The sequence below is a fragment of the Citrobacter freundii complex sp. CFNIH2 genome (assembly GCF_002880615.1).
Classification (GTDB): Bacteria; Pseudomonadota; Gammaproteobacteria; order Enterobacterales; family Enterobacteriaceae; genus Citrobacter_A; species Citrobacter_A amalonaticus_F.
On sequence record NZ_CP025757.1, the window covers coordinates 2,868,209 to 3,098,894 of the forward strand.

206 protein-coding genes, 2 pseudogenes, 1 riboswitch and 1 other annotated feature (1 of these 210 only partly in view) are annotated in these 230,686 nt (G+C 54.5%); of the genes and pseudogenes, 82 read left to right on the top strand and 126 right to left on the bottom strand.

Translation table 11 applies throughout. The features are described from left to right. The 3 genes from fhuA to hrpB form a co-directional block, all read right to left on the bottom strand. Window positions 1-2,102: the 5' portion of a ferrichrome porin FhuA gene (gene fhuA / locus WM46_RS14065; protein WP_102602585.1), read on the bottom strand. Its footprint begins 151 nt before the window's first position; 2,102 of the gene's 2,253 nt are visible here — the first part of the coding sequence; the start codon lies at window positions 2,100-2,102; its stop codon lies beyond the left edge, outside the window. A 284-nt stretch (window positions 2,103-2,386) separates the two neighbouring features. Continuing rightward, window positions 2,387-4,918, bottom strand: coding sequence for a bifunctional glycosyl transferase/transpeptidase (mrcB, locus tag WM46_RS14070; RefSeq protein WP_102602586.1), 2,532 nt, complete (start codon window positions 4,916-4,918; stop codon window positions 2,387-2,389). Between the two features lie 124 nt (window positions 4,919-5,042). Continuing rightward, entirely contained in the window at window positions 5,043-7,472 is a 2,430-nt protein-coding gene (hrpB, locus tag WM46_RS14075) for an ATP-dependent helicase HrpB (RefSeq protein ID WP_102602587.1), read from the bottom strand. A 73-nt stretch (window positions 7,473-7,545) separates the two neighbouring features. Here hrpB and thpR point away from each other — a divergent pair, with 73 nt between their 5' ends. The 9 genes from thpR (at window position 7,546) to panD (ending at window position 14,595) form a co-directional block, all read left to right on the top strand. Continuing rightward, entirely contained in the window at window positions 7,546-8,076 is a 531-nt protein-coding gene (gene thpR / locus WM46_RS14080) for an RNA 2',3'-cyclic phosphodiesterase (RefSeq protein ID WP_102602588.1), read from the top strand. Window positions 8,077-8,091: 15 nt separating this feature from the next. Beyond that, a complete protein-coding gene (sfsA, locus tag WM46_RS14085) occupies window positions 8,092-8,796 on the top strand; it encodes a DNA/RNA nuclease SfsA (protein ID WP_102602589.1) in 705 nt (234 codons plus the stop codon). Window positions 8,797-8,973: 177 nt separating this feature from the next. Then, window positions 8,974-9,429, top strand: coding sequence for an RNA polymerase-binding protein DksA (gene dksA / locus WM46_RS14090; protein ID WP_003829221.1), 456 nt, complete (start codon window positions 8,974-8,976; stop codon window positions 9,427-9,429). A 64-nt stretch (window positions 9,430-9,493) separates the two neighbouring features. After that, window positions 9,494-10,390 carry a tRNA glutamyl-Q(34) synthetase GluQRS gene (gluQRS, locus tag WM46_RS14095; protein WP_102602590.1) on the top strand — a complete coding sequence of 299 codons (897 nt, stop codon included), beginning with the start codon at window positions 9,494-9,496 and terminating at the stop codon, window positions 10,388-10,390. A gap of 80 nt (window positions 10,391-10,470) precedes the next feature. After that, window positions 10,471-11,868, top strand: coding sequence for a polynucleotide adenylyltransferase PcnB (gene pcnB, locus WM46_RS14100; RefSeq protein WP_205685287.1), 1,398 nt, complete (start codon window positions 10,471-10,473; stop codon window positions 11,866-11,868). Further along, a complete protein-coding gene (folK, locus tag WM46_RS14105; RefSeq protein ID WP_061076464.1) occupies window positions 11,865-12,344 on the top strand; it encodes a 2-amino-4-hydroxy-6-hydroxymethyldihydropteridine diphosphokinase in 480 nt (159 codons plus the stop codon). Before pcnB ends, folK begins: the two co-directional genes overlap by 4 nt. A 119-nt stretch (window positions 12,345-12,463) precedes the next feature. Further along, the gene (gene panB, locus WM46_RS14110) at window positions 12,464-13,255 is read left to right on the top strand and encodes a 3-methyl-2-oxobutanoate hydroxymethyltransferase (RefSeq protein ID WP_061076463.1); all 792 of its coding nucleotides are present in this window, start codon (window positions 12,464-12,466) and stop codon (window positions 13,253-13,255) included. An 11-nt stretch (window positions 13,256-13,266) separates the two neighbouring features. After that, a complete protein-coding gene (gene panC / locus WM46_RS14115; protein ID WP_102602591.1) occupies window positions 13,267-14,121 on the top strand; it encodes a pantoate--beta-alanine ligase in 855 nt (284 codons plus the stop codon). A 93-nt stretch (window positions 14,122-14,214) separates the two neighbouring features. Then, complete coding sequence (gene panD / locus WM46_RS14120) at window positions 14,215-14,595, top strand: aspartate 1-decarboxylase (protein WP_042323756.1); 381 nt, start codon at window positions 14,215-14,217, stop codon at window positions 14,593-14,595. A 5-nt stretch (window positions 14,596-14,600) separates the two neighbouring features. Here panD and WM46_RS14125 read toward each other — a convergent pair whose 3' ends face one another. From WM46_RS14125 to WM46_RS14140, 4 genes are all read right to left on the bottom strand, one after another. Continuing rightward, window positions 14,601-15,827, bottom strand: coding sequence for a polysaccharide deacetylase family protein (locus tag WM46_RS14125; protein WP_102602592.1), 1,227 nt, complete (start codon window positions 15,825-15,827; stop codon window positions 14,601-14,603). A 64-nt stretch (window positions 15,828-15,891) separates the two neighbouring features. Further along, window positions 15,892-16,332, bottom strand: a complete 441-nt coding sequence (locus WM46_RS14130; protein WP_102602593.1) for a PTS sugar transporter subunit IIA — start codon at window positions 16,330-16,332, stop codon at window positions 15,892-15,894. 106 nt (window positions 16,333-16,438) lie between these two features. Continuing rightward, window positions 16,439-17,209, bottom strand: a complete 771-nt coding sequence (locus WM46_RS14135) for an ABC transporter permease (protein WP_046475711.1) — start codon at window positions 17,207-17,209, stop codon at window positions 16,439-16,441. Further along, entirely contained in the window at window positions 17,206-18,132 is a 927-nt protein-coding gene (locus tag WM46_RS14140; protein ID WP_061076459.1) for an ABC transporter ATP-binding protein, read from the bottom strand. Before WM46_RS14140 ends, WM46_RS14135 begins: the two co-directional genes overlap by 4 nt. Window positions 18,133-18,367: 235 nt before the next feature. Here WM46_RS14140 and can point away from each other — a divergent pair, with 235 nt between their 5' ends. Beyond that, window positions 18,368-19,030: a carbonate dehydratase gene (can, locus tag WM46_RS14145; protein ID WP_061076458.1), complete on the top strand. Its 663-nt coding sequence runs from the start codon at window positions 18,368-18,370 to the stop codon at window positions 19,028-19,030. Window positions 19,031-19,095: 65 nt separating this feature from the next. Here can and hpt read toward each other — a convergent pair whose 3' ends face one another. Next, window positions 19,096-19,632: a hypoxanthine phosphoribosyltransferase gene (hpt, locus tag WM46_RS14150; RefSeq protein WP_042997896.1), complete on the bottom strand. Its 537-nt coding sequence runs from the start codon at window positions 19,630-19,632 to the stop codon at window positions 19,096-19,098. 205 nt (window positions 19,633-19,837) lie between these two features. On the opposite strand from hpt, the gene WM46_RS14155 reads away from it, so the two are divergent. Next, window positions 19,838-22,228 carry a glucose/quinate/shikimate family membrane-bound PQQ-dependent dehydrogenase gene (locus tag WM46_RS14155; RefSeq protein ID WP_102602594.1) on the top strand — a complete coding sequence of 797 codons (2,391 nt, stop codon included), beginning with the start codon at window positions 19,838-19,840 and terminating at the stop codon, window positions 22,226-22,228. A gap of 55 nt (window positions 22,229-22,283) precedes the next feature. Here the strand turns inward: WM46_RS14155 and WM46_RS14160 are convergent, their stop codons facing one another. The 3 genes from WM46_RS14160 to cueO all read right to left on the bottom strand — a co-directional run bounded on the left by WM46_RS14160 (window position 22,284) and on the right by cueO (window position 26,108). Then, on the bottom strand, window positions 22,284-23,588 hold the full coding sequence (locus tag WM46_RS14160; RefSeq protein WP_102602595.1) for a glycoside hydrolase family 28 protein: 1,305 nt from the start codon (window positions 23,586-23,588) through the stop codon (window positions 22,284-22,286). 276 nt (window positions 23,589-23,864) lie between these two features. Then, complete coding sequence (locus tag WM46_RS14165; protein ID WP_102602596.1) at window positions 23,865-24,386, bottom strand: hypothetical protein; 522 nt, start codon at window positions 24,384-24,386, stop codon at window positions 23,865-23,867. 162 nt (window positions 24,387-24,548) lie between these two features. Further along, a complete protein-coding gene (gene cueO / locus WM46_RS14170) occupies window positions 24,549-26,108 on the bottom strand; it encodes a multicopper oxidase CueO (RefSeq protein WP_102602597.1) in 1,560 nt (519 codons plus the stop codon). Window positions 26,109-26,273: 165 nt separating this feature from the next. On the opposite strand from cueO, the gene WM46_RS14175 reads away from it, so the two are divergent. The 3 genes from WM46_RS14175 (at window position 26,274) to speD (ending at window position 28,402) form a co-directional block, all read left to right on the top strand. Then, window positions 26,274-26,621: a YacC family pilotin-like protein gene (locus WM46_RS14175; protein ID WP_000846617.1), complete on the top strand. Its 348-nt coding sequence runs from the start codon at window positions 26,274-26,276 to the stop codon at window positions 26,619-26,621. A 104-nt stretch (window positions 26,622-26,725) separates the two neighbouring features. Then, complete coding sequence (speE, locus tag WM46_RS14180) at window positions 26,726-27,592, top strand: polyamine aminopropyltransferase (protein ID WP_102602598.1); 867 nt, start codon at window positions 26,726-26,728, stop codon at window positions 27,590-27,592. 15 nt (window positions 27,593-27,607) lie between these two features. Next, a complete protein-coding gene (gene speD, locus WM46_RS14185; RefSeq protein WP_102602599.1) occupies window positions 27,608-28,402 on the top strand; it encodes an adenosylmethionine decarboxylase in 795 nt (264 codons plus the stop codon). Window positions 28,403-28,465: 63 nt separating this feature from the next. Here speD and WM46_RS14190 read toward each other — a convergent pair whose 3' ends face one another. Further along, window positions 28,466-29,221, bottom strand: a complete 756-nt coding sequence (locus WM46_RS14190) for an alpha/beta fold hydrolase (RefSeq protein ID WP_102602600.1) — start codon at window positions 29,219-29,221, stop codon at window positions 28,466-28,468. A gap of 127 nt (window positions 29,222-29,348) precedes the next feature. Between WM46_RS14190 and WM46_RS14195 the strand changes: the two are divergent. Then, a pseudogene (locus WM46_RS14195) lies at window positions 29,349-29,827 on the top strand (NUDIX hydrolase). 12 nt (window positions 29,828-29,839) lie between these two features. Here WM46_RS14195 and WM46_RS14200 read toward each other — a convergent pair. The 7 genes from WM46_RS14200 to acnB form a co-directional block, all read right to left on the bottom strand. Continuing rightward, on the bottom strand, window positions 29,840-30,085 hold the full coding sequence (locus tag WM46_RS14200) for a YmjA family protein (protein ID WP_061076451.1): 246 nt from the start codon (window positions 30,083-30,085) through the stop codon (window positions 29,840-29,842). A gap of 31 nt (window positions 30,086-30,116) precedes the next feature. Continuing rightward, window positions 30,117-30,884 (bottom strand): DeoR/GlpR family DNA-binding transcription regulator, encoded by a 768-nt coding sequence (locus tag WM46_RS14205; RefSeq protein WP_102602601.1) that lies wholly within the window; start codon window positions 30,882-30,884, stop codon window positions 30,117-30,119. A 9-nt stretch (window positions 30,885-30,893) separates the two neighbouring features. Next, complete coding sequence (locus tag WM46_RS14210; protein WP_102602602.1) at window positions 30,894-31,877, bottom strand: D-threonate 4-phosphate dehydrogenase; 984 nt, start codon at window positions 31,875-31,877, stop codon at window positions 30,894-30,896. Further along, on the bottom strand, window positions 31,867-33,138 hold the full coding sequence (gene dtnK / locus WM46_RS14215; RefSeq protein WP_061076448.1) for a D-threonate kinase: 1,272 nt from the start codon (window positions 33,136-33,138) through the stop codon (window positions 31,867-31,869). The genes WM46_RS14210 and dtnK overlap by 11 nt, the downstream gene beginning before the upstream one ends. Further along, window positions 33,135-34,088 carry a 2-keto-3-deoxygluconate permease 1 gene (locus WM46_RS14220; protein ID WP_061076447.1) on the bottom strand — a complete coding sequence of 318 codons (954 nt, stop codon included), beginning with the start codon at window positions 34,086-34,088 and terminating at the stop codon, window positions 33,135-33,137. The genes dtnK and WM46_RS14220 overlap by 4 nt, the downstream gene beginning before the upstream one ends. 180 nt (window positions 34,089-34,268) lie before the next feature. Next, on the bottom strand, window positions 34,269-34,631 hold the full coding sequence (gene yacL / locus WM46_RS14225) for a protein YacL (protein ID WP_042997907.1): 363 nt from the start codon (window positions 34,629-34,631) through the stop codon (window positions 34,269-34,271). A gap of 174 nt (window positions 34,632-34,805) precedes the next feature. After that, entirely contained in the window at window positions 34,806-37,403 is a 2,598-nt protein-coding gene (acnB, locus tag WM46_RS14230; RefSeq protein ID WP_061076446.1) for a bifunctional aconitate hydratase 2/2-methylisocitrate dehydratase, read from the bottom strand. A 398-nt stretch (window positions 37,404-37,801) separates the two neighbouring features. Here acnB and WM46_RS14240 point away from each other — a divergent pair, with 398 nt between their 5' ends. Both WM46_RS14240 and WM46_RS14245 read left to right on the top strand, forming a co-directional pair. Continuing rightward, complete coding sequence (locus WM46_RS14240) at window positions 37,802-39,451, top strand: DUF3300 domain-containing protein (RefSeq protein ID WP_102602603.1); 1,650 nt, start codon at window positions 37,802-37,804, stop codon at window positions 39,449-39,451. 12 nt (window positions 39,452-39,463) lie between these two features. Continuing rightward, window positions 39,464-40,255: a DUF2950 family protein gene (locus tag WM46_RS14245; RefSeq protein WP_102602604.1), complete on the top strand. Its 792-nt coding sequence runs from the start codon at window positions 39,464-39,466 to the stop codon at window positions 40,253-40,255. Window positions 40,256-40,311: 56 nt separating this feature from the next. Here WM46_RS14245 and lpdA read toward each other — a convergent pair whose 3' ends face one another. The 4 genes from lpdA to pdhR form a co-directional block, all read right to left on the bottom strand. Further along, a complete protein-coding gene (gene lpdA / locus WM46_RS14250; RefSeq protein WP_061077979.1) occupies window positions 40,312-41,739 on the bottom strand; it encodes a dihydrolipoyl dehydrogenase in 1,428 nt (475 codons plus the stop codon). 199 nt (window positions 41,740-41,938) lie between these two features. Further along, on the bottom strand, window positions 41,939-43,828 hold the full coding sequence (aceF, locus tag WM46_RS14255; protein ID WP_061076443.1) for a pyruvate dehydrogenase complex dihydrolipoyllysine-residue acetyltransferase: 1,890 nt from the start codon (window positions 43,826-43,828) through the stop codon (window positions 41,939-41,941). A gap of 14 nt (window positions 43,829-43,842) precedes the next feature. After that, a complete protein-coding gene (gene aceE / locus WM46_RS14260) occupies window positions 43,843-46,506 on the bottom strand; it encodes a pyruvate dehydrogenase (acetyl-transferring), homodimeric type (protein ID WP_061076442.1) in 2,664 nt (887 codons plus the stop codon). A gap of 163 nt (window positions 46,507-46,669) precedes the next feature. Further along, on the bottom strand, window positions 46,670-47,434 hold the full coding sequence (pdhR, locus tag WM46_RS14265; RefSeq protein ID WP_102602605.1) for a pyruvate dehydrogenase complex transcriptional repressor PdhR: 765 nt from the start codon (window positions 47,432-47,434) through the stop codon (window positions 46,670-46,672). A gap of 589 nt (window positions 47,435-48,023) precedes the next feature. Between pdhR and aroP the strand changes: the two genes are divergently transcribed. The 3 genes from aroP (at window position 48,024) to WM46_RS14280 (ending at window position 51,911) form a co-directional block, all read left to right on the top strand. Continuing rightward, window positions 48,024-49,397 (top strand): aromatic amino acid transporter AroP, encoded by a 1,374-nt coding sequence (aroP, locus tag WM46_RS14270; protein WP_102602606.1) that lies wholly within the window; start codon window positions 48,024-48,026, stop codon window positions 49,395-49,397. A gap of 157 nt (window positions 49,398-49,554) precedes the next feature. Next, on the top strand, window positions 49,555-50,961 hold the full coding sequence (locus WM46_RS14275) for a glycoside-pentoside-hexuronide (GPH):cation symporter (RefSeq protein WP_061076441.1): 1,407 nt from the start codon (window positions 49,555-49,557) through the stop codon (window positions 50,959-50,961). Beyond that, a complete protein-coding gene (locus WM46_RS14280; RefSeq protein ID WP_102602607.1) occupies window positions 50,961-51,911 on the top strand; it encodes a family 43 glycosylhydrolase in 951 nt (316 codons plus the stop codon). Before WM46_RS14275 ends, WM46_RS14280 begins: the two co-directional genes overlap by 1 nt. Window positions 51,912-51,958: 47 nt before the next feature. Here the strand turns inward: WM46_RS14280 and ampE are convergent, their stop codons facing one another. Further along, window positions 51,959-52,813 carry a beta-lactamase regulator AmpE gene (ampE, locus tag WM46_RS14285; protein WP_061076439.1) on the bottom strand — a complete coding sequence of 285 codons (855 nt, stop codon included), beginning with the start codon at window positions 52,811-52,813 and terminating at the stop codon, window positions 51,959-51,961. Further along, window positions 52,810-53,373, bottom strand: coding sequence for a 1,6-anhydro-N-acetylmuramyl-L-alanine amidase AmpD (gene ampD, locus WM46_RS14290; RefSeq protein ID WP_061076438.1), 564 nt, complete (start codon window positions 53,371-53,373; stop codon window positions 52,810-52,812). Before ampD ends, ampE begins: the two co-directional genes overlap by 4 nt. 87 nt (window positions 53,374-53,460) lie before the next feature. Between ampD and nadC the strand changes: the two genes are divergently transcribed. From nadC to hofC, 4 genes are all read left to right on the top strand, one after another. Continuing rightward, window positions 53,461-54,360: a carboxylating nicotinate-nucleotide diphosphorylase gene (gene nadC / locus WM46_RS14295; protein WP_061076437.1), complete on the top strand. Its 900-nt coding sequence runs from the start codon at window positions 53,461-53,463 to the stop codon at window positions 54,358-54,360. Between the two features lie 206 nt (window positions 54,361-54,566). Next, the gene (gene ppdD / locus WM46_RS14300) at window positions 54,567-55,004 is read left to right on the top strand and encodes a prepilin peptidase-dependent pilin (protein WP_061076436.1); all 438 of its coding nucleotides are present in this window, start codon (window positions 54,567-54,569) and stop codon (window positions 55,002-55,004) included. Between the two features lie 9 nt (window positions 55,005-55,013). After that, a complete protein-coding gene (gspE, locus tag WM46_RS14305) occupies window positions 55,014-56,399 on the top strand; it encodes a type II secretion system protein GspE (RefSeq protein WP_102602608.1) in 1,386 nt (461 codons plus the stop codon). After that, window positions 56,389-57,591 carry a protein transport protein HofC gene (gene hofC, locus WM46_RS14310; RefSeq protein ID WP_102602609.1) on the top strand — a complete coding sequence of 401 codons (1,203 nt, stop codon included), beginning with the start codon at window positions 56,389-56,391 and terminating at the stop codon, window positions 57,589-57,591. The genes gspE and hofC overlap by 11 nt, the downstream gene beginning before the upstream one ends. 57 nt (window positions 57,592-57,648) lie before the next feature. On the opposite strand, the gene WM46_RS14315 is transcribed toward hofC, so the two are convergent. Next, complete coding sequence (locus WM46_RS14315) at window positions 57,649-58,692, bottom strand: GMP reductase (protein WP_102602610.1); 1,044 nt, start codon at window positions 58,690-58,692, stop codon at window positions 57,649-57,651. Between the two features lie 66 nt (window positions 58,693-58,758). Continuing rightward, window positions 58,759-58,893, bottom strand: coding sequence for a hypothetical protein (locus WM46_RS26640; protein ID WP_262360394.1), 135 nt, complete (start codon window positions 58,891-58,893; stop codon window positions 58,759-58,761). 24 nt (window positions 58,894-58,917) lie between these two features. On the opposite strand from WM46_RS26640, the gene coaE reads away from it, so the two are divergent. The 3 genes from coaE to yacG are packed head-to-tail and all read left to right on the top strand — an operon-like array spanning window position 58,918 to window position 60,485. After that, entirely contained in the window at window positions 58,918-59,538 is a 621-nt protein-coding gene (coaE, locus tag WM46_RS14320) for a dephospho-CoA kinase (RefSeq protein ID WP_061076432.1), read from the top strand. Then, a complete protein-coding gene (gene zapD, locus WM46_RS14325) occupies window positions 59,538-60,281 on the top strand; it encodes a cell division protein ZapD (protein WP_102602611.1) in 744 nt (247 codons plus the stop codon). The genes coaE and zapD overlap by 1 nt, the downstream gene beginning before the upstream one ends. Before the next feature lie 9 nt (window positions 60,282-60,290). Further along, window positions 60,291-60,485, top strand: a complete 195-nt coding sequence (gene yacG, locus WM46_RS14330; RefSeq protein WP_061076430.1) for a DNA gyrase inhibitor YacG — start codon at window positions 60,291-60,293, stop codon at window positions 60,483-60,485. Window positions 60,486-60,555: 70 nt separating this feature from the next. Here yacG and mutT read toward each other — a convergent pair whose 3' ends face one another. The 23 genes from mutT to leuO all read right to left on the bottom strand — a co-directional run bounded on the left by mutT (window position 60,556) and on the right by leuO (window position 87,688). Beyond that, on the bottom strand, window positions 60,556-60,948 hold the full coding sequence (gene mutT, locus WM46_RS14335; protein ID WP_102602612.1) for an 8-oxo-dGTP diphosphatase MutT: 393 nt from the start codon (window positions 60,946-60,948) through the stop codon (window positions 60,556-60,558). Between the two features lie 63 nt (window positions 60,949-61,011). After that, window positions 61,012-63,717: a preprotein translocase subunit SecA gene (gene secA / locus WM46_RS14340; RefSeq protein WP_061076428.1), complete on the bottom strand. Its 2,706-nt coding sequence runs from the start codon at window positions 63,715-63,717 to the stop codon at window positions 61,012-61,014. Between the two features lie 64 nt (window positions 63,718-63,781). After that, on the bottom strand, window positions 63,782-64,288 hold the full coding sequence (gene secM, locus WM46_RS14345; RefSeq protein WP_102602613.1) for a secA translation cis-regulator SecM: 507 nt from the start codon (window positions 64,286-64,288) through the stop codon (window positions 63,782-63,784). A 276-nt stretch (window positions 64,289-64,564) separates the two neighbouring features. Then, window positions 64,565-65,482, bottom strand: a complete 918-nt coding sequence (gene lpxC, locus WM46_RS14350) for a UDP-3-O-acyl-N-acetylglucosamine deacetylase (protein WP_061076426.1) — start codon at window positions 65,480-65,482, stop codon at window positions 64,565-64,567. A 100-nt stretch (window positions 65,483-65,582) separates the two neighbouring features. Then, window positions 65,583-66,734 (bottom strand): cell division protein FtsZ, encoded by a 1,152-nt coding sequence (ftsZ, locus tag WM46_RS14355; RefSeq protein WP_004857884.1) that lies wholly within the window; start codon window positions 66,732-66,734, stop codon window positions 65,583-65,585. Between the two features lie 61 nt (window positions 66,735-66,795). Next, the gene (gene ftsA / locus WM46_RS14360; RefSeq protein WP_003018755.1) at window positions 66,796-68,058 is read right to left on the bottom strand and encodes a cell division protein FtsA; all 1,263 of its coding nucleotides are present in this window, start codon (window positions 68,056-68,058) and stop codon (window positions 66,796-66,798) included. Further along, on the bottom strand, window positions 68,055-68,885 hold the full coding sequence (gene ftsQ / locus WM46_RS14365; protein WP_042997932.1) for a cell division protein FtsQ: 831 nt from the start codon (window positions 68,883-68,885) through the stop codon (window positions 68,055-68,057). The genes ftsA and ftsQ overlap by 4 nt, the downstream gene beginning before the upstream one ends. A gap of 1 nt (window position 68,886) precedes the next feature. Then, window positions 68,887-69,807, bottom strand: a complete 921-nt coding sequence (locus tag WM46_RS14370) for a D-alanine--D-alanine ligase (protein WP_102602614.1) — start codon at window positions 69,805-69,807, stop codon at window positions 68,887-68,889. Then, window positions 69,800-71,275, bottom strand: coding sequence for a UDP-N-acetylmuramate--L-alanine ligase (gene murC / locus WM46_RS14375; RefSeq protein WP_061076424.1), 1,476 nt, complete (start codon window positions 71,273-71,275; stop codon window positions 69,800-69,802). The genes WM46_RS14370 and murC overlap by 8 nt, the downstream gene beginning before the upstream one ends. Window positions 71,276-71,327: 52 nt before the next feature. Beyond that, window positions 71,328-72,395, bottom strand: coding sequence for an undecaprenyldiphospho-muramoylpentapeptide beta-N-acetylglucosaminyltransferase (murG, locus tag WM46_RS14380; protein ID WP_102602615.1), 1,068 nt, complete (start codon window positions 72,393-72,395; stop codon window positions 71,328-71,330). After that, window positions 72,392-73,636 (bottom strand): cell division protein FtsW, encoded by a 1,245-nt coding sequence (gene ftsW, locus WM46_RS14385; RefSeq protein WP_061076422.1) that lies wholly within the window; start codon window positions 73,634-73,636, stop codon window positions 72,392-72,394. Before ftsW ends, murG begins: the two co-directional genes overlap by 4 nt. Further along, the gene (gene murD, locus WM46_RS14390) at window positions 73,636-74,952 is read right to left on the bottom strand and encodes a UDP-N-acetylmuramoyl-L-alanine--D-glutamate ligase (protein WP_102602616.1); all 1,317 of its coding nucleotides are present in this window, start codon (window positions 74,950-74,952) and stop codon (window positions 73,636-73,638) included. Before murD ends, ftsW begins: the two co-directional genes overlap by 1 nt. A 2-nt stretch (window positions 74,953-74,954) precedes the next feature. Then, window positions 74,955-76,037 (bottom strand): phospho-N-acetylmuramoyl-pentapeptide-transferase, encoded by a 1,083-nt coding sequence (gene mraY, locus WM46_RS14395; RefSeq protein ID WP_042997938.1) that lies wholly within the window; start codon window positions 76,035-76,037, stop codon window positions 74,955-74,957. Further along, window positions 76,031-77,389, bottom strand: a complete 1,359-nt coding sequence (murF, locus tag WM46_RS14400) for a UDP-N-acetylmuramoyl-tripeptide--D-alanyl-D-alanine ligase (RefSeq protein WP_102602617.1) — start codon at window positions 77,387-77,389, stop codon at window positions 76,031-76,033. The genes mraY and murF overlap by 7 nt, the downstream gene beginning before the upstream one ends. Continuing rightward, window positions 77,386-78,873, bottom strand: coding sequence for a UDP-N-acetylmuramoyl-L-alanyl-D-glutamate--2,6-diaminopimelate ligase (gene murE / locus WM46_RS14405; protein ID WP_102602618.1), 1,488 nt, complete (start codon window positions 78,871-78,873; stop codon window positions 77,386-77,388). Before murE ends, murF begins: the two co-directional genes overlap by 4 nt. Next, window positions 78,860-80,626: a peptidoglycan glycosyltransferase FtsI gene (gene ftsI / locus WM46_RS14410; protein ID WP_042997941.1), complete on the bottom strand. Its 1,767-nt coding sequence runs from the start codon at window positions 80,624-80,626 to the stop codon at window positions 78,860-78,862. Before ftsI ends, murE begins: the two co-directional genes overlap by 14 nt. A 15-nt stretch (window positions 80,627-80,641) precedes the next feature. Continuing rightward, on the bottom strand, window positions 80,642-81,007 hold the full coding sequence (gene ftsL / locus WM46_RS14415; RefSeq protein WP_012904474.1) for a cell division protein FtsL: 366 nt from the start codon (window positions 81,005-81,007) through the stop codon (window positions 80,642-80,644). After that, the gene (rsmH, locus tag WM46_RS14420) at window positions 81,004-81,945 is read right to left on the bottom strand and encodes a 16S rRNA (cytosine(1402)-N(4))-methyltransferase RsmH (protein WP_044255494.1); all 942 of its coding nucleotides are present in this window, start codon (window positions 81,943-81,945) and stop codon (window positions 81,004-81,006) included. The genes ftsL and rsmH overlap by 4 nt, the downstream gene beginning before the upstream one ends. 1 nt (window position 81,946) lies before the next feature. Beyond that, complete coding sequence (gene mraZ / locus WM46_RS14425) at window positions 81,947-82,405, bottom strand: division/cell wall cluster transcriptional repressor MraZ (RefSeq protein WP_044255498.1); 459 nt, start codon at window positions 82,403-82,405, stop codon at window positions 81,947-81,949. Window positions 82,406-83,016: 611 nt separating this feature from the next. Continuing rightward, window positions 83,017-84,021, bottom strand: coding sequence for a catabolite repressor/activator (gene cra, locus WM46_RS14430; protein ID WP_061076417.1), 1,005 nt, complete (start codon window positions 84,019-84,021; stop codon window positions 83,017-83,019). Between the two features lie 180 nt (window positions 84,022-84,201). Next, window positions 84,202-84,693, bottom strand: a complete 492-nt coding sequence (gene ilvN / locus WM46_RS14435) for an acetolactate synthase small subunit (protein ID WP_042997945.1) — start codon at window positions 84,691-84,693, stop codon at window positions 84,202-84,204. Window positions 84,694-84,695: 2 nt separating this feature from the next. Next, window positions 84,696-86,420 (bottom strand): acetolactate synthase 3 large subunit, encoded by a 1,725-nt coding sequence (ilvI, locus tag WM46_RS14440; protein ID WP_102602619.1) that lies wholly within the window; start codon window positions 86,418-86,420, stop codon window positions 84,696-84,698. Between the two features lie 317 nt (window positions 86,421-86,737). Then, window positions 86,738-87,688: a transcriptional regulator LeuO gene (leuO, locus tag WM46_RS14445; RefSeq protein WP_102602620.1), complete on the bottom strand. Its 951-nt coding sequence runs from the start codon at window positions 87,686-87,688 to the stop codon at window positions 86,738-86,740. A gap of 658 nt (window positions 87,689-88,346) precedes the next feature. Between leuO and leuL the strand changes: the two genes are divergently transcribed. The 5 genes from leuL to leuD all read left to right on the top strand — a co-directional run bounded on the left by leuL (window position 88,347) and on the right by leuD (window position 93,204). Next, a complete protein-coding gene (leuL, locus tag WM46_RS14450; protein WP_042323878.1) occupies window positions 88,347-88,433 on the top strand; it encodes a leu operon leader peptide in 87 nt (28 codons plus the stop codon). An 89-nt stretch (window positions 88,434-88,522) separates the two neighbouring features. Then, complete coding sequence (leuA, locus tag WM46_RS14455) at window positions 88,523-90,094, top strand: 2-isopropylmalate synthase (RefSeq protein WP_102602621.1); 1,572 nt, start codon at window positions 88,523-88,525, stop codon at window positions 90,092-90,094. Next, entirely contained in the window at window positions 90,094-91,185 is a 1,092-nt protein-coding gene (gene leuB, locus WM46_RS14460; protein WP_061076412.1) for a 3-isopropylmalate dehydrogenase, read from the top strand. Before leuA ends, leuB begins: the two co-directional genes overlap by 1 nt. A 2-nt stretch (window positions 91,186-91,187) precedes the next feature. Next, window positions 91,188-92,588 carry a 3-isopropylmalate dehydratase large subunit gene (leuC, locus tag WM46_RS14465; RefSeq protein ID WP_102602622.1) on the top strand — a complete coding sequence of 467 codons (1,401 nt, stop codon included), beginning with the start codon at window positions 91,188-91,190 and terminating at the stop codon, window positions 92,586-92,588. A 10-nt stretch (window positions 92,589-92,598) separates the two neighbouring features. Continuing rightward, a complete protein-coding gene (gene leuD, locus WM46_RS14470) occupies window positions 92,599-93,204 on the top strand; it encodes a 3-isopropylmalate dehydratase small subunit (protein WP_102602623.1) in 606 nt (201 codons plus the stop codon). Window positions 93,205-93,293: 89 nt separating this feature from the next. Here the strand turns inward: leuD and WM46_RS14475 are convergent, their stop codons facing one another. Continuing rightward, the gene (locus WM46_RS14475) at window positions 93,294-94,472 is read right to left on the bottom strand and encodes a sugar efflux transporter (protein WP_061076410.1); all 1,179 of its coding nucleotides are present in this window, start codon (window positions 94,470-94,472) and stop codon (window positions 93,294-93,296) included. 109 nt (window positions 94,473-94,581) lie between these two features. After that, on the bottom strand, window positions 94,582-94,704 hold the full coding sequence (gene sgrT, locus WM46_RS14480) for a glucose uptake inhibitor SgrT (protein WP_042323887.1): 123 nt from the start codon (window positions 94,702-94,704) through the stop codon (window positions 94,582-94,584). Window positions 94,705-94,797: 93 nt separating this feature from the next. On the opposite strand from sgrT, the gene sgrR reads away from it, so the two are divergent. The 4 genes from sgrR (at window position 94,798) to thiQ (ending at window position 99,991) form a co-directional block, all read left to right on the top strand. Further along, window positions 94,798-96,453, top strand: a complete 1,656-nt coding sequence (gene sgrR / locus WM46_RS14485; protein WP_102602624.1) for an HTH-type transcriptional regulator SgrR — start codon at window positions 94,798-94,800, stop codon at window positions 96,451-96,453. 33 nt (window positions 96,454-96,486) lie between these two features. Continuing rightward, a riboswitch (TPP riboswitch) is annotated at window positions 96,487-96,707 on the top strand. A 32-nt stretch (window positions 96,708-96,739) separates the two neighbouring features. After that, complete coding sequence (thiB, locus tag WM46_RS14490; protein ID WP_042997954.1) at window positions 96,740-97,723, top strand: thiamine ABC transporter substrate binding subunit; 984 nt, start codon at window positions 96,740-96,742, stop codon at window positions 97,721-97,723. Then, the gene (gene thiP / locus WM46_RS14495) at window positions 97,699-99,309 is read left to right on the top strand and encodes a thiamine/thiamine pyrophosphate ABC transporter permease ThiP (protein ID WP_102602625.1); all 1,611 of its coding nucleotides are present in this window, start codon (window positions 97,699-97,701) and stop codon (window positions 99,307-99,309) included. Before thiB ends, thiP begins: the two co-directional genes overlap by 25 nt. Further along, window positions 99,293-99,991, top strand: coding sequence for a thiamine ABC transporter ATP-binding protein ThiQ (gene thiQ, locus WM46_RS14500; RefSeq protein ID WP_102602626.1), 699 nt, complete (start codon window positions 99,293-99,295; stop codon window positions 99,989-99,991). The genes thiP and thiQ overlap by 17 nt, the downstream gene beginning before the upstream one ends. Before the next feature lie 63 nt (window positions 99,992-100,054). Here the strand turns inward: thiQ and WM46_RS14505 are convergent, their stop codons facing one another. Then, complete coding sequence (locus WM46_RS14505) at window positions 100,055-100,822, bottom strand: DedA family protein (protein WP_061076406.1); 768 nt, start codon at window positions 100,820-100,822, stop codon at window positions 100,055-100,057. Between the two features lie 85 nt (window positions 100,823-100,907). Next, entirely contained in the window at window positions 100,908-101,786 is an 879-nt protein-coding gene (gene araC / locus WM46_RS14510) for an arabinose operon transcriptional regulator AraC (protein ID WP_042997958.1), read from the bottom strand. Between the two features lie 340 nt (window positions 101,787-102,126). On the opposite strand from araC, the gene araB reads away from it, so the two are divergent. From araB to rluA, 6 genes are all read left to right on the top strand, one after another. Continuing rightward, window positions 102,127-103,836: a ribulokinase gene (gene araB / locus WM46_RS14515; protein ID WP_102602627.1), complete on the top strand. Its 1,710-nt coding sequence runs from the start codon at window positions 102,127-102,129 to the stop codon at window positions 103,834-103,836. Between the two features lie 10 nt (window positions 103,837-103,846). Beyond that, a complete protein-coding gene (araA, locus tag WM46_RS14520; protein ID WP_102602628.1) occupies window positions 103,847-105,349 on the top strand; it encodes an L-arabinose isomerase in 1,503 nt (500 codons plus the stop codon). Window positions 105,350-105,444: 95 nt separating this feature from the next. Continuing rightward, the gene (araD, locus tag WM46_RS14525) at window positions 105,445-106,140 is read left to right on the top strand and encodes an L-ribulose-5-phosphate 4-epimerase (protein ID WP_102602629.1); all 696 of its coding nucleotides are present in this window, start codon (window positions 105,445-105,447) and stop codon (window positions 106,138-106,140) included. Window positions 106,141-106,224: 84 nt separating this feature from the next. Beyond that, on the top strand, window positions 106,225-108,576 hold the full coding sequence (polB, locus tag WM46_RS14530; protein WP_102602630.1) for a DNA polymerase II: 2,352 nt from the start codon (window positions 106,225-106,227) through the stop codon (window positions 108,574-108,576). Window positions 108,577-108,710: 134 nt separating this feature from the next. Continuing rightward, on the top strand, window positions 108,711-111,617 hold the full coding sequence (gene rapA, locus WM46_RS14535) for an RNA polymerase-associated protein RapA (RefSeq protein ID WP_102602631.1): 2,907 nt from the start codon (window positions 108,711-108,713) through the stop codon (window positions 111,615-111,617). A gap of 11 nt (window positions 111,618-111,628) precedes the next feature. After that, a complete protein-coding gene (gene rluA / locus WM46_RS14540; RefSeq protein ID WP_102602632.1) occupies window positions 111,629-112,288 on the top strand; it encodes a bifunctional tRNA pseudouridine(32) synthase/23S rRNA pseudouridine(746) synthase RluA in 660 nt (219 codons plus the stop codon). A gap of 163 nt (window positions 112,289-112,451) precedes the next feature. Here rluA and djlA read toward each other — a convergent pair whose 3' ends face one another. Then, a complete protein-coding gene (djlA, locus tag WM46_RS14545) occupies window positions 112,452-113,267 on the bottom strand; it encodes a co-chaperone DjlA (RefSeq protein ID WP_102602633.1) in 816 nt (271 codons plus the stop codon). Window positions 113,268-113,522: 255 nt separating this feature from the next. Between djlA and lptD the strand changes: the two genes are divergently transcribed. From lptD to apaH, 6 genes are read left to right on the top strand one after another with little or no spacing between them, the layout of a single operon-like run. Beyond that, window positions 113,523-115,877 (top strand): LPS assembly protein LptD, encoded by a 2,355-nt coding sequence (gene lptD / locus WM46_RS14550; RefSeq protein ID WP_102602634.1) that lies wholly within the window; start codon window positions 113,523-113,525, stop codon window positions 115,875-115,877. Window positions 115,878-115,930: 53 nt separating this feature from the next. Beyond that, window positions 115,931-117,217 carry a peptidylprolyl isomerase SurA gene (surA, locus tag WM46_RS14555; protein WP_042997967.1) on the top strand — a complete coding sequence of 429 codons (1,287 nt, stop codon included), beginning with the start codon at window positions 115,931-115,933 and terminating at the stop codon, window positions 117,215-117,217. Next, complete coding sequence (gene pdxA, locus WM46_RS14560; RefSeq protein ID WP_102602635.1) at window positions 117,217-118,206, top strand: 4-hydroxythreonine-4-phosphate dehydrogenase PdxA; 990 nt, start codon at window positions 117,217-117,219, stop codon at window positions 118,204-118,206. The genes surA and pdxA overlap by 1 nt, the downstream gene beginning before the upstream one ends. Further along, window positions 118,203-119,024 carry a 16S rRNA (adenine(1518)-N(6)/adenine(1519)-N(6))-dimethyltransferase RsmA gene (gene rsmA, locus WM46_RS14565; RefSeq protein ID WP_061076396.1) on the top strand — a complete coding sequence of 274 codons (822 nt, stop codon included), beginning with the start codon at window positions 118,203-118,205 and terminating at the stop codon, window positions 119,022-119,024. The genes pdxA and rsmA overlap by 4 nt, the downstream gene beginning before the upstream one ends. Window positions 119,025-119,026: 2 nt before the next feature. Continuing rightward, entirely contained in the window at window positions 119,027-119,404 is a 378-nt protein-coding gene (gene apaG / locus WM46_RS14570) for a Co2+/Mg2+ efflux protein ApaG (protein WP_046475370.1), read from the top strand. Between the two features lie 10 nt (window positions 119,405-119,414). After that, entirely contained in the window at window positions 119,415-120,263 is an 849-nt protein-coding gene (gene apaH, locus WM46_RS14575; RefSeq protein WP_042997971.1) for a bis(5'-nucleosyl)-tetraphosphatase (symmetrical) ApaH, read from the top strand. 96 nt (window positions 120,264-120,359) lie between these two features. On the opposite strand, the gene folA is transcribed toward apaH, so the two are convergent. The 9 genes from folA to WM46_RS14625 form a co-directional block, all read right to left on the bottom strand. Next, the gene (gene folA / locus WM46_RS14580) at window positions 120,360-120,839 is read right to left on the bottom strand and encodes a type 3 dihydrofolate reductase (protein WP_042323929.1); all 480 of its coding nucleotides are present in this window, start codon (window positions 120,837-120,839) and stop codon (window positions 120,360-120,362) included. Between the two features lie 198 nt (window positions 120,840-121,037). Further along, a complete protein-coding gene (gene kefC, locus WM46_RS14590; RefSeq protein ID WP_102602636.1) occupies window positions 121,038-122,900 on the bottom strand; it encodes a glutathione-regulated potassium-efflux system protein KefC in 1,863 nt (620 codons plus the stop codon). Further along, the gene (gene kefF, locus WM46_RS14595) at window positions 122,893-123,423 is read right to left on the bottom strand and encodes a glutathione-regulated potassium-efflux system oxidoreductase KefF (protein WP_061076392.1); all 531 of its coding nucleotides are present in this window, start codon (window positions 123,421-123,423) and stop codon (window positions 122,893-122,895) included. Before kefF ends, kefC begins: the two co-directional genes overlap by 8 nt. A 103-nt stretch (window positions 123,424-123,526) precedes the next feature. Beyond that, entirely contained in the window at window positions 123,527-123,760 is a 234-nt protein-coding gene (locus WM46_RS14600; protein ID WP_061076391.1) for a YgdI/YgdR family lipoprotein, read from the bottom strand. Between the two features lie 102 nt (window positions 123,761-123,862). After that, the gene (locus WM46_RS14605; RefSeq protein WP_061077977.1) at window positions 123,863-125,194 is read right to left on the bottom strand and encodes an MFS transporter; all 1,332 of its coding nucleotides are present in this window, start codon (window positions 125,192-125,194) and stop codon (window positions 123,863-123,865) included. Window positions 125,195-125,334: 140 nt separating this feature from the next. After that, window positions 125,335-125,622 carry a ferredoxin-like protein FixX gene (gene fixX / locus WM46_RS14610; protein WP_042997977.1) on the bottom strand — a complete coding sequence of 96 codons (288 nt, stop codon included), beginning with the start codon at window positions 125,620-125,622 and terminating at the stop codon, window positions 125,335-125,337. Further along, window positions 125,619-126,905 (bottom strand): FAD-dependent oxidoreductase, encoded by a 1,287-nt coding sequence (locus WM46_RS14615; protein WP_102602637.1) that lies wholly within the window; start codon window positions 126,903-126,905, stop codon window positions 125,619-125,621. The genes fixX and WM46_RS14615 overlap by 4 nt, the downstream gene beginning before the upstream one ends. Window positions 126,906-126,927: 22 nt before the next feature. Next, complete coding sequence (locus WM46_RS14620) at window positions 126,928-127,869, bottom strand: electron transfer flavoprotein subunit alpha/FixB family protein (RefSeq protein WP_102602638.1); 942 nt, start codon at window positions 127,867-127,869, stop codon at window positions 126,928-126,930. Window positions 127,870-127,881: 12 nt separating this feature from the next. Continuing rightward, the gene (locus tag WM46_RS14625) at window positions 127,882-128,655 is read right to left on the bottom strand and encodes an electron transfer flavoprotein FixA (protein ID WP_102602639.1); all 774 of its coding nucleotides are present in this window, start codon (window positions 128,653-128,655) and stop codon (window positions 127,882-127,884) included. Window positions 128,656-129,133: 478 nt separating this feature from the next. Here WM46_RS14625 and caiT point away from each other — a divergent pair, with 478 nt between their 5' ends. The 6 genes from caiT to caiE all read left to right on the top strand — a co-directional run bounded on the left by caiT (window position 129,134) and on the right by caiE (window position 136,356). Then, entirely contained in the window at window positions 129,134-130,651 is a 1,518-nt protein-coding gene (gene caiT, locus WM46_RS14630; RefSeq protein WP_102602640.1) for an L-carnitine/gamma-butyrobetaine antiporter, read from the top strand. A 32-nt stretch (window positions 130,652-130,683) separates the two neighbouring features. Then, on the top strand, window positions 130,684-131,826 hold the full coding sequence (gene caiA / locus WM46_RS14635; RefSeq protein WP_061076386.1) for a crotonobetainyl-CoA dehydrogenase: 1,143 nt from the start codon (window positions 130,684-130,686) through the stop codon (window positions 131,824-131,826). A 143-nt stretch (window positions 131,827-131,969) separates the two neighbouring features. Beyond that, window positions 131,970-133,187, top strand: coding sequence for an L-carnitine CoA-transferase (gene caiB / locus WM46_RS14640; protein WP_102602641.1), 1,218 nt, complete (start codon window positions 131,970-131,972; stop codon window positions 133,185-133,187). A gap of 62 nt (window positions 133,188-133,249) precedes the next feature. Continuing rightward, complete coding sequence (gene caiC, locus WM46_RS14645) at window positions 133,250-134,803, top strand: crotonobetaine/carnitine-CoA ligase (RefSeq protein ID WP_102602642.1); 1,554 nt, start codon at window positions 133,250-133,252, stop codon at window positions 134,801-134,803. A gap of 52 nt (window positions 134,804-134,855) precedes the next feature. After that, window positions 134,856-135,641 (top strand): crotonobetainyl-CoA hydratase, encoded by a 786-nt coding sequence (gene caiD / locus WM46_RS14650; RefSeq protein WP_061076383.1) that lies wholly within the window; start codon window positions 134,856-134,858, stop codon window positions 135,639-135,641. A gap of 118 nt (window positions 135,642-135,759) precedes the next feature. Continuing rightward, the gene (gene caiE / locus WM46_RS14655) at window positions 135,760-136,356 is read left to right on the top strand and encodes a carnitine operon protein CaiE (protein ID WP_061076382.1); all 597 of its coding nucleotides are present in this window, start codon (window positions 135,760-135,762) and stop codon (window positions 136,354-136,356) included. Window positions 136,357-136,400: 44 nt separating this feature from the next. On the opposite strand, the gene caiF is transcribed toward caiE, so the two are convergent. From caiF to WM46_RS26645, 11 genes and pseudogenes are all read right to left on the bottom strand, one after another. Continuing rightward, window positions 136,401-136,790, bottom strand: coding sequence for a carnitine metabolism transcriptional regulator CaiF (gene caiF, locus WM46_RS14660; RefSeq protein WP_061076381.1), 390 nt, complete (start codon window positions 136,788-136,790; stop codon window positions 136,401-136,403). 250 nt (window positions 136,791-137,040) lie between these two features. Next, the gene (carB, locus tag WM46_RS14665; RefSeq protein WP_061076380.1) at window positions 137,041-140,265 is read right to left on the bottom strand and encodes a carbamoyl-phosphate synthase large subunit; all 3,225 of its coding nucleotides are present in this window, start codon (window positions 140,263-140,265) and stop codon (window positions 137,041-137,043) included. Window positions 140,266-140,283: 18 nt separating this feature from the next. Continuing rightward, a complete protein-coding gene (gene carA, locus WM46_RS14670; RefSeq protein WP_102602643.1) occupies window positions 140,284-141,432 on the bottom strand; it encodes a glutamine-hydrolyzing carbamoyl-phosphate synthase small subunit in 1,149 nt (382 codons plus the stop codon). 457 nt (window positions 141,433-141,889) lie between these two features. Then, complete coding sequence (dapB, locus tag WM46_RS14675; protein WP_102602644.1) at window positions 141,890-142,711, bottom strand: 4-hydroxy-tetrahydrodipicolinate reductase; 822 nt, start codon at window positions 142,709-142,711, stop codon at window positions 141,890-141,892. 173 nt (window positions 142,712-142,884) lie between these two features. Further along, window positions 142,885-143,799, bottom strand: coding sequence for a ribonucleoside hydrolase RihC (gene rihC / locus WM46_RS14680; RefSeq protein WP_102602645.1), 915 nt, complete (start codon window positions 143,797-143,799; stop codon window positions 142,885-142,887). 66 nt (window positions 143,800-143,865) lie between these two features. After that, window positions 143,866-144,816 carry a 4-hydroxy-3-methylbut-2-enyl diphosphate reductase gene (gene ispH / locus WM46_RS14685; RefSeq protein ID WP_061076376.1) on the bottom strand — a complete coding sequence of 317 codons (951 nt, stop codon included), beginning with the start codon at window positions 144,814-144,816 and terminating at the stop codon, window positions 143,866-143,868. 1 nt (window position 144,817) lies between these two features. Continuing rightward, a complete protein-coding gene (gene fkpB, locus WM46_RS14690; RefSeq protein WP_042998001.1) occupies window positions 144,818-145,267 on the bottom strand; it encodes an FKBP-type peptidyl-prolyl cis-trans isomerase in 450 nt (149 codons plus the stop codon). A 151-nt stretch (window positions 145,268-145,418) separates the two neighbouring features. Beyond that, window positions 145,419-145,907 (bottom strand): signal peptidase II, encoded by a 489-nt coding sequence (gene lspA, locus WM46_RS14695; RefSeq protein ID WP_102602646.1) that lies wholly within the window; start codon window positions 145,905-145,907, stop codon window positions 145,419-145,421. Beyond that, the gene (gene ileS, locus WM46_RS14700) at window positions 145,907-148,723 is read right to left on the bottom strand and encodes an isoleucine--tRNA ligase (RefSeq protein ID WP_102602647.1); all 2,817 of its coding nucleotides are present in this window, start codon (window positions 148,721-148,723) and stop codon (window positions 145,907-145,909) included. Before ileS ends, lspA begins: the two co-directional genes overlap by 1 nt. Window positions 148,724-148,757: 34 nt before the next feature. Further along, entirely contained in the window at window positions 148,758-149,696 is a 939-nt protein-coding gene (gene ribF, locus WM46_RS14705) for a bifunctional riboflavin kinase/FAD synthetase (protein WP_102602648.1), read from the bottom strand. 7 nt (window positions 149,697-149,703) lie between these two features. Beyond that, window positions 149,704-149,916 (bottom strand): annotated as a pseudogene (locus tag WM46_RS26645) (DUF2575 domain-containing protein); the annotation flags it as partial. 108 nt (window positions 149,917-150,024) lie between these two features. On the opposite strand from WM46_RS26645, the gene rpsT reads away from it, so the two are divergent. Next, window positions 150,025-150,288, top strand: a complete 264-nt coding sequence (gene rpsT, locus WM46_RS14715; protein WP_003018940.1) for a 30S ribosomal protein S20 — start codon at window positions 150,025-150,027, stop codon at window positions 150,286-150,288. A 60-nt stretch (window positions 150,289-150,348) separates the two neighbouring features. Here rpsT and nhaR read toward each other — a convergent pair whose 3' ends face one another. The 10 genes from nhaR to dnaK all read right to left on the bottom strand — a co-directional run bounded on the left by nhaR (window position 150,349) and on the right by dnaK (window position 163,845). Continuing rightward, on the bottom strand, window positions 150,349-151,248 hold the full coding sequence (gene nhaR, locus WM46_RS14720; protein WP_042998004.1) for a transcriptional activator NhaR: 900 nt from the start codon (window positions 151,246-151,248) through the stop codon (window positions 150,349-150,351). A gap of 64 nt (window positions 151,249-151,312) precedes the next feature. Continuing rightward, the gene (gene nhaA, locus WM46_RS14725; RefSeq protein ID WP_061076372.1) at window positions 151,313-152,479 is read right to left on the bottom strand and encodes a Na+/H+ antiporter NhaA; all 1,167 of its coding nucleotides are present in this window, start codon (window positions 152,477-152,479) and stop codon (window positions 151,313-151,315) included. A gap of 133 nt (window positions 152,480-152,612) precedes the next feature. After that, the gene (locus WM46_RS14730) at window positions 152,613-153,875 is read right to left on the bottom strand and encodes a cytoplasmic protein (protein WP_102602649.1); all 1,263 of its coding nucleotides are present in this window, start codon (window positions 153,873-153,875) and stop codon (window positions 152,613-152,615) included. A gap of 24 nt (window positions 153,876-153,899) precedes the next feature. Then, a complete protein-coding gene (locus WM46_RS14735) occupies window positions 153,900-155,099 on the bottom strand; it encodes an anaerobic sulfatase maturase (RefSeq protein ID WP_102602650.1) in 1,200 nt (399 codons plus the stop codon). A gap of 101 nt (window positions 155,100-155,200) precedes the next feature. Next, entirely contained in the window at window positions 155,201-156,694 is a 1,494-nt protein-coding gene (locus WM46_RS14740; protein WP_102602651.1) for a sulfatase, read from the bottom strand. Window positions 156,695-156,714: 20 nt separating this feature from the next. Further along, entirely contained in the window at window positions 156,715-157,479 is a 765-nt protein-coding gene (locus WM46_RS14745; protein WP_102602652.1) for an outer membrane protein OmpK, read from the bottom strand. Between the two features lie 409 nt (window positions 157,480-157,888). After that, entirely contained in the window at window positions 157,889-159,460 is a 1,572-nt protein-coding gene (locus tag WM46_RS14750; protein ID WP_102602653.1) for a bifunctional metallophosphatase/5'-nucleotidase, read from the bottom strand. Between the two features lie 81 nt (window positions 159,461-159,541). Beyond that, entirely contained in the window at window positions 159,542-160,303 is a 762-nt protein-coding gene (locus WM46_RS14755; protein WP_102602654.1) for an outer membrane protein OmpK, read from the bottom strand. Window positions 160,304-160,583: 280 nt separating this feature from the next. Continuing rightward, on the bottom strand, window positions 160,584-161,717 hold the full coding sequence (gene dnaJ / locus WM46_RS14760; protein ID WP_061076371.1) for a molecular chaperone DnaJ: 1,134 nt from the start codon (window positions 161,715-161,717) through the stop codon (window positions 160,584-160,586). 211 nt (window positions 161,718-161,928) lie between these two features. Next, entirely contained in the window at window positions 161,929-163,845 is a 1,917-nt protein-coding gene (gene dnaK / locus WM46_RS14765) for a molecular chaperone DnaK (RefSeq protein ID WP_102602655.1), read from the bottom strand. Window positions 163,846-164,200: 355 nt separating this feature from the next. Here dnaK and satP point away from each other — a divergent pair, with 355 nt between their 5' ends. Beyond that, entirely contained in the window at window positions 164,201-164,767 is a 567-nt protein-coding gene (satP, locus tag WM46_RS14770; RefSeq protein ID WP_046475236.1) for an acetate uptake transporter, read from the top strand. Between the two features lie 34 nt (window positions 164,768-164,801). Here the strand turns inward: satP and WM46_RS14775 are convergent, their stop codons facing one another. The 3 genes from WM46_RS14775 to tal all read right to left on the bottom strand — a co-directional run bounded on the left by WM46_RS14775 (window position 164,802) and on the right by tal (window position 167,880). Further along, window positions 164,802-166,109, bottom strand: a complete 1,308-nt coding sequence (locus WM46_RS14775) for an MFS transporter (RefSeq protein WP_061076370.1) — start codon at window positions 166,107-166,109, stop codon at window positions 164,802-164,804. 119 nt (window positions 166,110-166,228) lie between these two features. Beyond that, complete coding sequence (gene mog, locus WM46_RS14780; RefSeq protein WP_042998013.1) at window positions 166,229-166,816, bottom strand: molybdopterin adenylyltransferase; 588 nt, start codon at window positions 166,814-166,816, stop codon at window positions 166,229-166,231. A gap of 110 nt (window positions 166,817-166,926) precedes the next feature. Then, window positions 166,927-167,880, bottom strand: coding sequence for a transaldolase (tal, locus tag WM46_RS14785; RefSeq protein WP_061076368.1), 954 nt, complete (start codon window positions 167,878-167,880; stop codon window positions 166,927-166,929). 283 nt (window positions 167,881-168,163) lie between these two features. On the opposite strand from tal, the gene WM46_RS14790 reads away from it, so the two are divergent. Then, entirely contained in the window at window positions 168,164-169,594 is a 1,431-nt protein-coding gene (locus WM46_RS14790) for an alanine/glycine:cation symporter family protein (RefSeq protein ID WP_102602656.1), read from the top strand. 69 nt (window positions 169,595-169,663) lie between these two features. Then, entirely contained in the window at window positions 169,664-170,437 is a 774-nt protein-coding gene (gene yaaA / locus WM46_RS14795) for a peroxide stress protein YaaA (protein WP_102602657.1), read from the top strand. 96 nt (window positions 170,438-170,533) lie between these two features. On the opposite strand, the gene thrC is transcribed toward yaaA, so the two are convergent. The 6 genes from thrC to yjjY all read right to left on the bottom strand — a co-directional run bounded on the left by thrC (window position 170,534) and on the right by yjjY (window position 176,923). Then, window positions 170,534-171,817, bottom strand: coding sequence for a threonine synthase (gene thrC, locus WM46_RS14800; RefSeq protein ID WP_102602658.1), 1,284 nt, complete (start codon window positions 171,815-171,817; stop codon window positions 170,534-170,536). A gap of 3 nt (window positions 171,818-171,820) precedes the next feature. Then, the gene (thrB, locus tag WM46_RS14805; protein ID WP_061076364.1) at window positions 171,821-172,750 is read right to left on the bottom strand and encodes a homoserine kinase; all 930 of its coding nucleotides are present in this window, start codon (window positions 172,748-172,750) and stop codon (window positions 171,821-171,823) included. A gap of 1 nt (window position 172,751) precedes the next feature. Further along, window positions 172,752-175,214 (bottom strand): bifunctional aspartate kinase/homoserine dehydrogenase I, encoded by a 2,463-nt coding sequence (gene thrA / locus WM46_RS14810; protein ID WP_061076363.1) that lies wholly within the window; start codon window positions 175,212-175,214, stop codon window positions 172,752-172,754. Window positions 175,215-175,239: 25 nt separating this feature from the next. Next, window positions 175,240-175,360, bottom strand: a sequence feature (Thr leader region). Then, window positions 175,296-175,361, bottom strand: a complete 66-nt coding sequence (gene thrL, locus WM46_RS14815; protein WP_001386572.1) for a thr operon leader peptide — start codon at window positions 175,359-175,361, stop codon at window positions 175,296-175,298. (Overlaps the previous feature by 65 nt.) Before the next feature lie 336 nt (window positions 175,362-175,697). Further along, a complete protein-coding gene (locus WM46_RS14820; protein ID WP_102602659.1) occupies window positions 175,698-176,384 on the bottom strand; it encodes a tRNA/rRNA methyltransferase in 687 nt (228 codons plus the stop codon). A 398-nt stretch (window positions 176,385-176,782) separates the two neighbouring features. After that, window positions 176,783-176,923 (bottom strand): protein YjjY, encoded by a 141-nt coding sequence (yjjY, locus tag WM46_RS14825; protein ID WP_042998021.1) that lies wholly within the window; start codon window positions 176,921-176,923, stop codon window positions 176,783-176,785. Between the two features lie 95 nt (window positions 176,924-177,018). Between yjjY and arcA the strand changes: the two genes are divergently transcribed. Next, window positions 177,019-177,735: a two-component system response regulator ArcA gene (gene arcA, locus WM46_RS14830; RefSeq protein WP_001194359.1), complete on the top strand. Its 717-nt coding sequence runs from the start codon at window positions 177,019-177,021 to the stop codon at window positions 177,733-177,735. 66 nt (window positions 177,736-177,801) lie between these two features. On the opposite strand, the gene creD is transcribed toward arcA, so the two are convergent. Genes creD through creA form a run of 4 tightly spaced genes read right to left on the bottom strand, consistent with a single transcriptional unit; the run spans window position 177,802 to window position 181,827 of the window. Beyond that, window positions 177,802-179,169: a cell envelope integrity protein CreD gene (gene creD, locus WM46_RS14835; RefSeq protein ID WP_102602660.1), complete on the bottom strand. Its 1,368-nt coding sequence runs from the start codon at window positions 179,167-179,169 to the stop codon at window positions 177,802-177,804. 58 nt (window positions 179,170-179,227) lie between these two features. Then, complete coding sequence (creC, locus tag WM46_RS14840; protein ID WP_102602661.1) at window positions 179,228-180,652, bottom strand: two-component system sensor histidine kinase CreC; 1,425 nt, start codon at window positions 180,650-180,652, stop codon at window positions 179,228-179,230. Beyond that, window positions 180,652-181,341 (bottom strand): two-component system response regulator CreB, encoded by a 690-nt coding sequence (creB, locus tag WM46_RS14845; RefSeq protein WP_102602662.1) that lies wholly within the window; start codon window positions 181,339-181,341, stop codon window positions 180,652-180,654. Before creB ends, creC begins: the two co-directional genes overlap by 1 nt. A gap of 12 nt (window positions 181,342-181,353) precedes the next feature. Then, a complete protein-coding gene (gene creA, locus WM46_RS14850; protein WP_061076359.1) occupies window positions 181,354-181,827 on the bottom strand; it encodes a protein CreA in 474 nt (157 codons plus the stop codon). 211 nt (window positions 181,828-182,038) lie between these two features. On the opposite strand from creA, the gene robA reads away from it, so the two are divergent. Beyond that, the gene (gene robA / locus WM46_RS14855) at window positions 182,039-182,908 is read left to right on the top strand and encodes an MDR efflux pump AcrAB transcriptional activator RobA (RefSeq protein ID WP_061076358.1); all 870 of its coding nucleotides are present in this window, start codon (window positions 182,039-182,041) and stop codon (window positions 182,906-182,908) included. Here robA and gpmB read toward each other — a convergent pair. Continuing rightward, window positions 182,905-183,552: a 2,3-diphosphoglycerate-dependent phosphoglycerate mutase GpmB gene (gene gpmB / locus WM46_RS14860; protein ID WP_061076357.1), complete on the bottom strand. Its 648-nt coding sequence runs from the start codon at window positions 183,550-183,552 to the stop codon at window positions 182,905-182,907. The genes robA and gpmB overlap by 4 nt on opposite strands. A gap of 49 nt (window positions 183,553-183,601) precedes the next feature. Between gpmB and yjjX the strand changes: the two genes are divergently transcribed. Beyond that, window positions 183,602-184,117, top strand: a complete 516-nt coding sequence (gene yjjX / locus WM46_RS14865) for an inosine/xanthosine triphosphatase (protein ID WP_102602663.1) — start codon at window positions 183,602-183,604, stop codon at window positions 184,115-184,117. 93 nt (window positions 184,118-184,210) lie between these two features. Here yjjX and trpR read toward each other — a convergent pair whose 3' ends face one another. After that, window positions 184,211-184,537, bottom strand: a complete 327-nt coding sequence (trpR, locus tag WM46_RS14870; RefSeq protein WP_046497355.1) for a trp operon repressor — start codon at window positions 184,535-184,537, stop codon at window positions 184,211-184,213. 57 nt (window positions 184,538-184,594) lie between these two features. Continuing rightward, the gene (gene sltY, locus WM46_RS14875) at window positions 184,595-186,532 is read right to left on the bottom strand and encodes a murein transglycosylase (protein ID WP_102602664.1); all 1,938 of its coding nucleotides are present in this window, start codon (window positions 186,530-186,532) and stop codon (window positions 184,595-184,597) included. Between the two features lie 337 nt (window positions 186,533-186,869). Between sltY and ettA the strand changes: the two genes are divergently transcribed. Further along, on the top strand, window positions 186,870-188,537 hold the full coding sequence (gene ettA, locus WM46_RS14880; protein ID WP_102602665.1) for an energy-dependent translational throttle protein EttA: 1,668 nt from the start codon (window positions 186,870-186,872) through the stop codon (window positions 188,535-188,537). Between the two features lie 97 nt (window positions 188,538-188,634). Here the strand turns inward: ettA and WM46_RS14885 are convergent, their stop codons facing one another. The 8 genes from WM46_RS14885 to WM46_RS14920 all read right to left on the bottom strand — a co-directional run bounded on the left by WM46_RS14885 (window position 188,635) and on the right by WM46_RS14920 (window position 197,253). Then, window positions 188,635-189,375, bottom strand: coding sequence for an oxidative stress defense protein (locus tag WM46_RS14885; protein ID WP_061076353.1), 741 nt, complete (start codon window positions 189,373-189,375; stop codon window positions 188,635-188,637). 115 nt (window positions 189,376-189,490) lie between these two features. After that, window positions 189,491-190,126 (bottom strand): arginine exporter ArgO, encoded by a 636-nt coding sequence (gene argO, locus WM46_RS14890; RefSeq protein ID WP_061077976.1) that lies wholly within the window; start codon window positions 190,124-190,126, stop codon window positions 189,491-189,493. A 144-nt stretch (window positions 190,127-190,270) separates the two neighbouring features. Then, the gene (locus WM46_RS14895; RefSeq protein WP_061076352.1) at window positions 190,271-191,131 is read right to left on the bottom strand and encodes a small-conductance mechanosensitive channel MscS; all 861 of its coding nucleotides are present in this window, start codon (window positions 191,129-191,131) and stop codon (window positions 190,271-190,273) included. 135 nt (window positions 191,132-191,266) lie between these two features. Beyond that, window positions 191,267-192,193 carry an HTH-type transcriptional activator AllS gene (allS, locus tag WM46_RS14900; RefSeq protein ID WP_102602666.1) on the bottom strand — a complete coding sequence of 309 codons (927 nt, stop codon included), beginning with the start codon at window positions 192,191-192,193 and terminating at the stop codon, window positions 191,267-191,269. Next, window positions 192,150-192,977 (bottom strand): DUF2877 domain-containing protein, encoded by an 828-nt coding sequence (locus WM46_RS14905; RefSeq protein WP_102602667.1) that lies wholly within the window; start codon window positions 192,975-192,977, stop codon window positions 192,150-192,152. The genes allS and WM46_RS14905 overlap by 44 nt, the downstream gene beginning before the upstream one ends. A 100-nt stretch (window positions 192,978-193,077) precedes the next feature. Further along, on the bottom strand, window positions 193,078-194,340 hold the full coding sequence (locus tag WM46_RS14910) for a DUF1116 domain-containing protein (RefSeq protein WP_102602668.1): 1,263 nt from the start codon (window positions 194,338-194,340) through the stop codon (window positions 193,078-193,080). 15 nt (window positions 194,341-194,355) lie between these two features. Further along, the gene (locus tag WM46_RS14915; RefSeq protein ID WP_102602669.1) at window positions 194,356-196,017 is read right to left on the bottom strand and encodes an acyl-CoA synthetase FdrA; all 1,662 of its coding nucleotides are present in this window, start codon (window positions 196,015-196,017) and stop codon (window positions 194,356-194,358) included. Between the two features lie 12 nt (window positions 196,018-196,029). Further along, a complete protein-coding gene (locus WM46_RS14920; RefSeq protein ID WP_061076348.1) occupies window positions 196,030-197,253 on the bottom strand; it encodes an MFS transporter in 1,224 nt (407 codons plus the stop codon). A 335-nt stretch (window positions 197,254-197,588) separates the two neighbouring features. Here WM46_RS14920 and WM46_RS14925 point away from each other — a divergent pair, with 335 nt between their 5' ends. Then, window positions 197,589-198,494, top strand: coding sequence for a carbamate kinase (locus WM46_RS14925; RefSeq protein WP_102602670.1), 906 nt, complete (start codon window positions 197,589-197,591; stop codon window positions 198,492-198,494). Between the two features lie 99 nt (window positions 198,495-198,593). Here the strand turns inward: WM46_RS14925 and fbaA are convergent, their stop codons facing one another. The 3 genes from fbaA to epd all read right to left on the bottom strand — a co-directional run bounded on the left by fbaA (window position 198,594) and on the right by epd (window position 201,998). Then, window positions 198,594-199,673, bottom strand: coding sequence for a class II fructose-bisphosphate aldolase (fbaA, locus tag WM46_RS14930; protein ID WP_042324053.1), 1,080 nt, complete (start codon window positions 199,671-199,673; stop codon window positions 198,594-198,596). Window positions 199,674-199,763: 90 nt separating this feature from the next. Next, window positions 199,764-200,927: a phosphoglycerate kinase gene (gene pgk / locus WM46_RS14935; RefSeq protein WP_042324055.1), complete on the bottom strand. Its 1,164-nt coding sequence runs from the start codon at window positions 200,925-200,927 to the stop codon at window positions 199,764-199,766. 51 nt (window positions 200,928-200,978) lie between these two features. After that, window positions 200,979-201,998: an erythrose-4-phosphate dehydrogenase gene (gene epd, locus WM46_RS14940; protein WP_061076346.1), complete on the bottom strand. Its 1,020-nt coding sequence runs from the start codon at window positions 201,996-201,998 to the stop codon at window positions 200,979-200,981. 375 nt (window positions 201,999-202,373) lie between these two features. On the opposite strand from epd, the gene WM46_RS14945 reads away from it, so the two are divergent. The 5 genes from WM46_RS14945 to WM46_RS14965 are packed head-to-tail and all read left to right on the top strand — an operon-like array spanning window position 202,374 to window position 205,453. Further along, complete coding sequence (locus WM46_RS14945) at window positions 202,374-202,799, top strand: PPC domain-containing DNA-binding protein (protein WP_061076345.1); 426 nt, start codon at window positions 202,374-202,376, stop codon at window positions 202,797-202,799. A 25-nt stretch (window positions 202,800-202,824) separates the two neighbouring features. After that, a complete protein-coding gene (locus tag WM46_RS14950) occupies window positions 202,825-203,403 on the top strand; it encodes an ECF transporter S component (RefSeq protein ID WP_061076344.1) in 579 nt (192 codons plus the stop codon). After that, window positions 203,404-204,111: an energy-coupling factor transporter transmembrane component T gene (locus WM46_RS14955; protein WP_102602671.1), complete on the top strand. Its 708-nt coding sequence runs from the start codon at window positions 203,404-203,406 to the stop codon at window positions 204,109-204,111. Further along, entirely contained in the window at window positions 204,099-204,776 is a 678-nt protein-coding gene (locus tag WM46_RS14960) for an ABC transporter ATP-binding protein (protein ID WP_102602672.1), read from the top strand. Before WM46_RS14955 ends, WM46_RS14960 begins: the two co-directional genes overlap by 13 nt. Next, complete coding sequence (locus WM46_RS14965) at window positions 204,770-205,453, top strand: ABC transporter ATP-binding protein (RefSeq protein WP_102602673.1); 684 nt, start codon at window positions 204,770-204,772, stop codon at window positions 205,451-205,453. Before WM46_RS14960 ends, WM46_RS14965 begins: the two co-directional genes overlap by 7 nt. Here WM46_RS14965 and WM46_RS14970 read toward each other — a convergent pair. The 7 genes from WM46_RS14970 to tkt form a co-directional block, all read right to left on the bottom strand. Continuing rightward, the gene (locus WM46_RS14970) at window positions 205,410-206,120 is read right to left on the bottom strand and encodes a nucleoside/nucleotide kinase family protein (protein WP_102602674.1); all 711 of its coding nucleotides are present in this window, start codon (window positions 206,118-206,120) and stop codon (window positions 205,410-205,412) included. The genes WM46_RS14965 and WM46_RS14970 overlap by 44 nt on opposite strands. Beyond that, a complete protein-coding gene (locus tag WM46_RS14975; protein WP_042998043.1) occupies window positions 206,117-206,626 on the bottom strand; it encodes an MltR family transcriptional regulator in 510 nt (169 codons plus the stop codon). The genes WM46_RS14970 and WM46_RS14975 overlap by 4 nt, the downstream gene beginning before the upstream one ends. A 15-nt stretch (window positions 206,627-206,641) precedes the next feature. Then, entirely contained in the window at window positions 206,642-207,613 is a 972-nt protein-coding gene (gene glpX, locus WM46_RS14980) for a class II fructose-bisphosphatase (RefSeq protein WP_102602675.1), read from the bottom strand. Continuing rightward, window positions 207,610-208,887 carry a zinc-binding dehydrogenase gene (locus WM46_RS14985; protein ID WP_102602676.1) on the bottom strand — a complete coding sequence of 426 codons (1,278 nt, stop codon included), beginning with the start codon at window positions 208,885-208,887 and terminating at the stop codon, window positions 207,610-207,612. Before WM46_RS14985 ends, glpX begins: the two co-directional genes overlap by 4 nt. A 23-nt stretch (window positions 208,888-208,910) precedes the next feature. Then, window positions 208,911-210,290 carry a PTS mannitol transporter subunit IICB gene (locus WM46_RS14990; RefSeq protein ID WP_102602677.1) on the bottom strand — a complete coding sequence of 460 codons (1,380 nt, stop codon included), beginning with the start codon at window positions 210,288-210,290 and terminating at the stop codon, window positions 208,911-208,913. Between the two features lie 27 nt (window positions 210,291-210,317). Beyond that, window positions 210,318-210,761, bottom strand: coding sequence for a PTS mannitol transporter subunit IIA (gene cmtB, locus WM46_RS14995; RefSeq protein ID WP_102602678.1), 444 nt, complete (start codon window positions 210,759-210,761; stop codon window positions 210,318-210,320). Window positions 210,762-211,080: 319 nt separating this feature from the next. Beyond that, window positions 211,081-213,072, bottom strand: a complete 1,992-nt coding sequence (gene tkt, locus WM46_RS15000) for a transketolase (protein ID WP_102602679.1) — start codon at window positions 213,070-213,072, stop codon at window positions 211,081-211,083. A 278-nt stretch (window positions 213,073-213,350) separates the two neighbouring features. Here tkt and WM46_RS15005 point away from each other — a divergent pair, with 278 nt between their 5' ends. Then, window positions 213,351-214,109: a M48 family metallopeptidase gene (locus WM46_RS15005; RefSeq protein ID WP_061076336.1), complete on the top strand. Its 759-nt coding sequence runs from the start codon at window positions 213,351-213,353 to the stop codon at window positions 214,107-214,109. Window positions 214,110-214,249: 140 nt separating this feature from the next. Here WM46_RS15005 and speB read toward each other — a convergent pair whose 3' ends face one another. From speB to WM46_RS15030, 5 genes are all read right to left on the bottom strand, one after another. Beyond that, the gene (gene speB, locus WM46_RS15010) at window positions 214,250-215,170 is read right to left on the bottom strand and encodes an agmatinase (RefSeq protein WP_042998050.1); all 921 of its coding nucleotides are present in this window, start codon (window positions 215,168-215,170) and stop codon (window positions 214,250-214,252) included. Between the two features lie 143 nt (window positions 215,171-215,313). After that, a complete protein-coding gene (gene speA, locus WM46_RS15015) occupies window positions 215,314-217,290 on the bottom strand; it encodes a biosynthetic arginine decarboxylase (protein ID WP_042998051.1) in 1,977 nt (658 codons plus the stop codon). 8 nt (window positions 217,291-217,298) lie between these two features. Then, window positions 217,299-217,430: an acid stress response protein YqgB gene (gene yqgB, locus WM46_RS15020; protein WP_043001726.1), complete on the bottom strand. Its 132-nt coding sequence runs from the start codon at window positions 217,428-217,430 to the stop codon at window positions 217,299-217,301. Between the two features lie 93 nt (window positions 217,431-217,523). Continuing rightward, on the bottom strand, window positions 217,524-217,667 hold the full coding sequence (locus WM46_RS26770; RefSeq protein WP_316245625.1) for a hypothetical protein: 144 nt from the start codon (window positions 217,665-217,667) through the stop codon (window positions 217,524-217,526). 54 nt (window positions 217,668-217,721) lie between these two features. Next, window positions 217,722-217,946: a hypothetical protein gene (locus WM46_RS15030; protein ID WP_081093728.1), complete on the bottom strand. Its 225-nt coding sequence runs from the start codon at window positions 217,944-217,946 to the stop codon at window positions 217,722-217,724. Window positions 217,947-218,084: 138 nt separating this feature from the next. Between WM46_RS15030 and metK the strand changes: the two genes are divergently transcribed. From metK to ruvX, 8 genes are all read left to right on the top strand, one after another. Then, a complete protein-coding gene (gene metK / locus WM46_RS15035) occupies window positions 218,085-219,239 on the top strand; it encodes a methionine adenosyltransferase (protein WP_102602681.1) in 1,155 nt (384 codons plus the stop codon). Window positions 219,240-219,606: 367 nt separating this feature from the next. Then, on the top strand, window positions 219,607-221,001 hold the full coding sequence (gene galP, locus WM46_RS15040) for a galactose/proton symporter (RefSeq protein WP_042324088.1): 1,395 nt from the start codon (window positions 219,607-219,609) through the stop codon (window positions 220,999-221,001). Between the two features lie 78 nt (window positions 221,002-221,079). Next, a complete protein-coding gene (locus WM46_RS15045) occupies window positions 221,080-221,580 on the top strand; it encodes a SprT family zinc-dependent metalloprotease (protein ID WP_061076333.1) in 501 nt (166 codons plus the stop codon). A gap of 91 nt (window positions 221,581-221,671) precedes the next feature. Continuing rightward, window positions 221,672-222,379 carry a deoxyribonuclease I gene (endA, locus tag WM46_RS15050; protein WP_102602682.1) on the top strand — a complete coding sequence of 236 codons (708 nt, stop codon included), beginning with the start codon at window positions 221,672-221,674 and terminating at the stop codon, window positions 222,377-222,379. 79 nt (window positions 222,380-222,458) lie between these two features. Then, window positions 222,459-223,190, top strand: a complete 732-nt coding sequence (rsmE, locus tag WM46_RS15055; RefSeq protein ID WP_102602683.1) for a 16S rRNA (uracil(1498)-N(3))-methyltransferase — start codon at window positions 222,459-222,461, stop codon at window positions 223,188-223,190. A 12-nt stretch (window positions 223,191-223,202) separates the two neighbouring features. Beyond that, the gene (gene gshB, locus WM46_RS15060; protein ID WP_102602684.1) at window positions 223,203-224,150 is read left to right on the top strand and encodes a glutathione synthase; all 948 of its coding nucleotides are present in this window, start codon (window positions 223,203-223,205) and stop codon (window positions 224,148-224,150) included. A gap of 174 nt (window positions 224,151-224,324) precedes the next feature. After that, window positions 224,325-224,888: a YqgE/AlgH family protein gene (locus tag WM46_RS15065; protein WP_061076329.1), complete on the top strand. Its 564-nt coding sequence runs from the start codon at window positions 224,325-224,327 to the stop codon at window positions 224,886-224,888. After that, window positions 224,888-225,304: a Holliday junction resolvase RuvX gene (gene ruvX / locus WM46_RS15070; RefSeq protein ID WP_102602685.1), complete on the top strand. Its 417-nt coding sequence runs from the start codon at window positions 224,888-224,890 to the stop codon at window positions 225,302-225,304. The genes WM46_RS15065 and ruvX overlap by 1 nt, the downstream gene beginning before the upstream one ends. A 13-nt stretch (window positions 225,305-225,317) precedes the next feature. Here the strand turns inward: ruvX and WM46_RS15075 are convergent, their stop codons facing one another. Next, entirely contained in the window at window positions 225,318-226,298 is a 981-nt protein-coding gene (locus tag WM46_RS15075; protein ID WP_102602686.1) for a type IV pilus twitching motility protein PilT, read from the bottom strand. A gap of 17 nt (window positions 226,299-226,315) precedes the next feature. Between WM46_RS15075 and WM46_RS15080 the strand changes: the two genes are divergently transcribed. From WM46_RS15080 to hemW, 5 genes are read left to right on the top strand one after another with little or no spacing between them, the layout of a single operon-like run. After that, window positions 226,316-227,020 carry a YggS family pyridoxal phosphate-dependent enzyme gene (locus tag WM46_RS15080; RefSeq protein ID WP_102602687.1) on the top strand — a complete coding sequence of 235 codons (705 nt, stop codon included), beginning with the start codon at window positions 226,316-226,318 and terminating at the stop codon, window positions 227,018-227,020. An 18-nt stretch (window positions 227,021-227,038) separates the two neighbouring features. After that, on the top strand, window positions 227,039-227,605 hold the full coding sequence (locus WM46_RS15085; protein WP_042998061.1) for a YggT family protein: 567 nt from the start codon (window positions 227,039-227,041) through the stop codon (window positions 227,603-227,605). After that, window positions 227,602-227,892 (top strand): DUF167 family protein YggU, encoded by a 291-nt coding sequence (gene yggU, locus WM46_RS15090; protein WP_044255664.1) that lies wholly within the window; start codon window positions 227,602-227,604, stop codon window positions 227,890-227,892. The genes WM46_RS15085 and yggU overlap by 4 nt, the downstream gene beginning before the upstream one ends. A gap of 7 nt (window positions 227,893-227,899) precedes the next feature. Further along, window positions 227,900-228,493, top strand: coding sequence for an XTP/dITP diphosphatase (locus WM46_RS15095; protein WP_061076326.1), 594 nt, complete (start codon window positions 227,900-227,902; stop codon window positions 228,491-228,493). Continuing rightward, window positions 228,486-229,622: a radical SAM family heme chaperone HemW gene (hemW, locus tag WM46_RS15100; RefSeq protein WP_102602688.1), complete on the top strand. Its 1,137-nt coding sequence runs from the start codon at window positions 228,486-228,488 to the stop codon at window positions 229,620-229,622. Before WM46_RS15095 ends, hemW begins: the two co-directional genes overlap by 8 nt. Window positions 229,623-229,654: 32 nt before the next feature. Here the strand turns inward: hemW and WM46_RS15105 are convergent, their stop codons facing one another. Further along, window positions 229,655-230,662, bottom strand: coding sequence for a DUF1202 family protein (locus WM46_RS15105; RefSeq protein WP_102602689.1), 1,008 nt, complete (start codon window positions 230,660-230,662; stop codon window positions 229,655-229,657). Between the last annotated feature and the right edge of the window lie 24 nt (window positions 230,663-230,686).

Sequence of the window (230,686 nt, forward strand, 5' to 3'; positions counted from 1 at the left end):
TCGTAACGAACCAGCGCATCCACCAGGGTGTAGCTGCCGACTTTAAAGGAGTTCGCCGGATCGCCATAGCTGGAGCTGGTATAGCGAACGCCGGTGCCCAGGGTCAGACCGGAGAGCGGGCCGTCAAACATCGTGTAATCGCCCCACAGCGACGCCATATGTTTGGGCACCTGCGCCGGAGTGTTGCCTTTGTAGTTGGTGTCGGTGGTGTATTCCGCATCCGTATAGGTGTAGGAACCGACCACGTTAACGCTGGCAGACAGCGCCGCTTTCGCTTCCACTTCGACGCCGCGTGAACGAATCTCACCGCCTTCAACCGAGAAGAACGAACCGTTAGGATCGGCCATCAGGTTGTTGGTTTTGGTCAACTGATAGACTGCGCCGGTGAGCACGATCGGACGATCGCTCGGGACATATTTCACGCCTGCTTCGTACTGCTTGCCTTTAGACGGAGCAAAGATGCTGCCGTTCGCGCCCACGGTAGAAGCCGGCTCGAACGACTCGCTGTAGCTGAAGTACGGGGTCACGCCGTTGTCGAACAGGTAGTTTACACCGCCGCGCCAGGTGAACTCGTTATCATTACGCGAGTGCTGAGTATTCTCTTCACGATCCAGAGTGTCCTGCTGCGCCCAGTCATAACGCCCACCCAGGGTCACCAGCACTTTATCCCACTGCATCTGATCCTGGGCGTACACGCCGGTCTGCTTCTGCTTGTTCAATACGCGGTAAGCGGCGCCAGGCCCAGGGTGTGAGCCAAAATCGAAGTCGCTGCGATCAAGGTTGTAGATGTCAGATGGCGCAACCGAACCCGCCCAGCCAAACCAGGAGTCGATATCGTTACGCATGCGCATAAAGTCAACGCCGGTCAGCAGGGTATGATCCAGAGAACCGGTCGCAAACTTGCTTTGCAGTTGAGTATCCACAGAGAAGTTCTGCAGTTTCTCGTGATCATCCACGTACTGACGGGTCAGCGTATGGCCCCACTGTGACTGCGGCACGCTGGCGCAAGGGCTGGTACTCGGGTTGCTCGAATAGAGCGGATCGGAGCACATGCCGTATCCGTAGACGCTGTTCTGCGAAACTTCGTTTTCCGCGTAACGCAGGTTTTGACGCACGGTAAAGGTATCGTTGAATTCGTGATCGAAGCTGTAACCAACCATCTTCTCATTACGAGAGTAGGTATTGTTGTTCGCGCCTTCGTTGAAGTCGGTCGACAGACGCTTACCGTTCGGCAGCGTGCTGACGGTCCCCTCTTTCGGCAACCAACCGTAGTAACCGGTCTCGGGTTCGTTCTGGAAGTAAGACAGGAACGTGAAATTGGTCTTGTCATCCGGACGCCAGCTAAAGGACGGCGCGATGGCATAACGCTGTTCTTCCGCACCCTGCTGCTGCGCATTCGCCGAGCGAGCCAGACCGGTTAAGCGATAAGAGTAAACGCCGTCATCATCCAGCGCATCGCTGAAGTCAAAACCAGTCTGGAACAGGCTGTCAGTGCCCATTTTAAACTGAACTTCTTTCAGCGGCTCGGTGGTTGGACGCTTGCTGACCATGTTCAACAAACCGCCCGGGTTGCTCTTACCGTACAAAACAGAAACCGGCCCACGCATCACTTCTGCGCGTTCCAGCATATAAGGATCAATCACCGCATCGTTGTAAAAGTTCCCCTGCATCTTCAGGCCATTCAGATAGTTATTCTGACTTTGGCCGTCGGCAGCGAAACCGCGAATGATCAGGTAGTCATAGGTATTAGATGCGCCACGCGTTCCCACGGCAACGCCAGGCGTATAGCTGAGCGCCTCTTTCACGGATTTCGGCTGGTGCAACGCCATCTCTTCAGCAGTCACCACAGAAATAGACTGGGGAACTTTCTGAATCGGGGTATCTGTTTTGGTCGCGGTGGCTGACTGGCGTGCCGCGATGGTTGCCGCCGGGCCCCACGCACTTTCCTGCGGAGCAGGAGCAGCGGTTACGGTGATAGTGTCTTCTTTTTTCGGTTCAACCGCCGCCTGTGCATAGACAGACATGCCGCTAACCGCTGTGGCTACTACAACTGCGATTTTACGCAGCGAGTGTTTTGGCTGAGCAGTTTTTTGACGCGCCATTGGTATATCTCTGATGGAAAGTGAATGATAACGTAAACGAGAATTATTATTATGACGGCAGAATAATATTCGAAACGCGGTCGCGATAGCAAGCGATACGCGTCCCCACCAAAACTAAGGGGTTAAGAAATATCCAGATGAAAAGAAAGGGTTAAGAAAGAAGTCGGAAATGTTTCTGCGAAGTCATTGCCGGATGGCGGCGAAAACGCCTTATCCGGCCTACCAACCCAATACCTGCATGAGCCCTGTAGGCCGGATAAGCGAAGCGCCATCCGGCACGGCGATTAGTTACTGCCGAACATATCCTTAATCCATCCCGCCACGCCATCGCTGTCTTTCTTCTCTTCCTTCGGCGGCTGTTGCTGCTGCGGTTGCTGCGGCTGAGAAGATTGATCGAACGGGTTCCCGGTCGGCTGCTGCATCATTTCGCCCTGCTGGCAGAGCGAGTCGGGATCGGAGGTCCAGACTGGCAACGTGCGCATACCGCCACTGCAGACAAAGTTGCCGTCATAGTCGACGCCCATCTCCGCAATATCCTCCGGCGGCGTCAGCGTTAGCGGCGTCGGCGTCTGGTTAGCCAGATAGCGCTGATAAATCGACATCGCCCCGCTCGCCCCGTACAGCTTCGTCGGCTGGTTGTTATCGCGGCCCACCCAGGTGATGGTCACCTGACTGCCGTCAATACCGGCAAACCAGGTATCGACGTTGTTGTTCGTGGTCCCGGTTTTACCCGCCAGATGCAGATTCGGATACTTCGCGCCAAGCTGACGACCGGTGCCGCGCTGCACAACCTGCTGCATCGTCCACAGCGTCATATAGGCGGCCTGCGCCGGAACGGCACGCTCCGCCTGCGGGAAGCTCTGATACAGCACCGTGCCGTCTTCAGCAATGACCGAACGCAGCGCGGAAAGCGGCGCACGGTTACCGCCGCTGGCGATCGTCTGGAACGCCTGTGCCACTTCAATCGGCGTCAGGTTCAGCGCCCCCAGCAGCATAGCCGGAACCGGATGCAACTGCTCTTTCGGCACGCCCAGCTTCAGCCAGGTGTCGGTAACAGCCGGCAAGCCGAGTGCCATCCCCAGATTGACCGTCGGCACGTTCATAGAACGCGTCAACGCATCCACCAGCATCACTTTTCCGCTTTCGCTGTAGCGACGGTCATCGTTCTGCGGCGACCACACCTGGCCGTTTGGCTGACGCAGCGCAATCGGCGCATCGGCAATCCAGGTATTCAGGCGATAGATTTTCGGCTGGCTCAGCGCGGTCAGATAGGTCGCCGGTTTGGCCAGTGAACCAATCGAACGACGCGCCTGCATCGCGCGGTTATAGCCAGCGAACTGCGGCTCAGCGCCGCCGACCATGGCGCGAACTTCGCCACTGAAGCGGTCAACCACCACAATCGCCGTTTCCAGATCGCTCAGCTTGCGCTGTTTCTTCAGTTCCGGAATGCCGTCAACGGCGGCTTTCTCGGCGGCATCCTGGGCGACAGAGTCAAAGGTGGTGAAGATCTTCACGCCGGAGAGATCTTTTACTTTATCACCCAGCTTCGCCTGCAACTCCTGACGCACCATCTGCATAAACGCAGGCTGTGGCGAGATCACCCCACCGCGCGGCTGCACGCCTAACGGACGCGCGCTCAGCATGTCGTACAGTTCCTGATCGATCACCTGCTGTTGTTGCAGCAGACGCAGCACCAGGTTACGACGTTCAAGCGCCAGTTTCGGGTTGCGCCATGGATTGTAGATTGAGGCCCCTTTCACCATCCCCACCAGCAGCGCCTGCTGATCAAGACTCAGTTCTTCTACCGGACGACCAAAGTAGTACAGACTTGCCAACGGGAAGCCGCGGATTTCGTTATCGCCGCTCTGACCGAGATACACCTCGTTCATATACAGCTCAAGAATGCGATCTTTGCTGTAGCGCGCATCCATCAGCAGCGCCATATAGGCTTCGTTAGCCTTACGCCAGTACGAACGTTCGCTGGAGAGGAACAGGTTTTTCACCAGCTGTTGGGTCAGGGTACTTGCCCCCTGTACCGTGCGTCCGGCGGTCAGGTTCGCCAGCACCGCGCGACCGATAGAGTACAGACTCACCCCGTCATGCTCATAGAAATGACGGTCTTCGGTCGCCAGCAGCGTGTCCACCAGCAGATCCGGGAAGCCACTGCGCGGGACAAACAGACGCTGTTCGCCGTTTGGCGACGACAGCATAGTGATCAAACGCGGATCGAGACGGAAGAAACCGAACTGGCGGTTGTTGTCCATGTTGACGATGGTATCCAGGCGACCGCCATCGAACGTCAGACGCGCGCGCACCTGACCCTCTTTGCTGTCCGGGAAATCAAACGGACGACGGATCATCTCAATACTGTTCGCCTGAACGGTAAACTCGCCAGGACGTGTCATCTTGCTGACCTGACGGTACTGGGTGGCTTCCAGCAGCTTAACCATTTCATTTTTGCTGACCGACATTTCCGGCTCAAGGTTGACCATTCGGCCATACACTGCCGCCGGCAACTGCCAGACTTTGCCATCGATACGGCTACGGATTTTTTGATCCAGATAGACGCCGTAGATGGCAAGCAGTACCGCAAAAACAATCGCAATTTTCAGCAGCAGCCACAACCAGCCGCGCTTACCACGAGGCTTACGCCCTTTGCCTTTACCTTTACGCGGCATCGGTTCTTCATCCTCATAGTCATCATCATATTCGTCGTCGTACTCATCATCTCTGAGTTGGCGACGGCTCACCTTTTGTTTCACCGGACGCGTGGATTTCCCTTTGCGTCCAATTGGCTCGCGGTCATTCCCGGCCATGCTTTTTCTCCGCAACATTCAGGCGCAAAGGCCTGATTCTCTGTTCTTCCGTCAGAAGACAGAAGAAGAAATCTCTCAATTTTACTGCTCTTTTTCCGGATACGGCATAAACGCCTTATCCGGCCTACGAATACTTTTTGGTGCGCCGCGTCGGCGCCGTGTTCGCCGGATCGTCCGGCCAGACATGTTTGGGGTAGCGCCCTTTCATCTCTTTTTGCACGTCGCGATACGACCCTTGCCAGAACGCGGCCAAATCCCGGGTAATCTGCAACGGTCGCTGTGCGGGGGATAAGAGCTCCAGCACCAGCGGCACGCGGCCCTCAGCAATCGTCGGCGTGCTGGCCTCGCCAAACATCTCCTGCATTCGGACCGCCAGCGCCGGCGGGTTATCTTCGTGATAACGAATGGCTATCCGGCTTCCCGTCGGCACAGTGTAATGTGTGGGTAACGAACTCACCAGACGTTGCTGTAGGGAATAATCCAGTAATCCGCTCAATGCCTGGTGAACATCCAGTGATTTCAGGCCGCGCAGCGAATGCACGCCGCTCATATGCGGCAGCAGCCAGTTCTCCAGCGAGGCCAGCAATGTCCGATCGTCCACCGCAGGCCAGTCATACTCCGGCAGCCATTTCGCCGCACAGTGCAAACGTAAACGCAGTTGTTCTGCCGCAGGCGTCCAGTTGAGCACGCTCAGGCCTTTATCACGGATACCGTTAAGCATCGCCAGATGCAACTCGTCTTCAGACGGTTTTGCCAGCGGCTGGACTTTGACCGTCAGTTCGCCTATCCGCATTCTGCGCCAGGCTTTCAGCGTCCCCTGCGCCTCATCCCACTCAATGGTATCAGACTGCTGTAGCAGTTCAGGACAACGTGAGATAAGCGCGTCGATATCGAGCGGCAGCGCCAGCAGGATCCTGGCATCCGGCGACGCGCTGCCCTGCAACAACAGCGGCGCAATCAGCCATTCGTGCCGCCCCAGCGCATCATCGACGTCCAGCGCCGCGCCCATGCCATTCGCCAGTTGATAACGCCCGTCCTGGCTGCGTCGACGCGCGATACGATCGGCAAAGGCCCGGGCCAGCAGCGGGGCGATGCGCGACGTATCCGCTTCGCCGTTACGGACATTCAGACGTTTAAGGAGTTGCTGACTACGCTGCTGCCAGGCGGGCTGATGGCGGGAAAACGCCACACCAAGATCGGTATTGCCCATCCGCGGCGGCTCTTCAAGAATGGCTGCCAGCTTTGCCGCCGTAGCTGCGTCGTCGGGTGTGGAAGCACTGACTAACATCGCGGCCAGGCGCGGGTCGTTACCCAACGCCGCCATTTTTTGTCCCGTTGCACTAAGTTGTTCGCCATCCAGCGCGCCCAGCATGCACAGCAATCGTTTCGCCGCCTGTAAGTTGATGGCAGGCGGCCGATCCAGCCAGGTGAGTTGCGCGGGATCGCGACATCCCCACTGCAACAACTCCATCAGCAAACCGGAGAGATCGCTGTGCAACATCTCAGGATCCCCCTGCGCCGCCGCACGTTCCGCCTGCTCTTTCGCCAGCAGATGCAAACAGATCCCCGGCTCCAGACGCCCGGCACGCCCGGCACGCTGGGTCATTGAGGCCTGACTAATGCGCTGAGTGATAAGCCGGGTCAATCCGGTGCGCGCATCAAATCGCGCCACCCGCTCCTGCGCGCAATCCACCACCAGTCGAATCCCCTCAATGGTCAGACTGGTCTCGGCAATGTTGGTTGCCAACACAACTTTGCGCATTCCTTCCGGGGCCGGCAAAATCGCTTTGCGCTGATCGTTGAGCGACAGCGCGCCATACAACGGACACAGCAGCACATCGCTGCCGACTCGCGAACTTAATTGTTCCTGTACGCGCAGGATCTCCCCGACACCGGGTAAAAACAGCAGTAGCGAGCCGGGCTCTTTGCGCAGTAGTTCGGCGCTGGCGACGGCCACGGCTTCGTCAAAACGCAATTGCGACGCCAGCGGCTGATAACGACGCTCAACGGGGAAGGCGCGCCCTTCGGAAACAATCACCGGCGCATCCGGCAGGCACTGTTGCAGGCGATCGTTATCCAGCGTGGCGGACATGATCAGCAGTTTGAGATCGTCGCGCAACCCTTGCTGCACATCCAGCAGCAGCGCCAGCGCGAGATCCGCCTGTAAACTGCGTTCGTGAAATTCATCGAGGATCACCAGCCCAACGCCGCTGAGCTCCGGGTCACGCTGGATCATACGCGTCAGAACCCCTTCGGTGACCACCTCAAGCCGTGTTGCTGGCCCGACGCAGGATTGCGCCCGCATCCGGTAACCGACCGTCTCGCCGGGCTTTTCATTGAGTAATTCCGCAAGCCTTTGCGCCACGTTTCGTGCCGCCAGGCGACGCGGTTCCAGCAGGATAATCCGCCCTTCGACCCCTTTATGCGCCAGAAACTGCAGCGGCAACCAGGTTGACTTACCGGCGCCCGTCGGCGCGCTCAGCAGAACCTGCGGCGCAGAATCCAGGGCGGTAAGCAATTCAGGGAGTACAGCAGCAACAGGTAACGACGTCACAAATGGCTCCAGAGGGTTAACATTCTTCGCGCCGCATTGTAGCATCGCGTTAATTCATAACCGAGTACCTAAGATGTCTGAGCCGAAACGGCTGTTCTTTGCCATCGAACTGCCTGCTACCGTACGTGAGCAAATTATCTCGTGGCGAGCGGCGCATTTCCCCCCTGAAGCGGGGCGACCGGTCGCGGCCGAAAACCTGCATTTAACGTTGGCGTTTTTAGGCGATGTGAGCGCTGACAAACAACAGGCGCTGATCGCCCTTGCCGGACGCATTCGCCAGCCCGGTTTTACGCTCAATCTCGATGATGCCGGGCAGTGGTTACGCTCTCGCGTCGTCTGGCTGGGGACGCGTCAGTCCCCGCGTGGGCTGTTGCAACTGGCCAATATCCTGCGAGCCCAGGCGGCGCGCAGCGGTTGTTACCAGAGTCCGCAGCCGTTTCATCCTCACGTAACGCTGCTGCGCGATGCCAGTCACGCCGTGGCGATCCCGCCGCCTGGCTTTGGCTGGTCATTTCCGGTGACGGAATTTGCCCTGTATGCCTCTTCTTTTTCCCGGGGACGCACGCGTTACGCCAAACTTCAGCGCTGGACGCTCACCGACTAATTAAGGAAATGCGTGATGCAATTTACTCCTCCTCTCCAGCGCGCGACGCTGGTTCAGCGGTATAAACGCTTTTTAGCCGATGTGATCACACCTGACGGGACTGAACTCACGCTACACTGCCCCAACACCGGGGCGATGACCGGGTGTGCAACGCCCGGCCATACGGTCTGGTATTCGACGTCGGAGAATAGTAAACGCAAATATCCGCACACCTGGGAATTAACGCAAACCCAGACGGGCGCGTTAATTTGTGTGAATACGTTGTGGGCTAACAGGCTGACGAAAGAGGCCATTGAACAGGGGCGAGTTTCAGAACTTTCAGGTTATTCCACGCTGAAAAGCGAAGTAAAATACGGCGCCGAACGGAGCCGCATCGATTTTATGTTACAGGCAGATTCGCGGCCTGACTGCTATATTGAAGTGAAATCGGTAACGTTAGCGGAAAAGGATTTTGGTTATTTTCCCGATGCCATCACTGAACGAGGTCAGAAACATCTTCGGGAACTGATGAGCGTAGCGGCTGAGGGCAAACGCGCAGTGATTTTCTTTGCCGTCCTGCACTCCGCCATTACACGGTTTTCACCCGCGCGCCATATTGACGCGAAATATGCGCAACTATTGTTCGAAGCACAGCGTAAGGGGGTAGAAATTCTGGTTTATAAAGCGGAACTTTCTGCCGATAGTATGACTCTGATAGAGCCATTAACTGTCACTTTATAGTGTTGTAAACAATTGGTTATTTAGTATTCTGGTCGCGTGCGCAAATACGCTTTTCCTCACAGGGTTGTCAAGTGTTACGTTTAGTTAATTGCTATCCGGAAAAGCATCTGCTATTTATAGCGACCTGATTTTTCCCCCGAACATGGGGATCGATAGTGCGTGTTAAGGAGAAGCAACATGCAAGAAGGGCAAAACCGTAAAACATCGTCCCTGAGTATTCTCGCCATCGCTGGGGTGGAGCCGTACCAGGAGAAACCGGGCGAAGAGTATATGAACGAAGCCCAGCTGTCGCACTTCAGGCGTATTCTTGAAGCATGGCGTAATCAACTTAGGGATGAAGTCGATCGCACCGTTACTCATATGCAGGATGAAGCTGCCAACTTCCCGGACCCGGTAGACCGTGCCGCACAGGAAGAAGAGTTCAGCCTCGAACTGCGTAACCGTGACCGTGAGCGCAAACTGATCAAAAAGATCGAGAAAACGCTGAAGAAGGTTGAAGACGAAGATTTCGGCTACTGCGAATCCTGCGGTGTGGAAATTGGTATTCGTCGCCTGGAAGCGCGTCCAACAGCCGATCTGTGCATCGACTGCAAAACGCTGGCTGAAATTCGCGAAAAACAAATGGCTGGCTAAGGCCTGGCGTTTGAAACGTTTACAACAGGCGGGGCTTTCCCCGCCTGTTCATTTTTACGCAAAGATGACTGACTCACACTATATTGGCCGATTCGCCCCATCACCTTCCGGTGAACTGCATTTTGGCTCCCTCATTGCTGCACTGGGCAGCTACTTACAGGCTCGCGCCCGTCAGGGAATATGGCGAGTACGTATAGAAGATATTGATCCCCCTCGTGAAGTTCCCGGTGCCGCCGACACTATTCTGCGTCAACTGGAACATTACGGCCTGCACTGGGATGGCGATATTTTATGGCAGTCGCAGCGCCATGACGCCTACCGCGACGCGCTCGCCTGGTTATATGACCGGGGGCTGAGCTACTACTGCACCTGTACCCGTGCGCGGATCCAGAGCATTGGCGGAATTTACGATGGTCATTGCCGCGAGTTACATCACGGGCCAGAGCAGGCGGCGGTGCGGATTAAACAGCGGCAACCTGTCACCCGTTTTCACGATCGGCTGCGCGGAGACATTCAGGCTGACGAACGACTGGCGAGAGAGGATTTTATTATCCATCGCCGTGATGGGCTATTCGCCTATAACCTGGCGGTGGTGGTGGATGACCATTTTCAGGGGGTCAGCGAAATCGTGCGCGGCGCCGATTTGATCGAACCGACGGTGCGCCAGATCTCGCTGTACCAGCAGTTCGGCTGGACGCCCCCTGACTATATTCATCTGCCGCTGGCGCTCAATGAACAAGGCGCTAAACTTTCCAAACAGAATCATGCCCCTGCCTTGCCGCACGGCGATCCGCGCCCTGTTCTCATCGACGCGCTGCGCTTTCTCGGGCAACAGAGCGATTTGCCGTGGCAGGAGATGCGCGTCGACGAGATCCTGGCCTCCGCCGTGGCAAACTGGACGCTTTCGACGATACCTGAATCGGCGATTGTAAATCCGGCATTCTCAAATACGTCGTGCTGAGCTATGATTAGCCGCTATTTTTACACAGCAAACGATTTGAACTGAATTCTGAATATTGTTTGACACTACCGAGGTGCACTATTTTTACCCGAGTCGCTAATTTTTGCCGCAAGGTGCTAAGCCGCGAGGAGAGCGAGGCCGAAATTGCCGTCGCCCGTCCGCGTATGACGGTCATCCCGCGCGAGCAGCACGCTATTTCACGCAAAGATATCAGTGAAAATGCCCTGAAGGTAATGTACAGGCTGAATAAAGCGGGATATGAAGCCTGGCTGGTCGGCGGTGGCGTCCGTGACCTTCTGCTCGGCAAAAAACCGAAAGATTTTGACGTCACGACCAATGCGACGCCGGACCAGGTGCGCAAGCTGTTCCGCAATTGCCGTCTTGTTGGCCGCCGTTTCCGTCTGGCGCACGTCATGTTTGGCCCGGAAATTATTGAAGTCGCCACCTTTCGTGGTCACCACGAAGGCAGCGAAAGCGATCGCACCACGTCCCAACGCGGACAAAACGGCATGCTGCTGCGCGACAATATTTTCGGCTCCATCGAAGAAGACGCCCAGCGCCGTGACTTCACCATTAACAGCCTTTATTACAGCGTCGCCGATTTCACCGTCCGCGACTATGTCGGCGGCATGCAGGATCTGGAAGATGGCGTGATTCGCCTGATCGGCAATCCGGAAACCCGTTATCGCGAAGATCCGGTGCGGATGCTGCGCGCCGTGCGTTTCGCAGCCAAGCTCGATATGAAGATCAGCCCGGAAACGGCAGAGCCGATCCCGCGCCTGGCCACGCTGCTCAACGATATCCCGCCCGCGCGCCTGTTTGAAGAGGCGCTGAAGCTATTACAGGCGGGTTACGGCTATGAAACCTATAAAAAGCTGCGCGAATACAGCCTGTTCCAGCCACTGTTCCCGACCATCACGCGCTATTTCACTGAGAATGGCGACAGCGCAATGGAACGTATCATCGCGCAGGTACTGAAAAACACCGATAACCGCATTCATAACGATATGCGCGTTAACCCGGCCTTCCTGTTTGCCGCGATGTTCTGGTATCCGCTGCTGGAAATGGCGCAGAAAATCGCCCAGGAAAGCGGTCTGGCCTACTATGATGCGTTTGCGCTGGCGATGAATGAAGTGCTTGATGAAGCCTGTCGTTCGTTGGCGATACCGAAACGCCTCACGTCGCTGACCCGTGATATCTGGCAGCTACAGCTGCGCATGTCCCGTCGTCAGGGTAAACGTGCGTGGAAGCTGATGGAGCATCCGAAATTCCGCGCCGCATATGATTTACTCGCTCTGCGCGCTGAAGTGGAAAACAATGCCGAACTGCAGCGTCTGGCGCAGTGGTGGGGCGAATTCCAGGTTTCCGCGCCACCAGAGCAGAAAGGCATGCTGAACGAGCTGGATGAAGATCCATCGCCGCGCCGTCGTCACCGTCGTCCGCGCAAGCGTGCGCCGCGTCGTGAAGGAACGGCATGACCCTCGTTTATATCGCACTGGGCAGTAATCTGGCCTCTCCTCTGGAGCAGGTCAATGCTGCCGTCAACGCGATAGGCGAGATCCCCGAAAGCCGGATTGTCGCCCTCTCTTCTTTTTATCGAACCCCTCCGCTGGGCCCGCAGGATCAGCCCGATTACCTGAACGCCGCTGTGGCGCTGGCAACGACGCTCGAAGCGGAAACCCTGCTGGACCACACCCAGCGCATCGAACTTCAGCAGGGCCGGGTACGTAAGGCCGAACGCTGGGGACCGCGCACGTTAGATCTGGATATCATGCTGTTTGGCGATCGCGTCATTAACAGCGAACGCCTGACCGTGCCACACTACGATATGAAAAATCGCGGTTTTATGCTCTGGCCGCTGTTTGAAATCGCCCCTGACCTGCACTTCCCTGACGGTACCTCGCTGCAACAGAGACTCGCTCATCTTGGTGCAGAAAAACCCGCACTCTGGTAATGGCCCTCGCCTCATTTCCTGTTTATTGCTTTCGCGCAAACAGTTGCTTAAAACAATTGCCCCACTGAATGTGACTGTTAGAATGCCGGTAAATATGACGTTCACCATCAGGAAATGTTATGAAACCGACCACCATCTCACTGTTGCAGAAGTGCAAACAAGAGAAAAAACGCTTCGCCACCATTACTGCTTATGACTACAGTTTCGCCAGACTGTTTGCCGACGAAGGGATCAATGTGATGCTGGTCGGGGATTCCCTGGGGATGACGGTACAAGGGCATGACTCCACCCTGCCGGTGACGGTTGAGGATATCGCTTACCACACGCGGGCGGTGCGTCGCGGCGCGCCAAATTGCCTGCTGCTCGCCGATCTGCCGTTTATGGCTTACGCGACGCCGGAACAGGCTTTTGAAAATTCAGCCACCGTCATGCGCGCGGGTGCGAACATGGTCAAAATTGAAGGCGGCGCATGGCTGGTGGAGACCGTGAAAATGCTCACCGAACGTGCGGTGCCGGTCTGCGGACATTTGGGGCTGACCCCACAGTCGGTCAATATCTTCGGTGGCTATAAGATTCAGGGTCGTGGCGATGCCGGACAGGTTTTGCTGGACGATGCCCTGGCGCTGGAAGCCGCAGGCGCGCAGCTCATCGTGCTGGAATGCGTCCCGGTTGAACTTGCCAGACGCGTAACTGACGCGCTCTCCATTCCGGTTATCGGCATCGGTGCCGGCAACGTGACCGACGGACAAATTTTAGTCATGCACGACGCCTTTGGCATCACCGGCGGCCATATTCCGAAATTTGCCAAAAATTTCCTTACGCAAGCAGGCGACATGCGCGCCGCGGTACGGCAGTATATTGCCGAGGTTGAGTCCGGCGTCTATCCGGGCGAAGAACACAGTTTCCATTAAGGAGTCTTGTCGTGCTGATTATTGAAACCCTGCCGCTGCTGCGTCAGCATATCCGCAGAGCCCGTCAGGAAGGGAAGCGCATTGCGCTGGTCCCGACGATGGGCAACTTGCATGATGGCCACATGAAGCTGGTTGATGAAGCCAAAGCCCGTGCGGACATCGTGGTGGTGAGTATTTTCGTCAACCCGATGCAGTTTGACCGTCCGGACGATCTGGTGCGTTATCCGCGCACGCTGCAGGAAGACTGCGAAAAACTGAACAAGCGTAAAGTGGATTTCGTCTTTGCTCCCGCGCCGGACCAAATCTATCCTCAGGGCACCGACGGGCAGACATACGTGGATGTTCCTGGCCTCTCGACGATGCTGGAAGGCGCCAGCCGCCCTGGCCATTTCCGTGGGGTTTCAACCATCGTCAGCAAGTTATTCAATCTGGTACAACCGGACGTCGCCTGCTTTGGCGAGAAAGACTTCCAGCAACTGGCGCTAATCCGCAAAATGGTTGCCGATATGGGCTACGACATTGATATCGTCGGCGTGCCGATTATTCGCGCCAAAGACGGTTTAGCCCTGAGTTCGCGTAACGGTTATCTGACGGCCGAACAACGAAAAATTGCCCCAGGTTTGTATAAAGTGATGAGCCGCATTGGCGAAAAACTGCAGGCCGGCGAGCGTGAACTGGAAGAGATTATTGCCATCGCCGAGCAGGAGCTGACGGAAAAAGGCTTCCGCCCCGATGACATTCAGATCCGCGATGCTGACACGCTGCTTGAACTGACCGAAAGCAGCCAGCGTGCGGTGATTCTGGTTGCCGCATGGCTTGGCCAGGCACGGTTAATTGACAATCAGACGGTTGCATTAACCCAGTAGACAGGGGTTAAAAATCGGGCAATACTGCCTGAGAAATTTCTCAAAGCAGGTTTCGACCTGCTTCGTTATCGATACGAGTTTAAGGTAGACGTTATGATTCGCACTATGCTGCAGGGCAAACTCCACCGCGTGAAAGTGACTCAGGCGGACCTGCACTATGAAGGTTCCTGCGCCATCGATCAGGATTTTCTGGATGCCGCCGGGATCCTCGAAAATGAAGCCATCGATATCTGGAACGTGAGCAACGGTAAACGCTTTTCCACCTATGCGATTGCCGCCGAGCGCGGTTCCAGAATCATCTCCGTCAACGGCGCGGCGGCACACTGTGCCAGCGTGGGCGACATTGTGATCATCGCCAGCTTCGTGACCATGTCTGACGAAGAAGCGCGCCGCTGGCAGCCAAAGGTCGCTTACTTCGAAGGCGACAACGAAATGAAACGCACCGCGAAAGCCATTCCGGTTCAGGTTGCGTAAGTAAACTACCCCTGCGGCTGATTGCTGATCAGCCGCGACAGGGTCTCCAGTGAATCCGTTCTTAAGATGTATAAGCGTTTGAGCAAGAACGGATTATCCCCCGGCTTCACCTTCCCTTTTACTGTTGTCACCGCCAGGTGAAATCCGGCCTCTTCCGCGGCTTTCACGGCCGTCGCGTTATAGCCGCCAAACGGATAGGAAAGATAGCGTACATTCGGGTTAAACGGGGCCAGCGCACGCCGGGAGCGTGCAAAATCAAACAAAATATTGTGATAGCTGCGACTAAGCAGGATTGGCCGGTGATAGCCGTCGACCCGATGTAAAAAGTGCGTATGAGACTGAAAGTCAAACACGTCGCGGATGCTATTGAGTTCTGAAATGCTCATAAACTGCAGCGATTTGGGATCCCATTTTTGTGGGCGAACTTTAATTCGCGACGAGATAATAAACGCCGTGGCCTTCATCCCGTACTGCTTCAGCACCGGATAAGCGTAACGACTTACCGACTTCAGGCCGTCATCAAAGGTAATCACCACCGCTCGCGCGGGCAGATTCATGTTGTTACGCACATAACCTTCCAGTTGCGCCATCGTCAGCGTACTGTATCCGCGATCGCGCAGCCAGGTCATCTGATTGCTGAAGGCGCGAACTGACGTGGTGGTGGAGGTATGACGAAAACGGGTGTTCTCTTCATCGCGCAGAATATGGTGATAGGTCAGCACCGGCAAGCCACGATCTTCCTGGGCATCGAGGGCACTTATCCAGGCCAGTCGGTCGCCAATGCGAATCTGATACCAGGTTTGATTCAGCCGGTCTTTCAGCTTACTGATGATGGGATAACGCAGGTTATCCGCCAGTACGCCAAACGGCGCACTGCCAATATTCGGTGCGTTGTAAACGGGGGTAGCTTGCCAGGTGATCAGATTCTGATTGCTGAGCGGTTTATTGAGATCGCCGAGGCTGTCCTCAACGCGTTGTTTACCCTGCACCGGCTCCAGATGGCCCTTGTCAATGAACCCGGTGCCGAAGCCGAATTTGAATTCGTAATAATCCGCCGCGACCGGAATGACAGAAATAATCTGTCCGGCGCGAATATTCCCCACGGTCACCATGTCATCGCCAATTTGCGCCCAAATAGCCGCATCTTCAGTGGTTTGCATATAGCGAGCAGGCAACGCCGCACTGACGACTGTAGAGAGGGACAGCAACAGCAGAAACAAATATTTCATCATTAACAATAACCGGGGCAAGAAACAACGCAGCGATTGTATCAATTCACCTCATTAATAAGAATGATCAATACTCATACAAATCGTGCAGCAGAACAAAGGGGGGATTTTTCTGTTGCTGATGCCAAAGGCTGGTCACTTCTGGCCCACCGAGGGCAACTATCTGGTCGCGAAACGCCTGACTACTCATAGATTCCCGTGATGAAATCATGTGTCCCAACAGCGTCGCATTCACACCGGAGATCACTTCACATTGCGGATGTTTATGGCTCATCAGTGAGGCCACGCGATACGGCGCCGCACCGGGCAGGTCGGTCAGAAAGATGACGCCCTCACCGGAATCCGTAGCATGTAATGCGTCGCACATCATCCGACTCAGCATGTTCGCGCTCAATCCACGCCAAAAATTCACCGCCCGGCATTGCGCCAGCGGGCCGTGTTTTTTTTCCAGAAGGCTCAGCAGTTCCTCAGCCTTATCGTCATGACAGGTAATGACCCAGCCTAGCATTTCTCACCTCATTAGCAGGCAAGTAGTTTATCAGAGTGACAAATGGAGAATGATGACAATGGTCAAAAATCGCCCTCTCCTTACCGCAAGGAGAGGGCGAAAACAATCAGCTACGCAACCCGCGTCCGCGCTGGATTAAGGACCAACACAGCAGATAAAACGCCACAATAAAGACTACCAGCACGCCAAACGTGGTCACTAACGGCACGTCGTGAATACCCAGGAAGCCGTAGCGGAAGCCGCTGATCATGTAGACGATCGGGTTCAGTTGCGATAACCCCTGCCAGAACGGCGGCAGCAGCGTCAGGGAGTAGAACACGCCGCCGAGATAGGTCAGCGGCGTCAGGACAAAAGTCGGGATTAGGCTGATGTCATCAAAGGTTTTCGCGAATACGGCGTTCAACAGACCCGCCAGCGAAAACAGAATCGCGGTCAGAACCAGCGTCAGCGCCACAAACAGCCACGAATGCACCTGGAACGGAACAAAGAACAGTGAAATCGCCGTCACCAGAACCCCGACGCACAGTCCACGCGCCACACCGCCACCGACAAAACCGGCGATAATCACGTGTGTCGGCACCGGCGCAACCAGCAGTTCTTCAATGTTGCGCTGGAACTTGGCGCTAAAAAATGACGACGCCACGTTTGCATACGCGTTGGTGATGACGGCCATCATGATCAGACCCGGCACGATAAACTGCATATAGCTGAAACCGTGCATCTCGCCAATGCGAGAACCAATCAGGTTACCGAAGATAATAAAATAGAGCGTCATGGTGATGACGGGCGGCACCAGCGTCTGGATCCAGATCCGCATGAAGCGGTTAATCTCTTTCGCCCAGATGCTTTTCAGCGCGACCCAGTAAAGCTGCATCATGCGCGATCTCCTTGTTTTTCATGAACCAGTGACACAAACAGCTCTTCAAGGCGGTTCGCTTTGTTACGCATACTCAGCACCTGAATGCCCTGCGCGCTGAGCTGGCTGAATACGCTGTTAATGCCCTGCTCACGCAACACTTCCACTTCCAGCGTTGAGGTATCCACCAGCCGGTAGTGATAGCCCTCCAGCTGCGGCAGCGGACTTTTCGCCGCCAGATCGAGAATGAAGGTTTCGGATTTGAGCTTAGAGAGCAGGTTCTTCATCGAGGTGTTTTCGACCAGCTCGCCGTGCTGAATAATCCCGATATTGCGGCAGAGCATTTCCGCCTCTTCCAGGTAGTGAGTGGTCAGAATGATCGTGGTGCCTTTGTCGTTTAAATCCTTCAAAAAACCCCACATTGAGCGGCGAAGTTCGATATCGACGCCCGCTGTCGGTTCATCAAGGATCAGCAGCTTCGGCTCATGCATCAGCGCACGGGCAATCATCAGACGGCGCTTCATCCCACCGGATAACATCCGCGCACGTTCGTTGCGTTTTTCCCACAAATCGAGCTGTTTTAAATACTTTTCGCTGCGATCAATCGCCTCTTTTCGCTCCACGCCGTAGTAACCCGCCTGATTGACCACAATCTGCTGTACGGTCTCAAACGGATTGAAGTTAAATTCCTGCGGCACCAGCCCCAGCTGGCGTTTGGCATTGACGACATCTTTTTCGAGATCGTAGCCAAAGACGCTGACGCGCCCGGAAGATTTGTTCACCAGCGAACTGATGATACCGATAGTGGTCGACTTGCCTGCCCCGTTCGGCCCCAGCAGTGCGTAAAAATCCCCCGCCTCGACCTGTAAATCTATCCCGCGTAGCGCCTGAACACCGCCAGGATAGGTTTTTTTAAGTTGTTGAAGTTCCAGTGCAATGGTCATAAATAATTACTTACCTTACGTTCTTACACTTTAATATACTGCATCCTTCAAGATGCCTCTTTGTTGGCTGCCTTCACTTACCCCAGTCACTTACAAATGTAAGCTCCTGGGGATTCATTCAGTTGCCGCCTCGATGCACCTCGAATGATCTTGTATATATTATGTGGTTTAAATAATCCCGGAGTTGCCCTATATTAGCCCAACGCACTTATTTGGTTACAGGTCGTTAACCTCCATGAAAGACATAGATACACTCATCAGCAACAATGCACTATGGTCAAAAATGCTGGTGGAAGAGGATTCCGGATTTTTTGAGAAACTGGCGCAAGCGCAGAAACCACGCTTTCTATGGATTGGATGTTCCGACAGTCGCGTTCCCGCAGAACGTTTAACCGGTCTTGAACCGGGCGAATTATTTGTCCACCGTAATGTGGCCAACCTGGTCATCCACACCGACCTCAACTGCCTCTCTGTTGTTCAGTATGCCGTTGATGTCCTCGAAGTTGAACACATTATTATCTGTGGTCACTACGGGTGTGGCGGCGTACAGGCTGCGGTCGATAACCCGGAACTGGGCCTCATCGACAACTGGTTGCTGCATATCCGTGATATCTGGTTCAAACATAGCTCATTGCTTGGCGATATGCCGCAAGAGCGTCGTATGGACACGCTGTGCGAGCTGAACGTGATGGAACAGGTGTATAACCTGGGCCACTCCACCATCATGCAGTCAGCCTGGAAACGGGGTCAGAAAGTGACTATCCACGGCTGGGCATACGGTATTCACGACGGCCTGCTGCGCGATCTGGAAGTGACCGCGACCAGTCGCGCCACCCTGGAGCAGCGTTATCGCCAGGGCGTTTCTAACCTCAGTCAGAAACACGTCAACCACAAATAAAAATCCCCGGTCATACACCGGGGATGTATCCAGTCAACGCCGGGATTTTCCCGGCTTTTTTACGCTTACTCGTCCAGCAGCACCACTTTGCCGACATACGGCAGATGACGATAGCGCTGAGCGTAATCAATACCGTAGCCCACCACGAACTCATCCGGAATGGAGAAACCGATAAACTCGACCGGAACGTTCACTTCACGGCGAGAGGGTTTATCCAGCAGAGTGCAAATCGCCAGAGATTTCGGTTCACGCAGACTCAGGATTTCACGCACTTTCGACAGCGTGTTGCCGGAGTCAATAATATCTTCCACAATCAGCACGTCTTTGCCGCGAATGTCTTCATCGAGATCTTTGAGGATCTTGACGTCACGGGTGGTGGACATGCCGCTACCGTAGCTGGAGGCGGTCATAAAATCGACTTCATGAGATACCTGCACTTCACGGCACAGATCCGCCATAAACATAAATGAGCCACGCAGCAGACCAACCAGCACCATGTCACTGCCGCTGTCTTTGTAACGTTCAGTAATCTGACGACCCAGTTCGGCAATCCGCGCTTTGATCTCCGCTTCGGGGATCATTACTTCTACAGTATGTTTCATAACTCTAACCATATGATTTAAAAACAAATCACTCAATGCCCGCTTCTACCGGAACAGCATCGAAGTGCAAGGCATGCAGTATACCAGTAAAAGTATTTATCCGCGGCATCTCTTAATAAAGCTCATTTTGTGATGACGATCACACTTGTTAAATCCTATAATTAATTGCTACTAAAAAATTAACAAATTGAGATGGTGTATTTTTATGGCAAATAACAACGCACGTTCACCACGGCTCCTCGTGGTGTTAACGGCCCTCTTTGCAGCGCTTAGCGGGCTGTATCTCCTGATCGGTGGAGGCTGGTTGGTCGCCATTGGCGGCTCCTGGTACTATCCGATCGCCGGTCTTGTCATGCTGGGCGTCGCCGTCATGCTCTGGCGCAGCCAGCGTTCCGCGCTGTGGCTGTACGCTGCCCTGCTCCTCGCCACCCTGATCTGGGGCGTGTGGGAGGTTGGGTTCGATTTTTGGGCGCTCACGCCGCGCAGCGACATTCTGGTCTTCTTCGGCATCTGGCTGATTTTACCCTTTGTCTGGCATCGCCTGATTATCCCTTCCAGGGGGGCCGTCGCCGCTCTGGTGGTGGCCCTGCTGATCAGCGGTGGGATCCTGACCTGGGCGGGCTTCCATGACCCACAGGAAATCAACGGCACGCTGAGCGCCGATGCGACGCCGGCTGAAGCCATCTCCACGATCTCCGACAACGACTGGCCGGCGTATGGCCGTAATCAGGAAGGCCAACGCTTCTCGCCGCTCAAACAGATCAACGCCGACAACGTCCATAACCTGAAAGAAGCGTGGGTGTTTCGCACCGGTGATCTGAAGCAGCCTAACGATCCGGGTGAGATCACCAATGAAGTGACGCCAATTAAAGTCGGCGATACGCTGTATCTTTGTACCGCACACCAGCGTCTGTTCGCGCTTGATGCCGCTACCGGTAAAGAGAAGTGGCATTTCGATCCGCAACTCAATACCAACACCAGCTTCCAGCACGTGACCTGTCGCGGCGTGTCGTACCATGAAGCGAAAGCTGATAACGCCTCACCGGAAGTGGTTGCCGATTGTCCACGCCGCATCATCCTGCCAGTAAACGATGGTCGTCTGTTTGCGGTGAATGCGGAAACCGGCAAGCTGTGCGAAACCTTTGCCAACAAAGGTATTCTGAATCTGCAGACCAATATGCCGGACACCACGCCGGGGCTGTATGAGCCAACATCGCCGCCGATCATCACCGATAAAACGATTGTGATTGCTGGCTCGGTAACAGATAACTTTTCCACCCGCGAAACCTCGGGCGTGATCCGTGGTTTTGACGTCAATAACGGCAAACTGCTGTGGGCCTTCGATCCGGGTGCGAAAGACCCGAATGCGATCCCGTCTGACGAACATGCGTTTACCTTTAACTCACCTAACTCATGGGCACCGGCGGCCTACGACGCGAAGCTGGATCTGGTCTATCTGCCGATGGGGGTGACCACGCCGGACATCTGGGGTGGCAACCGTACGCCAGAGCAGGAACGCTATGCCAGCTCGATTGTGGCGCTGAACGCCACCACCGGTAAACTTGCCTGGAGCTATCAGACCGTTCACCACGATCTGTGGGATATGGACATGCCGTCCCAGCCGACGCTGGCGGATATTACCGTCAACGGTGAGAAAGTGCCGGTTATCTACGCGCCAGCGAAAACCGGTAACATCTTTGTTCTCGACCGCCGTAACGGCGAGCTGGTCGTTCCGGCACCGGAAAAACCGGTTCCGCAGGGTGCCGCGAAAGGCGATTACGTCAGCAAAACGCAGCCGTTCTCTGAACTGAGTTTCCGCCCGAAAAAAGATCTGACCGGGGCGGATATGTGGGGCGCCACCATGTTCGACCAACTGGTGTGCCGCGTGATGTTCCACCAGATGCGCTATGAGGGCATCTTTACTCCGCCGTCTGAGCAGGGCACGCTGGTGTTCCCGGGTAACCTCGGGATGTTCGAATGGGGCGGTATTTCGGTCGATCCGAACCGTCAGGTGGCGATTGCCAACCCGATGGCGCTGCCGTTTGTCTCTAAGCTGATCCCGCGTGGTCCGGGTAATCCGATGGAACAGCCGAAAGACGCGCAAGGCACAGGTACCGAATCCGGTATTCAGCCACAGTATGGCGTGCCGTACGGCGTCACGCTGAACCCGTTCCTGTCGCCGTTTGGTCTGCCGTGTAAACAGCCAGCCTGGGGTTATATCTCCGCGCTGGATCTGAAGACCAACGACGTGGTCTGGAAAAAACGCATTGGCACACCGCAGGACAGCATGCCGTTCCCGATGCCCATTCCGGTATCGTTCAATATGGGGATGCCGATGCTGGGTGGTCCTATCTCTACGGCAGGCAACGTGCTGTTTATTGCCGCCACGGCGGACAACTACCTGCGCGCCTATAACATGAGCAACGGTGAGAAACTGTGGCAGGGACGTCTGCCGGCCGGTGGACAAGCCACACCGATGACCTATGAGGTGAACGGCAAGCAGTATGTCGTGATTTCAGCCGGGGGCCACGGCTCGTTTGGTACGAAGATGGGCGATTATATTGTCGCTTACGCATTGCCTGACGACGCGAAATAAGACAGTCGGTTCTGCAGCAGAGACAGCGTGGAAATCCCACGCTGTCTTTTTTATGTCAGCGATTATCAAACGTATCATTCACGCCGTTATTTTCCCCCGCAACAGAGACCACCACATCATCAAAGCGCAGATCGTTTACCGCCACGATACGCCCAAATTCTTTCGCCTCGATCCGGCAGTGGCTGAAGCGAATAGCTTCCATCGGTTTTTGTGCAAATGCCACCAGATCGAACGCACGCGCCGGTAAGCGATAATCCGCCTCCAGCGTGGCATCAACATGGCTGATGCGAATATTACGCACTTTGGTCATCTGTAACGGTTCCGGGATCTGCCTCGCCACCGCCTGCCAGGCGTCGGGCAGCTCCGAAATATTGTCGAACCGTTTGCGGTTATAGGCGTTATGCCAGTCCATAATCCAGGAGAACGGAAATTGCACATTACGCATCCGCAGGTTTTCCACGACCACGTCTTCAACAAACCCACCTCGTTCCTTCGACGACTTCATGCGTAGCCCGCAGTCAGAGTTTTCGAAAGTAATATCGTGCACATAGACGTTGCGTATTCCGCCGCTAACTTCACTGCCCAGCGTCACACCGTAGCCCGAGCGAATAATGCAGTGGTCGATTTCAATATGTTCGGCAATTCGCCCAACCCGGTATCCATCCCCATCACGACCCGACTTGATCACGATGCAATCGTCGCCGCACGACACATCGCATTGCGTGACGCGGACATGGCGGGAGGAGTCAATGTCAATGCCGTCCGTGCTCGGCCCGTGGTTATCCCGAATAGTTACCCCGCTGACAACCACGTTATTGGCATAGGTTATCTGTAAATTCCAGAACCCGGCGCGCTCAAAGGTTAAATCGGTAATCGCGACGTTTTCGGCTTTGTAAATCAGGCAGGCGCGCGGCCGCTTAATGAGATAGTCCGCAATCCAGCGTAATCCTTGGTTGTCGTAATCGACGCGCAGTCCGCTCGCTTTGTCCGGGCCGTAGTAGAGATCCCACCAGTGCGCGCCCTGACCATCGATCCTACCATGGCCGGAGATGACAATGTTGTTCACCACAATGGCATTCACTATCGCCGCCGGCCATATCATTTCAACGCCCGCCACACGCGTCGGGATCTCCGGATAGTCGGCGATATCCGTCGATCCCAGCAAAGTCGCTCCCTGCGCGAAATGGAGTTGGCTGCCTTCCTTCAGGAATAACGAACCGACCAGGTAAGTCCCCGGAGAAATAACGACCGGAACACCCTGTGCCGCCCCGCTATCGATAGCCCTTTGCACTGCGTGGGTGTCTTTGACAAGGCCATCACCCGTCGCCCCAAAATCTTTGACATCAAGTTGTACGGACATGAATGCAATCCCTCTCTCACTTATGGCGCGATGGGCTGGTGCCACTGAAGTTATTCAGCGTCGCTTCCCTTCCCCGCGCAGGTCCACGATTTAACGGATAGAGAAATAAAATAACGGGGGGAATCCCCATTCACAAGCGTCACGTTTTTTATGCAGATCAATGATAAATATAATGAATGTACAGACGAAAGAAGATTATTAGCAGAAATTAATATGCAGAAAAAAGCAAAACGCCCGCGATACTTGCGGGCGCTTATCGATATTCAGCGATAATGATTAGTCAAACTTCAGCGACATTAATGATGCTTTTGCGACATCCTGATACTGGTCAACTAAATCCTTCGTCATATTAAAGGCAACCTGGACGGCTTTATTGTCTTCGCTGGTAATCAGCATCAGATTCAGAATTTCGCTATCCGCAGCCTGAGAGCGGAAAGTCAGTAACCATGCTTTATGCCCGTCAACCGTAACGGCCTCCGCCTCCGGTTTGTAGTTAGCTAACATTTTCAACAACGCATCTTTCATCATATCCAGCTGCGCGGCAGGCAATGCGTTGCGACCCGCCGTCACACCCAGTGAGGCTTTACCTCTCTCATCGCCATAAATGATCTGCGGACGATTCTCGGACGGGTACTTAATTTTCGCCATTTCCGCCGACATGGGCGTCAGCGTTTGCGGAATTTCGATGCTTAACTTCAGCTCAGGAAAGTTTTTTCGCTCCATGTCCATTCCGGCATGAGCAGAAATCGCCACTAACATAGCAAAAGACGCCGCCACAATCTTACGGAAAATATCCATTTTTCACCTCAGGTTTAATGATTCGATTTCGCGAGTATATCCGGTGACATGAATAAAGATACCACCCAAAATCTGTTTTCAGAGATTACGGATGATAATGATATTATTCTTATCTCTGATGGAGAGCGATTTCCGGGAAAGCCGGAGTCGCCCTCCGGCTGCTTATACCGTAAAGCCTAACATCATTCCGGTATCTTCATGTTCCAGCAGATGACAGTGCGCCATATAGGCATGCTCTTCGGGCGCGGCATGATCAAATTTCACTAACACTTCGCTGACGCCGCCTTCCACCCGAACGGTATCTTTCCAGCCCGCACGATGTGCCGCTGGCGTCTGGCCGTTCTCAGACAGGATGCGGAACTGCGTGCCGTGAATATGGAACGGATGCAGCATCATGTCGCCCACTCCGGAAATCACCCAGCGTTCAACCTTCCCTTTGCTCGCCGCGAACATCGGTTTGTTCATATCAAAAGCCACGCCGTTGATCTTATTGGCATTGTGGAAATCGAATGACCCACCGTGGTTCATATGGCTCATGTCACCGTGCTGCATGTTGCCCCCATGCCCCTGCATCTGCCCGTGCGCCATTCCGCTCATCGCCTGGTCGCCGTACTTTTTCATCAGCATCTGCATCCCCATCATGTCGAGCATTGGATCCATCGACAGTTGCAGATTACGCACCGTCAGCCCGTCAACAGAAGGCAACGCGGGCATTGAACTCAGGGTGTCCGGCAGCGTACCGGAAGCATTCACAGCAACCGGCTGAATACGCATGACCGGATGCGGCTTATCAAACGGCGCAATCGCCATCCCCATCTGGCTGACCGGCAGGGTAACCAGATCAAACGGTTTACCGTCACTGACGTCCACCAGCACTTCAAAACGCTCGCCCATCAGCATGGGCAGTTCGTTGACGCTAACCGGCTCCGCCAGCAGCCCGCCGTCGCTGGCGATGACGTACAACGGACGCTTATCGCTGGCGGCAAAATTGAGTGAACGCGCATTACAGCCGTTAAGCAATCGCAGACGCAACCAGCCTCGCGGCGCAGCATGTTGAGGATAAATGGCGCCATTGGTCAGCAGCGTATCGCCAAACCAGCCTACGGCAGCCGTCATCACATCAAGCTGATAATCAATCTGTCCGGTGGCATCAAACCGTTTGTCCTGCACGATGACTGGCACATCATCGATCCCCCACTGCTTCGGGAGCAGCAGCTTATGAATCTCTTCATCTTCAATCAGAACCAGACCCGCTAAGCCCATTGCCACCTGACGCCCGGTCTTCCCGTGCTGATGAGGATGAAACCAGCAGGTCGCCGCCCGCTGATCCGGCGTAAACGTGACGGTACGTTTTCCGCCCGCCGGGATAATCCCCTGCGGTCCGCCATCCACCTCACCCGGCACCTCGAGTCCATGCCAGTGCAGCGTGCTCTCTTCCTGAAGCTGATTATGGATATCCACCGTCACCGCTTTACCTTTTTGCAGCTTCAGCGCAGGCCCGAGCAGATTGCCGTTATAGCCCCAGGTGGTTGCCGTTTTTCCGCCAAAGGTCGACTGACCGGCTTTCGCCATCAGCGAGATATGGTTACGCGCGTCGGCAGTGAGAAGCTCGGGAATGGGTAACGTGGGGCGTTGGGCGGCAAAGACGGTGCGGCTCCAGAGCGGTAAGGCTGACGACAGCCCCAACGCCACAGAATATTTTAAGAAATCACGACGTTGCATAATTATTTCCTTATTTTGCTGCAGGCGAAATAACGCTAATCTCTGAGCATAGACCCTCCCCTTACGGCAAGGTCAAGCCAGGGATATCACTTAAAAGAGAATAAAAGTCGTCGCTTCGCCTCCAGTATGCTAACGTTGACTTTCCGTGATGCAGTGGTAGAAGCAATGAAGACGTTTTTCAGAACCGTGTTGTTCGGCAGCCTGATGGCCGTATGCGCAAACAGCTATGCGCTCAGTGAATCTGAAGCCGAAGATATGGCCGATTTGACGGCCGTTTTTGTCTTTCTGAAAAATGACTGCGGCTACCAGAATTTACCCAACGGGCAGATTCGTCGCGCACTGGTCTTCTTTGCTCAGCAAAACCAGTGGGACCTCAGCAATTACGACACCTTCGATATGAAATCCCTCGGCGAAGACAGCTACCGCGATCTCAGCGGTATCGGTATCCCTGTCGCCAAAAAATGCAAAGCGCTGGCGCGCGACTCCCTGAGCCTGCTGGCTTACGTCAAATAACCTCCCGTCCATACTGCTGAAATAATGACCGTGCATCAACGGTCATTGTTAGCTATGATGTTGCGCCCTTTTTTTACGGGTGTTAACAAAGGAGGCATCACCCCATGGCCGAAAAACCACAGTGGCATGAAACGCTACACGACCAGTTTGGGCAGTACTTTGCCGTCGATAACGTTCTTTATCACGAGAAGACCGAGCATCAGGATCTCATCATCTTTGAAAACGCCGCCTTTGGTCGCGTAATGGCGCTGGACGGCGTGGTGCAGACCACCGAGCGCGATGAGTTTATCTATCATGAGATGATGACCCACGTTCCGTTGATGGCGCACGGTCACGCGAAGCACGTGCTGATTATCGGCGGTGGCGACGGTGCGATGCTGCGCGAAGTCACCCGGCACAAAAACGTTGAAACCATCACGATGGTGGAAATCGATGCAGGCGTTGTCTCGTTCTGCCGCCAGTATCTGCCCAACCACAACGCCGGTAGCTATGACGATCCGCGCTTTACACTGGTAATCGACGACGGCGTGAACTACGTCAACCAGACGCAGAACACGTTTGATGTGATCATCTCCGACTGTACCGATCCGATCGGTCCCGGCGAGAGTCTGTTCACCTCAGCATTCTACGAAGGCTGTAAACGCTGCCTGAATCCGGGTGGGATCTTTGTCGCCCAGAACGGCGTCTGCTTCCTGCAACAGGATGAAGCCCTCGACAGCCACCGTAAGCTCAGCCATTACTTCGCCGACGTCGGCTTCTACCAGGCGGCGATCCCCACCTACTACGGCGGCATAATGACCTTCGCATGGGCGACCGATAATGAAGCGTTGCGCCACCTGTCGACTGAAATCATCCAGGCGCGTTTTCACACCTCCGGCCTTAAGTGTCGCTATTACAACCCGGCAATCCACACGGCAGCGTTTGCCTTACCTCAGTATCTGCAAGACGCGCTGGCGACAGCATCGTCCTAAGGAGAAGATAAGAAATTGAAAAAACTGAAACTGCATGGCTTTAACAACCTGACTAAAAGTCTGAGTTTTTGTATTTACGATATCTGCTATGCCAAAACCGCCGAAGAGCGCGACGGATACATCGCCTATATCGACGAACTCTACAACGCCAACCGCCTGACCGAAATTCTGTCAGAAACCTGTTCCATCATCGGCGCCAATATCCTGAATATCGCCCGTCAGGATTACGAACCTCAGGGTGCCAGCGTCACCATTCTGGTGAGCGAAGAACCTGTCGATCCGCAGCTAATTGATAAAACCGAGCATCCCGGCCCGCTGCCGGAAACGGTAGTCGCCCATCTTGATAAGAGCCATATTTGCGTGCATACCTATCCGGAAAGCCACCCGGAAGGCGGATTATGCACCTTCCGCGCCGATATTGAGGTTTCAACCTGCGGTGTGATTTCCCCATTGAAGGCGCTGAATTACCTGATCCACCAGCTTGAATCCGACATCGTGACCATCGATTATCGCGTGCGTGGCTTTACCCGTGATATCAACGGGATGAAGCACTTTATCGATCATGAGATTAACTCCATCCAGAACTTTATGTCTGAGGATATGAAGTCGTTATATGACATGGTGGATGTGAACGTGTATCAGGAAAATATCTTCCATACCAAAATGCTGCTTAAAGAGTTTGACCTTAAGCACTACATGTTCCACACCAGACCGGAAGACTTAACGACAGCAGAGCGTAAAGAGATTACCGCGGCACTGTGGAAAGAGATGCGTGAGATCTATTACGCACGCAATATACCGGGCGTGTAAGCAAAACCCTCAGGAGCGTGTCAACGCTCCTGAGCAGAGAGCCCAGCTTATGAACAGAGACGCTCATTGATTCAATAAATGGTGTAATACCGCCGCCAGCGCCGACGGATTTTCCCAGGACATTGAATGCCCGGCGTCGGGCACGATGGCAACAGGGATGTCGTTATCGCTGACATACTGAAAGTCACTGTCCGGTAAAGAATGTTCGCCAAAAACCAGCGCGCGTGAACAGGACAATCTCAGGAAAGTGTCCATCCACGATGGCGAAGCGCCATCAATTAAACTTTTCGCTCCCCGCCACAGTGCCCACGGGGCGGCATTTTGCGCTGACCCCTTCCACGGCGATGTGTGGTTCGCCAGAATTTCATCGTAGATTCGCGAGATAAATTCAGCTTCTGGCTTTTCGACAAGCAGACGGCTGTATATGCCACCGCCAGAATGAAAGTTGGGTTCCGATACCAGCAGTTTCCCCACGCGATCATCCAGTCGCTCTGCAACTTCTATTGCAATGCTGCCCCCCATGCTATGACCGTAGAGATGGCAAAGGGAAAGCTGTAAGTCATTAATCACTTCTATAACGACTTCCGCCTGATGAGCAATGCTGTAATCATATTCACGAGGTTTATCACTAAAACCATATCCGGGAAGATCAATCAGGATGGTACGTTGCCTGCCGAATGCAGGATCCATCACGACTCGCGGATACTCATAAGAAGAAGCGCATCCGAGTCCATGAATAAAGACAATCGGAATACCCTGGCCAGGTAAATCATGCCAATGGACGCAGGCGCCTGCCGTTAATGAGAATAAACTCTGCATTCGGTATTCCTTTTTGATTATATCGAATAGATTTTACCCGAACGGACAGAATAGACTGGTGATGTTGATTTGCCTCTACTCTGGTAGGGTTGAATGCATAAATTAAGAAAATAAAAAGGGAAACACAATGCGTACGCGCCCGTCGTCACGACTCCTTATTCTCTCTTCAGAGAATAAGGTTCTGCTTTTTCATTTTCACCATGAAGATGATGCTCTGAACGGGCGTTCCTACTGGGCTACACCGGGGGAGGACTTGAGGAAAAAGAAACATTTGAGCAAGCTGCACTACGAGAGCTGCATGAAGAAACAGGGTTAATCAGAGCGACCGCCGGCCCGCAAATTGCTTCCCAAACCTTCACCATGATGCTGCCCAGCGGGGAAACCGTACTGGCAGATGAGCGTTTCTTCATTATCGGTGTTGAAAGCCAGGAGACTGACCGTTCGGGATGGAGCGGCAATGAACAAAAAGTGATTCGCGGACAATACTGGTGGTCGATAGAAGAACTCAGGGAAACGAAAGAAACCATATTCCCTCGTGAGTTAATCATCGGGGTGCTCGAGAGACGCGGACACGACGAAACGCATTCCGTGTCCTCATCAAAATAATCTCAACAGGGACTATTCATTTCCCCATTGATTGAGGAATTCCGCGATCTCATCGATGCGTTGCGCGTCAATGCCCGCTTCGCTGGCCATCTCTTGCTGCGCCTCTTCGCTGATCTCTTCGTTATTCATCAAACGCGTAATCAGTAACTGAAAATAGCGCGCCAGAGGCTCGCGTTCTGAATCGTCTACGGGTTTCGCACATTCCGTCGAATACTCATCCACAATGTCATAATATTTCAGTGGTATTTCATTACCCATCACTCATCTCCTGGGGTTATCCCAACGTTAGTTACTCAGGCTGTACCAGCGTCAGGGCGACGGATTGCGCTTTCAGTTCGGCCTGCACGGCTTGCGGTAAATTAACATCGGTAATGACGTCGGTAAAGCGACTGAGATAAGCCACGTTAAACAGCGAATGCGCGCCGTATTTGCTGCTGTCGGCCAGTAGCACTTTCCGTTGCGCATTGGCGATAATTTCCTGCTTCAGTCCCGCTTTGTCCTCTGTCGGCGTGGTCACGCCCTTTTCCATACTCCAGGTATTACAGCTCATAAACGCGATATCGGGATAGACGCTGCGCAGCATTTTGCGGCCAAACTCGCCGATACATGACTGGCTGCTGTCATCAATTCGCCCACCGACAATGGTCACTTCTATCTGGCGGAACTCGGATAAAAACAAGGCGATGTGCAGATCAACGGTAATGACTCTGAGGGGAAGATGGGTTAAACATTTTGCCAGCTCCAGCATCGTGGTACCGGCATCGAGCACCACGGCATCGCCCGCATGCACCATCGAGGCCGCATAACGCGCAATCGCCCGTTTTTCGGCGGGCGATCGCAGTTGCTTCTCGTTGGTCGTCGGTTGCACCGCTTCAAAGCGCCGTAACGCCACACCGCCATGGCTGCGACTGATCACCCCCTGTTCATCCAGTTTGATCAGATCGCGACGGATCGTTGCCGGAGAGGCGTCAACGGCATCCACCAGTTGTTCCACGGTAACCAGCGTATGATTTTTCAAATACGCCACAATCTGATCCAGACGGTGTTGTCCTTTCATAACAGGAAATTATGCCAGTTGCATTGCCAGTTTAATCGATACGGCCATGCTCTCAGATTTTGCTTTTCCCGTCCAGGCGATATCAAATGCCGTCCCGTGATCGGCAGAGGTGCGAATAAACGGCAAACCGGCGGTGATATTGACGCCGTCATAAAAACCAAGCAGCTTCAGCGGGATATGGCCCTGATCGTGGTACATCGCCACCACCATGTCATAGTGACCTTCATACGCCTGCAAAAACACAGTGTCCGGCGGGCATGGACCGTAAACATCCATCCCCTTTGCTTTCATGTTCTCAATCGCCGGACCGACGATGCGAATCTCTTCATCGCCAAACAGCCCGTTCTCACCGGCATGCGGGTTCACCCCAGCCACGGCTATACGCGGCTGCACATAACCAACGCGCTTCAGGAAGGTATCGGCGATACCAATGACGGTCTCCACGCGCTGACCGTTCAGGGTATCGAGGAACTTACGCAGGGCGATATGGGTGGAAACGTGAATGACTTTCAGCTTATCGGTGTAAAGCACCATCGCGTAGTCGCGACTTTCCGTCAGCGTCGCCAGCAGCTCGGTGTGTCCGGGGAAATGGTGTCCGCCAAGATGCAGGGCTTCTTTGTTCAACGGCGCGGTGGCGATGGCATGGACGTCGCCTTTCATCGCCAGTTCCGTTGCCCGTTTTACGCAGCGATAAGCCAGATCGCCCGCCTGTGCCTGCACTTTACCCGGCTCCAGCGCCTCCGGGTGCGCCAGCGGTTCATCAATCACATGAATCACGCCTGGCGCGAAGCGGGCATCCGCCACCTGCGTAATGGCGCGAAACGTCACACCCTCCGCCAGACCGTTGGCCTGCAACCGCTTCAGGGTTTGCAGGCATCCCACCACCACCAGCGGCGCGCCGCTGAGTTCATCTTCACTGAGCGCTTTAACAATAATTTCCGGGCCGATCCCCGCAGGGTCGCCCATCGTAATCGCGACGGTTTTAGTTACCACTGTACATCTCCTCAATAAAATAAAGCGCATCACAAAGGGTACTGTCGGAGCCGAATCCTCCCGCTTTGGTGATCACCGGCAGATCGTCAATCTCGCTGTTCACGAACGTTCCACACGGAATGCACGGCGCCACCTCGCTCTGAATGCGATAGCCTTCCGCCCCCAGCGCGCTGGCAACGGCGGTCGCGATATCCCCTCCGGTCAGGAACAGGCCGCCAATACGCGCCTGCTCAATAATGCGTAAAGTGATTATTCCAAGACGCTGGCTTAACCGTTCGCCAAGCGCCTGACGACTCATCCCGACGCTGGCACACAGCGTGTCGATCATCTGTCGGTCGTCCGCACACCGACTGGTACGTAAAATCGTATGGTGCTGACGGCTCAGTAACGCGCAGGCCTGCTCCACCACCGACGCTATCTCCTGCTCGAAATCAGCAGAGGCCAGCCGGGAGACATCGATATCGACAACCTTTGCCCGGTCCTGACACAGCGCCTTGTTTACCTGACGTCGCGTGGCTTCGCTCATCGAACCCGCGACGACCAGCACCGGCAACGCTTGCTTTTCCTGCATAAACAGGCGGACCGGCAGGGCATTGGCAAGCCCGGCGGCGCCGACCAGTAACGGCAGAGCCTCCTGCTCGCAGATAGCATGCGCAATCAGCGACAAATCACGGTCCTCAACCGCATCCACCACCACCATGCACTCGCCTTCTGCTGCGAAAGCGACTAACAGCGCGCTCAGTCGTCCACGGCGGACATCGTCGAGCGACACTTCATGCACCGGAATGTCACTTTGCAACGTGACCAGTTCCGCAATACGCGAAGAGATAATCGGCGTTTTGGGATCGCTGGCAAATTCGGTCTCCAGTAATGGCGTTCCGTTGACCAGGCACCGTCCATCACGTGTTGTGCGCCCTGCGGCGGGGATCGCCGCAGCAATCACAGCCAGCGTCCGGTTAGCAGCGCGCATCGCCGCCGTCACCTCTGCGCCGACGTTGCCACGAAACGTAGAATCAATTTTTTTATACACCAGCGGCGCGGTTACCCCTTCACACCAAGGGGCTAACGCTTGCTGTACCGCCTGCGCGGCTTGCGCCGCCGGGATTGCCCGGCTCTCTGTGTTGATCACCAGCACATCAGCACGACGGGAAGGCTTTTGCGTCGGGGTGAGCATCACCTCCGTGCGTGCGCCTTTTTTCGCCAGTTGCACGCCGGTATCGTTAGAGCCCGTAAAGTCATCGGCGATAACGATCATTTTCATGCTTTATTCTCCTGAGCAACCTGACGGGCCTGTTTTTTGGCAACCCACGAAGTGAGGATTGGCGTCAGGATAGCGGTAGTGATCACGGAGGCGGCAATCAATGGCGCGGCGGCAGCAGCGACTTCCGCCAGAGAAGGGTCAGCCTGGGCTATCGCCAGCGGCGTTGCGACGGCATTACCGGCGGTACTGGAGGCCGCCGCTCCGGCAATCCCGGTACCGCCCACCAGACGGTCTGCGCGGATGTTAAAGAAGCCGCCGACGAACGTGGTCAATACACCGAGCAAGATGCCCGCCAGACCGCCCTGCAACAGCATTTCGAGGTTGATGCCAGCCCCCAGCGCAAAGGCAAAGAACGGAATCAATAGCGGTCCGCCTTTGGTCAGGAAGTCACGCATGTTGTGATCGAGGTTACCGAGGATCATGCCAACCACCAGCGGAACCAGTACCGCCACCAGCGCCATGATCGGAATGTTGGCCATTCCCGCAGCACCCAGCGCGATCATCGTAAAGAATGGGCCGTCATTAAGAGACAGAATAGAGATTGCGCCGACGTCACGCTCGTTACCGAACTCGCCGACTAACGCCGCGTACAGCCCTCCATTCGAGTTGCTCATGGCAGCAATAATCGCCAGTCCACTTAAGCCAAAGATCCCTTCCGCCCCGAACAGATGTTCAACACCGAGACCGATCGCAATGGCGATCAGCAGTTTGGTCAGGGTGATCGTACCGCCCTGCAATAAAGCCTGAGGTGCCGCCTTCACGCTGATCCCTGCGCCCATGCACAACAGGAATGCACCGATTAGCGGCGCGGCGCCGTTTTTAAACAGCGCGGTAGTAAATCCGCCGATCTCCAGCGCCTGCGGGGCAAAGGTATTGATAATGGCACCGATAACCAATGGCACGACCATCATGCCGCCGGGTACGCGTTCTATTGCCTTCTTGATGTTCATGGTCTTCCCGCCTGTTGTTGTGTTGTGATTAAATAAAATCACAACGATTATATTTAATCAATTTTAGATCACAAATGGGCCAGATCACAGTTTTAAAATGATTAATAATAATCAAACAATCATTTTTCGGCAAAAAAAAGCCGGACGCAGACGCCCGGCTTCAATGATGATTGAAAGAATTCAGGATTGACGTAGAAATTCCCGGTAGGCGTTTACCACCTGCAGGAAATCCTCAACGCCGCACAGCGACAGGCTCTCTTCATCGTAGTAATTCATCCCTTCTTCCATTTCGTCGCCGGTAAACTCCAGCTGATTGGCGCGGATCATCACCTCTTCGCCATCCATCCAGAGCGTATATTCGTGCCCCGCCCGTTGCCAGGAACGTTCGCTGCCTTTCACCGCGTGAGCCGCCTGTTCCACTTCGTCCAGCAGGGCCAGGTTTTCTTTCACTTCTTCATTAAACCAGTGCCCGACCACTTCGTGACCCATGGACATGCGTACCAAAACCCGCCCGGTAACATCGCGCAGAAATTCGTAATCCATAATGTAGTCCTCTGCTCCCGGCAATGCGCCATTACCGCATTGCGCCTTGTCTTAATTATCGCAGCCTGGACGCAGAAAAAAAGCGGATCGCGCATAAGGAATGGAAATAAAAATGCCCGGAGAAGCACGCTTCACCGGGCATTGATGCGTTTTTACGCGAAATGCGTTAGCGCATTACACCGCTGTCTGGAAAATCACACCGTCTGCTTTCTCGGTGTACTGAGAGAGCTGGTCGAAGTTCAGATAACGGTAGGTGTCGACTGCCGTTTTATCCACCTGCGCCACATAGGTCTGGTACTCTTCCGGCGTCGGCAATTTACCAATCAGTGCCGCAACCGCCGCCAGTTCCGCAGACGCCAGGTAGACGTTCGCACCGGTACCTAAACGGTTCGGGAAGTTACGCGTGGAGGTCGATACCACCGTCGCGCCGTCTGCAACACGCGCCTGGTTACCCATGCACAGTGAACAGCCCGGGATTTCAATACGCGCACCGCTCTTACCAAAGACGCTGTAGTAGCCCTCTTCAGTCAGCTGTGCCGCATCCATACGGGTTGGCGGCGCCACCCACAGACGAGTCGGCAACTGGCCTTTGTGCGCATCCAGCAGCTTGCCGGCCGCACGGAAGTGACCGATGTTGGTCATGCAGGAACCAATGAACACTTCGTCGATTTTATCGCCCTGAACATCAGAGAGCAGACGCGCATCGTCCGGATCGTTCGGCGCACAAAGGATAGGCTCTTTGATATCGGCCAGATCGATGTCGATCACCGCGGCATATTCTGCATCCGCATCGCCTTCCAGCAGTTCAGGTTCTGCCAGCCATTTTTCCATACCCTGAATACGACGTTCCAGCGTACGACGGTCGCCGTAGCCTTCCGCGATCATCCACTTCAGCAGAACGATGTTGGAGGTCAGGTATTCCACGATCGGCTCTTTGTTCAGCTTAATGGTGCACCCTGCCGCAGAACGCTCGGCGGACGCATCGGTCAGCTCAAACGCCTGCTCAACTTTCAGATCCGGCAGACCTTCGATTTCGAGAATACGGCCAGAGAAGATGTTCTTCTTACCTTTCTTCTCAACGGTCAGCAGACCTTGTTTGATCGCATACAGCGGAATGGCGTGTACCAGATCGCGCAGGGTAATACCCGGCTGCATTTTGCCTTTGAAGCGCACCAGCACCGATTCCGGCATATCCAGCGGCATGACGCCGGTCGCCGCAGCAAACGCCACCAGACCCGAGCCCGCCGGGAAGGAGATACCAATTGGGAAACGGGTGTGGGAGTCACCACCGGTGCCGACGGTATCCGGCAGCAGCATACGGTTCAGCCAGGAGTGGATCACGCCATCGCCCGGACGCAGCGAAACACCGCCACGGTTCATAATAAAGTCAGGCAGCGTGTGATGCGTGGTGACGTCAACCGGCTTCGGATAAGCGGCGGTGTGACAGAAAGACTGCATCACCAGATCGGAAGAGAAGCCCAGGCACGCCAGGTCCTTCAGTTCGTCACGGGTCATTGGGCCGGTGGTGTCCTGAGAACCCACAGAGGTCATCTTCGGTTCGCAGTACGCGCCCGGACGGATACCGGCGACGCCGCACGCACGGCCAACCATTTTCTGTGCCAGTGAATAACCACGGCTGCTTTCCGCCACGTCTTTCGCCTGACGGAACACATCGCTGTGTGGCAGACCCAGCGCTTCGCGCGCTTTGGTGGTCAGACCGCGGCCGATGATCAGCGGAATACGACCGCCCGCACGGACTTCATCAACCAGCACGTCAGTTTTCAGTTCAAAGCTGGCCAGCAGTTCACCGGTTTCATGGTTACGGACTTCACCTTTGAACGGGTAAACGTCAATCACATCACCCATGTTCAGGTTTGACACATCCACTTCGATTGGCAGTGCGCCTGCATCTTCCATGGTGTTGAAGAAGATAGGGGCGATTTTACCGCCGAGGCACAGGCCGCCGCCGCGCTTGTTCGGCACATGAGGAATGTCATCGCCCATGAACCACAGCACGGAGTTGGTGGCGGATTTACGTGAAGAACCCGTCCCGACGACGTCACCGACGTAAGCCAGCGGGTAGCCTTTGCTCGCCAGGGCTTCGATCTGTTTGATCGGGCCAACGACACCCGGCTGATCCGGCTCAATGCCTTCACGGGCGTTTTTCAGCATCGCTAACGCGTGCAGCGGGATATCCGGACGAGACCAGGCATCAGGTGCCGGAGACAGGTCATCGGTGTTGGTTTCACCGGTGACTTTGAAAACAGTGACGGTCATTTTTTCAGCCAGCGGCGGACGGCTCAGGAACCATTCGGCCTCCGCCCAGGACTGCATCACCTGCTTCGCATATTCGTTCCCTGCTTTGGCTTTTTCTTCTACGTCATAGAAGTTATCGAACATCAGCAGCGTATGGGAGAGCGCTTTGGCGGCAATCGGCGCCAGTTTAGCATCGTCCAGGGCGTCAATCAGCGGATGAATGTTGTAACCACCCTGCATAGTGCCGAGCAGTTCAATCGCTTTTTCAGGCGTAATCAGTGGGGAAGTCGTTTCGCCTTTCGCGACGGCAGCGAGGAAACCAGCTTTGACATAGGCGGCTTCATCGACGCCCGGGGGAACACGGTTGATCAACAGGTCTAACAGGAATTCTTCTTCGCCCGCAGGCGGTGCTTTCAGCAGCTCGACGAGCGCGGCCATTTGGGTTGCATCTAAGGGTTTGGGCACAATCCCCTCGGCGGCACGTTCTGCTACGTGCTTACGGTATTCTTCTAGCACGACGGTTCTCCTCGCTCTCATTGTCATAGTGCGGCGCTTTATCGATGGGCGATTCTCTTCACGCTCCTGTGAGACAGCAGTTTGTAGGGTAAATGCCCGGTACCGCAATGGGCAGAATAACAGGATTTTAGTGAGGTGTTAATCTGTTTACAAAAAAGCAACATAAAAAAGTGGCTGAATCGTTAAGGATGGTCTAATGCCCTTTTCGATTTCAGAAGCGGGGAATTAATCGCTGTTACGAATCGTCACACTATTTCGCATTCTTATAATCACTCTGCTTTACCGATCCCAAGATTAGTCAAAAATTAAACTATCGTCTCTTTATACTCACGCAACACTGCACCTGCGGGTGGCAGCACTTCGACCATTGCGATTTCCAGGAAATCGGGAGTAAGAATATGACGTTGCCCTTTAAACCCCACGTGCTTGCGTTGATCTGTAGCGCCGGGCTACTTGCTGCTTCAGGCGTGCTGTATGTCAAAAGCCGCACACCGGAAGCCCCGACTCAGCCCTCGACGCCCGCCGCCGCGCAACCGCCCGTGCCTGTCGAACCCTCTCCGGTCGCGAAAACGAGCTTTACCACGGCGCAAATCGATCAATGGGTCGCGCCGATCGCCCTCTATCCGGACCCGCTGCTTTCTCAGGTGCTGATGGCCTCGACCTATCCGGCTAATGTCGTCCAGGCAGTACAATGGTCGCGCGATAATCCGACACAACAAGGCGATGCCGCCATTCAGGCTGTCGCAAACCAGCCGTGGGATCCCAGCGTGAAGTCGCTGGTCGCATTTCCGCAACTCATGACGCTGATGGGGGAAAACACGGAGTGGGTGCAAAACCTCGGTGATGCGTTTCTGGCGCAACCGCAGGATGTGATGGATTCAGTGCAGCGCCTGCGCTTACTGGCCCAGCAAACCGGCTCGCTGAAATCCACTCCGCAGCAGACGGTAACCAGCACGCCGAAAAAGAGCGTCGCAGCAACGCCCTCAACCACCGCCTCCGCATCAAAGTCCGGCGCCGTTTCCGCCGCCCCGGCCTCCACGGTGATAAAAATTGAACCTGCGGATCCGCAGGTGGTGTACGTCCCCAGCTATAACCCCTCCACGGTTTATGGTGCCTGGCCCAACACCGCGTATCCGCCAGTGTATATGCCGCCTACGCCAGGCGAACAGTTTGCCGGCAGTTTTGTTAAGGGATTCGGCTACAGCCTTGGCGTCGCCACCACCTATGCGCTGTTCAGCAATATCGACTGGGATGACGATGACCATCACCACGATGACGATCACCATCATGACGACGATCACCATGGCGGTAATGGCTATCAGCACAATGGCGATAACATCAATATCAACGTCGATAACTTCAACCGTATTTCCGGGCAGAATCTGAAAACACAGAACATGACCTGGCAGCACAACCCGGCCTGGCGGGGTGGGGTTCCGTATCAGAATGAGGCGACTGCGCAGCGTTTCCACCCGACCAACGTCAGCGGCGGTCTCAGCGCCACGCAGCAGCCTGCTGCGACTACCTCCCGGGACAGCCAGCGTCAGGCGGCGATGGCGCAACTGCAACAGCGTCATCCGGATGCCACCAAAGCGCTCCCTCAGCAACCGACGGCCGCAACGCGTGATGCCCAGCGTAAAGCGGCGTCTCAACAGCTGAATCAGGTTGCCCAGCGTAATAACTATCGCGGCTATGACGACAACAACGCTCGCCGTCAGAGCGCGCAGCAGACGTTGAAACCATCGACCTCGCCGGCACAACAACAGCATCGTGACGATCTCAGGACTAAAGCGCAGCAACACCCGGTCTCACAATCGCAGCGGGATACGGCACGCCAGCGTATCGAGTCCTCCTCGCCGCAGCAGCGTCAACAGACGTTCCAGCAAAACCGGGCGAATGCCTTTAGCGGCAATGACAGTCGCTCACCGAACTGGCAATCGCAGCAACAGCGTGGTCAGGAAAGCCGTCGTCTGAGTAATGTCAGCACTGAACAACGTGCTCACGCGCGCGAACGCGCTTCTGAACACCATGAATTTCGCCGTCGCTAACGGGAGCCGATAATGAAAAAAGTACTGTTAAGCACCCTGCTGCTCTCGCTGCCGTTAATGAGCTACGCCCAGCAGATGTTCGCCACGCCAGGCGAGGCGGCCAACGCCTTTGCCCGTGCGATTGCCGGGAATAACGACACGCAGCTGACCGCTCTGTTGGGGGATGACTGGCGACAGTTTTTACCTCCGGAAGGCGCGGATCCGGAAGCTATCGCCCGCTTTAACCGCGACTGGAAGGTCAGCCATCAGATTGTGCAACAAGGTAACGTGGCCCACCTGAACGTCGGTCAGGAAAACTGGCAGTTGCCCATCCCCATTGTGAAGGCAAGTAAGGGCTGGCATTTTGATATGTCTGCCGCGCAGGATGAGATCCTCACCCGAACGGTGGGTCGCAATGAACTCTCGGCGATACAGGCCATGCGTGCCTATGTCGACGCCCAGTATGACTACTGGCAGCGCAAACAGGCTTTTGCCACCCGAATTATCAGCCATGCCGGTCAACAGGACGGTCTGTACTGGCCTGTCAAACCCGGCGAAACGCCCAGTCCGTTAGGACCGGCCTTCAGCCCTGATTCGCCTGGTGAAGGGTATCACGGCTACTATTTCCGCATCATTGCCAGCGACAACGCGAAAGGATTTGCGCTGCTCGCCTGGCCGGTTACATGGGGCGAAACGGGTGTGATGAGCTTTATGGTAAGTCAGGATGACCGGGTGTATCAGACGGATTTAGGGGAAGATAGCGGGCTAAAAGCCATCGCGATAGAGAAATTTACGCCTCACGATCCATGGAAGCCAGTGGAGTAACAGACATAAAAAAAGCGGCATTTACGCCGCTTTTTTCGTTGCCGGAAGGCTGAAGATTACTTCTTCTTCTTCGCTTTCGCGTTCGGCAGGTCAGTGATGCTACCTTCGAACACTTCTGCCGCCAGGCCCACGGACTCGTGCAGAGTCGGGTGCGCGTGGATGGTCAGCGCGATGTCTTCTGCGTCACAGCCCATTTCGATCGCCAGACCGATTTCACCCAGCAGCTCGCCGCCGTTGGTACCGACAATCGCACCACCGATGACACGGTGAGTTTCTTTGTCGAAAATCAGTTTGGTCATACCGTCTGCGCAGTCGGAAGCGATAGCACGGCCAGAAGCAGCCCACGGGAAGGTGGCGGTTTCGTAGCTGATGCCTTTTTCTTTCGCTTCTTTCTCGGTCAGACCTACCCATGCCACTTCTGGTTCAGTGTAGGCAATGGATGGGATCACTTTCGGATCGAAGTAGTGTTTCATGCCGGCGATAACTTCAGCGGCAACGTGACCTTCGTGAACACCTTTGTGCGCCAGCATCGGCTGACCGACGATATCGCCGATAGCAAAAATGTGCGGCACGTTGGTGCGCAGTTGTTTGTCAACGCGGATGAAACCACGGTCGTCCACTTCCACGCCTGCTTTGCCAGCGTCGAGGTTTTTACCGTTCGGCACACGACCGATTGCCACCAGCACGGCGTCATAACGCTGCGCTTCAGCAGGGGCTTTTTTGCCTTCCATGGAAACGTAAATACCGTCTTCTTTCGCTTCAACGGCAGTCACTTTGGTTTCCAGCATCAGGTTGAATTTCTTACCGATGCGTTTGGTGAAGACTTTAACGATGTCTTTGTCAGCCGCCGGGATAACCTGGTCGAACATTTCAACCACGTCAATCTCTGAACCCAGCGCATGGTACACGGTACCCATTTCCAGACCGATGATACCGCCACCCATGACCAGCAGACGCTTCGGTACGGATTTCAGTTCCAGGGCGTCGGTGGAATCCCACACGCGCGGATCTTCATGCGGAATGAACGGCAACTGGATCGGACGGGAACCCGCCGCAATGATCGCGTTGTCGAAGTTGATCACAGTTTTACCGTTCTCACCTTCTACTTCCAGGGTATTCGCCCCGGTGAATTTACCCAGACCGGTAACCACTTTCACTTTACGGCCTTTCGCCATACCCGCCAGACCGCCGGTCAGCTGAGTGATTACTTTTTCTTTCCAGGTACGAATCTTGTCGATATCGGTTTTCGGCTCGCCGAAGACGATACCGTGTTCCGCCAGCGCTTTGGCTTCTTCGATAACTTTGGCTACGTGCAGCAGTGCTTTAGAAGGGATACAGCCGACGTTCAGACAAACACCGCCGAGGGTGCTGTAACGTTCTACGATTACGGTTTCCAGACCTAAATCAGCGCAACGGAAGGCTGCAGAGTAACCTGCGGGGCCTGCCCCAAGTACCACGACCTGAGTTTTGATTTCAGTACTCATCATGACCTCTTAATTTATTTCCGGGGATCCCTGGTCTTGTCGCCCATCGTCCACCGGGTCGTTCTATCCGTCCGTATTTTACAAAATTGTTAACAATTTTGAAACAACAAAACGGCAACGATTTATCTTTAGCACTAATAACCCCAAAACCATCATGAGATTACCAGAAAAAAGCCGGCCGTCGGGCCGGCTTTTTTGCTTACATCACCAGGCGGCGAATGTCAGACAGCATATTGTTAATGATGGTAATGAAACGCGCACCATCTGCACCGTCAATCACGCGGTGGTCGAAGGACAGAGAGATCGGCATCATCAGACGCGGTACAAACTCTTTACCGTTCCACACCGGCTCCATCGCCGACTTGGATACACCGAGGATCGCGACTTCAGGCGCGTTCACAATTGGTGCAAAGTGGGTAGTACCCAGGCCGCCGATGCTGGAGATGGTGAAGCAACCGCCCTGCATTTCGCCAGCCGTCAGCTTACCGTCACGCGCTTTTTTGGAGATCACGGTCAGTTCACGGGACAGCTCGGTAACGCTCTTCTTGTTCACGTCTTTGAATACCGGAACCACCAGACCATTTGGCGTATCAACCGCCACACCGATGTTGATGTATTTTTTCAACGTCAGGCGCTGGCCGTCTTCAGACAGCGAACTGTTAAAGCGAGGCATCTGCTCAAGCGCCGCAGCAACCGCCTTCATGATGAAGACCACTGGGGTGAATTTCACGTCCAGTTTGCGCTTCTCAGCTTCAGCGTTCTGCTGTTTACGGAACGCTTCCAGGTCGGTGATATCGGTTTTGTCGAAGTGGGTAACGTGTGGGATCATCACCCAGTTACGGCTCAGGTTAGCACCAGAAATTTTCTGGATGCGGCCCAGTTCCACTTCTTCGATTTCACCAAACTTGCTGAAGTCGACTTTCGGCCACGGCAGCATGCCCGGGATACCGCCACCTGCAGCGGCTGCCGGAGCGGCTTCCGCACGCTTGACAGCGTCTTTCACGTAAGTCTGAACGTCTTCGCGCAGGATACGACCTTTACGGCCGGTGCCCTTCACTTTCGCCAGATTCACGCCGAACTCGCGCGCCAGACGGCGAATCAGCGGGGTCGCATGAACGTAAGCGTCGTTCTCAGCAAACTCAGATTTGCCTTCGGCTTTCGCTGCTGGAGCAGCGGCAGCTGGTGCTGGTGCAGCGGCCGGAGCCGGTGCGGCAGCCTGCTGTGGCGCGGCAGCAGCAGGTGCTGCGCCTTCCACTTCGAAGACCATAATCAGAGAGCCGGTTTTCACTTTGTCGCCGGTACTGATTTTGATTTCTTTAACGGTACCCGCGAACGGAGCCGGGACTTCCATAGAAGCTTTATCGCCTTCTACGGTGATCAGTGATTGCTCAGCGGCCACTTTGTCGCCCACTTTCACCATCACTTCGGTCACTTCAACTTCGTCACCGCCGATGTCCGGTACGTTAACGTCTTTCGCACCAGTGGCTGCAGGAGCCGCAGCGGCTGCTGGAGCAGCGGCCTGAGCGGGAGCGGCAGCAGGCGCAGCGCCCGCCACTTCGAAGACCATAATCAGAGAGCCGGTAGACACTTTATCGCCGGTGTTGATTTTGATCTCTTTCACGACGCCCGCGAACGGAGCCGGCACTTCCATAGACGCTTTGTCGCCTTCTACGGTGATCAGGGATTGTTCAGCGGCGATGGTGTCGCCCACTTTGACCATGATCTCAGTCACTTCAACTTCGTCACCGCCGATGTCTGGGACATGGACTTCTTTCGCTGCTGCGGCTGCAGGTGCTGCTGCCGGAGCGGCTTCTTTCTTCTCTTCTGCCGGAGCAGGTGCAGCGGCTGCTGCACCGTCAGCGGAATCGAAAATCATGATCAGTTTGCCCGTCTCGGTTTTGTCACCAACGGAGACTTTGATCTCTTTAACAACGCCAGCCTGCGGAGACGGGACTTCCATAGAGGCTTTATCGCCTTCTACGGTGATCAGCGACTGTTCGGCTTCAACCTTGTCGCCCACTTTGACCAGGATCTCGGTGATTTCAACTTCATCTGCCCCGATGTCCGGTACTTTGATTTCGATAGCCATTATTCTTTTACCTCTTACGCCAGACGCGGGTTAACTTTTTCTGCATCGATGTTGAATTTGGTAATTGCATCCGCAACCACTTTCTTATCGATTTCGCCACGTTTAGCCAGTTCGCCCAGTGCCGCTACCACCACGTAGGAAGCATCCACTTCGAAGTGGTGACGCAGGTTTTCACGGCTGTCAGAGCGACCGAAACCGTCGGTACCCAGTACGCGATAATCATCAGCCGGTACATAAGTACGAACCTGTTCGGCAAACAGTTTCATATAGTCAGTAGATGCTACAGCCGGAGCGTCGTTCATCACCTGAGCGATGTACGGTACGCGCGGAGTTTCCATTGGGTGCAGCATGTTCCAGCGTTCACAGTCCTGACCATCACGTGCCAGTTCAGTGAAGGAGGTGACGCTGTACACGTCAGAGCCCACGCCGTAGTCTTTCGCCAGGATCTGCGCTGCTTCACGAACGTGACGCAGGATAGAACCGGAGCCCAACAACTGAACTTTACCTTTGCTACCTTCCAGGGTTTCGAGTTTGTAGATGCCTTTACGGATACCTTCCTCAGCACCTTCCGGCATGGCTGGCATGTGGTAGTTTTCGTTCAGCGTGGTGATGTAGTAGTAAACGTTCTCTTGTTTCTCACCGTACATACGCTCCAGACCATCGTGCATGATGACCGCAACTTCGTATGCGTAAGACGGATCGTAAGAGATACAGTTCGGGATAGTCAGAGACTGAATATGGCTGTGACCATCTTCGTGCTGCAGACCTTCACCGTTCAGCGTTGTACGACCAGACGTCCCGCCAATCAGGAAGCCACGCGCCTGCTGGTCACCTGCTGCCCAGCACAGGTCGCCAATACGCTGGAACCCGAACATGGAGTAGTAGATGTAGAACGGAATCATCGGCAGGTCATTGGTGCTGTAAGAGGTTGCCGCCGCCAGCCAGGAAGACCCTGCGCCCAGCTCGTTGATCCCTTCCTGCAGAATCTGACCTTTCTCATCTTCTTTGTAGTACGCAACCTGCTCACGGTCCTGCGGGGTGTACTGCTGGCCGTTCGGGCTGTAAATACCGATCTGACGGAACAGACCTTCCATACCGAAAGTACGCGCTTCGTCGGCGATGATCGGAACCAGACGATCTTTGATCGATTTGTTCTTCAGCATCACGTTCAGGGCACGAACGAAAGCGATAGTGGTGGAGATTTCTTTGTTCTGCTCTTCCAGCAGCGCGCCGAAGTCTTCCAGGGTCGGCAGTTCCAGCTTCTCAGTGAAGTTCGGCTGACGGCTCGGCAAGTAGCCGTGCAACGCCTGGCGGCGTTCGTGCAGGTATTTGTGCTCTTCAGAACCTTCCGGGAAGGTAATGTAAGACAGTTTTTCAACCTGCTCATCAGTGACAGGAACATTGAAACGGTCGCGGATATAACGCACGCCGTCCATGTTCATTTTCTTCACCTGGTGCGCGATGTTTTTACCTTCAGCGGTGTCACCCATGCCATAACCTTTGATGGTATGGGCCAGGATTACGGTGGCTTTGCCTTTGGTTTCCTGCGCTTTTTTCAGTGCGGCGTAAACTTTCTTCGGATCGTGACCACCACGGTTCAGCGCCCAGATCTGCTCATCAGTCCAGTCTGCAACCAGTGCTGCGGTTTCCGGGTATTTACCGAAGAAATGCTCACGAACGTACGCGCCATCTTTGGATTTGAAGGTCTGGTAGTCGCCGTCAACGGTTTCGTTCATCAACTGGATCAGTTTACCACTGGTATCTTTACGCAGCAGCTCATCCCAACGACCGCCCCACATCACTTTAATCACGTTCCAGCCAGCGCCGTCGAAGATGCCTTCCAGTTCGTTAACGATTTTGCCGTTACCAGTGACCGGGCCGTCCAGACGCTGCAGGTTACAGTTGATGACGAAGACCAGGTTGTCCAGTTTTTCACGGGTAGCGATAGTGATCGCCCCTTTGGATTCCGGTTCGTCCATTTCACCGTCGCCCAGGAAGGCGTAAACGGTTTGTTTAGAGGTATCTTTCAGGCCACGGTGTTCCAGATATTTCAGGAATTTAGCCTGATAGATCGCACCGATTGGACCCAGACCCATAGAAACGGTCGGGAACTGCCAGAATTCTGGCATCAGTTTCGGGTGCGGGTAGGAAGACAGGCCATTGCCATGAACTTCCTGACGGAAGTTGTCCATCTGCTCTTCAGTCAGACGGCCTTCCAGGAATGCGCGTGCGTAAATGCCCGGGGAGATGTGGCCCTGGAAGTACACCAGGTCGCCGCCATCCTGCTCATTGCGGGCACGGAAGAAATGGTTGAAGCAAACATCGTACACCGTCGCAGAGGACTGGAAGGATGCCATGTGGCCGCCCAGCTCGAGGTCTTTTTTAGACGCACGCAGCACGGTCATGATGGCGTTCCAACGGATAGCAGAACGAATACGACGCTCCAGCTCCAGATTGCCCGGATATTCCGGCTCATCTTCAACGGCAATAGTGTTGATGTAATTGCTGGCCCCTGTACCTGCCGCTACTTTCACGCCGCCTTTGCGGGCTTCAGAAAGAAGCTGGTCAATCAGATACTGAGCGCGCTCAACACCTTCTTCACGGATGACCGATTCGATCGCCTGTAGCCAGTCGCGAGTTTCGATCGGATCCACGTCATTTGGGAAACGTTCTGACATGGGGGTATTCCTTATCTATCTAATACGTTGAGTTATCTGGAACCTGTCCCATTACGTTCTCGTCAGAGAGCGTAATAAGACAGGTTCTGCGTTTAGTTGCCGCGCACTTTATATGGCGCTTGATTTACAACATCTTCTGGTTAACGTTCTGCCAGAAAAATCACTAATTCTTTCGCTGCTCCAGACGACGTAAGGCGCGTTCACGACGGCTCTCCTCACGGCTGCGGTCGAGCAGAATCTCTTCGATAAACGCCAGATGGCGATGTGATGCTTCACGCGCCTCTTCTGGTTTACCGGCAATAATCGCTTCGAAAATACGGGTGCGGTGACCACTCACCAGCGGAAGCATCTCGCGACGCGAATAGAGCAACTCGAAGTTCTGACGTACGTTCTGGGCCAGCATGGGTTCCATACACCTTAGCAGATGAAGTAACACCACATTGTGCGCCGCTTCGGTGACAGCAATTTGATACTGGAGGACCGCATCGGACTCGGCATCGCGGTCACCCGACTCTTGCGTCAGCTCAATGGCATGATGCAGTTCACGAATGCGCGTTTTATCTTCATCCGTACTGCGCAGCGCTGCGTAATATGCAGCAATGCCTTCCAGCGCATGGCGCGTCTCAAGCAGGTCAAACTGGGATTCAGGATGGTCGGAGAGCAATTCTACCAGTGGATCGCTAAAGCTCTGCCACAGGCTACTCTGAACAAAAGTGCCGCCGCCCTGGCGACGAAGCAGCAATCCCTTCGCTTCGAGACGTTGAATCGCCTCACGCAAGGAGGGACGGGAGACGTCGAACTGTTTCGCCAGTTCGCGTTCCGGTGGGAGTTTTTCGCCCGGGCGCAGTGTGCCCTCAAGAATCAAAAACTCCAGCTGTTGCTCAATCACATCGGATAATTTTGGTTGGCGGATTTTGCTGTAGGCCATGATGTCCTGTCTTAAGCCATTTGCCCGAAGTCAATTGGTCTTACCAATTTCATATCTGTGACGCTAAAGTAACAAAGTATTCACCTTATGTCCATACAGGTTTTGATTGAAATCAGTAAACCAGGCACATTTTAACAACATCACAGAAATAACGTTTCAAACATGTAACTATGCACAAATGTTAAATTTACCACCCATGAGGTAGTTTTAACCTTATTGAAACGAAGAAAAATCCTGGTTGAACCGATTCAAATGCGTTTTTATGCATGGTTTCTATATAGGTAAGCATTTTACATCTAACGGAAGTGTTATCAGGAAGTAAGAGGCGGGACAAACAACTGCTCTCTTTTTATTCAACTCGTCATCATCCATTCACAAAGCAGGTGCATTCCCTGCCGCATACCATTATTCTGATCCGGACAAAAGAGTTTCGGCGACATTTCAAAAACCATTGCTGTAAACATAATAATACAACAGACGGAATTGCAAACTTACACGCATCACTGCGTAGGACAAATAATAATTACTCAAATTGCCCGGTCGCCGTCACGCGGCCGAGTGCTGAAGGGTAAACCACACACGAGGTTTCATGATGGACAGTCAGCAGCACGGCGAGCAGCTAAAGCGCGGCCTTAAGAACCGCCATATCCAGCTTATCGCGCTGGGCGGCGCGATAGGAACAGGCCTGTTCCTGGGAAGCGCCTCCGTAATTCAGTCCGCGGGCCCCGGTATTATTCTGGGTTATGCGATAGCCGGTTTTATTGCCTTCCTTATTATGCGTCAGTTAGGTGAAATGGTGGTTGAGGAGCCGGTCGCCGGTTCGTTCAGTCACTTTGCCTACAAGTACTGGGGAAGTTTTGCGGGATTTGCGTCGGGCTGGAACTATTGGGTGCTGTATGTGCTGGTTGCAATGGCGGAACTGACCGCCGTCGGCAAGTACATTCAGTTCTGGTGGCCGGAGATCCCCACCTGGGTTTCGGCAGCCGTTTTCTTTATTGCGATCAACGCCATCAACCTGACCAACGTAAAAGTGTTCGGTGAGATGGAGTTCTGGTTTGCGATCATCAAAGTCATCGCCGTGGTCGCGATGATCATCTTCGGCGGCTGGCTGCTGTTCAGCGGCAACGGCGGCCCGCAGGCGACCGTGCGTAACCTGTGGGAACAGGGCGGCTTCCTGCCTCACGGCATGACCGGACTGGTCATGATGATGGCAATCATCATGTTCTCTTTCGGCGGACTTGAACTGGTCGGTATCACCGCTGCCGAAGCCGATAACCCGGAGCAGAGCATTCCCAAAGCCACCAACCAGGTTATCTATCGTATCCTGGTTTTCTATGTGGGTTCACTGGCCGTTCTGCTTTCCCTGCTGCCGTGGACGCGTGTCACTGCTGACACCAGCCCGTTTGTCCTGATCTTCCATGAGCTGGGCGATACCTTCGTGGCGAACGCGCTGAATATCGTGGTTCTGACGGCGGCACTGTCGGTGTACAACAGCTGCGTTTACTGTAACAGCCGCATGCTGTTTGGTCTGGCGCAACAGGGTAACGCCCCGAAAATCCTGCTCACTATCGACAAACGCGGCGTGCCGGTGAATACCATCATCGTTTCGGCGCTGGTGACGGCGCTGTGCGTATTGATCAACTACATGGCGCCAGAATCCGCCTTCGGTCTGCTGATGGCGCTGGTGGTCTCCGCACTGGTGATCAACTGGGCGATGATCAGTCTTGCGCACATCAAATTCCGTCGCGCTAAGCAGCAACAGGGGGTGAAAACCCGCTTCCCGGCGCTGTTCTACCCGTTGGGTAACTGGGTCTGTCTGGCCTTCATGGCGGCGGTGCTGGTGATTATGCTGATGACGCCGGGTATGGCGATTTCGGTTTACCTGATCCCGGTATGGCTGGTTGTCCTTGGCATCGGTTATCTGTGCAAACAGAAATCCGCGAAGACGGCGAAAGCACATTAATTCCTTGAACCCTCACCCGTCCTGGGTGAGGGTTGTTACCTGCCTCACACTTTCCCCCAACAGCCATTTCGTCCATATCAGCGGCGCTATCCTGCAACGCAATTCATGGCTTACAGACGAATAATTCTTTCCATCACCTTGATGGGGAGACATCTCAATGGATACAGGTAAGCTGTCGGTAAGAGAAAAAATTGGTTATGGCATGGGCGATGCCGGATGCAACATCATCTTTGGCGCTATCATGCTGTTTGTGAACTATTTTTATACGGATATCTTTGGTCTCGCCCCGGCTCTGGTAGGGGTGTTATTACTGTCAGTGCGCGTTATCGACGCCGTTACTGACCCCATTATGGGCGCTATTGCTGATCGAACCCAAAGCAAATATGGCCGTTTTCGTCCATGGTTACTCTGGATTGCCTTCCCTTACGCGCTGTTCAGCATTCTGATGTTCACCACCCCGGAGTGGACTTATAGCAGCAAGGTTATCTATGCGTTCGTCACTTACTTCCTGCTGTCGATTACCTACACGGCGATCAACATTCCTTATTGCTCATTGGGCGGCGTGATCACCAACGACCCGAAAGAACGCGTGGCCTGCCAGTCTTATCGCTTTGTACTGGTCGGTATCGCGACATTGCTGCTGTCGCTCACTCTACTGCCGATGGTCGACTGGTTTGGCGGCGATGACAAAGCGAAGGGCTATCAACTGGCGATGACCGTGCTGGCCATTATCGGCATGTGTATGTTCCTGTTCTGCTTTGCTACCGTTCGTGAACGTGTGCGCCCTGCCGTTCCCACACACGATGACATGAAAAACGACTTCAAAGACGTGTGGAAGAACGACCAGTGGGTACGCATACTGCTGCTGACGCTGTGCAACGTCTGCCCGGGCTTTATCCGTATGGCGGCAACCATGTACTACGTCACCTGGGTCATGGGACAAAGCACCCATTTCGCCACGATCTTTATCAGTCTCGGCGTGGTCGGCATGATGATCGGTAGCGTGTTGGCGAAAGTGCTGACCGACCGCTGGTGCAAGCTGAAGGTCTTCTTCTGGACCAACATCGCGCTGGCCCTTTTCTCCTGCGCGTTTTACTTCTTTGATCCCAAAGCCACGATGATGATTGTCGTGCTCTACTTCCTGCTCAACATTTTGCACCAAATCCCGTCGCCGCTGCACTGGTCCCTGATGGCGGACGTTGACGACTACGGCGAATGGAAAACCGGCAAGCGCATTACCGGCATTAGCTTTTCCGGCAACCTGTTCTTCCTGAAACTCGGTCTGGCGATTGCCGGGGCGATGGTTGGCTTCCTGCTCTCGTGGTACGGCTATGATGCCGGGGCGAAAGCGCAAAGCGATTCCGCGATCAACGGCATCGTGCTGCTCTTTACCGTGATTCCGGGAGTCGGCTACCTGATCACTGCCGGCGTGGTGCGTCTGTTGAAAGTCGACCGCGAACTGATGAAACAGATTCAGGACGATCTGGAAAAACGCCGCGCTAACTACCGCGAACTCAATGATTACCAGGAACTGAAAGCCACTGAAACCGTAAGGAAAGCCTGATGCAAAACTGGCCTAACCCGTTTATTGAACAACGCGCCGATCCGTTTATCCTGCGCGACGGCAGCGACTATTACTTTATTGCCTCAGTGCCAGAATACAACCGACTGGAAATCCGTCGGGCGGATTCGCTGGAAGGATTACGTACAGCGCCACCCGTTGTCGTCTGGCGCAAACCCGAACACGGCCCGATGAGCGAGCTGATCTGGGCACCGGAAATTCATCACCTCGACGGCAGATGGGTCATCTACTTTGCCGCCGCGCATACCCAGGCGCTCGACAAACTGGGCATGTTTCAGCATCGGATGTACGCGCTGGAGTGTACAGATACCGATCCGCTCACCGGCAACTGGGTCGAAAAGGGTCAGGTGAAAACGCCGTTTGATACCTTTGCACTTGATGCCACAACGTTCCGCCATCAGGGAAAACAGTGGTATCTGTGGGCGCAAAAATCCCCAGATATCGCCGGTAACTCCAACATTTATCTGGCGGAGCTGGAAAATCCCTGGACGATTAAAGGCCAGCCGGTAATGCTCAGCAAACCGGAGTACGACTGGGAGTGTCGGGGCTTTTGGGTCAATGAAGGTCCGGCAGTATTAATCCACGGTGACAGGCTGTTTATCAGCTATTCCGCCAGCGCCACGGATGAAAATTACTGCATGGGACTGTTATGGATTGATATCCACGCCGATCCGCTGAATCCGGCAAACTGGCATAAATCCCCGCGTCCGGTGTTTACCACCAGCAATGAAAATCGCCAGTATGGCCCCGGGCACAACAGCTTTACCCAAACGCCGGAAGGTGATGACGTGCTGGTGTATCACGCGCGTAACTACACCGAAATTGAAGGCGATCCGCTCTACGATCCTAATCGCCATACCCGTCTGAAGCTGATTCGGTGGGATGACCACGGAATGCCAGACTTCGGTATTCCGCCCGCAGATACGCTTTGACATCGTTGCCCGGTAACACGCAACTTACCGGGCGTCCTGCCTGTACGTTAAATCAACGTGCCATAAATGGTCAGTACAGCAATGACCACCACTAAGGCAAACGACGTTTTCTTCGCCATGGAAACCGCCGCTTTCGGCGTTTCAACCTTATCGGTATGCGGCTCACGCGCCAGCGAGAACTGCGCCAGACGTGTTAACACCTGATATTGCGAAGTACGCAAATCCGCCAGCGAGGCAAACCATGCCGGCAGCGCTTTTTCTCCATGACCGATCAGGGCATACACCACGCCCGCCAGACGCACCGGGATCCAGTCGAGAACATGAAGAATGGCATCGATGCCGGACTGTAGGCGCTCATGCGGCGTCTGGTAACGCGCCAGCCAGGACTGCCACGAGCGCAGGAAAGCATAGCCCACCAGCAGTACCGGCCCACACGGACCGCCGACGATCAGCCAGAACAGCGGCGCGATATAGAAACGGAAGTTAATCCACAGCAGCGCGTTTTGCAGTTCACGTAAAAACTCACGCTCATTGCAATCCGGCGGAACGCCATGGATCATCGTCAGTTCGCTGGCCATCGCCGTTCGGGCATGCGCATCATCGCGCGCCGCCGCGTTAAGGTAAGCGTGATAGTGCATCCGCACTTTTCCCGCGCCAATACACAGCAGGCCTATCAGGATCCACGCCACGATCGTCGGCACATTAAACAACAGCCCCTCCAATGCGCGCAGCAACAGGAACGTGATCACCATCGCGATGATCATCATCCCGAGTGTCCGCGCCATCGAGAAGCGTTTGACCCGGCGGAAAAAAGCTTCTAACCGGTGATCGAACTGCCAGTGTTCGCCCAGCTTAAACAAGCGCTCGACGAGCAGCACCAGTAATGTCGTAAACAGCGTCATGTCATCTCCTTATCTGACGAGGCGGTGACCAGGGCGCGAAACCTTGCCCAGTCAAAAGCCGGACCGGGATCGGTCTTACGCTCAGGCGCAATATCACAGTGTCCGGTTATGTTTTCGGCAACGGCCGGGTAAATCTTTATTAATGCACGCGTGATGGCAGCCAGTTGTTGGTACTGGACATCGGTGTAGGCCAGCGTATCAGTCCCTTCCAGCTCAATGCCAATCGAAAAATCATTGCAGCGTTCACGCCCCTGATAATTCGACACGCCGGCATGCCATGCACGCTTATCAAAAGGAACATACTGAACGATTTCGCCATCACGGCGAATCAGACAATGGGCGGAAACGCGAAGATGCGCGATTTCGGCAAAAAAGGGATGGGCGTTGGGATCAATTGTTCCAGTGAATAGTGCGTCAATCCACGGACCGCCAAACTCGCCGGGCGGCAGGCTGATATTATGCACCACCAGCAAAGAAGGGGCTTCATCATCCGGGCGGCAATCGTAGTGCGGAGAAGGAACGCGTCGCGCTTCTGCCAGCCAGCCCTTGTCTAACAACATGCTGAATCTCCTTTTGAGTGGTGCTTATAGCCGCTTCAGAGTAGCATGTTTCTACCTTATGATTCGTTAGCAATTTGGAGTTTTCTCATGCCGCCTCGCCGCTATAACCCTGACTACCGACGTGACGCGCTGTTGGAACGTATTAACCTGGATATCCCAAACGTTGTCGCCCAGGCGCTGCGCGAAGATTTAGGCGGTGAAGTGGATGCCAGCAACGATATTACGGCTCAACTTTTACCGGAGAACAGCCGTTCTCATGCCACGGTCATCACCCGTGAAGACGGCGTTTTTTGTGGCAAACGCTGGGTTGAAGAAGTCTTTATTCAACTGGCTGGCGACGATGTCAGCATCACCTGGCATGTGGAAGACGGCGACAGCATCAAGGCGAACCAACCGCTGTTTGAGCTGGACGGTCCCTCTCGCGTGCTACTGACCGGCGAACGTACCGCGCTGAACTTCGTGCAGACCCTGTCAGGTGTCGCCAGCGAAGTGCGTAAATACGTTGATATCCTTGCGGGCACAAACACCCAACTGCTGGACACGCGTAAAACCCTGCCAGGGCTGCGTACCGCGCTGAAATATGCCGTGCTCTGCGGCGGCGGCGCGAATCATCGTCTGGGGCTTTCGGATGCCTTCCTGATCAAAGAGAACCACATTATTGCTTCTGGTTCCGTGCGTCAGGCGGTGGAGAAAGCCTTCTGGCTGCATCCGGATGTGCCTGTAGAAGTCGAAGTTGAAAACCTCGATGAACTGGACGACGCGCTGAAAGCCGGTGCCGACATCATCATGCTGGACAACTTTGAAACGGAGCAGATGCGTGAAGCAGTTAAACGGACCAACGGCCAGGCGCGACTGGAAGTTTCCGGCAACGTAACCAACGAAACGCTGCGGGAATTTGCCGAAACCGGCGTCGATTTTATCTCCGTTGGCGCGCTAACCAAACATCTCCGGGCGCTGGACCTGTCCATGCGCTTCGCTAACGCGTAATCATTATATGGCCTGATAACGCGCTGCTTATCGGGCCTGTTTATTCCTTTCAATCGCTAAAATCCTCGTCGTGCCTCGCAATCTTATTGCTTGCGACTGCAAACCGATAACATTCCTCTGAACCCACCTTCCCGATTCATTTTTTGCTGCTCGCCTGGCGTACCGGCGTTTGCCAAAGTGACGTCCACTCACTCAAGGAGCGAACAATGGATAAACAACGCGGATTTACCCTTATTGAACTGATGGTGGTGATCGGCATTATTGCCATCCTCAGCGCCATCGGCATTCCGGCCTATCAGAACTATCTGCGCAAAGCGGCGCTGACCGATATGCTGCAAACCTTTGTCCCCTATCGCACTGCCGTCGAACTCTGCGCCCTGGAGCATGGCGGTACAGACACCTGCGACGCAGGCGTCAACGGGATTCCCTCTCCGACAACAACACGCTATGTCTCAGGAATGAGCGTCGAAAATGGGGTGGTTTCTCTTACTGGTCAGGAAAGCCTGAACGGGCTTAGCGTCATCATGACCCCTGGATGGGACAAAGCAGAAGGCATTACGGGCTGGACGCGTAACTGCAACATCCAGAATGACAGCGCGTTAAAACAGGCCTGCGAAGACGTCTTTCGCTTCGATAGCCATTAAGGAAGCGCCATGAATACGACGCAACTCAGCGCGCTGTGCCAGCGCTACCAGGGAATATTACTTGATGCCAATAACGATGCGGTACACATTGCCGTCGAAGATGCCCCTTCTCATGAACTGCTGGACGCCCTGCATTTCGCCACGACTCGCCGTATTGAGATTGCCTGCTGGACGCGCCAGCAAATGGAGCAACACCAGCATCAGTCTTCACCCGCGCAGCCGTCAGTGGTTCCTGAAAGCAGCGTCAGCGCCGCGGTTTTACTGGATAAAACATTACAGAGCGCGCTGGCGAAACGGGCCTCGGATATCCACATAGAGCCTGCAGAGCATCACGTCCGTCTCCGCTTACGTGTGGACGGCGTGCTGCATTGCTTACCCGATATCGCCAAAGAGACCGGTATCGCCCTGACAGCACGTTTGAAAGTGTTAAGTCATCTGGATATCGCGGAACACCGCTTACCACAGGACGGGCAATTTACCATTGAGCTGAACGGCGCTGCCGTCTCGTTTCGTATCGCCACCCTTCCCTGTCGTTATGGCGAAAAGGTTGTGCTACGGTTGCTGCATCAGGTAAATCAGGCACTGGATGCCTGCACGCTGGGAATGCACGACACGCAGCTCTCTGCCTTCCTCCACGCCCTGCAACAGCCTCAGGGGTTGATCCTCGTCACCGGCCCCACGGGTAGCGGTAAAACGGTAACCCTTTATAGCGCGCTGCAAACGCGAAACGCGCCGGAGGTGAATCTGTGCAGCGTTGAGGATCCGGTGGAGATTCCCCTCGACGGTATCAATCAGACGCAGATCCATCCGCGTGCCGGGCTGACCTTTCAGGGCGTATTGCGGGCACTGCTACGTCAGGATCCGGATGTCATCATGGTGGGTGAGATCCGCGACGGCGAAACCGCAGAAATTGCCATTAAGGCCGCACAGACCGGGCATCTGGTGCTTTCCACGCTGCATACCAACTCAACCTGCGAAGCGCTGGTACGCTTACAGCAGATGGGGGTGGCGCGCTGGATGCTCTCTTCCGCATTAACCTTAGTGGTTGCGCAGCGGCTGGTCAGAAAACTGTGTCCACACTGCCGACGGCTGAGTGACGATCCCATTCGCTTACCGCCCGCATGGTACCCAACGCCCCTGCCCCGCTGGCAGGCGGTTGGCTGCGAACATTGCTATCACGGATTCTACGGTCGTGCGGCGTTGTTTGAACTACTTGCGATCACCGCTGAACTGCGTCATCAGATTGCTAACGACGCCTCAGCCGCAACGCTGGAAGCCCATGCAAAACAGGCAGGAATGAGCACACTCTTTGAAAGCGGGTGCCGCGCCGTCGATCAAGGGCTAACCACGTTCGAGGAACTGGTGCGCATTCTGGGTATGCCGGATGATCACTAAAAAGCTATGGTACTGGCAGGGAATGAATCACGATGGCCTGCCCGGCGAGGGAACCCGTTGGGCGGAAAACCGACTCCTGTTGATGCAGGAACTGGAACGGCTTCAGATAATACCTTTGCGCGTGAAATCCTTACGCGTAAAGCGCGCGCTCTGGCGCAATGACAAATCCACGGAAGTGATTCACCAGCTTGCGACGCTGCTAAAAGCGGGGCTAACGCTGTCTGAAGGGCTGGAACTGCTTGCCGGACAGCAACCGAGTAAGCAGTGGCAAGCCCTGTTAGGGAGCCTTGCAAACGAACTGGAACACGGTACGCCGCTCTCCAGCGCACTGGCGCAGTGGCCAGACGTTTTTCCGCCGCTGTATCAGGCGATGATACGCACCGGAGAGCTGACCGGGAAACTGGATAAATGCTGCTTTGAACTCGCCCGGCAGCAGAAGGCGCAAAGACAGTTAACCGATAAGGTCAAAAAAGCGCTGCGTTACCCCATCATTATTTTAACGATGGCGGTTATGGTGGTGGTGGCGATGCTCCAATTTGTCCTGCCTGAATTTGCCGCCATTTACCGGACCTTTAACACGCCGCTACCTGCTCTCACTCAGGGGATCATCGCGTTTGCCGACTGGAGTCAACGCTGGGGTGGGCTGATTGTCCTGATGATCGTCATGCTAATTGCAGCCAACAGCCTGCTGAGCCGAAAGCCCGGCTGGCAAATGCTGCGCCAGCGAGGATTACTCCGCATGCCCGTGATGGGCCAGTTGATCAGAGGTCAGAAGCTCACACAAATTTTTACCATCCTCGCGCTGACGCAAACGGCGGGGATCGCTTTTTTACCCGCGCTTGAGAGTGTGAAAGAGACGATTCAGTGCCCCTACTGGGCACGGCGTCTGGCACAGGTACAGCACGATATCAGTACCGGCGTGCCCGTCTGGCAGGCGCTCAAAAATGCGGAAGAATTTAGCCCATTATGTCTGCAACTGGTCAGGACCGGAGAAGCCTCTGGCTCGCTGGATATCATGCTGCGCAACCTTGCCCGTCATCATGATGAACATACCCAGGCGATGGCTGACAACCTGGCGGCACTGCTGGAACCGGCGCTGCTGGTGATTACCGGGCTTATCATCGGCACACTGGTCGTGGCGATGTACTTACCGATTTTCCATCTGGGCGATGCGATGAGTGGCGTGGGATAACGAAGGGAAGTCGACAGCAGAACTGGCGCTCAAGGCAGCGCCAGTTCCTGGGGAGGGTTACAGGCTATTGAAAACGCGGTTTTCTTGTTCCTGAACCCGGATAAACGTCGTACGTTTGGTCAGCTCTTTCAGACGAGAGGCACCGACGTAGGTACAGGCTGAACGCAGACCGCCGAGAATATCACGCGCGGTGTTCTCCACCGGGCCACGCAGCGGCAGCTTGACGGTTTTCCCTTCCGCCGCGCGATACTGCGCAACGCCGCCGACATGACGAGTCATGGCGGATTCAGAGCTCATACCGTAGAACAGCATGAATTTTTCGCCGTTTTCTTCAACGACTTTACCACCGCTCTCTTCGTGACCGGCCAGCATACCGCCAAGCATCACGAAATCAGCGCCGCCACCGAATGCTTTCGCCACATCACCAGGCATGGTACAACCGCCATCGCTGACAATCATCCCGCCCAGACCGTGCGCCGCATCAGCACATTCGATCACCGCAGACAGTTGCGGGTAACCAACACCGGTTTTTACACGGGTGGTGCAGACAGAACCCGGACCAATCCCGACTTTAACGATATCCGCGCCAGACAGAACCAGTTCCTCACACATTTCACCCGTGACCACGTTACCGGCGCAGATGGTTTTGGTCGGCCAGGCTTCACGCGCTTTCGATACGAACTGAACAAAGTGTTCGGAGTAGCCGTTTGCGACATCGATGCAAACAAAGTTCAGTGCCGGATTCAGCGCCAGAATCTGTTGGGTCTTTGCGAAATCCGCATCGGAGGTACCGGTAGAGACCATGACGTGCTTGAGCACATCGGCTGACGCCGTGCCCACAAAGGCCGCCCAGTCTTCAACGGTGTAATGCTTATGAACGGCAGTCAGCACATCGAAAGAGGCAAGAGCCGTTGCCATCGCAAACGTCCCGACGGTATCCATGTTTGCAGCAATAATAGGTACGCCGGACCAGGTCTGACCTGAATGTTTAAAGGTGAATTGACGTTCCAGCTCGACATCGGAACGACTTTTAAGGGTAGAACGCTTAGGGCGGATAAGAACGTCTTTAAAACCTAACTTCAGATCTTCTTCAATACGCATGTGCGGATTCCTGGGGTTAAGGGCTATTAGTATGAGAGCGCAACTCCAGTGACGCTATCATACGCACTAATCAATGCCGCGCAAGACTGCGAAATTCTCTTTTTTTACGCTACAATCCCATAAATTTACCTGGCGAATGGCGGGCACGCCCTGAGTCATCATCGCCAGTGCACGTTCAACTTTCAACCAATTGATTATCATAATGAATTCCCGGGAACCGAGCTTATGAGGTATACAGTAGCCTTAACTGGCGGCATTGGCAGTGGTAAAAGCACCGTTGCAAATGCCTTTGCTGACCTCGGAATTCAGATAATTGACGCAGATATTATTGCCCGCCAGGTGGTCGAACCGGGCAAGCCTGCGCTGGATGCGATTGCGGCACATTTTGGCCCTGAACTGATTGCCGCAGACGGCACGCTGCATCGTCGGCGGCTTCGCGAACGGATTTTTGCTGATCCGCAAGAGAAGGCCTGGCTCAGTGCCTTGCTTCATCCGCTCATCCAGCAGGAGACCCGACGTCAGTTGCAACAGGCGACGTCTGCTTATGTGCTGTGGGTGGTGCCATTACTGGTTGAAAACGGCCTTTATCGCCAGGCAAATCGCGTGCTCGTGGTCGATGTCACCCCCGAGACGCAGCTTTCCCGGACCATGCAGCGCGACGACGTTACGCGCGCACACGTTGAACAGATTCTCGCTGCCCAGGCGACGCGTGAAGCGCGCCTTGCCGTGGCAGACGATGTTATTGATAATAATGGCGCACCAGACTCCATCATGTCGGATGTCGCCCGCCTGCACGCACGTTATCTCCAGCTTGCGTCGCAGTTTGTCTCACAGGAAAAACCGTAATGCACACCCAGGTCCTTTTTGAACACCCTCTCAATGAGAAGATGCGCACGTGGTTGCGCATTGAGTTTTTGATTCAACAACTCTCTGCACGCTTACCGATTGCAGAGAGTTCAGATGCCCTGCACTTCTTTCGCAATGCCGGAGATTTGTTGGACGTATTCGAACGTGGTGAAGTGCGTACAGAATTACTGAAAGAGCTTGAGCGCCAGCAGCGTAAACTTCAGGCATGGACAGAAGTCCCGGGCGTCGACCAGAGCCGTATTGATGCTCTGCGCCAGCAGCTAAAAATGGCCGGCAGTATTTTAATTTCCGCCCCGCGGATGGGACAATTTTTGCGTGAGGATCGGCTGATTGCCCTGGTCCGCCAGCGTCTGAGTATTCCTGGCGGTTGTTGCAGCTTTGATTTACCGACGTTGCATATCTGGCTGCATATGCCGCAGGCACAGCGCGATGCACAGGTCGATAGCTGGCTTGCCAGTCTGAACCCGCTGAATCAGGCGCTGACTCTGATCCTCGATTTAATTCGCAACTCGGCACCGTTTCGTAAGCAAACCAGCCTGAACGGTTTTTATCAGGACAACGGGGACGACGCGGATTTACTGCGCCTGCAGTTGCCGTTGGGTTTACAGCTTTATCCGCAAATTTCCGGCCACAAGAGCCGTTTTGCGATCCGTTTTATGCCGCTCGATAGCGACAATGGCGTGGTACCTGAGCGCCTCGATTTCGAACTGGCCTGCTGTTAAGGAGTTAAGATGTCTGAGACGATCACCGTTAATTGCCCCACCTGCGGCAAAACGGTTGTATGGGGTGAAGTCAGTCCATTCCGCCCGTTTTGTTCCAAACGTTGTCAGTTGATCGATTTAGGTGAATGGGCCGCTGAAGAGAAACGTATTGCCAGTCGCGGCGATCTTTCCGACAGCGACGACTGGAGCGAAACGAAAGAGTAAACAGAGACGGAGTGGGGGATCAATATGCCCCCACCGCGCGTTACCGGATGACGGCGTCGCCTCATCCGGCCTACAGATTGTGTTTTAACTTCGCAATCACGGGCTCATTCGCCGGAGGGAAATCCTCCGCCTGCAGCGTCCCGGCGACCATCCATTTTCCAGGTTGCCCCTCTTTCCCCCACGGCTCGCCTTTCCAGCTTTCAACCAGCCAGAACCACAGCGTGATATGCCTGTCCGGAAACTGATACTCCAGCTTCTCGAAAAGCCTGGCATCTACCGGCGTAATGCCCACCTCTTCCTGTAGCTCGCGGCTCAGTGCCTGCTCCGGCGTCTCTCCGGCCTCAATCTTTCCGCCAGGAAATTCCAGTTTGTTCGCCATGTGCGCATCGGCCGCACGCTGGGTGATAAAGATTTCGTTATACGGATTACGAATAATCCCGACCGCGATGTTCAGTTTTTTCATATTGTCGTATCCATAAAAAAGGCGCAGTTTCCTGCGCCTTCAGACATCGTTATTATGCAGACCTTAACTCAGACGGCCGTGGCACTGTTTGTATTTTTTACCAGAACCACACGGGCATGGATCGTTACGACCCACTTTACGCTCGCCCGTTTGCGCCGCCAGATCGGCCGCCGCGGCGCTGTCGTCATCCTGATGGCTGAGTTGTTGCATCTGTGCTAAGCGCTCAGCTTCTTCACGACGCTGCTGCTCCATGGCTTCAACTTCTTCCGGCATGCGAACCTGAACTTTGCTCAGCGTACTGATCACTTCGTATTTCAGTGATTCCAGCATAGAGGCAAACATCGAGAAGGATTCACGCTTATATTCCTGCTTCGGATCTTTCTGCGCATAGCCACGCAGATGGATACCCTGACGCAGGTAATCCATCGCCGCCAGGTGCTCTTTCCACAGGGAGTCGAGCGTTTGCAGCATGACCCCTTTTTCGAAGTGACGCATCATCTCTGCGCCAACCACTTCTTCTTTGCGCTGATACACTTCGATGGCCTGCGCCAGAATACGCTCACGCAGCGTCTCTTCATGCAGCTCCGGCTCTTTATCCAGCCATTCTGCAATCGGCATCTCCAGATCGAAGTCATTTTTCAGGCGTTCCTGCAGACCCGGGATATCCCACATTTCTTCCAGAGACTGCGGCGGAATGTAGGCATCAATGGTCGTTTTGAACACGTCTTCACGAATGCTGTTGATGGTTTCGCTAACGTCGCTCACATCCAGCAGTTCGTTACGCTGGGTATAGATCGCGCGACGCTGATCGTTGGCGACATCATCGTATTCCAGCAGTTGCTTACGAATATCGAAGTTGCGGCTTTCCACTTTACGCTGCGCGTTAGCAATCGCTTTGGTGACCCACGGGTGCTCAATAGCTTCGCCCGGTTTCATCCCCAGTTTACGCATCATCCCGGACACGCGGTCAGAGGCAAAAATACGCATCAACGCATCTTCCATTGACAGGTAGAAACGCGAAGAACCCGCATCCCCCTGACGACCGGAACGACCGCGCAGCTGGTTATCGATACGACGGGATTCATGACGCTCAGTACCGATGATGTGCAGACCACCGGACGCCAGCACCGCTTCGTGGCGAACCTGCCAGTCGGCTTTAATCTGTGCAATCTGCTCTGGCGTTGGGTTTTCCAGCGCGGCCACTTCGGCCTGCCAGCTACCGCCCAGCACAATATCGGTACCACGACCGGCCATGTTGGTGGCGATGGTCACCGCCGCCGGATAGCCCGCCTGCGCGACGATAGCCGCTTCGTTAGCGTGGAATTTGGCGTTCAGAACGTTGTGTTTGATACCCGCTTTGGTCAGTTCGTTAGAAACCACTTCGGATTTCTCAATGGAGATAGTCCCCACCAGTACCGGCTGACCATTGGCGGTACGCTCTTTAATATCTTCAATAATGGCCTGAATTTTTTCCGCTTCGGTCATGTAGACCAGATCCGGCATATCCTTACGGATCATCGGACGGTTGGTCGGCACCACCACGGTATCCAGTTTGTAGATTGAGCTAAATTCGAACGCTTCGGTATCTGCCGTACCGGTCATACCGGCCAGTTTTTCATACAGACGGAAGTAGTTCTGGAAGGTGATCGAGGCCAGCGTCTGGTTCTCGTTCTGGATATCCACACCCTCTTTCGCTTCAACAGCCTGGTGCAGACCATCAGACCAGCGACGGCCCTGCATGGTACGACCGGTGTGTTCGTCAACGATGATGACTTCGCCGTCTTTTACGATGTAGTCAACGTCGCGGGTGAACAGCGCGTGCGCGCGCAGCGCAGCGGTCACGTGGTGCATCAGCATGATGTTGCCCGGAGAGTACAAAGACTCACCTTCATCCATAATGCCTTCTTTCACCAGCAGTTCTTCAATCAGTACCAGACCACGTTCGGTCAGGTTAACCTGGCGCGCCTTTTCATCCACAGAAAAGTGACCTTCACCCTGGAAACTGTCGGAGTCTTCTTTCTCCTGGCGAACCAGATGCGGGATGATTTTGTTCACTTTCTTGTACATTTCCGAGCTATCTTCAGCCGGTCCGGAAATGATCAGCGGCGTACGCGCTTCATCGATCAGGATGGAGTCGACCTCATCCACCAGCGCATAGTGCAGTTTACGCTGTACGCGCTCTTCAGGGCTGAACGCCATGTTGTCACGCAGATAGTCAAAGCCATATTCGTTGTTGGTACCGTAAGTAATGTCCGCAGCGTAGGCTTCGCGCTTGGCTGGCGCAGGCATACCCGGCAGGTTGATACCGACGGTCATACCGAGGAATTCAAACAGCGGACGGTTGTTTTCGGCGTCACGTTGTGCCAGATAGTCGTTCACGGTAACCACGTGAACGCCTTTGCCACTCAGCGCGTTCAGATAAGCGGGCAGCGTTGCAGTCAGGGTTTTACCTTCACCGGTACGCATTTCCGCGATGCAGCGATCGTTAAGGACCATCCCACCGAGCAACTGAACGTCGAAGTGACGCATGCCGAACACGCGCTTACTGGCTTCACGTACGACAGCAAACGCTTCCGGGATCAGACTCTCCACGCTTTCGCCTTTTTCCAGACGCGCACGGAATTCACCGGTTTTCGCTTTCAGTTCGTCATCGGAGAGTTTTTCCATCTCCGGTTCCATGGCATTGATCACTGCAACCGCTTTACGCATACGACGTAACGTACGATCGTTACGGCTACCGAATACTTTCGTTAATAATTTGATTAGCATATTGAAATCTCAAACGCCCCGCGATGTGGGGTCATAATAATGTATTGAAGTTTATTGGTTTTTTTTAGCTGAGGCGTTGAGGGCCGGCGCGGATCCCCTGCGCCTGACTGATCCAGGCGGGCACGGTGAATACGGCCTGAGGCGTAAAATGGGCATACGTTACGCGCGACGCGCTTGCCGGGGGCGTACCTTCCTGCGTCAGCATCGCGCTGAGCGTGTTCAGTAAGGCTAAATGCTGCGCCTGAAGCGGTAACGGTTCTTCAGCAACGGGCAACGCCTGCGGCGCCATTGCGAAGGAAAGATGACGAATGACCGTACGAATAGCATGCTGATGCCAGTAATCGACGGTGAAATTGGGGCGACGATTGCTCGCTTCCAGCAGCGCCAGTTGGCTGAAATTAACTTTAACGCGTTGTTCGTGGCTACTGGCTGTCGCCTTTGCCGGCGTAGTCGGCTCAACGGCATTTCCGAGCGCGGGCAAGCCGAAACTCGCCGCGACCATCCCTAATAAGAGATGCGGCCAGAAGTAGCGTCTACCTAACTGTCGCCAGCGCGTCAGTATTCCACTCACGTTATTGCCATCCCAATCGTGTTATTCAAAACGTTTTTGCGCACAAATCTTATCATTAATGCGCAGGCACTACAGCAGTATTGATGAGAAGTTGCAGGTAAAAGTGCTTAAGAAAGCAGCGTTCGCACGGCATCGCGATTCAGTACGCGAAAGCACACAACCGAAAGGCGTTTTTGACAACAGGCAGGGCAGAAAAATGCCAAAAAAAACGACTGGCTTACCTGGCCGGAGAGAGTGCCAGATTAACCAGTCGAATTTATGCGACAACCTGTGTCGTTATGCCAGTACGGTCGAAGGCGCTTTGAAAGCCAGCGGCAGTTCTGCGTCGTCCTGGAAGGTCACATATTCCCAGGCTTCCTGTTTTGCCAGGACAGCCTGCAGCAATTTGTTATTCAGTGCATGACCGGATTTGTACGCGGTAAATGCACCGATAATGTTGTGACCACACATGAACAGGTCGCCAATGGCGTCAAGCATTTTGTGACGAACGAATTCATCTTCAAAACGCAGGCCGTCTTCGTTCAGTACGCGATAATCGTCAACAACGATGGCACAATCGAAGCTACCGCCCAGGCACAGGCCACGGGACTGCAGATATTCGATATCACGCATGAAACCGAAAGTACGCGCGCGGCTGATCTGGCGCATGAACGCATCAGCAGAGAAATTCATCGCATAGCGCTGAGTGCTGGAGTCGATCGCCGGATGGTTAAAGTCGATGGTGAAATCCAACGTAAAACCATTGTACGGTTTGAACTCGGCCCACTTGTCGCCATCTTCGACCCGAACGGTCTCTTTGATGCGAACAAATTTCTTGGCACTGTTCAGTTCTTCAATACCGGCATCAAGCAGCAGGTAGACGAACGGAGCAGCACTGCCATCCATGATCGGGATTTCCGGAGCATCGACTTCGATAACAATGTTATCGATACCCAGACCCGCCAGAGCAGCGTTAAGGTGCTCAACGGTTGAAATCCGTACATCATGCTCATTAACCAGACACGTACAGAGCATGGTATCACGCACAGATTTGGCATCGGCCGGGAAATCTACCGGTGGATTCAAGTCGGTGCGACGATAGATGACCCCGGTGTTGGCCGGCGCAGGGCGTAATGTCAGGGTGACTTTCTTGCCGGTATGTAAACCGACGCCAGTCGCCTGAACGATACGTTTAAGTGTCCTTTGTTTGATCATCGTATAATCTCGCCAAATTACCTATCCAACCGAAGTGTACTATACATTCGGTGGGCCAGTTTAGCACAAAGAGCCTCGAATCCCAAATTCCAGCCTATTCTTAATCGGCTTGCTTACGCAGGAACGCAGGGATATCCAGATAATCCGGCTCTTTCGCGGTTTGCGGCGTATTGTCGTTCACCACTTTCGCGACCGGTTTCTGCTCTTGCGTCAACGGCGCCATGCCATGCTGCTGGTAACGATCCATCACCGGTTGCTGCACCTGTTTGTTGGTGACCAGGGTGATTTCAGGACGCTTGTCCATACCGATACCGGTAGCAACAACGGTCACGCGCAGCTCGTCGTTCATATCCGGGTCCAGAGAGGTACCGATCACCACGGTCGCGTTATCCGATGCAAAGGCACGGATGGTGTTACCCACGGTTTCGAACTCATCCAGACGCAGGTCGAAGCCCGCAGTGATGTTGACCAGTACGCCACGCGCGCCGGACAGATCGATATCTTCCAGCAGCGGAGAAGAGATCGCCATTTCAGCGGCTTCTTCTGCACGGTCTTCACCGCTTGCCACGCCAGAACCCATCATCGCGTAGCCCATTTCGGACATCACGGTGCGCACGTCAGCAAAGTCGACGTTCATCAGGCCCGGACGGGTAATCAGTTCCGCGATGCCCTGAACTGCGCCTTTCAGCACGTCGTTCGCCGCGCCAAACGCGTCGAGCAGGGAGATACCACGTCCCAGGACTTTCAGCAGTTTGTCGTTCGGGATGGTGATCAGCGAGTCCACATGTTTGGACAGCTCAGTGATCCCCTGCTCCGCGAAAGCCATACGCTTTTTGCCTTCAAAATTGAAAGGCTTGGTCACGACCGCAACGGTCAGGATCCCTAAATCTTTCGCCACTTCAGCAACCACTGGCGCTGCACCGGTACCGGTACCGCCGCCCATGCCAGCTGCGATAAACACCATGTCTGCACCGTCAAGCGCTGCACGCAGAGCTTCACGATCTTCGTCTGCTGCATTGCGACCGACTTCCGGGTTCGCACCCGCACCCAGACCTTTGGTAATACCGCTACCGATCTGAATAGTCTGGCCAACCGCCGTCTTTCGCAACGCCTGAGCGTCGGTATTTACCGCGAAGAATTCAACACCCTCAATGCGCTCGCGCACCATGTGTTCAACGGCGTTACCGCCGCCGCCACCGACGCCGATGACTTTAATCACCGCGTCGTTGGTCAGTTCCATAGGTTCAAACATAGTTTCTCTCTCCGTTGTGCCTGTCGCCTGAGGCCGTAATTTTCGCCGGCCTCATAAAAAATTAAAACTCTTTTCGCAGCCAGCTATTAAGACGTTTAATCCAAGAGCCAACTGAAGCCGTAACACGCTTCTCTACTTCAGCTTCACCACTTAAATGGGACTCTTTCCCGTAGTGAAGCAGCCCCACCGCCGTTGAGTAATACGGCTCCTGAGCGTAATCCGTCAGACCGGTAATATTCAGCGGCGCACCGATACGCACTTGCGTATGGAACACGCGCTGGGCACAGGCGGCAAGCCCTTCAATTTGCGCCGCGCCACCGGTCAGTACAATCCCCGCCGCCAGATGATGTTTCACACCCTGCTGGCGAAGCTGTTCCTGTAATTGCAATATCTCTTCGTTGACCAGGTTGAGCAGTTCGGTATAACGCGGCTCAATCACCTCTGCCAGCGTCTGTCGTTGCAGACTGCGCGGCGGACGCCCGCCCACGCTTGGCACTTCAACGCTTTCGTCTTTCCCGACGATGGATCCCAGCGCACAGCCGTGACGAACTTTAATCGCTTCGGCGTCGCTCGGCGGCGTACCGAAGGCATACGCAATGTCGCTGGTGACCACATTCCCTGCATAAGGGATCACTTTGGTGTGGCGCAAAGCCCCGCCAGTATAAACGGCGATGTCCATTGTACCACCACCAATATCGACGACGCAGACGCCCAGTTCGCGTTCATCTTCCGTCAATACGGAATAACTGGCCGCCAGTCCGGCGAATATCAGTTGGTCAACTTTCAGGCCACAACGTTCCACGGCTTTAACAATGTTCTTCGCCATATCGTTGTGGCAGGTGATCAAATGCACTTTAGCCTGCATACGCACACCGGAAAGACCGACCGGGTTTTTAATCCCTTCCTGATAGTCAATCGCATATTCCTGCGGGATGACGTGCAACACACGGTGCTCATCGCGAACGCGCACAGACTTCGCGGTATGCACGACGTTTTCCACGTCTTCCTGCGTCACTTCTTCTTCCGAAATCGGCACCATGCCAATTTCATTCTGACAGCTAATGTGTTTGCCCGAAAGCGCCAGATAGACCGAGGAGATTTGGCAATCTGCCATCAGTTCTGCCTGGTCAATGGCGCGCTGTACGCATTTCACCACGGATTCGAGGTCGTTAACCCCGCCTTTATCCATCCCCCGTGACGGGCAACTGCCCACGCCAATGATATTGACCATACCGTCGGGCAGAACTTCCCCTACTAAAGCGGCGACCTTCGCGGTGCCAATCTCCAGTCCAACTACCAGTTTTCTGTCCGTCGCCTTGATCATTGTTGTTCTGCCTGTACCTGATTCTGTTGCTGATTAGATTCCTCAGGAGGCAAGGGAACCCACCCTACTGCCGCTCCTGAGTCATAACGCAAATCAACGTAGCTAATCCGTTTGCCATCGGTTTGCGCCTGCTGCTGTAAAACCGGATACAGTTCTACAAAGCGAGCCAAACGTTTCATCGTGTCGCCCCTGCCAAGATTGAGCTTAATATCGTTATTAAGCGTCAACTGCCAGGAACGACGAGCGGTCATTGCCGCTTCCTTCAGGGTAAACCGGTCCTTCGCCAGCACCTGCGACATGTCACGATACCCCTGCAACACTTCACTCGCGCTGCCTTCCGGGCCAGATAACATGGGTAAAACCTGCTTGCTGGTGCGATCGGCCGGCACGCTGAAGGCATTTCCTTCGGCGTCTACCATATGCTGATCATTCCAACGCGCAATCGGCACATATTCAACCAGATGAATCTTCAATTCATCGGGCCATTGCTTTCTGACGCTGGCCTGCTTGATCCACGGCAAGCGTTCAATCTGACTCTGGATGATATTCACGTCCTGGGTCATGAAGGTGCCAGGCGCGCCCAGTGCCAGAATCGACTGGCGAATATCATCATTCTTCGTGTAATGGCGCTCACCGGTTAACACCAGCTTTGACAGTGGCAAACGCTGCGCATCTTCCATCCACCCTAACACCACCCAGCCGCTGACCAGCACGGTACACAGCACCGTCAGCAGGAAGAAAATACCTGCAAGACGTGTTCCATTATTGCGACGTGAGGAAGAAACCTCTTCATCACTGTTTCGCGTGTTCAGCGCAGCCTGCGACATATCAGTCCGCCAACTCCAGAATTCGTACCACCAACTGCGAGAAACTCATCCCCGCCTGACGCGCCGCCATCGGCACCAGGCTGTGGCTGGTCATACCCGGAGAGGTATTCGCTTCCAGCAGATAAAACTGGCCATCGTTATCCAGCATGACGTCAATGCGCCCCCAGCCTTTACAGCCCAGGGTTGTCCATGCTTTCAGCACGACTGCCTGCAAAATAGCCTCTTGTTCGCTTTCCAGACCCGCAGGGCAGAAATACTGTGTTTCATCAGACAGATACTTCGCCTCATAATCATAGAAGGTTCCGGCGGGTTGGATACGAATTGCGGGTAAAATTTCTTCACCCAGTATCGCTACCGTAAATTCCGGACCGCTGAGCCATTTCTCGATCAGAACTTCTTCATCATGCTGAAATGCCAGCGTTAATGCATCCTGTAAAGCGTCATATTCTGACACTTTTGACATTCCCACGCTGGACCCTTCACGGCTGGGCTTCACAATCAGCGGTAAACCCAGCGCAGAAATTTGCGTAACCTGTTCTTCGTCAAGACCTTTTTCAAACTGAGATCGCGTCAGCGCGACCCATGGCGCGACGGGTAATCTCGCCCCCTGCCACAGCAACTTGCTGCGCAGTTTATCCATTGAGATCGCCGATGCCATTACGCCGCTGCCGGTATAAGGCAAGCCAACCAGCTCCAGCAGTCCCTGTAAGGTTCCGTCTTCCCCGCCGCGACCATGCAGGGCGATAAAGACTTTCTGAAAGCCCATCGACTTCAGCAGCGTAACGTCGACCTCTTTCGGATCGACCGGATGCGCATCCACGCCGCCTTCACGTAATCCGGCCAGCACTGCCGCGCCGGAATTCAGCGACACATCACGTTCAGCAGAGGTACCGCCCAGCAGGACCGCGATTTTATCAGCCATGTTGCTCGTCCTCCTGAATTTGCGGCTTCAGTTTGATTTCAGCTAAGGAACGCGCGATTTTGCCGATATTTCCCGCACCCTGTACCAGAATCAAATCATTGCCGGTTAATACCGGCGCCAGCATTTCTGCGACCTGCGCGGGATCGGAAACCAGAATCGGGTCGATTTTACCGCGACCACGAATAGTGCGGCACAGCGAACGGCTGTCCGCTCCTGGAATCGGCGCTTCACCCGCCGCATAGACATCCAGCATCAGCAACGCATCAACCTGGGTCAGCACGTTGGCAAAGTCGTCATACAGATCACGCGTACGCGTGAAACGGTGCGGCTGAAACAGCATCACCAGATTTTTGTCCGGCCAGCCCGCCCGCGCCGCTTTAATGGTCGCATCCACTTCCGTCGGGTGATGTCCGTAATCATCCACCAGCATTGCCGTACCGGCTTTACCGTTAACCGGCTCGAGCGGGTATTCACCGAGGAAGTCGAAGCGGCGCCCGGTACCCTGGAAGCTTTCCAGCGCGCGCAGGATCGCTTCGTCTGCAATACCTTCTTCCGTCGCAACCGCCACGGCCGCCGCCGCGTTCAGGGCGTTATGGCGACCTGGCGCATTCAGCGTGACGCGCAGGTCTTGCATCCCCTGGCGCAACAGAGTGAAGTGGCCTTGCGGCCCCACCTGCTGATAATCTTGCACACGAACGTCAGCGTCATCGCTAAAGCCGTAAGTGGTCGTCTGACGGCCCACGCGCGGCAGTAGCTCGCGGATCACCGGGTCATCAACACACATCACCGCACGACCATAAAACGGCAGGTTATGCAGGAAGTTAATAAACGTCTGCTTTAAATTCTCGAAATCGCCATGGTAGGTATCCATGTGGTCGGCTTCGATGTTGGTGACAATCGCCACCATCGGCTGCAGATGGAGGAACGACGCGTCGCTCTCATCCGCTTCCGCAATTAAGTAACGGCTATGACCCAGACGCGCATGCACGCCCGCCGCTTTCACCAGACCGCCGTTAACGAAGGTCGGGTCCAGTCCCGCTTCCGCGTAAATACTGGAGACCATCGCGGTGGTAGTCGTTTTACCGTGTGTCCCGGCAATCGCGATGCCGTGACGAAAACGCATCAGCTCCGCCAGCATCTCCGCGCGACGGATCACCGGGATGCGCGCTTCATGCGCCGCCACAATTTCCGGGTTATCGGCCGAGATGGCGCTGGAGACCACAACTACGCTCGCATCACGCACGTTTTCCGGGCGATGGTTGAAATAAATCGTTGCTCCCAGGTTCGTCAACTGCTGCGTCACCGGGTTTGGCGCTAAATCGGAACCACTGATCTGATACCCTTCATTGGCCAGAACTTCGGCAATACCGCCCATACCGGCACCACCGATGCCGACAAAGTGAATGTGCCGAACGCGACGCATTTCGGGCACGATGGAACGCAGTTTTGCCAGTTGTTGTGTATTCATTCTTTACGCCATTCACTTCTCAATTCATGCGATGCAAAAGGCACCGCTACAATTACGCCCGGGCAGCCCGGCTCACTTCATTTGCGACACGCTCGGTGGCATCCGGAATGGATGCAGCGCGGGCACGTTCTGCCATGGTTAACAAACTTTCTCGCGACCACCCGGACAGGGTGCTGGCGACGGCATCCACAGTAAACTGCGGCTGCTCGAGAATTTTGGCTGCGCCCGCTTTTTCCAGCGGCAGCGCATTCCAGTACTGCTGTCGATCTTTATGTTGAAACGGCACAAACAGCGCAGGCAAACCGGCGGCGGCAATTTCACTGACCGTCAATGCACCAGAACGACAGACCACCACATCGGCCCACGCGTAGGCGGCCGCCATGTCATCAATAAATTCCGTCACCTTATGCTGCGGTTGTCCCGCATCGGCATAGGCCTGTTCTACGGTCTGCTGCGCGCCTTTCCCACTCTGATGCCAGATAGTCACCGCATCACCCAGTCTGCCGGCAACCTGGGGCAGGGTTTGATTCAGCACGCGAGCGCCCTGCGATCCCCCGATCACCAGCACACGAATCGGACCTTCGCGCCCGGCCAGACGATCCTGCGGCAGCGGCAGCGCCAGCACGTCGGTACGTACCGGGTTCCCGACCACTTCCGCATTCGGAAACGCACCAGGAAACGCCTGCATGACCTTCGTAGCAATTCTCGCCAGCCATTTATTCGTTAACCCGGCGATACCATTTTGCTCGTGCAGCACGACCGGAATGCCCAGTGACCACGCGGCCAGACCGCCGGGACCGGAAACATACCCGCCCATCCCCAGCACTACATCGGGTTTAAAACTTTTCATGATTGCGCGTGCCTGACGCCATGCGTTGAAAATACGCAACGGAGCGACCAACAGTGCTTTCACGCCTTTTCCGCGCAATCCGGAGATACGGATGAAGTCAATATCGATGCCATGCTTAGGGACTAAATCCGCTTCCATACGGTCTGCGGTACCCAGCCAGCGAACTTCCCAGCCCTGGGACATTAAATGGTGCGCGACCGCCAGTCCCGGGAACACGTGTCCGCCGGTACCGCCCGCCATCACCATTAACCGCTTCGCTTGACCACTCATCGTGAACCTCGTGTAAACGCCTGTGCTTTTTCCAGGCGCGTTTCATAATCAATTCGCAACAAAAACATGATGGCCGTCGACATAATCAGCAAACTCGAGCCACCGTAACTGATGAGCGGCAGCGTCAGACCTTTGGTTGGCAGCATGCCTGCCGCCGCGCCGACGTTCACCAGTGCCTGAAAACTAAACCAAATACCGATGGAACAGGCCAAAAATCCGGAAAAACGGTGGTCGATCTCCAGCGCTTTGCGGCCAATCGACATCGCGCGAAAAGCGACGAAGAATACCATTAAAAGCGCCAATACCACACCGATATAACCCAGTTCTTCCCCAATGATGGCGAAGATAAAGTCGGTATGCGCTTCCGGCAAATACTCCAGTTTCTGTACCGAGTTGCCCAGTCCCTGTCCCCACATCTCACCGCGACCGAACGCCATCAGTGACTGGGTAAGCTGGTATCCGCTACCAAACGGATCTTCCCATGGGTTCCAGAACGAGGTTACGCGGCGAATACGATACGGTTCGGCGAGAATCAGCAGCACGACCGCTGAAATCCCCATGCCGATGATGGCAATGAACTGCCACAACTTCGCCCCGGCCAGAAACAGCATCGCCAGTGTGGTCACGAACAGCACCACCACCGTACCGAGGTCCGGCTGCGCCAGCAGCAGGATCGCCAGTACCAGAATCACGCCCATCGGCTTCAGGAAGCCGCGCAGGTTATTACGAACTTCGTCAACCTTGCGCACCAGGTAGTTCGCCAGATAGCAGAACAGCGACAGCTTGGTAAATTCCGCGGGCTGAATACGCAGCGGACCTAATGCGATCCAACGCGATGCCCCGTTCACCGAACTGCCCACTACCAGCACGATCAACAGCATAATGATCGAGGCGATCAGCATCGTCGTGCTGTACTTCTGCCAGAACTCCATAGGCAGACGCAGCGTGATCATCGCCAGACAAAATGCCAGAAAAATATAGAGCGCATCACGCTTGGCAAACAGGAACGGATCGCCCGCCAGACGTTGACCTACCGGCATGGATGCCGACGTCACCATGATAAAACCGATCGCCGCGAGGCCTAACGTCAGCCACAGCAGCACGCGATCGTACATGATCAGACTGTCGGAATCCTTATCCCGCGAGCCCATCACCCAGCCTTTAAGCGCCGCAAAGATCCATCCCAGGATTCCAAGTCCCGGCAGGCGCGGCAGTCTCAGGCGAGGGAGAGATAAACGCATCAACCCAACTCCTTCGCCAGACGGGTGAAGACATCGCCCCGTTGTTCAAAATTCTTAAACTGATCGAGGCTGGCGCAGGCCGGAGACAACAGCACCATATCGCCCGCCTGCAGACGCGGCGCCAGCAGACGCATCGCCTCTTCCATCGTGTCGGTTTGTTCCGCAATTTCCGGACGCAGCGCCGCCAGTTGCGCGCCATCGCGACCGAAACAGTACAAACGCACGCGATCGCCTTCCAGATAACGACTCAGCGAAGAGAAGTCCGCCGATTTACCATCGCCGCCCAGCAGCAGATGCAGCGTACCGTCAACATGCAGGCCATTCAGCGCCGCTTCGGTGCTGCCGACGTTGGTCGCTTTCGAGTCGTTAATCCAGCGCACGCCGTTATGGTTCAGCGCTAACTGGAAGCGATGCGCCAGTCCGGTGAACGTCGTCAGCGCTTTCAGGCTGCTGGCGCGCGGTAAACCTGCCGCATCCGCCAGCGCCAGCGCCGCCAGGGCGTTGGTGTAGTTATGCTGGCCGGAAAGCTTCATCTCTTTCACGTTCAGCACTTTTTCCCCCTTCACCCGCAGCCAGGTTTCGCCCTGCTGACGGTTAAGGTGGTAATCGCCCATGTTGACGCCAAAGCTCACACAGCGCTCGTCGGCGCCACGAATCGGCATCGTCAACGCATCATCAGCATTGACCACACAGACTTTCGCATTCTCGTAAACGCGCAGTTTTGCCGCGCGATACTGTTGTAAACCAAACGGATACCGATCCATGTGATCTTCGGTCACGTTCAGAATGGTGGCCGCAGCCGCCTGCAGGCTGAACGTGGTTTCCAGCTGGAAGCTGGAGAGTTCAAGTACATACAATTCGCGTTCTGCATCCAGCAGCATCAAGGCGGGCAGGCCAATGTTGCCGCCAACGCCGACGTTCACTCCTGCCGCTTTCGCCATTTCACCCACCAGCGTCGTGACGGTGCTTTTCCCGTTCGAACCGGTGATCGCCACAATCGGTGCCTGCGCTTCACGGCAGAACAACTCGATATCGCCAACAATCTCAACGCCCGCATCAGCCGCTGCGCTCAGTGACGGATGCGCAAGGGCGATACCAGGGCTTGCCACAATCAGATCCGCCGCCAACAACCAGTCATCGTTCAGACTGCCGACATGACGCTCTACTGCCTCCGGTAACTTATCCAGTCCCGGTGGTGTCGCACGGGTATCCATCACGCGAGGGGTCACGCCACGAGCGAGGAAAAAGTCCACGCAAGAGAGTCCGGTTAATCCCAGACCGATAATGACGACGTTTTTACCCTGGTAATCAGCCATGATTAACGTACCTTCAGCGTTGCCAGGCCAATCAGGACCAGCATCAGCGAAATAATCCAGAAGCGCACAATCACGCGCGGTTCCGGCCAGCCTTTCAGTTCATAGTGGTGATGAATCGGCGCCATGCGGAAGATACGCTGACCGCGCAGCTTGAAGGAACCGACCTGCAATATCACCGACAGGGTCTCCACCACAAATACCCCGCCCATGATCACCAGCAGGAACTCCTGACGCAGCAGCACGGCGATAATGCCAAGCGCGCCGCCCAGCGCCAGCGATCCGACGTCGCCCATGAAGACCTGCGCCGGATAGGTGTTAAACCACAGGAAGCCTAAGCCCGCGCCGACAATCGCCGTACAGACGATCACCAGTTCGCCGGCATGACGTAAGTACGGAATATGCAGATAGTTGGCAAAATTCATGTTACCGGTCGCCCACGCCACCAGCGCGAATCCCCCCGCGACGAAGACGGTTGGCATAATCGCCAGGCCATCCAGGCCGTCAGTCAGGTTCACCGCGTTGCCGGTGCCGACAATCACGAAATATGCCAGCAGAACGTAGAACAGCCCCAGTTGCGGCATGACGTCTTTAAAGAACGGCACCACCAGCTCTGTCGCCGGCGTGTCTTTCCCGGCGAGGTACAGTGCGAAAGCAACGCCCAGCGCAATGACCGACATCCAGAAGTATTTCCAGCGCGCAATCAGGCCTTTGGTGTCTTTGCGGACCACTTTGCGGTAGTCATCGACGAAGCCGATAATGCCGTAACCAATCAGCACCACCAACACGCACCAGACGTACGGGTTTGACGGATAGGCCCACAGCAGAACGGAAATAACGATCGCCGTCAGGATCATGATCCCGCCCATCGTCGGCGTGCCGCGCTTGCTGAAGTGGGACTCCGGACCATCGTTACGTACGACCTGGCCGAAAGAGAGTTTTTGCAGACGGGCGATCATGCGCGGGCCCATCCACAATGAGATGAACAGCGCGGTCAGCAGGCTGACAATGGCGCGAAACGTCAGATAGGAAAAGACGTTAAAGCCGGAATAATATTTGACCAAATGTTCGGCCAGCCAAACTAGCATGATCCTTTCTCCTGTAATGCGCGTACGACCTCTTCCATGGCGGCACTACGTGAACCCTTCACCAAAATGGTAATAATCTGTTGCTCTGCAATCAGTGCCTGCAGACGCGCGATCAGCGCGGGTTTATCCGCAAAATGTTCGCCGACGCCACTGGTATCGCTGATAGCCTTGCTCAGTTTCCCTGAACTCAATACGCAGTCGATGCCTGCCGCTTTCGCCGCCTCACCGACCTGCACGTGGCAGGCTTCGCTTTCTGCGCCCAACTCGGCCATATCGCCGACAACCAGCACACGGTAACCCGGCATTTCGGACAGCACCTGTACCGCGGCAGTCATTGACCCGACGTTGGCGTTATACGAATCATCGAGCAGCAGTTGGTTTTCCGCTAACTGGACAGGGAACAGACGCCCCGGTACCGCTTTTAAATTCGCCAGACCGGTTTTGATCGCCTCCAGCGTCGCGCCAACAGCCATCGACAGTGCCGCCGCCGCCAGTGCGTTGGCGATATTGTGACGCCCGGGCAACGGCAGCAGTACATCAATGCTTCCGCCAGGCGTTTGCAGTAAAAATTCGGTGCCATGTGACGTCACATGCACATTGGTGGCGGTGAAATCGCTGTTGGCGGCATTCGGTGAAAAGCGCCAGACTTTTCGATCGCCGATAATGCTTTGCCAGTTCAGCCAGTCATTGTTATCGGCGTTCATAATGGCAATGCCGTTTTCAGGCAGACCGGTAAAGATTTCGCCTTTCGCTTTCGCCACTCCCGCCAGCGAGCCGAAGCCTTCCAGATGCGCCGCCGCCAGGTTGTTGACCAGCGCCGCTTCCGGGCGCGTCAGGCCGACGGTCCAGGCGATTTCCCCCTGGTGGTTAGCGCCTAATTCAATCACCGCGTAGTCAACATCCGCGGTTAAACGCAGCAGCGTCATCGGTACACCGATATCGTTGTTAAGATTGCCTGCGGTATAGAGCGTGTTGCCACACTGGCTTAGCATCGCCGCCGCCATCTCTTTCACAGAGGTTTTACCGGACGAACCGGTTAATGCCACCACGCGCGCCGGAACCTGCGCGCGAACCCACGCAGCCAGTTCGCCGAAGGCCAGACGGGTGTCTTGCACAATCACCTGCGGCAAATCAACTGCCAGCGGACGGCTGACCAACAGCGCGCCTGCCCCGCCTTCTTTTGCCTGTTCGGCAAAATCGTGAGCATCAAAACGTTCGCCTTTGAGCGCCACAAACAGGCAGCCCGGCGTCAGCTTACGCGTATCGGTGGTGACGGCATCGAGGGACAGATCGTTCCCTTTCAGTTCGCCGCCGAGAATACCGGCGAGCTGGCTGAGCGTTACGCGAATCATGCGATCACCCCCAGCAGGCGCGCCGCGGTTACGCGGTCGGAATAGTCGAGACGCTGCGTACCGACAATCTGGTAATCCTCGTGGCCTTTACCCGCCACCAGCACTACATCGTTATCTTTCGCCTGCATAATGGCATTGGTCACCGCTTCGGCGCGGCCTTCCATCACTTTTGCCCGACCGGCATCCAGCATGCCTGCCAGAATGTCGTCGATAATGGCGCGCGGCTCTTCAGTACGCGGGTTGTCGTCCGTTACGACCACAACATCGGCGAACTCTTCGGCAATCGCCCCCATCAGCGGGCGCTTTCCTTTGTCACGATCGCCGCCGCAGCCAAAGACGCACCAGAGTTGCCCGGTGCAGTGCAGACGCGCCGCCTGCAGCGCTTTTTCCAGCGCATCAGGGGTATGGGCATAATCGACGACTACGGTGGTTTTACCCGGCGCGCTAAAGACTTCCATACGCCCGCAAACCGGTTGCAGACGCGCGGCGGTTTTCAGTAAGTCAGCCAGTGGATAGCCCAGCGCCAGCAGCGTGGCCAGCGCCAGCAGCAGATTGCTGACGTTAAACGCGCCCATCAGACGACTTTCAATCTCACCCTCGCCCCAGCTTGAGGCAAAGCGGATGGTCGCGCCGCTGTCGTGATAATTCACCTCAACGGCCTTCAGCCAACGGCCATGACAGTTAGGGTTGATATGATCTTCCATGGAGACGGCCACGGCATCCGGCAGATTCGCCAGCCAACGGCGACCGACTTCATCATCCGCGTTGATAATCGCCTGTCCACAATGGTGCGTAGAGAAAAGCAGCCATTTCGCGGCTTCGTAATGCTCCATGTCACCGTGATAATCCAGATGGTCACGGCTTAAATTGGTAAACACCGAAGCGGCAAATTTCAGCGCGGCGACGCGATGCTGCACCAGACCGTGGGAAGAGACTTCCATCGCGCATAAGGTCGCGCCCTGATCAACCAGTCCCGCCAGCACTTGCTGAACGTCTACCGCCGAGCCGGTGGTATTTTCCGTTGGGATCACTTTACCGAGCAGGCCGTTACCGACCGTGCCCATCACTGCGCTGGTTTCGCCGAGCAGTTGGCTCCACTGCGCCAGCAGTTGGGTCGTGGTGGTTTTACCGTTCGTGCCGGTGACGCCGACCAGACGCATGTTTTCAGATGGCTCGTGATAAAAGCGGCCCGCCAGCGCAGATAAACGCTCGTTAAGCTGGCTGAGATAGATAACCGGTACGCCGTGCATTTCACGCACTTCGCCGTCGGTTGCCTCGTCTTTCGCCTCTGCAATAATGGCAGCCACACCTTGCGCTATCGCCTGCGGGATATATCGACGCCCGTCCGCCTGATGACCCACCACTGCCACAAAGAGATCGCCCGACGCAGCCACACGGCTGTCGAGTGTCATCTCTCGCAGTTCTCGCGCAGGTAAACCTGATACCCACGGAGCAAGAAGGTCGCGCAAATTACGATCTGCCACCTGTTCCCTCGCCTTGATTAATTACGAATTCACTTTTTTCGCCCGTTGCCAGCGCATCCGGTTCGATGTTCATGGTGCGCAGAACGCCGCCCATGATGGCACCGAATACCGGCGCGGAAACGGCGCCGCCGTAGTATTTACCCGCCTGCGGATCGTTGATAACAACAACCAGCGCGAAGCGCGGCTGACTCGCAGGCGCAACGCCTGCGGTATAAGCAATGTATTTGTTGATATAGCGGCCATCCGGACCGACTTTCTTCGCGGTACCGGTTTTAATGGCGATACGATAACCTTTAATCGCCGCCTTCACCCCGCCGCCGCCAGGCAGCGCCACGCTTTCCATCATGTGCACAACGGTACGTACGGTCGATTCCGGGAAAATGCGCTCGCCGGGAACCGGGGGGTCAACTTTGGTAATCGACAGCGGACGATAAACGCCATAGCTGCCAATCGTTGCGTAGACTCGCGCTAACTGTAACGGGGTTACCATTAGCCCGTAGCCGAAAGAGAAGGTGGCCCTCTCTATGTCAGACCACCGTTGTTTTTGAGGATATAAGCCACTGCGTTCTCCGACCAACCCCAAATTGGTCGCCTTTCCTAGCCCAAAACGTGAGTAAGTATCTACTAACGCTGAGGACGGCATCGCTAACGCCAGCTTAGAAACACCGACGTTACTCGACTTCTGTAAAACCCCGGTCAGGGTCAATTCGCTGTAGCGCGCCACGTCTTTGATTTCGTGGCCGTTAATTCGGTAGGGCACGGTATTGAGCACGCTGTTTTCCCGCACCACACCACGCTGGAGCGCGGTCATCACCACCATCGGTTTGACGGTAGAACCCGGCTCGAAAACGTCGGTAATGGTACGGTTACGCATCGCGTCTTTTGGCGTGCCGCTCAGGTTGTTCGGGTTGTAGGACGGGCTGTTCGCCATTGCCAGCACTTCACCGGTGCTCACATCAACCAGCACCGCGCTCCCGGATTCCGCCTTGTTAAACGCCACCGCATTGTTCAGTTCGCGATACACCAACGCCTGCAGGCGTTCGTCAATGCTCAGCGCGAGGTTATGCGCTGCCTGGCTGTCGGTAGAAGAGATATCTTCAATGACGCGACCGTAGCGGTCTTTACGCACAATACGCTCGCCCGGTTGACCGGTGAGCCATTTGTCAAAACTCTTCTCAACGCCTTCAATCCCCTGGCTATCCACGTTGGTGAAACCAATGAGGTGAGCGGTCACTTCGCCGGAAGGATAGTAACGACGGGACTCTTCGCGCAGATAAATGCCCGGCAGCTTCAGTTTTTTGATGTAATCCGCCATATCCGGGTTTAACTGACGCGCCAGATAGATAAAACGCCCTTTTGGGTTAGCATTGATCCGGGCAGACAGTTGATCGAGGGGGATATTCAGAGCGGTGGAGAGCGCTCGCCAGCGGTCGCCAACGGTAATACCCCCGGCTTCATGCACCTCTTTCGGATCGGCCCAGATAGCTTTCACTGGCACGCTGACGGCCAGCGGACGGCCCGAACGGTCGGTGATCATACCGCGCGACGTTGCCACTTCCTGTACGCGCAGCGAACGCATGTCACCCTGACGGACCAGCATATCCGGCGCGATAATCTGCAGCCAGGCGACACGGCCCAGCAGGAAACCCAGCGCCAGTAAAATGCAGCCGCACAGCAACGCAAAACGCCAACTGATAAAGTTGGCCTGTTCTTCCTGACGTTTTGGTTTTAGCGTTTTTGCCGCTGCTTTCATGCGTCGCGTTTTTCCTTATTTTTGCACTACGATATTTTCTTGTGAGGGATCAACATGCTGCATTTGCAGCTTCTCCGTTGCGATCCGTTCCACCCGGCTATGATCGCCGAGCGCATTCTCCTCAAGGATCAGGTTGCGCCACTCGATATCCAGCGCATCGCGCTCCAGAACCAGTTGTTCGCGTTGCGCAGTCAGTAATCGTGTGTGGTGTGCGGTCGTGACCACCGTCACCGCCGTCACAATGATGCAAATGAACAGGCAGAGTGGCAGCTTCCCAAATCGCAAAAGATCGTCACCGATCACGCCAGGCAAAGCATGGCGCTCGTTGCTTCCAATCGATCCCTTAACTTTGCTGAGGGCCTCTGTCACTCTGCTGATCATGCGTTCGTCCTCTCTGCAATACGCAGAACTGAACTACGGGCACGAGGATTCTCTGCAACCTCTTCTTCACCCGGCATCAACTTGCCTAATGCTCTTAGCTCACGACCGCCCAGTTTTTTGAGCTGCTCTTCCGTCATCGGTAATCCGGCCGGAACCTGCGGACCGCGGCTTTGCTCACGCATAAAGCGTTTCACAATGCGGTCTTCCAGCGAGTGGAAACTGATGACAGAAAGCCGCCCACCCGGGGCCAGCACGCTGAGCGAGCTTTTTAGCGCCTGCTCTATCTCCTCCAGTTCACTGTTCACCCAGATGCGCACCGCCTGGAAGGTACGGGTCGCGGGATGTTTGAATTTGTCCTTCACCGGCGTTGCCGCCGCGACCACTTCCGCCAGTTCTTTAGTGCGGGTCATGGGCTGTTCGCGGTTGCGCTCAACGATGGCGCGGGCAATACGTTTGGCAAAACGCTCTTCGCCAAAGGTCTTCAGCACCCAGGCGATATCGGCTTCTTCTGCGGTTTGCAGCCATTCGGCAGCCGACTGGCCGCGAGTGGGATCCATGCGCATATCCAGCGGGCCATCACGCATGAAAGAGAAACCGCGCTCAGCGTCGTCAAGCTGCGGTGAAGAGACGCCAAGATCGAGAAGAATCCCGTCGATCTTGCCGGTCAGTTCGCGCTCGCCAACATAGTCAGCCAGCGCGGAGAAAGGTCCATGAATGATGGAGAAGCGAGGATCATTGATGGTCTGGGCGACGGCGATCGCCTGCGGATCGCGATCGATTGCCAGCAGACGTCCCTCTTCGCCAAGCTGCGAGAGAATGAGACGCGAGTGACCACCGCGACCAAATGTTCCATCAATGTAGATGCCATCAGGGCGAATATTCAGACCGTTTACGGCCTCGTCCAGCAGCACCGTGGTGTGTTTAAAATTTTCCATCATCTTATAGAGACAAGTCCTGCAGGCGCTCCGACAACGTCCCGGTCGCACTCTGCTCAGCGTCGATATCTTCCTTGACCTGTTGATACCAGGTCGTTTCATCCCACAGTTCAAATTTGTTGAACTGTCCAACCAGCATCACTTCTTTTGTCAGCCCGGCATGTTGCCGCAGGACAGGCGCCACCAGTAATCGCCCGGCACTGTCCATCTGACATTCGCTGGCATGCCCCAACAGTAAACGCTGCACGCGGCGCTCTACCGGGTTCATGCTCGACAGACGCGATAATTTTTGCTCGATAATTTCCCATTCAGGCAGGGGGTAAAGCAGCAGGCACGGGTGATGGATGTCAATGGTACAAACCATTTGACCGGTAGCGCTCTCGATCAGTTGATCCCGGTAACGGGTAGGCACAGATAAGCGCCCTTTACTGTCGAGATTGACTAACGTTGCTCCCCGGAACATGCCAGTCTCCCCCCTCATTACCACTTTGCCCCACAAATTCCCACTCAAAGGAGTTTACGGAGCGGAGGAAAAGCTTGTCAAGCGAGTCACAACGCTTACCTGAGTAAAAAACCCAATGTTTACGGCTAATATCAGCGTTGATTAAATTCCGTCCAACGAACGAAGCAAATTAACGTCATGAATATTTGTAAGAAAAAAATCCCAAAACTCATCACCGTTTTAAAACGAACAATTATTCTCAGAAGGGAATATAAAGTGTCAGTTTGCGACGCGAGCGGCATTTTAGGACATATTGCATCATGAATACAGTCCCTGTTTATGGCTGCTAACACCGCGCACCGACAAGCCCGCCGAGACATTCGCGCTCCGGCGACAAAAAGTGTTTGTTAATTCGGCAATTCACGACAAGCATGTAACAAAATAATACAACTCTAACCTGCCGTTACGTCTCAATAACCTGAAATCGGCTCTGTTTCGTTTAAATACGGATTATTTCGGTAAAGTTGAGAAAACTTTAAGGAATAATCTTAATTATGGTGAGGGTATTGTGGAGAGGAGATCGTTAAGTTGCGCCAGAAAAATTGTCTTCTGGCGCAGAATTCAGAAATTGACTAGCTGCGGCTTAATACGCCCCGACGGTAGAGGTTACGTTTAATGCGCGTTAAACCGGGTTTTGGTTTACGCGGCTCATCCAGACTCGCCAGGACAATTTCCAGCACGCGCTCTGCAACATCACGATGGCGCTGCGCCACGGCCAGAACCGGGCACTGCAAGAAATCCAGCAGTTCGTTGTCGCCAAAGGTCGCAATCGCCAGATCGGAAGGCAGCTTACCATCACGGCGCAGCGTCACATCCATCACCCCCTGCAACAGGGCGAATGAGGTGGTAAACAGCGCCTGCGGCATCGGATGCGTCTCCAGCCATTTTTCAAATAGCTGTGCCGCCGCATCACGCTCATAGCTGTTGGCATACAGAAAATTCACTTCACGCGGATCGTCTTTCCAGGCGGCACGGAAACCCTGCTCGCGCAGGAAGCTGACGGACAACTCCGGCAGCGCGCCCAGATAAAGCACAGTGTCAGCCGGGAACTTACGCAACTCTCCGGCCAGCATTTCGGCATCGTCCTGATCGGCGCCCACGACGCTGGTAAAATGTTCACGATCTAATGCACGATCCAGCGCCACAATTGGGAAAGTATCATTGGCCCAGCGTTGATAGAACGGGTGTTCCGGCGGCAACGATGTGGAGACAATGATCGCATCAACCTGGCGCTGTAAGAGATGTTCAATGCAGCGCATTTCGTTATCAGGCTGATCTTCCGAACAGGCAATCAGCAGTTGATAACCACGCTGGCGCGCCTGGCGTTCAAGATAATTCGCAATGCGGGTATAGCTCGTGTTCTCCAGATCCGGGATCACCAGACCGATAGAACGTGTGCGTCCAGCACGTAGCCCGGCAGCCACAGCATTCGGGTGGTAATTATGCTCACGCACCACCGCCATGACTTTTTCGACAGTCTTGTCGCTCACGCGGTATTGCTTTGCTTTTCCGTTAATTACGTAGCTTGCAGTCGTTCGCGATACACCAGCCAGCCGAGCGATTTCATCCAGTTTCACAATTGCCCCTTGCGTAAAATGTACAAACCATAACCATTGTAACGGCATGGGTTAAAATCGGTAACATCTAAGCGCAGAATAGTTACTGCGGCAACCGCTTTTATTCCGGGTTACCACGGATTTCGCAAAAAAATGCCCAACGGAGGAAGTTGGGCATATGAATTAACGAACAGAGAATGATTAGCGCATTATTTTGTCGCCGCGCGATAGCCCCACCACACCGGAACGCGCAACCTCAACGATTTTCGCCACTTCGCGCAACGTTGCCAGAAAAGCGTCCAGCTTATCGCTGGTCCCCGCCAGTTGAACGGTATAGAGGTTTGGCGTGACATCAATAATCTGCCCACGAAAAATCTCCGTGTTGCGTTTCACCTCTTCCCGACCATAGCCGCTGGCCTGAATCTTCACGAGCATGATTTCGCGCTCGACGTGCGCGCCATGCCCGAGTTCGCTGACCCGCAGCACATCTACCAGCTTGTGCAGTTGCTTTTCAATCTGCTCCAGCACTTTCTCGTCGCCCACCGTCTGGATGGTCATGCGAGAAAGCGTCGGATCGTCCGTCGGCGCGACGGTCAGGCTCTCAATGTTGTAACCCCGCTGAGCAAAAAGGCCGATCACGCGCGACAGCGCACCGGATTCGTTCTCCAGCAGTACTGATAATATCCGGCGCATAATCAGGTCCTCTCCGTTTTACTTAACCACATTTCATCCATCCCGCCGCCGCGAATCTGCATCGGGTAGACGTGTTCGCTGCCATCGACGGTAACATCAACAAACACCAGACGACCGTTTTTCACTTGCGCCAGCGCTTCACTCAATTGACTTTCCAGTTCATCAGGACGAGAGATCTGAATGCCGACATGTCCGTAGGCTTCCGCCAGGCGAACAAAATCAGGCAGCGACTGCATATACGATTGAGAGTGACGACCCGAGTAGATCATGTCCTGCCACTGCTTGACCATGCCCAGATAACGGTTGTTCAGGTTTAGCACCAGCACCGGCAGTTTATACTGCAGCGCAGTCGACAACTCCTGAATGTTCATCTGAATACTGCCGTCACCCGTCACGCAGACCACCGTTTCCTCCGGCAACGCCATCTTCACTCCCAGGGCCGCAGGCAAACCGAAGCCCATCGTGCCGAGACCACCAGAGTTGATCCAACGGCGCGGTTTATCGAAGGGGTAATAAAGCGCGGCAAACATTTGATGTTGACCCACATCCGAGGTCACATACGCATCGCCATTAGTCAGGCGCCAAATCGCCTCGATAACCGCCTGTGGCTTGATACTTTCGCTGTGCATGTCATATTTCAGGCACTGACGCGCACGCCAGCGTTCAATCTGTTGCCACCAGTCACGAATATCATCCAGCGGCTGCTGGGCGGATTCCTGCGGCAATAATTCCAGCAACTGCTCCAGCACCTGGCGCGCATCACCCACAATCGGGATATCCGCAGTCACCGTTTTAGAGATTGAAGTCGGGTCGATATCAATGTGCAGCACCGTTGCATTCGGGCAATACTTGGCCAGATTATTCGTCGTGCGATCGTCAAAACGTACCCCAACGGCAAAAATCACATCGGCGTTATGCATCGTCATGTTGGCTTCATAGGTACCGTGCATGCCCAGCATCCCGAGCGACTGACGGTGCGTTGCGGGAAATGCCCCGAGTCCCATCAGCGAAGAGACCACCGGCAGGTTGAGCGCTTCGATGGTCTGATGCAGTTGCTCATAGCACCCCGCCGTTACCGCCCCACCGCCGACATAGACAACCGGTTTTTTTGCCGCCACCAGCGTTTGCAGGGCGCGCTTAATCTGTCCTTTATGGCCCGCAGTGGTGGGGTTATACGACCGCATGCTGACCGACTCAGGCCAGGAGTAAGGCAGTTTTTTGCCAGGATTGAGAATATCCTTCGGCAAATCCACCACCACCGGTCCCGGACGACCGCTCGCCGCCAGCCAGAAGGCTTTTTTCAGCACCTGCGGAATATCTTCCGTTTGCTTCACCAGAAAACTGTGTTTCACGACCGGGCGAGAGATCCCCACCATGTCGCACTCCTGAAAGGCGTCGTAGCCAATCAGCGAGGTCGCGACCTGACCTGAAAGAATCACTAACGGAATAGAATCCATATACGCCGTCGCGATTCCAGTAATCGCATTGGTGGCACCCGGACCGGAAGTCACCAGCACCACGCCCACTTCCCCTGTTGCCCGCGCCAGGCCATCGGCCATATGCACGGCAGCCTGTTCATGGCGGACGAGCACGTGATCGATCCCACCGACCGTATGCAACGCATCATAAATATCGAGGACTGCGCCCCCGGGATAACCGAATACCTGCTTAACGCCCTGATCGATAAGCGATCGGACGACCATTTCGGCTCCAGACAACATCTCCATGGCTTGCCTCACTGAATGACGATTAATGATGTGTAAAACACCTTAACCGCTCCCCTGGATGCAGGCAATTCTGAGAAAGGGGCAAATGCGCCGGGAAATAAGCATAAACGAGAGGAAAGTGACGGAGAAACGGCGAATTAAACTAAATTTTTCTCAGGTATTGATAATTAATCGGCTGAAAATGGGCACATACAGCGAATCATCAATTTTTTCGCGGATAGAAAAAAGAATGACCAATTCAATTCAGGACAAAATGCCAGTAAATAAAACGTAGACAGGATAAACCGGATGTTTCACCCGGTTTATCTCATTCGCGCCTAACGTGTGCAGACGGACGCTAACAACTCTTCCATCCACTGATGCCCTTTATCCCGACCGGCAGCTTCATGCCATGAAAGATAACAGGTTCTGCTATTCAGTTTTAAAGGCAGCGGTAATATCTGGAGATCCAGAGAGGTAGAGAACTCTTCAGCTAACCAGCGTGGCGCAATCGCCACCAGATGCGTTTGCGAAACAACATTAAGAACACTGATTAATGCCATCCCCTGATAGGCCACACAAGATTGTGAGTCAGCCGTGTCATACCAGGGTTGACTGAATGAGTCAAAACGGTCCAGTGCAACAACAGCATGTTGTTCATTATAAACCTCGCTTTCCAGCAGAGGTCCATTAATACGAGGATGTTTACGACTGGCGACCAGCACCATTTCATCATTAAACAATGGAATACTCGTAAATTCAGGACGACGGAATTCTTCATAACTAATAACGAACTCTGTTTCCTGATAACGTAATTGGTGTTCAGTGTCTTTATTTAAGGATGACTTAAATACAACATGAATATTAGGTGCGATTTTTTCTACACGATTATAAATTAAAGAGGTCAGGGTATTATCCAGCGGACTGCAAACGCAAAGATGGAACATGCGCTCGCTGCTACCGGGTTCAAAACCGGAACCAGGCAGTTCATTCTGAACCAATTGCAGCGCCTGACGGACGGAACCGAAGAGCTGGAAAGCCCGCGCAGTGGGCTGGATCCCACGGCCGTAGCGCACAAAAAGCTCATCATTAAACATCACTTTAAGACGCGCCACGGCGTTGCTTACGGCTGGCTGCGACATCCCGAGGGCATGCGCGGCACGGGTAATATTCTGCTCCTGCATTACCGCATCAAATACAGTCAATAGATTAAGATCAACCATACGAAGTTGCGGTTTATCCATCTCTAAATGATGGGAATTGGGTTTATCAACGGTTACTTCTGGCATAGTTAACTCCACTGTCACGCTTAACTCCCTTTTTTCTTGCCGGAATGCAGAGAAATAATCTCAGAAAATATGATTTACCATGCATATAAAATAAGAAAAAGGGTAGAGATTAAATTTAGGAAAACATAAAGGTGCGGGAAGAACATCGCAAAAACCCCGCATCAGCACGATGTGGAATCCTTCACAGCACAGTAAATCATAATTTTTAATGACAGGAGCAATATAAACATAAGCGACGCCAATAAACAATCATACGCTTCATGAATAAAAAACTTGGATTCAATTAAATGTTTATATTACTTACGCGTTAATTCTTAACATTAACTTATCAATAAGCCTATTTCCTGAAATTATAAATTAATTATTAATCATAATAATACCTTCAAAATCATACAGATAACAAATCCATTGTCGTCTGTTCTTGTCAAAACGCCATCGGTTCATTTGAAAATAAACATGCTCAAATATGTCAAACGATGAAAAGTGTAAGCCCTCCACCGTTTTTTCATCGGCAATAATAGAAAAAGTTCAGCACAATTAGCTAAATAAGCCCCTCCCTTTTCTTCTGCCTGGGGCGGTGTTTTCGGCGGTGGGGTTGACATCAGTCATCGTATCCAGTACCACTAAAAGCATATCGCATTCGCCTGGAGTTGATTTAATGATTCGTATCGCTCGCTTTAACGGTCTACTACTACTAAACGCATCTTCGTTGCGCGGTAGACTGGTGAGCGGCATTCAGCATTAAGTCGTATCCAGTAAGATAAAAAACCCGCGCCGTTGCGCGGGTTTTTTTATGCTCGAAGCAAGGCGCCCTAAAGACTAAGGACCTAAAACATGAGCCAGCAAGTCACTATTTTCGATACCACTTTACGCGACGGTGAACAGGCGTTACAGGCAAGCCTGAGTGTGAAAGAGAAGCTGCAGATTGCGCTGGCCCTTGAGCGTATGGGTGTTGACGTGATGGAAGTCGGCTTCCCGGTCTCCTCTCCTGGCGACTTCGAATCCGTACAAACCATCGCTCGTCAGGTCAAGAACAGCCGGGTTTGCGCATTAGCCCGCTGTGTGGAAAAAGATATCGACGTCGCGGCTGAGTCGCTGAAGGTTGCCGAAGCCTTCCGTATTCATACCTTTATCGCCACCTCGCCGATGCATATCGCCACCAAGCTGCGCAGCACGCTGGACGAGGTGATTGAGCGCGCGGTCTATATGGTAAAACGCGCACGTAATTACACCGACGATGTTGAATTCTCTTGTGAAGATGCAGGCCGTACGCCTATCGCCGATCTGTCCCGCGTTGTGGAAGCCGCCATTAATGCTGGCGCCAAGACCATCAACATCCCGGACACCGTCGGCTACACCATGCCCTTCGAGTTCGCCGGCATTATCTCCGGTCTGTATGAGCGCGTACCAAACATCGATAAAGCGATCATTTCCGTCCACACCCATGACGACTTAGGTCTGGGCGTCGGCAACGCGCTGGCGGCGGTTCACGCTGGCGCACGTCAGGTAGAAGGGGCGATGAACGGAATTGGCGAGCGTGCCGGTAACTGCTCGCTGGAAGAGGTGATCATGGCGATTAAAGTTCGCCAGGACATCCTGAACGTCAACACCCGTATTAACCATCAGGAGATCTGGCGTACCAGCCAGTTGGTCAGCCAGATCTGCAACATGCCAATCCCGGCGAACAAAGCGATTGTCGGCAGCGGCGCGTTTGCCCACTCCTCCGGGATCCACCAGGACGGCGTGCTGAAGAACCGCGAAAACTACGAAATCATGACGCCGGAATCCATCGGTCTGAATCAGGTGCAACTGAACCTGACCTCCCGTTCCGGGCGCGCAGCGGTAAAACACCGTATGGATGAGATGGGTTATAAAGAGAGTGAATACAGCCTGGACAATCTGTACGACGCCTTCCTGAAGCTGGCCGACAAGAAAGGTCAGGTGTTTGATTACGATCTGGAAGCGCTGGCGTTTATTGGCAAGCAACAGGAAGAGCCTGAGCACTTCCGCCTGGATTATTTCAGCGTCCAGTCTGGCTCTAACGATATCGCCACTGCCTCCGTCAAGCTGGCCTGCGGCAGCGACGTGAAAGCCGAAGCGGCTAACGGCAACGGCCCGGTCGATGCCATTTACCAGGCGATCAACCGCATTACCGATTACGACATTGAGCTGGTGAAATACAGCCTGTCCGCTAAAGGACACGGCAAAGATGCACTGGGTCAGGTCGATATCGTCGCCAACTATAACGGGCGTCGTTTCCACGGCGTCGGTCTGGCGACAGACATTGTTGAATCTTCCGCGAAAGCGATGGTGCACGTGCTGAACAACATCTGGCGTGCGGCAGAAGTCGAAAAAGAGTTGCAACGTAAAGCTCAGAACAACGAGAACAACAAGGAAACCGTGTGATGTCGAAGAATTACCATATTGCTGTTTTGCCGGGCGACGGTATTGGTCCGGAAGTGATGACGCAAGCCCTGAAAGTCCTGGACGCTATTCGCCATCGTTTTGAGATGCGCATTACCACCAGTCATTATGATGTCGGCGGCGCGGCGATCGACAACCACGGTCAACCGCTGCCGAAGGCGACGGTAGAAGGCTGCGAACAGGCCGACGCCGTTCTGTTTGGCTCCGTCGGCGGCCCGAAATGGGAACATCTGCCACCGGACAGCCAGCCGGAACGCGGCGCGCTGCTGCCGCTGCGTAAGCACTTCAAACTGTTCAGTAATCTGCGTCCGGCAAAATTGTATCAGGGACTGGAAGCCTTCTGCCCTCTGCGCGCCGACATCGCCGCGAATGGATTCGACATTTTGTGCGTCCGTGAACTGACCGGTGGGATCTACTTCGGTCAGCCAAAAGGTCGCGAAGGCAGCGGCCAGTATGAAAAAGCGTTCGATACCGAGGTCTATCACCGCTTTGAAATTGAACGTATCGCGCGCATTGCGTTTGAATCTGCGCGTAAACGCCGCCGTAAAGTGACCTCTATCGACAAAGCTAACGTTCTGCAAACCTCTATTTTGTGGCGCGAAATCGTCAATGAAATTGCCAAAGAATATCCGGACGTTGAGCTGGCGCACATGTACATCGACAACGCCACCATGCAGTTGATTAAAGACCCGTCCCAGTTTGACGTGCTGCTGTGCTCCAACCTGTTTGGCGACATTCTGTCTGACGAATGCGCGATGATCACCGGCTCAATGGGCATGCTGCCCTCCGCCAGTCTGAACGAGCAGGGCTTTGGTCTGTATGAACCGGCGGGCGGCTCCGCGCCGGATATTGCCGGCAAGAATATCGCTAACCCGATTGCGCAAATTTTGTCGCTGGCGCTGCTGCTGCGCTACAGCCTGGATGCCGATGACGCGGCATCCGCCATTGAACGTGCGGTTAACCGCGCATTAGAAGAAGGTATCCGCACCGGTGATTTAGCCCGTGGCGCAGCTGCCGTTGGTACCGATGAGATGGGCGACATCATTGCTCGTTATGTCGCACAAGGGGTGTAATCATGGCTAAAACGTTATACGAAAAATTGTTTGATGCGCACGTCGTCTATGAAGCGCAAAACGAAACCCCGCTGCTGTACATCGACCGACATCTGGTACATGAAGTGACCTCTCCGCAGGCGTTCGACGGCCTGCGTGCGCATGGTCGTCCGGTTCGCCAGCCGGGCAAAACCTTTGCCACGATGGATCACAACGTCTCCACGCAGACCAAAGATATCAATGCGTCCGGCGAGATGGCGCGTATCCAGATGCAGGAACTGATTAAGAACTGCAATGAATTCGGCGTTGAGCTGTACGATCTGAACCACCCGTATCAGGGCATCGTTCACGTGATGGGGCCGGAACAAGGCGTCACCCTGCCGGGAATGACCATCGTCTGCGGCGACTCGCATACCGCGACCCACGGCGCCTTTGGCGCGCTGGCGTTCGGTATCGGCACCTCCGAAGTCGAGCACGTGCTGGCAACCCAGACCCTGAAGCAGGGTCGCGCCAAAACCATGAAGATTGAAGTCAACGGCAACGCCGCGCCGGGGATCACTGCGAAAGATATCGTGCTGGCGATTATCGGTAAAACCGGTAGCGCCGGCGGTACCGGCCACGTCGTTGAATTTTGCGGCGATGCCATTCGTGCTCTGAGCATGGAAGGCCGCATGACTCTGTGCAACATGGCGATTGAAATGGGCGCCAAAGCCGGATTAGTCGCCCCGGATGAAACCACCTTTAACTACGTCAAAGGTCGTCTGCACGCGCCGAAAGGTAAAGATTTTGATGACGCAGTCGCGTACTGGAAAACGTTGCAAACCGACGCCGACGCGCGCTTTGATACGGTTGTCACCTTACAAGCTGAAGAGATTGCCCCGCAGGTAACCTGGGGAACCAACCCGGGCCAGGTGATCTCTGTGACGGACAACATTCCCGACCCGGCGTCGTTTACCGATCCGGTTGAGCGCGCCAGCGCCGAAAAAGCACTGGCCTATATGGGTCTGAAACCGGGTGTGCCGTTAATGGAAGTGGCGATCGATAAAGTGTTCATCGGCTCGTGCACCAACTCGCGTATTGAAGATTTGCGCGCTGCCGCAGAGGTCGCCAAAGGTCGTAAAGTCGCGCCGGGCGTCCAGGCGCTGGTGGTTCCAGGCTCTGGTCCGGTGAAAGCGCAAGCAGAAGCGGAAGGGCTGGATAAGATCTTTATCGAAGCCGGTTTCGAGTGGCGTCTGCCGGGTTGCTCCATGTGTCTGGCCATGAACAATGACCGTCTGAATCCGGGCGAACGCTGCGCGTCGACCAGCAACCGTAACTTCGAAGGGCGTCAGGGGCGCGGTGGTCGTACCCATCTGGTCAGCCCGGCGATGGCCGCCGCCGCCGCCGTTACCGGTCATTTTGCCGACATTCGCCGCATCAAATAAGGAGACTCCCATGGCAGAGAAATTTACCCAACATACAGGCCTGGTTGTCCCGCTGGATGCCGCCAACGTCGATACCGACGCGATCATTCCTAAGCAGTTTTTGCAAAAGGTCACCCGCACCGGTTTTGGCGCCCACCTGTTCAATGACTGGCGTTTTCTGGATGAAAAAGGCCAGCAGCCGAATCCAGAATTCGTCCTGAACTTCCCGGAATACCAGGGGGCCTCGATTCTGCTGGCTCGTGAAAACTTCGGCTGCGGCTCTTCCCGTGAGCACGCGCCGTGGGCGTTGACGGATTACGGCTTTAAAGTGGTGATTGCGCCGAGCTTCGCGGACATTTTCTACGGCAACAGCTTTAACAACCAACTGCTGCCAGTGAAATTAAGCGACGAACAGGTCGATGAGCTGTTCAACCTGGTCAAAGCCAATCCGGGGATTACATTTGAAGTGGACCTGGTAGCGCAGGTAGTGAAAGCAGGCGATAAGTCTTACAGCTTTAAGATCGACGACTTCCGCCGCCACTGCATGCTGAACGGTCTGGACAGCATCGGGCTGACGCTGCAGCACGAAGCCGCCATCACCGAGTACGAAGACAAGCAGCCCGCGTTTATGCGCTAAGCCCGCAATACCGGATATGCTGCGCTTATCCGGCCTACGAATTTCTGTAGGTCGGATAAGGCGTTAGCCGCCATCCGGCAATCCATAAATCAAACGTCTTTCACCCGCCCGGTCATCACCAGCGTAACCAGCGAAATCGCCGCAATCACCCAGTATACCGCGAAGTGACCATAGCTTTGGGCAACCGCACCCTGGATCACCCCCGCCAGAATTACGCCGGTCGAAATGCTGTTGGTAAATAGCGTCGTCGCCGAACCGGCCCTGCCCGGCATCAGATCCTGGAACCAGAGCATTCCAATACCGGCAATAATCCCGATAAACGCCGCATTAAACAGTTGCAACATCAGCAGCGCCTGATGGCTGTGGAAGAAAATCAGCCCGAGATAAAACAGCACACCCGCGGTGACAGCAATAAGCATCATCCGGCGCTTACCGAAACGTTTGACGTAGAAGCCGGCAAGGATCATGATCGGGATTTCCAGTCCTGCGGCGGTGCCCATCAGGATCCCGGCAAGCTTATCCGGCAGTCCAAGCTCCGTGCTAATCCACAGCGGCATATCGATGATGTACATGGTGTTGCAGGTCCACATCAGCGTGGAAGCGATAAACAACATACGGACGTTTTTATCCTGCCAGCCACCAGACTGAATGACCGGCACATCCGCGGGTTGTTCAACGCGGGCGACGGACGGCAGCATAAAGGCAATCAGGATGAAACTGAGCGCAAAAATCGCGGCGGCAATCGAAAACATCACGGTAAAGCCGTAATTCAGCGCCAGCATAAACGCCATCGGCGGGCCAATCACCCACGCCAGTGAGAGCTGAGCACGCATCACTGAGCTGAACATCACCACTTCACGCGCCGAGCTGTCGGCATATTCCCGCGCCAGCGCGAACAATTGCGGCATCGCGGTATTTGCCAGCGACGCCAGCAGTACGCCGCAGGTGATCAGCGTCAGGTAGTGGCGATTGAAGGCAAACAGCAGCGCATTACCGATGGCCATCAGGCAACAAAACAGAATCAGCCTGCGGCGGTCTCCCTGGCTGTCTGAGCGTTTTGCCAGCGCAAGGCTCACGCCAATCCCGGCGATGGCGTTAACGGTGTAAAACAGCCCCACCCAGAACGGCTGCGCCCCGACCTCGCGACTGAGAAACAGGCTCAGCGTCGGGGCCTGTAGCGCCCCCGCCACGCCCATCATAAAAGCGACGAGCATAAACGCCGCGTACACACCGTTGAGACGTCGTCCCATCGTCATTAACCAGAGCATATCTTTCCTTAGTCAGCGCAGCCGAAACGAAAAAAGCCAGCAGATAATACCTGCTGGCGCGGTGATTAACACCAATACTCAGTCACACATGATGTCTGCTACTCCAGGGTCAGGCTGTCACCTCCCACTGCATCAGTTCTTCCAGCATCTTTAAGCGCTGCGGCGCGCTCAGGCAAGCCAACCAGGACAACCCTTCTGTCGCGGCAAAGTACTTCTGATAAAACTGGCGCATAGATGACCCCTTCATAGTGCTTCATCGGAATGTATTATTGGCCTAATATAGGGATAATAAAATTGCTGAGTTTTCCGCAGGAGTTCCCCTTTTATGTCTTCTGGCCGTCTGCAACAACAGTTCATCCGCTTGTGGCAATGCTGCGACGGCAAAACGCAGGACACCACGCTCAACGAACTGGCGGATCTGCTGAGCTGCTCGCGCCGTCATATGCGCACGCTGCTCAATACCATGCAGGAGCGCGGCTGGCTGACGTGGGAGGCGGAAGTGGGACGCGGAAAACGTTCACGCCTGACCTTTCTGTATACCGGACTGGCGCTCCAGCAGCAGCGTGCGGAAGATCTGCTGGAGCAGGATCGCATCGATCAACTGGTGCAACTGGTCGGCGACAAAACGGCCGTGCGGCAGATGCTGGTTTCCCATCTGGGCCGCAGCTTCCGTCAGGGCCGTCACATCCTGCGCGTACTTTACTACCGCCCGATGCAAAATCTGCTGCCAGGCAGCGCGCTGCGTCGCTCAGAAACCCACATTGCCCGCCAAATCTTCAGCGCCCTGACTCGCGTAAATGAGGAAAATGGGGAACTGGAAGCCGACATTGCCCACCACTGGCAACAAATTTCTCCCCTGCACTGGCGCTTTTTCCTGCGTCCTGGGATCCATTTTCACCACGGGCGTGAACTGGAAATGGACGATGTGGTGTTGTCACTAACGCGAATTAACGCCTTACCGCTCTATTCGCACATCAGCGAGATCGTCTCGCCAACGCCCTGGACGCTGGACATTCATCTTTCGCAACCCGATCGCTGGCTGCCGTGGCTGCTGGGTCAGGTCCCGGCGATGATCCTGCCGCGCGAATGGGAAACCCTGAGCAATTTCTCCAGCCATCCGATTGGCACCGGCCCGTACGCGGTGATACGGAATACGCGCAACCAGTTGAAAATACATGCTTTTGACGATTTCTTCGGCTTTCGGGCCCTGATTGATGAAGTGAACGTCTGGGTACTGCCGGATATCGGCGATGAGCCGAACGGCGGTCTGACGCTGAAAGGTCCCACTGACGACGAAAAAGCCATCGAAAGCCGTCTGGAAGAGGGGTGCTATTACCTGCTGTTCGACGCCCGTACCCATCGCGGCGCCAATCAGGCGGTCCGGGAGTGGGTCAGCCGCATACTGTCACCAAGCAACCTGCTTTACTATGCCGATGAACAGTATCAGCGCCACTGGTTCCCGGCCTATGGCCTGCTGCCGCGCTGGCATCATGCGCGGCCGGGCCACGGCGAGAAACCCGCCGGGCTGGAGACGCTCACGCTGACCTATTACCACGAACATATCGAACACCAGGTGATTGCGCAGATCATGAGTCAGCTTCTGGCTGAACATCAGGTGAAGCTGGAAATTCAGGAGATCGACTACGATCAATGGCATGCCGGGGAAATTGAAAGCGACATCTGGCTTAACAGCGCCAACTTCACCCTGCCGCTCGACTTCTCTTTGTTCGCGCACCTGTGTGAAGTCCCGCTGTTACAGCACTGTATTCCGCTGGACTGGGAAGCCGATGCCGCGCGCTGGCGCACCGGCGAAATGAATCTGGCCGTGTGGTGTCAGCAACTGCTTGCCAGCAAAGCGATTGTCCCGCTGATCCACCACTGGCTGATTATTCAGGGTCAGCGCAGTATGCGCGGCTTGCGCATGAACACCCTCGGCTGGTTCGACTTTAAATCCGCGTGGTTTGCCCCGCCGGATCCCTGATTGCCGCAACGCGGCAAAATCACTACACTAACGCCGTTCTCAACGGGGTGCTAATTAAACATACACAAAATCATTCAAGCTGCATCAAGGCGGCAAGCGAGTGAATCCCCAGGAGCATAGAACACTATGTGACTGGGGTGAGCGAACGCAGCCAACACAGAGGCTACCTGAATGATGAAGTGTATGGGCTGAGAAAATACCCGTCGAACCTGATCCGGATAACGCCGGCGAAGGGATTTGAGGCTACCGCTCAAAATCCTTTGCCACCCATCTTTTGAGGTGCAAAGTGTTGAAAAAATGTCTTCCCCTTTTACTCCTGTGCGCAGCGCCTGCCTTCGCAAAACCCGTTCTTACCGTCTACACCTACGACTCGTTCGCCGCAGACTGGGGCCCTGGCCCGGCGGTGAAAAAAGCTTTTGAAGCCGACTGCAACTGCGAGCTGAAACTGGTGGCGCTGGAAGATGGCGTTTCACTCCTCAACCGCCTGCGGATGGAAGGGAAAAACAGCAAGGCCGACGTGGTGCTGGGGCTGGATAACAACCTGCTGGAAGCGGCGACGCAAACCCAACTGTTCGCGAAAAGCGGTGTCGCCAGCGAGGCGGTCAATGTCCCTGGCGGCTGGAAGAATGACACCTTCGTCCCGTTTGATTACGGCTACTTCGCTTTCGTGTATGACAAAAACAAACTGAAAAACCCACCGAAGAGCCTGAAGGAACTGGTCGAGAGCGATCAGAAATGGCGGGTGATTTATCAGGATCCGCGCACCAGTACGCCAGGACTTGGGCTGATGCTGTGGATGCAGAAAGTGTATGGCGATAAAACGCCGCAGGCGTGGCAGAAACTGGCGGCAAAAACCGTCACCGTCACCAAAGGCTGGAGCGAAGCTTATGGCTTGTTCCTGAAAGGTGAAAGCGATCTGGTGCTGAGCTACACCACCTCTCCGGCGTATCACATCATCGAAGAGAAAAAAGAGAACTACGTGGCGGCCAACTTTAGCGAAGGCCATTACCTGCAGGTGGAGGTCGCCGCGCGTACCGCAGCCAGTAAGCAGCCTGAACTGGCGGAAAAATTCCTCAAATTTATGGTTTCGCCTGCGTTTCAGAATGCTATCCCGACCGGCAACTGGATGTATCCGGTGGCGAATGTCACCCTGCCCGCCGGGTTCGAACAACTGACGAAACCCGCAACGACCCTGGAATTCACGTCGGCGGAAGTGGCGGCACAACGCCAGGCATGGATCAGCGAATGGCAACGCGCCGTCAGCCGTTAATTGCCGGCTGGCTGATCCCAGGCCTTTGTGCCGCCACGCTGATGGTGGCGGTGGCGCTGGCCGCTTTTCTGGCATTGTGGTTCAACGCGCCGCAGGCGGCATGGTCTTCGCTGTGGCAGGACAGCTACCTGTGGCACGTGGTGCGCTTTTCCTTCTGGCAGGCCTTCCTGTCAGCGGTGCTTTCTGTCGTTCCAGCCATCTTCCTTGCCCGCGCGCTGTACCGACGCCGCTTTCCGGGGCGTCTGGCCCTGCTGCGCCTGTGCGCCATGACGCTGATCCTCCCGGTACTGGTCGCGGTGTTTGGTATTCTCAGCGTCTATGGACGCCAGGGATGGCTGGCTTCGCTCTGGCACATGCTTGGGCTGGAGTGGACCTTCTCGCCTTACGGTTTGCAGGGCATCCTGCTGGCTCACATCTTTTTTAATCTGCCGATGGCAAGCCGCCTGCTGTTGCAGTCGCTGGAGAATATTCCCGGCGAGCAGCGTCAGCTTGCCGCCCAACTGGGTATCCGCAGCTGGCAGTTCTTCCGTTTTGTCGAGTGGCCGTGGCTGCGCCGCCAAATCCCACCGGTCGCTGCGCTGATTTTTATGCTCTGTTTTGCCAGCTTCGCTACCGTACTGTCGCTGGGCGGCGGGCCGCAGGCGACAACCATTGAGCTGGCGATTTATCAGGCGCTGAATTTCGACTACGATCCTGCCCGCGCCGCCATGCTGGCGCTGATCCAGATGGTGTGCTGTCTGGCGCTGGTGCTCCTCAGTCAGCGATTGAGTAAAGCCATCGCTCCCGGCACCACGCTGGTTCAGGGGTGGCGCGATCCGGACGATCGGCTGCACAGCCGTTTAACCGATGCCCTGCTGATCGTCCTCGCGCTGCTGCTGTTGCTTCCACCGTTGCTGGCGGTGATGGTCGACGGGGTGAATCGCCATCTGCTGAACGTGCTCGCACAGCCCATTTTATGGCAGGCGGTGTGGACTTCGCTGCGTATTGCGCTGGCAGCGGGTCTGCTGTGCGTGATCCTGACGATGATGTTGCTGTGGAGCAGCCGCGAACTGCGCGCCCGTCAGCAGCTGTTGGCAGGGCAAGCGCTGGAGCTAAGCGGGATGCTTATTCTGGCGATGCCTGGCATTGTGCTGGCCACCGGCTTCTTCCTGTTGCTCAACAACAGCATCGGTCTGCCGGAATCCGCTGACGGCATCGTGATTTTCACCAATGCGCTGATGGCCATTCCCTACGCGCTGAAAGTGCTGGAAAACCCGATGCGCGATATTACCGCCCGCTACACCATGCTGTGTCAGTCGCTGGGGATTGAAGGCTGGCAGCGGCTAAAAGTGGTCGAACTGCGGGCATTGAAGCGCCCGCTGGCGCAAGCTCTGGCCTTTGCCTGCGTGCTGTCTATCGGCGATTTTGGCGTGGTGGCGCTGTTCGGCAACGATGATTTCCGCACCCTGCCGTTTTATCTGTATCAGCAAATTGGCTCTTATCGCAGTGAGGACGGTGCCGTCACTGCGCTCTTATTGCTGATCCTGTGCTTTATTTTATTTACCGTTATTGAGACGTTACCGGGGCGAAATGCTAAGACTGACTGATATCACCTGGCTCTACCACCATCTGCCCATGCGCTTTACGCTGTCCGTGGCGCGCGGTGAACAGGTGGCGATCCTGGGACCAAGCGGCGCAGGGAAAAGTACGCTGCTGAGTCTAATCGCTGGTTTTCTCACGCCTGCCCGCGGCACCCTGCTGATCGAAGGGGAAGACCACACCACCACGCCGCCATCACGTCGTCCGGTGTCGATGCTGTTTCAGGAAAACAATCTGTTCAGCCATTTAAACGTTGAGCAAAACATCGGTCTGGGACTGGATCCCGGACTGAAGTTAAACGCCGAACAGAAAGAGAAGCGCCGGCATATCGCGCAACAAATGGGGATCGAGACGCTGATGGCCCGCCTGCCCGGCGAGCTTTCCGGCGGTCAGCGCCAGCGTGTGGCACTGGCGCGTTGTCTGGTGCGCGAACAGCCGGTCCTGCTGCTTGACGAACCCTTTTCAGCCCTCGATCCCGCTCTGCGCCAGGAGATGCTGACCCTGGTAAGCGATATCTGCCATGCCCGACAACTGACGCTACTGATGGTGTCACACAGCGTCGAAGATGCGGCGCGCATCGCCCCCCGCTCAGTCGTCGTGGCCGACGGTCGCATCGCGTGGCAGGGCAAAACCGATGAATTGCTGAGCGGTCGAGCCAGCGCCTCAGCGCTGTTGGGGATTAAAAAATAATGGGTTGCCGGATGACGCTAACGCTTATCCGGCCTACGAGATACACGCCATCCGGCAGAAATATCAGTAGCCTACCACTTTTTGCAGAATATCGAGATACACTGGCATCAGCGGGTGGCGGAGTAACGTCACCAGCGCGACAATCCCCATCCCCAGCACCACCGGCGCCAGCCAGAGCAGACGGCCTTTTGGCAGGTAATGCGTTAAGCGGTCCGTCGCGGCTTTTCCGCTACGCCACAGGCGCCAGCACAGCCAGCCACCGAGCCACAGCAGGATGGCTGTCGCCAGCAGCAACCACTTAAACTCACCGCTTTGCATCCCCGCCGGAATATCAATTGCCGCACCGGCCAGAATCCCCGGCAGAAAATAAAACGGCGGCCAGAGCAGGCAGCCAATAATGTTGGGCGTGATGAACTTCGCCACCGGTAGATCCAGCATTCCGGCGACCATCGGCACCAGCGGACGCGTTGGTCCGACAAAGCGTCCCACCAGAATCGTGAACATACTGTGCTGATGCAACGCGTGCTCAGTTTTATCCAGCAGCGCCTTGTTCTTCTTCATGAACGACCAGCGGTGCAGCGGCTTTTTGAAGCGCCAGCCCAGCCAGAACGAGATCCAGTCACCCAGCAGACAACCGATAATTCCCGCCAGCCAGGCATGCCAGAAGTTGAGTTCCCCGCTACCGATCAGGGCGCCCAACCCGGCCATCATTACCGTTCCCGGTAAAATCAACCCCACCAGCGCCAGCGATTCCAGGAAGGCCACCAGCGCCACAGCAATCAAAGAGTACATGGCGGACTGGAGAATGAAGTGTTCCAGCAATGCTTGCATAATGCGTCCGTCAGATTTACGAAGCAGGGATTCTGCTAATCCATCCCTGCTTCGTCAAGCTATCAGTTATCAGATTAGTTACAGGTTATGACATCTTCACGGGCACATCATTCACTTTTTCTTCACAACCGGCGCGGAACTCGCTCGGACTGGCGCCGGTACATTTTTTAAAGACGCGGGAGAAATAGAGCTGATCGTCGAACCCGACATTACGTCCGACGGTGGCAATCGGCATGCGAGTTGTACTGAGCAGCAGTTTCGCCTGGCTGATACGCTGATCCTCACGCCAGCTCAACACGCTGATACCCAACTGTTGACGGAACAGGTGCGACAGGCGCGATGGCGACAGGCAGACGTGCTGGGCAACGCTGGCAATATCGAAGTGGCTGTCCGCCAGATGATCGCTGATGTACTGACAGGCATCGCGCACGCGGTTATCCATCGGCGGATGCAGCGACGCGTTGATCGCTTCCATTCTCCGCAGCAGTAACTGCTCCAGCAGGTTGATAGCCAGCAGTTCAGAGTAGCGCCCTTCCCCCTGTCCGGCGTGGATAATCTGGCCGAACAGCTCATTAAAGTGCGGCTGATGCGCTTCGTCCGGACGGAAAAAACCGGTCTGCGCAAAAATGGACGGCCAGGTCAGCCACTCCTGCCAGTAGGCGCGGGGACGAAAGTAAACCCACTGGTGATACCACTCGCTGGCATCCGGATGGCGTCCGTAGTGATGAATTTCGCCCGGCGGGAACAACAAAATGTCACCGGGTCGGCAGACAAACTCCCGCCCCTGATTTTTAATCACCCCTTCCCCCCGAATCGTGAGGTTAAGGATATAGCCTTTCATCCCCAACGGCCTGTCGATAAAAAAATCCAGATACCCGTTGGCGTCTATCGGCGTTAAACCGGCGACCAGATGCGCGTTAAACGAGTACCCTGGCAGGAGAGGGTCATTTTGCGGTTCAGCCATAATTTCACGACTCCCGAGGTTCGGTGAGGAAACAAATTGTCCATATTGCGCAGGACAGCATGGTTTGCGCCCTGCCTTGTCGCCGCACCATCACGGGCGGCCCCATCAACCCCGCTTGTGAAAAGCATTATGTCATGACTCTGCGCGATGACTGCGGCAAAAACGGGTAACAAAAGTGTCTATAACTAGAGCAGAAATGTCCACATTGATTATTTGCACGGCGTCACACTTTGCGATGCTATAGCATTTTAATCCATAAGATTAGCGGATCCTACCTGACGGTTTTTATCCCCACTCACTACTGTTTCTCCATACCCGTATTTCTGGATGGAGCAAGAGGATGGCAATTGCAATTGGCCTCGATTTTGGCAGTGATTCTGTACGCGCGCTGGCAGTGGAATGCGCCACCGGCGAAGAGATCGCCACCAGCGTTGAGTGGTACCCGCGCTGGCAGGAAGGACGTTTTTGTGACGCCCCGAACAACCGGTTCCGCCATCATCCCCGCGATTACATGGAGTCGATGGAAGCCGCGCTGAAAAGCGTATTGGCAGAACTCAGCGCGGCGCAACGTGCAGAGGTCGTTGGGATTGGCGTCGACAGTACGGGCTCAACGCCAGCGCCGATTGACGCCGATGGCAACGTGCTGGCGCTCCGGGAAGAGTTCGCGGAAAACCCCAACGCGATGTTCGTCCTGTGGAAAGACCACACGTCAGTAGAAGAAGCCGAAGCCATTACCCGTCTGTGCCATACGCCAGGCAACGTCGATTACTCCCGCTACATCGGCGGCATTTACTCCAGCGAATGGTTCTGGGCCAAGATCCTTCATGTCACCCGCGAAGACCGCGCAGTTGCCCAGGCCGCCGTCTCCTGGATTGAACTGTGCGACTGGGTGCCAGCCCTCCTTTCTGGTACCACGCGTCCGCAGGATATCCGCCGGGGTCGTTGCAGCGCCGGACACAAATCACTGTGGCATGAAAGCTGGGGCGGTCTGCCGCCCGCCAGTTTCTTCGACGACCTCGATCCGCTGATTAACCAGCATTTGCAATACCCCCTGTTCACCGACACGTTCACTGCCGATCTGCCGGTTGGAACGCTGTGCGCCGAGTGGGCGCAGCGCCTTGGCCTGCCGGAAAACGTCGTCATCTCCGGCGGCGCATTCGACTGCCACATGGGTGCTGTTGGCGCGGGCGCACAGCCCAATGCGCTGGTGAAAGTCATTGGAACCTCAACCTGCGACATCTTGATTGCGGACAAACAGAGCGTCGGCGAGCGCGCCGTGAAAGGCATTTGTGGGCAAGTCGATGGCAGTGTGGTCCCCGGTTTTATCGGTCTGGAAGCCGGCCAGTCTGCCTTTGGCGATATCTACGCGTGGTTTGGCCGCATTCTCGGCTGGCCGCTGGAGCAACTCGCCGCGCAGCACCCGGAACTGAAAGCGCAGATCAGCGCCAGCCAGAAACAACTGCTGCCAGCATTAACCGAAGCCTGGGCGAACAATCCGTCGCTGGATCACCTACCGGTGGTGCTTGACTGGTTTAACGGCCGCCGCACGCCGAACGCAAACCAGCGCCTGAAAGGGGTGATGACCGATCTGAATCTGGCCACGGATGCCCCGGCGCTGTTCGGCGGACTAATCGCCGCAACCGCCTTTGGCGCAAGGGCCATCATGGAATGCTTTACCGAACAAGGTATTGCGGTCAACAACGTCATGGCGCTGGGCGGCATCGCCAGGAAAAACAAGGTCATTATGCAGGCCTGCTGCGATGTCCTGAATCGACCGCTACAAATCGTCGCCTCCGATCAGTGCTGTGCGCTGGGTGCGGCCATCTTCGCCGCCGTGGCGGCCAACGTGCATGCCGATATCCCTGCGGCGCAGCAGAAAATGGCCAGCGCGGTGGAAAATACGCTGCAACCTCGCCCCGAACAGGCACAACGTTTCGAACAGCTTTATCGCCGCTACCAGCAGTGGGCGGTAAGCGCTGAGCAACATTATCTTCCGACTGCCACCCCGGTTAATACCGCGCCGGCTGACCAGGCAACCCTGACTCACTAAGGACACGACAATGACTATTTTTGATAACTATGAAGTGTGGTTTGTAATTGGCAGCCAGCATTTGTACGGCCCTGAGACGCTGCGTCAGGTCACTCAGCACGCTGAGCACGTCGTCAAGGCGCTGAATACCGAAGCCAAGCTGCCCTGCAAGCTGGTGTTAAAACCACTGGGGACCACACCGGATGAGATCACCGCCATTTGCCGTGACGCAAACTATGACGATCGCTGTGCGGGTCTGGTGGTCTGGCTGCATACCTTCTCTCCAGCCAAAATGTGGATCAACGGCCTGACAATCCTCAACAAACCGCTGCTGCAATTCCACACCCAGTTCAATGCCGCCCTGCCGTGGGACAGCATCGACATGGACTTTATGAACCTCAACCAGACTGCGCACGGCGGCCGCGAGTTCGGCTTCATCGGCGCGCGTATGCGCCAGCAACACGCGGTAGTCACCGGTCACTGGCAGGATCAACAGGCTCATGCACGTATCGGCGCCTGGATGCGTCATGCGGTGTCGAAACAAGATACCCGTCATCTGAAAGTGTGTCGCTTTGGCGATAACATGCGTGAAGTGGCGGTTACCGATGGCGATAAAGTCGCCGCGCAGATCAAGTTCGGCTTCTCGGTCAATACCTGGGCGGTGGGCGATCTGGTGCAGGTGGTGAATTCCATCAGTGACGGCGATATCAATGCCCTGATTGATGAATACGAAAGCAGCTACACCCTGACCGCCGCCACGCAGGTTCACGGTGAAAAACGCCAGAACGTGCTGGAAGCGGCGCGTATTGAGCTGGGCATGAAGCGCTTCCTGGAACAGGGCGGCTTTCACGCGTTCACCACCACCTTTGAAGATTTGCACGGTCTGAAACAACTTCCGGGTCTGGCCGTACAGCGACTGATGCAGCAGGGCTATGGCTTTGCCGGCGAAGGCGACTGGAAAACTGCCGCTCTGCTTCGCATCATGAAAGTGATGTCAACCGGTCTGCAGGGCGGCACCTCTTTTATGGAGGATTACACCTATCACTTCGAGAAAGGCAACGATCTGGTGCTCGGCTCCCACATGCTGGAAGTGTGTCCGTCGATCGCGGTGGACGAAAAACCGATCCTCGATGTCCAGCATCTCGGCATTGGCGGTAAAGACGATCCCGCTCGTCTGATCTTCAATACGAAGACCGGTCCGGCGATCGTGGCCAGCCTGATCGACCTCGGCGATCGCTATCGTCTGCTGGTCAACTGCATCGACACCGTGAAAACCCCGCACGCGCTGCCGAAACTGCCGGTCGCCAACGCGCTGTGGAGAGCCCAACCGGATCTGCCGACCGCGTCGGAAGCGTGGATCCTGGCCGGCGGCGCGCACCATACCGTCTTCAGCCATGCGCTGGATCTCAACGACATGCGTCAGTTCGCCGAAATGCACGATATCGAAATCACCGTGATTGATAACGATACCCGCCTGCCCGCCTTCAAGGACGCGCTGCGCTGGAACGAAGTGTATTACGGCTTTAAACGTTAAGCGAATGGTTGCCTGATGGCGCTTTGCTGATCAGGCCTACCTCTCTGCGTAGGCCTGATAAGGCGTTTACGTCGTCATCAGGCAGGGAGAAAAACATGCTAGAAGATCTCAAACGTCAGGTACTGGAAGCGAATCTGGCGCTGCCAAAGCACAATCTGGTCACACTCACCTGGGGGAACGTCAGCGCGGTCGATCGCGAGCGCGATGTCTTTGTGATCAAACCTTCCGGCGTTGATTACAGCGTGATGACCGCAGATGATATGGTGGTTGTCAGCATCGCGACGGGTGAAGTGATTGAAGGTAAGAAAAAGCCCTCGTCCGATACGCCAACGCATCGTCTGCTGTACCAGGCTTTTCCCTCTATTGGCGGTATTGTGCATACTCATTCGCGCCATGCGACCATCTGGGCACAGGCCGGACAGTCCATTCCGGCAACGGGTACTACGCACGCCGACTATTTCTATGGCGCGATTCCCTGCACCCGCAAAATGACCGATAGCGAAATCAACGGCGAGTATGAGTGGGAAACCGGCAACGTCATTGTCGAAACCTTTGCAAAACAGGGCATCGACGCCGCGCAGATGCCCGGAGTGCTGGTGCATTCACACGGTCCCTTTGCGTGGGGGAAAAACGCCGAAGACGCTGTGCATAACGCCATCGTCTTAGAAGAGGTCGCCTATATGGGCATTTTCTGCCGCCAGCTCGCGCCACAGTTACCCGATATGCAGCAAACGTTGCTGGACAAGCATTACCTGCGCAAGCACGGAGCGAAAGCCTATTACGGGCAGTAGCAGCGCCAATAACTGTATAAAACCCCAGCACAACACGTTGAACCAGGCTATAATCATGCCTGGTTTTTTTGATGGATAAACAGCGTGGCGCAGGCAGGTTTTATCTTAACCCGGCACTGGCGGGATACGTCGCAGGGAACTGAAGTCTCCTTCTGGCTGGCAACAGACAGCGGGCCTTTGCAGGTTACGCTTGCGCCGCAGGAATCCGTTGCGTTTATCCCTACCGCGCTGACCGCCCGCGTCACGTCGGTATTAAGCAGTGAAAATGGCTACCGCCTAGCGCCGCTTAACCTCAAAGATTTTCATCGTCAGCCGGTTTCAGGTCTTTACTGCCGCTCGCATCGCCAGTTGATGCGACTGGAAAAGCTGTTGCGCGAGAATGGCGTGACGGTTTATGAAGGCGATGTCCGCCCGCCGGAGCGTTATCTGATGGAACGCTTTATCACCTCACCGGTGTGGGTCGAAGGTGAGACGCGCAACGCTGCAATCGTCAATGCGCGATTAAAGCCCCATCCCGACTATCGTCCGCCGCTCAAGTGGTTGTCTCTGGATATTGAAACCACCCGCCACGGCGAGTTGTACTGCATTGGGCTTGAAGGCTGCGGGCAGCGCATTGTCTATATGCTCGGCCCCGAAAATGGCGATTCATCAGCGCTCGATTTCCAGCTTGAGTACGTCAACAGCCGCCCACAACTGCTGGAAAAGCTAAACGAGTGGGTTGCCCGCCACGATCCCGACATCATCATCGGCTGGAATCTGGTGCAGTTCGACCTGCGCGTGTTGCAAAAACATGCTGAGCGCTACCGTATCCCGCTGCGTTTTGGCCGCGATAACAGTGAACTCGAGTGGCGTGAGCACGGTTTTAAAAATGGCGTTTTTTTCGCCCAGGCGAAAGGTCGGCTGATCGTTGACGGTATTGAGGCGCTGAAGTCTGCCTTCTGGAATTTCTCGTCGTTTTCGCTGGAGACCGTTTCGCAGGAACTGCTTGGGGAAGGTAAATCGATCGATAATCCATGGGATCGCATGGATGAGATCGACAGACGTTTTGCCGAAGATAAACCCGCGCTCGCCACCTACAATCTGAAAGATTGCGAGCTGGTGACGCGAGTCTTTCATAAAACCGAGATCGTGCCGTTCCTGTTAGAACGTGCCACGGTCAACGGATTACCTGTCGATCGTCACGGCGGTTCGGTCGCCGCGTTTGGCCACCTCTATTTTCCACGTATGCATCGTGTCGGGTATGTTGCGCCGAACCTCGGTGAAGTGCCGCCCCACGCCAGCCCCGGCGGTTACGTGATGGATTCGCGTCCCGGCTTATATGATTCGGTACTGGTACTGGATTACAAAAGCCTGTACCCCTCGATCATTCGCACCTTTTTGATCGACCCTGTCGGACTGGTGGAAGGGATGGCGCACCCTGATCCCGAACACAGCACCGAGGGATTTCTCGACGCCTGGTTCTCACGAGAAAAACACTGCCTGCCAGAAATTGTGACGTCGATCTGGCAGGGTCGTGACGACGCCAAACGGCACGGTAATAAACCGCTTTCTCAGGCACTGAAGATCATCATGAATGCCTTTTACGGTGTGCTCGGCACGACGGCCTGCCGCTTTTTCGATCCGCGTCTGGCGTCGTCGATCACCATGCGCGGTCACGCGATCATGCGTCAGACCAAAGCGCTCATTGAAGCCCAGGGCTATGACGTAATTTATGGCGACACCGACTCCACCTTCGTCTGGCTGAAGCGCGCCCACACAGAAGAGGAGGCGGCGAAAATTGGTCGCGCGTTAGTGGAACACGTCAACGCCTGGTGGACGCAGTCACTTCAGGAAAAGAATCTTACCAGCGCGCTGGAACTGGAGTATGAAACGCATTTCTGCCGCTTTCTGATGCCCACCATCCGTGGTGCGGATACCGGCAGCAAAAAACGCTACGCGGGTCTGATTCAGGAAGGAGAAAACCAGCGGATGGTTTTTAAAGGACTGGAAACCGTGCGTACCGACTGGACACCGCTGGCGCAGCAGTTCCAGCAAGAATTGTATCTGCGCATTTTTCGTCACGAACCGTACCAGGATTACGTCCGCGACACCATTGATCGGCTGATGGCGGGCGAGCTGGACGAGCGTCTGGTCTATCGCAAGCGTCTGCGTCGACCGTTAAGCGAGTACCAGCGCAACGTTCCGCCACACGTGCGCGCCGCCAGACTGGCTGACGAAGAAAACCTGAAGCGGGGACGCCCGGCGCAGTACCAGAACCGCGGCACCATTCACTATGTCTGGACCCTGAACGGCCCGGAGCCAAAGGATTATCAGCACTCGCCGCTGGATTACGAGCATTATCTGACGCGCCAGCTCCAGCCCGTTGCGGAAGGAATTCTTCCCTTCATTGATGATAACTTTGCTACACTACTGACAGGCCAATTAGGGTTATTTTGACGCGTGACGAATCCATCGCCATCCATTACCATAGCGCCCTTTCCATTCCTGGACCCAATTTACCGTTCTGCCATAGCTTCTCCCTGGCAGAGGGTGATTATTGCCTGCAATTAAAGATATAGAGCCGAACAAATATGCCTTTTACACTTGGTCAACGCTGGATCAGCGATACAGAAAGCGAACTGGGACTTGGAACCGTTGTTGCCATGGATGCGCGCACCGTCACTTTGCTTTTCCCCTCCACCGGTGAAAACCGTCTGTATGCGCGCAGTGACTCCCCCGTGACCCGCGTGATGTTCAACCCTGGCGATACCATTACCAGCCATGAAGGCTGGCAGCTGCAAATCGATGAAGTAAAAGAAGAAAATGGTTTGCTTGCCTACATTGGCACCCGTCTTGATACCGAAGAAACCGGCGTGACGCTGCGTGAAGTCCTGCTCGACAGCAAGCTGGCGTTCAGCAAACCGCAGGATCGCCTGTTTGCGGGTCAGATTGACCGCATGGATCGGTTTGCGCTGCGCTACCGCGCACGTAAATTTCAAAGTGAGCAATACCGCATGCCGTGGAGCGGCCTGCGCGGCCAGCGCACCAGCCTGATCCCTCATCAGCTCAACATCGCCCACGACGTGGGTCGCCGTCATGCGCCGCGCGTACTGCTGGCGGATGAAGTGGGTCTGGGCAAAACCATTGAAGCCGGGATGATCCTGCATCAACAACTGCTTTCTGGCGCGGCAGAACGCGTGCTGATCATTGTGCCGGAAACCTTGCAGCATCAGTGGCTGGTCGAAATGCTGCGCCGTTTTAACCTGCGCTTCGCCCTGTTTGACGACGAGCGCTACGCCGAAGCGCAGCACGACGCGTTTAACCCGTTCGAAACCGAACAGCTGGTGATCTGTTCTCTGGACTTCGCCCGCCGTAATAAACAGCGTCTGGAACACTTGTGTGATGCCGAGTGGGATCTGCTGGTTGTCGATGAAGCCCACCACCTCGTCTGGAGCGAAGAGGCGCCGAGCCGTGAATATGTGGCGATAGAACAACTGGCGGAACGCGTGCCAGGCGTACTGTTGCTGACCGCCACCCCGGAACAACTGGGTATGGAAAGCCACTTTGCACGTCTGCGTCTGCTGGACCCCAACCGTTTCCACGATTTCGCACAGTTTGTTGAAGAGCAGAAAAATTATCGCCCGGTTGCCGACGCCGTCGCCATGCTGCTGGCCGGTAACAAACTCAGCAATGAAGAACTCAACATGCTGGGCGAACTGATTGGCGAGCAGGATATTGAGCCGCTGCTGCAAACCGCGAACAGCGACCGCGACGGTGCGCAGAACGCGCGTCAGGAGCTGGTCTCCATGCTGATGGACCGCCACGGCACCAGCCGCGTGCTGTTCCGTAACACCCGTAATGGCGTAAAAGGCTTCCCGAAACGCGAACTGCACACCATTAAGCTGCCGCTGCCGACGCAGTATCAGACGGCCATTAAAGTGTCCGGCATTATGGGAGCCCGCAAAAACGCCGAAGACAGAGCGCGCGACATGCTCTATCCGGAACAGATTTATCAGGAATTTGAAGGGGATACCGGCACCTGGTGGAACTTCGACCCGCGCGTTGAGTGGCTGATGGGCTACCTGACCAGCCATCGCTCGCAGAAAGTGCTGGTGATCTGTGCGAAGGCGGCAACCGCCCTGCAACTGGAGCAAGTGCTGCGCGAGCGCGAAGGTATCCGCGCGGCGGTCTTCCACGAAGGGATGTCGATTATCGAACGTGACCGCGCCGCCGCCTGGTTCGGCGAAGAGGACAGCGGCGCGCAGGTGCTGCTGTGTTCAGAAATCGGCTCGGAAGGTCGTAACTTCCAGTTTGCCAGTAACCTGGTGATGTTCGACCTGCCATTTAACCCGGATCTGCTGGAGCAGCGTATTGGTCGTCTCGACCGCATCGGCCAGGCGCACGATATCCAAATCCACGTCCCATATTTAGAGAAAACCGCCCAGTCGGTGCTGGTTCGCTGGTATCACGAAGGTCTGGATGCGTTCGAACATACCTGCCCGACCGGTCGCGCCATCTATGACTCGGTTTACAGCAATCTGATTAATTACCTGGCGGCACCAGAAGAGACCGACGGTTTTGATGAGCTGATCAAAAGCTGTCGTGAACAACACGAAGCGCTGAAGACGCAGCTGGAACAGGGCCGCGACCGTCTGCTGGAGATCCACTCCAACGGCGGCGAAAAGGCGCAACAACTGGCTGAGAGCATTGAAGAGCAGGATGACGACACCAGCCTGATCGCCTTTGCTATGAACCTGTTTGATATCGTGGGGATTAACCAGGACGATCGCGGCGAAAACCTGATTGTACTGACCCCATCCGATCACATGCTGGTTCCGGACTTCCCGGGGCTGCCGGAAGACGGTTGTACCATTACCTTTGAACGTGACGTGGCGCTGTCGCGTGAAGACGCCCAGTTTATTACCTGGGAACATCCGCTGATTCGTAACGGGCTGGATCTGATCCTCTCCGGTGATACCGGTAGCAGTACCATTTCCTTATTGAAGAATAAGGCGCTGCCGGTCGGTACGCTGTTACTGGAACTGGTATACGTTGTGGAAGCCCAGGCGCCGAAGCAGTTGCAGCTTAACCGCTTCCTGCCGCCGACGCCGGTGCGCATGCTGCTGGATAAAAACGGCAACAACCTCGCTGCGCAGGTGGAGTTTGAAACCTTCAACCGCCAGTTGAGTGCTGTAAACCGCCACACCGGCAGCAAGCTGGTTAACGCGGTGCAGCAGGATGTTCATGCGATTCTGCAACTGGGGGAAGCGCAGGTTGAGAAGTCCGCCCGCGCCCTGATTGACGCTGCGCGCAATGAAGCGGATGAAAAACTGTCTGCTGAACTGTCGCGACTGGAAGCGCTGCGCGCCGTCAACCCAAACATTCGTGATGACGAACTCGCGGCGATTGAAAGCAACCGTCAGCAGGTACTGGAAAGCCTGAATCAGGCAGGATGGCGTCTGGATGCCCTGCGTCTTATCGTCGTCACGCATCAGTAACGGAGTCAAATATGGGGATGGAAAACTACAATCCGCCGCAGGATCCCTGGCTGGTTACCCTGTATCAGGATGAGCACATTATGGTGGTCAACAAGCCGAGCGGCCTGTTATCCGTGCCTGGTCGTCTTGAGGAGCATAAAGACAGCGTGATGACGCGTATTCAACGCGACTATCCGCAGGCTGAATCCGTGCATCGTCTGGATATGGCGACCAGCGGCGTGATTGTAGTCGCCCTCACCAAGGCGGCAGAGCGAGAGCTGAAGCGTCAGTTTCGCGAGCGCGAGCCGAAAAAACAGTATGTGGCGCGGGTATGGGGACATCCCGCGCCCGCAGAGGGACTGGTGGATTTACCGCTGATCTGCGACTGGCCGAATCGTCCGAAACAGAAAGTGTGTTATGAAACCGGCAAAGCGGCGCAGACCGAATATGAAGTCGTGGAGTTTGCGGAAGATAACACCGCGCGAGTGGTGTTGAAGCCCATCACCGGACGTTCGCACCAACTACGCGTGCATATGCTGGCGTTAGGCCATCCCATCCTCGGCGACCGTTTTTATGCACCGCCGGAGGCGCTGGCGCGAGCCGCCCGACTGCAACTGCATGCCGAGATGCTGACCATCACCCATCCCGCATACGGCAACAGCATGACGTTTAAAGCGCCGGCTGATTTTTAATCTTATAACGTCGCCCCTTTGAATTACGCTCGCGAATAGACACAAATCATTCGAGATGCATCGACGCGGCAAGCGAAGAAATCCCCAGGAGCATAGATAACTATGTGACTGGGGTTTCACAGCGCGGCCAACAAAGAGGCAGCTTGAAGGATGCCGTGTATATTTATTTAAAGCCTTTCTGCTCTTTGATCAGCTCGTAAGCCTTCTGAATTTCCTGCGCTTTTTGCTTCGCCATCTCCATCATTTCGGGCGGCAGACCTTTCGCCACCAGCTTATCCGGATGGTGCTCGCTCATCTGCTTACGGTAAGCGCGTTTAATGGTGGTCGCATCGTCGGTAGGTTTCACCCCCAGTACGTTGCAGGCGTCCTCCAGCGTCGGGCCGCGTTGCGCCTGCTGCCAGCCACCGCCGCCGGACTGCTGTTGATAACCGCCGCCAAACTGTGCGCCCCCTTGCATCATACGCAGGAACTGATCGAACTGAGTCCGGGAAATACCCAGCTCTTCGGCAATCACATACAGCACTTCACGCTCGTTGGGATGCAGCGAACCATCGGCAAACGCCGCCTGAATCTGAATTTCAAGAAACATGCGAATAAGATCGAAGCGGCCAAAACAGACGCTACGAAACTGGCGCATTTTTTCACGTAACGGGTAATTATCTGATTTTCCGATACGAAACGCATTTTGCGCAGCCGATCGCGATTCACCGTGCAAATTCATCCGATCCATCAGCACATTGGCGACATGGATATCGGCTTCGGTAACCCGGCCTTTCGATTTGGTTAAGTGCCCCATCACCTCAAAGGTGGTGGCAAAAAACAGCGCCTGACGCTCACGCTGGTTGGCAAACCACGCCATTTTGCGGCTGCGGGCTTTGTCGAACATGTGGCCAATCAATAGCCCCAGCACCACGCCCCAAAAGCCGCCGCCCATGAGCAGAGCCACGGCCACGCCAATTATTTTTCCCCAGTACTGCATAGACTCCCCAATTTGTCTCACTCTCGGTGAGGCCAGGTCCCACAAAATAAGCGGCTTTTTACGATCTTTCGGCTACGGTCAATTGTGGGACATCGCCTATAATTTGCATTATCATACCTGTCATTCACAGCCGTGACTAACACCACAGACGCTATAGCGGCAGGATTAACACTAGCGCTACGAACATGAGTAAGTTAGGCTGTGGCGGTTTGTCACGCGCGACGCTACTGATGATGGAACAATAAAATACAACGTATGAAAAAACGTATTCCCACCCTCCTGGCCACCATGATTGCCACTGCCCTTTACAGTCAACAGGGTCTGGCAGCCAGTCTCGCCTCACAATGTATGTTAGGCGTGCCAAGCTATGACCGTCCTCTGGTGCAGGGCGAGACAAATGAACTCCCCGTCACGATTAATGCCGATCATGCGAAAGGAAATTATCCTGACGACGCGGTGTTTACCGGCAATGTGGACATCATGCAGGGCAACAGCCGTCTGCAGGCCGACGAGGTGCAGCTTCATCAGAAAGAGGCTCAGGGTCAGCCTGAGCCCGTGCGTACCGTTGATGCGCTCGGCAACGTCCATTACGATGACAACCAGGTTATCCTGAAAGGGCCGAAGGGCTGGGCGAACCTGAACACCAAAGACACCAACGTCTGGGAAGGTGACTACCAGATGGTGGGCCGTCAGGGCCGCGGTAAAGCGGATCTGATGAAACAGCGCGGCGAAAACCGCTATACCATTCTTGAGAACGGGAGTTTCACCTCCTGTCTGCCGGGTTCTGATACCTGGAGCGTCGTCGGTAGCGAAGTGATCCACGACCGTGAAGAACAGGTCGCGGAAATCTGGAACGCCCGCTTTAAGCTGGGTCCGGTTCCGATCTTTTACAGTCCATATTTGCAGTTGCCGGTAGGGGATAAACGCCGCTCCGGTTTCTTGATCCCCAACGCCAAGTACTCGACAAAGAACTATTTTGAGTTCTATCTGCCGTATTACTGGAACATCGCGCCAAACATGGATGCGACCCTGACGCCGCACTATATGCACCGTCGCGGCGGCGTGATGTGGGAGAACGAATTCCGCTACCTGAGCCAGGCGGGCGCCGGTCTGATGGAGTTCGACTATCTGAACTCCGATCGCGTCTACGACGACGAGCATCCGAACGATGACAACTCACGCCGCTGGCTGTTTTACTGGCAGCACTCGGGGGTGATGGACCAGGTGTGGCGCTTCAACGTCAACTACACCAAGGTGAGCGACTCCAGCTACTTTAATGATTTCGATAACAAGTACGGTTCAAGTACCGACGGTTACGCGACGCAGAAATTCAGCGTCGGCTACGCGGTGCAGAACTTTGACGCCACGGTCTCAACCAAACAGTTCCAGGTGTTCAGCGATCAGAACACCAGCAGTTATTCCGCTGAACCGCAGTTAGACGTCAACTTCTATCAGAACGACCTGGGTCCGTTCGATACCCGTATTTATGGCCAGGCCGTGCATTTTGTGAATACCAAAGACAACATGCCGGAAGCGACGCGTCTGCACCTGGAGCCGACCGTCAGCCTGCCGTTGTCGAACCAGTGGGGCAGCATCAACACCGAAGCGAAACTGCTGGCAACCCATTATCAGCAAACCAATCTGGACTGGTACAACAGCCGTTATTCAACCCAGTTGGACGATACCGCCAACCGTGTGATGCCGCAGTTCAAAGTCGACGGCAAGATGGTGTTTGAACGGGATATGAACATGCTCGCGCCGGGTTATACCCAGACGCTGGAGCCGCGCGCGCAGTATCTGTACGTGCCGTATCGCGACCAGAGCAACATCTATAACTACGACTCCTCTCTGCTGCAATCTGACTATACCGGCCTGTTCCGTGACCGCAGCTATGGCGGTCTGGACCGCATTGCCTCCGCCAACCAGGTCACGACGGGCGTCACATCTCGCGTATATGATGACGCAGCAGTTGAACGTTTTAACGTTTCTGTTGGTCAAATCTACTATTTCACGGAGTCTCGCACTGGCGATGACAACATCCAATGGGAGAATGATGACCAGACAGGTTCATTAGTATGGGCGGGCGACACCTACTGGCGTATTTCGGATCGTTGGGGCCTGCGTGGCGGTATTCAGTACGATACCCGTCTGGATAGCGTCGCCACCAGCAGTTCCAGTATCGAATATCGTCGTGATGAAGACCGTCTGGTTCAGTTGAACTACCGTTACGCCAGCCCGGAGTATATTCAGGCGACATTGCCAGCAAGATATTCCACGGCTGAGCAGTACAAAAACGGGATTAGCCAGATCGGTACCGTCGCCAGTTGGCCAATCGCCGATCGCTGGTCGATTGTTGGTGCCTACTACTTCGACACCAACGTGAGTAAACCCGCTGACCAGATGTTGGGCGTGCAATACAACTCCTGCTGTTATGCGATCCGTGTTGGTTATGAGCGTAAGCTGAACGGTTGGGATAGCGATAAAGAACACGCGGTGTATGACAACGTGATTGGCTTTAACATTGAACTTCGCGGCCTGAGTTCCAACTACGGTCTCGGCACGAGCGAGATGTTACGTTCCAACATTTTGCCGTATCAAAACTCTTTGTGATCTGATTGATTTACCACGTAATCCGCAGTGCGGTTAATTGAAATGGAAAAAGTATGAAGAACTGGAAAACGCTGCTTCTCGGTATCGCCATGATCGCGAATACCAGTTTCGCTGCCCCGCAGGTAGTCGATAAAGTCGCAGCCGTCGTAAATAACGGTGTGGTACTGGAAAGCGACGTTGATGGTCTGATGCAGTCCGTCAAACTGAACGCCAACCAGGCAGGTCAACAGCTTCCGGACGACGCTACGCTGCGTCATCAGATCCTGGAACGTCTGATCATGGATCAGATTGTCCTGCAGATGGGTCAGAAGATGGGCGTAAAAATCTCTGACGAACAGCTTGATCAGGCGATTGCCAATATCGCTAAACAGAACAACATGACGCTGGACCAGATGCGCAGCCGTCTGGCTTACGATGGTCTGAGCTACTCAACCTACCGTAATCAGATCCGTAAAGAGATGACCATCTCTGAAGTGCGTAATAACGAAGTGCGCCGCCGCGTGACGATCCTGCCGCAGGAAGTGGATGCGCTGGCGCAGCAGGTTGGCAATCAAAATGATGCCAGCACGGAACTGAATCTGAGCCACATCCTGATCCCACTGCCGGAAAACCCAACGTCTGACCAGGTGAACGAAGCAGAATCTCAGGCGCGTTCCATTGTCGATCAAGCCCGTAACGGCAGCGACTTCGGCAAACTGGCGATCACCTACTCTGCTGACCAGCAGGCGCTGAAAGGCGGCCAGATGGGTTGGGGTCGTATTCAGGAACTGCCAGGTATTTTTGCTCAGGCGCTGAGTACCGCGAAGAAAGGCGACATCGTTGGCCCGATTCGTTCCGGCGTCGGCTTCCATATCCTGAAAGTCAACGATATGCGCGGCCAGAGTCAGAGCATCTCCGTGACCGAAGTTCACGCTCGCCATATTCTGCTGAAACCATCGCCGATCATGACCGATCAGCAGGCGCGTCTGAAGCTTGAGCAAATCGCCGCTGATATTAAGAGTGGTAAAACCACCTTTGCGGCCGCAGCGAAAGAGTTCTCTCAGGATCCCGGCTCGGCTAACCAGGGCGGCGATCTGGGCTGGGCGGCTGCAGACATTTTCGATCCGGCATTCCGTGATGCGTTAACCCGCATGAACAAAGGTCAGATGAGCGCACCGGTGCACTCCTCTTTCGGCTGGCACCTGATCGAACTGCTGGATACGCGTAACGTCGATAAAACCGACGCCGCGCAGAAAGATCGCGCTTACCGTATGCTGATGAACCGGAAGTTCTCAGAAGAAGCAGCAACCTGGATGCAGGAACAGCGCGCCAGCGCTTACGTTAAAATCCTGAGCAATTAATGACGGTTGCTCAACGTGTAGTGATCACTCCCGGCGAGCCCACCGGGATTGGTCCGGATCTCGTCGTTCAACTTGCCCAGCGCGACTGGCCGGTTGAACTGGTGGTCTGTGCCGATGCCACTGTATTGGCTGACCGGGCGGCACTGCTCGGTCTTCCCCTCACGTTACGCCCTTACTCCCCACAAAGCCCTGCCCAACCGCAGACTGCCGGCACGCTTACGCTGTTACCGGTCGCACTTCGTGCGCCTGTCGTTCCAGGGCAGTTGGCCGTGGAGAATGGCGAGTATGTGGTGCAGACCCTGGCGCGTGCCTGTGACGGCTGTGTAGAGGGTGAATTTGCGGCGCTGATTACGGGCCCTGTGCATAAGGGCGTTATCAACGACGCGGGTGTGCCTTTCACCGGTCACACCGAGTTTTTTGAAGAGCGCTCGCAGGCGAAAAAAGTGGTGATGATGCTGGCGACGGAGGAGTTACGCGTCGCACTGGCGACGACCCACCTGCCGCTGCGTGACGTCGCCGATGCCATTACGCCAGCGCTGCTGCACGAAGTGATTGGCATTCTGCATCACGATCTGCGCACCAAATTTGGCGTGGACGATCCGCACGTGCTGGTCTGTGGTCTGAATCCGCATGCCGGTGAAGGGGGGCATATGGGCAGCGAGGAGATCGACACGATCGTTCCGGTGCTCGATACGCTCCGCGCGCAAGGGATGAAATTGACAGGTCCATTACCCGCCGACACGCTGTTTCAGGCCAAATATCTGCAACATGCTGATGCTGTGCTGGCGATGTACCACGATCAGGGTCTCCCCGTGCTAAAATACCAGGGATTTGGTCGTGGCGTGAATATCACGCTGGGCCTGCCCTTTATTCGTACCTCGGTGGATCACGGCACCGCGCTTGAACTGGCGGGCCGGGGTGAAGCTGATGTCGGCAGTTTTATTACGGCGCTTAATCTCGCCATCAAAATGATTGTTAATACCCAATGAATAATCGAGTCCATCAGGGCCACTTAGCCCGTAAACGCTTCGGGCAAAACTTCCTCAACGATCAGTTTGTGATCGACAGTATTGTCTCCGCCATTAACCCGCAAAAGGGTCAGGCGATGGTCGAAATCGGCCCCGGTCTGGCTGCGCTGACGGAGCCGGTTGGCGAACGTCTGGATGCGCTGACGGTCATTGAACTTGACCGCGATCTGGCCGCACGTCTGCAAACGCATCCCTTCCTGGGACCCAAGCTGACTATCTATCAGCAGGACGCCATGACCATGAATTTTGGCGAATTGTCTGAAAAGATGGGACAACCGCTACGCGTGTTCGGTAACCTGCCTTATAACATCTCTACGCCGCTGATGTTCCACCTGTTTAGCTATACTGATGCCATTGCCGATATGCACTTTATGTTGCAAAAAGAGGTGGTGAATCGTCTGGTTGCAGGACCAAACAGTAAGGCGTATGGTCGCTTAAGCGTCATGGCGCAATATTATTGTAACGTGATCCCGGTGCTTGAAGTGCCGCCGTCCGCCTTCACGCCGCCGCCAAAAGTGGATTCCGCCGTGGTGCGCCTGGTGCCTCACACCACGATGCCCTACCCGGTCAACGATATTCGCCTGTTGAGCCGCATCACCACTGAAGCGTTCAACCAGCGCCGTAAAACGATTCGTAACAGCCTCGGCAATCTGTTCAGCGTTGAGGTCTTGACGGAACTGGGTATTGACCCGGCAATGCGAGCGGAAAATATCTCTGTCGCGCAGTACTGCCAGATGGCGAACTATCTGTCAGAAAACGCGCCATCGAAGGAGAGTTAAGTATGATCAATTCGCCCCGAGTGTGTATTCAGGTTCAAAGCGTCTATATTGAAGCGCAATCCTCACCTGATGATGAACGTTACGTTTTTGCCTACACCGTAACCATCCGCAATTTGGGGCGAGCGCCCGTGCAGCTACTGGGACGCTATTGGTTGATCACCAACGGTCATGGCCGAGAAACTGAAGTCCAGGGAGAAGGTGTGGTCGGTGTTCAGCCGCACATTGAGCCTGGCGAAGAGTACCAGTACACCAGCGGCGCCGTTATTGAAACGCCGCTGGGCACGATGCAGGGTCATTACGAAATGATTGATGAGAACGGCGTCGCCTTTACCATCGATATTCCGGTTTTCCGACTCGCCGTTTCCACTCTCATTCACTAAAACAATGGCTATGGCAACATACCTTATTGGCGACGTTCACGGTTGCTACGACGAACTGATCGCATTGCTACAACAAGTCAATTTTACCCCTGAAAGCGATACCCTGTGGCTGACGGGGGATCTGGTTGCCCGTGGCCCCGGTTCACTGGACGTGCTGCGTTATGTGAAATCACTCGGCGACTGTGTGCGCCTGGTGCTGGGCAATCACGACCTGCATCTGCTGGCGGTCTTCGCCGGTATCAGTCGTAACAAACCGAAAGACCGGCTGAGTCCGCTGCTGGAAGCGCCAGACGCAGACGAACTGCTCAACTGGCTGCGCCGCCAGCCGCTGTTGCAGATAGATGAAGAGAAGAAACTGGTGATGGCGCATGCGGGTATCACACCGCAGTGGGATTTGCAGACTGCCAAAGACTGCGCACGCGATGTTGAAGCGGTGCTGTCGAGTGACTCTTACCCCTTCTTCCTCGACGCCATGTATGGCGACATGCCAAATAACTGGACGCCGGAACTAACCGGACTGGCACGTCTGCGCTTTATCACCAACGCCTTTACCCGGATGCGTTACTGCTTCCCGAACGGGCAACTGGATATGTACAGCAAAGAATCTCCAGAGGATGCCCCGGCGCCATTAAAACCGTGGTTTGCCATCCCCGGACCGGTCAGTGAAGCCTATAGCATTGCGTTTGGTCACTGGGCGTCTCTGGAAGGAAAAGGAACACCGGAGGGAATCTATGCGCTGGATACCGGGTGCTGCTGGGGAGGGAATTTAACCTGCCTGCGTTGGGAAGATAAGCAGTACTTTGTGCAGCCGTCAAACCGGCAGATGGATCTGAATGAAGGCGAGGCCGTTAACGCCTGAGATTGTGAGTGCCGGATGGCTCTGTGCTTACCCGGCCTGCGAGATCGTTTTGTAGGCCGGATAAGACGCTAAGCGTCGCCATCCGGCACTCATCGCTTAGCGACGTTCCAGAATTTCGAAGCAATAGCTGTGCGAGTTCTGCCCGTCAGCATCGTGAAATTCACTGAACACCGATTCCCAGTCGTCCGGTTCGTAGTCCGGGAAATGCGTATCCCCTTCCACTTCTGCATCAATGTGCGTCAGATACAGTTTCTGCGCTTTGGGCAGGAACTGCTCGTACACACGACCACCACCAATCACCATAATTTCTGGCGCATCACCACAGGCGGCAATCGCTTCATCAACCGATTTCACCCACTGCACGCGATCGTCAGTACCCGGCTGGCTGCTGATGACGATGTTCTTACGTCCCGGCAACGGTCGGCCGATGGATTCCCAGGTATGGCGTCCCATAACGACAGGTTTATTTAACGTATTACGTTTAAACCAGGCGAGATCCGCAGGTAGATTCCACGGCATGGCGTTTTCCATGCCAATAACGCGATCTACCGCTAACGCAGCAATCAGACTGATCATTGAATATTTCCCGGAAGCAAAAAAAATTGTCGCCACTATACGGAAAGAGCAATCTTTCGTCGACTAACGAACAGAAGAAGAGCACGAAAATTTTCCGTTCTGCTGGCGAGTCCACGACTTGTCAGTGGACTCCCGGCATTACAGTAGTTCAAAAACAATTGGTTAACAGTAAAGTTTGCAGTACATCACATTTTTGACTTAGGTTGACGGTTTGACTTCTGGCTCATCAGCAACGTCTCCCGTGTGTTTGCCTTCGTCAGTCCCCTGCCAGCCATGACGCTGAATTAACGACAGATGTTCGCGATCCTCGGTGATGATTTCGCTCAGCATCGCGCTGGTACGTTTGTAGACTGCCGCCCTGGAGGTGGCGTCGTCCTCGCCCTTCGCCATCTCTTCTACCATTTGCGTATTAAAGCGACGGAACAGGTCCGCGCGTTCACGCGCTTCATAACGGCCAAGCCCGAGACTTTCCAGCGCCAGACGCCCGGTTTTGAGCGCGCCTTCAAACGTTTCACGTTCCGGTTGCTCCACGCCCGCCTGGCGCAAACGAATGTAGTGATCGACATCGCGTGCCCGGGCAATAATTTGCAGGTTCGGGAAATGGTCTTTTACCATCTCCGTCAGCTCCAGGCTGGTTTGCGGATCGTCAATGGCGTTGATCAACACCTCCGCTTTCGCCGCCCCGGCGGACTCCAGCAGATCCATCCGCGTCGCATCACCGTAGAACACCTTCATGCCAAATTTACGCAGCGTCTCGATGTGGTCCGGATCGTGATCGAGAACAACCATCTTCACACCGCTGGAGAGCAGTAAACGACCGGTGATCTGCCCGAAGCGTCCAAATCCGGCAATAATCACCCGCGGTTGTTCTTCATCAATTTCATCGGCTTCCCGCTCTTCACCGGTGGCCGATTTCTCCATTCGCGTGAGGATGACCAGGAAAATCGGCGTCGCCGCCATCGACAGCGCCACCGCCAGCGTCAGCGCCTTCGCCCATTGCGGATCGAGCACGTTCGCCATCTGCGCCGCGCCAAAGACGACAAACGCAAACTCACTGCCCTGCCCGAGCAGTACCGCAAACCAGCGGCGCTGTTTATTCGGCACCTGTATAGGACGGGCAATCAGCCACAGCATTCCGGTTTTAATCACCAGGAAACCGACCAGCAGAATGATGATACGAAGCGGATTATCGATAAGCGTCCCGAAGTCGATAGACATGCCGACGCCGATGAAAAACAGCCCCAACAGCAGCCCTTTGAACGGCTCGATGTCGCTTTCCAGCGCGTGACGATACTCAGAGCTTGCCAGCAATACGCCAGCCAGGAACGCCCCCATCGCCATCGACAGCCCAACTTCTTCAAGCAACAGCCCGAAGCCAAAGACCAGAAACAGCGCTACGGCGCTGAATACTTCGCGCAGGCCAGAACGCGCAACGAAACGTAGCGCCGGGCGGGTCACATAGCGCCCCAGCAGTACCACCAGCACCAGCGCACCAGCCACTTTCAGTGCCGACAGCGCGAATGCCCCAAGCGTGGTTGACGCCCCGCTGGTCGCCAGTAACGGAATCATTGCCACCAGCGGAATCGCCGCGATGTCCTGGAACAGCAGCACGGCAAAGGCGCTGCGTCCCATCTGCGAAACGGTCAGGTTGCGCTCATTCATCGCCTGCATGGCTATCGCCGTGGAGGAGAGCGCCAGCGTCATACCAATCAGTTCCGCCACCTGCCAGCGCAGGCCGAGGAACATACAAAACAAACCAATCAGGCCGCCGCAGACCACCATCTGTAGCGCACCGCCGCCAAACACCGAGGCGCGCAGTTTCCATAGCCGCTGGGGATCGAGTTCCAGGCCAATGACGAACAGCATCAGCACCACGCCGATTTCAGCAAAGTGCAGAATAGATTCGGCATCGGTCACCAGACGTAAACCCCAGGGGCCGATGATGCAACCCGCAATGAGATAGCCCAGCACCGACCCTAAGCCCAACCGGACGGCAATCGGCACGATCAGCGCCGCCGACCCAAGATAAATCAGCGCCTGTATGAGCGTATGGCTATCCATTATGCGCCTCCTGCCATTCCATCAGTCGTTGCTTGTAATGACGCGCCTGCGCCTGCAGCGTTTCATCGTCGCAGATAAACGTACAATGCATCGCAAACGGCACAAGCCAGTTGAGCCCGCAGTAGATCGCCGTCGCCTGGAGCGGCTGTGAGAGTACGTCAAAACCCGGGTGCGAGCCGATATCGAAGTGAGTATCGCCGCCGCCGGTGGTCACCGCCCACATGAGCTGCTTACCGCGCAGCGCGGTCCCGCCGTGACCATAGGCCCAGCCGTGGGAAAGCACTTTATCCATCCACAGTTTGAGTAAGGGGGGAACGCTGTACCACTGCATAGGATGCTGCCAGACGATCAGGTCAGCGCGAGAAAGCGCCTCTTGTTCCGCGGCAATATCGATATTGAAGTCAGGATAGAGTTCATAGAGCGAACGCACTTCGACGCCTTCCAGCGTCCTTGCCTGCTCAAGCATCCGTTTATTCGCATGCGAATGCTGCGGATAAGGATGCGCATAAATGATGAGAATCATGATTAGCCTGTTATTTTACCACTCTGTTTTATAAGAGAGTGTAGTCAGTAAACCAACAGGCTAATAGTGAATATTATTGAGCGGATGAATGGGGAAAATTGAACTAGTTATCCAGCTCGCTCATATTTTTCACCTGATCGCGGTTAATTTGCTCCGTCTGACCCGTTTCTGCATTTTTGTAGGAGACCAGGCCCGTGTCATCATCCACCTGCGGTTTACCGTCGGTGACAATGGTTCGGCCATCGGTCGTACGCACAGCCTGGTTCGAGGAGCAGCCGGCGAGAGTGAAGACGGTTGCTGCGGCAAAAATGGAAGCGATTAATAGTTTCTTTTGCATGGTGTTCTCCCTGCTTTTCAGTCATTTTCAGTGATATACCCATTAACTGTAGACGCACTGACTGAGGTTGAGGGCAAATACAGAACACTCTGAAGGCTCACCTTAACATAACGGTTTCCTGCGAATCGTCATCGTACTGGTCTGGGCAAGCGTCAGACCGCGCGTTTCTGGCGCGAAGGCAATGGAGACCAGCAGCCCGACCAACGAGATCCCCGCCCCCATCAGCATCACCTGACTAATGCCATATTTAGTGATGAAAATAGGCAGCGCCCAGGTGGAGAGGATAGTACCAACACGGCTCAACGACATGATGACCCCCACCGCGGAGGCGCGGATGTCGGTCGGGAACAGTTCATTGGGATAGAGCCATTGTAAATTCCCCGGCCCACCGGAGAAAAAGGCGTACACCGCGAATGCCGTCACCACCAGCCAGATCCCCATTTCCGGGATCAGCCCCAGCACCGCCAGCGCAAGCGTCATCATCACGAAGCTGCCAATCAGCAGCGGCCTCCGCCCCGCGCTGTTCAGCCAGAACATTGGCGGAATACAGCCCAACATAAAGAACAGGCTGATCACCACATTTCCCAGCGCTGCGCTCTTCCCGGCGCCCAGTCCCAACAGGCCGACGATCTGCGGACCAAAGGTGTAAATGGCAAACATCGGGATCACCTGACAGGTCCAGATCGCGGCGACAAACAGCACGAACGGAAAGTGACGACGATTAAACAACTGCAAAAAGCGCGTCTCCTGCGCCGTGTCTTCATCGAACGCCACCGGCTCGCCGAACAGTTTGATCATCATCGCTTCGCACTCTTTGACCCGGCCTTTACGCAACAACCAGCGTGGAGACTCGGGCAGATCGAAGCGGCCGATCAGGATCAGCAGGCAAGGGATCGCCGCGCTGCCCAGCATCCAGCGCCAGCCGCCCTCGACGTCATACAACCAGTAACCAACCAGATCGGCACAGGTCGCGCCGACGTACCACATCGCCGCAATAAAACTGATCGAGAAGGCGCGTTGGCGAGTACTGGAAAACTCGGTAATCATCGAGGTAGCAATGGGATAATCCGCGCCAATCACCACGCCAATCAGCACCCGCATCACCAGCAGCTCAAGCGGAGAGGAGACAAACATGGTGGCCACCGATATCACCCCAATAGCGATGATATCGATGAGGAACATTTTGCGCCGCCCCACCTTGTCCGAGATATAGCCAAACAGCGAAGTGCCGACAAAAAGCCCGGCCAGCGTTCCTGCGCCCAGCAGGCCAATCCAGTCGGCATCCAGCTTCAGCGCAGGCGTGAGCTGTTCCAGCGCGACGCCAATCATCACCAGCACATACCCGTCCAGAAACGGTCCACCGCTTCCCCACAGCATGATCCTGCGGTGAATAGAGGAGAACTGGATGTCATCAAAGTTCCTGGGCTGTTGCATGGCAATGTCCTGTTTGCCGACATTCGGCATTAGTGCTTAACTGCCTGATGGCGATGCGCTTATCAGGCCTACTTATCCTCCGTAGGCCGGATAAGGCGTTTTCGCCGCCATCCGGCAGTGGAGCGTATAACCTGTACTCATTAACCGTAACGAAACTCCACGCCGAAGGTGCCGCGCGGGTACTCCCATTTTTCCAGCGCCGTATCAAGTCCGAGAATTCGACACGTTCCGCACTCCAGACATCCGGCATAATCAAAGCGCACGCTGCCGTCATCCTGCTTTTTGTATAACCCGGCAGGACAGGCTTTGATCAACACCTCCAGCACCTGTTTGTCCGGTGCTGTCTTCATGATGATGTGCGGATGCTCTTCATCGACATTGAATTTGTTGACGCCCAGCTTGACGTCTACGTTGACGGGAGAAGTCATAATACGGTCACTCCTTTAATGCCATCCTTCATCAGGTTGATGAAGCCCACCTTCTTCGCATGGCGCAGAATCTTCTTACGCATCGGCACCGGCGCGCTGCCATCGACGGTAAAGAGGTCGCGTGCGATACCGACGACCATTTCCGGATAACGGGTAAACATGCGTGGGTTATCGAGGAACGCGGGCAGCCGCTGATACATGCGCATATCACGCATCGGGCCGTTGTCAAGATGCTGACGATATTCCGCCAGTCCCTGACGGCTAAAGTCATTGCTTTGCATGGCGGAAAGCACCGTTTTCGCCGCCGCTTCACCTGCTGCCACCGCGAGATCCATCCCGCGAATCGTGAAGCCGAGATTCATACACATACCCGCCGCGTCGCCAGCAATCAGCACGCCGTCGCCCACCAGCTCAGGCTGCATGTTCATCCCGGCCTCCGGCACCACGTGCGCCGCGTACTCCACCAGTTTGCCGCCCGCGATCAGCGGGGCAACGGCCGGATGCTGTTTGAAATCTTCCAGCATTTGCGGGACCGATTTTTTCGCCTCTTGCAGATGATGAAGCCCGCATACCAGCCCCAGTGACAGGGTATTTTCGTTGGTATACAGGAAGCCACCGCCCATCAGACCATCCGTAGGTGATCCAGCGAACAGACAGGCCGCCCCTTCGTTACCCTGCAACTGGAAGCGATCTTCAATCACCGACTTCGGCAATTCGATCAGCTCTTTCACGCCGACCGCCACGTGCGCGGCTTCAACGCGTTTCGCCATCCCGAGCTTTTCCGCCAGCAGGGAGTTGACGCCATCAGCGAGGATCACCACTTTCGATTCGATGACGTCGCCATCCGCTTCCACGCCAATGACTTTGCCATCACGCTGCACGACGTTATCCACGCGGATCCCGGTGATTAACTGCGCGCCGGCCTCTTCCGCCTGCTCCATCAGCCAGGCGTCAAATTTACTGCGCAACACCGAATAAGAGACCTGCGACGGGCCCGCCTTTTCACCGTTGAGATAGTCCACGGTCATCGCCCCGTTATCGGTCATAAAGGCGAGTTTTTCGTGAGTAATGACCCGTTCAACAGGGGCCTGCTCAGCAAAGCCTGGAATAATGCGCTCCAGACTGTGGGCGTATATACGCCCACCGGTGACATTCTTCGCGCCAGCGGAATTTCCGCGCTCGATAACCAACACCTGAGCCCCTTCGCGGGCGAGCACCAGGGCCGCGACAGAACCGGCAAGTCCCGCGCCCACGATGATGGCATCAAAGATATCTTCGGACATACGTACTCCCTGCCTGAATGGGTTAGCGTGCCAGTGCGGTCGTCAGCGCGGGCAGGATCTTCAGCGCATCGCCGACAATGCCGTAATCCGCGTACTGAAAGATCGGCGCATTTTTGTCTTTGTTGATGGCAAAAATAGTCTGCGCGCCGTTCGCCCCAACCATGTGCTGGATCTGCCCGGAGATCCCCACCGCCAGGTACAGTTCCGGCTTGAGCATCAGATTCGAGATCCCGACATAGCGCTCATGCTCCATCCACTTCTCGTTTTCGGCGACCGGACGCGAGCAGGCCAGTTCCGCGCCAATGGCCTGACACAGCGCTTGCGCCAGTGAGATGTTCTCTTTGCTGCCGATACCGCGTCCCACGCTGACCACCAGCCGGGCTTTGTCGAGATCGACGCTGTTACTCTGACGTGGCTGCGTCGCGGTGCGCGTGACGGTAATGCCCGGCGCCTGCCAGGCTACGCTGTGCGTCTCGCCGCTGCGAGTCGCATCCGGTTGTTGCGCCTCAAAAGTACCGCTACTGAGCGTCAGTACCGCAAACGGCGTGGAGAGCGTCTCTTCGCCCATCGCCAGACCGCCATACACCATGTGTTTGACCGTCGCCCGGCCATCCTGCTGCGTCACGGTGCTGGCATCGTTAGAAACCGCCGCCGCGAGGCGATAACCCAGTTTTGCCGCCAGCAGTTTGCCGCGACGGGTGTTGGGCAGCAGCACCAGGCCAGAATCGCCCTGTTGACGAACGGTCTGCGCCATGACGTCCGCATAATCTTCCACCATGCGATCGTCCGGCTTGCCGCTCAATTGCCAGACGTGATGTGCGCCCAACTGAATGGCCGTGGTCGCCTCATCGGCGCTTTGTACAAATGCGTTAACCTGTTCACCTAAAATCTGCGCGCCGCTCATCAGTTCCGGCAGGCGAGACGCGGTATCGCTGAATACCCAGACGCTGGAAAACTTGCTCATAACATCCCCTTCTTAATTAATGATTTTGCGCAGACTATCGGCAAACGCAGCGATCTGATCTTCACCATCGCCTTCAATCACCATGCGCTGGCGCTCACGTTGTTTCGGTGCGGCCACCGTTTGTGTGGACCAGGCTTCCCCGGCGCTAAAGCCAATATCCGCTGCCGACCAGACCTGAACCGGTTTTTTCGCCGCCCCCAGAATGGCTTTCATCGACGGAATTTGTGGGGAGTTAATGTCAGTGGAAACGGCCACGACCGCCGGAAGCGGAATGCTCAGCGTTTCAATTTCATCTTCCAGTTCACGTTCAACGGTCAGCGTACATTCCGTCAGAGAGAGGATTTTACTCACGCCGTTGATGGCGGGAATGTTCAGCGTTTCGCCTACCAGCAGGCTGACCTGCTGGGCGTAGAGATCGGAGGAGCCGTCGCCGCAGAGAATCAGGTCAAAACCCGACTTTTGCGCGGCAGCGGCCAGCGCTGCGGCAGTCTGCTGTGGCAGGGCCTGCTCGAACCGATCGTCAATGACGACGACCAGTTCGTCCGGGCCGCGGGAGAGGACATCCTTACGCCCTTTCGCGTTGGTTAACGCCTTGCCGCCCACGCTCAGGGCGATCACCTGCGCGTCGCTGGCCTGCTGTTTCAACTGGCAGGCCGCTTCAATCGCGTTCAGATCGTACTGGCTGATTTTGCCATCTGCTTTGCTGAAATCTAATGAACCATCTGCGTGATTGACGACAATATCCTGTTCATCAGGTACGCACTTGTAGCAAGTAATTATCTTCATTGCATCTCCAGAAATCATGAAGGAAACGTATTTATATCGGCGGTGTTAAATACAGATATCACGCTCTTTAATTCGGAAATAAAACCATAATCACCAATATTGAAAATGTCACACACTGATATTCGCAACTTTCAATATTGTTAAGCACCTCACCAATATTGAAACCCGGCGTCAAAAAGAAATATTTTCAATATTGCCTGGCAGATCACCAATATTGAACGCCAAACGGTGAAAAACCCATCAAACTCAAACATAACATAATGATTTACAATATCTTTTAAAGATAATCAGCACCAAATCGCCCCAAACAAAAAGTGTGACGAAGATTACAGAATGCCGCAAAACGAATACCCATTATGAGTTACTCGCCAACGCGTCCTGAGGTTAAACGGGTATCAACAAATATTTAATAAAAATAAACAAAAATAAAACAAACGGGAACGCTAAATAAATTTCGTTTTCAACCTGGAATTCACTCATGAAAAATGAAAAGAGAAAGACTGGAATTGAGCCAAAGGTTTTTTTCCCGCCGCTAATAATAGTCGGAATACTTTGCTGGCTAACGGTACGCGATCTCGATGCCGCAAACGTCGTTATTAATGCCGTCTTCAGTTATGTCACCAATGTCTGGGGATGGGCATTTGAGTGGTATATGGTCATTATGCTCATCGGCTGGTTCTGGCTGGTGTTTGGTCCCTACGCGAAAAAGAAATTAGGTGACGAGAAACCGGAGTTCAGCACCGCCAGCTGGATCTTCATGATGTTCGCCTCCTGTACCTCTGCCGCCGTGCTGTTCTGGGGATCGATAGAGATTTACTACTACATCTCCACACCGCCGTTTGGCCTCGAACCTAACTCCACCGGGGCGAAAGAGATTGGCCTTGCTTACAGCCTGTTCCACTGGGGGCCGCTGCCGTGGGCAACCTATAGCTTCCTCTCCGTGGCCTTCGCCTACTTCTTCTTTGTACGCAAGATGGACGTCATTCGTCCCAGCTCCACGCTGGTGCCGCTGGTCGGCGAAAAACACGCCAAAGGGCTGTTAGGCACCATCATCGATAACTTCTATCTGGTCGCGCTGATCTTCGCGATGGGCACCAGCCTTGGGCTGGCGACGCCGCTGGTCACCGAATGTATGCAGTACCTGTTTGGTATCCCGCATACGCTACAACTGGATGCGATCATCATCACCTGCTGGATCATTCTGAACGCTATTTGCGTGGCCTGCGGCCTGCAAAAAGGGGTCAGGATCGCCAGTGACGTGCGCAGCTATCTGAGCTTCCTGATGCTCGGCTGGGTGTTCATCGTCAGCGGCGCCAGCTTCATCATGAACTATTTCACCGACTCCGTCGGGACGCTGCTGATGTATCTGCCGCGCATGCTGTTCTACACCGACCCGATCGCCAAAGGCGGTTTCCCGCAGGGCTGGACCGTCTTCTACTGGGCGTGGTGGGTGATTTACGCCATCCAGATGAGCATCTTCCTGGCGCGTATCTCTCGCGGTCGTACCGTGCGTGAACTGTGCTTTGGCATGGTGCTGGGCCTGACGGCCTCCACCTGGATCCTGTGGACGGTACTGGGCAGTAACACCCTGCTGCTGATGGATAAAAACATCATCAACATCCCACAACTGATTGCCGATCACGGCGTGCCGCGCGCGATTATCGAAACCTGGGCCGCCCTGCCGCTCAGCACCGCCACGATGTGGGGATTCTTTATTCTCTGTTTCATTGCCACCGTCACGCTGATCAACGCCTGCTCTTACACCCTGGCAATGTCGACCTGTCGTGAAGTGCGCGATGGCGAAGAGCCGCCGCTGCTGGTGCGTATCGGCTGGTCGGTGCTGGTCGGCGTGATTGGCATCGTGCTGCTGGCGCTCGGCGGCCTGAAGCCAATACAAACCGCGATTATCGCCGGGGGCTGCCCGCTGTTCTTCGTCAACATTATGGTGACGCTCTCCTTTATCAAAGACGCCAAAGTGCACTGGAAAGATAAATAAACCTAATTACCCCATGACATAGAGGTTAGAAGATGGATTTCAATTTCAATGATGAGCAGGAACTGTTTGTCGCCGGTATTCGTGAACTGATGGCCAGTGAGAACTGGGAAGCCTATTTTGCCGAGTGCGATCGCGACAGCGTGTATCCGGAGCGTTTCGTGAAAGCGCTGGCGGACATGGGCATCGATAGCCTGCTGATCCCGGAAGAACATGGCGGCCTGGAAGCCGGATTCGTCACCGTCGCTGCCGTCTGGATGGAACTGGGACGCCTCGGTGCGCCAACCTACGTGCTGTATCAGCTGCCGGGTGGTTTTAATACCTTCCTGCGCGAAGGTACCCAGGAGCAGATCGATAAAATCATGGCGTTCCAGGGAACCGGGAAACAAATGTGGAACTCCGCCATCACCGAACCGGGAGCGGGATCGGATGTTGGCAGTCTGAAAACCACTTATACCCGCAAAAATGGTAAGGTTTATCTTAATGGTAGTAAGTGTTTTATCACCAGTAGCGCCTACACCCCTTATATCGTGGTTATGGCAAGAGACGGCGCTTCCCCGGATAAACCTATCTATACCGAATGGTTTGTCGACATGAGCAAACCCGGCATCAAGGTCAACAAACTTGAGAAGTTGGGTTTGCGCATGGACAGCTGCTGTGAAATCAACTTTGACGATGTCGAGCTGGACGAAAAAGACATGTTCGGTCGGGAAGGTAACGGCTTTAACCGCGTAAAAGAAGAGTTCGACCACGAACGTTTCCTGGTAGCCCTCACCAACTACGGTACAGCAATGTGCGCCTTTGAAGATGCAGCGCGCTACGCCAACCAGCGCGTGCAGTTTGGTGAAACGATCGGTCGTTTCCAGCTGATCCAGGAGAAGTTCGCCCATATGGCGATCAAATTAAACTCCATGAAAAACATGCTGCTGGAAGCCGCGTGGAAAGCCGACAACGGCACCATCACCTCGGGTGATGCCGCGATGTGTAAATACTTCTGCGCCAATGCGGCGTTTGACGTGGTGGACACCTCCATGCAGGTCCTTGGCGGCGTGGGTATTGCGGGCAACCACCGCATCACCCGCTTCTGGCGTGACCTGCGCGTTGACCGCGTGTCCGGCGGCTCTGACGAAATGCAGATCCTGACGCTCGGTCGCGCCGTGTTGAAACAATACCGTTAAGAGGCGGCATGCCCGGTGGCGCTGTGCTTACCGGGCCAATGCTTTGTAGGCCGGATAAGGCGTTTACGCCGCCATCCGGCGCCGATTGCCTGATGGCGACGCCTTGCGTCTTATCAGGCCTACAAATTTATCAGGAGTCTTTTATGGATCGTTTACCCATGCCTGCTTTTGGGCCGCTTGCCGGGCTGCGGGTTGTCTTCTCCGGGATCGAAATCGCCGGGCCATTCGCCGGGCAGATGTTTGCCGAGTGGGGCGCAGAAGTGATCTGGATTGAGAACGTCGCCTGGGCCGATACCATCCGCGTTCAGCCGAACTATCCGCAGCTGTCGCGGCGTAATTTGCACGCGCTCTCGCTGAATATTTTTAAAGATGAAGGGCGGGAAGCGTTTCTGAAACTGATGGAAACCACCGATATCTTCATTGAAGCCAGTAAAGGTCCGGCGTTTGCCCGCCGTGGAATCACCGATGACGTCCTGTGGCAACATAACCCGAAACTGGTTATCGCTCACCTGTCCGGCTTCGGCCAGTACGGTACCGAGGAGTACACCAACCTTCCGGCCTATAACACCATCGCTCAGGCCTTCAGCGGCTATCTGATCCAAAACGGCGACGTCGACCAGCCGATGCCCGCCTTCCCGTACACCGCCGACTACTTTTCCGGCATGACGGCCACCACCGCCGCGCTGGCGGCATTGTATAAGGTGCGGGAAACCGGCAAAGGCGAAAGCATCGATGTTGCGATGTACGAAGTGATGCTGCGCATGGGTCAGTACTTCATGATGGATTACTTCAACGGCGGCGAAATTTGCCCGCGCATGACCAAAGGTAAAGACCCCTACTACGCCGGTTGCGGGCTGTATAAATGCGCCGACGGTTACATCGTGATGGAGCTGGTCGGGATTACGCAGGTCACCGAATGCTTTAAAGACATCGGCCTGGCCCACATTCTCGGTACGCCGGAAGTGCCGGAAGGAACTCAGCTGATTCACCGCGTCGAGTGTCCGTATGGACCGCTGGTCGAAGAGAAACTGGATGCGTGGCTGGCCGCACATACCATAGAGGAAGTACAGGCGCGTTTCGCCGAACTGAATATCGCCTGCGCCAAAGTGCTGACCATTCCGGAACTGGAAGGCAATCCGCAGTACGTTGCCCGCGAATCCATTACCCAGTGGCAAACGATGGATGGCCGCACCTGTAAAGGGCCAAACATCATGCCGAAATTCAAAAACAACCCGGGGAAAATCTGGCGTGGCATGCCGTCGCACGGCATGGATACCGCCGCCATTCTGAAAAATATCGGTTACAACGACGCAGACATTAAGGAACTGGTCAGTAAAGGTCTGGCCAAAGTTGAGAACTAGACGCGACGCGCTGACCGGCTCGTCTGGTTAGCGCAACGCCTGTGAAGATGGACAGGAGTGCAATGGATATCGTTGGCGGACAACACTTACGTCAGATGTGGGACGATCTGGCCGAAGTTTATGGCAGTAAAACGGCGCTGATTTGTGAATCCAGCGAAGGGATCGTGCGCCAGTACAGCTATACCTCGCTTAACGAGGAAATCAATCGGACAGCAAACCTTTTCCACATGTTGGGGATCCGCAAAAGTGATAAGGTCGCCCTGCATCTGGATAACTGCCCGGAGTTTTTCTTCTGCTGGTTTGGGCTGGCAAAAATAGGTGCGGTAATGGTGCCTATCAATGCCCGTCTTCTGCGCGACGAAAGCGCATGGATCCTGCAAAACAGCGACGTTCAGTTGCTGGTAACCAGTACCGCTTTTTATCCGATGTATCGCCAGATCCAACAGGAAAACGCGACGCAGCTTAACCATATCTGTCTGATTGGTGACACGTTGCCGGTGGCTGACGACGTGAGCCATTTCGCGCCGTTAAAGGACCAACAGCCGACGACATTACGCTATACCCCTGCGTTGTCCACGTACGACATGGCTGAGATCCTGTTCACCTCCGGCACCACCTCCCGCCCCAAAGGGGTGGTGATCACCCATTACAATCTGCGTTTTGCCGGCTACTACTCGTCGTGGCAATGCGCCCTGCGCGATGACGACGTTTACCTGACGGTCATGCCTGCGTTTCACATCGACTGCCAGTGCACTGCCGCCATGGCCGCCTTCTCGGCGGGCGCAACCTTTGTGCTGATAGAGAAGTACAGCGCCCGCGCTTTCTGGGGACAAGTGCGTAAATACCGCGCAACCGTCACGGAATGCATCCCGATGATGATCAGAACGCTGATGGTTCAACCCGTCTCACCGCTGGACAGAGAGCACTGCTTACGGGAAGTGATGTATTACCTCAACCTGTCAGTGCAGGAAAAAGATGCGTTTCTTGAACGCTTCGGCGTGCGTCTGCTGACCTCTTACGGCATGACGGAAACCATTGTCGGCATCATCGGCGATCGCCCCGGTGATAAGCGACGCTGGCCATCCATTGGACGCCCCGGCTTTTGCTACGAAGCGGAAATTCGCGATGAGCAAAACCGTGCGCTGCCCGCCGGTGAAATTGGGGAAATCTGCATCAAGGGCGTGCCGGGTAAAACGATTTTCAAAGAGTACTACGGCAGGCCGGATGCCACCGCCAAAGCGCTCGAGCCGACCGGCTGGCTGCATACCGGTGATTCCGGTTATCGCGACGAAGACGGTTTTTTCTATTTTGTCGATCGCCGCTGCAACATGATTAAGCGCGGAGGAGAAAACGTCTCTTGCGTGGAACTGGAAAATATTATTTCGGCGCACCCCAAAATTCAGGACATCGTCGTTATCGGAATTAAAGATTCGATCCGTGACGAAGCGATAAAAGCCTTTGTGGTACTCAACGAAGGTGAAACGCTCAGTGAAGAAGAGTTTTTCAGCTTCTGCGAAAAAAATATGGCGAAATTTAAAGTCCCTTCAATTATGGAGATTAGAACTGACCTGCCCCGAAATTGTTCAGGAAAAATAATCAAAAAAAATCTGAAATAACCCTACAGGCAGGAATAGCCCCTGCCAGACATCCTATTTTTGGAGATGAACCATGAGTGAATCTTTACATTTAACCCGCAACGGATCGATTCTGGAAATTATGTTGGATCGGCCAAAAGCAAATGCGATCGATGCCAAAACCAGTTTTCAAATGGGCGAGGTTTTTCTTAATTTCCGTGACGATCCCGAACTGCGTGTGGCGATCGTTACCGGTGCGGGCGAAAAATTCTTTTCCGCTGGCTGGGATTTAAAAGCCGCTGCGGAAGGAGAAGCGCCGGACGCGGATTTTGGCCCTGGCGGATTCGCCGGCCTGACCGAAATATTCAATCTCGACAAACCGGTGATCGCCGCCGTCAATGGCTATGCCTTCGGCGGTGGCTTTGAACTGGCGCTGGCAGCAGACTTTATTGTTTGCGCCGATAACGCCAGCTTTGCGCTGCCTGAAGCCAAACTGGGGATCGTACCGGACAGCGGCGGCGTTCTGCGCCTGCCGAAAATACTGCCCCCAGCCATCGTCAACGAAATGGTCATGACCGGCAGACGCATGAATGCAGAAGAAGCGCTGCGCTGGGGGATCGTCAACCGCGTGGTCAGCCAGCAGGAACTGATGGACAGCGCGCGTGAACTGGCACAACAACTGGTAAACAGCGCACCGCTGGCAATCGCCGCGCTGAAAGAGATTTATCGCTCGACCAGTGAAATGCCAGTGGAAGAAGCTTATCGTTTCATCCGCAGCGGCGTGCTGAAGCACTATCCGTCCGTACTGCACTCCGAAGATGCGTTCGAAGGGCCGCTGGCGTTTGCTGAAAAACGCGATCCGGTCTGGAAAGGACGGTAATGCCTGATGGCGCTGCGCTTATCAGGCCTACGCCATCACCCGGAAAAATATACGCTGTCCTGTAGGCCGGATAAGGCGTTTACGCCGCCATCCGGCAAAAAACAATTGAGGAATGTCGATGAGTTTCTACGCCTTTGAAGGCTTAATTCCCGTGGTCCATCCCGAGGCGTATGTGCATCCCAGCGCCGTACTGATTGGCGATGTGATTGTGGGGGCTGGCGTATACGTCGGCCCGCTCGCCTCACTGCGCGGTGACTATGGTCGCCTGATCCTTGAAGCCGGTTCTAACCTTCAGGATGGCTGCATCATGCATGGCTACTGCGATACGGACACGGTGGTACGCGAGAATGGGCACATCGGACACGGTGCTATCCTGCACGGTTGCGTGATAGGTCGGGACGCGCTGGTCGGCATGAACAGCGTGATTATGGACGGTGCGGTGATCGGCGACGAAAGCATTGTCGCCGCCATGAGTTTCGTCAAAGCCGGATTTACCGGCGCAGCACGGCAGTTGCTGGTCGGCACACCCGCCCGCGTCATTCGTGACGTCAGCGAACAGGAACTGCACTGGAAGCGGCTGAATACGCAGGAATATCAGGATCTCGCCGTACGCTGTCGGGCATCGCTACGGGAAACGTCGCCATTAACGGCGGTTGAAGCAAATCGGCCGCGCCTGAAGGGCACAACAGAGGTGAAGCCTAAATCGGCCATGTAATCATGCCGGATGGCGGCGCAAAGCACCATCCGGCAAAACCGACCTTATCGACGCATACTTTTTGACAGCATCATCTGCCATTTCTGCTCGCGGTTTAGTTCTGATGGCGGCACCGCCGACATCCGCGGCGATTTGCTGACCATCTTCTCCTGCGCGCTATGCCCAAGGCGGGCATACAGCTGTGGATCAATGTGTGTCACTCTGACCAGGCGCTGACACTGACATCCACGACCTTCCAGTTGATTAGGGATAGTCTTAGTCTCGCAATTAATCTCCCCGACCTCAGCGAGAATATAAGAGACGGTATTGATCGCTTTGCAGTGATCCATATTAAAGTGCTTCGCAATCTCTTTCGCACTTACCCAACGCTTTTCTGCCATCACCCAATCGGCGATCAGCAGGTAAAGCGGCTTTTCAACATATTCTTCACACATAAGCACACCATTTCACAAATTAAAAATCTTGTTATGCCCTGTCCGTAAAAATACAAAACAAGACCCTATTTAAATTGTGGGATTTAATGATAGTAAGCAACTTAGCGGCGCATTTGTGTGAGCCAAATCTTGCTTGTTACATTCAAATTTGTCCCTCTGCGCAATATATCTCCAGGAATGAACTGAGTGCATAAAAAAACGGCTCCGTTTCCGGAGCCGTTTTTAAAAGCGGGGCAAATGATGCCGCCGCTTATTTTTTAATTTGCGCGTGCATTTCCTGAACGGAGGTTACCTTCTCCGTTGCATCGGCATTCAGCGCCATCGCGGTGGCAAAGCCTCCGTTCAGCGTGGTGTCGTAGTGCACTTTGTACTGCAGCGCGCTACGGCGAATCACCCTGGAGTCTTCGATTGCGCGACGCCCTGCGGTGGTGTTGATGATGTAGGTATATTCGCCATTCTTGATACGGTCCTGAATGTGCGGACGACCTTCATGCACCTTGTTCACCAGGCGCGGGTTAATACCGGCTTCACCCAGCACAATCGCGGTACCGTGAGTGGCGTCCAGTTCAAAGCCCTGCTTCAGCAGTTTCGCCGCCAGGTCCACCACGCGCTCTTTATCACCTTCACGTACAGAGAGCAGCGCACGGCCCTGTTTTTTCATGGTAGAGCTGCTGCCCAGTTGTGCCTTGGCGAACGCTTCCGCAAAGGTACGGCCTACGCCCATCACTTCCCCGGTAGAGCGCATTTCTGGCCCTAACAGCGGGTCAACGCCCGGGAATTTGTTGAACGGAAGTACCACTTCTTTCACCGAGTAGTACGGCGGGATAATTTCTTTGGTCACGCCCTGTTCGGTCAGCGATTTACCGGCCATCACACGCGCCGCGACTTTCGCCAGCGGTACGCCGGTCGCTTTAGAGACGAACGGTACGGTACGCGCCGCACGCGGGTTCACTTCAATCAGGTAGACTTCGTTATCTTTCACGGCAAACTGGACGTTCATCAGACCGCGAACCTGCAGTTCGAAGGCCAGTTTCTGTACCTGCTGGCGCATCACATCCTGAATTTCCTGGCTCAGGGTGTAAGCTGGCAGAGAACAGGCTGAGTCACCGGAGTGAACGCCCGCTTGTTCGATGTGTTCCATGATGCCGCCAATCAGCACCATTTCGCCGTCGCAGATAGCGTCTACATCCACTTCTACCGCGTCATCCAGGAAACGGTCGAGCAGAACCGGCGCGTCGTTGGAAACACTCACGGCGGTCTGGAAGTAGCGGCGCAGGTCAGCTTCGTCATAGACGATTTCCATCGCCCGACCGCCCAGCACGTAGGACGGACGCACCACCAGCGGGTAGCCAATCTCTTTCGCTTTTTCGACAGCCTGTTCAATAGCCGTCACGGTGGCGTTAGCCGGTTGTTTCAGCTTCAGGCGGTCAACCGCATGCTGGAAACGCTCGCGGTCTTCTGCGCGGTCGATGGCGTCCGGGCTGGTACCAATAACCGGCACACCTGCGGCTTCCAGCGCGCGCGCCAGTTTCAGCGGGGTCTGGCCGCCGTACTGCACGATCACGCCCTTCGGCTTCTCGATGCGAACGATTTCCAGCACGTCTTCCAGGGTAACCGGCTCAAAGTACAAGCGGTCAGAGGTGTCGTAGTCGGTAGAGACCGTTTCCGGGTTACAGTTGACCATGATGGTCTCGTAACCGTCTTCGCGCAGCGCCAGAGAGGCGTGTACGCAGCAGTAGTCAAATTCGATCCCCTGGCCGATACGGTTTGGACCGCCGCCAAGCACCATGATTTTGTCACGGTCAACAGACGGGTTCGCCTCGCATTCATCTTCATACGTGGAGTACATGTAGGCGGTATCAGTGGCGAATTCTGCCGCGCAGGTGTCCACACGCTTGTAGACCGGGTGCAGATTGTACTGGTCGCGCAGTTTGCGGACTTCCGCTTCACGAACACCGGCCAGTTTAGCCAGACGCGCATCGGCGAAGCCTTTGCGTTTCAACTGGCGCAGGAAGTCAGGGGTCAGGCCGTTAATGCCCAGCTCTGCCACTTTCTCTTCCAGACGCACCAGTTCTTCAATTTGTACCAGGAACCAGCGGTCAATGTTGGTCAGGTTGAACACGCCGTCAACGGAGAGGCCTGCGCGGAAGGCATCGGCGATGTACCAGATACGCTCAGCGCCTGCGTCTTTCAGCTCGCGGCGGATTTTAGTCAGCGCTTCCGGGTCATCCAGGCTCACTTTCGGGTCGAAGCCGGTGGCACCCACTTCCAGACCGCGCAGCGCTTTTTGCAGAGATTCCTGCTGGGTGCGGCCAATCGCCATCACTTCGCCGACCGATTTCATCTGGGTCGTCAGACGGTCGTTCGCGCCGACGAACTTCTCGAAGTTGAAGCGTGGAATCTTAGTCACAACATAATCGATGGACGGCTCGAATGATGCCGGGGTACGACCGCCAGTGATGTCGTTCATCAGTTCATCGAGGGTGTAACCCACCGCCAGTTTCGCCGCCACTTTCGCAATCGGGAAGCCGGTGGCTTTCGATGCCAGCGCCGAGGAGCGGGATACACGCGGGTTCATTTCGATCACAATCAGGCGACCGTTTTTCGGGTTCACCGCGAATTGCACGTTTGAACCGCCAGTTTCTACGCCGATTTCACGCAGTACCGCCATCGAGGCGTTACGCATGATTTGATATTCTTTGTCGGTCAGCGTCTGGGCCGGTGCAACCGTGATGGAGTCACCGGTGTGAATGCCCATGGCGTCGAAGTTCTCGATGGAGCAGACGATGATGCAGTTGTCGTTTTTATCACGCACCACTTCCATCTCGTACTCTTTCCAGCCAATCAGCGATTCATCAATCAGCAGCTCGTTGGTTGGGGAGAGATCCAGACCGCGAGTACAAATCTCTTCAAACTCTTCGCGGTTGTATGCAATACCACCGCCGGTGCCGCCCATGGTAAAGGACGGACGGATAATGCACGGATAACCGACGTCAGCCGCTACCGCCAGCGCCTCTTCCATCGTATGGGCAATGCCCGAACGCGCGGTGTCGAGACCGATTTTCTTCATCGCGATATCGAAGCGACGACGGTCTTCGGCTTTATCAATCGCATCGGCGGTCGCGCCAATCATGGTCACACCGAATTCGGCCAGCACGCCCTGGCGCTCCAGTTCCAGCGCACAGTTCAGCGCCGTCTGACCGCCCATGGTCGGCAGCACCGCGTCCGGGCGCTCTTTCTCAATAATTTTGCGCACGACTTCCCAGTGAATCGGCTCGATGTAGGTCGCATCGGCCATTTCCGGGTCGGTCATGATGGTTGCCGGGTTGGAGTTCACCAGAATGACGCGGTACCCCTCTTCACGCAGCGCTTTACACGCCTGTGCGCCGGAGTAGTCAAACTCACACGCCTGACCGATAACAATCGGACCCGCGCCCAGAATCAGGATACTTTTTATGTCTGTACGTTTTGGCATGGCTCTCTTAACTCCTGATTATTTCGCGGACTGACGGTAAAGCTCAATTAACTCGATAAAGTGGTCGAACAACGGCGCGGCATCGTGAGGTCCCGGGCTCGCTTCCGGGTGGCCCTGGAAGCTGAATGCCGGTTTGTCGGTGCGATGAATCCCTTGCAGGGTGCCATCGAACAGTGACTTGTGGGTGACACGCAGAGTTGCCGGCATGGACGCTTCATCCACCGCAAAGCCGTGGTTCTGGGCCGTAATCATCACGGTATTGTTGTCGATATCTTTGACCGGATGGTTACCACCGTGGTGACCGAATTTCATCTTCACGGTTTTCGCCCCGCTCGCCAGCGCCAGCAGTTGATGGCCTAAACAGATGCCGAACACCGGAATATCGGTCTCGAGGAATTTCTGAATTGCGTCGATAGCGTAATCGCACGGCGCCGGGTCACCAGGACCGTTTGACAGGAAGATCCCGTCCGGATTCATCTTCAGCACGTCTTCTGCCGACGTTTTTGCCGGGACAACCGTCAGGCGGCAGCCTCTGTCCACCAGCATGCGCAGAATGTTGCGCTTGGCGCCAAAGTCGTAGGCGACAACGTGGAACGGCAGTTCGTCCTCTTTCTTTGCTTCCGGCAGGTCGTCCGCCAGCGTCCAGCTCCCCTGGGTCCAGCTGTAAGATTCCGTGGTGGTCACTTCTTTCGCGAGATCCATGCCGTTCAGGCCCGGGAAGGCTTTCGCTTTTTCCAGCGCCAGCGCCGCATCCGGGTTATCGCCCGCGATAATGCAACCGTTCTGCGCCCCTTTCTCGCGCAGCAGACGCGTCAGCTTACGGGTATCGATATCGGCAATCGCCACAATGTTATGGCGTTTCAGGTAAGAAGAGAGGTCTTCGGTATTGCGGAAGTTGCTGGCAATCAGCGGCAGGTCACGAATGACAAGGCCTTGCGCATGGACCTGGGAGGATTCTTCATCGGCGGCATTGGTGCCGACATTACCGATATGGGGATAAGTAAGAGTAACGATTTGGCGGGAATAGGAAGGATCAGTGAGGATTTCTTGATAACCGGTCATTGAAGTATTGAAAACGACTTCCCCAACCGCCGAACCTGTTGCCCCTATGGCCCGACCGTGAAACTGGGTTCCGTCTTCCAGAACCAATAGCGCTGACTTAATCAAAACACCCTCCAGAGAATATTCACTCACTTTATTTGCATATTAATGCATTCGCATAGCATGAATCAATGCAAATTTGCTTACCCGTGGATTTCTGGCAAACGGCGGCATTCTGGAGATAAGGCAGGCAAAAGTCAACTTAAAGGCGGTATTTTTTATATTCTTTTGCGACCCAGGATGAAATCAGCGGATTTAACAGGCAAAAAGATCATCTAACCCTGGCAGGAAAACGCTTGCGTGAACAATTATGCGTAGAAAATAGTCTCAGGCTTCAAAAAAGTGGACCATATGGTCAAAATTTACATTTAGATAACGTAAAACAGAGAGAAAAGATAAATTTTTACGCCATTTAAAACTAAAACACCTCATAACAAGCAAAATAAAAGGGCAATAAAAATATTGCCCTATGTAATCAATGCATTGAGATTACAATAACCACATCACGAAAGGTAATAATTGACTATAAATTGTTGAGATCAAGGACATCTCGCATATCAAAAAGACCATTCTGCTTTGCACTGACCCAAAGTGCCGATCTCACCGCGCCATTGGCAAAAGTCATACGGCTGGACGCTTTGTGGGTGATTTCGACACGTTCGCCGATATCGGCAAACATTGCGGTATGTTCGCCCACAATGTCCCCGGCGCGGACGGTGGCAAAGCCAATCGTTCCCGGCACGCGTTCGCCGGTGTAGCCTTCACGACTGTAGACGGCGCATTCTTTCAGATCTTTATCCAGCGCATGGGCAATCGCCTCCCCCATCGCCAGCGCGGTGCCTGATGGCGCATCAACCTTATGGCGGTGGTGTGCTTCAATGATTTCAATGTCGGTATAGTCGCCCATGACTTTCGCTGCCTTTTCCAGCAGCTTAAGCATCACGTTGACGCCGACGCTAAAGTTCGCCGCGAAGACAATGCCAATGTCCTGGGCGGCGTCGCGAATCGCCTGTTTTCCCGCATCGTCAAAACCGGTGGTGCCAATGACCATCCCTTTGCCATGCTGACGACAAAATGCCAGATGATTCAGCGTGCCTTCCGGACGGGTAAAATCGATAAACACATCGAAATCCCCTTTTACCGCCTCAAGGCTGCTTTGTACGGTAACGCCGGTCTTCCCGACGCCCGCCAGTTCTCCGGCGTCGCTGCCCAACAGTGACGATCCCTCGCGCTCAAGCGCCGCACCAAGCGCAACGCCTTCCATCTGTAGCGCTGCCTGAATTAACTGGCGGCCCATACGGCCACCCGCGCCCGCTATCGCGACACGGACCTGTGCATCATGCATAGTTATTCTCTTACGTTAAAATGATGTAAATCGTTTTCAGATTAACCAGCACATCGTCATGCCGCTAGCCAAAAACGTCGATAATTAGAATTTAATGATAAACAGCGGGAGATATCAGTAAAAGGCATGACGCTCTGGAATAAGTCGCGTCATACCGTTATAAGCGTCTGGGTTTACGGCACCAGCGCCAGAACTTCCGCCACCCACTGCTGGAAACCCGCAACATCGATATCCAGAGCGACCTGCACGTTTGCTGGTCTGTTCATCCGCCCCTCAATATCCACCACGGTCGTCCCGGCGGTATAGTCCCCCTGGGTTTCAACTGCGACGAAACACGGCTTGACGGTAAACAGATCCGGGCGCACCAGCCAGGCAATCGCGCAGAGATCGTGCATCCGCACGCCAGTGCGCATTGTCCCGCTGCGATAGTGGCTGAACAAGGCATGTAACATCTTTCCAGTGCGATTGAGGGTCGGCAGCGAGGCCAAATAATCCGGCGTCAGCATTGCCTGGTTTGTGACATCCAGCCCACACATCACAATCTCAATGCCGCTCTGGAATACGCGAGCAGCGGCTTCCGGATCGACGGCGATATTGAATTCGGCGTTAGGGGTGAAATTCCCCCGCCCGGCAGAACCGCCCATGATCACCAGACGGCGGATGTTGAAGGTGCACTCCGGATAGTGCATCAGCAACAGCGCAATATTCGTCAGCGGCCCAATCGCCACCAGCGTGATCGGCTCCGGAGCACTCATCAGCGCGTCACGAAGGGCAATAAACGCCGGTTTCGCCAGCGGTTGTCGGTCATGCTCGACAAAATCATAGCCTTCCATGCCGGATTCACCGTGAACATAGGCGGCATCGCGTAGCGTACGCAACAGTGGCGTGGCGGCCCCCTGGGCGAGGGGAATGTCGGCATTCCAGAAATGCAGCAGTTGTAGAGCGTTGCGGGTGGTTTTCTCCACGGAAACATTTCCGGCAACCGTGGTCATCAGTTGCAGATCGAGCTGAGGGGCAAACAGCGCAGCAGCAATTGCCGCAGCATCATCAATGCCCGGGTCGGTGTCGAGAATAATGGGCAGACGCATGATTCCTCCATAAAAAAATGCCGGGTATCAGACCCGGCATCTTCGCATAGATTAGCGTGAACTAAATCATTCTACTTCACGAACATCCACACGCAGCTCTTTCGGCACTTCGAAAACGATGTTCTCTTCACGACCTTCCAGCGGGATGGCATCGCCGCCGCCGAGTTCCTGCAGGCGGGCGATGACGTTTTGCACCAGAATATCCGGCGCTGACGCGCCCGCAGTGACGCCCACGCATTTCGCCTCTTTCACCCAGGCTTCCTGAATATCGGTCGCATCGTCGATCAAAAACGCCGCTTTCCCCATCCGCTGTGCAAGTTCAGCCAGACGGTTGGAGTTCGATGAGTTTTTTGAACCCACCACCAGCACAACATCCGCCTGCTCCGCCAGCGCGCGCACCGCTTCCTGACGGTTGGTGGTCGCGTAGCAAATGTCATCTTTACGCGGTCCGACGATTTTCGGGAAGCGCTGACGCAGCGCGTCAATCACGTCTGACGTATCGTCCACGGAGAGCGTGGTCTGGGTCATAAAGGAGAGCTTGCCTTCGTTTTTCACATTGAGCGAAAAAACATCTTCCGGGGATTCAACCAGGTACATGCCCCCTTCCGGGTTGCTGTACTGCCCCATTGTGCCTTCGACTTCCGGATGCCCGGCGTGACCAATCAGGATCGACTCTTCGCCACGACGACTGGCGCGCGCCACTTCCATATGCACTTTGGTTACCAGCGGACAGGTCGCATCAAAGACGGTAAGATCACGGCCTTTTGCTTCGTTGCGCACCGCCTGAGAAACGCCGTGAGCGGAGAAGATCAGGATCGCGCCGTCCGGCACTTCGCTGATCTGCTCGATGAAAATCGCCCCGCGTTCGCGCAGGCTGTCGACCACGTAGCGGTTATGTACCACTTCGTGACGAACGTAAATCGGCGCGCCGTAGATGGCCAGCGCGTTTTCAACAATGCTGATAGCGCGGTCTACACCGGCGCAAAAACCGCGCGGGTTGGCCAACAGGATCTGCATTTTACGCCTCCAGTGCCGGATCGACTTCCAGCACTTCAATATCAAAATGAACGGTATGCCCGGCCAGTGGATGGTTAAAATCAACGGTGATAGAGTCACCGTTGATTTCGCGGATCACACCAGGCATCTCACTGCCGTCCATTGCGGTAAAGAGCATAATAGCCCCGATTTCAGGTTCGCCTGCGTCCATAAATTCACGGCGCGAGAAATACTGAATCAGGTCAGGCGTCGTAATGCCAAACGCGGCATCCGGCTCCAGGGAAAAAGTGGTTTTATCGCCGTCTTTCAGTCCGAGAAGATGTTGCTCCAGTCCTTCAGACAGAGAGCCATCCCCCAGGCGAAAAAGCGCGGGCTTGCCGTTATTACGGGTTGACTCTGCGGTGGAGCCATCGTCGAGTTTTAAGGTGAAGTGCACCAGCACCGCACTGTTACTCTGTACTGATTTAGACATGCAGGTTGCTCACATAGTGTGCCAGAAGGCAAACAGATCGATAAAACTGTAGGCCGGATAAGGCGTTTACGCCGTCATCCGGCACATGTTTGCCTGATGGCGCTAAGCTTATCAGGCCTACAACACCTGATCAGCGCCATCCGGCATTTTGTTACGCCTGCCTTTTCGGCAGAAAACCTTCCAGGACAATCATTGCGGCACCGATACAGATCGCACTATCGGCGAGGTTAAACGTAGCAAAATGCCAGTCCCCGACGTAGAAATCGATCATATCGACCACGAAACCATGCCACAGGCGGTCGAACAGGTTCCCCAGCGCGCCGCCAATGATTAGCGCATACGCGATGTTATTCAGCTTTTGCGTCGCTCTGGAGCGATACATCATCACCGCCAGAATGACACAGATACCGATCGCAATACCGGCAAAGAACCAGCGCTGCCAGCCGCCGCTATCGGCGAGGAAGCTAAACGCCGCACCATAGTTACGCGCATAATGCAGATTAAGCGACGGGAACAGCGGCACCGTATCCCCCAGAGCAAAATTCTGGAGGATCAGGTACTTGCTGCCCAAATCGATAATCAGCACGACTACCACCAGCCACAGCCAGCGTAGCCCTGTTGAACAAAGAGGCTTACTCATCAGGCAAACTTACGTTTTTCGCCATCACCGGCGATGTTGCTGACACAGCGTCCGCAGATTTCTGCGTGTTCCGCTACCTTGCCGACATCCGTGGTGTAATGCCAGCAACGCGGGCACTTATCACCTTCGGCTTTACTCAGGGCGATTTTCAGCCCTTTGAGCAGTTCGCTTTGCTGTGCATCTGCACAAGCCCCGGCATAGTCAGCGACTTTCGCCCCGGAGGTCAACAGGACAAATCGTAATTCATCGCCCAGTGCGGTCAGCTTCGCAGCCAGTTCAGGTTCGGCGTACAGGGTGACTGCCGCTTCCAGAGAACCGCCCACTTTCTTATCCGCACGCGCCTGTTCGATCACTTTGTTCACTTCGCCGCGCACTTTAAGCAGCTCGTCCCAGAAGTTATCGTTCATCGCTTCGCTGTCCGCCAGACCAAACAGGCCTTCGTACCACTCGCCGGTGAAGACGTACTTATCACGAGAGCCCGGCAGGTAGCCCCAGATTTCATCAGCGGTGAAGGACATGATCGGCGCCATCCAGCGAACCAGCGCTTCCGCGATATGGTACAGCGCGCTCTGGCAGCTGCGACGCGCTACGCTGTCCGCTTTCGCGGTGTACTGGCGGTCTTTGATGATGTCGAGGTAGAACGACCCCATTTCGACGGAGCAGAAGCGCATCAGGCGCTGTACCACTTCGTGGAAATCGTAGGCTTCATACGCTTTCAGAATGTCTTCTTGTGCCGCTTTCGCGCAGCCCACCGCCCATCTGTCCAGTACCACCATCTCTTCCGGTTTCACCATGTCTTTAACCGGATCAAACCCGTTCAGGTTCGCCAGCAGGAAGCGCGCGGTGTTACGGATACGACGATAGCTGTCGGCAGCACGTTTGAGGATCTCATCTGACACCGCCATTTCACCGGTGTAGTCGGTTGATGCCACCCACAGACGCAGAATGTCGGCGCCCAGTTTGTTCATTACATCCTGCGGCGAAACGGTGTTACCGATGGACTTGGACATCTTGCGGCCCTGACCATCGACGGTAAAGCCGTGCGTCAGTACCTGGCGATACGGCGCTTTGCCTTTCATCGCGGTGGAGATCATCAGAGACGACATGAACCAGCCACGATGCTGGTCGGAGCCTTCCAGATACATATCCGCGGCATGACCAGCGAATTCCGGGCGTACATCCACGACGGAGGAGTGCGTTGAACCAGAGTCAAACCAGACGTCCAGGGTATCCGGCACTTTCACGTACTGATCGGCTTCGTCACCCAGAATGTCTTTCGGGTCGAGATCCCACCAGGCCTGAATACCGTCAACTTCAACGCGTTTCGCCACTTCTTCCATCAGTTCGATGGCGCGCGGGTGCAGCTCTTCAGTGTCCTTGTGAACAAACAGAGACATCGGTACACCCCAGGTACGCTGACGGGAGATACACCAGTCAGGACGGTTCGCTACCATCGATTCGATACGCGCCTGACCCCAGTCCGGGATCCACTGCACGCCTTTGATCTCTTTCAGAGACTGCTCGCGCAGACCTTTCTGATCCATGCTGATGAACCACTGCGGGGTCGCACGGAAAATGATCGGCGATTTGTGACGCCAGCAACACGGATAGCTGTGCTGCATTTTCTCAACGTGCAGCAGCGCGCCTTTTTCACGGAGCAGGTCAACGATGACATCGTTGGCTTTAAAGACGTTCACGCCATCCAGATTCGGGTAAGTGCCCGGCAGATACGCGCCATCTGGCCCAACCGGGTTGGCGATTTCCAGCCCATATTTCTGGCTGATAACATAGTCGTCAGGACCGTGACCGCCAGCGGTATGTACCGCGCCGGTACCGGCATCCAGCGTCACGTGATCGCCGAGGATCGCCGGAACGTCGAAGCCCATAAACGGATGGGTAAAGCGCAGCAGCTCAAGCTCCGCCCCTTTTACGGTTGCGAGAACGGTATAGTCTGTCGCGCCAATGCGCTGCATCACGCTTTCAACCAGATCTTTCGCCAGGATCACCGCCTGACCGTCGATCTGTACCAGCGCATAGTCAAAGTCCGGCGCCACGGAAATCGCGCGGTTTGCCGGCAGTGTCCACGGTGTGGTGGTCCAGATAACCAACGAGATTGGACCGTTGACATTCGCCACGCCAAATTTCGTCTTCACCGCGTCCTGATCCGCAGCAACAAAGGCCACGTCGATGGACGGAGAAGTTTTGTCGTAGTATTCCACTTCCGCTTCTGCCAGCGCAGAGCGGCAGTCTACGCACCAGTGCACCGGCTTCGCACCTTTATGCAGATGACCATTGCCGATGATTTTGCCCAGCGCGCGGATAATGTTAGCTTCCGTTTTGAAATCCATCGTCAGATACGGATGCGACCAGTCGCCGAGCACGCCCAGACGGATAAAGTCTTTACGCTGCCCGTCAACCTGAGTTGCAGCGTACTCACGGCACTTCGCACGGAACTCCGCCGCGGTGAATTTTTCGCCCGGCTTACCGAATTCCTGCTCCACTTTCAGCTCGATCGGCAGACCATGACAGTCCCAACCCGGAACGTAAGGCGAGTCATATCCCGCGAGTCCTTTGGACTTCACGATAATGTCTTTCAGAATCTTGTTAACCGAGTGACCAATATGAATGCTGCCATTCGCATAAGGAGGGCCATCATGCAGAATGAAGGTTTTTTTGCCTTTTTTGGCCGCACGAATGACGCCGTACAGGTCATCATCAGTCCAACGCGCCAGCATTCCCGGTTCGCGTTTAGCGAGATCGCCGCGCATCGGGAACCCTGTTTCCGGCAAATTCAGGGTTGATTTATAGTCACTCATCAGATTCTCGGTTCCGTATTGATTACCCAGGCATTTAAGCCGGTTTTGATAGCCCAAAAAAATCACGGGCAGTTAATTCATCTCGCGCAATCTGCGCTTTGAGTTCATCCAGCGAAGCAAATCGCTGTTCATTGCGTATTTTTTTACGCAGCACTACATCTATATGGCGACCATAGAGGTCCATTGCAACATCCAGCAGATGCACTTCCAGTTGCTGGCGCACGCCCGATACCGTCGGACGGGTCCCGATGTTCGCCACGCCGGGCAATGGCTTCTCGCCAAGCCCCATCACTTCTACCGCATAGACCCCTTTTACCGGGGATACCTGACGACGCAGCGGTAAGTTTGCCGTCGGGAAACCAATGGTGCGCCCGAGTTCATCACCGTGTACAACACGGCCAGAAATGGTAAACGGATGGCCCAGCAGGCTTTCGGCGAGAGCCAGGTTGTCCTGTGCCAGCGCCTGACGCACGGCGGTACTGCTGATACGCACGCCGCCTTCGCAGAAGGTTTGGGTGCTGGTAATATCGAAACCATATTCCACACCCGCCTTCTGTAATAACAAGAAATCGCCTTCGCGACCAGCGCCAAAGCGGAAATCATCCCCCACCGCGAGAAATTGCACCCCAAGACGATTCACCAGCAGTTCGCTGATAAAGCTCTGCGCCGTCAGGGCGGCGAAACGGCGATCAAATCGCACACACAACACGTAATCGACGCCGCATTTCGCGAGATAACGCAATTTTTCACGCAGGCGGGTCAGCCGCGCAGGGGCTTTGTCTGTCGCAAACAGTTCGAGCGGCTGCGGTTCAAAAATCATCACCATCACCGGTAAGCCGCGCCTGCGCCCTTCTTCCTGCAAACCTTGCAGCAGCGCACGATGACCACGATGCACGCCGTCGAAATTACCAATAGTCAGCACACACCCGTGTGGGGCCTGACTGAGATTATGTATGCCGCGTATCAGCTTCATGTCTGGCTCAAAACAGTGAAAATCGCCAAAGTATACCTTGTACGGCGGTCAAGGTTAACCGGCGATTGATGTGGCGAAACAGAAAGCAGATGGATTTCATTACCCTGAGGCAAATACCGACCACAAACTGACAAAGCAATTCAATTTTTATCGCTGAAAAGCTGTATTCACAGACCGCAAGCTGGTAGAATCCTGCGCCATCACTACGTAACGAGTGCCGCTAGATTAACGGCGCTTATTTGCACAAATCCATTGACAAAAGAAGGCTAAAAGGGCATATTCCTCGGCCTTTGAATTGTCCATATAGAACACATTTGGGAGTTGGACCTTGGCTAATATCAAATCAGCTAAGAAGCGCGCCGTTCAGTCTGAAAAGGCTCGTAAGCACAACGCAAGCCGTCGCTCTATGATGCGTACTTTCATCAAGAAAGTATACGCAGCTATCGAAGCTGGCGACAAAGCTACTGCACTGAAAGCATTTAACGAAATGCAACCAATCGTGGACCGTCAGGCTGCTAAAGGTCTGATCCACAAAAACAAAGCTGCACGTCATAAAGCTAACCTGACTGCACAGATCAACAAACTGGCTTAATCGCCTGTTGATTGTTGCTTTGTGAAAAAACCCGCGCAAGCGGGTTTTTTTATGTCTGGACTATTTGTTCTGGGGCGTAAATAACGCCGAATAGTTCGTATTACAGATACGCTGTACCGCCGGATGCTGAATCATCCTCTCGGCAAAGATGGCATGGTATTCCTCCATCACATTCTCCACGCGACCAATTTCAACCACCGAATCGTCTGCATAAAAGTCATGCGCATAGAGCGTCGGGGCCACGAAAATCGCGTTGTGCGTCGCGCCAAAGGCTTTCATCAATGCGGCGTCGTCGAACTCTCCCAGAATCTCGACCTTCAGCCCCTGAGAATTAATCCAGTTCAGCAACTTGCGTCCTAACATCGAACGCCGTCCGGGGATCAGCAGACGTCGCTCTTCCAGACAGGCCGGGAAGGATTTTTCCGGTAATGGCTGGGTACACCAGAAGCTCACGCTACACTCGCCAATCTTCACCGAAAACAGCCCTTCCTGCTGCGTCGAGTCAATCGGGCAATCCGAGATAATCATATCCAGCTTATGCTGGCTGAGCTGTTCCAGCAGCATTTCGTGGGTCGATTCAAAACAGCGCAGATGGATCTGTTCCCCTTCAACGACGGCGGCATCCAGTACGTTGCTGACCAGTCGCTTCGACAGCGCATCCGCCACGCCCACATCAAATAACAGATTGGACTCTTTGCGGTAGTTCACGATATCCAGCATCTCCTGGCTGAGAGTAAACATTTTATCCGCATAGCGAAAAACCAGCTCGCCGAGTTCGCTGGGCTCCAGACCGCGCCCCTTACGCTTGAAGAGTTTGCCCTGCAGGCGTTCTTCAAGCGCTTTAATCTGTCCGGTGATGGTTTGCGGCGTTAAATAAAGCGCTTCCGCCGCACCGACCACGGACCCCTCTTTATAGACGTGCCAAAAGTAATAGAGATGGTTGTAATTAATGTGGGACATACACTCTCTCTGATAAATGTCACAAAGGGGGAGCTGAACGAGGCTCCCCTGTTAACTCGCCCAATCAGACTGACGGGCGTAAACGTGCGCGCAGCAAGCTGTAGCCAATCACCGCCGACAGCAAGGAGCCAATCAGGATCCCCAGCTTCGCCCAGTTAATCAGTTCCGGATCCACACTGCCAAAGGCCAGGCTGGCGATAAAGATCGACATCGTAAAGCCAATGCCGCACAGGATGCCGACCGCCATGATTTGTGGGAATGAGGTGCCCTCCGGCAGTTGCGCAAGCTTCAGACGCAGCGCCAGCCAGCAGAACAGGCTGATCCCCAGCGGCTTACCCACCAGCAGGCCCGCAATAATGCCGAGCGGCAGAATGGACGTCAGTCCGTCCATCGTCACGCCCTGCAATGAAACGCCCGCATTGGCGAAAGCAAACAGCGGCAGGATCAGATACGCCACCCACGGATGCAGAACATGTTCCAGACGCTTTGCCGGGGAACGCCCGTACTTTTCTTTCAGCGGAATGAAGAAGCCGACAATCACGCCTGCCAGCGTCGCGTGGACGCCAGATTTCAGTACCGCCGTCCACAACACCACCCCAACGAGGATGTACACGCCCGTGCGCCGGACGCCGCACAGATTCAGGAGCGCCAGAATCGCAATGGCGAATGCCGCCACGCCCAATGACACCATCGACAGATCGTGGGTATAGAAGACGGCGATAATAACGATCGCCCCCAGGTCATCGATAATTGCCAGCGCCATCAGGAAAATTTTCAACGCCAGCGGCACCCGGCTGCCGAGCAAAGCCAGCACGCCAAGAGCAAAGGCAATATCCGTGGCCGCCGGGATCGCCCAGCCTTCGCGGGTGATCGGATCGGCATAGTTGAAGGCCAGGTACAACAGCGCCGGAACAATCATTCCGCCGATGGCGGCAATCACCGGGAAAGCCGCCTGACGCAGACTCGCCAGGGAGCCCTGCATCAGCTCGCGCTTAACCTCAAGGCCAATCAACAGGAAAAACACCGCCATCAGGGCGTCATTGATCCACAACAGCATGTTTTTATTGATCTCAAGCGCGCCAACGCGCAGTTGGACAGGCGTCTCGAGAAAGGCGTGGTACCATCCACTGGTTACACCCATGTTGGCCATCAGCATGGCCAGTACGGCGGCGATGATAAGAATGATGCCCCCAGAGGCATCACTGCTGAAGAAACGATGCAGATGTTTCACTTTTTATTCTCTCTATAAGGTGAATACTTCGTAATTACTATCATACTCCCCATGAATAATCGTTAAAATTAGATTATATATGGTTAAACGATCGGTTTTTTCGAGCGATTTGTATCATGAAGTACGACGGAAATCAGCGATCGTACCGTTCGTTGCGCAGACGATTGAAGGTGTAGCGGAGGTAGTCCAGCGTGGCGGTGACATTGGCTGGGGACATACGGTTAAGCTGTGGTAGAAACGGATGATTATTGATGTATTGAATGAACGCCGTTGCGCCAGCAAGCGTGGCATAGCGCAACATGCTCGTTTTTTTAATACCGGTGAGATTACATATCGCCAGCGCATAATCCCGGGTAGAAAAGGTGCGCCAGACATTGTTACGAATACCGCCACTCTGAAACATTCGATACGGAATGTCGTTTTGCCGTGGTGAACACCCTCTTTCTCTCACAAAGGAAATATGGCAACGGCCTTGCTGAACATGCTGCAAATTAGCCATCAGGCATCCGCCAAAGATAAAACATTCCTGTTCTATGTAGTGTTGAACGTTGAGGGAACGTTCATCCGTCAACGCTTTCACTAACTCAAAATGTCGGTAAGCAGGCAGAACAGGTTTGACCAACATCCCTGGATCGTTTTTATGCAGCGACGCGGGACCATAGTCTACATCGAATAAGGTATTTCGGCGCATGATGATCAGCTCTTTACGCTGGACGAGATGCGTTAATGTGCCGGGCGCGAGGCGCTCTTCATAGTAGGACGTGTACCGGTATTCGTCTTCCACAGGCAATGCTGAATAATTCGTGGTGACGGCAATCACCCTGCCACTGTTCTCCTCTGCTGTGACCAGAACATACAAACAGCCGTCGCCGCCGTTAAACTTTACCCGAAAGGCACGGGTACTCATGATTAAATCCAATTTCTGGAACATATACGCACGCTCCGCCTGATTCGACTGGCGGGATAATTTTTGTAATGCCCGGTTCAGGCCCGTGCTATCGAGCGTTAGCGAGGTACGAATATCCGCCAGCGAGTGTCCTTCCTGAATAAGCCTGGCGAGCGCTTCCTGGCGAGGGTCGGTTTTATCCCCGACGGGAGAAATAAAAGTTTTATGGCACTGGAGACAATAGAGCCGCGGCGCTCCCTGAGCGGAAAAGCCATACTTCTTTAATGTGGCCCCTCCACAACCCGGGCAAACTTTAATCAGACCTGACCATATCTGATTAGCCGATTGACGAAAAAGGTTCAGCGAACATTCAGAAATCAGCGGGAACAAAAACCCACACGCACGACACAGGACATATTTCCCCTGCACCGAATAGTCAGGGCTATTCAACACGCCGAGGTTTTTACAACCTGACGTTTTGCACGCATCGACATTAATACGTGAAAACATATTCACTCCCTGCGAATATCGCCTTCAAGCGAATAACGATTTTATCTCTGAAGGTGAAATACCTTTTTCATAGAGCGCTTTCATTGCTTTCATTGCTGGCGCGGTGTGAGCAAAAAAAGCCTGGTAACCCGCGCACAGGTAGTTTTGTGCAAAAGGGCCGGAGTCAGCCGGCAAAAAACGGTGCTTAGGACAGCCACCGTGACAGGCGAACTGCCACGGACAGGAATGGCACTCCTGCGCCATGGTTCGACGCTTCTCATCGCCAAACCGCAGATTTTGCTCGCTGTTATTCATCGCGCGCAGTGTCGTGTTCTGAATATTTCCCAACGCGTACTGCGGATAAACAAAGTGATCGCAGTTATAGACATCACCGTTCATTTCCATTGCAAAAGCACTGCCACACGTTGGAGCAAATACGCATACCTGCGGTGGCAACCCACACCAGGCCGCCAGCGTCTGCTCAAATAACTGTATACCGATGTCGCCAATATCCTGACGGAGCCAGACATCAAAAATGGCATTGAGAAACTCGCCAAAAGCCAGAGATTCAACAGACCATGGCATCACTGCGGCTTGCTTATCCGAAGGCATCGCCAGCATCGAATGATCACTGGCAGACCTTCGCTCGACCAGAGGAATAAACTGCATATAGCGACTCCCGATACTTTTCAGAAATTGATAGACCTGGAGTGGATGGTGCATATTCGTGCGGTTCACCACCGTGAGCGTATTAAATTCAACACCATGACGTAACAGACATTGAATCGCCCGGGCAACGTTAGCATGTGTCGATTTGCCGGCACGCGTCACCCGCCATTCATCATGCAATGCGGCATCACCATCAATAGAAATGCCAACCAGAAAATCCTGTTGCCTGAAAAAACGCGCCCACGCGTCGTCGATCAAAATGCCGTTCGTCTGAAAGGTATTAATGATTGTCTTTCCGGCCGCGTAACGCTGCTGGAGTTCAACTGCCCGCCGATAAAACGCAAGCCCCATCAGCGTAGGCTCTCCTCCCTGCCACGCAAAAATAACGTCATCCACATCCTGCGCGGCGATGTGTTGTTTGACGAATAATTCAAGCATCTCATCTGACATTCTGTAATGACCTTTCCTATCGGGATAGAGCTTCTCTTTCTCCAGATAAAAACAGTATTTACAGTCCAGATTGCAGACCGATCCTGTCGGTTTCACCATGACCTGACAGCTTTTTCTTTGCATCACCCTTCAGACCCATCAATAAAAGAACCTGATTCAGCACGATGTACTGAATCAGGCGGGCAGCGCCCTAAGTGGCATACTTACTGTTTCTTATTATTCGTCCATTAACTCCAGGTAACCGGTGTCGGTTTATCACCACGAGCCTTCATTAATGAATCGTTATCAATGTTCTGCTTATATTTCAGGAATTCGCCATACATTCGTTTTTCAATTTCAGGCTGTTTACCCAACTGATTAAGCGTCTCGGAACGATCCTTTTTCAGGTTATAGAGATACTTGGGTTTATTTTCACGATCGATGATCATTTTCCAGTCGCCATCCCGAATCGCCCACTCGTCGGTCGGATCATCCTGTAATGGCATATCAATACCAAAGATCATCGGTTTTTCGCGTTTTAAGGTTTTATGCGCCAGTACGGGAGCCAGGGATTGCCCATCATAAGTACGATCTGTCGGCAGTTTAAAATTCATCATGCTTGCCAGCGTCGGCAGCCAGTCAAGACCGTAAGCCGGTGTATCCGTGACCATTCCCTGTGGAATATGATTGCCATACTTAATGATTGCCGGAACACGAATCCCACCTTCCCACAGGTTATCTTTACGGCCACGTAACCCATCCGTCTCACCCGCGAGATTCAGTTCATATATTTTACGCGCCTCACGCGTCACCGGGCCGTTATCGCTGGTGAAAATCACAATGGTGTTATCTTCTTCACCCATTGCTTTGATCTTATCCAGCACTTTACCAACCTGGGCATCCAGATAGCTGATGTTCGCGTAATATTCTCCCGTGCCGCGCCAGGGTTTATCCGCCCAGTCAATGTAGAACTCCTCCGGATGCTGTTTCTGATAAGCACTCATATACTGCGAATACATATCGAGGTATTTTTTCGGCGACGCCAGCGGACTGTGGACCTCCGTAAAGGCGACATATAAGAAGAACGGATTATTATCTTTCTTATTATCCAGCCAGTTAACCGCTTCTGAACTTACCAGTTCACCGCTATAAGTTTCCGCCCGGCCAATCGGTTTGCCATTGCGCAAAAATCCGGTCGGATGCACCATGCCGTTACGCGGTCGTTCTTTTGCATTATCTAACGTGGAATCTGTCACGAACCCCGCCGCATTCACCAGACTGTAGTCAAAGCCCATATCTTTTGCCTGCGGCTGATCGGTACGCTCCCCCCCTGCATTCAGGTGTAATTTCCCCATCATCGCCGTGTCATAGCCCTGCTGCTTTAACAAGTTGGCAATCGTCAGTTCGTTACGGCCCAGTGCGACATTTTTTCCTTCCGGGATCCAGGAACGGATCCCGGTACGAAATGGCATTCGCCCGGTTAATAACCCGGCCCGAGAAGGAGAACACAGCGGAGCGGGCGCATAGTAGTCGGTGAATTTCACCCCGTCCTGCGCCAGTTTGTCGATATTAGGGGTTTTTACGATTTGATGCCCATAGGTGGCCAAATCACCATAGCCCAGATCATCAGCCATAATAATGACCAGATTAGGCCGTTTATCCAAAGCTGCCTGCGCGGTTTGCAATGTGCTTCCGGCACATAACGCCAGACCAATCATACTGGCAACGACTGTTCTTTTCATTTCAACTCCTTTGCCTTTTATTAAAATTCATATCCGACCATATAAATCATCTGGTCACCGAAACCGTCGTAACCTAATTTATTTTCGAAATAACGCCAGGTGACCGTCGCCTTCCAGCGGGGATAGAATTTCCATGCCAGCGTCAGGCCGCCATTAATGCCATAGTCGCCATATTGCTGTTCCGCGTAAGCGTTATTGCGATCAAATTCAATTTCATTCCAGTTTGAGAGAACGAATTTCTCATCAAGGAACGTAAAGTTATAGGCCGCAGTCCATCCCAGTACATAACCGTTCCAGCCACTGGTTTGCCCGTATTTCTGCGAAACATAATCGCCAGATTGATTATGTAATCCAATATACGGTTTAAAGAACCCCCAATTACCTGTACAGCCGAGATAGCCCAGGCCATAAAACATATCGAGGTCATCGCCCCAGGTGTTTTCCCACTGACCATAAAGTTTGCCGAAGAAGGTATAGTTGGAATCAAACAGGCGGACATGGGTCATGGCTGATACCGTATGGTTACGCCCGGCAACAGAGTGATTTAAGACATTGCTTTCATAAAATGAATAAAACTCAGCTTCTTTAAAATTGATACCGAAATCAGCTGTCGCTTTCCAGACCTCGCCCCGATGAACATTGACAAACCCGCTATTCCAGTCAGCATAACCGGCATTAATTGAACCGAACGCGTTTTTATATTCCAGAGCCTGTGCGGAGTGGCTAAAAAGAGAAGGCGCAGCCAGCACCAGGCTGGCTAATAAAACATTTTTTATCCGAGGCATTTAATCCATTCCTCATAATTATAATTTATTCAGCAGTAAAACCCCTTTACCACGGCGACAAATACTAACCGAACAGAATCGAAGAAGAGTGATGTAAATCTCACATCAGAAGAGATCAAGCCAGCCGAAAATAAGGTGTCAAAAAATGTTGTTTATGACATGCTAAGTTTATGTATATGCATAAACACCTGTCCGCTCTTTTATCTAAGGCTGGCATGGATATTGATTTTACATGTTGCAAAACTCACATTTCAGCGGTCCACAATCAATATCGATTTTAAATAATAAAGAACCGGCACTCAGTCTTTAAATACCGGTTCTTTCCCACCATTGCACTGATGGGGCCTCTACAGATTATTCAGATTCACACAGGAAATGGATGTCAGAACGTCTATCGCGCAGTCTGCTTCTATTTACTGATATCATCCACGCGCAACGTATGATCCGGAATAACATTATCTAAATGCTTAATATAATCAACAATCGCCTGTGGCGTTTTTAAGTTTGCTATGTATTTAACTTTTTCCCCTTTAGTGAAATCAAATCCGCCACCGCCTTTCCCGATAAAGGAGTCAATCGCCACAGTATAGATCTTGTCGTCATTAACGGGCTGCCCTTTTATATCAAATTCAACAACGCGTTGCCCTAACGGTTTCGTGCTGTCATATTTAAATTGTACGGTTTTTGATACGTGCAAAATCCCATTTTTAAGATCGGCGGCATGAGACATGATGGCTTTGAGATCCTTACCACTGATCTCCATACTCATCACATCGCTGGTAAAAGGATTCATACTCAATACATCGCCATAGGTAATATTTCCCTTCGGCAGTTCTGAACGAATCCCTCCCGCGTTATAAAATGCCGCATCAGCATAAGAAACTTTATACATTAACGCGTCGGCAATTAAATTTCCGGCGGGGGCTGATTCCCCATAAGACCGCGTTATCACTTCAGGTGAATGACCGACAACCTCGTCGGTAATCTTTTTGACTTTATTGTTCCATTCCTCAACTTTTGCCTGCGTCACCGGATCGGGTTGCCACGTATCCGCATACATTGTGATCAGTTTCCCATTATAGCTATCGACTTTATGCGTTTGTGGATTCCAGTCCAGGACAAGTTTTCCTAACTCAATAGCATAAGCATCCGTTGAAACAATAAGCGTCTCACCCGCTTTAATCGGCTCGGGGGTTCCCTTGTGAGCATGTCCGGTGATAAGGATATTCAGGCCATAATCTTTTAAAGCCTCTGCCATATCAATATCTGTTTTCAATGCTCTCGCCACATCGTCATCGCCACCGCTGGATTGACGCCCCGGTACCCCTTCATGTGCCAGAAGAACAGTCAGATCAACTTGACCTTTTAACTCGGTCAGCGCTTTTTTCACATACGGTAAAGGATCCCGGCAATCCACACCTTCACGCGCCGTCGCGGCAATCGCTTCGTAGAATGCTGATACGCCATGCATACCAATTACACCAATTTTGAAACCATTTTTCTCAACAATAGCATATGGCTTATCAATTAATGGTGTGTTGGTGCCGCTGTAAAACACATTATCGAGCAACACCGGGAATCTCAGCCTTTTAAGCTGTGCTGTTAAGTTTTTATAACCATGGTCAAATTCATGATTCCCCACGGAAACGGCATCATAAGGCATGGTATTCAGGATATCGACAATTGCTTCACCTTTTGTCAAGGTACTAATATAAGGACCGGTGAAGTAATCCCCGGCGTCAAAGAAAAAAACATCCTGCTCTTTTTTTTTGGCATCTTTGACAATTTTAGAGATTGCCGCAAATCCGCCGACAGGACGAGTCGTAGAAATATAAGGTATGATTTCAGGCGTGACATGAGCATGTAAATCATTAGTATAATAAACCGTAATATCTTTTGCATCGACCGAAATTGAAATAACTGAAACGCAGAGGCACAGTGACACCAATGAAACCGAAAATTTATTTTTCATATTATTCATCCCTAATTACTGAGTATACGTAGACTCATTCTGCTACCGAAAGAGAATCATAGCTTTCCGCAATTCATCACCTGGATAAAGCTAGAATTCATAACCAACAATGTAGTTAATACGATCGCCATACCGATCCCAACCCAGTTTATTGTTGAAATAGCGATACGATACCGATGCTGTCCAGCGAGGGATGAATTTCCAGGTAAACGTAACCGCGCCGTTAAGTCCCGTCTTCCCTCCCTGTTGCTCTGCATAAGCATCATTGCGTTCAAATTCAACTTCATTCCAGTCAGAGAGGGAAAACTTCTCTTTAAACATTTCAAAATTGTAAGCGGCAACCCAACCAAAAACATAGCCGTTGAAACCTGATGCCTGACCATATTTTTTGGAGTTGTAATCACTGGACAAGTTATGCAATGCCAGATATGGCTTAATAAACCATGATTTGTCTTTTAACCCCAGATAACCAATTCCATACATCATATTCAGTTCATCACCAAATTGGTTTTCCATGGTCATATATAACTTTCCCATTAAGGAAAAATTTGAATCTTCCAGTGGGCGATAATGTCCTAAAAATTGAGTAACATGATTTCGTCCTTCCACTGCGTGATTAAGGACATTCGACTCGAAAAATGAAGAAAATTCGCCTCTGTCAAAATCAGCGCCAAAGTCACCGATTAAACTCCAGACTTCTCCCCGGTCAACGTTAACGAACCCCTTATTCCAGTCGCCATACCGCGCACTTATTTTCCCATAAACACGTTTAAGCTCTGCGGCCTGACAATTTAATCCTGAAAATAAAACACAAGACGCCAGTATATTAATTACAAATACACTTATCCTCATGAGCATTCCCTCTCTGTAAGAATATTGAAGATAGGATTAACATCTTTTCAAAGAATAAGAGGAGTGTTATCTGGGGTAAGTGATAAATGTCGCAAAAGTATCAAAGCCAACGGTGGTAGAACATCATATGTTGAATAATGTTGCTGAACGTTTATTAAGCTTTTGTTTTATCAAATAGCAGCTTGTTATTTAAATAACATCAATCCTGTTTTCCGTCTCCTGCAATAAAAAAGCCTGAGATCTCACAATCTCAGGCTTTTAGCCGCTATGGCAGAAGTGATTAACGGGTCAAATCGTCAAAGAACTTTTTCACGCCGTCAAAGAAACTCTTGGAGCGTGGGCTGTTCTTTTCGCCGGTTGGGCCGCCAAAGCTTTCCTGCAGGTCTTTCAGCAGTTGCTTCTGCTTCTCGTTCAGACCGACCGGCGTTTCGACTACGACGCGGCACAGCAAATCGCCCTGCGCGCCGCCACGGACCGACTTCACGCCTTTGCCACGCATGCGGAACAGTTTTCCGGTCTGCGTTTCGCTGGGCACTTTCAACTTCACGCGGCCATCCAGCGTCGGAACTTCAATCTCGCCGCCGAGTGCAGCCATCGCAAAGTTAATCGGCACTTCACAGTACAGGTTGTTGCCTTCACGTTCGAAGATCGGGTGCTGCTTCACCTGAACCTGAACATACAGGTCCCCTGCCGGTGCGCCGTGCTCGCCAGCTTCACCTTCGCCTGAGAGACGAATACGGTCGCCGGTATCCACGCCAGCCGGGATTTTAACCGACAACGTTTTGCTCTTCTCGACGCGACCATGACCGTGACACTTATTGCACGGATCTTTGATCAACGTACCGCGTCCCTGACAGTGTGGACAGGTTTGCTGAACCGCAAAGAACCCCTGGCGCATCTGCACCTGACCGGAACCGTGACAGGTCGGACAGGTCTGCGGCTGAGTCCCCGCTTTCGCGCCGCTGCCGTGGCAAACATCACACTCTTCCAGCGTCGGAATGCGGATCTCTTTGGTCACGCCACGTACGGCTTCTTCCAGGGTGAGATCCATGTTGTAACGTAAATCGGCCCCACGCGCAGCACGTTGACGACCCCGACCACCGCCAAAGATATCGCCAAAAACGTCACCAAAGATATCGCTGAAGTCAGCGCCGCCGCCAAAACCGCCGCCGCCACCCATACCGCCTTGCTCAAACGCAGCGTGACCGTACTGGTCGTAAGCGGCGCGTTTTTGCGAGTCGGTCAGGACTTCATACGCTTCTTTGATCTCTTTAAACTTGGCTTCGGCCTCTTTATCACCCTGATTACGGTCCGGGTGAAATTTCATGGCCAGGCGCTTGTAGGCCTTTTTGATTTCACGCTCTTCCGCTGATTTGGAAACGCCTAAAATCTCGTAATAGTCTTGCTTAGCCATCTCTTTTTATCTGCCCTTTACATGCGAACACGGGCGTAGAGTATACACTTCCTCCCTCAAACCGCTTCTACGTTGGCTTCGTTCGTTCACCCCAGTCACGTACGACTGTACGCTCCTGGGGATTCACTCGCTTGCCGCCTTGACGCAATTTGATTGATTTTGTGTATTAGCTTCTACGCCCGTGCCGATTAATTACCCTGCATCAGGGCGATTATTTTTTGTCTTTCACTTCTTCAAACTCAGCGTCGACAACATCATCATCTTTCGCGTTGTTTGCGGAAGCGTCAGCGGAACCCGCCTGCTGCTGTGCGTGCTGCTGTTGAGCGATTTCCATCAGTTTCTGGGAAACCTGCGCCAGCTCCTGCATCTTCGCTTCGATAGCCGCTTTGTCTTCACCTTTCAGCGCCGTTTCCAGTGCGGTCAGTGCAGACTCGATAGCGGTTTTGTCGTCAGTTGGCAGTTGTTCGCCAGCTTCCTCAACCTGCTTGCGAGTGCTGTGCAACAGATGGTCGCCCTGGTTGCGGGTCTGAACCAGCTCTTCGAACTTACGGTCAGACTCGGCGTTCGCTTCAGCTTCGCGAACCATTTTCTGAATTTCTTCTTCATTCAGACCAGAAGAGGCCTTGATGGTGATCTTCTGCTCTTTACCGCTGTTTTTGTCTTTCGCGGAAACATGCAGGATACCGTCAGCATCGATATCGAAGGTCACTTCGATCTGCGGCATGCCGCGCGGTGCCGGGTTGATCCCATCCAGGTTGAACTGACCCAGAGATTTGTTATCAGACGCACGTTTACGTTCACCCTGCAGCACATGGATGGTTACCGCAGACTGGTTGTCTTCCGCAGTAGAGAACACCTGGCTGTGCTTGGTCGGGATAGTGGTGTTTTTGTTGATCAGCGCCGTCATCACACCGCCCATGGTTTCGATACCCAGAGACAGCGGGGTAACGTCCAGCAGCAGTACGTCTTTCACATCACCGGTCAATACACCACCCTGAACGGCAGCACCGATCGCTACGGCTTCGTCCGGGTTCACGTCTTTACGCGGTTCTTTACCAAAGAACTCAGCCACTTTCTTCTGCACCATTGGCATACGCGTCTGACCACCAACGAGGATAACGTCGTTGATATCAGATACGGACAGGCCAGCGTCCTGCAGAGCGACTTTCAGCGGCTCGATAGAACGGTTCACCAGATCTTCGACCAGGCTTTCCAGTTTCGCACGAGTCACTTTGATGTTCATGTGTTTCGGACCGGTGGCATCTGCAGTGATGTACGGCAGGTTCACGTCGGTCTGCTGCGCAGAAGAAAGCTCGATTTTCGCTTTTTCTGCCGCTTCTTTCAGGCGCTGCATAGCCAGCGGATCGTTACGCAGGTCAATGCCCTGATCTTTCTTAAATTCTTCAACCAGATAGTTGATCATACGGCTGTCGAAGTCTTCACCACCCAGGTGAGTATCACCGTTGGTTGCCAGAACTTCGAAGGTTTTTTCGCCGTCAACTTCGTCGATTTCGATAATAGAGATATCGAAAGTACCACCACCGAGATCGTAAACCGCGATAGTACGGTTACCGACTTCTTTATCCAGACCATACGCCAGCGCAGCGGCAGTCGGTTCGTTGATGATACGTTTCACTTCCAGACCTGCGATACGACCGGCGTCTTTGGTTGCCTGACGCTGAGCATCGTTAAAGTAAGCAGGTACGGTGATAACCGCTTCAGTTACCGGTTCACCCAGGTAATCTTCAGCCGTTTTCTTCATTTTCTTCAGCACTTCAGCCGAGATCTGCGGCGGTGCCATTTTCTGACCTTTCACATCAAGCCATGCGTCGCCGTTGTCGGCGCCAATGATTTTGTACGGCATGATGGAAACATCACGTTGAACTTCTTCGTCCTGGAAGCGGCGGCCAATCAGGCGTTTAATCGCAAACAGGGTGTTTTGCGGGTTTGTCACTGCCTGACGTTTAGCCGGCTGACCAACCAGAGTTTCACCATCCTGGGTATAAGCAATGATAGAAGGCGTGGTGCGATCGCCCTCGGCGTTCTCCAGCACACGTGCAGTAGTGCCATCCATAATCGCTACACAAGAGTTGGTAGTACCCAGGTCGATACCAATAATTTTACCCATCTAAACGTCTCCACTAAAAATTCGGTCAACATGTGGTTGTGAGTCTGTAATAAGGGCGAAACGTGCGGTTTCAACTCCCCTGATTCGTTTTTTTTCAGACTCACCACTGCGGTTGACTACTAAGTGGGGTCGTAACCCACTTCATCAAGGGGGGGAATGAAAAAATTTTTGCTTTTGTTGAAATAAATCACCTGGACGGTGTGTGATGACGATCACGGCAGAAATTCATCCTTTTCCCCCGATGAGATCATAGACAGCCCCTTCTCTCCTGATTATTATGCCGCGCCCCGAACGGCGTCATGTTTAAGCGGGGATAACTATTTCACCATTCAATTAATGATGATCTTGAGGATTTATGGGCAACACTAAGTTGGCTAACCCGGCACCGCTGGGCCTGATGGGCTTCGGCATGACCACCATTCTGCTTAACCTGCATAACGCGGGTTTCTTCGCTCTTGACGGTATTATTCTCGCGATGGGAATTTTCTACGGCGGTATCGCGCAAATTTTTGCCGGCCTGCTGGAATACAAAAAAGGGAATACCTTCGGTTTGACCGCTTTCACCTCTTACGGCTCGTTCTGGCTGACGCTGGTTGCGATCCTGCTGATGCCGAAAATGGGTCTAACCGAAGCCCCTAATGCACAGTTCCTCGGTGCCTACCTGGGCCTGTGGGGGGTATTCACTCTGTTTATGTTCTTCGGCACGCTGACGGGCGCACGCGCGCTGCAGTTCGTGTTCCTGAGCCTGACAGTTCTGTTCGCTCTGTTGGCGGTGGGTAACATCGCGGGTAACGAAGCCGTGATCCACTTTGCCGGCTGGGTTGGCTTAGTGTGTGGCGCCAGCGCCATTTACCTGGCGATGGGTGAAGTGCTGAACGAACAGTTTGGTCGTACCATTCTGCCGATTGGCGAAAAACACTGATCATCAGTATCCCCCCGCGAAGGGGGGATCATTATTACGGCTGTTGTAGCTCAGCCTGTATTTCCGTATCGCGATAATACATATCCTGTCGCAGCCAAATTCCCAGTCCCAATCCCACCAGCGACAACGCCAGCACATACCAGCCAGGAGCCATCGGTGAGACGCTCATCAGCAGCGTGACGGCAATCGGCGTCAGCCCACCGAAAATGGCGTAAGAAACATTGTAGGAAAATGAAATGCCGGTAAAGCGGACTTCCGCAGGAAACGCGCGCACCATCACGTATGGCACAGCGCCCACCACGCCCACGCACAGCCCCACCAGCCCATAGAGCAGGAACAGATGTTGCGGATGGGTGCCCGACAGGTGATAGAACAGCCCGCTCGAACAAGCCAATAACAGGCTGCCAACAATAAAGGTTTTGCTGGCGCCGACACGGTCGACAATGAAGCCCGCCAACAGGCACCCCACGCAAAGCATAATGGTCGCCACGCTGTTTGCCTGCAACGTCAGGGCCGGGGCCAGTCCGTATTGCTTTTGCAGCCACACCGGCGACATTAAAATCACCACCACAATCCCTGCGGAGAGCAGCCAGGTCAGAAGCATGGAGATCACCACCGCCTTCTGGTGTTTCACCACGACCGACTTCACCGGCAGTTCCTGCGCCAACCGCTTACGTTGTTGCATCTCCAGAAAGACCGGTGTTTCCTGCAACCAACGGCGTAAATACATCGCCACCAGACCAAAAATCCCTCCCAACAGGAACGGAATTCGCCAGCCATAGTCATGCACGGCCTGTTGCGTCAAAAGGGTATTCACCTGAGTAGCCACTACGGAACCCAGCAGGATCCCCACCGTCAGACCCGCCGTTAGCGTTCCGCAGGCAATGCCGATACGACGTTCGGGAACGTGCTCGGCCACAAACACCCATGCGCCCGGAACTTCACCGCCAATCGCCGCCCCCTGCAAAATACGCATCAGCAGCAACAATAACGGCGCGACAATTCCCATAGAGGCGTACGTTGGCAGCAGACCAATCGCCAGCGTGGGAACCGCCATCAACAAAATGCTCAGGGTAAACATCTTTTTGCGCCCGACCAGATCGCCAAAATGCGCCATGATGATGCCGCCTAACGGACGCGCCAGATATCCGGCAGCAAAGATGCCAAAGGTTTGCACCTGACGTAGCCATTCGGGAATATCGGCGGGGAAAAACAACTCCCCCACCACCGCAGCGAAAAAGACGAAGATAATGAAATCGTAAAACTCAAGCGCGCCGCCAAGGGCGGCCAGCGTCAGCGTTTTGTAATCCTGGCGATTCAGGGGGCGTGTATGTTGTGACATAGCGAACCATAAGTCAGTGGAGCGTGGTTATGAACGAAACGTGTAAAGCAAAACTTACTATATCGTAAATAAATCAACACACCACTTTCACCGCCGCTTATCTTACGAAAAGACTAACTTCAGGCGTTTATTTCACGTCTTGCGCTTTTCGGACGAAAAGATGCTACGATTTCCGGCGCGGTTTCCACATACGGCCCTTCAAGGAGCTGTATACAATACGGTACACTTGCGAAGATACCCGCCACGACGACATTCCCTTCGGCATCCTTCACGCCTTCCAGAGTCTCTTTAATGGATTTCGGCTGGCCCGGTAAATTGAGGATTAACGCCTGCTTACGGATCACCCCAACCTGGCGTGACAGGATCGCCGTCGGCACAAAGTGCAGGCTAATCTGCCGCATCTGTTCGCCAAAGCCTGGCATCTGGCGATCGGCAACCGCGAGGGTTGCATCCGGCGTCACATCACGACGCGCAGGACCGGTGCCGCCGGTGGTCAGCACCAGATGGCAACTCATCTCGTCCACTAGCTCACAGAGCGTTTGTTCGATGATGGCCTGCTCGTCAGGAATCAAGCGCGTCTGCACCTCGAAAGGGGTGGTCAACGCCGTCGATAGCCACTCTTCCAGCGCCGGAATACCTTTATCCTGATAGACACCGCTGGAGGCGCGGTCAGAAATGGAAACTAAGCCAATACGTAAGGTGTTCATGATTATTCCGTTTAAACAGTCTCGTTAAACAGAATGATACACTGCGAAGGGAAGGACAGACAGGGTTCAGAAGAGGTAGCGTGACCGGCGTACCGGTCACGCATCAATGATTACAGCAGGTCGCCGATCATTTTTTCCAGTTTTTCCTGGTCGACAGCAAACTTACGGATACCGTCCGCCAGTTTGTCTACCGCCATTGGATCCTGGTTGTGCTGCCACAGGAACTCAGACTCAGTGATGCGTTCCGGACGCGCTTTCACTTCGCCAGAGAAGGACAGTTTACGCTCGATAGCCCCTTCGCTTTCCGCCAGCTCTTTCAGCAGCGCCGGTGCGATGGTCAGGCGATCGCAGCCAGCCAGCTCAAGGATTTCACCGATGTTACGGAAGCTTGCACCCATCACAACCGTCTCATAGCCGTGCTGTTTGTAGTATTCGTAGATCTCCGTTACAGAAACCACGCCCGGATCTTCCGCCGGCGCATACTCTTTCTTGTCGGTATTGGATTTATACCAGTCAAGAATACGGCCCACGAACGGGGAGATCAGGAATACGCCCGCTTCAGCACAAGCACGCGCCTGCGCAAAGGAGAACAGCAGCGTCAGGTTACAGTTGATGCCTTCTTTTTCCAGCTGTTCTGCTGCACGGATACCCTGCCAGGTTGAAGCCAGTTTGATCAGAATGCGATCGTTGCTGATACCTGCGTCGTTATACAGCTTAATGATACGTTTCGCTTTAGCGATAGACGCGTCGGTGTCATAGGACAGGCGAGCATCCACTTCCGTGGAGATACGACCCGGGACCAGTTTCAGGATCTCCAGACCGATGTTCACGGCCAGTTTGTCGGTAGCGTCAACAATCTGCTGCGCACGGTCGTTGCTCTGCTGCTTAGCCCATGCCACGGCGTCATCAATCAGCTTACGGTATTCCGGGATCTGCGCTGCGTTAAGAATGAGAGAAGGGTTGGTTGTGGCATCCTGCGGCTGATACAGCTTCATTGCCGCGATGTCTCCGGTGTCGGCCACCACGGTGGTGAACTGACGAAGGGAGGTCAATTTGTCCGTCATGATAGTGTTTCTCTTTAAACAGCTTGTTAGGGGGATGTAACCGGTCTGCCCTGATGATAACACGACGTTGTGACAGCGCAACCGCAGACAATGCGCTTATTCCCATGAGGGCATCTGCGGACAATTTCTGATCCGGCCTTGATGTGACGCGCCATTCAGATGCTCAACCTCATGTATACTACGCGGCCGCTATCAATTGTCCGTCAGCGTATATACTATTCGACAATTGGTAACGCTTACACAGGGTTGTTACAGCGTACCGGCAGCAACAAGAGGGATGTTAATGCCTGATTTTTTCACGTTTATTAATGATGTGCTCTGGGGATCGGTAATGATCTACCTGCTCTTCGGTGCAGGGTGTTGGTTTACCTGGCGCACAGGCTTCGTACAATTTCGCTATATCCGCCAGGTTGGCAGAAGTCTGAAAAACAGCATTAACCCGCAACCAGGAGGGTTGACCTCGTTTCAGTCGCTCTGTACCAGCCTTGCCGCCCGTATCGGCAGCGGCAACATGGCGGGCGTGGCGCTGGCGATTACCGCTGGCGGACCTGGCGCGGTGTTCTGGATGTGGGTCGCCGCCATCATCGGTATGGCGACCTCGTTTGCCGAGTGCGCCCTCGCACAACTGTACAAAGAGCGCGATCGCCACGGTCAGTTTCGCGGCGGCCCCGCCTGGTATATGGCGCGGGGATTAGGTATGCGCTGGATGGGCGTGTTATTCGCCATCTTTTTACTGATCGCCTACGGCCTGGTGTTCAACAGCGTGCAGGCCAACTCCGTCTCCCGCGCCCTCAAATTCGCATTTGATTTCCCTCCGGTCGCCACCGGTATTGTCATGGCAATTGCCGCCCTGCTGGTTATTGTCCGGGGGATAAAAGGCGTGGCGCGGATGATGCAGTGGTTTGTCCCCGTGATGGCGCTGATGTGGGTCACCACCAGCCTGGTAGTGTGTCTGATCAACATCGACCAACTGCCTGACATCATCATTTCTATCGTCAAAAGCGCGTTTGGCTGGCAAGAAGCGGCGGGCGGTGTGGCGGGATATACGCTGAGCCAGGCGATCACCAGCGGTTTTCAACGCAGTATGTTTTCCAATGAAGCCGGAATGGGCTCAACGCCTAACGCCGCTGCCGCGGCATCATCCTGGCCGCCGCACCCTGCGGCGCAGGGAATTGTGCAGATGATCGGGATTTTTATCGACACGCTGATCGTCTGTAGCGCAACGGCAATGCTGGTTTTACTGGCAGGCAACGGCACGACCTATGCGCCGATGGAAGGGATCCAACTGGTGCAGAAAGCAATGAGTACGCTGGTCGGCGACTGGGGGGCTGCCTTCGTTGCGGTCATCGTCATTCTGTTTGCCTTCAGCTCCATTGTGGTCAACTACATCTACGCGGAAAACAACCTGTACTTTCTGAACCTGGACAATAAGCGCGTCATCTGGATCCTTCGCGTTGCCACCTGTTCTACGGTGGTGGCCGGAACCTTGCTTAGCTTCCCGCTGTTATGGCAACTGGCGGATATCATCATGGCCTGCATGGCGATCACAAACCTGACGGCAATATTGCTGCTCTCTCCGGTGGTACATACTCTGGCGAGTGATTATTTGCGTCAGCGAAAACTGGGTATCCGTCCGGTCTTTGATCCGCTGCGCTACCCGGACATCGAACAGCAACTGGCGCCAGATGCCTGGGACGACATCCCGCGAGACTAATCGCAACTATCGATCAATTCAGTCGTGTTTTTTGCTACAGTCGCAGTAAATTTCCTGCAAGGACTGAACATGCTGATTCTGATTTCACCTGCAAAAACGCTCGACTACCAGAGCCCGCTGGCGACAACGCGCCATACGCTGCCTGAGCTGCTGGACCACTCCCAGCAGCTGATTCATGTGGCGCGCACGCTCTCAGCCCCGCAAATCGGTAAGCTGATGGGCATCAGCGACAAACTTGCCGATCTGAACGCCACCCGCTTTCACGACTGGCAGCCGGACTTCACGCCGGAAAACGCGCGTCAGGCGATTCTGGCCTTCAAAGGCGATGTTTATACCGGATTACAGGCCGAAACCTTTAGCGAAGCCGATTTCGATTTCGCCCAGCAGCATTTGCGTATGCTCTCAGGTCTGTACGGCGTGCTGCGTCCGCTGGATCTGATGCAGCCTTATCGTCTGGAAATGGGCATTCGTCTGGAGAACGCCAAAGGGAAGGATCTGTATCATTTCTGGGGCGATATCATTACCGACAAGCTCAATGAAGCGCTCGCCGCACAGGGCGACCAGGTGGTGATTAACCTTGCGTCGGATGAATACTTCCGGTCCGTGAAACCGAAGAAACTGAACGCCGCATTGATTAAACCTGTCTTCCTCGACGAGAAAAACGGCAAGTTCAAAGTCATCAGCTTCTACGCCAAAAAGGCGCGCGGCCTGATGAGCCGCTACATCATTGAAAACCGCCTGACGAAGCCTGAACAGCTCACCGGCTTTAACAGCGAAGGTTACTTCTTTGATGAAGCCGCCTCCGGAAATGGCGAACTGGTGTTTAAGCGTCACGAGCAGTAATGCCCAATTCGCCGGATGGCGGCTACACCTTATCCGGCCTACTCATCCGCACCGCCTCGTAGGCCCGGTAAGCGACAGCGCCACCGGGCACGATGTTTAGCGCGTCATCATTAACTTACGCAGGGCGGCAAAATCCGCCGGCAGATGTTGCGAAAGCAGCGGTAGATCCGCGCGTTCCGCCAGTTCTTTCGGCAGATCCAGCGTTTCATTGAGAATCGCCTCCACGCTCTCTTTAAACTTCGCCGGGTGCGCAGTGCCGAGGAACAGACCGTATTCGCCCGGATTGAGCTGATCACGCAGGGCGCGGTAGGCCACGGCGGCATGAGGCTCAGAGGTGTAGCCCTTCGCTTTCAGTTCGCGCATCGTTTCCTGTGTGGTTTCATCATCCACAGCCGCATAACCAAGCTCATTCAGACGCCAGATTTTACGGCGGAACAACTCCTCAACGCGCGGCCAGTTGTTCGGCTGACTCACATCCATCGCATTAGACAACGTCGCCTGGGTCGCTTTTGGCGCCCACAGCCCGTCCTGCAGGAAGCGCGGCACCGTGTCGTTAACGTTGGTGGCAGCGATAAAACGCTTTACCGGCAGACCGAGAGATTTCGCCAGCAGGCCCGCCGTCAGGTCGCCAAAGTTACCGCTTGGAACAGAAACCACCAGTTGATTCCGCGCTTCCTGCGGCAATTGAGCAACGGCCTCAAAGTAGTAGCAAATCTGCGCCAGCAGGCGGCTGATGTTGATGGAGTTCGCTGAGTTCAGCCCCAGCGCTACTTTCAGCTCTTCATCATCAAACGCCTGTTTGACCAGCGCCTGACAGGCATCAAAATCGCCATCAATGGCGACGGTTTCAATGTTACCGCCCAGCGTGCAGAACAGTTTTTCCTGCAACGGACTGATTTTGCCATTCGGATAGAGGATCACTACACGCACGTTCGGCAGACCATAAAACGCATGCGCCACGGCCGCGCCGGTATCCCCAGAGGTTGCGGTCAGAATGGTCACCGGTTTGTCGCCGCTGATGTGGGTCAGCATCTGCGCCATAAAGCGACCGCCGAAATCTTTAAACGCCAGCGTCGGGCCGTGGAACAGCTCCAGACAGCCGACATCACCTTCCACCTGAGCAACCGGTGCCGGGAAAGCAAAGGCAGCGCGCACGCGCTCTTCAAGGATCTCCTGTGGGATTTCATCGCCGATGAACGCGGAAAGGATCTTTGCACTACGGCTGACGAAGTCCTGGTTCAGCATCTCATCCACTTCTGTCAGGTTGAATTCCGGCAGCTCATGCGGGAAAAACAGCCCCTGATTCTTGCCCAGCCCCTGCGTGACGGCCTGTGCAAAACTAACCTGCTCGTTGTGATCTTTAAGATTGTAGAGTTTCATCAATTATCCCAGTACTCGTGCGCCCGCCGTGTCCAGCCGGCAAATATGAACAAAGCCTTCCTGATTTTGCAGGTAGTGACTGCCCAGCCAGTCCGCCACGCGTTGCGCCGTCTCCGTTTTATCGCAGAGCGCAAACAGCGTCGGCCCTGAACCGGAAATACCGCTGGCCAGCGCGCCAATTTCCGCGACGGCCTGACGCGCCTGAGCAAAACCAGGCAACAGACGTTCGCGATACGGTTCGGCAATCACATCCTTCATCAGTTTCGCCGCAAGCCCAGGCTGACGGGAATAGCAGGCGTGAATAAACCCGGCCAGGTGACGCCCGTGGGCAATGCAATCCTGGCGACGATATTGCGCAGGCAGGATCGCCCGCGCTTCTGCCGTGGAGACCTTAATGCCTGGATAGGCCAGCACCCACAGCCACTCATCAAAGCCTGGCACCTGCTGACTGATAATGCCGTTTTCTTCGATCATCAACTGCATACCGCCGAGGAAACACGGCGCAACGTTATCGTAATGAATGCTGCCGGAGATACGCCCTTCCAGTTCGCCCATCATCGCCAGCAGACGTGTGTCATTCAGCGGCTTGCCGCAGTGCTCATTCATCGCGACCAGTGCCGCCACCACCGAGCAGGCGCTGGAACCTAATCCGGAGCCGATCGGCATGTTCTTTTCCAGCGTCATCGCCACCGGAATGGGTTTACCCAGTTCCTGACAAAAACGCTCCCAGCACTGGTACACAATATTTTCACGCGGTTCTGGCGGTAGCTTGTCGGCAAAGCGGCCCAGATTATTCAGGCTGAAACTGTCTGCCGCCTCGACCGTTACCACGTCGCCCAGCAGTGAGCCATCAACGGGTGTCACCGCCGCCCCGAGCACATCGAATCCAACGCTCATATTGGCACTGGAAGCCGGGGCATAAACTTTAACCATGTTAGACTCCTAGCTTCCATGAAAGGGTACGCAGCAGGTCAGCAAACACCCCTGCCGCCGTGACGTCGTTACCCGCGCCATAACCGCGCAGAACCAGCGGCAGCGGCTGATAATAGTGACTGTAGAACGCCAGCGCGTTTTCGCCGTTTTTCACTTTGTACAACGGATCGTTACCGTCCACTTCAGAAATCTTCACCCGACAGACGCCGTCTTCTTCGATGTTGCCAACATAGCGCAATACTTTGCCCTCATCACGGGCTTTTGCCACCCGCGCGGCAAAGGCATCGTCAAGCTGCGGCAGATTCGCCATGAACGCGTCAACGTCGCCTGAATCATCAAACGCTTGCGGCAACACCGGTTCAATGACGATGTCAGACAGTTCCAGCTCGCGTCCGGTTTCACGGGCGAGGATCAGCAGCTTACGCGCCACGTCCATCCCCGAAAGATCGTCACGCGGATCGGGTTCGGTATAACCCATTTCACGCGCGATGCGGGTCGCTTCAGAGAGGGTCATGCCTTCATCGAGCTTACCGAAAATAAACGACAGCGAACCAGACAGGATACCGGAGAACTTCAGCAATTCATCGCCCGCATTCAACAGGTTTTGCAGGTTTTCGATCACCGGCAGACCGGCCCCCACGTTAGTGTCATAGAGGAATTTGCGCCGTGACTTCGCGGCAGCGAAACGCAACTGATGGTAGTAATCCATCGACGAGGTATTCGCCTTTTTATTCGGCGTGACCACATGGAATCCTTCACGCAGGAAGTCCGCATACTGATCGGCCACCGCCTGACTGGAAGTACAGTCCACAATCACCGGGTTCAGCAGGTGATATTCCTTCACCAGGCGGATTAAGCGACCGAGATTGAACGGCTCTTTCGCTTCAGCCAGTTCGGCCTGCCAGTTTTCCAGGTTCAGGCCATGCACGTGGGTCAACAGCGCTCTGGAGTTCGCCACGCCGCACACGCGCAGATCGATATGTTTTTTCTTCAGCCAGGTTTGCTGGCGCTTAAGCTGCTCCAGTAATGCGCCGCCTACCCCGCCGACGCCAATGACAAACACTTCAATCACCTGATCGGTATTGAACAGCATCTGATGGGTGACGCGTACGCCCGTCGTGGCATCGTCGTTATTGACCACTACCGAAATGGAACGCTCGGAGGAGCCCTGAGCGATAGCCACGATATTGATATTAGCGCGCGCCAGTGCGGCAAAGAATTTCGCCGAAATACCGCGCAGCGTCCGCATACCATCCCCAACGACAGAGATAATCGCCAGCCGTTCAGTGACCGCCAGCGGTTCCAGCACGCCCTCTTTCAGCTCGAGATAGAATTCATCCTGCAAGGCACGCTGTGCGCGGGCGCAGTCGGCCTGCGGCACGCAGAAGCTGATGCTGTACTCAGAGGATGACTGGGTAATCAGTACCACGGAAATTCCCGCACGGGACATCACCGCAAATACGCGCGCCGCCATCCCCACCATCCCTTTCATACCAGGACCGGAGACGTTGAACATCGCCATATTATTGAGGTTGGAAATCCCCTTCACCGGCAGATCGTCTTCATCGCGGCTGGCGCCGATCAGCGTGCCTGCCGCCTGCGGGTTACCGGTATTTTTGATGAGGCAAGGGATCTGGAACTGCGCGATGGGGGTAATGGTACGGGGGTGAAGCACTTTTGCACCAAAATAGGAAAGCTCCATCGCTTCCTGATAAGACATCGATTTCAGCAACCTGGCGTCAGGTACCTGGCGCGGGTCGCAGGTATATACACCGTCGACGTCTGTCCAGATCTCGCAGCAGTCGGCACGTAAGCAGGCCGCCAGAACCGCAGCAGAATAATCAGAGCCGTTGCGCCCCAGCACCACCAGTTCACCCTTCTCATTACCGGCGGTGAAACCGGCCATCAGCACCATGTGGTCTGCGGGAATACGCCCGGCGGCGATGCGGCGAGTCGATTCGGCGATATCGACGGTGGATTCGAGGTAGTGCCCCACCGCCAGCAGTTTTTCGACCGGGTCAATAACGGTAACGTGGTGGCCGCGCGCTTCCAGTAACCCCGCCATGATGGCGATCGACATCTTTTCGCCACGGCAGATAAGCGCAGCATTAATGCTGTCCGGACACTGTCCGAGCAGGCTGATCCCATGCAGCACATGTTTGATTTGGGCAAATTCCTGCTCAACAAACACCTTCAACTGCGCCAGCGGAAAGCCCGGCTGGGCGTCGGCGAGTCCGGTCAGAAGTTCGGCAAAAATACGTTCGGCATCACTGATATTGGGTAATGCGTCCTGACCTCCGATGGTTTTTTCAATCATCGCCACCAGATGGTTGGTAATTTTAGCGGGGGCAGAAAGAACGGTCGCTACCTGCCCCTGCCTGGCATTGCTTTCCAGAATATCGGCAACCCGCAGAAAACGTTCTGCATTTGCCACTGATGTACCGCCGAACTTCAACACTCGCATGGTTGTTACCTCGTTACCTTTGGTCGAAAAAAAAGCCCGCACTGTTCAGGTGCGGGCTTTTTTCTGTGTTTCCTGTACGCGTCAGCCCGCACCGTTACCTGTGGTAATGGTGATGGTTGTGGTAATGGTGGTGCTGATGCGTTTCATGGATGTTGTGTACTCTGTAATTATTTACCCTAAATAATTCGTCTTGCAGGAAGGCGGCAATTGCGTGAAGCCCCTGGAGCATAGAAAACTATGTGACTGGGGTGAACAAAAGCAGCCAACGCACATGCAACTCGAAGTATGACGGGTAATCTGTCTGTGCTGTATGTCTATATTGGTTAAAGTATCTGGTGACCTAAGTCAATAAATATTTGATTTACTCACCTGACGAAACTTGTTCATGAGCTGCTGGCGAAGGGTTTATTTTCAACCAAACCCGCAGGATAACCCCTCTTGAAATTAGCAGTTATCACCATAAAGAAAACTAAAGACAAATTATTATTTTGTGACATTTTTTTCGATATCATGGACCAGGCGGTGCAACATTGCCGTGTCTCGCTGCCCTAATTGCCCCAGACGCTGTTGCAGCCAGTCGACCAGTTTGATGTCATCTGCAACCTCCAGAGTGGTCAATAGCGTCATGATGCGCGAGCGTAATGCCTGTAACTGAAATTCATCAGATGAATCGACTTCTTTAGCAGGTTGTTGCATTAAATTTGTTAATTGATAGCAGTAGACCATCACCGCCTGCCCCAGATTCAATGAAGGATAATCTGCAACCATTGGCACGCCGGTCAGAACATCCGCCAGCGCCAGTTCATCGTTAGTCAGTCCGGAATCTTCACGACCAAAAACCAGCGCGGCGTGATTCATCCAGGCCGATTTTTCTTCCAGCAGCGAAACCAGTTCCGCCGGCGTCGCGTAGTAGTGAAATTTTGCCCGACTGCGCGCCGTGGTAGCGACGGTAAAATCAACATCAACAAGCGCATCCGCAAGGGTTGGGAAAACGGCAATATTATCAATAATATCGCTGGATCCATGTGCCACCCAACGCGTAGCGGGTTCAAGATGCGCCTGACTGTCAACGATACGCAACTGCGTGAATCCCATGGTTTTCATGGCGCGTGCCGCGGCACCAATGTTTTCCGCTCTGGCGGGAGCGACGAGGATAATAGTAATGCGCATTTTTCTACTCTTTATGCCTGTCCGCAGACAATTGTGTGAACTATGTCAAGATATTACGCGGAGCGAATTTACAAAATTTTAACGAAAATCAGTGAAAAACCGTTTTACCTTCCATAAAAGACGCTAAACTGTTTCCTTACTTTACTAAAGTTTTTTATGTTAACAGAAACAGTATATCCTTCTGTTTATCAGAGATAATTTGATTTAAAATGAATCTCATTCATAGGATTCGCCGTGTTAATTAGTTATCCTGTGCAACTAGTTGGATTATTGCAATTTTGTGATGAAAGCTAGCATTTGGATACGATGATTTCATCAAACTGTTAACGTGCTACAATTGAACTTGATATATGTCAACGAAGCGTAGTTTTATTGGGTGTCCGGTACGTCTTAGCCTGTTATGTTGCTGTTAAAATGGTTAGGATGACAGCCGTTTTTGACACTGTCGGGTCCAGAGGGAAACTACCCACGACCAAGCTAATGATGTTGTTGACGTTGATGGAAAGTGCATCAAGAACGCAATTACGTACTTTAGTCATGTTACGCCGATCATGTTAATTTGCGACATGCATCAGGCAGGTCAGGGACTTTTGTACTTCCTGTTTCGATTTAGTTGGCAATTTAGGTAGCAAACATGCAGACCCCGCACATTCTTATCGTTGAAGACGAGTTGGTAACACGCAACACGTTAAAAAGTATTTTCGAAGCGGAAGGCTATGATGTATTCGAAGCGACTGATGGCGCGGAAATGCATCAAATCCTCTCTGAATATGACATCAACCTGGTGATCATGGATATCAACCTGCCAGGCAAAAACGGTCTTCTGCTGGCGCGTGAACTGCGCGAGCAGGCTAACGTTGCGCTGATGTTCCTGACTGGCCGCGATAACGAAGTCGATAAAATCCTCGGCCTCGAAATCGGTGCAGACGATTACATCACCAAGCCGTTTAACCCGCGCGAACTGACTATCCGTGCCCGCAACCTTCTGTCTCGTACCATGAACCTGGGTACCGTCAGCGAAGAACGTCGTAGCGTTGAAAGCTACAAGTTCAACGGTTGGGAACTGGACATCAACAGCCGTTCTCTGATCGGGCCTGATGGCGAGCAGTACAAACTGCCGCGCAGTGAGTTCCGTGCCATGCTGCACTTCTGCGAGAACCCGGGCAAGATCCAGTCTCGTGCTGAGCTGCTGAAGAAAATGACCGGTCGTGAGCTGAAACCGCATGACCGTACCGTTGACGTGACCATCCGCCGTATTCGTAAGCATTTCGAATCCACGCCGGATACGCCGGAAATTATCGCGACTATTCACGGTGAAGGTTACCGTTTTTGTGGCGATCTGCAGGATTAATCGGGTTACCACCGTCAAAAAAACGGCGCTCAATGCGCCGTTTTTCTTATCTGCTTTTTGCTAAATTCACTTCCAGACGCGTAGCGCATCGTCCACGGGTGCGGACGGTTTCGGCGCTGTCGGTGTTGGTGTCGGTTTCGCGCGCGAGAACGCATACCAGTCCAGATGTCGCGTCAAGAACATCACGCTCCCCAGCGCCAACAACAGCACACTCGTCCCCAACAGCAGCGCGCTGTCTTCCGAGCGCAACAGTACCCACATCACGCCATCCAGCGCTAACAATGCCAGAGTGAAGACCACGCTACTACGCCAGCCCTGTAGCACTGCCTGGAGATAAACCCCGTTCATCAGCGCGCCCACCAGGCTTGCGATAATCCATGCCAGGGTGAAACCAATGTGTTCTGAGAGCGCCAGCAACAGCAAATAAAACATCACCAGCGACAGTCCCACCAGCAGATACTGCATCGGGTGCAATTTTTTACCCGTCAACGTTTCGAACACAAAGAAAGCCATAAATGTCAGTGTAATCAGTAAAATGGCATACTTCGTCGCCCGATCCGTCAGTTGATACTGATCGGCAGGAGTGGCAACCGCGACGCTAAATGACGGCAGGTTATACCACCCGTCTTTTCGCGCATCCACAAACCGATCGCCCAGGTTATTGGCAAACCAACTGCTTTGCCACTGCGCCTGAAACCCTGACACGCTGATTTCGCGCTTGTCGGGTAGAAAATCACCGAGGAAGTTGGGATGCGGCCAGTTGCTGGTGAGCGTCATTTGGCTGCTGCGCCCCACCGGAACCACCGAGAAAGAGCCGGTACCGCTTAAATTGAGTGACATCGCCAGGTTCACATCGCGCATCGCCCATTGCGCATCCGGAAGCGGAATGTGGAGCCCCTCCCCGCGGTCCGTTAATCCCGTCCCCGGTTCGACGGCAAGCGCCATTCCGTTCACCTTCGGTGCTTTCACCACGCCAATCCCCCGCGCATCGCCCACACCAACCACGATAAACGGTTTTCCAAGGGTTACGTTGGGCCGGTTCAGTTCACTCAGTCGCGCGGCATCAAACTCCGCTTTCAGCGTAACATCGGTATGCCAGACCTGCCCTTCGTAGATGCCCACTTTTCGCGGTTCGACATTCTGGTTCCCCTCCACCATCAGCGACTCCGGCAACCAGAAATGGATAAAACTGCGCCTGTGCTGCACCTCTTTCTCATTTTCCAGCACGGTGTATAACTCAGTCACGGGTACGGCAATTAGCGGACCGACCACTTTTTGCGGTCCGCTGGTACTCTGCCGAATCGCATCTTCCACCGCATCACGATAATCAGCACGTTCCACAATAATCTGCCGGACCATCATCAGGGGGATCAGCAGCAACACAATCGCGCCACCTAAGGTGACGATTTTCCAGAACAGGGGGGATTTCAACATAGCGTTCTCCTTATGCAATACCCGCAGAGTACGCACGCTATGTGGGGGGAATTTGAAGTTATGTGAAGTGACGGTGAAGTGTGAGCGTGGCCTCAACGCCGCCTTCCGGCCGGTTACGTAATTCCGCACTCCCCTTCAACAGTCGCGCCACTTCGCGGACGAACGCCAGTCCCAAACCGCTGCTTTTGAGGCCATTCTCACGCGGCAGTGAGTAAAAGCGGTCAAATATCCGCGGTAAGGCAAAATCAGGAATGCCTGTACCGGTATCAGCCACCGTCAGCGTCACCATCTCTGCATGCGCCTGTGCGCTGAGGGTGATCGCTCCGCCTGCCGGGGTGAAATCTATGGCATTGTCCAGCAGGTTACCCAACGCCTGTTCCAGCAGCGCCGGCTCCGCAGAGACGCTTAACGCCGAGGGGACAATCTCCAGCGATATCGCCTTCGTCGCCAGTTGAATAGCGCGCGCGTCGCTGATTTGCGCAAACAGTTCATCGACCTCAACCGGAGAGAGGGCAATATCCTGACGGTTTTCCAGCCGCGCCTGGCGCAGCAAGGTTTCAACCAGCGCCTGCATCCGCGCATTTTGGCTGAGAATATTGTCGGTAAAGCGCTTAACAATGTCCGGAGGCGGATTTTCCCGCAGAATTTCCGCCGCGCCGCGAATGGCTGCCAGCGGACTCTTCAGCTCGTGGGTAAGCGCGTACACGTACTGTTCGATGTAATTCTTGCCTTCCAGCTTCAGACGCATACTCTCCAGCGCCTGCGCCAGCTTGCGCAACTCACTGCTGCCCAGTTCGGGCAGCGGCATCGGCTGGTTTTCGGTTACGGAATCCGCATAGCGCGTCAGGCGGGCAATCGAACGGTTAATCCACCAGACCATCCCGGCACCAATCACCAGCGCAATGCCAAGCAGAATTGCGCTGGCCCAAAGGATCCGCCGTTCGCTGCGTTTAATCACCGGTGCCATCGCGGCATTGGGTTTTCCCACACTGAGCACGCCGATGATCTTTCCGTTGTCGACAACCGGCGCTGCAACATACATGACCGAGCTTTCCGGATCGGCGGGATCCTGCGGCGTACTGCGCGCGCCATACTGCCCACGCAGCGTTAGCCAGACATCGTTCCAGCGAGAGTAATCCTGCCCGACCGCTTTATTGACGGAGTCAAACACCACGTTGCCCTGCGCATCCGTCATGTAAACATGGTATTCGTTGCGGACTTTATTGATTCCGCTGATGTTGGCACGAAAGGGACGGTTATGCAGTTGCGTAAACGCCTGCGCCAGTTGGCCATGCGCCGGGTTACCCGACAGGAGATCGTCACGCGCCAGCGCCGCCAGCAGCGTGGCGGTATCGATCAGCGTCCCTTCTGTTGCACGCCGTACGCCAGGTTTAATCTCCTGTACAAAAATAGAGAGAACAAACCACGCGGCAACAGCGACAATCAGGAAATAGCCCAACAGCAAACGCATGCCAATGCGCATCAGAGGCTCCTCAGGCTGTAGCCCATTCCACGATGCGTGTTGATCGGCGAGAGCGTCGGGTTGATAGCGCGCAGTTTGGCGCGCAGCGTTTTGATGTGCGTATCGACCGTCCGGTCGTATGTATCCTGCGCATCGGCCCAGACGATATCCATCAGTTGCTGGCGCGAATAGACACGCCCTGGGGATAACAGCAGCGTTTTCAGCAGCAAAAACTCATAGCGCGTGAGCGACAGGGGCGTGCCAAACCAGGCCACTTCGGCAGCCGGTTCATTCAGCTCAAAATGGCCGGTTTTGACAACAGGCGACGGCGTGGAAAACTTCTTCACACGACGTAGCAGCGTGCGGACTCTGGCGCAGACTTCCCGCGGCGAAAACGGTTTGGCGACGTAATCGTCGGCACCGATTTCCAGCCCCAGCAGACGATCCACCTCGTCACTGCGCGCCGTCAGAAAGAGGATCGGTAATGCCGGATGGTACTCCAGCAATCGTCGGCACAGCTCAAAGCCGCTGATATCCGGCAACCCGACATCGAGAATCGCCACATCCGGGCACTGATGACGCGCTTTGTCCAGCGCGGGCTGCCCGCGCTCAAAGGCTTCCACGCTAAACCCTTCCTGCTGGAGCATATAAATCAGGGTATCCGCGATACCCTGCTCATCTTCCACCAGCCAGACCGACACCTGCTGCATAATGCTTCCCTGTTATTCGCGCCACGGCATGATAGGTACCGCGCTAATGGCATTTTTCGGCGACCCATCGACCACCTTGTCGGAATAGGCCAGATAGGCCAGCGCGTTGCGTTTGGCATCATAGAAACGCACGACCTGTAAGGATTTGAAGACCAGCGAGGTGCGTTTCTTAAAGACCACTTCGCCCTGCGCTTTACCGTTCTTGATTCTGTCGCTCAGTTCTACCGGTCCTACCTGCTGGCAGGAGATGGCGGCATCAGAAGTATCTTCTGCCAGCCCCAGCCCGCCTTTTATGCCACCGGTTTTGGCACGACTGACGTAGCAGGTCACGTTTTTAACATCGGGATCGTCAAACGCCTCCACGACAATTTTATGATCCGGTCCAAAGATCTTAAACACCGTATCGACGGAACCGATCTGCTCGGCAGATGCCAGCGGTGCCAGCATGACCAACAAGGAGGAAAGGATTAAACTCTTGTATTTCATATTGTTACCATTATTAAATTTTACGCTGCGCAATTATTCGACATTGTAAAAGAAACTGTTTACAGATCACAGGATTACAATAATCTCGTTTTATCGAATCCAAAAAAAGCATTAATGCGCAAAAAAAACACTGAATGCTAAAACAGCAAAAAATGCTATTATCCAATAATCTGATGTCAGGTGTTTGTAGTTGAAAGGATGAGGATATTTTATGGATCAGGCCGGCATTATTCGCGACCTATTAATCTGGCTGGAAGGTCATCTGGATCAACCCCTGTCGCTTGATAATGTGGCGGCGAAAGCGGGTTATTCCAAGTGGCACCTGCAGAGAATGTTTAAGGACGTGACGGGCCATGCGATTGGCGCGTATATCCGCGCGCGCCGCTTATCGAAATCCGCCGTTGCGCTTCGCCTGACGGCTCGTCCGATTCTGGATATTGCCCTGCAGTACCGCTTCGACTCTCAACAAACGTTCACCCGCGCCTTTAAGAAACAGTTTTCCCAGACGCCTGCACTGTATCGCCGTTCACCGGAATGGAGCGCATACGGTATTCGCCCGCCTCTGCGTCTGGGCGAATTTGCTATGCCTGAACATAAGTTTGTCACTCTGGAAGATATGCAACTGCTGGGTGTCACACAGAGTTACTCGTGTTCGCTGGAACAAATTTCCGATTTCCGCCACGAAATGCGCTATCAGTTCTGGCACGATTTCCTCGGCCACGCGCCAACAATTCCGCCAGTACTCTATGGCCTGAACGAAACGCGTCCCAGTCATGAAAAAGATGACGAACAGGAAGTGTTCTACACCACCGCGCTGCCGCAGGATCAAGCCAACGGTTACGTACAGTCGGCACAACCGGTGCTGTTACAGGGCGGCGAGTATGTGATGTTTACTTACGAGGGGCTGGGAACGGGCGTTCAGGAGTTCATCCTGACGGTCTATGGTACCTGCATGCCGCTCCTGAACCTGACACGCCGTAAGGGCCAGGATATCGAGCGGTACTACCCGGCTGAAGATGCCAAAGCCGGTGACCGCCCTATTAACCTACGCTGCGAATTCCTGATTCCGATCCGCCGTTAGCGCTGTAGCTCATCCAACGCAGGGGCGTCCAGATGCGAGATGTCCCCTGCCGTTTCGACCACCCATCCCGGCGCCAGCCACAAGCTTTCCTGATAATCCACCCGCGAAATCGAGCAATTACGCAGGCGCAAGCGGCGTTCAGCGTAGGCAGGAAGCCCCAGAATCGTACTGACCAGACAGCCCAGCGCAATGCCATGACTGACCAACAGCGGACGACTCCCCTGCGGCAGATCCAGGCACGCGGCGAGCGCGCCATGAACACGATCGCTCAGCTCCTGCATCGACTCCCCTTCGGGAATACGTCCGTCGACGGTGCCGTTGACTAACTGGCGACGCCAATTCTCTTCTTCTTCGGTCAGGGTATCAATATGACGTTTTTCCAGCACGCCCATGTGCAGCTCGCGCAGGCGAGCATCTAAGGTGACATCACAACCACAGGCCTGGGCGATGATTTCAGCGGTGCGGCGGGTACGTCCCAAATCGCTACTAATGACGTGGGTGATACCGAGGCTTTTCGCGCGGTCACCTACCTGCATAGCTTGTTGCTCACCTTTAGCGGTCAGCGGACTGTCGGACTGGCCTTGAATGCGTCGCTCGGCGTTCCACTGCGTTTCACCGTGGCGAACAAGGTATACCTGTAACATGCTATTTTTCCGTATACTGCAAAGAGTTTTTATAAAATCGAGCTTAATTATGCACCATGTTGTCTCAGCAACCACCAATCCCGCCAAAATTCAGGCAATTCTGCAGGCATTTAACGAGATCTTCGGTGAAGGATCCTGCCATATTGAGTCCGTGGACGTCGATAGCGGCGTACCGGAACAACCCATCGGAAGTCCTGAAACGCGTGCTGGCGCACGGAATCGGGTCGAAAACGCTCGTCGTGCGCGCCCCGATGCCGACTTCTGGGTAGCCATCGAAGCGGGTATCGATGAAGACGCAACCTTCAGTTGGGTGGTTGTCGAAAACGCAACCCAGCGCGGTGAAGCGCGTTCTGCAACGCTGCCACTGCCTGCGGTGATCCTTGAAAAAGTGCGCGAGGGTGAAGCGCTGGGCCCGGTGATGTCACACTACACAGGTATCGATAAGATTGGCCGAAAAGAAGGGGCGATTGGCGTGTTTACCGCCGGGAAACTGACGCGCGCCAGCGTCTACCACCAGGCGGTGATTCTGGCGCTCAGCCCGTTTCATAACGCAATTTATCAGTGAGAGTGTAGGCCGGATAAGACGACGTCGTCATCCGGCGATGGTGCGGTTGCGAGCCTGATGGCGCTACGCTTATCAGGCCTACGAAAACGCTTTTCAGGCGTTTTTCAACAATACGGCTTCAAGCCACTGACGCAATTCAACCGGGGCAGATTTCAGGCTGTTAGAGCCGCGGGTAATAGTGGCAATCCCTGCACCCAGCTCGTTTTTAAGCTCGCGCTGGCTCATTTCGCCACGTAATAACTCTTCGATAATGCGTACACGCGTCCCCAGCGCTTCGCGCTCATCCGGGGTCAGCATCAGTTGCAACAGCGGTAAGTGCAGATCCTCTGCGTAAGACTGGCGGAGCAACTCCACAAAACGAAGCCACTCCTGATTACGTTGTTCGGCCATCGCCGATGAATAAGGGGAATGCTGGGTCATGTTATGCCGCCCTGTTGTACTCACACACGAGTACAAATCATAACATAACCCACCAGATTAATAACGTCTCTGCCACTCAGAATCGCTCATCAGGGTGTCTTTCTGCCCCATGAAATAGCGATAGTAAGCATCGTAAGCCAGCACGTTCTTCACATAGCCACGCGTTTCCGAGAAGGGAATGCTCTCGACAAACGCCACGGCGTCGATCCGTCCTGCGCTGTTGCCAAGCCAGGTACGCACGCGCCCGGGTCCGGCGTTGTAAGCCGCTGACGAGAAGATCCGATTATTGCCAAACTGCTGATAGACGTACTGCAGGTAGCTGGTGCCGATGTTGATATTGGTTTCCGGATCCAGTAACTGATTCTGGCTGCTGTAACCCGGAATAGAGAACATCTTCACCGTGTGCGTCGCGGTACCTGGCATAATCTGCATCAGCCCGCTGGCGCCGACCGGCGATTTCACCTTCGGGTTCCAGGCGCTTTCCTGACGCGCGATCGCCATCGCATAGCTTTGCGGAATATCTTTGCCGCGGGTATAGCGGGTAAAGAGATCCTGATACGCCAGCGGGAAGCGCTCCTCCAGATGATCCCAGAGTTTACCGGCGATCGTCGCCTGCACGCTCAGATCCCACCACTGATTATTGAAGGCATAACGCGCCAGTTGCGCCTGCTCCGTCTTCGTCCGGCTGGTGACGAGATTCGCCCATTCGCTGCGGGCGGTGTTATCCATATTCCAGTACATCAGTTCGCGAACGCGGGCCATTTCCGCTCCCTGAGTCAACGCGTTATTCACATCGCCCGGCGCTTTATCAATTTTCAGAACGTACTCTTCTCCCAGACGCTGCGCTGCCACCATCGGGTAGAAACCGCGCTGCTGCATCAGCGCATGCAGGATCTCTTTTGCTTCCGCTTCCCGTCCCCGCTCCAGCAGCAAATCGGCCTGCCAGTAGCGCCATTCGTCCTTCTCCTTCGCTTCCATCGGCAGACGCGCCAGCCAGGTGTTCAGGCCACGGCGATCGCCAGTCCCGAGCGCCATGCGCACCCGACGCTCCACCAGCGTGGTGGACTGCGAGCGCATAATCGCGTCGTCTCGCCATTTCGCCTGCTCGTCGGTGACGTCGTTGCCCATTAATCGCCAGGCGACGATATCGCGCAGTTCCTGGGTTTGATCTTCATTCAACTGCTGCGCCTGCACCAGTGACGGAATCATCAGACGTGCGTTTTCCGCATCCTGACGAGCGACGCTGGCAAAGGCCACCGCGGCCATCTGACGGGTGAAATCGGTCGCGCCGGTGGTGCGCGCAAAGGTCATGACGCTGTTCGGATTGTTCGCCAGTGAGATAATCGCTGACGCAATCGTCTGGTACTCCGCCGGCATCTGCCCGGCCAGTACCGTCACCAGTCCGGTATTGCCCGCTTTCATCGCCAGGCGAATGCGCTCCAGGTAAGAGAGCGGATCCTGTGTGCCAGACGCGCGCCAGACGCTGAACAGTTTGTCACAGGCATTGGGCTGGCTTTTACCGGTCAGCCACAGCGCTTTTGCCCCCTGCCAGGCCTCTTCCGTTTGCCCGGTATTCCACTTCGCGTAATAGTAATTGCACTGCGCCTCGGTGGTTCTCGGCTTCTCCGGGCTAAATGCTAATAATCCGCGCCAGTCTTCACGCCGCGCCAGCTCGTTTACGAAACGCGATTCCAGCGTACGCGCTGGCGGCAGGGTTGGGTTGGCACGGACAAAGTTGGTCACCGTGACGGTCGGCTGATTCATCAGATCATCGGTGATTTGCCGATATTCCAGATAGGGATACAGGGGGTAATTCTTCAGGCCTGGCATCATCTGCTCCACGACATCCATCTGTCGGTTATCCCAGGCCTGCTTAATTTGTGCGTAACGGTTACGCTGTTCATCCAGTGAATCGGCTCGCGCAGCCTGACTTAGCGTCAGCAGGCACACGCCGGCGGCAATAAGACGCCAGGTAAATCGTTGGGCTTTGTCCACAAGCTCTTCCTCTAAATATGATACGTCGTTGCAGCCTCATGCCGCCTAATGATTTCATGCTAACCAGTCATTGGCATTTACGCCACGTCGCGGACACTTTTTTACTTTTACTGCGAGTGAGATCTGCTGGCTGGGATTGAGAAGGGAAAAAGGCTACACTTCGCCTCTGAAAACATCTATATCCTAAATAATTCGAGTTGCAGGAAGGCGGCAAGGGAGTAAATTCCCCAGGAGCTTACATAAGTAAGTGACTGGGGTGAACGAGTGCAGCCAACGCACATGCAGCTTGAAGTATGACGGGTATATTCATCACGATAAATACAGAGGCGAGTCCAACGTGGCCCAATTCGTTTATACCATGCATCGTGTCGGCAAAGTCGTTCCGCCGAAACGTCATATTCTTAAAAACATCTCGCTGAGCTTCTTCCCTGGCGCAAAAATCGGCGTACTGGGCCTTAACGGTGCCGGTAAGTCCACCCTGCTGCGCATCATGGCGGGCATCGATACAGATATTGAAGGCGAAGCCCGCCCGCAGCCTGGCATCAAAATTGGTTACCTGCCGCAGGAACCTCAGCTTAACCCTGAACACACCGTACGCGAGTCTGTTGAAGAAGCGGTGGCGGAAGTGGTCAACGCACTGAAAGGTCTGGATGAGGTTTACGCGAAATATGCCGAACCGGATGCCGACTTCGATAAACTGGCCGCGCAACAGGGCAAGTTTGAAGAGATCATTCAGGCGCACGACGGTCATAACCTGAACGTGCAACTGGAGCGCGCTGCCGACGCCCTGCGTCTGCCAGACTGGGACGCCAAAATCGCGACCCTCTCCGGGGGTGAACGTCGCCGTGTCGCACTGTGCCGTCTGCTGTTAGAAAAACCTGACATGCTGCTGCTCGACGAACCGACCAACCACCTGGATGCAGAATCCGTGGCCTGGCTGGAGCGCTTCCTGCACGACTTCGAAGGCACCGTGGTGGCAATTACCCACGACCGTTACTTCCTCGATAATGTCGCAGGCTGGATCCTCGAACTTGACCGCGGCGAAGGTATTCCGTGGGAAGGTAACTACTCCTCCTGGCTTGAGCAGAAAGATCAGCGTCTGGCACAGGAAGCCTCTCAGGAAGCGGCGCGCCGTAAATCTATCGAGAAAGAGCTGGAGTGGGTTCGTCAGGGCGCGAAAGGCCGTCAGTCTAAGGGCAAAGCCCGTCTGGCACGCTTTGAAGAGCTGAACAACACTGAATACCAGAAACGTAACGAAACCAACGAACTGTTTATTCCACCTGGACCGCGTCTGGGCGATAAAGTCGTTGAAGTCAGCCACCTGCGTAAATCCTACGGCGACCGCGTGCTGATTGACGATCTGAGCTTCTCCGTACCGAAAGGCGCAATCGTCGGGATCATCGGTCCGAACGGCGCGGGTAAATCCACCCTGTTCCGTATGATGTCCGGTCAGGAACAGCCAGACAGCGGCACCATTACGCTGGGTGAAACCGTTAAGCTGGCTTCCGTCGATCAGTTCCGTGATGCCATGGATAACAGCAAAACCGTGTGGGAAGAAGTGTCCGGCGGGCTGGATATCATGAAGATCGGCAACACCGAAATGCCAAGTCGCGCCTATGTGGGCCGCTTTAACTTCAAAGGTGTTGATCAGGGCAAACGCGTCGGCGAACTGTCTGGCGGTGAGCGTGGTCGTCTGCATCTGGCGAAACTGTTACAGGTTGGCGGCAACATGCTGCTGCTCGATGAACCGACCAACGACCTGGATATCGAAACCCTGCGCGCGCTGGAAAACGCCCTACTGGAGTTCCCGGGTTGCGCAATGGTTATCTCGCACGACCGTTGGTTCCTTGACCGTATCGCCACCCACATTCTGGACTACCAGGATGAAGGGAAAGTGGAGTTCTTCGAAGGTAACTTCACTGAATACGAAGAGTACAAGAAACGCACGCTGGGCGCAGACGCGCTGGAGCCGAAGCGTATCAAGTACAAACGTATCGCGAAGTAATCAGTAAGATTGCCGGATGGTGGCGCAAATGCCTCATCCGGCCTACAGGACGCGTATCTGTAGGCCGGATAAGCGCAGCGCCATCCGGCATTTTCGATTATTGCGCTTTAGCCGTTGCCGGTTGCTGACCCGCTGCAGGTTCCAGTTGGAACACCACATCGACCTGATCATCAAACTGAATCGCCGCCTGCTCGTAAGTTTCCTGCGCTGACACCGGTGCCGCATCCGCTTTCATCATCCGCACCATCGGGCTTGGCTGATAGTTCGAGACATGGTAACGCACGCTGTAAACCGGACCCAGTTTGCTGTTAAAACCGGCCGCCAGTTCCTGCGCCTGATGAATAGCATCATCAATCGCCGCTTTACGCGCTTTGTCTTTATAAGCATCCGGTTGCGCCACGCCCAACGAAACGGAACGAATTTCGTTCAGCCCCGCTTTCAACGCGCCGTCCAGCAGCGGGTTGAGTTTATCTAACTGACGCAGCGTCACTTCGACAGTACGTACCGCACGATACCCTTTCAGAACGCTTTTCCCATTCTGATAGTCGTAATCCGGTTGAGTGCGCAGGTTCGCTGAGCTGATGTCTTTTTTCGCGACCTGATTTTGCTCAAGGAAAGAAAGGTATTGCGCAACGCGCTCATCAGCCTGTTTCTTCGCCGTCGCTGCGTCTTTCGCCGCAACATTAACCTCAATTGCCAGCGTGGCAATATCAGGTGCAGCGTCCACGCTTGCCGTCCCGGAAGTCACGATGTGCGGTCCGTCAGGCAATTCGCCTGCCTGCACCGACATTGCACTGAATCCCACTAATGCCGCCAGGGCCATCACTTTGAACTTCACTGTCGCTCCTCCATGTTACGTAAATTGCCCCAAATTTCAGGGCGCATGCAGGCAAGCTTAGCGCGAAATAGTGCGTTGTCCATCAGACAACGCCTGGAGCGTAACGGACTGGCGCTTAGTTGAACAAGGCGTGAACATGCGCAACGCCTTCTTTTGCCAGTTGAAAAGCGATGAACCACATCACCAGACCGACCAGCGTATTGATGATCCGCTGCGCTTTAGCCGTGCGCAGTCGCGGCGCAAGCCACGCCGCCAGCAACGCCAGACCGAAGAACCACAAGAAGGAGGCGCTGACGGTGCCGAGCGCGAACCAGCGTTTGGGTTCGACATCCAGTTGTCCACCCAGACTGCCCAGCACCACGAATGTATCCAGGTAGACGTGTGGATTCAGCCATGTCACCGCCAGCATGGTGGCGATAATCTTCCAGCGCCCCTGCTTCATCACTTCCGCGCTGGCCAGTTCCAGATTGCTGCTCATCGCCGTCTTTAAGGCGCCAAAGCCGTACCACAGCAAAAAGGCGACACCGCCCCAGGTGACCAGCGCCAACAGCCACGGCGACTGCATCAGTAATGCGCTGCCGCCAAAAATCCCGGCGCAAATCAGCAGCAGATCGCTGACGGCGCACAGTAGCGCAATCATGATGTGATACTGGCGACGAATCCCCTGATTCATCACAAAAGCATTCTGCGGGCCGAGCGGAAGTATCATGGCTGCACCAAGCGCAAGACCTTGAAAATAATACGATATCACGGTAATCATCCTGAGCATTGTCTCTATAGCGCAGACTATAGCGCGGGATGATTATTAGCGGAAATGGATAATATTAATCGCGGATTAGGGAAATTAATGACGAGGGAAGGTTGCCGGATGCCACGGTGCGCATCCGGCATATCATTATTCTGCCGCGCCTTCTTTCACGCGTTTGAAATTCACGTCCATCTGCGGATACGGGAAGCTGATTCCAGCGGCATCAAACTCACGCTTAATCCGCTCCAGCACGTCCCAGTACACATTTTGCAGATCGCCGCTGTTGCTCCAGACGCGCACCACAAAGTTAATCGACGACGCGCCCAACTCATTCAGACGCACCGTCATTTCACGATCTTTCAGAATGCGATCTTCTGACTCGATAATCCCGGTGAGGATCTGTTTCACCTTATCGATATCAGAGTCGTAAGCGACGCTGATAATAAATTCATTACGGCGTACCGGCTCGCGGGAAAAGTTGATGATATTGCCGGCAATGATTTTACCGTTCGGGATCACGACAATTTTACCGTCCACGGTTCGCATGGTAGTGGAGAAAATCTGCACATTCAGCACCGTCCCGGCAACGCCGCCCAGATCCGCATACTCACCGGCACGGAACGGACGGAACATGACCAGCAGAACGCCTGCGGCAAGGTTAGACAACGATCCCTGCAACGCCAGACCAACCGCTAAACCGGCGGCACCGAGCACCGCAATCACCGACGCCGTCTGTACCCCTACCCGGCCCAGTGCGGCAATCAGCGTGAAGGCAATAATTCCGTAGCGCACCAGCGCGGAAAGAAAGTCTGCCACGGTGGCATCGATATGACGCGCCACCATCAGGCGGTTAACCGTATTCGACACCAGGCGCGCCACGATCATCCCGACAATAACAATGGCCACTGCCGCCACGATGTTGACGGCATAGCTCAACAGCAATTCCTGGTTGCGGACCAGCCAGGTCCCCGCACCGTTGATGCTGTCGACAACATTCAAATCTTCCATTACATGTTCCTTGGTCATAACAAATCAGAAGCAAATGAGATCAATCTCACGAAAACACCCCGTTAAAGGTAAACAATAATGGGTGAATATGCCATTTCCGTTATGTTCCAATTCTGGATATCACGACTATTGCCGTTATGCGGGACGATCCACCATCCGCAAAAATCCCCCCACCAGCACATGTTTTTGTTTAAAAATTGCGGCGATTTCACTGACCACTTTTCCACTTCCGGCATTCTTCCAGGCGATAGAGAGCGGTGACGGCTGGCGAGGGTTCACCACCGAACGAGCCACCAGTGCACCGGATTCTACGTAAGGTCGACACAGACGTTCCGGTAAAAAACCGACGCCCAGGCCACTTAAGTGACAGGCCAGCTTGGTGCTGAGATCCGGGACTTTAATTTCCTTTTGTCCGCTCAGCAGCCAGGCCACGCGACGGGTGAGCGTGCGCGACGTATCTTCAATATTGATAGCGGGGTAGCGACGCAGCATATCATCCGATAACACCGTTGCCGGATGGCTGGCCAGCGGGTGATTCTGCGCCACCACAAACTGCCAGCTAATGTCCCCCAGCGGCAGCAGCGAAATGTTGTTTGACAGCGATTCGGAACCGGTCACGCCAATCGCCAGTTGATAGTCGTCATACAGCAACGAATCCCACACGCCCATATAGACCTGGCGGGAGATCTGGAAACGGGTGAAGGGAAATTGTTGATGCAGCCACGTCAGTAAATCGGCGGTCGTCTGCGGCTGATAGAGCAAATTGTTGATGACGATATTAACCTGACGCTCAACGCCCGCATTAATCTGCTGCAACTCATCAGGCATGGCGTCCAGCCAGTTAAGCCACTGGCGACAATGTTCGAGCAGATGCTGACCGGCCAACGTCAGGCTGACGGAACGCGTGGTTCGTAAAAAGAGCTGCGTCCCCACCTGCTCCTCGAGCGTTTTGATGCGGTAGCTGATTGCCGCAGGCGTTTTATGCAGTGAGCTGGCAGCGCGGGAAAAACTCTCCGTCTCAGCTACCCGAATAAATGTGCGTATTGTTTCCTGATCGAGCATGCTTTCCCCTTGAGTCAGCCATCTGCAACCAGCGTTGCGCCAGCGCAATCCCTAACACAGTGTCAGCGCCGGAGGTGTGCCCCACCGTGAGCAGACGACGAAGTGCGTGGCCTGCGTCACGCCCGGTTTGCAAGCTGCGCATCACCCCCAACACCGGCGTCGAAAATTCGCCCACTCTGGCGCTATTAAGATAGCTACAGCTTACCGAAGTTGTCAGCCGCGCAAGTTGATCCGCCGGGGGTAAAAAAAGGTGAACCGGTATCCCGGCAGCAATAAAGACCGCCAGCATTCCCGTAAGCATATCATCACCGCTGGGCGTGAGTCCGGGGCCTCGTCCGATAAGCCAGCGCCAGTCAGGCGCGGCGCCCTTCGCCCAACGCTCCAGCCCGGCAACAATCTCTGAATAGCACGACAGGGTATGGAGTGGCTGATTGAGTGTGCCCCCCAAACCCGTTTGCTGGACACAAGAAGACAGGTCGAGCAGTGCGATGGCGGAAGGAGTCAGTTGCAGCCTGAGCTGGCGCTGGGGGCGAAGGGTTACCCCCTGCCCGGTCAGCAGATCCCCGGTTTTGCACAGGCGCGAAACCGTCGTCAGGCGGGAAAACTGTGCACGACTCAACAGTACGCCGGTCGGCCCCATGCCTTTACCGTAGCGGTATAACGTCAGTAATTCTCCGTTTGCATGGCTGAAATTGATCGCCTGGGAGAAGCGACTGTGCAGCGTCCATTCACCCTCTGGAAGTCGATAAAGCCCGGCGCAGGCCAGGGCATTGAGAATGAACATAGGTTGCTCCGAAATGCCGGATCGCGGCTTCACCTTATCCGGCCTACGATTGACGCAGATCCGTAGGCCCGGTAAGCGTTAGCGCCACCGGGCATTGCTGTTACGCCGTGATGTGATGTTCTTCCGCCAGCGCTTCCAGCGCTTTTTCAAAGCACAACAACGGTGCGCGTACGGTCCCTGCGCCAACCTGACCGATTCCGGCTTCGCGGTGAGCGATACCGGTGTTGATCAGCGGCGTAATCCCCGTTTCCACGACGCGACGGATATCCAGCCCCAGACACGCCCCTTTGAAATCCCAGGACGGGATCTGGAACAAAGGGTTGTTGGCGAGGTAGATTTCCGCCATCTCCTCGGACGTTTCCAGCGCGGCCCCCATACCGCCCGCGCCGACGAAACGCGTCACGCCAGGCGCGGCAATCATGGCTGCGCCACCGATGCCCAGCGTCTCGGTAATGGCGCTATCACCGATATCCGGGTTAGCGTCAGCCTGACTGTAGCCGGTAAAGAACAAACCCTGCGGTGTATTCACTGGCGCGGTAAACCAACGGTCGCCGGTGCCGCTGACGCGAATCCCGAACTCACGCCCGTTGCGCGTCATTGCCGTCACCACCGAACCGGCTTTAATCACTGCCGCCGCATCCATCACCGCTTTGCTGTAGGCCATCGCCAGGTTAAGGAAGAACTGATCGGTCACGCTCAGGAATTGCAGCACCTCAATGATTTCGGCTTTCGGGCGGTCAAGACCGGCAATCACAGGGGACAGCGTGCGCAGCAGTAGCGACGAGGCCGCGATATTACGCTGATGGAATTCGTCCCCCATCGTAATCGCCTGGGCCATCATCGCCGTCAGATCCACGCCGTTATCCATGCACGATAAGGCCTCCTGTAACACCGGTGCCAGCGTATCGCGCATCCAGCGTAGACGCGTCTGCACATCCTCACCGTAGGCGCCGAAACGCATGACCTTGCCAATCCCTTCGTTCAGGTTGCAACAGGACTGATTGCCGTGCACCACGTCTCGTACGACCAACACTGGCATATTCGCCGAGGTGATGCCGCCCATCGGGCCGACGGCGCCGACATGATGGCACGGGATAAATTCCACTTCGCCCTGGCTCAGGAGACTGACGGCCTCCTCTTCAGTGGTTGCCCACCCCTCAAACAGCGATGCGCCGATACAGGCGCCGCGCATGGGCCCCGTCATCTCTTCCCAGGCAATCGGCGGGCCGGCGTGCAGCAATTTACGCCCGGAGGACAATTCAACCACCGCCTCTTTCGCAGGACGGACAGCAACCCAGTGCGGGCGGGCGGCTTTGATGCGTTCAATAATGGCGTCGTTGGCCTGTGCAATTGATGAATACATATCGGTACCTCTGAATTAATGTAACTGCTTGAGTAAACTGGCGAGACGCGCATTGCCACCGGCAATCGGCGCCCACTGATAATGCACAACCGGCGTGCCGCTGCTTTGCAGATCCAACGCGAAGCTGCGCAGTCCGGCATTGATCACCTGTACGCCATCCAGCAAAGGGTTAGGTTCAACGGATGGGCGGGAGTCCTGATGATGTGTCAGGCTGATTGCGAGCAACACGGCCTCTTCCAGGGTTTCCACCACGGCGATGCCTGCATCACGCAGGATGTCAGTTTGTCCACTGCGTCCCTGTGGGTCGGCATCGGTTCCGGTCAGGGTGGCGATGGTGACCAGCGGCGCGTTCCGCGTTGCGCGAACCTGCTCGACAGCCTCAACAACGGCGCCCGCCGGGTCAGCACAAGCGCCATAGCCCAGCACTACATCCAGCAGCAGCACGCCCACGTCCGGCATCGCTGCCAGCTTTTCGATTTCAATGCTGCGGGTTGTCGGGTCGATCATCGGGTGTGGTCTGCCCAACGTGTAGCTGTCATCCCCCAGATCGACAATGCGATGGCCCTGCGCGTCGAGCATGACGCCAGCAGCGTGGCTTTCGCTCACCGGCACACCCAGCCCGGCCGAAAGCAACATCGCCGCTTCAGCCGCGAGGGTTCCGCCGGCATACAGCCCATAAATGCCTTTTCCTGCCACCTCAGGTTGAATCAGGCGCTGCTGAGCCACGCGCATCAGCAACACGGCCAGTTGGGCGGCATCTGAAAGCGAATTCGCCAGCCAGACATTCCCTTCACGGCGCTGTTCCGGTTTATTCCCGAGAAAGAGCGCGACCACCGGTTTACCTACCTTTTGCATCGCATTGATAATGCGGGTTCTGACCTGCGGCGACGGCGGCTTGGAGACAAACGCGATCACCCGCGTGGCATCATCAGCCGCCAGCATCTCCAACGCCGTTAACGCACTGATGCCTCCCACTTCCGCACTCAGATCACGCCCCCCCAAACCGATGGCATGGCTGATCCCCTGCTGGTGCAGCGCAATCTGAGAGGTGACCTCCTGAATACCCGTTCCGGACGCCCCAATTACGCCAATCCCGCCGTCGGGCAACACGTTCGCGAAAGCCAGTGGGCTACCGGCAATCATCGCCGTCCCGCAATCCGGCCCCATCACGATCAGCCCTTTCTCGCGAGCCAACGTTTTCAGCTCAACTTCCTGCTCCAGCGGTACGTTATCGGAGAACATCATCACGTTTTTACCGGCCAACAGCCCCTCTTTAGCGACGGAGGCCGCATACTCCCCGGCAACCGAAACCAGCAGCAGATTGGCCTGCGGTAATTTCTGGCACGCGCTCTCCCAGCGACGCGCCTTCAGCAGTTGCTGTGAACTGCCTGAGGCGCTGGCAATTGCGCTCAACTCTTTTTCCAGCTGTTCGCGAATTAATTCGAGGATCGCAGGTTGCTCGTCATGCGTTCGTACCGCCACACAAATATCGTTCGGTGTGGCCTCGACAAAATCGTCATGCCAGAAGCCCGTAGAATCCAGCATCGCTTTATTCGCTGGCGTTCCCATCATCACGGAAACCTGGTCAACTTCCGGTCGCTCACTTAATTTCCGGGAAATGATCATCAGGCTGACGGAGTCCTGAAAGCTTCCCTTTTTAATAAAGGCGTAAATCATTACCGCTACCTCTTATGTACGTTTTTCTTTCAAAAACAGCATCGCAACCAATCCAATCGCTAACAGAATGGCTGATACATAAAAACTGGAAGCCAGGCTGCCCGTTATATCGCGCGCCGCACCAGCAATAATGGGCGCAAGAATAGAAGAGCTCATGCCGATAAAATTAAATAAGCCAAACGCGGTGCTGTAATTATTTTCATCAACGCTATCGGCAACCAGCGCAACCAGCACGGGATCCAGCGCCAGTTTGCCGACGAGACCGTAAACACACAGGGCGACAATCACGCCGGTCATATTTGGCATCCAGACAATGGACAGCATGCTGATGATCGCCACCGGGACGAGGAACATAATTAACGGTTTGCGCTTACCTAATTTGTCAGACAGGCTGGAGAATAACAGCGCGCCAGGGATTGAAATCCAGGCGACCAACGAAGAGATAAACCCGGTTTCGCTACCGGCAATACCACGTTCATTTTGCAGATAATAGGGAAGCCAGGTCAGAATAACGAAGAAACCAAACAGGCTGCAGAACACCATGATATAGGTCAGAACGAGATTGCGGTTTTTCAGGAGATCGCTGAATTTGCCTTTTTTTACCGGCTGACCGTCGGTATCTACGGTGCGTTTCTTTTCTTTCACAAACAGCCAGATCGCAATTCCCACCAGTACCGAAGGAACCGCCATCGCGTAGAACGGCATCCGCCATGAATGACCCTGATCGTACACCAGCCAGCTTGAGGTCATCAGTCCCAGCGCGATACCGAAGGCCATGCCGCTATTGATAATTGCGCTGCCAAGCGAGCGATATTTTTTGGGGATTTGCTCGGAAGAAAGGCCGTACTGTGGACCGTAATAGGTCCCTTCTCCCGCGCCCGTGACCACGCGGGCAAACAGCAGCGTGTACCAACTTTTTGCCCAACCGGTAACGGCCGTGAAAACGCCAAAGAGAATAAAGCCAGGCACCAGCACTTTTTTCTTACCGATTTTGTCACCCAGTATTCCGGCCGGGACCTGTAATAACGCATAAGAAAAATAAAACACAGAATTAAGAATGCCTAATTGTGTTCCACTTAGGCCAAACTCTTTCTCCAGTTCGCCCATCACCGGGTTCAATACCGTCCGGTCGGCATACATGAAAATCCATCCCAGCCAGAACAGGAAAATGGTCACCCACCAGGCCGGTATTCCTTTTTTCTTCGTGACCTCAGTCACTTCACATGATTCAGACATAAGCAATCTCCCGGTAATATTTACCGTTGAACACCTCAGATTATCTGACGATTGATGAGGCTTGATGTTTTAACTCTGCTCACCATATCGGGCTGCGACATCATTTCGTTTGAGCAAAGTCACACAAAATCCATTGTTATAAATTCCTGGGAATTGACCGCAACATTATTAAAAAAAGTCTAACAATCATTTTTTAAATATTTTAAACAAAGTCATTAAAAACAATCCTAATTAACGCGTTATTTTTATCAGTCAATAAGCTGTCGAATAAGTCACATTATAAAAAACCCGGAACGTTATTTTGACCACGAGATATTTTGCACATTGAGGTCATAATGAAAAAGAAACTGGTCATTGCGCTGGGTGGGAATGCATTATTACAGCGCGGAGAGATATTGAGTGCGGAAAACCAACAACGCAGCATTCAGGTTTTTGCGCAACGGGTGGCGACCCTGGCTCGCGATTATCAACTGGTGATTGTTCACGGAAACGGGCCTCAGGTAGGGCTGCTGGCGTTGCAGAACGCGGCCTACACGGAATCACCCGCCTGGCCGCTGGATATCCTGGTGGCCGAAAGCCAGGGAATGATTGGTGTCGCCATCGCCCAGGCGCTGACGCAAAATACGGGGGGTTGCCCTGTGACCACGCTGATGACACGGGTAGAAGTAGACCCGCAGGATGAGGCATTTGTCGCTCCGGGTAAGTACATTGGCCCTGTCTATCAACCGGATCAACAAGCTGAACTGGAACAACGCTATGGCTGGACGATGAAGGCGGATGGGCAATACATTCGCCGGGTCGTTCCCTCACCGATACCGCAAAACATCCTCGACGGCGAGGCCATCCAGATGCTGATGGAAGCGGGGCATACGGTGATTTGCTGTGGCGGCGGCGGCGTTCCGGTGGTGGCTCAGGGTAACGGATACCTGGGAACTGAAGCGGTGATCGATAAAGATCTGACAGCCGCGGTATTGGCGAATGCCATCAACGCCGATCATCTGCTGATCCTGACCGATGCCGATGCCGTCTATGAACACTGGGGCACTCCGCAGGCGCGTGCGTTGCGACATGTCACAACAGAAGAGTTGGCGCCGTTTGCAGCGCCGGATGGCGCTATGGGGCCAAAAGCGGCGGCGGTGATCCAGTTTGTTAAGCAAACCGGACGCCTGGCGTTTATTGGCGCGCTGAAAGATGCGCCGCAGATATTAATGGGCGAGAAAGGCACCTGCGTGACGCAGTAGCCTCCTGCCGTTTGTCATTGTCGGATGGCGAACCTCTCCGGCAACAACGCAAAAAAATGGCTTCCCGAAGGAAGCCATTTTTACCAACAACGGACCTGATTACAGCACGTCGATGGCGTTCAGTTCTTTGAAAGCCTGTTCCAGACGCGTGATCATGGAAGTCTGGCCAGCACGCAGCCATACGCGCGGATCGTAGTATTTCTTGTTCGGCTGATCTTCGCCTTTCGGGTTGCCCAGCTGACCCTGCAGATACGCTTCGTTCGCTTTGTAGTAGTTCAGAACACCTTCCCAGGTCGCCCATTGGGTATCGGTATCGATGTTCATTTTGATTACGCCGTAGCTTACGGAGTCTTTGATTTCCTGAGCGGTAGAACCGGAACCACCGTGGAAGACGAAGTTCAGGCTGTTGTGCGGCAGGTTGTGTTTCTTAGAAACATAGTCCTGAGAGTCGCGCAGGATGGTCGGGGTCAGAACCACGTTACCCGGCTTGTACACGCCGTGTACGTTACCGAAGGAAGCCGCGATAGTGAAGCGCGGGCTGATTTTGCTCAGCTCGGTGTACGCGTAATCCACGTCTTCCGGCTGGGTGTACAGAGCAGAAGCGTCCATGTGGCTGTTATCCACACCATCTTCTTCACCGCCGGTGCAACCCAGTTCGATTTCCAGGGTCATGCCCATTTTGGACATGCGCGCCAGGTATTTGGAACAGATTTCGATATTCTCTTCCAGTGACTCTTCAGACAGGTCGATCATGTGAGAAGAGAACAGCGGTTTACCGGTCGCCGCGAAGTGTTTTTCACCTGCGTCCAGCAGACCGTCGATCCACGGCAGCAGTTTCTTCGCGCAGTGGTCAGTGTGCAGGATAACCGGAACACCGTAGTGCTCAGCCATCTGATGTACGTGGTGCGCACCAGAGATCGCACCCATGATTGCCGCACCCTGAGGAACGTCAGTTTTCACGCCTTTACCCGCGATGAACGCAGCGCCACCGTTGGAGAACTGTACGATGACCGGCGCTTTAACTTTTGCAGCGGTTTCCAGAACGGCGTTGATAGAGTCGGTACCGACGCAGTTAACTGCTGGCAGAGCGAAGTTGTTTTCTTTTGCTACCTGGAAAACTTTCTGTACGTCATCACCGGTGATAACGCCAGGTTTTACGAAATCAAAAATTTTAGACATGTTACGAGTCCTGTATCTTCGGCCTTGGAAAGGGGTGCGTGCCACTAAAGCGCGCTGAAAATTGGGCAGGTTTCCCTGCCCTTGAGTGTCTTACTTCTTAGCGCGCTCTTCGAGCATCGCTACTGCAGGCAGAACTTTACCTTCCACGAATTCGAGGAATGCGCCGCCGCCAGTGGAGATGTAGGAGATTTTGTCAGCAATACCGAACAGGTCGATAGCCGCCAGCGTGTCACCGCCGCCTGCGATAGAGAACGCGTCGCTGTCAGCAATCGCGTTAGCCACGATTTCAGTCCCTTTACGGAAATTCGGGAATTCAAACACGCCAACCGGGCCGTTCCACAGAATGGTTTTCGCATTCTTCAGGATTTCAGCCAGCTGCTGTGCAGAAGCGTCACCGATATCCAGGATCTGCTCGTCTTCTTTCACGTCGTTGACGGATTTCAGCGTTGCAGCAGCACTTTCAGAGAACTCGGTCGCGACGCGAACGTCAGTCGGAACTGGAATATCGCACGTGGTCAGCAGACGTTTCGCTTCGTCAACCAGATCGGCTTCGTACAGGGATTTGCCCACATTGTGGCCCTGAGCGGCAACGAAGGTGTTCGCAATGCCGCCGCCAACGATCAGTTGATCAGCGATTTTGGACAGGGAATCCAGAACGGTCAGTTTGGTGGAAACTTTAGAACCGCCCACGATAGCCACCATCGGACGAGCCGGCTCTTTCAGCGCTTTACCCAGCGCGTCCAGTTCTGCAGCCAGCAGCGGACCGGCACATGCGACGTCAGCAAATTTGCCGATACCGTGAGTAGAAGCCTGCGCACGGTGAGCCGTACCAAATGCGTCCATCACGAATACGTCACACAGTGCAGCGTATTTTTTGGACAGCGCTTCGTCGTCTTTCTTCTCGCCTTTGTTGAAGCGAACGTTTTCCAGAACCACCAGTTCACCGGCAGCAACTTCAACGCCGTCGAGGTAATCTTTTACCAGACGAACCGGGTTAGACAGTTTGTCTTTCAGGTAATTAACAACCGGCAGCAGAGAGAATTCTTCGTTGTACTCGCCTTCGGTAGGACGACCCAGGTGGGAAGTAACCATCACTTTAGCACCCTGTTTCAGGGCCAGTTCGATGGTCGGCAGGGAAGCGCGGATACGCGCATCGCTGGTCACTTTCCCTTCTTTAACTGGTACGTTCAGATCCGCACGGATAAAAACACGTTTACCAGCAAGATCCAAATCGGTCATCTTGATTACAGACATGGTGAATCCTCTCGTTGATTCTTGATAAAGTTTTGCAGACGCCCTTGCGCCCTACCTGAAACCTTTTGCAGCCATCGCTAACGTGGTGTCGAGCATTCTGTTAGCAAAGCCCCATTCATTGTCACACCAGACCAGTGTCTTAATAAGGTGCGCGCCACTGACCCGCGTTTGTGTACCATCAACAATGGCGCTATGCGGGTCGTGATTAAAATCGACGGAGACCAACGGTAATTCCGTATAGTCAACTATATCATGAAATGCACCTTGTGCCGCTTTTTGCAGCAACTGGTTGACTTCATTAGCTTTTACGGGCTTCATCACCGTGACGCTTAAGTCGATTGCTGTGACGTTTATCGTCGGTACCCGCACCGCAATCGCTTCAAAACGATCGTTAAACTGCGGGAAAATTCGGGTGATGCCTGCCGCCAGTTTGGTATCGACCGGAATGATCGACTGACTCGCCGCACGCGTACGACGCAGGTCAGAATGGTACGCATCAATCACCTGCTGGTCGTGCATCGCGGAATGAATGGTCGTCACCGTACCGGACTCTATGCCATAGGCATCATCCAATAATTTGATAATGGGAATAATACAATTCGTGGTACACGAAGCATTGGAGACGATGCGATGTTCCGCGCGCAGTTGATCCTGATTGACGCCAAATACCACGGTGGCGTCGAGATCGTTGCTGCCAGGATGTGAAAAGAGCACTTTCTTCGCGCCAGCGGCGATATGCGCTTCACCGTGTTCACGGTTCCCGTAAACGCCCGTACAGTCCAGTACGATATCAACGCCGAGCTCGCGCCACGGCAGCGCCTCAAGCGAAGGCTCATGCAGGATGCGAATCGCGTCGTCGCCCACCATGAGCTGCTCGCGCTCCTGGCGAACGTCCCATGCAAAACGTCCATGGCTGGTGTCATATTTCAACAAATGCGCCATGCCTGAAGCATCCGCCAGTTCATTGATTGCCACCACGGTGATTTCCGCCCGACGTCCGGATTCATATAAAGCACGAACCACATTACGTCCGATGCGACCGAAGCCATTAATCGCTACGCGTACGGTCATAGATCTCCTGCAAGGCTATCCCGATTCAGATGTGGCTGACAGAGTAATCCAGCGCATCGTTCAGGGAAACCTTACCTGTCGCAAACTGCGACTGATTGATTATTTGTCGAACATTTAATCGACTGAAACGCTTCAGCTAGAATAAGCGAAACGGGGAATAAAAGGAACGATTGTCCAGATGGATTCGCCATTTATCTGACTTGCGTCACATTTCAAGCCGCTTGACCGGGAGATTTATTCCATATTCCAGAATCGTGAATAAGCGATGCAAGATCTTTTCGTTGCCCTGTTCTAAATCCTGATTTATATCAGAGAGTACCGTTGCCAACGGCGATATTATCAACGCCACGTCCGAGTTTCGGAGTCCCGCACATTATGACGATCATTCACGCCCATTCCTCAACGGCACGCTTTTACGCGCTTCGCCTGCTTCCAGGGCAGGAGATCTTTTCCCGGTTACGTACCTTTATACGTCAGAACGCATTACACGCCGCGTGGATAGCAGGTTGCACCGGTAGTTTGACCGATGTTGCGCTGCGCTATGCCGGAGAAGAAGACACCACTTTGCTCACCGGCACATGGGAAGTCATCTCCCTCAACGGCACGCTGGAATTAACCGGCGAACATTTACATCTCTGTGTTGCTGACCCGCATGGCGCAATGCTGGGAGGGCATATGATGCCAGGGTGTACCGTACGCACCACGCTTGAGTTGGTGATCGGCGAGTTGAGCGAGCTGGAGTTTAGCCGGCAAGCCTGCGCCCTTTCCGGCTATGAAGAATTGCATATCTCCCGCCGTTAATTGACTATTCAACAAGAGGTTACCTATGGTACGCCGCCCGTTTTCCAGCCAATCCTTAGTTCTGATTGTGATTGCTATAGCCATCAATATGATTGGTGGCCAGCTAATCAGCATGTTGAAGCTTCCCATCTTTCTCGACTCGATTGGCACGCTGATTAGCGCCGTGCTGCTGGGGCCTGTCATCGGTATGCTGACAGGGCTACTGACGAACTTACTCTGGGGGCTGTTAACCGATCCGATCGCTGCCGCCTTTGCCCCTGTGGCCATGGTCATTGGTCTCGTTGCCGGATGGCTGGCACGGGCAGGCTGGTTTCGCACGTTGCCGAAAGTGGTCGTCAGCGGTGTCGTTATTACCCTGGCCGTCACGCTGGTTGCGGTACCGCTACGTACCACATTATTTGGCGGCGTCACTGGCAGCGGTGCTGACTTATTTGTCGCCTGGATGCATTCCGTCGGCCAGAATCTGGTGGAATCCGTTGCCATTACGGTTCTGGGCGCAAACCTGGTCGATAAAATTTTGACCGCGATTATTGTCTGGATTTTGCTGCGTCAGTTGCCTCTACGTACGACACGCCACTTTCCAACGATGTCTGCTGTGCGCTAAATGCATCCGTTTACCTCGTTGACATTGTGGGCGCTGGCAGCATGCACGACCTTGCTTCTTCCGGCGCAGACGGTCTTGCCGGTTTATAGCGCCGCCACCTTTCTCTGCCTGCTGGTGATGACGTCGACGCGGCGACGGGCGAAATATGTAGCCTGGCTGATGTTCTCTCTGGGAATGGGACTATGGCTGGTGCATGGCGGCTGGCTGACAGAATGGATCAGCGGTCAGCCCCGGGATCCGCAACGCTGGGCGCATGCCGTCACGTTGTGGTTGCGAATATTGGCCATTGTTTCAACATCACAGCTCTGGATGCAGTACGTCCCGGTGCAGCGTTTCATTCGGGCGCTGTTCGCATCACGTCTGCCACCAGGCATCGCTTATCTTTTCGCCGGTCCCTTACTGGTCGTCGAACAGCTTAAACGACAGTTAGCCATTATTCATGAAGCGCAGCGGGCTCGCGGCGTACCGCTGGATGAATCGTGGCATCAACGTTTACGCGCGATGCCAGCATTGATTGTGCCCCTCACCCATAATGCGCTCAACGATTTAGTCGTACGCGGCGCCGCGCTGGATATGCGAGGGTTTCGCCTGCATCGGACGCGCACCACGCTGTGGGCACCAAAAGACAGCACCTTACAGCGTCTGGCGCGCTACGGCATGATGATTCTGATAGTGGCTGAGACAGGAGTATGGATATGGTTACATTAGAACAATTTCGCTATCTGCCTGCCTGCGTCACACGCACGTCATCCTGTCTGGATTTCCATTATTCAACCCCCGGAATGGTCGCAATCCTGGGCGATAACGGCAGTGGGAAAAGCACGCTTGCGCAGCTGATGGCGGGCTGGTATCCGGATTTTCTTCCTGGAGACATTGAAGGCAAAGGAACGCTGCTGGGTACCGCTATAGGGGAACGTCCGCTCGTGGAGCAGGCCCCCTTCATCCAGCTTGTGCAACAATCGCCTTACCTGCAGCTTTCCGGTTGTACATTCAGCGTTGAGGAGGAGATAGCCTTTGGTCCAGAAAACCTCTGCCTGGACGACGCTGAGATTATGCGGCGAATTGATACGGCCCTGACCCTGACAGAATGCCAGCCGCTGCGCCATCGCCATCCCGGGACGCTTTCCGGCGGCGAAACCCAGCGCGTGGTCATTGCCAGCGCGCTGGCGATGATGCCGAAATTGCTAATACTCGATGAAGCGTTCAGTCGACTGACATCACAGGCCACCGATATGCTACTTGGACGGCTGCAACAATGGGCACAGGAACAGCAGTCTCTGGTTGTGCTTTTCGAGCGTCATCATTTCTCTTACCTTTCCCGCTGCCAGCAGGCCTGGCAACTGCACGAGGGAGCGTTGACACCACTATGTTGAGGTTGAATCAGGTGACTTATCGCTGGCCAAACGCGGAAGATGACTGCTTGCGCGATATCTCGCTTGAACTACGGGAAGGCGAATGGCTGGCGTTAACGGGTGATAATGGCGCGGGTAAATCAACGCTTCTGCGGATTATGGCCGGACTGCTCGCCCCCAGCGCCGGTACGGTGACGTTCAGAGGAACGCCATTGATTCAACTGAAAAATCGGCAGCGTGCCGGTCTCTTTGGGGTGTTGTTTCAGGAAGCGGAAAATCAGATCTTTCACAGCAACGTTATTGATGAAGTGGCTTTTGGCCTGAAGCTACAAAAACGGCCGGCGGCAGAAATTAACCGTCGCACTCAGGCAGCCTTAGCACTCTGTCATTTAGAAGAGGTCGCCAACGCACACCCTTTGGATCTTCACACCGCGCAACGGCGTATGGTTGCCGTCGCCAGTCTGGAAGCGATGGCTCCGACGGTTTTGCTACTTGATGAACCCAGTCGGGACTTCGATGCGCACTGGCTGGCTATATTTGAGCATTGGCTTGCCGTTTGTCGCAAACGAGGCACCAGCGTTGTGGCGATCAGTCATGACGCTGCATTTACGCAGCGTCATTTCTCACGAATTGTTCGACTCCACGACGGAACGCTCACACAATCCGATACTCTCCTGACACCGTCATCTCCAGCGTAAGGTCTGCAGGCAGACTGTTTTCCAGAACACGCTCCACATTCGGTCCGTCTGTGCGCGTGTAAAATGCCTCGGCATCGGCTGTCGATAATCCTCCAGCCAGCTTGCGTCCCACCAGTCGCGCACGCAGGGCCTCCGCTGGCGCGCGAATAAACAGGGAAAAATCGCAGAACGCCGCCAGCGCCCGCCATCTCTCGTCATCCCGCAGCAGCCAGTTTCCTTCCACAATGACAATCGGCGCGCTCACCACAATCGCGTCTTCGACCGGGTCGTGCTTTTGCCGATCATACTGCGGCCAGGTCCCTTCGCCTTCGCTAATCTGGCGCAGATTCTGCGCCAGTTTTTCAACGTCAAACGTCTCTGGTGCCCCTTTGTACGCACGCAGATGGTGAGTCTCCAGCCAGTCATTGTAATGATGGAAACCATCCATCGGGAGTGTCTGGATCGCCGGCAAAGAGGGATCCTGACGAGAAAGCCATTCCCAGAACGTGGTCAGTGTGGATTTTCCGGTCCCTGGCGGCGCACTCAGAAACACAACGGTGCGGCGCCTGGCGTTCGCGGAATGGACGTTTGCCAGTCGCTGTAATAACGGTTTATGAACGTTCTCTATCTCATCATCATGATAATGGGCTTCAACCCGCAACCCGTTGACCATCAGTCCGATTTTCACGGTGTTAATTCCTTCAAAATTGACGTCACCGCCAGCGTCATTGCCGTCTTGACCATTCCGGAAAAACGCACCTCAGACCACGCCGCAAAGTCGGCAAATTTCATCGACTCCAGCGCGCTATATAAGGTCGTATTTCGGGTGATACTGTTGACGTTGCTGATAAAATCCCAGGTGATGTCATCGGCAAATCCCGGGATCTCATCCCGCTCACTGACGTACTGATAAAACTGCGAAAAATGCGTAATGTCGGCATAAAGCCATTTGTCCATTTTTCCCAGCGCATAGATCAGGCGTAGCGCAACGTCAATATCATCAAGCGGCCCACTCTGGGCAAGTAACGGCTTCACTGCATATTCCACAATCTCTTCATCGTTATCGACAAATAGCGACGGCAGAAAGCGCTTAATGCCTTGTAGCAAAATGGAATGTGCCGTCGTCATGAACGAAAGTAAGTTATTTTGAGCATCCAGTTGCTCCAGCACATCGTCTTCTGTCAGCGTCGTCATTTGTTTCCCGATCAATCACCATGAATGCAGAGAGTCTATTATATTACACGTTCGATCCGCGCCGCCGATCAGTAAAGTTTGCGTACGCACCCCCTTTGCAACCTGTTGGATCCCATTCACAAGATCGCCGCCGGTCACTCCGGTCGCGCTAAAGAGGACGTCATGTCCCGCCACCAGTTCATCGAGCGTATAGACCCGATTGACTTCGACGCCCATTTCCGCACAGCGCTGGCGCTCCTGAGCGGCAATAAGACGATGCTCTGCGGTGTCGCCTTTCGCTTCACAAAAATCGATCAGCTCGGCCTGCATATCGCCCCCCAACGCTTTCACCGCACAGGCGGAAATGACGCCTTCAGGCGCGCCGCCAATGGTGTACATCAGGTCATAAGGGTTATCCTGCAAACAGGCCAGAACACTGGCGGCCACATCGCCATCCGGCAGGGCGAAGACTTTCACCCCCAGTTGCGTGGCTTCGGCAATCGCTGGCTGAAGCCGCGGTTTATCCAGCGTGGCCATGCGCAGTCGATCCAGCGGTTTGCCCAGCGCTTTCGCCACATGACGCAGGTTATCCGCCAGAGGCCGCGCCAGATTAATCACCCCTTTCGCCTGCCGGTTAACAACCAGCTTTTTCATGTACATATCAGGGGCATGTAACAAGCTTCCCCGCGGCGCAAACGCCATCACCGCCAGCGCATTGCTCTGCCCCATCGCGACCATCCGGGTGCCTTCAATAGGATCGACCGCGATATCAACCTCTGGCCCGCTGCCGCTGCCGACCTCTTCGCCAATCCATAGCATCGGCGCGTGATCAATCTCGCCCTCGCCAATGACGATGCGTCCGCGAATGGCAATGTCATTCAAGGCCGTGCGCATCGCGCTCACTGCAAGGCCATCGATTTTGTTCTTATCGCCGCAGCCGGTTTGCGGCCAGGCAGCCAGCGCTGCCTGCTCCGTGATGCGAAACAGCGGCCATGCCAACGACTTCATGCCGCTGCCTCCCCGATATCCACGCCAAACTGCGCCAGCAAGTATCTTTCCGCTTTTTCGTTCCAGATACCGTGCGTCTGGGCAACCAACAGCGCCAGTTCTCTGAATAACGGATCGGTTTTGCCTTTCTCAGCGAAATCAGCAATGGCCGTCAGCGGCATCGTCACACCGTTATAGATAAGCTTCTTGCCACCCGGAATATCCGGCAAATTCAGAACGGTATCTGGCACCGCATCGAGACCGCCAATATGAGTCACCATAAACGACGGCTGAAGCTGACCCGTCGCGCTCAGTGCAATCGCCTCTTTCATATCATCGGTAGAACCGCCGGAAGTTCCGACTACGTGTGTACTGTTGTAATGTACGTTGTAGAAATTAAACGGCACTTTAAAGCGACTCTCCGTCGGACCCGCAAAGAAGTTCAGACAACCATCTTCTGCCAGAATATCGTCAGCCATCTCCACGACGGCTGGTACAGCGGCATAGACAAAAACGTCATCGAACCCGGCGCCACCCGTTAATTTGCGCAGTTGCGTCGCAGGATCGGTCATACCGGACGAGTCCACATAGATGAGTTCGATTCCCTTGCGCGCGGCCAGTTCGACCGGAAGGAGTTTTTTAGCCTGCTCCAGACGCGTTTCATCAATATCCACAACCACCACGCGTGCCGGTTGGATCCCGCCGTTGATGGCATAATCAATCGCACCGATCCCCATTGGCCCGGCGCAGGCTAAAAGCGCAATATTGCCGCCGGGCTTAATCCCCATTCGGTGCTCATACACATAAGGTGTCGTATGATAATTCGCCTTATAGGCACCGATGATGCAACACATCGGTTCCGCCAGCGAAGCGGCCGCAAAATAAGAACCGTGGTATGGCAATACGCATCCCAGATTTATCGCGACTTCAGGAATAATCATATACGTGGCATTACCCCCGAAATATTCGTAGCTGTATCCTGCGGAATAACCGCTGGGCAATCCCATTGCAGGTTGTAAAACAAAACGTTGCCCTTTCTTATATTTCCCGGTCAGGTTTTTTCCTACCTCGACAATGATTCCGGCACATTCGTGACCGGTAATCACCGGGTGATTTTCCAGATCATCAGGAACACGTTTATGCTCACTGCCTAATGTCGCGGCCTTCCAGGTGGATAAGCATACGCTATCGGAGATCACGCTGACTAACAGTTCATTTTCCGTAATTTCAGGTAATTCAAACTCACGGATACGGACATCCTGTTTGCCATATATTGCAGCAACTTTCGTTTTCATATTAACTCCAGGAACCAGAAATGCTAATTCGACGTTAAGTGATTAAATAAATCGTCAAGAAGCGGGTCGCCAATATAATTTTTTATCAACACCAGAGGCTTATGACTGACTCGCTTAACGCGCCCCTCAAGGCTGGCGTGCGTCACGATAATATCGGCATCATCAGGGACATTTTCGATGGCGTAATGTTTGACATCGATAGACAACCCGGCTTTTTCCAGACGCTTACGAAACGTCGTCGCCCCCATCGCACTGGACCCCATTCCCGCATCACATACAAAGGCAATACGTTTGACATTGCGATACGAAAAGTGACCTTCCTGCTTCATGGCTTTGACGGCGTTAGCGGAATCGCTGAAGGTATCTTTACTTTCAACTTCGCTATTTTTCTCCATTTTCAAAATGAAGGAGGTAATGACAAAGGTCACCACCGTTCCCGCCGTGACGCCCGCAATCGTGGCAAGGAAAGATCCTTTTGGCGTCAATGCCAGATAAGCGAAAATCGATCCTGGGCTCGGACCTGCGACCAGGCCGCCGCCTAACAGGTTAAACACCCATGTTCCGCTCATTCCCCCGGCAATCATGCCGATCAGGGTCAGTGGCTTCATCAGCACGTACGGGAAGTAGAGTTCGTGAATACCGCCCAGAAAATGGATAATCATGGCGCCGGGAGCCGATTTCTTCGCCATCCCTTTACCAAAGAAGGCAAACGCCAGCAGTAAACCTAAACCGGGGCCAGGGTTTGAGGCCACCATGAAGAAGATGGATTTTCCTGTCTCCGAGGCCTGCTGCATTCCCAGCGGATAATAGACCCCCTGATCGATAGCATTATTCAGAAAGAGGATTTTCGCGGGTTCATTAATCAATGAAAGCAGCGGTAGATAACCTGCATGTACCAGTGATTCAATACACTCTTTCACAAAATTATTGGCAATGAGGACCGCCGGGCCAATGACTTCAAACCCCAGCAGGCACAACATCATTCCGGCAATGCCTAAAGAGAAGTTATTAATTACCATCTCAAAGCCCGCAGGAATACGCTGGTCCAGCAGTCGGTCAATGTATTTAATCACCAGACCACCCAGTGGCCCCATGATCATTGAACCGAGGAACATCGGGATATCCGCGCCAATAATCACGCCGATTGTACCGATCCCCCCCATCACCGCCCCGCGCTTCCCACCCACCAGATGTCCACCGGTGGAGCCAATCATGACGGGTAATAAATAGGTAATCATCGGGCCGACTATTTTGGCGAAATGCTCATTGGGCATCCACCCTGTCGGAATAAATAATGCAGTAATAAAACCCCAGGCAATAAAAGCACCGATATTAGGGATGACCATTGCAGTCAAAAATCCCCCAAAAGCCTGGACCTTTGCACGAGCAGACTTGTGTTCCATGATAATATCCTGTCGAGGAGAAAATGATTATGCGCGGGCGATAATATCCGCCAGCTGTTTTTCTGATTTAGCAGCAAATAATGCTGCCAGGTTTTCCTCTTCACATAATAGTTCGCTTAAAGCCTGGATAGCGCCGATATGTGAATCGGCATTCGCCGCTGATAACCCAATAAGTAATTTTACGGGTTCGTCATCATCGGCAAACTGTACTTCCTGTTTTAGTAGCGTTAATGACATGCCTGTTTTTAGCGCGCCGCATTCCGGGCGAGCATGAGGCATCGCCACACCGGGAGCCAGAATATAATAAGGACCATTGGTGATCGTCGAATCTTTTATAGCCTGGATATAACTGGCATTCACATAATGATTTGCCAGCAACGATGACATGGAAAAATCAATGGCTTCCTGCCAGTTCTTTGCCACCGGTTTTATTGAAATAGAAGCTTCAGGAAAATAGTCAATCAACCGCATAAATTATCCTTATTTTATTTTTAGGGTACAACGTCTCGCTAAAAACAAAATACGCGTGCGGCAAAATGAAAGCAATCGAGGGAAAAACAGAGACCGGGAAAGGGGGGAATAATTCAAATCATTAAAAAACAATATGTTGTAAATAAAAACAAAAATAGCAAGAGCAATTATGTGATATTCATTACAAATCTAATAAATCACTAAATATCATTTTTGTGAGGAAGATCTACATTAAGTCCTTGCCTGAGTAAAAAATAATTATCTCTCCAGATGATAACGGGCCGCCGAAGCGACCCGTTAGAGACTGTTGCAATGATGATTACAGCAGTGCTTTTGCTTTCGCGACAACGTTGTCGACGGTGAAGCCGAACTCTTCGAACAGCAACTCTGCCGGCGCAGATTCACCGAAGGTGGTCATCCCGACGATCGCGCCGTTCAGACCCACGTATTTGAACCAGTAGTCAGCGATACCCGCTTCGATAGCGACGCGTGCAGAGACCGCTTTCGGCAGCACGGATTCACGGTAAGCCGCATCCTGCTTGTCGAAGGCATCGGTGGACGGCATGGAGACCACACGCGCTTTCACGCCTTCTGCGGTCAGTTTGTCCCATGCGGCAACCGCCAGCTCAACTTCAGAACCGGTCGCAATGAAGATAAGCTCAGGCTGGCCTGTGCAATCTTTCAGTACGTAGCCGCCGCGCGCGATGTTCGCCAGTTGCGCTTCAGTACGCTCCTGCTGTGCCAGGTTCTGACGGGAGAGGATCAGTGCGGTCGGGCCGTCCTGACGCTCAACGCCGTACTTCCACGCCACGGCGGATTCAACCTGGTCACACGGACGCCAGGTGCTCATGTTCGGCGTGACGCGCAGAGAAGCCACCTGTTCTACCGGCTGGTGAGTCGGGCCATCTTCGCCCAGACCGATGGAGTCGTGGGTGTAAACCATCACCTGACGCTGTTTCATCAGCGCAGCCATACGTACCGCGTTACGCGCATATTCCACGAACATCAGGAAGGTGGAGGTGTACGGCAGGAAACCACCGTGCAGGGAGATACCGTTGGCAATCGCGGTCATACCAAATTCGCGTACGCCGTAATGGATGTAGTTACCGGCAGCATCTTCATTGATGGCTTTAGAACCCGACCACAAAGTCAGGTTAGACGGCGCCAGGTCAGCAGAGCCGCCGAGGAATTCCGGCAGCAACGGACCAAAGGCTTCGATTGCATTCTGGGACGCTTTACGGCTGGCGATTTTCGCCGGGTTAGCCTGCAGCTTAGCGATGAATTCGTTCGCTTTCGCATCGAAGTCAGACGGCATTTCACCTTTCATACGACGGGTGAACTCAGCCGCTTCCTGCGGGAAGGCTTTAGCATAAGCAGCGAATTTCTCGTTCCAGGCAGACTCTTTCGCCTGACCGGCTTCTTTCGCATCCCACTGGGCATAGATTTCAGACGGGATTTCGAACGGCGCGTATTTCCAGCCCAGTTGTTCGCGGGTCAGCGCGATTTCGGCGTCGCCCAGCGGCGCACCATGGGAATCGTGGGTACCCGCTTTGTTCGGGGAACCGAAACCGATGATGGTTTTGCACATCAGCAGGGACGGTTTGTCGGTCACGGCACGCGCTTCTTCGACTGCGCGTTTGATGGCGTCAGCGTCGTGGCCGTCAACACCACGTACCACGTGCCAGCCGTACGCTTCGAAACGTTTAGCGGTGTCGTCAGTGAACCAGCCTTCAACGTGACCATCGATAGAGATACCGTTGTCATCGTAAAACGCCACCAGTTTACCCAGCTTCAGCGTACCGGCCAGAGAGCATACCTCGTGAGAGATACCTTCCATCATGCAGCCGTCGCCCATGAACGCATAGGTGTAGTGGTCAACGATGTCGTGGCCCGGACGGTTAAACTGCGCCGCCAGCGTTTTTTCAGCGATAGCCATACCGACCGCGTTCGCAATACCCTGACCCAGCGGACCGGTGGTGGTTTCCACACCGGCGGTGTAACCCACTTCCGGGTGACCCGGGGTTTTGGAATGCAGCTGACGGAAATTCTGCAGCTCAGACATCGGCAGATCGTAACCGGTGAGGTGCAACAGGCTGTAAATCAACATGGAGCCGTGGCCGTTGGACAGTACGAAACGGTCACGATCGGCCCAGGACGGGTTGCCCGGGTTGTGGTTCAGGAAATCACGCCACAGGACTTCGGCAATGTCAGCCATACCCATCGGGGCACCCGGGTGACCGGATTTGGCTTTCTGTACTGCGTCCATGCTCAGCGCACGAATAGCATTGGCAAGCTCTTTACGTGAGGACATTTTGACTCCAGATCGGATGATGAAGGCCATACCCGCAACGACTTGACGACAGCGCGTTTTGGGCTACGCCGGAAAAAAGTGCCAACAATGTAACCCAAGCCGCGTGTCATGTACATGGAGCATCCTTTTGCCGCTTCAGAAATCTCCGGATCGCACTCGCAGGTTGCGCAATCTGCTCGCCCGCTTGTTGTTCTTTTCTTTATACTTAGCGTGAGCGCGGATTCATCTGCAAATCGCGCACTTTTAGAACAATCCTCATTTCGTGTGGAAGAAAAAACATGAAGATTCGCGCGTTACTGCTTGCTATGGGCATGGCGACGGTGCTGACCGGCTGCCAGAATATGAATTCCAATGGACTGCTCTCTTCAGGGGCCGAGGCTTTTCAGGCTTACAGTCTGAGCGACGCGCAGGTTATTGCGTTAAGCAACCAGGCCTGTACGGAAATGGATGGTAAAGCGACTATCGCGCCAGCCGGCAGCGAGTACGCGAAGCGCCTGAACAAAATCGCCACGGCGCTCGGCGATAACATCAACGGACAAGCGGTCAACTACAAGGTCTACATGGCGAAAGACGTGAATGCCTTCGCGATGGCGAACGGCTGTATTCGTGTATATAGCGGCCTGATGGATATGATGACGGACAACGAAGTCGAAGCGGTGATTGGCCATGAAATGGGTCACGTTGCGCTCGGACACGTGAAGAAAGGTATGCAGGTGGCGCTGGGCACTAACGCCGTTCGCGCAGCCGCAGCCTCAGCGGGTGGGATCGTCGGCAGCCTGTCGCAGTCACAGCTCGGCGATCTGGGGGAAAAACTGGTGAACTCGCAGTTCTCCCAGCGTCAGGAATCGGAAGCGGACGACTACTCGTATGATTTGTTGCGCAAACGCGGTATCAGCCCGGCGGGGCTTGCCACCAGCTTTGAAAAACTGGCGAAACTGGAGGAAGGTCGTCAAAGCTCAATGTTTGACGATCACCCGGCCTCCGCAGAACGTGCGCAACATATTCGCGATCGTATGAAAGCGGACGGGATTAAGTAACCATTAGAACAGTGCCGGATAGCGGCGTAAACGCCTTATCCGGCCTACAGAACTACAAATTTAGCCCGGTGATCGGGCGTTATTGGCGATGTGGTAGGCCGGATAAGATGCGTTAGCATCGCCATCCGGCACTGAGTCCGTTACTCGCCTTTCTTCGCCGCCTGGATGTAGAGCATCTCCAGCGCCAGCGTTGCCGCTGCCAGGGCGGTGATTTCTGACTGATCGTAAGCTGGCGCTACTTCCACCACGTCCATCCCCACGATGTTCAGATCTTTCAGGCCGCGCACCAGCTTGATGGCGCGATCGGAGGTCAGGCCGCCAATCACTGGCGTACCGGTCCCCGGCGCGAATGCCGGATCCAGGCAGTCGATATCAAAGGTCAGATAGACCGGCATGTCGCCGACAATCTGCTTCACCTGGGCGATGATGTCATCAACGCCGCGATCGTTCACCTGACAGGCGTCCAGCACGGTAAAGCCGTTGTCTTTGTCGAATTCCGTACGAATACCGATCTGCACGGAGTGATTCGGATCGATCAACCCTTCGTTCGGCGCGGTGTAGAACATGGTGCCATGGTCGAACTCACAGCCGTTTGCATAGGTGTCGGTGTGGGCATCGAAATGGACCAGCGCCATTTTGCCGAAGTGTTTTGCGTGCGCGCGCAGCAGCGGCAGCGTCACAAAGTGGTCACCGCCAAAAGAGAGCATACGTTTACCGGCAGCCAGCAGTTTCTCTGCATGCGCCTGCAGTTTTTCACTCATTTCACGCGCGTCGCCAAAGGCGTAAACCAGATCGCCGCAGTCCACCACGTTCAGGCGCTCACGCATGTCGAAGTTCCACGGAAAGCGGTTGTGTTCCCAGGCCAGATTCGTTGACACCTGACGGATTGCCGCCGGGCCGTGACGTCCACCCGCGCGACCCGACGTCGCCATGTCAAACGGCACGCCAGTGATCACCCAGTCGGCATCGCTGTCATACGGCTGGAAATTCAGCGGCAGACGCAGGAAACCAAAGGCGTTAGAAACCAAGGAGTTATCGTACTGATGACCTAAGGTGCTCATGGCAAAAACCTCATATTCGTCGATATAAAAAAACCCTCCCGCGTCGTTAGGCCCGACGAGAAAGGGTTTGATTCGTAAACACACTAATTGGGTAAATTATCGCTGCTTAATTGCCCAGGTTCAAGTCGTCCGGGCATCAGCCATTACTCGTCTTCGAGATACGTATAGCCGTACAGACCCGCTTCGAACTCTTCGAGGAACTGTTGCTGTAGCGCATCGTCCAGACCGGTTTGTTTTACCTGATCGCGGAAGTGCGTCAGCAGCGTTTTCGGATCCAACTGCACGTATTGCAGCATGTCCGCCACCGTATCCCCTTCATCCGACAGCTCAACTTCTACGCTACCGTCCGGGAAGACAAACACGTCAACCGCTTCAGTATCGCCAAACAGGTTGTGCATATTGCCGAGGATCTCCTGATACGCGCCGACCATAAAGAAACCGAGCATCGGCGGGTTATCCGGATCGTACTCTGGCATCGGCATGGTGGTCGCAATACCATCGCCGTCGATGTAGTGATCGATAGCGCCGTCGGAATCACAGGTGATATCCAGCAGAACCGCACGACGCTCAGGCACCTGATCCAGCCCTTCCAGCGGCAGGACCGGGAACAGCTGATCGATCCCCCACGCGTCCGGCATTGACTGGAACAGCGAGAAGTTGACGTACATTTTGTCCGCCATACGTTCCTGCAGTTCGTCGATGATCGGACGGTGCGCGCGGTTTTGCGGATCCAGTTGTTTCTGCACTTCATGGCACATGCTTAAGTAAAGCTGTTCCGCCCACGCACGTTCCTGCAGGCTGAAGGTGCCGGAAGAGTAGCCAATGTGGATATCGTGCAAGTCCATCTGGCTGTCATGCAACCATTCGCGCAGCGAGCGACGGGTGCCCGGCTCGTGCATCTCCTGCCAGGTTTCCCACATGCTTTGCAGCGCGCGTGGCGCGTCGTCAGCCGGAGCAACAGGCACGGTATATTCGTTACGCTCAACGCCGATGATGTTGGACACCAGCACCGTGTGGTGCGCGGTCACCGCACGACCGGACTCGGTGATCACCGTCGGATGCGGCAGGCCATTTTCTTCACAGGCATCGCCAATTGCCCAGATAATGTTGTTGGCGTACTCATTCAGGCCGTAGTTCACCGAGCAGTCAGACTGCGAGCGGGTCCCTTCGTAGTCCACGCCCAGACCGCCGCCCACGTCGAAGCACTGGATGTTAACGCCCAGCTTATGCAGCTCAACATAGAAACGGGCAGACTCACGTACGCCGGTGGCAATATCACGGATATTCGCCATCTGCGAACCGAGGTGGAAATGCAGCAGTTGCAGACTATCGAGACGCCCGGCTTCACGCAGGGTTTCCACCAGTTGCAGGACCTGCGTTGCCGCCAGGCCGAATTTGGATTTTTCGCCGCCGGAGGACTGCCATTTGCCTGACCCCTGCGAGGCCAGACGGGCACGCACGCCCAGACGCGGAATGACGTTTAAACGTTCGGCTTCATCCAGCACAATGGCGATTTCAGACATCTTCTCGATGACCAGATAGACCTTGTGGCCCATCTTCTCGCCGATCAACGCCAGGCGAATGTATTCACGGTCTTTATAGCCGTTACACACGATCACCGAGCGGGTCATTCCGGCATGTGCCAGGACCGCCATCAGTTCCGCTTTGGAACCGGCTTCCAGCCCCAGCGGTTCGCCAGAATGGATTAAGGATTCGATCACGCGACGATGCTGGTTAACCTTGATCGGATAAACCAGGAAGTAGTCACCATTGTAGCCGTACGACTCACGCGCGCGTTTGAACGCGGCGTTAATGGAGCGCAGGCGGTGTTGCAGGATCTGCGGGAAGCAAAACAGCGCCGGCAGGCGTTGCCCTTGCGCTTCACGCGCTTTCACCAGCTTAGCGAGATCGACACGCGCTTCCGGCACGTCCGGGTCAGGGCACACGCTAATGTGACCCAACTCATTGACGTCGTAGTAGTTATTGCCCCACCAGGCAATATTGTAAGTACGCAGCATCTTGCTGGCTTCCTGGGAGCTCATTGCAACCTCCTGCATGGAGCGTAGTACACCCTGTTCGCCTGCTGACGAAGGCGAACCCAAAGACATGTCGTCAGACATAGCGAACCTCAAATTTTATTAACAAGTGTAAAACAGTTGACTACTATCGCAATCCGAAGAGGCGATAACAACCCATAAACAGTCGGATTTTCCAGCAGAAAGTGCTGGTACTCCGCCTGCGCGACCGGTTTCTTTTTCATATCATTGTAAAACACGTAACCGAACTTACGTATGACGGTTCGGCGAAACCACGAGAAAACTCTTGTTTCCACAAGAGCGCCCTTGTTCAGTCCTTAGTGCCAGTTACCGGCTCTGGAGTCCTGAGAAGCGCCGAGATGGGTATAACATCGGCAGGTATGCAAAGCAGAGATGCAAATTGCGGGGGACATACGCACACCAGAACGGTGCGCCAGATTCAGCAGAATACAACGGTTCATTATCTCTTATCACCTCCATGGTCGCTCCATCAGGAACGCACCCACAAGCCAAAGCTAACGTTTTAACCCGGCTGGAAGTGGCGACACGACGAAAACGTCGTGCGCTTTTTGTAAGAGCCGCGCGCCGCGTTTTATACCGGGATGGACGCCAAAAAGCAAAACATAAATGCGCACATTGCCAGCAGTGTCTGCAAAAATTTCCACCCGGGTTTTCAACACAGTGAGAGCTGATTCAAAAAATACTGGAAATCGGGTGAAGAAGTGACCTAAAATAGCCATCCAGATGTTAATCCATCCATACCGATTAACACTCAGACTGCCAGTGTCACTAACCTGCAGGCCTTGGTAGAATCTTCTGCTTTGGCTTTTCCGCACAACAGTTTGAGCTAACCAAATTCTCCTTAGGTGAAATAAAAAATGGCAAAACACCTTTTTACGTCCGAGTCCGTATCAGAAGGGCATCCTGACAAAATCGCAGACCAAATCTCTGATGCCGTGCTGGATGCTATCCTGGAACAGGATCCGAAAGCGCGCGTCGCGTGTGAGACCTACGTGAAAACCGGCATGGTTTTAGTTGGCGGTGAAATCACCACCAGCGCCTGGGTCGATATCGAAGAGATCACACGTAATACCGTGCGCGAGATTGGCTATGTGCATTCCGACATGGGCTTTGATGCCAACTCGTGTGCTATCCTGAGCGCAATTGGTAAACAGTCCCCGGATATCAACCAGGGCGTTGACCGTGCCGATCCGCTGGAACAGGGCGCTGGCGACCAGGGCCTGATGTTTGGCTATGCCACCAACGAAACCGACGTGCTGATGCCTGCGCCGATCACCTACGCACACCGTCTGGTGCAGCGTCAGGCTGAAGTGCGTAAAAATGGTACCCTGCCGTGGCTGCGCCCGGATGCGAAAAGCCAGGTGACCTTCCAGTACGACGACGGCAAAATTGTCGGCATCGACGCCGTGGTGCTCTCCACCCAGCATGCGGAAGATATCGATCAGACGACACTGAAAGAAGCGGTGATGGAAGAGATCATCAAGCCGGTTCTGCCGACCGAATGGCTGAACTCGGCCACCAAATTCTTCATCAACCCGACCGGCCGTTTTGTTATCGGCGGCCCAATGGGCGACTGCGGTCTGACCGGTCGTAAGATCATCGTTGATACCTACGGCGGCATGGCGCGTCACGGCGGCGGCGCATTCTCCGGTAAAGATCCATCGAAAGTGGACCGTTCTGCGGCTTACGCAGGACGTTATGTCGCGAAAAACATCGTTGCCGCAGGCCTGGCTGACCGTTGTGAAATTCAGGTTTCCTACGCGATCGGCGTGGCTGAACCGACTTCCATCATGGTGGAAACCTTCGGTACCGAGAAAGTGCCTGCTGAGCAACTGACGCTGCTGGTTCGCGAGTTCTTCGATCTGCGTCCGTACGGTCTGATTCAGATGCTGGATCTGCTGCACCCGATCTACAAAGAGACCGCCGCGTACGGTCACTTTGGTCGCGAACATTTCCCGTGGGAAAAAACCGACAAAGCGCAAGTACTGCGTGAGGCTGCCGGTCTGAAATAAGCGACCGACATCCGTGACTTAAGGCCAGCCTCGCGCTGGCCTTTTTTATTTACGCCCCGCCTGAGATTCTTCCGTACGCCATTAATTGAAACCGCTTACACCATGGAGTGAAAGCACCAGTTTCAGAATAATCACTTTGCATGTTCTGGCTTTCTCTGCTGTTACATTTTATTTCAGCTAAGTCTTAAATCTGAGCAAACGTGATACACCTCAGTTTAATTAAACTATAATTTTCAACTTGTTAATTTAAACCACGAGGAACGGTTAGTGTAACCGATTACACTTACGTGATAGCAATCACATATTTTTGCGGTGTACTCACCTACCCTAATTATCAACAAAACTGATAACCCAACCGGAGGGCATAATGCCTGACAATAAAAAACAGGGGCGTTCCAATAAGGCGATGACATTTTTTGTCTGCTTCCTTGCAGCCCTGGCAGGATTACTTTTTGGCCTGGATATCGGCGTTATCGCTGGCGCATTACCGTTTATCACGGATGAATTCCAGATCTCCGCGCACACTCAGGAGTGGGTCGTCAGCTCCATGATGTTCGGCGCAGCAGTCGGTGCGGTCGGCAGTGGCTGGCTCTCTTTCAAACTCGGGCGCAAGAAAAGCCTGATGATCGGCGCGATCCTGTTTGTCGCTGGTTCTCTGTTCTCCGCTGCGGCGCCGAACGTTGAAGTGCTGATCCTTTCCCGCGTACTGCTGGGTCTGGCCGTCGGCGTGGCCTCATACACCGCCCCGCTGTACCTGTCTGAGATCGCGCCGGAAAAAATTCGCGGCAGCATGATCTCCATGTACCAGTTGATGATCACCATCGGGATCCTCGGCGCCTATCTGTCGGATACCGCCTTCAGCTACAGCGGCGCATGGCGCTGGATGCTGGGCGTGATTATCATCCCTGCGATTCTGCTGCTGATCGGCGTTTTCTTCCTGCCGGACAGCCCGCGCTGGTTTGCGGCGAAACGTCGCTTTGTCGATGCCGAACGTGTGCTGTTACGTCTGCGTGATACCAGCGCAGAAGCCAAACGCGAGCTGGATGAGATCCGCGAAAGCCTACAGGTGAAACAAAGCGGTTGGGCGTTGTTCAAAGAGAACAGCAACTTCCGTCGCGCGGTGTTCCTTGGCGTGCTGTTGCAAGTGATGCAGCAGTTCACCGGGATGAACGTCATCATGTATTACGCACCAAAAATCTTTGAAATGGCGGGTTACACCAACACCTCTGAGCAGATGTGGGGCACCGTGATTGTCGGTCTGACCAACGTACTGGCCACCTTTATCGCTATTGGTCTGGTTGACCGCTGGGGTCGTAAACCGACGCTGACGCTAGGCTTCCTGGTGATGGCGGCCGGCATGGGGATCCTCGGAACGATGATGCATGTTGGCATCCACTCGCCGTCCGCGCAGTACTTTGCTATCGCAATGCTGTTGATGTTCATCATTGGTTTCGCCATGAGCGCCGGTCCGCTGATTTGGGTGCTGTGTTCTGAAATCCAGCCGCTGAAAGGCCGCGATTTCGGCATCACCTGCTCTACCGCCACCAACTGGATTGCCAACATGATTGTCGGCGCAACGTTCCTGACCATGCTGCAAAACCTCGGTAACGCGAATACCTTCTGGGTCTATGCGGGTCTGAATGTCCTGTTTATCCTGCTGACGCTGTGGCTGGTTCCGGAAACCAAACACGTCTCGCTGGAACACATCGAACGTAACCTGATGAAAGGTCGTAAGCTGCGCGAAATCGGCGCGCACGATTAATCCGCCCTTTGCGTCCTCCCCCGCGGGAGGACGCCTTCCTCTTGCAGTCCCGTCCCTGTCGCACTATTCTCTGCCGTTATGAAAACCGCCCGTCTCCCTATCGCCGTCCAGCAAGCCGTTATGCGCAGCCTGCGGGAAAATCTCGCTCAGGCTAACCTGAAGCTCGGACGCAGCTATCCCGAACCAAAGCTGGTGTATCAGCAACGTGGCACCTCTGCCGGCACCGCCTGGCTGGAGAGTTACGAAATTCGCCTTAATCCGGTGCTGTTGATGGAAAACGTCGAGGCGTTTATCAACGAAGTGGTGCCGCATGAACTGGCGCATTTACTGGTGTGGAAGCGATTTGGTCGGGTTGCGCCGCACGGTAAAGAGTGGAAGTGGATGATGGAAAGCGTGCTCGGTGTTCCCGCACGCCGCACGCATCAGTTCGAACTGCAATCAGTACGCCGCAACACGTTCCCATACCGCTGCCAGTGTCAGGAGCATCAACTGACCATCCGTCGCCATAATCGCGTTGTGCGCGGCGAAGCCACCTATCGCTGCGTTCACTGCGGCGAACCCTTAGTGCCGCTTAAATAGTCAGAACTATCAGGAACTTTCCTGATCTGGCTGATTGCATCACGCATCAACTTTCGTTACGTTGCGGGCTCGCTTTGATACGGAGTTCATGATGTACCGTCCTCTTTCTTTGGCTGCCGCCCTTTTTACGGTAGCCCTTTCAGGCCAGACGTTGGCCGCTGGCATTAACAGTTTTTCACAGGCAAAGACCGCGGGCGTCAAGGTTAACGCCGATGTCCCTGGCGACTTCTATTGCGGATGCAAAATCAACTGGCAGGGCAAGAAGGGGGTCGTCGATCTCGACTCCTGCGGCTACAAAGTGCGAAAGAACGAGAATCGCGCCAGCCGAATCGAATGGGAACACGTGGTTCCGGCATGGCAGTTTGGCCATCAGCGCCAGTGCTGGCAGGACGGCGGACGGAAGAACTGCGCCAAAGATCCGGTCTATCGCAAAATGGAAAGTGACATGCACAACCTGCAACCCGCCGTCGGTGAGGTGAATGGCGATCGCGGTAACTTCATGTACAGCCAGTGGAACGGCGGCGAAGGTCAGTACGGACAATGCGCCATGAAGGTCGATTTCAAAGAAAAGATCGCCGAACCACCCGCCCGCGCGCGCGGCGCGATTGCGCGGACCTACTTTTATATGCGCGACCAGTACAACCTGACGCTATCCCGCCAGCAAACCCAGCTTTTCAACGCCTGGAACACGCGGTATCCGGTCACCGACTGGGAGTGCGAGCGCGACGAGCGGATCGCGAAGACTCAGGGAAACCATAACCCTTACGTGCAACGCGCTTGCCAGGCGCAAAAGAGCTAACCTACACTAGCGGGATATTTGATTAACCCCTTACCCCGCGCGGCGAGCCTGCGTGGGGAGATGACGCGGATTTTTAACTATGCGCATTCCCCGCATTTATCACCCAGAGCCCATCACCGCCGGCAGCCAGATTTCCCTGTGCGAAGATGCCGCCAACCATATCGGACGCGTCCTGCGGATGGGGCCGGGTCAGGAACTGCAGCTGTTTGATGGCAGCAATCAGGTTTTCACCGCTGAAATCACCCGCGCCAGCAAGAAAAGCGTGGACGTAAAGGTGCTGCATGGCGAGATTGACGATCGTGAATCGCCGCTGCACATCCATCTTGGCCAGGTCATGTCGCGCGGTGAGAAGATGGAGTTCACTATCCAGAAATCGATCGAACTGGGTGTAAGCCTCATTACGCCACTTTTTTCTGAACGCTGCGGCGTTAAACTGGACAGTGAACGTCTGAACAAGAAGCTCCAGCAGTGGCAGAAAATCGCCATTGCCGCCTGCGAACAGTGTGGTCGCAACCGGGTACCGGAAATTCGCCCGGCCATGGATCTGGAAGCCTGGTGTGCGGAAGAGGACGAAGGGTTGAAGCTGAACCTCCATCCCCGCGCCAGCGATAGCATCAACACATTGCCGTTGCCGGTTGAGCGCGTTCGTCTGTTGATTGGCCCGGAAGGTGGGCTGTCGGCAGAGGAAATTGCCATGACCGCACGCTATCAGTTTACTGATATTCTGTTAGGACCTCGCGTTCTGCGTACTGAGACAACTGCGCTCACCGCCATTACCGCGCTTCAGGTGCGATTTGGCGATCTGGGCTAACGGAGAAGAATAATGATCAAGCTCGGCATCGTGATGGACCCCATCGCAAGCATCAATATCAAAAAAGATTCCAGCTTCGCTATGCTGCTGGAAGCGCAACGTCGTGGTTACGAACTTCATTATATGGAGATGGCCGATCTTTATCTGATCAACGGTGAAGCCCGCGCCCGCACGCGTACCCTGAGCGTCGAGCAGAACTACGACAAGTGGTATGAGTTTACCGGCGAGCAGGATCTGCCGCTGGACGCCCTCGACGTCATTCTGATGCGCAAAGATCCGCCGTTTGATACCGAGTTCATCTACGCCACCTATATTCTGGAACGCGCGGAAGAAAAAGGGACGCTTATCGTCAACAAGCCGCAGAGCCTGCGTGACTGTAACGAAAAGCTGTTCACCGCCTGGTTCTCTGACCTGACGCCGGAAACGCTGGTCACTCGCAACAAAGCGCAACTGAAGGCGTTCTGGCAGAAGCACAACGATATTATTCTCAAGCCGCTGGACGGCATGGGCGGCGCGTCGATCTTCCGTGTTAAAGAAGGCGATCCGAACCTCGGCGTGATTACGGAAACCCTGACCGAGCATGGTACCCGCTACTGCATGGCGCAGAACTATTTGCCAGCCATTAAAGATGGCGACAAACGCGTGCTGGTCGTCGATGGCGAGCCGGTTCCGTACTGCCTGGCGCGCATTCCGCAGGGCGGCGAAACCCGTGGCAACCTGGCCGCAGGCGGTCGCGGCGAACCGCGTCCGTTAACCGAGAGCGACTGGGAAATCGCGCGCCGTATCGGGCCGACGCTGAAAGCCAAAGGCCTGATTTTTGTCGGTCTGGATATCATTGGCGATCGCCTGACCGAGATTAACGTCACCAGCCCGACCTGCATCCGCGAGATTGAAGCCGAATTCCCGGTCTCCATCACCGGGATGCTGATGGACGCAATCGAAGCACGTTTGCAAAAATAATCAGCCATGAACCAGCATTGTAGGCCTGATAAGCGTAGCGCCATCAGGCATTAAGACACCGATGCCGGAGGGCGACACAGGCGTCTTATCCGGCCTACAGTAGTGACATCCGTGCGCTTTACCCACATACTGACCCCTGTTGCTTTTTTGAACCAGGAAACAGAACCTCTGACAATGAATTTACAGCATCACTTTCTTATTGCCATGCCTGCTCTCCAGGATCCGATTTTCCGCCGTTCAGTGGTGTACATTTGCGAACATAACGAAGATGGCGCAATGGGGATTATTGTGAATAAGCCTCTGGAAAATCTCCAGATTGAAGGGATTCTGGAAAAACTAAAAATCGCGCCAGAACCGCGCGATCCGGCGATCCGTCTGGATAAAGCAGTGATGCTTGGCGGCCCGCTAGCGGAAGATCGCGGGTTTATTCTGCACACGCCGCCGTCGCGTTTTGCCTCCAGTATCCGCATCTCGGATAACACCGTCATCACAACGTCCCGCGACGTGCTCGAAACCTTAGGCACGAGCGAACAACCTGCCGAGGTGTTGGTCGCGCTCGGTTACTCCTCCTGGGAGAAAGGACAGCTTGAACAAGAGCTGCTGGACAACGCCTGGCTGACCGCTCCCGCCGATCTCAATATCCTGTTTAAAACCCCGATTGCCGATCGCTGGCGTGAAGCCGCCCGACTAATCGGCATCGACATACTGACGATGCCCGGCGTGGCGGGGCATGCCTGATGAACGAAACATTACTGGCCTTTGATTTTGGCACCAAAAGTATCGGCGTGGCGATTGGTCAGCGGGTAACCGGCACAGCGCGCGCCCTGCCTGCCATTAAAGCGCAGGACGGGACGCCGGACTGGAGCCTGATCGAACGTCTGCTCAAAGAGTGGCAGCCGGATGAGATCATCGTTGGCCTGCCGCTGAATATGGACGGCACCGAGCAACCGCTCACCGCGCGCGCGCGCAAGTTCGCCAACCGCATTCACGGGCGTTTCGGCGTTACGGTCACCTTACACGATGAGCGACTCAGCACCGTCGAGGCACGCTCCGGCCTGTTCGAACAGGGCGGCTATCGCGCGCTGAACAAAGGTAAGATCGATTCCGCCTCCGCCGTCATCATTCTCGAAAGTTACTTCGAGCAGGGCTACTGATCCCATCCGTTTTTTAAAGCCGCCCTTGCGCCTGTCGCTGTTGCAGGCTCTGGGCAAAGGTCATCATCCCCATCTGCTGCCCGGTCTGAATGACATGGGGTAACTGATGGGACTTCCCTTCCCGAATCAAATTCCCCGCCGCCGGGGTGTTGATCAGCAGTTCATACAGAGCAACGCGCCCCTCCTGCTTGTCGGACTCCAGTTTCTGCGACAGCACGGCGCGCAGACTGCCTGCCAGTTGGCTGCGCACCGGGTCTTTTTCCTGCGCCGGAAAAGAATCAATCAGTCGCTCGATTGCCTGCGCGGCACCGCGCGTATGCAGCGTCGCCAGCACCAGATGCCCCGTTTCCGCCGCCGTTAGCGCCAGACGAATGGTCTCGCTGTCGCGTAACTCTCCCAGCAGAATCACATCCGGATCTTCACGCAGCGCCGCGCGTAATCCGGTGGCAAATGAGGCGCAGTGCAGTCCCACTTCACGCTGCTGAATCAGGCAGCGCTGGCTGGCGTAGACATACTCGATGGGATCTTCCAGCGTCAGAATATGTCCATCAATATGCTGATTCAGCCACGTGACCATCGCCGCCAGGGTGGTTGATTTTCCGCTGCCCGTCGCCCCCGTCACCAGAATCAAGCCATTCTCGCTGCGGAGTAGTTCGGGCAGTACGGATGGCGTCCCCAGCGTTTCCAGCGTCGGGCAATGCGTCGGCAGCAGTCGCAGCGCCAGCGACGTCCCCTGCCGCTGGTGAAAGGCGCTGGCCCGCAGGCGCTGGTTATCCCCAAGCGAAACGGCGAAATCCAGTTGCCCGTTTTGCCGTAACGCCGCCTGCTGCCCCTCATCCAGCCAGTCCGCCAGCAGTCCGGTGATGTCGGCTACGGTGAAGGGCGCACGCTCCATGCGCCCCCGTTTTCGCCAGCGCGCAGGCCACGCATTGCTTAGGTGTAGATCCGAGACGTTATGCTTTACACTAAGGGCCACAATTTCTTCCATATTCATATACAGATCCTCGGAAAATGAACGATATCGCGCATAACCTGGCACAGGTCCGGGACATAATCTCAGCCGCCGCATCGCGTTGCGGGCGCGCTTCAGAAGAAGTTACGTTACTTGCAGTGAGTAAAACTAAACCTGCGAGCGCCATCGAAGAAGCCATCGCCGCCGGTCAGTTGGCCTTTGGTGAAAATTACGTGCAGGAAGGGGTGGAGAAAATTCGCCACTTTCGCGAGAAAGGCATTGCCGGCCTGCAATGGCACTTTATCGGCCCGTTACAGTCCAATAAAAGCCGTCTGGTGGCCGAGCACTTTGACTGGTGCCATACCCTCGACCGCCTGCGCATTGCTACCCGGCTGAGCGAACAGCGTCCGGCAGAACTGGGACCGCTGAACGTACTGATTCAAATCAACATCAGCGATGAAAACAGCAAGTCCGGCATTCCGCTGGAGGAACTGGACGCGCTTGCCGCAGAGGTCGTCGAATTACCGAATCTTCGTCTGCGTGGTCTGATGGCGATCCCTGCCCCTGAGTCAGATTATGTAAGGCAGTTTGAAGTTGCCCGCCAAATGGCTGTAGCATTTGCCGGGCTGAAAACGCGCTATCCTGACGTCGATACCCTGTCGCTGGGTATGTCAGATGATATGGAAGCCGCCATTGCGGCGGGTAGCACGATGGTACGTATCGGCACCGCCATTTTTGGTGCACGTGATTACACAAAAAATTAAGGAAATCTGAGGAACGCCATGAATACGTTGACCTTCTTGCTCTCAACGGTAATTGAGCTGTACACCATGGTGCTGTTATTGCGCGTGTGGATGCAATGGGCTCGCTGTGACTTTTATAACCCTTTCTCCCAGTTTGTGGTGAAAGTGACGCAACCGATTATTGGGCCGCTGCGCCGTATTATTCCCCCGATGGGACCGGTCGACAGCGCATCGCTGCTGGTTGCGTTTATCCTCAGCTTTATCAAAGCGATAGTGCTGTTTAAAGTGGTGACGTTCCTGCCGATCGTCTGGATCGCCGCCGTACTGATCGTGCTCAAAACCATCGGCCTGTTGATCTTCTGGGTGCTGCTGGTGATGGCCATCATGAGCTGGGTAAGCCAGGGCCGTAGCCCGATTGAGTATGTGCTGATTCAACTGGCCGATCCGCTGCTGCGCCCGATTCGTCGCATTCTTCCGGGTATGGGCGGCATCGATTTCTCGCCAATGATTCTCGTCCTGCTGTTGTATGTGATCAACATGGGGATTGGCGAGGTTCTGCAGGCAACCGGTAATATGCTGCTGCCGGGGCTGTGGATGGCGCTATGAGTGCCGTAACCCGCTGCGATGACGGACTGGTTTTACGGCTCTATATTCAGCCGAAAGCCAGTCGCGACAGCATTGTCGGTTTACATGGCGACGAACTGAAAGTCGCCATTACCGCCCCGCCAGTAGATGGCCAGGCGAACAGTCATCTGGTGAAGTTTCTCGGTAAGCAGTTCCGCGTGGCAAAGAGCCAAGTTGTCATTGAAAAGGGCGAACTTGGCCGCCATAAACAGGTTAAAATCATTCATCCGCAACAAATCCCGCCAGAAGTCGCGGCATTAACTGATTAGGTATCCTATGCAAAAAGTCGTCCTCGCAACCGGCAATGCCGGTAAAGTGCGTGAGCTCGCGTCGCTGCTCAGCGATTTCGGGCTTGATGTGGTAGCGCAAACGGATCTCGGCGTCGATTCTGCCGAAGAGACCGGGCTAACCTTTATTGAAAACGCGATCCTGAAAGCGCGCCATGCCGCACAAATCACCGGTTTACCGGCGATTGCCGATGACTCAGGTCTGGCCGTTGACGTGCTGGGCGGCGCGCCGGGGATCTACTCCGCGCGCTATGCCGGTGAAGACGCAAGCGACCAACAGAACCTGGAAAAGCTGCTGCATACCCTGAAGGATGTGCCGGACGAACAGCGTCAGGCGCGTTTCCACTGCGTGCTGGTTTATCTGCGTCATGCTGACGATCCTACACCGCTGGTGTGCCATGGCAGTTGGCCGGGCGTGATTGCGCGTACGGCAGCAGGCAACGGCGGCTTTGGCTATGACCCGATCTTCTTCGTGCCTTCGGAAGGCAAAACCGCCGCCGAACTGACGCGTGAAGAGAAAAGCGCGATTTCTCACCGCGGGCAAGCGCTGAAGCTGCTGCTGGAAGCCTTACGTAATGGTTAAGTTGCCGCCGCTGAGTCTTTACATTCACATTCCGTGGTGCGTGCAGAAATGCCCATACTGCGATTTCAACTCGCATGCGTTAAAAGGTGAAGTCCCGCACGATGATTACGTCCGGCATCTGCTGAGCGATCTCGACGCGGACGTTGCGTATGCGCAGGGCCGTGAAGTGAAGACGATTTTCATCGGTGGCGGTACGCCGAGCCTGCTTTCCGGCCCGGCAATGCAAACGCTGCTCGATGGCGTGCGTGCGCGTCTGAATCTGTCAGCGGATGCGGAAATTACGATGGAAGCGAATCCGGGCACGGTCGAAGCCGATCGCTTTGTCGATTATCAGCATGCCGGGGTGAACCGTATCTCTATCGGCGTGCAGAGCTTTAGCGAACCCAAACTGAAGCGTCTGGGACGCATTCACGGCCCGCAAGAGGCCTGCCGCGCGGCGAATCTCGCCAGCGGCTTAGGCTTGCGCAGCTTTAACCTCGATTTAATGCACGGCCTGCCGGATCAGTCGCTGGACGACGCGCTGGATGACCTGCGCCAGGCGATTGCGCTGAATCCGCCGCATCTCTCGTGGTATCAGTTGACGATTGAACCGAATACGCTGTTTGGTTCTCGCCCGCCGGTGTTACCGGACGATGATGCGCTGTGGGACATCTTTGAGCAGGGCCACCAGTTATTAACCGCCGCAGGTTATCAGCAGTATGAAACCTCAGCCTATGCCAGACCGGGCTACCAGTGTCAGCACAACCTGAACTACTGGCGTTTTGGCGATTATCTGGGCATTGGCTGCGGCGCGCACGGTAAGGTCACGTTCCACGATGGCCGCATTCTGCGCACCACCAAAACGCGCCATCCCCGTGGCTATATGCAGGGGCGTTATCTGGAAAGCCAGCGTGATGTGGAGCAGGTCGATAAGCCGTTTGAATTTTTCATGAACCGATTCCGTCTGCTGGAAGCGGCGCCGCGAGCTGAATTTACGCAGTATACGGGATTGTCGGAGACGGTGATTCGTCAACCGCTTGATGAGGCCATTGCCCAGGGGTATCTGACCGAGTGCGAGACGTACTGGCAGATCACCCGGCACGGTAAGCTGTTCTTAAACTCGCTGCTTGAACTGTTTCTCGCCGAATGATTCTGGATGCGCCGAGGGGCGCATCCTTCTCGTTACCGGAGAATGCCGTGACGTCGTAATTCATCGGTATCCTTTTTCCAGCGATCATAGCTTTCATTGATATCGTCAATCTTGATATGAAGATCCGTCTGCTGCATACGAAGTTTAGAGGCGGCTATGTTCAGCGGATACTGTCCTTTTTCATACGCGATCCAGTCATTTTGCGCTTTTCGGCTGAGTTCTTGCGATTTCAGAAAGACCTGTCGTCTTTGCTCTTGTATATCGAAATCTCTTTTCTGCTGAATTGCCGTTTCATAACAACTGTCACTCTTTTTATGACATGCGTCTAACGCTGGCTGATAAACTTCTTTTGCATATTTCTCGGCAAACGCATCGCTGTCGTTCGCTTTTACAAAGTCATCGCGTGTTTTAAACATCTTTTTGAACGCATCTTCCCGGGTCAGTTTTTTACCATCAGAGGCTTTACCCCAATAGGTATCGGCCTTTTTTTGAGCAACATCAATTTGTTTATCCAGCGTTTTTATTTGTTCTTCGAGGCTGGCAATCGACTTTTTCTGGGTGATATACGAAGCATCAATTTGACTGAATCGGTAGTTAAAATCATCTCCGTTCACGATGAGATATTTATCGTTGGTTTTAATATCAGTAATAATCCGCCCTTCATTGCTGGCTGCCGCTTGCAATGAATAGAAATTAACCGTCCAGCCGGAAGCAGGCGTCCCTGTGCTGGTTAACATCGCGGAAAATTTTACCGGTCGATCTTTTATCCAGGTACGTTCCACAAAGTAATAATCCGCAGCCATACCAACGCCGGTATAAAGATCATCACCAGAAGAAATATCCCCCTCCGCAGACCAGGTGGCCTGGTTGCCTGTGGAATCAAGGTTTTTTAAGGTGACAGAATTCAGTTTAAGCACGCCGTGGTACTGCTTACTAAACGCTTCTTTCAAGACGTAATCGGTAGGTTGAGCCACCTCCGCCCAGCTATAACCTGAAACCAACGTAAATAACGCAGCACCTGCTATCCATTGTCGAAACATTCGCGGACCTCCCGTCCAGAATAA

Bases quoted from the DNA above. Each gene is read 5' to 3' on its own strand.
- folK (WP_061076464.1), top strand. From the start codon at position 11,865: ATGACCCTCGTTTATATCGCACTGGGCAGTAATCTGGCCTCTCCTCTG.
- creD (WP_102602660.1), bottom strand. From the start codon at position 179,169: ATGTTGAAATCCCCCCTGTTCTGGAAAATCGTCACCTTAGGTGGCGCG.
- ilvN (WP_042997945.1), bottom strand. From the start codon at position 84,693: ATGCGCCGGATATTATCAGTACTGCTGGAGAACGAATCCGGTGCGCTG.
- murC (WP_061076424.1), bottom strand. From the start codon at position 71,275: ATGAATACACAACAACTGGCAAAACTGCGTTCCATCGTGCCCGAAATG.
- thrA (WP_061076363.1), bottom strand. From the start codon at position 175,214: ATGCGAGTGTTGAAGTTCGGCGGTACATCAGTGGCAAATGCAGAACGT.
- fkpB (WP_042998001.1), bottom strand. From the start codon at position 145,267: ATGTCTAAATCAGTACAGAGTAACAGTGCGGTGCTGGTGCACTTCACC.
- pdhR (WP_102602605.1), bottom strand. From the start codon at position 47,434: ATGGCCTACAGCAAAATCCGCCAACCAAAATTATCCGATGTGATTGAG.
- araB (WP_102602627.1), top strand. From the start codon at position 102,127: ATGGCAATTGCAATTGGCCTCGATTTTGGCAGTGATTCTGTACGCGCG.
- WM46_RS14950 (WP_061076344.1), top strand. From the start codon at position 202,825: ATGGTACGCCGCCCGTTTTCCAGCCAATCCTTAGTTCTGATTGTGATT.
- creC (WP_102602661.1), bottom strand. From the start codon at position 180,652: ATGCGCATTGGCATGCGTTTGCTGTTGGGCTATTTCCTGATTGTCGCT.
- yjjX (WP_102602663.1), top strand. From the start codon at position 183,602: ATGCACCATGTTGTCTCAGCAACCACCAATCCCGCCAAAATTCAGGCA.
- WM46_RS14975 (WP_042998043.1), bottom strand. From the start codon at position 206,626: ATGACGACGCTGACAGAAGACGATGTGCTGGAGCAACTGGATGCTCAA.
- lptD (WP_102602634.1), top strand. From the start codon at position 113,523: ATGAAAAAACGTATTCCCACCCTCCTGGCCACCATGATTGCCACTGCC.
- thrC (WP_102602658.1), bottom strand. From the start codon at position 171,817: ATGAAACTCTACAATCTTAAAGATCACAACGAGCAGGTTAGTTTTGCA.
- panB (WP_061076463.1), top strand. From the start codon at position 12,464: ATGAAACCGACCACCATCTCACTGTTGCAGAAGTGCAAACAAGAGAAA.
- yqgB (WP_043001726.1), bottom strand. From the start codon at position 217,430: ATGAAAAAGAAACCGGTCGCGCAGGCGGAGTACCAGCACTTTCTGCTG.
- dnaK (WP_102602655.1), bottom strand. From the start codon at position 163,845: ATGGGTAAAATTATTGGTATCGACCTGGGTACTACCAACTCTTGTGTA.
- kefC (WP_102602636.1), bottom strand. From the start codon at position 122,900: ATGGATAGCCATACGCTCATACAGGCGCTGATTTATCTTGGGTCGGCG.
- WM46_RS15080 (WP_102602687.1), top strand. From the start codon at position 226,316: ATGAACGATATCGCGCATAACCTGGCACAGGTCCGGGACATAATCTCA.
- nadC (WP_061076437.1), top strand. From the start codon at position 53,461: ATGCCGCCTCGCCGCTATAACCCTGACTACCGACGTGACGCGCTGTTG.
- leuO (WP_102602620.1), bottom strand. From the start codon at position 87,688: ATGCCAGAAGTAACCGTTGATAAACCCAATTCCCATCATTTAGAGATG.
- mrcB (WP_102602586.1), bottom strand. From the start codon at position 4,918: ATGGCCGGGAATGACCGCGAGCCAATTGGACGCAAAGGGAAATCCACG.
- ileS (WP_102602647.1), bottom strand. From the start codon at position 148,723: ATGAGTGACTATAAATCAACCCTGAATTTGCCGGAAACAGGGTTCCCG.
- WM46_RS14750 (WP_102602653.1), bottom strand. From the start codon at position 159,460: ATGAATAATATGAAAAATAAATTTTCGGTTTCATTGGTGTCACTGTGC.
- sgrT (WP_042323887.1), bottom strand. From the start codon at position 94,704: ATGCGCCAGTTTTATCAGAAGTACTTTGCCGCGACAGAAGGGTTGTCC.
- WM46_RS14915 (WP_102602669.1), bottom strand. From the start codon at position 196,017: ATGATTTACGCCTTTATTAAAAAGGGAAGCTTTCAGGACTCCGTCAGC.
- WM46_RS15030 (WP_081093728.1), bottom strand. From the start codon at position 217,946: ATGGCTATTTTAGGTCACTTCTTCACCCGATTTCCAGTATTTTTTGAA.
- yacG (WP_061076430.1), top strand. From the start codon at position 60,291: ATGTCTGAGACGATCACCGTTAATTGCCCCACCTGCGGCAAAACGGTT.
- tkt (WP_102602679.1), bottom strand. From the start codon at position 213,072: ATGTCCTCACGTAAAGAGCTTGCCAATGCTATTCGTGCGCTGAGCATG.
- folA (WP_042323929.1), bottom strand. From the start codon at position 120,839: ATGATCAGTCTGATTGCTGCGTTAGCGGTAGATCGCGTTATTGGCATG.
- WM46_RS14135 (WP_046475711.1), bottom strand. From the start codon at position 17,209: ATGATGCAGCTTTACTGGGTCGCGCTGAAAAGCATCTGGGCGAAAGAG.
- WM46_RS14905 (WP_102602667.1), bottom strand. From the start codon at position 192,977: ATGTTCATTCTCAATGCCCTGGCCTGCGCCGGGCTTTATCGACTTCCA.
- ruvX (WP_102602685.1), top strand. From the start codon at position 224,888: ATGAACGAAACATTACTGGCCTTTGATTTTGGCACCAAAAGTATCGGC.
- WM46_RS14190 (WP_102602600.1), bottom strand. From the start codon at position 29,221: ATGCAGAGTTTATTCTCATTAACGGCAGGCGCCTGCGTCCATTGGCAT.
- dtnK (WP_061076448.1), bottom strand. From the start codon at position 33,138: ATGAAAATGATCGTTATCGCCGATGACTTTACGGGCTCTAACGATACC.
- tal (WP_061076368.1), bottom strand. From the start codon at position 167,880: ATGACGGACAAATTGACCTCCCTTCGTCAGTTCACCACCGTGGTGGCC.
- ampD (WP_061076438.1), bottom strand. From the start codon at position 53,373: ATGTTGTTAGACAAGGGCTGGCTGGCAGAAGCGCGACGCGTTCCTTCT.
- arcA (WP_001194359.1), top strand. From the start codon at position 177,019: ATGCAGACCCCGCACATTCTTATCGTTGAAGACGAGTTGGTAACACGC.
- WM46_RS14315 (WP_102602610.1), bottom strand. From the start codon at position 58,692: ATGCGTATTGAAGAAGATCTGAAGTTAGGTTTTAAAGACGTTCTTATC.
- sfsA (WP_102602589.1), top strand. From the start codon at position 8,092: ATGCAATTTACTCCTCCTCTCCAGCGCGCGACGCTGGTTCAGCGGTAT.
- endA (WP_102602682.1), top strand. From the start codon at position 221,672: ATGTACCGTCCTCTTTCTTTGGCTGCCGCCCTTTTTACGGTAGCCCTT.
- leuD (WP_102602623.1), top strand. From the start codon at position 92,599: ATGGCAGAGAAATTTACCCAACATACAGGCCTGGTTGTCCCGCTGGAT.
- coaE (WP_061076432.1), top strand. From the start codon at position 58,918: ATGAGGTATACAGTAGCCTTAACTGGCGGCATTGGCAGTGGTAAAAGC.
- araC (WP_042997958.1), bottom strand. From the start codon at position 101,786: ATGGCTGAACCGCAAAATGACCCTCTCCTGCCAGGGTACTCGTTTAAC.
- leuC (WP_102602622.1), top strand. From the start codon at position 91,188: ATGGCTAAAACGTTATACGAAAAATTGTTTGATGCGCACGTCGTCTAT.
- WM46_RS15005 (WP_061076336.1), top strand. From the start codon at position 213,351: ATGAAGATTCGCGCGTTACTGCTTGCTATGGGCATGGCGACGGTGCTG.
- WM46_RS14605 (WP_061077977.1), bottom strand. From the start codon at position 125,194: ATGCAACAGCCCAGGAACTTTGATGACATCCAGTTCTCCTCTATTCAC.
- mraY (WP_042997938.1), bottom strand. From the start codon at position 76,037: ATGCTAGTTTGGCTGGCCGAACATTTGGTCAAATATTATTCCGGCTTT.
- WM46_RS15045 (WP_061076333.1), top strand. From the start codon at position 221,080: ATGAAAACCGCCCGTCTCCCTATCGCCGTCCAGCAAGCCGTTATGCGC.
- yaaA (WP_102602657.1), top strand. From the start codon at position 169,664: ATGCTGATTCTGATTTCACCTGCAAAAACGCTCGACTACCAGAGCCCG.
- WM46_RS14220 (WP_061076447.1), bottom strand. From the start codon at position 34,088: ATGAACATCAAGAAGGCAATAGAACGCGTACCCGGCGGCATGATGGTC.
- pdxA (WP_102602635.1), top strand. From the start codon at position 117,217: ATGACGGTTGCTCAACGTGTAGTGATCACTCCCGGCGAGCCCACCGGG.
- WM46_RS14990 (WP_102602677.1), bottom strand. From the start codon at position 210,290: ATGGAACACAAGTCTGCTCGTGCAAAGGTCCAGGCTTTTGGGGGATTT.
- nhaR (WP_042998004.1), bottom strand. From the start codon at position 151,248: ATGTCCCACATTAATTACAACCATCTCTATTACTTTTGGCACGTCTAT.
- satP (WP_046475236.1), top strand. From the start codon at position 164,201: ATGGGCAACACTAAGTTGGCTAACCCGGCACCGCTGGGCCTGATGGGC.
- ftsI (WP_042997941.1), bottom strand. From the start codon at position 80,626: ATGAAAGCAGCGGCAAAAACGCTAAAACCAAAACGTCAGGAAGAACAG.
- WM46_RS14745 (WP_102602652.1), bottom strand. From the start codon at position 157,479: ATGCCTCGGATAAAAAATGTTTTATTAGCCAGCCTGGTGCTGGCTGCG.
- WM46_RS14615 (WP_102602637.1), bottom strand. From the start codon at position 126,905: ATGTCCGAAGATATCTTTGATGCCATCATCGTGGGCGCGGGACTTGCC.
- WM46_RS14955 (WP_102602671.1), top strand. From the start codon at position 203,404: ATGCATCCGTTTACCTCGTTGACATTGTGGGCGCTGGCAGCATGCACG.
- ftsW (WP_061076422.1), bottom strand. From the start codon at position 73,636: ATGCGTTTATCTCTCCCTCGCCTGAGACTGCCGCGCCTGCCGGGACTT.
- hofC (WP_102602609.1), top strand. From the start codon at position 56,389: ATGATCACTAAAAAGCTATGGTACTGGCAGGGAATGAATCACGATGGC.
- creA (WP_061076359.1), bottom strand. From the start codon at position 181,827: ATGAAATACAAGAGTTTAATCCTTTCCTCCTTGTTGGTCATGCTGGCA.
- gpmB (WP_061076357.1), bottom strand. From the start codon at position 183,552: ATGTTACAGGTATACCTTGTTCGCCACGGTGAAACGCAGTGGAACGCC.
- surA (WP_042997967.1), top strand. From the start codon at position 115,931: ATGAAGAACTGGAAAACGCTGCTTCTCGGTATCGCCATGATCGCGAAT.
- thiQ (WP_102602626.1), top strand. From the start codon at position 99,293: ATGCTAAGACTGACTGATATCACCTGGCTCTACCACCATCTGCCCATG.
- ftsA (WP_003018755.1), bottom strand. From the start codon at position 68,058: ATGATCAAGGCGACGGACAGAAAACTGGTAGTTGGACTGGAGATTGGC.
- allS (WP_102602666.1), bottom strand. From the start codon at position 192,193: ATGCTCGATCAGGAAACAATACGCACATTTATTCGGGTAGCTGAGACG.
- WM46_RS14175 (WP_000846617.1), top strand. From the start codon at position 26,274: ATGAAGACGTTTTTCAGAACCGTGTTGTTCGGCAGCCTGATGGCCGTA.
- aceE (WP_061076442.1), bottom strand. From the start codon at position 46,506: ATGTCAGAACGTTTCCCAAATGACGTGGATCCGATCGAAACTCGCGAC.
- lspA (WP_102602646.1), bottom strand. From the start codon at position 145,907: ATGAGTAAGCCTCTTTGTTCAACAGGGCTACGCTGGCTGTGGCTGGTG.
- rsmA (WP_061076396.1), top strand. From the start codon at position 118,203: ATGAATAATCGAGTCCATCAGGGCCACTTAGCCCGTAAACGCTTCGGG.
- WM46_RS14910 (WP_102602668.1), bottom strand. From the start codon at position 194,340: ATGTATTCATCAATTGCACAGGCCAACGACGCCATTATTGAACGCATC.
- fbaA (WP_042324053.1), bottom strand. From the start codon at position 199,673: ATGTCTAAAATTTTTGATTTCGTAAAACCTGGCGTTATCACCGGTGAT.
- WM46_RS14790 (WP_102602656.1), top strand. From the start codon at position 168,164: ATGCCTGATTTTTTCACGTTTATTAATGATGTGCTCTGGGGATCGGTA.
- yjjY (WP_042998021.1), bottom strand. From the start codon at position 176,923: ATGACTAAAGTACGTAATTGCGTTCTTGATGCACTTTCCATCAACGTC.
- ppdD (WP_061076436.1), top strand. From the start codon at position 54,567: ATGGATAAACAACGCGGATTTACCCTTATTGAACTGATGGTGGTGATC.
- rsmH (WP_044255494.1), bottom strand. From the start codon at position 81,945: ATGATGGAAAATTTTAAACACACCACGGTGCTGCTGGACGAGGCCGTA.
- kefF (WP_061076392.1), bottom strand. From the start codon at position 123,423: ATGATTCTCATCATTTATGCGCATCCTTATCCGCAGCATTCGCATGCG.
- carB (WP_061076380.1), bottom strand. From the start codon at position 140,265: ATGCCAAAACGTACAGACATAAAAAGTATCCTGATTCTGGGCGCGGGT.
- aroP (WP_102602606.1), top strand. From the start codon at position 48,024: ATGATGGACAGTCAGCAGCACGGCGAGCAGCTAAAGCGCGGCCTTAAG.
- WM46_RS15105 (WP_102602689.1), bottom strand. From the start codon at position 230,662: ATGTTTCGACAATGGATAGCAGGTGCTGCGTTATTTACGTTGGTTTCA.
- caiB (WP_102602641.1), top strand. From the start codon at position 131,970: ATGGATCGTTTACCCATGCCTGCTTTTGGGCCGCTTGCCGGGCTGCGG.
- ribF (WP_102602648.1), bottom strand. From the start codon at position 149,696: ATGAAGCTGATACGCGGCATACATAATCTCAGTCAGGCCCCACACGGG.
- caiA (WP_061076386.1), top strand. From the start codon at position 130,684: ATGGATTTCAATTTCAATGATGAGCAGGAACTGTTTGTCGCCGGTATT.
- mraZ (WP_044255498.1), bottom strand. From the start codon at position 82,405: ATGTTCCGGGGAGCAACGTTAGTCAATCTCGACAGTAAAGGGCGCTTA.
- zapD (WP_102602611.1), top strand. From the start codon at position 59,538: ATGCACACCCAGGTCCTTTTTGAACACCCTCTCAATGAGAAGATGCGC.
- ftsQ (WP_042997932.1), bottom strand. From the start codon at position 68,885: ATGTCGCAGGCTGCGCTGAACACGCGAAACAGTGATGAAGAGGTTTCT.
- glpX (WP_102602675.1), bottom strand. From the start codon at position 207,613: ATGAAGTCGTTGGCATGGCCGCTGTTTCGCATCACGGAGCAGGCAGCG.
- robA (WP_061076358.1), top strand. From the start codon at position 182,039: ATGGATCAGGCCGGCATTATTCGCGACCTATTAATCTGGCTGGAAGGT.
- WM46_RS14730 (WP_102602649.1), bottom strand. From the start codon at position 153,875: ATGTTTTCACGTATTAATGTCGATGCGTGCAAAACGTCAGGTTGTAAA.
- WM46_RS14205 (WP_102602601.1), bottom strand. From the start codon at position 30,884: ATGAAAGGACAACACCGTCTGGATCAGATTGTGGCGTATTTGAAAAAT.
- murF (WP_102602617.1), bottom strand. From the start codon at position 77,389: ATGATTCGCGTAACGCTCAGCCAGCTCGCCGGTATTCTCGGCGGCGAA.
- cmtB (WP_102602678.1), bottom strand. From the start codon at position 210,761: ATGCGGTTGATTGACTATTTTCCTGAAGCTTCTATTTCAATAAAACCG.
- fixX (WP_042997977.1), bottom strand. From the start codon at position 125,622: ATGACTTCTCCCGTCAACGTAGACGTCAAGCTGGGCGTCAACAAATTC.
- ampE (WP_061076439.1), bottom strand. From the start codon at position 52,813: ATGACGCTGTTTACGACATTACTGGTGCTGCTCGTCGAGCGCTTGTTT.
- leuB (WP_061076412.1), top strand. From the start codon at position 90,094: ATGTCGAAGAATTACCATATTGCTGTTTTGCCGGGCGACGGTATTGGT.
- WM46_RS14475 (WP_061076410.1), bottom strand. From the start codon at position 94,472: ATGCTCTGGTTAATGACGATGGGACGACGTCTCAACGGTGTGTACGCG.
- WM46_RS15065 (WP_061076329.1), top strand. From the start codon at position 224,325: ATGAATTTACAGCATCACTTTCTTATTGCCATGCCTGCTCTCCAGGAT.
- WM46_RS14200 (WP_061076451.1), bottom strand. From the start codon at position 30,085: ATGGGTAATGAAATACCACTGAAATATTATGACATTGTGGATGAGTAT.
- aceF (WP_061076443.1), bottom strand. From the start codon at position 43,828: ATGGCTATCGAAATCAAAGTACCGGACATCGGGGCAGATGAAGTTGAA.
- can (WP_061076458.1), top strand. From the start codon at position 18,368: ATGAAAGACATAGATACACTCATCAGCAACAATGCACTATGGTCAAAA.
- djlA (WP_102602633.1), bottom strand. From the start codon at position 113,267: ATGCAGTACTGGGGAAAAATAATTGGCGTGGCCGTGGCTCTGCTCATG.
- WM46_RS14945 (WP_061076345.1), top strand. From the start codon at position 202,374: ATGACGATCATTCACGCCCATTCCTCAACGGCACGCTTTTACGCGCTT.
- WM46_RS14740 (WP_102602651.1), bottom strand. From the start codon at position 156,694: ATGAAAAGAACAGTCGTTGCCAGTATGATTGGTCTGGCGTTATGTGCC.
- galP (WP_042324088.1), top strand. From the start codon at position 219,607: ATGCCTGACAATAAAAAACAGGGGCGTTCCAATAAGGCGATGACATTT.
- WM46_RS14985 (WP_102602676.1), bottom strand. From the start codon at position 208,887: ATGAAAACGAAAGTTGCTGCAATATATGGCAAACAGGATGTCCGTATC.
- pgk (WP_042324055.1), bottom strand. From the start codon at position 200,927: ATGTCTGTAATCAAGATGACCGATTTGGATCTTGCTGGTAAACGTGTT.
- WM46_RS14820 (WP_102602659.1), bottom strand. From the start codon at position 176,384: ATGCGCATTACTATTATCCTCGTCGCTCCCGCCAGAGCGGAAAACATT.
- epd (WP_061076346.1), bottom strand. From the start codon at position 201,998: ATGACCGTACGCGTAGCGATTAATGGCTTCGGTCGCATCGGACGTAAT.
- WM46_RS14965 (WP_102602673.1), top strand. From the start codon at position 204,770: ATGTTGAGGTTGAATCAGGTGACTTATCGCTGGCCAAACGCGGAAGAT.
- ftsZ (WP_004857884.1), bottom strand. From the start codon at position 66,734: ATGTTTGAACCTATGGAACTGACCAACGACGCGGTGATTAAAGTCATC.
- WM46_RS15075 (WP_102602686.1), bottom strand. From the start codon at position 226,298: ATGAATATGGAAGAAATTGTGGCCCTTAGTGTAAAGCATAACGTCTCG.
- apaG (WP_046475370.1), top strand. From the start codon at position 119,027: ATGATCAATTCGCCCCGAGTGTGTATTCAGGTTCAAAGCGTCTATATT.
- WM46_RS14245 (WP_102602604.1), top strand. From the start codon at position 39,464: ATGAAAAAAGTACTGTTAAGCACCCTGCTGCTCTCGCTGCCGTTAATG.
- WM46_RS14140 (WP_061076459.1), bottom strand. From the start codon at position 18,132: ATGACCATTGCACTGGAACTTCAACAACTTAAAAAAACCTATCCTGGC.
- yacL (WP_042997907.1), bottom strand. From the start codon at position 34,631: ATGGATTACGAATTTCTGCGCGATGTTACCGGGCGGGTTTTGGTACGC.
- caiF (WP_061076381.1), bottom strand. From the start codon at position 136,790: ATGTGTGAAGAATATGTTGAAAAGCCGCTTTACCTGCTGATCGCCGAT.
- dksA (WP_003829221.1), top strand. From the start codon at position 8,974: ATGCAAGAAGGGCAAAACCGTAAAACATCGTCCCTGAGTATTCTCGCC.
- gshB (WP_102602684.1), top strand. From the start codon at position 223,203: ATGATCAAGCTCGGCATCGTGATGGACCCCATCGCAAGCATCAATATC.
- WM46_RS14625 (WP_102602639.1), bottom strand. From the start codon at position 128,655: ATGAAGATAATTACTTGCTACAAGTGCGTACCTGATGAACAGGATATT.
- WM46_RS14505 (WP_061076406.1), bottom strand. From the start codon at position 100,822: ATGCAAGCATTGCTGGAACACTTCATTCTCCAGTCCGCCATGTACTCT.
- WM46_RS26640 (WP_262360394.1), bottom strand. From the start codon at position 58,893: ATGATAATCAATTGGTTGAAAGTTGAACGTGCACTGGCGATGATGACT.
- lpdA (WP_061077979.1), bottom strand. From the start codon at position 41,739: ATGAGTACTGAAATCAAAACTCAGGTCGTGGTACTTGGGGCAGGCCCC.
- WM46_RS15085 (WP_042998061.1), top strand. From the start codon at position 227,039: ATGAATACGTTGACCTTCTTGCTCTCAACGGTAATTGAGCTGTACACC.
- WM46_RS14960 (WP_102602672.1), top strand. From the start codon at position 204,099: ATGGTTACATTAGAACAATTTCGCTATCTGCCTGCCTGCGTCACACGC.
- thiP (WP_102602625.1), top strand. From the start codon at position 97,699: ATGGCAACGCGCCGTCAGCCGTTAATTGCCGGCTGGCTGATCCCAGGC.
- mog (WP_042998013.1), bottom strand. From the start codon at position 166,816: ATGAACACCTTACGTATTGGCTTAGTTTCCATTTCTGACCGCGCCTCC.
- murD (WP_102602616.1), bottom strand. From the start codon at position 74,952: ATGGCTGATTACCAGGGTAAAAACGTCGTCATTATCGGTCTGGGATTA.
- rihC (WP_102602645.1), bottom strand. From the start codon at position 143,799: ATGCGTCTGCCCATTATTCTCGACACCGACCCGGGCATTGATGATGCT.
- caiD (WP_061076383.1), top strand. From the start codon at position 134,856: ATGAGTGAATCTTTACATTTAACCCGCAACGGATCGATTCTGGAAATT.
- panD (WP_042323756.1), top strand. From the start codon at position 14,215: ATGATTCGCACTATGCTGCAGGGCAAACTCCACCGCGTGAAAGTGACT.
- WM46_RS26770 (WP_316245625.1), bottom strand. From the start codon at position 217,667: ATGAACCGTTGTATTCTGCTGAATCTGGCGCACCGTTCTGGTGTGCGT.
- yggU (WP_044255664.1), top strand. From the start codon at position 227,602: ATGAGTGCCGTAACCCGCTGCGATGACGGACTGGTTTTACGGCTCTAT.
- rapA (WP_102602631.1), top strand. From the start codon at position 108,711: ATGCCTTTTACACTTGGTCAACGCTGGATCAGCGATACAGAAAGCGAA.
- lpxC (WP_061076426.1), bottom strand. From the start codon at position 65,482: ATGATCAAACAAAGGACACTTAAACGTATCGTTCAGGCGACTGGCGTC.
- WM46_RS14620 (WP_102602638.1), bottom strand. From the start codon at position 127,869: ATGAGCAAGTTTTCCAGCGTCTGGGTATTCAGCGATACCGCGTCTCGC.
- WM46_RS14775 (WP_061076370.1), bottom strand. From the start codon at position 166,109: ATGTCACAACATACACGCCCCCTGAATCGCCAGGATTACAAAACGCTG.
- WM46_RS14920 (WP_061076348.1), bottom strand. From the start codon at position 197,253: ATGTCTGAATCATGTGAAGTGACTGAGGTCACGAAGAAAAAAGGAATA.
- WM46_RS14370 (WP_102602614.1), bottom strand. From the start codon at position 69,807: ATGGCTGATAAAATCGCGGTCCTGCTGGGCGGTACCTCTGCTGAACGT.
- creB (WP_102602662.1), bottom strand. From the start codon at position 181,341: ATGCAGCAGGTGTCGGTCTGGCTGGTGGAAGATGAGCAGGGTATCGCG.
- metK (WP_102602681.1), top strand. From the start codon at position 218,085: ATGGCAAAACACCTTTTTACGTCCGAGTCCGTATCAGAAGGGCATCCT.
- ilvI (WP_102602619.1), bottom strand. From the start codon at position 86,420: ATGGAGATGTTGTCTGGAGCCGAAATGGTCGTCCGATCGCTTATCGAT.
- WM46_RS14895 (WP_061076352.1), bottom strand. From the start codon at position 191,131: ATGGAAGATTTGAATGTTGTCGACAGCATCAACGGTGCGGGGACCTGG.
- leuA (WP_102602621.1), top strand. From the start codon at position 88,523: ATGAGCCAGCAAGTCACTATTTTCGATACCACTTTACGCGACGGTGAA.
- rluA (WP_102602632.1), top strand. From the start codon at position 111,629: ATGGGGATGGAAAACTACAATCCGCCGCAGGATCCCTGGCTGGTTACC.
- WM46_RS14275 (WP_061076441.1), top strand. From the start codon at position 49,555: ATGGATACAGGTAAGCTGTCGGTAAGAGAAAAAATTGGTTATGGCATG.
- speB (WP_042998050.1), bottom strand. From the start codon at position 215,170: ATGAGCACCTTAGGTCATCAGTACGATAACTCCTTGGTTTCTAACGCC.
- murG (WP_102602615.1), bottom strand. From the start codon at position 72,395: ATGAGTGGTCAAGCGAAGCGGTTAATGGTGATGGCGGGCGGTACCGGC.
- gluQRS (WP_102602590.1), top strand. From the start codon at position 9,494: ATGACTGACTCACACTATATTGGCCGATTCGCCCCATCACCTTCCGGT.
- speE (WP_102602598.1), top strand. From the start codon at position 26,726: ATGGCCGAAAAACCACAGTGGCATGAAACGCTACACGACCAGTTTGGG.
- thrB (WP_061076364.1), bottom strand. From the start codon at position 172,750: ATGGTTAAAGTTTATGCCCCGGCTTCCAGTGCCAATATGAGCGTTGGA.
- WM46_RS14925 (WP_102602670.1), top strand. From the start codon at position 197,589: ATGAAAAAGAAACTGGTCATTGCGCTGGGTGGGAATGCATTATTACAG.
- WM46_RS14755 (WP_102602654.1), bottom strand. From the start codon at position 160,303: ATGAGGATAAGTGTATTTGTAATTAATATACTGGCGTCTTGTGTTTTA.
- ftsL (WP_012904474.1), bottom strand. From the start codon at position 81,007: ATGATCAGCAGAGTGACAGAGGCCCTCAGCAAAGTTAAGGGATCGATT.
- WM46_RS14280 (WP_102602607.1), top strand. From the start codon at position 50,961: ATGCAAAACTGGCCTAACCCGTTTATTGAACAACGCGCCGATCCGTTT.
- caiC (WP_102602642.1), top strand. From the start codon at position 133,250: ATGGATATCGTTGGCGGACAACACTTACGTCAGATGTGGGACGATCTG.
- ispH (WP_061076376.1), bottom strand. From the start codon at position 144,816: ATGCAGATCCTGTTGGCCAACCCGCGCGGTTTTTGCGCCGGTGTAGAC.
- hpt (WP_042997896.1), bottom strand. From the start codon at position 19,632: ATGAAACATACTGTAGAAGTAATGATCCCCGAAGCGGAGATCAAAGCG.
- WM46_RS15095 (WP_061076326.1), top strand. From the start codon at position 227,900: ATGCAAAAAGTCGTCCTCGCAACCGGCAATGCCGGTAAAGTGCGTGAG.
- WM46_RS14600 (WP_061076391.1), bottom strand. From the start codon at position 123,760: ATGCAAAAGAAACTATTAATCGCTTCCATTTTTGCCGCAGCAACCGTC.
- gspE (WP_102602608.1), top strand. From the start codon at position 55,014: ATGAATACGACGCAACTCAGCGCGCTGTGCCAGCGCTACCAGGGAATA.
- cueO (WP_102602597.1), bottom strand. From the start codon at position 26,108: ATGCAACGTCGTGATTTCTTAAAATATTCTGTGGCGTTGGGGCTGTCG.
- WM46_RS14240 (WP_102602603.1), top strand. From the start codon at position 37,802: ATGACGTTGCCCTTTAAACCCCACGTGCTTGCGTTGATCTGTAGCGCC.
- araA (WP_102602628.1), top strand. From the start codon at position 103,847: ATGACTATTTTTGATAACTATGAAGTGTGGTTTGTAATTGGCAGCCAG.
- leuL (WP_042323878.1), top strand. From the start codon at position 88,347: ATGATTCGTATCGCTCGCTTTAACGGTCTACTACTACTAAACGCATCT.
- WM46_RS14160 (WP_102602595.1), bottom strand. From the start codon at position 23,588: ATGTCCGTACAACTTGATGTCAAAGATTTTGGGGCGACGGGTGATGGC.
- dapB (WP_102602644.1), bottom strand. From the start codon at position 142,711: ATGCATGATGCACAGGTCCGTGTCGCGATAGCGGGCGCGGGTGGCCGT.
- WM46_RS14155 (WP_102602594.1), top strand. From the start codon at position 19,838: ATGGCAAATAACAACGCACGTTCACCACGGCTCCTCGTGGTGTTAACG.
- araD (WP_102602629.1), top strand. From the start codon at position 105,445: ATGCTAGAAGATCTCAAACGTCAGGTACTGGAAGCGAATCTGGCGCTG.
- secA (WP_061076428.1), bottom strand. From the start codon at position 63,717: ATGCTAATCAAATTATTAACGAAAGTATTCGGTAGCCGTAACGATCGT.
- WM46_RS14130 (WP_102602593.1), bottom strand. From the start codon at position 16,332: ATGCTAGGCTGGGTCATTACCTGTCATGACGATAAGGCTGAGGAACTG.
- caiE (WP_061076382.1), top strand. From the start codon at position 135,760: ATGAGTTTCTACGCCTTTGAAGGCTTAATTCCCGTGGTCCATCCCGAG.
- thpR (WP_102602588.1), top strand. From the start codon at position 7,546: ATGTCTGAGCCGAAACGGCTGTTCTTTGCCATCGAACTGCCTGCTACC.
- speA (WP_042998051.1), bottom strand. From the start codon at position 217,290: ATGTCTGACGACATGTCTTTGGGTTCGCCTTCGTCAGCAGGCGAACAG.
- WM46_RS14165 (WP_102602596.1), bottom strand. From the start codon at position 24,386: ATGGATATTTTCCGTAAGATTGTGGCGGCGTCTTTTGCTATGTTAGTG.
- dnaJ (WP_061076371.1), bottom strand. From the start codon at position 161,717: ATGGCTAAGCAAGACTATTACGAGATTTTAGGCGTTTCCAAATCAGCG.
- sgrR (WP_102602624.1), top strand. From the start codon at position 94,798: ATGTCTTCTGGCCGTCTGCAACAACAGTTCATCCGCTTGTGGCAATGC.
- apaH (WP_042997971.1), top strand. From the start codon at position 119,415: ATGGCAACATACCTTATTGGCGACGTTCACGGTTGCTACGACGAACTG.
- hemW (WP_102602688.1), top strand. From the start codon at position 228,486: ATGGTTAAGTTGCCGCCGCTGAGTCTTTACATTCACATTCCGTGGTGC.
- WM46_RS14125 (WP_102602592.1), bottom strand. From the start codon at position 15,827: ATGATGAAATATTTGTTTCTGCTGTTGCTGTCCCTCTCTACAGTCGTC.
- rsmE (WP_102602683.1), top strand. From the start codon at position 222,459: ATGCGCATTCCCCGCATTTATCACCCAGAGCCCATCACCGCCGGCAGC.
- mutT (WP_102602612.1), bottom strand. From the start codon at position 60,948: ATGAAAAAACTGAACATCGCGGTCGGGATTATTCGTAATCCGTATAAC.
- trpR (WP_046497355.1), bottom strand. From the start codon at position 184,537: ATGACCCAGCATTCCCCTTATTCATCGGCGATGGCCGAACAACGTAAT.
- caiT (WP_102602640.1), top strand. From the start codon at position 129,134: ATGAAAAATGAAAAGAGAAAGACTGGAATTGAGCCAAAGGTTTTTTTC.